199 protein-coding genes and 1 riboswitch (1 of these 200 cut by a window edge) are annotated in these 209,401 nt (G+C 62.9%); of the genes, 120 read left to right on the top strand and 79 right to left on the bottom strand.

Annotated features, from left to right (window positions below):
• The first annotated feature begins 671 nt into the window (after window positions 1–671).
• The 6 genes from ACB031_RS17220 (at window position 672) to ACB031_RS17195 (ending at window position 6,647) form a co-directional block, all read left to right on the top strand.
• The gene (locus ACB031_RS17220; protein ID WP_065018377.1) at window positions 672–1,217 is read left to right on the top strand and encodes a fimbrial protein; all 546 of its coding nucleotides are present in this window, start codon (window positions 672–674) and stop codon (window positions 1,215–1,217) included.
• A gap of 99 nt (window positions 1,218–1,316) precedes the next feature.
• Window positions 1,317–1,706, top strand: a complete 390-nt coding sequence (locus ACB031_RS17215) for a hypothetical protein (RefSeq protein ID WP_010635268.1) — start codon at window positions 1,317–1,319, stop codon at window positions 1,704–1,706.
• Between the two features lie 67 nt (window positions 1,707–1,773).
• Window positions 1,774–4,308 carry a fimbria/pilus outer membrane usher protein gene (locus ACB031_RS17210; RefSeq protein WP_308462864.1) on the top strand — a complete coding sequence of 845 codons (2,535 nt, stop codon included), beginning with the start codon at window positions 1,774–1,776 and terminating at the stop codon, window positions 4,306–4,308.
• 10 nt (window positions 4,309–4,318) lie between these two features.
• Window positions 4,319–5,050 carry a molecular chaperone gene (locus ACB031_RS17205; protein WP_124250131.1) on the top strand — a complete coding sequence of 244 codons (732 nt, stop codon included), beginning with the start codon at window positions 4,319–4,321 and terminating at the stop codon, window positions 5,048–5,050.
• A 5-nt stretch (window positions 5,051–5,055) separates the two neighbouring features.
• Window positions 5,056–6,084 carry a fimbrial protein gene (locus ACB031_RS17200; protein ID WP_005308359.1) on the top strand — a complete coding sequence of 343 codons (1,029 nt, stop codon included), beginning with the start codon at window positions 5,056–5,058 and terminating at the stop codon, window positions 6,082–6,084.
• Between the two features lie 11 nt (window positions 6,085–6,095).
• Complete coding sequence (locus tag ACB031_RS17195) at window positions 6,096–6,647, top strand: fimbrial protein (RefSeq protein ID WP_017785834.1); 552 nt, start codon at window positions 6,096–6,098, stop codon at window positions 6,645–6,647.
• A 2-nt stretch (window positions 6,648–6,649) separates the two neighbouring features.
• Here the strand turns inward: ACB031_RS17195 and ACB031_RS17190 are convergent, their stop codons facing one another.
• The 7 genes from ACB031_RS17190 to ACB031_RS17160 form a co-directional block, all read right to left on the bottom strand.
• Entirely contained in the window at window positions 6,650–7,885 is a 1,236-nt protein-coding gene (locus ACB031_RS17190) for a transcriptional regulator (protein ID WP_371139951.1), read from the bottom strand.
• Between the two features lie 301 nt (window positions 7,886–8,186).
• On the bottom strand, window positions 8,187–9,593 hold the full coding sequence (locus ACB031_RS17185; RefSeq protein WP_371139950.1) for a 2-succinylbenzoate--CoA ligase: 1,407 nt from the start codon (window positions 9,591–9,593) through the stop codon (window positions 8,187–8,189).
• A 10-nt stretch (window positions 9,594–9,603) separates the two neighbouring features.
• On the bottom strand, window positions 9,604–10,533 hold the full coding sequence (gene menC, locus ACB031_RS17180; protein WP_201889508.1) for an o-succinylbenzoate synthase: 930 nt from the start codon (window positions 10,531–10,533) through the stop codon (window positions 9,604–9,606).
• Window positions 10,533–11,393, bottom strand: coding sequence for a 1,4-dihydroxy-2-naphthoyl-CoA synthase (menB, locus tag ACB031_RS17175; RefSeq protein ID WP_005308376.1), 861 nt, complete (start codon window positions 11,391–11,393; stop codon window positions 10,533–10,535). The genes menC and menB overlap by 1 nt, the downstream gene beginning before the upstream one ends.
• Window positions 11,386–12,156 carry a 2-succinyl-6-hydroxy-2,4-cyclohexadiene-1-carboxylate synthase gene (menH, locus tag ACB031_RS17170; RefSeq protein ID WP_371139949.1) on the bottom strand — a complete coding sequence of 257 codons (771 nt, stop codon included), beginning with the start codon at window positions 12,154–12,156 and terminating at the stop codon, window positions 11,386–11,388. The genes menB and menH overlap by 8 nt, the downstream gene beginning before the upstream one ends.
• Window positions 12,146–13,876, bottom strand: a complete 1,731-nt coding sequence (gene menD / locus ACB031_RS17165; RefSeq protein WP_371139948.1) for a 2-succinyl-5-enolpyruvyl-6-hydroxy-3-cyclohexene-1-carboxylic-acid synthase — start codon at window positions 13,874–13,876, stop codon at window positions 12,146–12,148. Before menD ends, menH begins: the two co-directional genes overlap by 11 nt.
• Window positions 13,877–13,909: 33 nt before the next feature.
• The gene (locus ACB031_RS17160) at window positions 13,910–15,256 is read right to left on the bottom strand and encodes an isochorismate synthase MenF (protein ID WP_213344038.1); all 1,347 of its coding nucleotides are present in this window, start codon (window positions 15,254–15,256) and stop codon (window positions 13,910–13,912) included.
• A 207-nt stretch (window positions 15,257–15,463) separates the two neighbouring features.
• Between ACB031_RS17160 and ACB031_RS17155 the strand changes: the two genes are divergently transcribed.
• Together ACB031_RS17155 and ACB031_RS17150 are read left to right on the top strand one after the other, a co-directional pair.
• Window positions 15,464–16,369 carry a 1,4-dihydroxy-2-naphthoate polyprenyltransferase gene (locus tag ACB031_RS17155; RefSeq protein ID WP_005308387.1) on the top strand — a complete coding sequence of 302 codons (906 nt, stop codon included), beginning with the start codon at window positions 15,464–15,466 and terminating at the stop codon, window positions 16,367–16,369.
• A gap of 99 nt (window positions 16,370–16,468) precedes the next feature.
• On the top strand, window positions 16,469–16,684 hold the full coding sequence (locus ACB031_RS17150; protein ID WP_010635255.1) for a DUF6500 family protein: 216 nt from the start codon (window positions 16,469–16,471) through the stop codon (window positions 16,682–16,684).
• 73 nt (window positions 16,685–16,757) lie between these two features.
• On the opposite strand, the gene ACB031_RS17145 is transcribed toward ACB031_RS17150, so the two are convergent.
• Complete coding sequence (locus tag ACB031_RS17145; RefSeq protein WP_054543997.1) at window positions 16,758–18,155, bottom strand: PepSY domain-containing protein; 1,398 nt, start codon at window positions 18,153–18,155, stop codon at window positions 16,758–16,760.
• 273 nt (window positions 18,156–18,428) lie between these two features.
• On the opposite strand from ACB031_RS17145, the gene ACB031_RS17140 reads away from it, so the two are divergent.
• Window positions 18,429–18,824, top strand: a complete 396-nt coding sequence (locus tag ACB031_RS17140; protein WP_017765203.1) for a hypothetical protein — start codon at window positions 18,429–18,431, stop codon at window positions 18,822–18,824.
• Window positions 18,825–18,995: 171 nt separating this feature from the next.
• Here ACB031_RS17140 and ACB031_RS17135 read toward each other — a convergent pair whose 3' ends face one another.
• From ACB031_RS17135 to dbpA, 3 genes are all read right to left on the bottom strand, one after another.
• Window positions 18,996–19,133 carry a hypothetical protein gene (locus tag ACB031_RS17135; protein ID WP_156141315.1) on the bottom strand — a complete coding sequence of 46 codons (138 nt, stop codon included), beginning with the start codon at window positions 19,131–19,133 and terminating at the stop codon, window positions 18,996–18,998.
• Window positions 19,130–19,411 (bottom strand): YkgJ family cysteine cluster protein, encoded by a 282-nt coding sequence (locus ACB031_RS17130; protein WP_042051496.1) that lies wholly within the window; start codon window positions 19,409–19,411, stop codon window positions 19,130–19,132. The genes ACB031_RS17135 and ACB031_RS17130 overlap by 4 nt, the downstream gene beginning before the upstream one ends.
• 72 nt (window positions 19,412–19,483) lie before the next feature.
• Window positions 19,484–20,860: an ATP-dependent RNA helicase DbpA gene (gene dbpA / locus ACB031_RS17125; RefSeq protein ID WP_065018368.1), complete on the bottom strand. Its 1,377-nt coding sequence runs from the start codon at window positions 20,858–20,860 to the stop codon at window positions 19,484–19,486.
• Window positions 20,861–21,425: 565 nt separating this feature from the next.
• Here dbpA and ACB031_RS17120 point away from each other — a divergent pair.
• A complete protein-coding gene (locus ACB031_RS17120) occupies window positions 21,426–22,631 on the top strand; it encodes a NupC/NupG family nucleoside CNT transporter (RefSeq protein WP_005308404.1) in 1,206 nt (401 codons plus the stop codon).
• Between the two features lie 69 nt (window positions 22,632–22,700).
• Here the strand turns inward: ACB031_RS17120 and ACB031_RS17115 are convergent, their stop codons facing one another.
• The 4 genes from ACB031_RS17115 to ACB031_RS17100 all read right to left on the bottom strand — a co-directional run bounded on the left by ACB031_RS17115 (window position 22,701) and on the right by ACB031_RS17100 (window position 24,740).
• Window positions 22,701–23,201, bottom strand: a complete 501-nt coding sequence (locus ACB031_RS17115; RefSeq protein WP_139752167.1) for a metal-dependent hydrolase — start codon at window positions 23,199–23,201, stop codon at window positions 22,701–22,703.
• Between the two features lie 91 nt (window positions 23,202–23,292).
• Window positions 23,293–23,850: a cytochrome b/b6 domain-containing protein gene (locus ACB031_RS17110; protein ID WP_371139947.1), complete on the bottom strand. Its 558-nt coding sequence runs from the start codon at window positions 23,848–23,850 to the stop codon at window positions 23,293–23,295.
• A 48-nt stretch (window positions 23,851–23,898) separates the two neighbouring features.
• Window positions 23,899–24,168, bottom strand: a complete 270-nt coding sequence (locus ACB031_RS17105; RefSeq protein WP_005308413.1) for a PepSY domain-containing protein — start codon at window positions 24,166–24,168, stop codon at window positions 23,899–23,901.
• Between the two features lie 119 nt (window positions 24,169–24,287).
• Window positions 24,288–24,740, bottom strand: a complete 453-nt coding sequence (locus tag ACB031_RS17100) for a YaiI/YqxD family protein (protein ID WP_005308419.1) — start codon at window positions 24,738–24,740, stop codon at window positions 24,288–24,290.
• Window positions 24,741–24,845: 105 nt separating this feature from the next.
• Here ACB031_RS17100 and zntB point away from each other — a divergent pair, with 105 nt between their 5' ends.
• Window positions 24,846–25,838, top strand: a complete 993-nt coding sequence (gene zntB / locus ACB031_RS17095; RefSeq protein WP_017785820.1) for a zinc transporter ZntB — start codon at window positions 24,846–24,848, stop codon at window positions 25,836–25,838.
• Window positions 25,839–25,847: 9 nt separating this feature from the next.
• Entirely contained in the window at window positions 25,848–26,366 is a 519-nt protein-coding gene (locus tag ACB031_RS17090) for a mechanosensitive ion channel domain-containing protein (protein WP_010635249.1), read from the top strand.
• Between the two features lie 42 nt (window positions 26,367–26,408).
• Here the strand turns inward: ACB031_RS17090 and ACB031_RS17085 are convergent, their stop codons facing one another.
• The 11 genes from ACB031_RS17085 to ACB031_RS17035 all read right to left on the bottom strand — a co-directional run bounded on the left by ACB031_RS17085 (window position 26,409) and on the right by ACB031_RS17035 (window position 39,212).
• Window positions 26,409–26,657 carry a hypothetical protein gene (locus ACB031_RS17085; RefSeq protein WP_005308429.1) on the bottom strand — a complete coding sequence of 83 codons (249 nt, stop codon included), beginning with the start codon at window positions 26,655–26,657 and terminating at the stop codon, window positions 26,409–26,411.
• A gap of 63 nt (window positions 26,658–26,720) precedes the next feature.
• Entirely contained in the window at window positions 26,721–27,314 is a 594-nt protein-coding gene (locus ACB031_RS17080) for a DNA-J related domain-containing protein (protein WP_139752165.1), read from the bottom strand.
• On the bottom strand, window positions 27,311–29,098 hold the full coding sequence (locus ACB031_RS17075) for a sodium:proton antiporter (RefSeq protein ID WP_162512986.1): 1,788 nt from the start codon (window positions 29,096–29,098) through the stop codon (window positions 27,311–27,313). The genes ACB031_RS17080 and ACB031_RS17075 overlap by 4 nt, the downstream gene beginning before the upstream one ends.
• 168 nt (window positions 29,099–29,266) lie before the next feature.
• The gene (locus ACB031_RS17070) at window positions 29,267–29,788 is read right to left on the bottom strand and encodes an MltR family transcriptional regulator (RefSeq protein WP_005308438.1); all 522 of its coding nucleotides are present in this window, start codon (window positions 29,786–29,788) and stop codon (window positions 29,267–29,269) included.
• A gap of 113 nt (window positions 29,789–29,901) precedes the next feature.
• Complete coding sequence (locus ACB031_RS17065; RefSeq protein ID WP_371139946.1) at window positions 29,902–31,050, bottom strand: mannitol-1-phosphate 5-dehydrogenase; 1,149 nt, start codon at window positions 31,048–31,050, stop codon at window positions 29,902–29,904.
• A gap of 37 nt (window positions 31,051–31,087) precedes the next feature.
• Complete coding sequence (locus ACB031_RS17060; RefSeq protein WP_371139945.1) at window positions 31,088–33,010, bottom strand: PTS mannitol transporter subunit IICBA; 1,923 nt, start codon at window positions 33,008–33,010, stop codon at window positions 31,088–31,090.
• A gap of 454 nt (window positions 33,011–33,464) precedes the next feature.
• Window positions 33,465–34,511: a DUF418 domain-containing protein gene (locus tag ACB031_RS17055; RefSeq protein ID WP_371139944.1), complete on the bottom strand. Its 1,047-nt coding sequence runs from the start codon at window positions 34,509–34,511 to the stop codon at window positions 33,465–33,467.
• Between the two features lie 21 nt (window positions 34,512–34,532).
• A complete protein-coding gene (locus ACB031_RS17050; protein WP_371139943.1) occupies window positions 34,533–35,126 on the bottom strand; it encodes a TetR/AcrR family transcriptional regulator in 594 nt (197 codons plus the stop codon).
• A 188-nt stretch (window positions 35,127–35,314) separates the two neighbouring features.
• Window positions 35,315–37,336 (bottom strand): exoribonuclease II, encoded by a 2,022-nt coding sequence (locus tag ACB031_RS17045; RefSeq protein ID WP_371139942.1) that lies wholly within the window; start codon window positions 37,334–37,336, stop codon window positions 35,315–35,317.
• Window positions 37,337–37,422: 86 nt separating this feature from the next.
• Window positions 37,423–38,322, bottom strand: a complete 900-nt coding sequence (locus tag ACB031_RS17040; protein WP_371139941.1) for a LysR family transcriptional regulator ArgP — start codon at window positions 38,320–38,322, stop codon at window positions 37,423–37,425.
• Window positions 38,323–38,588: 266 nt separating this feature from the next.
• Complete coding sequence (locus tag ACB031_RS17035; protein WP_017765215.1) at window positions 38,589–39,212, bottom strand: acyl-homoserine-lactone synthase; 624 nt, start codon at window positions 39,210–39,212, stop codon at window positions 38,589–38,591.
• Window positions 39,213–39,274: 62 nt separating this feature from the next.
• Between ACB031_RS17035 and ACB031_RS17030 the strand changes: the two genes are divergently transcribed.
• The 3 genes from ACB031_RS17030 to ACB031_RS17020 all read left to right on the top strand — a co-directional run bounded on the left by ACB031_RS17030 (window position 39,275) and on the right by ACB031_RS17020 (window position 42,997).
• Window positions 39,275–40,057, top strand: coding sequence for a LuxR family transcriptional regulator (locus ACB031_RS17030; RefSeq protein ID WP_005308457.1), 783 nt, complete (start codon window positions 39,275–39,277; stop codon window positions 40,055–40,057).
• A 213-nt stretch (window positions 40,058–40,270) separates the two neighbouring features.
• A complete protein-coding gene (gene lysE / locus ACB031_RS17025; RefSeq protein ID WP_005308459.1) occupies window positions 40,271–40,891 on the top strand; it encodes an L-lysine exporter in 621 nt (206 codons plus the stop codon).
• A gap of 126 nt (window positions 40,892–41,017) precedes the next feature.
• Window positions 41,018–42,997: a bifunctional 2',3'-cyclic-nucleotide 2'-phosphodiesterase/3'-nucleotidase gene (locus tag ACB031_RS17020; RefSeq protein ID WP_371139956.1), complete on the top strand. Its 1,980-nt coding sequence runs from the start codon at window positions 41,018–41,020 to the stop codon at window positions 42,995–42,997.
• Window positions 42,998–43,070: 73 nt separating this feature from the next.
• Here the strand turns inward: ACB031_RS17020 and ACB031_RS17015 are convergent, their stop codons facing one another.
• The 8 genes from ACB031_RS17015 to hslR form a co-directional block, all read right to left on the bottom strand.
• On the bottom strand, window positions 43,071–43,547 hold the full coding sequence (locus ACB031_RS17015) for a glycine zipper 2TM domain-containing protein (protein ID WP_005308463.1): 477 nt from the start codon (window positions 43,545–43,547) through the stop codon (window positions 43,071–43,073).
• Between the two features lie 137 nt (window positions 43,548–43,684).
• Window positions 43,685–44,137, bottom strand: coding sequence for a GNAT family N-acetyltransferase (locus tag ACB031_RS17010; RefSeq protein ID WP_371139940.1), 453 nt, complete (start codon window positions 44,135–44,137; stop codon window positions 43,685–43,687).
• Window positions 44,138–44,249: 112 nt separating this feature from the next.
• A complete protein-coding gene (locus ACB031_RS17005; RefSeq protein WP_268010132.1) occupies window positions 44,250–44,645 on the bottom strand; it encodes a nitrous oxide-stimulated promoter family protein in 396 nt (131 codons plus the stop codon).
• Between the two features lie 112 nt (window positions 44,646–44,757).
• Window positions 44,758–46,560, bottom strand: a complete 1,803-nt coding sequence (locus ACB031_RS17000) for an aminopeptidase P family protein (protein ID WP_139725806.1) — start codon at window positions 46,558–46,560, stop codon at window positions 44,758–44,760.
• A 33-nt stretch (window positions 46,561–46,593) separates the two neighbouring features.
• Entirely contained in the window at window positions 46,594–47,259 is a 666-nt protein-coding gene (locus ACB031_RS16995) for a GntR family transcriptional regulator (RefSeq protein ID WP_010635235.1), read from the bottom strand.
• A 175-nt stretch (window positions 47,260–47,434) separates the two neighbouring features.
• Window positions 47,435–49,060, bottom strand: coding sequence for a phosphoenolpyruvate carboxykinase (ATP) (gene pckA / locus ACB031_RS16990; protein WP_017765220.1), 1,626 nt, complete (start codon window positions 49,058–49,060; stop codon window positions 47,435–47,437).
• Between the two features lie 149 nt (window positions 49,061–49,209).
• On the bottom strand, window positions 49,210–50,094 hold the full coding sequence (hslO, locus tag ACB031_RS16985; RefSeq protein WP_005308471.1) for an Hsp33 family molecular chaperone HslO: 885 nt from the start codon (window positions 50,092–50,094) through the stop codon (window positions 49,210–49,212).
• A 108-nt stretch (window positions 50,095–50,202) separates the two neighbouring features.
• On the bottom strand, window positions 50,203–50,601 hold the full coding sequence (gene hslR, locus ACB031_RS16980) for a ribosome-associated heat shock protein Hsp15 (protein ID WP_371139939.1): 399 nt from the start codon (window positions 50,599–50,601) through the stop codon (window positions 50,203–50,205).
• A 214-nt stretch (window positions 50,602–50,815) separates the two neighbouring features.
• Between hslR and exeC the strand changes: the two genes are divergently transcribed.
• The 12 genes from exeC (at window position 50,816) to exeN (ending at window position 62,415) form a co-directional block, all read left to right on the top strand.
• The gene (gene exeC, locus ACB031_RS16975) at window positions 50,816–51,664 is read left to right on the top strand and encodes a GspC family type II secretion system variant ExeC (protein ID WP_005308474.1); all 849 of its coding nucleotides are present in this window, start codon (window positions 50,816–50,818) and stop codon (window positions 51,662–51,664) included.
• A 21-nt stretch (window positions 51,665–51,685) separates the two neighbouring features.
• Window positions 51,686–53,722, top strand: coding sequence for a GspD family T2SS secretin variant ExeD (gene exeD / locus ACB031_RS16970; protein WP_010635231.1), 2,037 nt, complete (start codon window positions 51,686–51,688; stop codon window positions 53,720–53,722).
• The gene (exeE, locus tag ACB031_RS16965) at window positions 53,722–55,227 is read left to right on the top strand and encodes a GspE family T2SS ATPase variant ExeE (RefSeq protein ID WP_017787449.1); all 1,506 of its coding nucleotides are present in this window, start codon (window positions 53,722–53,724) and stop codon (window positions 55,225–55,227) included. The genes exeD and exeE overlap by 1 nt, the downstream gene beginning before the upstream one ends.
• A gap of 1 nt (window position 55,228) precedes the next feature.
• Complete coding sequence (gene exeF, locus ACB031_RS16960; RefSeq protein ID WP_017765226.1) at window positions 55,229–56,449, top strand: GspF family T2SS innner membrane protein variant ExeF; 1,221 nt, start codon at window positions 55,229–55,231, stop codon at window positions 56,447–56,449.
• Window positions 56,450–56,600: 151 nt separating this feature from the next.
• On the top strand, window positions 56,601–57,032 hold the full coding sequence (gene exeG, locus ACB031_RS16955) for a GspG family T2SS major pseudopilin variant ExeG (RefSeq protein ID WP_005308483.1): 432 nt from the start codon (window positions 56,601–56,603) through the stop codon (window positions 57,030–57,032).
• 47 nt (window positions 57,033–57,079) lie between these two features.
• Complete coding sequence (gene exeH, locus ACB031_RS16950) at window positions 57,080–57,643, top strand: GspH family T2SS minor pseudopilin variant ExeH (RefSeq protein WP_371139938.1); 564 nt, start codon at window positions 57,080–57,082, stop codon at window positions 57,641–57,643.
• Window positions 57,640–57,999, top strand: a complete 360-nt coding sequence (gene exeI / locus ACB031_RS16945) for a GspI family T2SS minor pseudopilin variant ExeI (protein WP_005308487.1) — start codon at window positions 57,640–57,642, stop codon at window positions 57,997–57,999. Before exeH ends, exeI begins: the two co-directional genes overlap by 4 nt.
• A 44-nt stretch (window positions 58,000–58,043) precedes the next feature.
• Entirely contained in the window at window positions 58,044–58,691 is a 648-nt protein-coding gene (gene exeJ, locus ACB031_RS16940; protein WP_017780397.1) for a GspJ family T2SS minor pseudopilin variant ExeJ, read from the top strand.
• Between the two features lie 89 nt (window positions 58,692–58,780).
• A complete protein-coding gene (exeK, locus tag ACB031_RS16935) occupies window positions 58,781–59,806 on the top strand; it encodes a GspK family T2SS minor pseudopilin variant ExeK (RefSeq protein WP_017780398.1) in 1,026 nt (341 codons plus the stop codon).
• Window positions 59,807–59,925: 119 nt separating this feature from the next.
• Window positions 59,926–61,110, top strand: a complete 1,185-nt coding sequence (exeL, locus tag ACB031_RS16930) for a GspL family type II secretion system protein ExeL (protein ID WP_005308494.1) — start codon at window positions 59,926–59,928, stop codon at window positions 61,108–61,110.
• Window positions 61,107–61,598, top strand: coding sequence for a GspM family type II secretion system protein ExeM (gene exeM / locus ACB031_RS16925; protein ID WP_005308496.1), 492 nt, complete (start codon window positions 61,107–61,109; stop codon window positions 61,596–61,598). The genes exeL and exeM overlap by 4 nt, the downstream gene beginning before the upstream one ends.
• Window positions 61,599–61,659: 61 nt before the next feature.
• A complete protein-coding gene (exeN, locus tag ACB031_RS16920) occupies window positions 61,660–62,415 on the top strand; it encodes a GspN family type II secretion system protein ExeN (protein ID WP_005308499.1) in 756 nt (251 codons plus the stop codon).
• A 60-nt stretch (window positions 62,416–62,475) separates the two neighbouring features.
• Here exeN and ACB031_RS16915 read toward each other — a convergent pair whose 3' ends face one another.
• Window positions 62,476–63,291, bottom strand: a complete 816-nt coding sequence (locus tag ACB031_RS16915; protein WP_371139937.1) for a LuxR C-terminal-related transcriptional regulator — start codon at window positions 63,289–63,291, stop codon at window positions 62,476–62,478.
• A gap of 175 nt (window positions 63,292–63,466) precedes the next feature.
• Here ACB031_RS16915 and tyrS point away from each other — a divergent pair, with 175 nt between their 5' ends.
• Window positions 63,467–64,732: a tyrosine--tRNA ligase gene (gene tyrS / locus ACB031_RS16910; protein ID WP_371139936.1), complete on the top strand. Its 1,266-nt coding sequence runs from the start codon at window positions 63,467–63,469 to the stop codon at window positions 64,730–64,732.
• On the opposite strand, the gene ACB031_RS16905 is transcribed toward tyrS, so the two are convergent.
• Window positions 64,727–65,632 carry a LysR family transcriptional regulator gene (locus ACB031_RS16905; protein ID WP_371139935.1) on the bottom strand — a complete coding sequence of 302 codons (906 nt, stop codon included), beginning with the start codon at window positions 65,630–65,632 and terminating at the stop codon, window positions 64,727–64,729. The two genes, tyrS and ACB031_RS16905, sit on opposite strands and share 6 nt — an antisense overlap.
• A gap of 115 nt (window positions 65,633–65,747) precedes the next feature.
• Between ACB031_RS16905 and ACB031_RS16900 the strand changes: the two genes are divergently transcribed.
• Window positions 65,748–66,854 (top strand): NADH:flavin oxidoreductase, encoded by a 1,107-nt coding sequence (locus ACB031_RS16900; RefSeq protein ID WP_371139934.1) that lies wholly within the window; start codon window positions 65,748–65,750, stop codon window positions 66,852–66,854.
• Window positions 66,855–66,923: 69 nt separating this feature from the next.
• Here the strand turns inward: ACB031_RS16900 and yrfG are convergent, their stop codons facing one another.
• Window positions 66,924–67,592 carry a GMP/IMP nucleotidase gene (gene yrfG / locus ACB031_RS16895; protein ID WP_371139933.1) on the bottom strand — a complete coding sequence of 223 codons (669 nt, stop codon included), beginning with the start codon at window positions 67,590–67,592 and terminating at the stop codon, window positions 66,924–66,926.
• A gap of 138 nt (window positions 67,593–67,730) precedes the next feature.
• Here yrfG and nudE point away from each other — a divergent pair, with 138 nt between their 5' ends.
• The 3 genes from nudE (at window position 67,731) to ACB031_RS16880 (ending at window position 70,871) form a co-directional block, all read left to right on the top strand.
• Window positions 67,731–68,339: an ADP compounds hydrolase NudE gene (nudE, locus tag ACB031_RS16890; protein WP_017765235.1), complete on the top strand. Its 609-nt coding sequence runs from the start codon at window positions 67,731–67,733 to the stop codon at window positions 68,337–68,339.
• Window positions 68,340–68,374: 35 nt separating this feature from the next.
• Window positions 68,375–69,187 carry a 3'(2'),5'-bisphosphate nucleotidase CysQ gene (gene cysQ, locus ACB031_RS16885; protein ID WP_005308514.1) on the top strand — a complete coding sequence of 271 codons (813 nt, stop codon included), beginning with the start codon at window positions 68,375–68,377 and terminating at the stop codon, window positions 69,185–69,187.
• A 412-nt stretch (window positions 69,188–69,599) separates the two neighbouring features.
• Window positions 69,600–70,871, top strand: coding sequence for an aromatic amino acid transport family protein (locus ACB031_RS16880; protein WP_010635218.1), 1,272 nt, complete (start codon window positions 69,600–69,602; stop codon window positions 70,869–70,871).
• A 72-nt stretch (window positions 70,872–70,943) separates the two neighbouring features.
• Here the strand turns inward: ACB031_RS16880 and ACB031_RS16875 are convergent, their stop codons facing one another.
• The 3 genes from ACB031_RS16875 to metJ form a co-directional block, all read right to left on the bottom strand.
• Complete coding sequence (locus ACB031_RS16875) at window positions 70,944–71,282, bottom strand: tRNA-binding protein (RefSeq protein ID WP_139725797.1); 339 nt, start codon at window positions 71,280–71,282, stop codon at window positions 70,944–70,946.
• Between the two features lie 84 nt (window positions 71,283–71,366).
• Window positions 71,367–72,119: a helix-turn-helix domain-containing protein gene (locus tag ACB031_RS16870; RefSeq protein WP_371139932.1), complete on the bottom strand. Its 753-nt coding sequence runs from the start codon at window positions 72,117–72,119 to the stop codon at window positions 71,367–71,369.
• Window positions 72,120–72,153: 34 nt separating this feature from the next.
• Window positions 72,154–72,477, bottom strand: a complete 324-nt coding sequence (gene metJ / locus ACB031_RS16865) for a met regulon transcriptional regulator MetJ (RefSeq protein WP_005308521.1) — start codon at window positions 72,475–72,477, stop codon at window positions 72,154–72,156.
• A gap of 208 nt (window positions 72,478–72,685) precedes the next feature.
• Between metJ and metB the strand changes: the two genes are divergently transcribed.
• Window positions 72,686–73,849: a cystathionine gamma-synthase gene (metB, locus tag ACB031_RS16860; RefSeq protein WP_213344020.1), complete on the top strand. Its 1,164-nt coding sequence runs from the start codon at window positions 72,686–72,688 to the stop codon at window positions 73,847–73,849.
• Complete coding sequence (locus ACB031_RS16855; protein ID WP_270829011.1) at window positions 73,849–76,317, top strand: bifunctional aspartate kinase/homoserine dehydrogenase II; 2,469 nt, start codon at window positions 73,849–73,851, stop codon at window positions 76,315–76,317. Before metB ends, ACB031_RS16855 begins: the two co-directional genes overlap by 1 nt.
• A 653-nt stretch (window positions 76,318–76,970) precedes the next feature.
• On the opposite strand, the gene ppc is transcribed toward ACB031_RS16855, so the two are convergent.
• On the bottom strand, window positions 76,971–79,604 hold the full coding sequence (gene ppc / locus ACB031_RS16850) for a phosphoenolpyruvate carboxylase (protein WP_017780408.1): 2,634 nt from the start codon (window positions 79,602–79,604) through the stop codon (window positions 76,971–76,973).
• A 215-nt stretch (window positions 79,605–79,819) separates the two neighbouring features.
• Window positions 79,820–80,965, bottom strand: coding sequence for an acetylornithine deacetylase (argE, locus tag ACB031_RS16845; protein ID WP_126881061.1), 1,146 nt, complete (start codon window positions 80,963–80,965; stop codon window positions 79,820–79,822).
• Between the two features lie 268 nt (window positions 80,966–81,233).
• On the opposite strand from argE, the gene argC reads away from it, so the two are divergent.
• From argC to ACB031_RS16815, 6 genes are all read left to right on the top strand, one after another.
• The gene (gene argC, locus ACB031_RS16840) at window positions 81,234–82,241 is read left to right on the top strand and encodes an N-acetyl-gamma-glutamyl-phosphate reductase (RefSeq protein ID WP_024942337.1); all 1,008 of its coding nucleotides are present in this window, start codon (window positions 81,234–81,236) and stop codon (window positions 82,239–82,241) included.
• 23 nt (window positions 82,242–82,264) lie between these two features.
• Window positions 82,265–83,044: an acetylglutamate kinase gene (gene argB / locus ACB031_RS16835; RefSeq protein ID WP_005308537.1), complete on the top strand. Its 780-nt coding sequence runs from the start codon at window positions 82,265–82,267 to the stop codon at window positions 83,042–83,044.
• 25 nt (window positions 83,045–83,069) lie between these two features.
• The gene (locus tag ACB031_RS16830) at window positions 83,070–83,993 is read left to right on the top strand and encodes an ornithine carbamoyltransferase (protein WP_371139931.1); all 924 of its coding nucleotides are present in this window, start codon (window positions 83,070–83,072) and stop codon (window positions 83,991–83,993) included.
• Between the two features lie 54 nt (window positions 83,994–84,047).
• Window positions 84,048–85,283, top strand: coding sequence for an argininosuccinate synthase (locus tag ACB031_RS16825; protein WP_005308541.1), 1,236 nt, complete (start codon window positions 84,048–84,050; stop codon window positions 85,281–85,283).
• Window positions 85,284–85,491: 208 nt separating this feature from the next.
• Window positions 85,492–86,874 (top strand): argininosuccinate lyase, encoded by a 1,383-nt coding sequence (gene argH / locus ACB031_RS16820; RefSeq protein WP_371139930.1) that lies wholly within the window; start codon window positions 85,492–85,494, stop codon window positions 86,872–86,874.
• A 144-nt stretch (window positions 86,875–87,018) separates the two neighbouring features.
• Complete coding sequence (locus tag ACB031_RS16815) at window positions 87,019–87,654, top strand: FMN-binding negative transcriptional regulator (RefSeq protein WP_042008673.1); 636 nt, start codon at window positions 87,019–87,021, stop codon at window positions 87,652–87,654.
• A gap of 72 nt (window positions 87,655–87,726) precedes the next feature.
• Here the strand turns inward: ACB031_RS16815 and ACB031_RS16810 are convergent, their stop codons facing one another.
• The 5 genes from ACB031_RS16810 to ACB031_RS16790 all read right to left on the bottom strand — a co-directional run bounded on the left by ACB031_RS16810 (window position 87,727) and on the right by ACB031_RS16790 (window position 91,000).
• Window positions 87,727–88,188: a hypothetical protein gene (locus ACB031_RS16810; protein WP_139431210.1), complete on the bottom strand. Its 462-nt coding sequence runs from the start codon at window positions 88,186–88,188 to the stop codon at window positions 87,727–87,729.
• Window positions 88,189–88,387: 199 nt separating this feature from the next.
• Complete coding sequence (locus ACB031_RS16805; RefSeq protein WP_005308557.1) at window positions 88,388–88,600, bottom strand: hypothetical protein; 213 nt, start codon at window positions 88,598–88,600, stop codon at window positions 88,388–88,390.
• Window positions 88,601–88,728: 128 nt separating this feature from the next.
• On the bottom strand, window positions 88,729–89,070 hold the full coding sequence (locus tag ACB031_RS16800) for a DUF1294 domain-containing protein (protein WP_043169348.1): 342 nt from the start codon (window positions 89,068–89,070) through the stop codon (window positions 88,729–88,731).
• Window positions 89,067–89,657, bottom strand: a complete 591-nt coding sequence (locus ACB031_RS16795) for a sugar O-acetyltransferase (protein ID WP_010635198.1) — start codon at window positions 89,655–89,657, stop codon at window positions 89,067–89,069. Before ACB031_RS16795 ends, ACB031_RS16800 begins: the two co-directional genes overlap by 4 nt.
• Before the next feature lie 80 nt (window positions 89,658–89,737).
• Complete coding sequence (locus ACB031_RS16790) at window positions 89,738–91,000, bottom strand: MgtC/SapB family protein (protein ID WP_005308564.1); 1,263 nt, start codon at window positions 90,998–91,000, stop codon at window positions 89,738–89,740.
• Window positions 91,001–91,209: 209 nt separating this feature from the next.
• Here ACB031_RS16790 and ACB031_RS16785 point away from each other — a divergent pair, with 209 nt between their 5' ends.
• The 6 genes from ACB031_RS16785 (at window position 91,210) to cbl (ending at window position 97,070) form a co-directional block, all read left to right on the top strand.
• A complete protein-coding gene (locus ACB031_RS16785) occupies window positions 91,210–92,211 on the top strand; it encodes a sulfate ABC transporter substrate-binding protein (protein ID WP_019840783.1) in 1,002 nt (333 codons plus the stop codon).
• A gap of 56 nt (window positions 92,212–92,267) precedes the next feature.
• Window positions 92,268–92,843, top strand: a complete 576-nt coding sequence (locus tag ACB031_RS16780) for an RBBP9/YdeN family alpha/beta hydrolase (protein WP_371139929.1) — start codon at window positions 92,268–92,270, stop codon at window positions 92,841–92,843.
• 280 nt (window positions 92,844–93,123) lie between these two features.
• Window positions 93,124–93,963 carry a sulfate ABC transporter permease subunit CysT gene (cysT, locus tag ACB031_RS16775; protein WP_193557916.1) on the top strand — a complete coding sequence of 280 codons (840 nt, stop codon included), beginning with the start codon at window positions 93,124–93,126 and terminating at the stop codon, window positions 93,961–93,963.
• Complete coding sequence (gene cysW, locus ACB031_RS16770) at window positions 93,960–94,856, top strand: sulfate ABC transporter permease subunit CysW (protein WP_042051457.1); 897 nt, start codon at window positions 93,960–93,962, stop codon at window positions 94,854–94,856. The genes cysT and cysW overlap by 4 nt, the downstream gene beginning before the upstream one ends.
• 22 nt (window positions 94,857–94,878) lie before the next feature.
• Entirely contained in the window at window positions 94,879–95,946 is a 1,068-nt protein-coding gene (locus ACB031_RS16765; RefSeq protein ID WP_371139928.1) for a sulfate/molybdate ABC transporter ATP-binding protein, read from the top strand.
• A 176-nt stretch (window positions 95,947–96,122) separates the two neighbouring features.
• Complete coding sequence (cbl, locus tag ACB031_RS16760; protein WP_005308577.1) at window positions 96,123–97,070, top strand: HTH-type transcriptional regulator Cbl; 948 nt, start codon at window positions 96,123–96,125, stop codon at window positions 97,068–97,070.
• A gap of 82 nt (window positions 97,071–97,152) precedes the next feature.
• On the opposite strand, the gene gbpA is transcribed toward cbl, so the two are convergent.
• Together gbpA and ACB031_RS16750 are read right to left on the bottom strand one after the other, a co-directional pair.
• On the bottom strand, window positions 97,153–98,577 hold the full coding sequence (gene gbpA, locus ACB031_RS16755) for an N-acetylglucosamine-binding protein GbpA (protein WP_371139927.1): 1,425 nt from the start codon (window positions 98,575–98,577) through the stop codon (window positions 97,153–97,155).
• Between the two features lie 61 nt (window positions 98,578–98,638).
• A riboswitch (cyclic di-GMP riboswitch) is annotated at window positions 98,639–98,724 on the bottom strand.
• A gap of 265 nt (window positions 98,725–98,989) precedes the next feature.
• Window positions 98,990–100,681, bottom strand: a complete 1,692-nt coding sequence (locus ACB031_RS16750; protein ID WP_371139926.1) for a methyl-accepting chemotaxis protein — start codon at window positions 100,679–100,681, stop codon at window positions 98,990–98,992.
• A gap of 292 nt (window positions 100,682–100,973) precedes the next feature.
• Here ACB031_RS16750 and ACB031_RS16745 point away from each other — a divergent pair, with 292 nt between their 5' ends.
• Window positions 100,974–102,821, top strand: coding sequence for a M3 family metallopeptidase (locus ACB031_RS16745; protein ID WP_371139925.1), 1,848 nt, complete (start codon window positions 100,974–100,976; stop codon window positions 102,819–102,821).
• A 77-nt stretch (window positions 102,822–102,898) separates the two neighbouring features.
• The gene (locus ACB031_RS16740; RefSeq protein ID WP_117404913.1) at window positions 102,899–103,690 is read left to right on the top strand and encodes an ABC transporter substrate-binding protein; all 792 of its coding nucleotides are present in this window, start codon (window positions 102,899–102,901) and stop codon (window positions 103,688–103,690) included.
• Window positions 103,691–103,711: 21 nt separating this feature from the next.
• On the opposite strand, the gene ACB031_RS16735 is transcribed toward ACB031_RS16740, so the two are convergent.
• Complete coding sequence (locus tag ACB031_RS16735; RefSeq protein WP_371139924.1) at window positions 103,712–105,907, bottom strand: glycoside hydrolase; 2,196 nt, start codon at window positions 105,905–105,907, stop codon at window positions 103,712–103,714.
• Window positions 105,908–106,239: 332 nt separating this feature from the next.
• On the opposite strand from ACB031_RS16735, the gene ACB031_RS16730 reads away from it, so the two are divergent.
• Together ACB031_RS16730 and ACB031_RS16725 are read left to right on the top strand one after the other, a co-directional pair.
• The gene (locus tag ACB031_RS16730) at window positions 106,240–106,902 is read left to right on the top strand and encodes a hypothetical protein (protein ID WP_054544038.1); all 663 of its coding nucleotides are present in this window, start codon (window positions 106,240–106,242) and stop codon (window positions 106,900–106,902) included.
• Between the two features lie 20 nt (window positions 106,903–106,922).
• A complete protein-coding gene (locus tag ACB031_RS16725; protein WP_017765261.1) occupies window positions 106,923–108,266 on the top strand; it encodes a zinc-dependent metalloprotease in 1,344 nt (447 codons plus the stop codon).
• 105 nt (window positions 108,267–108,371) lie between these two features.
• Here ACB031_RS16725 and ACB031_RS16720 read toward each other — a convergent pair whose 3' ends face one another.
• Window positions 108,372–111,518: a S41 family peptidase gene (locus ACB031_RS16720; protein WP_371139923.1), complete on the bottom strand. Its 3,147-nt coding sequence runs from the start codon at window positions 111,516–111,518 to the stop codon at window positions 108,372–108,374.
• Window positions 111,519–111,778: 260 nt separating this feature from the next.
• Here ACB031_RS16720 and ACB031_RS16715 point away from each other — a divergent pair, with 260 nt between their 5' ends.
• The 6 genes from ACB031_RS16715 to ACB031_RS16690 all read left to right on the top strand — a co-directional run bounded on the left by ACB031_RS16715 (window position 111,779) and on the right by ACB031_RS16690 (window position 116,502).
• On the top strand, window positions 111,779–112,255 hold the full coding sequence (locus ACB031_RS16715; RefSeq protein ID WP_005308598.1) for a murein L,D-transpeptidase family protein: 477 nt from the start codon (window positions 111,779–111,781) through the stop codon (window positions 112,253–112,255).
• Window positions 112,256–112,390: 135 nt separating this feature from the next.
• Window positions 112,391–113,110 (top strand): AzlC family ABC transporter permease, encoded by a 720-nt coding sequence (locus ACB031_RS16710; protein WP_123247134.1) that lies wholly within the window; start codon window positions 112,391–112,393, stop codon window positions 113,108–113,110.
• A 2-nt stretch (window positions 113,111–113,112) separates the two neighbouring features.
• Window positions 113,113–113,454, top strand: a complete 342-nt coding sequence (locus ACB031_RS16705; protein WP_017780431.1) for an AzlD domain-containing protein — start codon at window positions 113,113–113,115, stop codon at window positions 113,452–113,454.
• A 116-nt stretch (window positions 113,455–113,570) separates the two neighbouring features.
• Complete coding sequence (locus ACB031_RS16700) at window positions 113,571–115,097, top strand: YjjI family glycine radical enzyme (protein WP_371139922.1); 1,527 nt, start codon at window positions 113,571–113,573, stop codon at window positions 115,095–115,097.
• Between the two features lie 37 nt (window positions 115,098–115,134).
• Window positions 115,135–115,986, top strand: a complete 852-nt coding sequence (locus ACB031_RS16695) for a YjjW family glycine radical enzyme activase (RefSeq protein WP_252604797.1) — start codon at window positions 115,135–115,137, stop codon at window positions 115,984–115,986.
• 192 nt (window positions 115,987–116,178) lie between these two features.
• Window positions 116,179–116,502 carry a DUF1820 family protein gene (locus ACB031_RS16690; protein ID WP_005308607.1) on the top strand — a complete coding sequence of 108 codons (324 nt, stop codon included), beginning with the start codon at window positions 116,179–116,181 and terminating at the stop codon, window positions 116,500–116,502.
• Window positions 116,503–116,545: 43 nt separating this feature from the next.
• On the opposite strand, the gene ACB031_RS16685 is transcribed toward ACB031_RS16690, so the two are convergent.
• The 3 genes from ACB031_RS16685 to ACB031_RS16675 all read right to left on the bottom strand — a co-directional run bounded on the left by ACB031_RS16685 (window position 116,546) and on the right by ACB031_RS16675 (window position 119,170).
• On the bottom strand, window positions 116,546–117,469 hold the full coding sequence (locus tag ACB031_RS16685) for a LysR family transcriptional regulator (RefSeq protein WP_017780434.1): 924 nt from the start codon (window positions 117,467–117,469) through the stop codon (window positions 116,546–116,548).
• A 60-nt stretch (window positions 117,470–117,529) separates the two neighbouring features.
• Window positions 117,530–118,726, bottom strand: a complete 1,197-nt coding sequence (locus tag ACB031_RS16680) for an aromatic amino acid transaminase (protein WP_371139921.1) — start codon at window positions 118,724–118,726, stop codon at window positions 117,530–117,532.
• Between the two features lie 168 nt (window positions 118,727–118,894).
• Complete coding sequence (locus ACB031_RS16675) at window positions 118,895–119,170, bottom strand: metal/formaldehyde-sensitive transcriptional repressor (protein ID WP_005308614.1); 276 nt, start codon at window positions 119,168–119,170, stop codon at window positions 118,895–118,897.
• Window positions 119,171–119,241: 71 nt separating this feature from the next.
• Between ACB031_RS16675 and dmeF the strand changes: the two genes are divergently transcribed.
• Complete coding sequence (gene dmeF / locus ACB031_RS16670; RefSeq protein WP_371139920.1) at window positions 119,242–120,168, top strand: CDF family Co(II)/Ni(II) efflux transporter DmeF; 927 nt, start codon at window positions 119,242–119,244, stop codon at window positions 120,166–120,168.
• Between the two features lie 59 nt (window positions 120,169–120,227).
• On the opposite strand, the gene ACB031_RS16665 is transcribed toward dmeF, so the two are convergent.
• Entirely contained in the window at window positions 120,228–120,638 is a 411-nt protein-coding gene (locus ACB031_RS16665; RefSeq protein ID WP_371139919.1) for a hypothetical protein, read from the bottom strand.
• A gap of 280 nt (window positions 120,639–120,918) precedes the next feature.
• Between ACB031_RS16665 and pulA the strand changes: the two genes are divergently transcribed.
• Window positions 120,919–124,953 carry a pullulanase-type alpha-1,6-glucosidase gene (gene pulA, locus ACB031_RS16660; protein WP_010635172.1) on the top strand — a complete coding sequence of 1,345 codons (4,035 nt, stop codon included), beginning with the start codon at window positions 120,919–120,921 and terminating at the stop codon, window positions 124,951–124,953.
• A 196-nt stretch (window positions 124,954–125,149) separates the two neighbouring features.
• On the opposite strand, the gene ACB031_RS16655 is transcribed toward pulA, so the two are convergent.
• On the bottom strand, window positions 125,150–127,555 hold the full coding sequence (locus ACB031_RS16655) for a zinc/cadmium/mercury/lead-transporting ATPase (protein WP_371139918.1): 2,406 nt from the start codon (window positions 127,553–127,555) through the stop codon (window positions 125,150–125,152).
• A 217-nt stretch (window positions 127,556–127,772) separates the two neighbouring features.
• Between ACB031_RS16655 and tpx the strand changes: the two genes are divergently transcribed.
• Complete coding sequence (tpx, locus tag ACB031_RS16650; protein ID WP_017765270.1) at window positions 127,773–128,273, top strand: thiol peroxidase; 501 nt, start codon at window positions 127,773–127,775, stop codon at window positions 128,271–128,273.
• Between the two features lie 68 nt (window positions 128,274–128,341).
• Here the strand turns inward: tpx and ACB031_RS16645 are convergent, their stop codons facing one another.
• Entirely contained in the window at window positions 128,342–129,151 is an 810-nt protein-coding gene (locus tag ACB031_RS16645; RefSeq protein ID WP_371139917.1) for an ABC transporter substrate-binding protein, read from the bottom strand.
• 147 nt (window positions 129,152–129,298) lie between these two features.
• Here ACB031_RS16645 and ACB031_RS16640 point away from each other — a divergent pair, with 147 nt between their 5' ends.
• A complete protein-coding gene (locus tag ACB031_RS16640) occupies window positions 129,299–130,519 on the top strand; it encodes a DEAD/DEAH box helicase (protein ID WP_139396742.1) in 1,221 nt (406 codons plus the stop codon).
• A 160-nt stretch (window positions 130,520–130,679) separates the two neighbouring features.
• On the top strand, window positions 130,680–132,161 hold the full coding sequence (locus ACB031_RS16635) for an alkaline phosphatase D family protein (protein WP_201877415.1): 1,482 nt from the start codon (window positions 130,680–130,682) through the stop codon (window positions 132,159–132,161).
• 38 nt (window positions 132,162–132,199) lie between these two features.
• Here ACB031_RS16635 and ACB031_RS16630 read toward each other — a convergent pair whose 3' ends face one another.
• From ACB031_RS16630 to ACB031_RS16610, 5 genes are all read right to left on the bottom strand, one after another.
• Window positions 132,200–132,988 carry a hypothetical protein gene (locus ACB031_RS16630; protein ID WP_371139916.1) on the bottom strand — a complete coding sequence of 263 codons (789 nt, stop codon included), beginning with the start codon at window positions 132,986–132,988 and terminating at the stop codon, window positions 132,200–132,202.
• On the bottom strand, window positions 132,985–134,301 hold the full coding sequence (locus ACB031_RS16625) for a sphingomyelin phosphodiesterase (protein ID WP_139396737.1): 1,317 nt from the start codon (window positions 134,299–134,301) through the stop codon (window positions 132,985–132,987). The genes ACB031_RS16630 and ACB031_RS16625 overlap by 4 nt, the downstream gene beginning before the upstream one ends.
• 173 nt (window positions 134,302–134,474) lie before the next feature.
• Window positions 134,475–135,305: a CPBP family intramembrane glutamic endopeptidase gene (locus ACB031_RS16620; protein WP_139396735.1), complete on the bottom strand. Its 831-nt coding sequence runs from the start codon at window positions 135,303–135,305 to the stop codon at window positions 134,475–134,477.
• A gap of 161 nt (window positions 135,306–135,466) precedes the next feature.
• Window positions 135,467–135,760: a hypothetical protein gene (locus ACB031_RS16615; RefSeq protein WP_005308637.1), complete on the bottom strand. Its 294-nt coding sequence runs from the start codon at window positions 135,758–135,760 to the stop codon at window positions 135,467–135,469.
• A 62-nt stretch (window positions 135,761–135,822) separates the two neighbouring features.
• Complete coding sequence (locus tag ACB031_RS16610; protein ID WP_005308639.1) at window positions 135,823–136,197, bottom strand: YacL family protein; 375 nt, start codon at window positions 136,195–136,197, stop codon at window positions 135,823–135,825.
• A 322-nt stretch (window positions 136,198–136,519) separates the two neighbouring features.
• Here ACB031_RS16610 and ACB031_RS16605 point away from each other — a divergent pair, with 322 nt between their 5' ends.
• From ACB031_RS16605 to ACB031_RS16575, 7 genes are all read left to right on the top strand, one after another.
• On the top strand, window positions 136,520–137,635 hold the full coding sequence (locus ACB031_RS16605) for a sugar diacid recognition domain-containing protein (RefSeq protein ID WP_024942037.1): 1,116 nt from the start codon (window positions 136,520–136,522) through the stop codon (window positions 137,633–137,635).
• A 119-nt stretch (window positions 137,636–137,754) separates the two neighbouring features.
• Window positions 137,755–139,017 carry a GntP family permease gene (locus tag ACB031_RS16600; RefSeq protein ID WP_005308643.1) on the top strand — a complete coding sequence of 421 codons (1,263 nt, stop codon included), beginning with the start codon at window positions 137,755–137,757 and terminating at the stop codon, window positions 139,015–139,017.
• Between the two features lie 9 nt (window positions 139,018–139,026).
• Entirely contained in the window at window positions 139,027–140,160 is a 1,134-nt protein-coding gene (locus ACB031_RS16595) for a glycerate kinase (protein WP_211027997.1), read from the top strand.
• A 210-nt stretch (window positions 140,161–140,370) separates the two neighbouring features.
• Complete coding sequence (locus ACB031_RS16590) at window positions 140,371–140,934, top strand: NnrU family protein (RefSeq protein WP_005308646.1); 564 nt, start codon at window positions 140,371–140,373, stop codon at window positions 140,932–140,934.
• Window positions 140,935–140,996: 62 nt separating this feature from the next.
• Complete coding sequence (locus ACB031_RS16585; protein ID WP_017782231.1) at window positions 140,997–141,533, top strand: glutathione peroxidase; 537 nt, start codon at window positions 140,997–140,999, stop codon at window positions 141,531–141,533.
• An 82-nt stretch (window positions 141,534–141,615) separates the two neighbouring features.
• Window positions 141,616–142,551 carry a LysR family transcriptional regulator gene (locus tag ACB031_RS16580; RefSeq protein WP_026141420.1) on the top strand — a complete coding sequence of 312 codons (936 nt, stop codon included), beginning with the start codon at window positions 141,616–141,618 and terminating at the stop codon, window positions 142,549–142,551.
• Between the two features lie 182 nt (window positions 142,552–142,733).
• Window positions 142,734–143,930 (top strand): NupC/NupG family nucleoside CNT transporter, encoded by a 1,197-nt coding sequence (locus tag ACB031_RS16575; protein ID WP_017787492.1) that lies wholly within the window; start codon window positions 142,734–142,736, stop codon window positions 143,928–143,930.
• A 347-nt stretch (window positions 143,931–144,277) separates the two neighbouring features.
• On the opposite strand, the gene ACB031_RS16570 is transcribed toward ACB031_RS16575, so the two are convergent.
• Together ACB031_RS16570 and arfB are read right to left on the bottom strand one after the other, a co-directional pair.
• Window positions 144,278–144,772, bottom strand: a complete 495-nt coding sequence (locus ACB031_RS16570) for a methylated-DNA--[protein]-cysteine S-methyltransferase (RefSeq protein ID WP_025202238.1) — start codon at window positions 144,770–144,772, stop codon at window positions 144,278–144,280.
• A gap of 23 nt (window positions 144,773–144,795) precedes the next feature.
• Complete coding sequence (arfB, locus tag ACB031_RS16565; RefSeq protein ID WP_005308653.1) at window positions 144,796–145,212, bottom strand: alternative ribosome rescue aminoacyl-tRNA hydrolase ArfB; 417 nt, start codon at window positions 145,210–145,212, stop codon at window positions 144,796–144,798.
• Between the two features lie 201 nt (window positions 145,213–145,413).
• Here arfB and glnK point away from each other — a divergent pair, with 201 nt between their 5' ends.
• The 5 genes from glnK to ACB031_RS16540 all read left to right on the top strand — a co-directional run bounded on the left by glnK (window position 145,414) and on the right by ACB031_RS16540 (window position 150,744).
• Window positions 145,414–145,752: a P-II family nitrogen regulator gene (gene glnK / locus ACB031_RS16560; RefSeq protein ID WP_005308655.1), complete on the top strand. Its 339-nt coding sequence runs from the start codon at window positions 145,414–145,416 to the stop codon at window positions 145,750–145,752.
• 206 nt (window positions 145,753–145,958) lie between these two features.
• Window positions 145,959–146,966 carry a Fe(3+) ABC transporter substrate-binding protein gene (locus ACB031_RS16555; RefSeq protein ID WP_124249378.1) on the top strand — a complete coding sequence of 336 codons (1,008 nt, stop codon included), beginning with the start codon at window positions 145,959–145,961 and terminating at the stop codon, window positions 146,964–146,966.
• 39 nt (window positions 146,967–147,005) lie between these two features.
• A complete protein-coding gene (locus ACB031_RS16550) occupies window positions 147,006–148,631 on the top strand; it encodes an ABC transporter permease (RefSeq protein WP_371139915.1) in 1,626 nt (541 codons plus the stop codon).
• A 69-nt stretch (window positions 148,632–148,700) separates the two neighbouring features.
• Complete coding sequence (locus ACB031_RS16545) at window positions 148,701–149,735, top strand: ABC transporter ATP-binding protein (protein ID WP_099360161.1); 1,035 nt, start codon at window positions 148,701–148,703, stop codon at window positions 149,733–149,735.
• A gap of 103 nt (window positions 149,736–149,838) precedes the next feature.
• The gene (locus ACB031_RS16540; RefSeq protein ID WP_371139914.1) at window positions 149,839–150,744 is read left to right on the top strand and encodes a Dyp-type peroxidase; all 906 of its coding nucleotides are present in this window, start codon (window positions 149,839–149,841) and stop codon (window positions 150,742–150,744) included.
• A gap of 82 nt (window positions 150,745–150,826) precedes the next feature.
• On the opposite strand, the gene argR is transcribed toward ACB031_RS16540, so the two are convergent.
• The gene (gene argR, locus ACB031_RS16535; protein WP_005308670.1) at window positions 150,827–151,297 is read right to left on the bottom strand and encodes a transcriptional regulator ArgR; all 471 of its coding nucleotides are present in this window, start codon (window positions 151,295–151,297) and stop codon (window positions 150,827–150,829) included.
• Window positions 151,298–151,498: 201 nt separating this feature from the next.
• On the opposite strand from argR, the gene ACB031_RS16530 reads away from it, so the two are divergent.
• The 6 genes from ACB031_RS16530 to ACB031_RS16505 all read left to right on the top strand — a co-directional run bounded on the left by ACB031_RS16530 (window position 151,499) and on the right by ACB031_RS16505 (window position 156,530).
• A complete protein-coding gene (locus tag ACB031_RS16530) occupies window positions 151,499–152,239 on the top strand; it encodes an ATP-binding cassette domain-containing protein (RefSeq protein ID WP_005308671.1) in 741 nt (246 codons plus the stop codon).
• Window positions 152,240–152,264: 25 nt separating this feature from the next.
• Window positions 152,265–153,002 carry a transporter substrate-binding domain-containing protein gene (locus tag ACB031_RS16525; protein WP_005308673.1) on the top strand — a complete coding sequence of 246 codons (738 nt, stop codon included), beginning with the start codon at window positions 152,265–152,267 and terminating at the stop codon, window positions 153,000–153,002.
• A 3-nt stretch (window positions 153,003–153,005) separates the two neighbouring features.
• The gene (gene artQ / locus ACB031_RS16520; protein WP_017782223.1) at window positions 153,006–153,656 is read left to right on the top strand and encodes an arginine ABC transporter permease ArtQ; all 651 of its coding nucleotides are present in this window, start codon (window positions 153,006–153,008) and stop codon (window positions 153,654–153,656) included.
• A 2-nt stretch (window positions 153,657–153,658) separates the two neighbouring features.
• Window positions 153,659–154,321 (top strand): arginine ABC transporter permease ArtM, encoded by a 663-nt coding sequence (artM, locus tag ACB031_RS16515; RefSeq protein WP_010635150.1) that lies wholly within the window; start codon window positions 153,659–153,661, stop codon window positions 154,319–154,321.
• Window positions 154,322–154,542: 221 nt separating this feature from the next.
• Window positions 154,543–155,478 carry a malate dehydrogenase gene (mdh, locus tag ACB031_RS16510; protein WP_017780273.1) on the top strand — a complete coding sequence of 312 codons (936 nt, stop codon included), beginning with the start codon at window positions 154,543–154,545 and terminating at the stop codon, window positions 155,476–155,478.
• A 458-nt stretch (window positions 155,479–155,936) separates the two neighbouring features.
• Window positions 155,937–156,530, top strand: coding sequence for a tetratricopeptide repeat protein (locus ACB031_RS16505; RefSeq protein WP_010635149.1), 594 nt, complete (start codon window positions 155,937–155,939; stop codon window positions 156,528–156,530).
• Between the two features lie 102 nt (window positions 156,531–156,632).
• On the opposite strand, the gene hmpA is transcribed toward ACB031_RS16505, so the two are convergent.
• Window positions 156,633–157,826: an NO-inducible flavohemoprotein gene (gene hmpA, locus ACB031_RS16500; protein ID WP_139753285.1), complete on the bottom strand. Its 1,194-nt coding sequence runs from the start codon at window positions 157,824–157,826 to the stop codon at window positions 156,633–156,635.
• A 110-nt stretch (window positions 157,827–157,936) separates the two neighbouring features.
• On the opposite strand from hmpA, the gene ACB031_RS16495 reads away from it, so the two are divergent.
• Window positions 157,937–158,404 (top strand): Rrf2 family transcriptional regulator, encoded by a 468-nt coding sequence (locus ACB031_RS16495; RefSeq protein ID WP_005308686.1) that lies wholly within the window; start codon window positions 157,937–157,939, stop codon window positions 158,402–158,404.
• 54 nt (window positions 158,405–158,458) lie between these two features.
• Here the strand turns inward: ACB031_RS16495 and ACB031_RS16490 are convergent, their stop codons facing one another.
• On the bottom strand, window positions 158,459–159,739 hold the full coding sequence (locus ACB031_RS16490; protein ID WP_005308688.1) for an HlyC/CorC family transporter: 1,281 nt from the start codon (window positions 159,737–159,739) through the stop codon (window positions 158,459–158,461).
• 43 nt (window positions 159,740–159,782) lie between these two features.
• Window positions 159,783–160,574, bottom strand: a complete 792-nt coding sequence (locus ACB031_RS16485) for an inner membrane protein YpjD (protein ID WP_005308690.1) — start codon at window positions 160,572–160,574, stop codon at window positions 159,783–159,785.
• 221 nt (window positions 160,575–160,795) lie between these two features.
• Here ACB031_RS16485 and ffh point away from each other — a divergent pair, with 221 nt between their 5' ends.
• The 5 genes from ffh (at window position 160,796) to rplS (ending at window position 164,313) form a co-directional block, all read left to right on the top strand.
• Window positions 160,796–162,172: a signal recognition particle protein gene (gene ffh / locus ACB031_RS16480; protein WP_005308693.1), complete on the top strand. Its 1,377-nt coding sequence runs from the start codon at window positions 160,796–160,798 to the stop codon at window positions 162,170–162,172.
• Between the two features lie 182 nt (window positions 162,173–162,354).
• Complete coding sequence (rpsP, locus tag ACB031_RS16475) at window positions 162,355–162,603, top strand: 30S ribosomal protein S16 (RefSeq protein ID WP_005308695.1); 249 nt, start codon at window positions 162,355–162,357, stop codon at window positions 162,601–162,603.
• Between the two features lie 24 nt (window positions 162,604–162,627).
• Complete coding sequence (gene rimM / locus ACB031_RS16470; protein ID WP_005308697.1) at window positions 162,628–163,149, top strand: ribosome maturation factor RimM; 522 nt, start codon at window positions 162,628–162,630, stop codon at window positions 163,147–163,149.
• Window positions 163,150–163,183: 34 nt separating this feature from the next.
• Window positions 163,184–163,933: a tRNA (guanosine(37)-N1)-methyltransferase TrmD gene (gene trmD / locus ACB031_RS16465; protein WP_005308699.1), complete on the top strand. Its 750-nt coding sequence runs from the start codon at window positions 163,184–163,186 to the stop codon at window positions 163,931–163,933.
• A 32-nt stretch (window positions 163,934–163,965) separates the two neighbouring features.
• Entirely contained in the window at window positions 163,966–164,313 is a 348-nt protein-coding gene (rplS, locus tag ACB031_RS16460; protein WP_005308701.1) for a 50S ribosomal protein L19, read from the top strand.
• A gap of 103 nt (window positions 164,314–164,416) precedes the next feature.
• Here the strand turns inward: rplS and ACB031_RS16455 are convergent, their stop codons facing one another.
• On the bottom strand, window positions 164,417–164,746 hold the full coding sequence (locus ACB031_RS16455) for an isoamylase early set domain-containing protein (protein WP_005308703.1): 330 nt from the start codon (window positions 164,744–164,746) through the stop codon (window positions 164,417–164,419).
• A gap of 81 nt (window positions 164,747–164,827) precedes the next feature.
• Window positions 164,828–165,502, bottom strand: coding sequence for a DNA mismatch repair endonuclease MutH (gene mutH, locus ACB031_RS16450; protein WP_274439012.1), 675 nt, complete (start codon window positions 165,500–165,502; stop codon window positions 164,828–164,830).
• A gap of 733 nt (window positions 165,503–166,235) precedes the next feature.
• Between mutH and rppH the strand changes: the two genes are divergently transcribed.
• The 8 genes from rppH to ACB031_RS16410 all read left to right on the top strand — a co-directional run bounded on the left by rppH (window position 166,236) and on the right by ACB031_RS16410 (window position 173,835).
• Window positions 166,236–166,763, top strand: coding sequence for an RNA pyrophosphohydrolase (gene rppH / locus ACB031_RS16445; protein WP_005308708.1), 528 nt, complete (start codon window positions 166,236–166,238; stop codon window positions 166,761–166,763).
• Between the two features lie 14 nt (window positions 166,764–166,777).
• Window positions 166,778–169,057 carry a phosphoenolpyruvate--protein phosphotransferase gene (ptsP, locus tag ACB031_RS16440; protein WP_099360166.1) on the top strand — a complete coding sequence of 760 codons (2,280 nt, stop codon included), beginning with the start codon at window positions 166,778–166,780 and terminating at the stop codon, window positions 169,055–169,057.
• Window positions 169,058–169,124: 67 nt separating this feature from the next.
• A complete protein-coding gene (gene lgt, locus ACB031_RS16435) occupies window positions 169,125–169,952 on the top strand; it encodes a prolipoprotein diacylglyceryl transferase (RefSeq protein ID WP_017765294.1) in 828 nt (275 codons plus the stop codon).
• The gene (gene thyA, locus ACB031_RS16430) at window positions 169,949–170,743 is read left to right on the top strand and encodes a thymidylate synthase (RefSeq protein ID WP_010635143.1); all 795 of its coding nucleotides are present in this window, start codon (window positions 169,949–169,951) and stop codon (window positions 170,741–170,743) included. The genes lgt and thyA overlap by 4 nt, the downstream gene beginning before the upstream one ends.
• Before the next feature lie 226 nt (window positions 170,744–170,969).
• Entirely contained in the window at window positions 170,970–172,160 is a 1,191-nt protein-coding gene (gene nhaA, locus ACB031_RS16425) for a Na+/H+ antiporter NhaA (RefSeq protein WP_005308714.1), read from the top strand.
• Window positions 172,161–172,180: 20 nt separating this feature from the next.
• Window positions 172,181–172,564, top strand: a complete 384-nt coding sequence (locus ACB031_RS16420) for a hypothetical protein (RefSeq protein ID WP_005308716.1) — start codon at window positions 172,181–172,183, stop codon at window positions 172,562–172,564.
• Window positions 172,551–173,483: a transcriptional activator NhaR gene (gene nhaR, locus ACB031_RS16415; protein ID WP_005308802.1), complete on the top strand. Its 933-nt coding sequence runs from the start codon at window positions 172,551–172,553 to the stop codon at window positions 173,481–173,483. Before ACB031_RS16420 ends, nhaR begins: the two co-directional genes overlap by 14 nt.
• A 49-nt stretch (window positions 173,484–173,532) precedes the next feature.
• On the top strand, window positions 173,533–173,835 hold the full coding sequence (locus ACB031_RS16410) for a metalloregulator ArsR/SmtB family transcription factor (RefSeq protein ID WP_005308804.1): 303 nt from the start codon (window positions 173,533–173,535) through the stop codon (window positions 173,833–173,835).
• Between the two features lie 48 nt (window positions 173,836–173,883).
• On the opposite strand, the gene rpsT is transcribed toward ACB031_RS16410, so the two are convergent.
• A complete protein-coding gene (gene rpsT / locus ACB031_RS16405) occupies window positions 173,884–174,147 on the bottom strand; it encodes a 30S ribosomal protein S20 (RefSeq protein WP_005308808.1) in 264 nt (87 codons plus the stop codon).
• Between the two features lie 191 nt (window positions 174,148–174,338).
• Between rpsT and murJ the strand changes: the two genes are divergently transcribed.
• The 12 genes from murJ to tppA all read left to right on the top strand — a co-directional run bounded on the left by murJ (window position 174,339) and on the right by tppA (window position 188,292).
• The gene (gene murJ / locus ACB031_RS16400; protein WP_017780266.1) at window positions 174,339–175,904 is read left to right on the top strand and encodes a murein biosynthesis integral membrane protein MurJ; all 1,566 of its coding nucleotides are present in this window, start codon (window positions 174,339–174,341) and stop codon (window positions 175,902–175,904) included.
• 142 nt (window positions 175,905–176,046) lie between these two features.
• A complete protein-coding gene (gene ribF, locus ACB031_RS16395; RefSeq protein WP_371139913.1) occupies window positions 176,047–177,021 on the top strand; it encodes a bifunctional riboflavin kinase/FAD synthetase in 975 nt (324 codons plus the stop codon).
• Complete coding sequence (gene ileS, locus ACB031_RS16390; RefSeq protein ID WP_371139912.1) at window positions 177,021–179,882, top strand: isoleucine--tRNA ligase; 2,862 nt, start codon at window positions 177,021–177,023, stop codon at window positions 179,880–179,882. Before ribF ends, ileS begins: the two co-directional genes overlap by 1 nt.
• Complete coding sequence (gene lspA, locus ACB031_RS16385; protein WP_019838723.1) at window positions 179,882–180,385, top strand: signal peptidase II; 504 nt, start codon at window positions 179,882–179,884, stop codon at window positions 180,383–180,385. The genes ileS and lspA overlap by 1 nt, the downstream gene beginning before the upstream one ends.
• Entirely contained in the window at window positions 180,382–180,834 is a 453-nt protein-coding gene (gene fkpB / locus ACB031_RS16380) for an FKBP-type peptidyl-prolyl cis-trans isomerase (RefSeq protein ID WP_371139911.1), read from the top strand. The genes lspA and fkpB overlap by 4 nt, the downstream gene beginning before the upstream one ends.
• Complete coding sequence (gene ispH / locus ACB031_RS16375; RefSeq protein WP_005308820.1) at window positions 180,834–181,769, top strand: 4-hydroxy-3-methylbut-2-enyl diphosphate reductase; 936 nt, start codon at window positions 180,834–180,836, stop codon at window positions 181,767–181,769. The genes fkpB and ispH overlap by 1 nt, the downstream gene beginning before the upstream one ends.
• Window positions 181,770–182,027: 258 nt before the next feature.
• Window positions 182,028–182,531, top strand: a complete 504-nt coding sequence (gene tppE / locus ACB031_RS16370) for a type IVa pilus pseudopilin TppE (protein WP_005308824.1) — start codon at window positions 182,028–182,030, stop codon at window positions 182,529–182,531.
• The gene (tppB, locus tag ACB031_RS16365; protein ID WP_371139910.1) at window positions 182,528–182,941 is read left to right on the top strand and encodes a type IVa pilus pseudopilin TppB; all 414 of its coding nucleotides are present in this window, start codon (window positions 182,528–182,530) and stop codon (window positions 182,939–182,941) included. Before tppE ends, tppB begins: the two co-directional genes overlap by 4 nt.
• Window positions 182,938–184,032: a PilW family protein gene (locus tag ACB031_RS16360; protein WP_371139909.1), complete on the top strand. Its 1,095-nt coding sequence runs from the start codon at window positions 182,938–182,940 to the stop codon at window positions 184,030–184,032. The genes tppB and ACB031_RS16360 overlap by 4 nt, the downstream gene beginning before the upstream one ends.
• A 10-nt stretch (window positions 184,033–184,042) precedes the next feature.
• Window positions 184,043–184,519 (top strand): PilX N-terminal domain-containing pilus assembly protein, encoded by a 477-nt coding sequence (locus tag ACB031_RS16355; protein WP_005308830.1) that lies wholly within the window; start codon window positions 184,043–184,045, stop codon window positions 184,517–184,519.
• A gap of 9 nt (window positions 184,520–184,528) precedes the next feature.
• Window positions 184,529–187,882, top strand: a complete 3,354-nt coding sequence (locus tag ACB031_RS16350; protein WP_371139908.1) for a pilus assembly protein — start codon at window positions 184,529–184,531, stop codon at window positions 187,880–187,882.
• Between the two features lie 8 nt (window positions 187,883–187,890).
• Window positions 187,891–188,292, top strand: a complete 402-nt coding sequence (tppA, locus tag ACB031_RS16345) for a type IVa pilus pseudopilin TppA (RefSeq protein WP_010635132.1) — start codon at window positions 187,891–187,893, stop codon at window positions 188,290–188,292.
• Window positions 188,293–188,296: 4 nt separating this feature from the next.
• Here tppA and ACB031_RS16340 read toward each other — a convergent pair whose 3' ends face one another.
• Window positions 188,297–188,683, bottom strand: coding sequence for a type IV pilin protein (locus tag ACB031_RS16340; RefSeq protein ID WP_099360172.1), 387 nt, complete (start codon window positions 188,681–188,683; stop codon window positions 188,297–188,299).
• A 93-nt stretch (window positions 188,684–188,776) separates the two neighbouring features.
• Here ACB031_RS16340 and ACB031_RS16335 point away from each other — a divergent pair, with 93 nt between their 5' ends.
• The 8 genes from ACB031_RS16335 (at window position 188,777) to luxS (ending at window position 196,372) form a co-directional block, all read left to right on the top strand.
• Entirely contained in the window at window positions 188,777–189,310 is a 534-nt protein-coding gene (locus ACB031_RS16335; protein WP_005308838.1) for a GspH/FimT family pseudopilin, read from the top strand.
• Between the two features lie 20 nt (window positions 189,311–189,330).
• The gene (locus tag ACB031_RS16330; protein ID WP_017785588.1) at window positions 189,331–189,918 is read left to right on the top strand and encodes a PilW family protein; all 588 of its coding nucleotides are present in this window, start codon (window positions 189,331–189,333) and stop codon (window positions 189,916–189,918) included.
• Window positions 189,919–189,922: 4 nt separating this feature from the next.
• A complete protein-coding gene (locus ACB031_RS16325; RefSeq protein WP_024942013.1) occupies window positions 189,923–191,029 on the top strand; it encodes a hypothetical protein in 1,107 nt (368 codons plus the stop codon).
• An 8-nt stretch (window positions 191,030–191,037) separates the two neighbouring features.
• Window positions 191,038–193,146 carry a prepilin-type N-terminal cleavage/methylation domain-containing protein gene (locus ACB031_RS16320; RefSeq protein ID WP_371139907.1) on the top strand — a complete coding sequence of 703 codons (2,109 nt, stop codon included), beginning with the start codon at window positions 191,038–191,040 and terminating at the stop codon, window positions 193,144–193,146.
• A gap of 73 nt (window positions 193,147–193,219) precedes the next feature.
• Window positions 193,220–194,842 (top strand): NAD+ synthase, encoded by a 1,623-nt coding sequence (locus tag ACB031_RS16315; protein ID WP_017787513.1) that lies wholly within the window; start codon window positions 193,220–193,222, stop codon window positions 194,840–194,842.
• Window positions 194,843–194,851: 9 nt separating this feature from the next.
• The gene (gene glnB / locus ACB031_RS16310; RefSeq protein WP_005308848.1) at window positions 194,852–195,190 is read left to right on the top strand and encodes a nitrogen regulatory protein P-II; all 339 of its coding nucleotides are present in this window, start codon (window positions 194,852–194,854) and stop codon (window positions 195,188–195,190) included.
• Window positions 195,191–195,250: 60 nt separating this feature from the next.
• Window positions 195,251–195,844, top strand: a complete 594-nt coding sequence (locus tag ACB031_RS16305; RefSeq protein ID WP_371139955.1) for a transglycosylase SLT domain-containing protein — start codon at window positions 195,251–195,253, stop codon at window positions 195,842–195,844.
• A gap of 18 nt (window positions 195,845–195,862) precedes the next feature.
• Window positions 195,863–196,372, top strand: coding sequence for an S-ribosylhomocysteine lyase (gene luxS / locus ACB031_RS16300; protein ID WP_005308851.1), 510 nt, complete (start codon window positions 195,863–195,865; stop codon window positions 196,370–196,372).
• Between the two features lie 61 nt (window positions 196,373–196,433).
• Here the strand turns inward: luxS and ACB031_RS16295 are convergent, their stop codons facing one another.
• A complete protein-coding gene (locus tag ACB031_RS16295) occupies window positions 196,434–197,456 on the bottom strand; it encodes a GGDEF domain-containing protein (RefSeq protein WP_024942009.1) in 1,023 nt (340 codons plus the stop codon).
• Between the two features lie 134 nt (window positions 197,457–197,590).
• On the opposite strand from ACB031_RS16295, the gene rnr reads away from it, so the two are divergent.
• A complete protein-coding gene (gene rnr / locus ACB031_RS16290; RefSeq protein WP_005308855.1) occupies window positions 197,591–199,984 on the top strand; it encodes a ribonuclease R in 2,394 nt (797 codons plus the stop codon).
• A gap of 411 nt (window positions 199,985–200,395) precedes the next feature.
• Here the strand turns inward: rnr and ACB031_RS16285 are convergent, their stop codons facing one another.
• The 3 genes from ACB031_RS16285 to ACB031_RS16275 all read right to left on the bottom strand — a co-directional run bounded on the left by ACB031_RS16285 (window position 200,396) and on the right by ACB031_RS16275 (window position 202,416).
• Window positions 200,396–200,701: a hypothetical protein gene (locus ACB031_RS16285; protein ID WP_371139906.1), complete on the bottom strand. Its 306-nt coding sequence runs from the start codon at window positions 200,699–200,701 to the stop codon at window positions 200,396–200,398.
• 11 nt (window positions 200,702–200,712) lie between these two features.
• Complete coding sequence (locus ACB031_RS16280) at window positions 200,713–201,645, bottom strand: hypothetical protein (RefSeq protein ID WP_371139905.1); 933 nt, start codon at window positions 201,643–201,645, stop codon at window positions 200,713–200,715.
• Window positions 201,646–201,804: 159 nt separating this feature from the next.
• The gene (locus tag ACB031_RS16275) at window positions 201,805–202,416 is read right to left on the bottom strand and encodes a helix-turn-helix transcriptional regulator (protein WP_371139904.1); all 612 of its coding nucleotides are present in this window, start codon (window positions 202,414–202,416) and stop codon (window positions 201,805–201,807) included.
• A 303-nt stretch (window positions 202,417–202,719) separates the two neighbouring features.
• Between ACB031_RS16275 and ACB031_RS16270 the strand changes: the two genes are divergently transcribed.
• The 6 genes from ACB031_RS16270 to ACB031_RS16245 all read left to right on the top strand — a co-directional run bounded on the left by ACB031_RS16270 (window position 202,720) and on the right by ACB031_RS16245 (window position 207,321).
• The gene (locus ACB031_RS16270) at window positions 202,720–202,851 is read left to right on the top strand and encodes a phage integrase N-terminal SAM-like domain-containing protein (protein WP_371139903.1); all 132 of its coding nucleotides are present in this window, start codon (window positions 202,720–202,722) and stop codon (window positions 202,849–202,851) included.
• A 605-nt stretch (window positions 202,852–203,456) separates the two neighbouring features.
• Window positions 203,457–204,206: a 23S rRNA (guanosine(2251)-2'-O)-methyltransferase RlmB gene (gene rlmB, locus ACB031_RS16265; protein ID WP_139396701.1), complete on the top strand. Its 750-nt coding sequence runs from the start codon at window positions 203,457–203,459 to the stop codon at window positions 204,204–204,206.
• Between the two features lie 10 nt (window positions 204,207–204,216).
• Entirely contained in the window at window positions 204,217–204,783 is a 567-nt protein-coding gene (locus tag ACB031_RS16260; protein ID WP_211028011.1) for a Crp/Fnr family transcriptional regulator, read from the top strand.
• A gap of 57 nt (window positions 204,784–204,840) precedes the next feature.
• Complete coding sequence (locus ACB031_RS16255) at window positions 204,841–205,290, top strand: GNAT family N-acetyltransferase (protein WP_005308863.1); 450 nt, start codon at window positions 204,841–204,843, stop codon at window positions 205,288–205,290.
• A gap of 218 nt (window positions 205,291–205,508) precedes the next feature.
• Entirely contained in the window at window positions 205,509–206,369 is an 861-nt protein-coding gene (locus tag ACB031_RS16250) for a DMT family transporter (RefSeq protein WP_213344047.1), read from the top strand.
• 115 nt (window positions 206,370–206,484) lie between these two features.
• Window positions 206,485–207,321, top strand: coding sequence for an EamA family transporter (locus tag ACB031_RS16245; RefSeq protein ID WP_371139902.1), 837 nt, complete (start codon window positions 206,485–206,487; stop codon window positions 207,319–207,321).
• Between the two features lie 57 nt (window positions 207,322–207,378).
• On the opposite strand, the gene ACB031_RS16240 is transcribed toward ACB031_RS16245, so the two are convergent.
• The 3 genes in view from ACB031_RS16240 to ACB031_RS16230 are tightly spaced (at most 43 nt apart) and all read right to left on the bottom strand, a layout consistent with a single transcriptional unit that may run on beyond the window.
• Entirely contained in the window at window positions 207,379–208,230 is an 852-nt protein-coding gene (locus ACB031_RS16240) for a glycine betaine ABC transporter substrate-binding protein (RefSeq protein WP_371139954.1), read from the bottom strand.
• A 31-nt stretch (window positions 208,231–208,261) separates the two neighbouring features.
• A complete protein-coding gene (locus ACB031_RS16235; RefSeq protein ID WP_371139901.1) occupies window positions 208,262–208,711 on the bottom strand; it encodes a VOC family protein in 450 nt (149 codons plus the stop codon).
• A 43-nt stretch (window positions 208,712–208,754) separates the two neighbouring features.
• Window positions 208,755–209,401, bottom strand: partial view of an MFS transporter gene (locus ACB031_RS16230; protein ID WP_371139900.1) — the 3' portion only. Its footprint extends 529 nt past the window's final position; 647 of the gene's 1,176 nt are visible here — the last part of the coding sequence; its start codon lies off the right edge, out of view — the gene reads right to left on this strand; its stop codon occupies window positions 208,755–208,757.

Raw genomic sequence — 209,401 nt, 5'->3', positions numbered from 1 at the left:
TACCTGATTACCTGATTACCTGATTACCTGATTACCTGATTACCTGATTACCTGATTACCTGATTACCTGATTACCTGATTACCTGATTACCTGATTACCTGATTACCTGATTACCTGAGCTGTTTTATGTATGAGGTCAAGGGTATTCAAGAAACAAAAAACGTGATCTGGAATTATTTTGTTGTTGTGTTTTTGTTAATTGCTGTTAAGCGGTTGAGGTTGTCTGATTTAAAATAATCCAATCCGTGTTTGCTATATGAACGATATTTATTTTACGGCATTCATAAATGTATTGTCATGGATGTAAGTAATTGTTTTTTATGTGTTTATAAAAGAATTTATAAAAATCAAAATGTATTTGATGTGCATCATATGAGTCGTTAATTTGTTCATCAAGCAAAAGCGGAGCACGGCTTTCTGCACAGACGACAAGGATGTATGTAGTTGTGCAGTTGAGGTGTAGCGGGAACTGCTCCTTATGCGGTGAGCTGCTTTTGCTTATTTAGATAAACCATAAAGGCACAGCAAGTTATTGATGCCGGCTCTCACCGGCTTAATGAGAGAACAGGCACCGGCATGCTGTGCAGTATATCGCGGCATCACTGAAGATCGTGACTCCAGCATGATTGGAGTGATGCAGTACAACACACGTTAATGTAGGTATAAACGAATGAAAGCTAACAAAATTCTGGTTGCTATGGGTGTTGGTTCCATGCTGCTGTGCGGCACCGCTTTTGCTGCTGGCAACACCGGTTCAGGTAAAGTCACCTTCAACGGTGAAATCATCAACGCTCCTTGCTCCGTTGCTCCTGAGTCTGTTGACCAGGTAGTTGAAATGGGTCAGATCAGCACCAAAGAGCTGGTCAACGGTGGCGAGTCCAACTCCAAGCCGTTCAGCATCAAGCTGCTGAACTGTGAAATCTCCGATACTGAAGATGCCGTCAAGGTCACCTTCAGCGGTGCCAAAGACCCGGTAGATTCCAGCCTGCTGGTTATTGGTGGTGGTGACGCCGCTGGTGCCGGTATCAAGATGACCGCCCCTGGCACTGGCGCTGCTATCGTGCTGGGTGAACCGACAGCCGCCTTCGGTCTGGTCAACGGTGACAACGAGCTGCCCTTCAGCGCCGTGCTGAAAGGTTATGCAAGCCAAGACACCTACCCGCTGAAAGCTGGCGCTTTCACCGCAGTGACCAACTTTACTCTCTCCTACGAGTAATCGACTGCCTTAACGTGTGACCAGGGTTGTGGTGGCTGATGCCACCACAACTTCACACCTTCTGTCTCCTCACATCGAACCTTGATCATGAAAACTTCAATGATGGCAGCCATGGTGCTGCAACTGGTGATGATGGCGGGATCAGTCCACGCCAACGAGATTTCGGATGGGCTGGCCGAGTCGGGCTGTACGCTGGACGTGCAGCGCAGTATTCCTTTGCAGGCCAGGCAACCGGGCACGTTGAAAATCAGCGGCTGTCAGGTTGAAGGAGCAGCAGAGGCATCACTGCCTTTTATTTCCATGTCCGTGCGCGGTGCCATGAGCGATGAGCTTGGCATTCTCAACAACGGCCAATATCACAAGGTGTCCGGCGAGAGCTTTATTATTTCGGATATCGTCAACAGTGATCTGGAATTCAATTTGGGTCTGACCAGCAGTCAACTGTTTTTTCCTGACAGTACGACGCTGTTTGAACTCAATTATATGTAAGCAAGCCAATTGCTTAGTGTAGATACCTCATTACGTGAGACCGTTATGCAATTCCTAGAGTAAATATATGAGCGTTTCAACATCAGACTCTGTGAGAAAAAAACATTATTCCAAAATGGCTTTTATGCTGTGCGTGCCCGGCCTGATGGCGGTGGCGAATCATGCATGGGCAGAGACGGAGTTTAATATTGATGCGCTCGATCTGGACGAACGGACCAAGATCGACCTCTCCCAGTTTGCCGACGAAGGCTACATCCTGCCCGGCGACTACTACCTCGAGATCGAGGTCAACAAGAACAAGCTGCCCCTGCAGAAAATCCCCTTCTACGAGACCGACACCGGCAAGGGAAAGGGCGGGGTGGCCTGCCTGCCGCAAGAGGTGATCCCCAAGCTGGCGCTGACCGACGAGGCCATCGCCAAGATCGACAGCTGGCACGACGGTCAGTGTGCCAACCTGCTGGCGCTGGACGGCGTGGTGATCGCCAACGACATCGGCAATGGCCTGCTGCGCATCGCCGTGCCCCAGGCGTGGATGAAGTACAGCGATCCCAACTGGATTCCGCCCGAGCAGTGGGATGAAGGGATCCCGGGGATGATGCTGGACTACAACATCAACGCCCAGATCAACGAGGGCGATGGCTACTCCAACCGCAACATCAGCAGCTACGGCACCCTGGGGTTCAACTACGGTGCCTGGCGCCTGCGCGGTGACTATCAGGCCAATGCCTACTGGGGCGACAACGATCGGACCACTTCCGAGCTGAACCGCATCTATGCCTATCGTCCGCTGCCGAACATGGCCGCCAAGCTGACGGTGGGCGAGCAGCAGCTCAACTCCCAGCTGATCGACGGTTTTCGCTATACCGGCGTCAACCTGGCCAACGACGAGCGCATGCTGCCGCCGAGCCTGCAGGGCTATGCGCCGGAAGTGAGCGGCATCGCCAAGACCAATGCCAAGGTGACCATCTCCCAGTCCGGTCGCATCCTCTATGAGACCAACGTACCGGCCGGTCCGTTTCGCATCCAGGGGCTGGACAGCTCGGTGCGCGGCCGTCTCGATGTGCGGGTGGAAGAGCAGGATGGCAGCGTCAACTCGTTCCAGGTCGACACGGCGACCGTGCCCTATCTGACCCGTCCCGGCTATGTCAGATACAACCTGGCGATCGGCGCTCCTTCCGAACAGACGGACTCGGTGCACGACGTGCACGGCCCTGCCTTCGTCACCGGTGATTTCTCCTGGGGGGTGGCAAACTCCTGGTCGCTCTATGGCGGCAGTCTGGTTGCGGGTGAATACAACTCCATAGGGCTGGGTATCGGTCGCGATCTCTATGCCTTCGGTGCCATTTCCGCCGACCTGACCCAATCCATTTCCAAGCTGCCCGGCCTGTCGACCAAGATTGGCCAGTCGGTGCGGGTGAACTACGCCAAGCAGTTCGATGAATACAACAGCTCGATCACCTTCGCCGGTTATCGCTTCTCCCAGCATGACTTCATGACCATGTCGCAGTTCCTCAATAACAAGGATCGGCTGGAGAAGAAAGAGAATACCTCGAGCGATGACTACAACAACTGGGGTGACAAGGAGCTCTACACCATCACCGCCAACAAGACCTTCTGGGCGGACGATGCGGCCAAGGCGCTGACCGTCTACCTGGACTACACCCACAGAACCTACTGGGAACATGACGCCGAGGATCGCTACGGTCTCACCATCAACAAGAACGTGAACATCGGCAGCTTCAAGGATGTCTCCGTCTATGTGTCGGCCTACAAGACCAAGACCGAGAACTACGAGGATGACAAGAGCGTCATGCTGACCCTGAGCATGCCGATCGGGGACAGAAAGAGCGCGGGATACAGCGTGCAGTCCTCCAACGGCAAGGTGACCCACCTGGCCACCTATCAGGACTACAGCCGGCCGGATGACACCTATCAGCTGGGGGCGGGCGTGCAGAGCAATGGTCACGCCGTGGCGCGGGGTTACTACAACCACAACAGCGACATCGGGGCGGTCAGCCTCAATGCCTACAGCGTGCAGAGCGAGTACACCTCGGTCGGTGCCAGCCTGCGCGGCGGCCTGACGGCGACCGAGCACGGGGCGGCCCTGCATCAGGCGACCCGTCGTGGCGGCACCCGCATGATGGTGGATACCGACAAGACCTCCGGCGTCTCCTTCAACAACGGCCGCGCCGTGACCAACCGCTTTGGCGTCGCGGTGATCAGCGACATGACCGACTATCGCAAGAGCGACACCCGGGTCGACGTGGATCAGCTGAGCGACGACATCGATGCGATGAACGCCATCAAGCAGGGGACCCTGACCGAGGGGGCAATTGGGTATAATGCCTTCGAAATCGCCGAAGGGTTCAAGCTGCTGGCCAACGTCAAGCTGTCCGATGGCTCAGTGCCGCCGTTTGGTGCCACCGTCGTCAGGGATTCCGGCCGTGTGCTCTCGGTGGTGGATGAAGATGGCCTGGTCTATCTGACCGGGGTGAAACCGAATGAAGCGTTTGAACTCTCCTGGGGCGGCGCCCGCCAGTGCAAGATAGTGGCACCGCAACAAGTAACCGATCTGTCGATGAAGACTCTCACTTGCAAGTAATGGGATACCGATGAAAAAGCTGCTCTCTTATACCTGTCTGGCCGTGCTGGGCATGACCTCGCTCAACGTCAGCGCTGCCATCGTGCTGGACCGTACTCGCGCCGTCTATCCGGGTGGTGCCAAGTCCATCAGCCTCAACATCAAGAACGAGAACCAGAAGCTGCCCTATCTGGCGCAGTCCTGGATTGAAGATGCCCAGGGGCAGAAGATCTCTTCTCCCTTCGTGGTGCTGCCGCCGGTACAGCGGGTGGATGCCAACCAGAAGTCCATCGTGCGCATCGCCAGCGTGCCGGCCATCGACAGCCTACCCAAGGATCGCGAGTCGATCTATTACTTCAACCTGCGCGAGATCCCGCCCAAGAGCGAGAAGAGCAACGTGATGCAGATTGCCGTGCAGTCCAAGATCAAGCTGTTCTACCGCCCCGAGGCCATTTTGCCCGAGCGCGGCGCCATCTGGCAGGATCAGGTGCTGATCACCAAGCAGGGCAAGACCCTGCAGGTGAACAACCCCACCCCCTACTACATCACCTACGTAGGTCTCGGCCATCCGCAGGGCAAGGGGAGAACCGCCATCAAGGGCTTCTCCGCCTTTATGGTGGCACCCAAGTCCGAGCAGACGGTCAACATCCCGGAAGCGCTGGGCAATGAATTTGTGATCAGCTACGTCAATGACTACGGCGGATATATGGATATCAAATACCAGTGCGCAGGCAATGCCTGTAAAGCCGTGAAGAGCGAGTAAGGCCTATGCTACGTTCCATCTTCTGTTCAAGCCTTATGCTGTTTGCAGGAACGGCATTGGCAAATGGCTATGTGACGCCCAACCCAACCCATGATTACTATATATCGTTGGATAAGGCTGATATTCAAAACAAACCTGGTTTTACTACCAAGGCGTTTGAGTGGAACTTGGGGGGGCAATATTCGGGTATCGTTACCTGCCCGGATAGAAGCATTCCACAATCTCCAGTGTACTATAAGGCGACCATGACGGATGGCTTGCCTCAAGCCGGTGATGGTTTTGTAAAACTAAATGACTTTCTGGATATGAAGGTCGAAATTTGGATAGCTGGTTGGAAGAAAAAGTTTGTTACGGCCCCATTTCCGAATGAAAGTAATGATTACCCAAATTACTCTTGCACTAAAGGAAAAGAGACAAGAATAAATAATTTCGAAAGTGGTAGCCGTGGGCGAGTGACCTTCCGTGTAAGAAAACAAATAATTAATGGTGTACAAATATCGGATCGTCAAGTTGTAGAGATGTATGGCCGCCTAGGATCTACTACTACAGATTTCAATAATTTGCCAATGTCTCGAATTACGATTACATCTGCAATTTTATATGTGCCGGAAGAATGCGTGATTAACGGTGGGCAGACTATTGAAGTGGAATTTGGTGATTTGCCAGGCTCGGGATTGGATGGGAATAATTTTGAAAAGACGGTCCCTCTGACATTTCAATGTCGCGGTGGTGTTTTCGAAGGGGATGCCTTGAAGATCAATCTTGGTATTTCTGGAAAACCAACCTCTTTCAACCAAGACTATCTGCGGACAACTCGGGATGGCTATCAGGGTGGAAATGTCATTTCCGATTTGGGCATAAAGTTCAAGCAGCTGGATGGTTCTCAGCTGAATTTGAATACATTTTATCCGGTTTCCATGCAAGGAAACATTGGTGACTGGGGCTTTATTGCCGCGCCGATAACACCGGTAGGCGCTGATATTCCTGCGGGTGACTTTTACGCCACCGCCACCATAGTTGCCGAATTTCAGTGAGGAATTGTCATATGTTGCGGACATTGTGGATAGGCCTGGCGCTGTGCCCGCTGTTGGCGGTAACGGCAGCTCCCCGTGCCAGCAATGATCTGGAGTTGCTTGGCAACACGGTCCACCTCCATGGCCGGATCATCGATCAGCCGTGCGAGATTGCTCCCGAATCCATCGAGCAGGAGGTCGAGATGGGGGTGGTCGACGTGAAGGAGCTTTATGCCAATGGGGCCGGGGTCCAGGTGCCTTTCTCCATCCGGCTGACCAACTGCAAGCCGGGGATCTTTCGTATGGCCAAGGTGACCTTTACCGGCTCGCAGGATCCCCAGCTCAGCGGCGGGCTGGCGTTTACCGCCGGGATGGCCAAGGGCGCCGGGATCCGCCTCTATGACGTGACCCAGTCACCGCTGGATCTGGGCACCCCCTCCCGCGGTTATCTGCTGGGCGGTGCGGCAGACAATGAGCTGCAGTTCTTTGCCCGGGTGGAAGCGCATCCGGACGCGCTGGCTGCCAAGACCATCCAGCCCGGGGATTATTCCGCCGTGGCCAACTTTATCGTTGCCTATGAATAAGGTCAGAAGTCATTGCGCTGAATGACCTTTGAATTACCCAGACTGGGCCAATTGATGACGCCGCCCAAATAACTGGAGAGGTAAATGCCCCCCGGCAACTGCACAAACTGTGCTTTCTGTTTAGGGGGGGTCAAGGCGGCCACCAGGGTTGCCACCATGCCGTTATTGGTCAATGCCTTTTGATCGATGTAATTGACGATGGTATTTTTTACCTCTACCGAAATATCGCCATCATCTCGCTCCAGATCCCCGACGGAATCCAGATTGAACAGCGTCTGACCCTGGCTGTCGGTAGCTATAATGGTTGCCACGACTATTTCACGGCTCAGCGTAACAATGAACTTGTTCTTTCTGGTCAGCTCAACCCAGTTGTCCGGCGCCTGGCAATTACTGTGATATCGAACTGTGGTGTCGGTATTGTTGTAATAGTTGTGGGAAACATTCTTTCCCTGCTGGGCCATGGTGGAAATAACGCATTGCACCTCTTCGGCAAGCGGATGACCATTGCGCAATAAAAAGACATTTTCTGACAGCTGGCGACTGTTGTTGTCGATGGAGAAATAGCTGATGGCTTCTTTGCCTACCAGCAGGGATACCTGTTCATCATCCTTGCGCGAAATTTTCTGGACCAACGATGAGAGCGCATCGATCTTTACCTTCAATGCTTGCTCGGTATCACTGGTCATATAAAGAGAAACATGGCCAAGATTGATGGTGCGCAGCGTATTGGCCGTGGCATAGTGATATATGCTGATGACCAGCGCGGTCAGCGATGCCAGCAAGAGCGCAACCAGCAAAATACGCTGCGGGCTGAAATAGCGATCATATTTACGGCGGGTATATTGCCGTCTGACCTGGGGCACATTGGCGGTTGCGACCGTCTGAATTTCTTCATTCGGCACTGCCTCCTCGGTCTCTCCGGCCACTTCAATGGGGGCGCAGAAGATATATCCCACCCGCGGGATAGTATCGATCGCATCCATCAAACCGAATGATTCCAGCTTTCGTCTCAACGAGAGGATCTGCCGGTTCAGGTTGGTGTCGGTATTGTCCTGGTTCGGCCACAAGGCATCCTGCAGCTTGCTTCTGGCAATGACAGTACCTGCCTCATCACACAGCATCTCGAGCAGCTCGGCTTCCTTGTTGCTGAGCTTGATGTCCTTGTCTCCTTTCGAGAGTCGGAATATTGCAGCGGAGAAAAAGATATCCTCTGCAATTTTATAATTTTTGTTACTCATGTGTGACTCGTCTTACTGCCAAGGAGAGCATTTTACCACCATGCAGTCTTTGTTCAAATAATGGGAAATTAGCAATATCTTTAACTATCAACTAGTTACCTTTGCGTTTAAATGCATGGCGGGGAATATGGTACTACAGGCGGCTCGTTCAGTTCAAAAAACACGCAAAAAGAGGGGCGTGTATGTAATCGTTCTCACTTCCCCCTGCCTGTGAGGGGTATTTTGACGCCCCCAGCATTTTCTTTCGAATAAAGTGTGTATTTGGATGGCTCCACCATGTCTGAAATTGTCGCATGGCTGATCACTGTTCCTGCAGCATGCGCTGATATTGCCTGCGCTGCGGCTTGAGTTGCCCCCCGAGATCGGGCCAGGGATGCCACTGATCTGGCACCATGAAGCCGGGCAGGGTCTGCCGGATCCAGGTCGCCAGCTCGGCATAAGGGCGCGGCTCGCCATGCCAGTCGATGAAGGCCGCCGGCCTCTGCCCCCACTCGTCGCTCGGCACCGGCACCACCAGCGCCTGCGCCACGGCAGGGTGATCCACCAGCCGCTGCTCTATGGTCTCGGGCTGGATGTTTTCCCCCCCCGAGATGAAGAGGTTGTCGAGCCGCCCCTCCACCACCAGTTCGCCATCTGCATTGAAATGCCCCTTGTCGCGGGTGTGGAACCAGCCGTCCTCATCGAGCGGCCGCGCCAGCCCCCCTTCCTTGAAATAGCCCGCAAACAGCGTCTCGCCGCGCACGCAGATCTCCCCCTGGCGGATGCAGACCTCCCGCCCCGGCAGCGCCTTGCCCACCACGCCGGCGGCGGCTGGCCTGCCGGTGCAGACCTGGCTGCCCATCTCGGAGAGGCCGTAACTCACCTTGGGCACCAGCCCCATGGCGGTGAGCCTGTGCACCAGCGGTTGGGGGATGGCGGCCCCCCCGAGCAGCAGCTCGCGCAGCCGGGTGCGAGCGGGATCGAAGCCCTGCGCCAGCAGTCGCCAGAGCTGGGTCGGCACCAGGGATAGATGGGTGATGGGTTGCTGCTCGAGCCGCTCCCTGAGCGGGCGGCTGCGATCGTCCAGCACCAGGGCTGCGCCCGCCAGAAAGACCCGAAACAGGATGGCGTAGCCGCCGACATGAAACAGCGGCAGGGAGAGCAGCCAGCCACAATGCTCATCGAGCGGGATCTGGCTGGTGGAGCCTCGCGCCGAGGCCAGGTGGTTGGCCAACCGGTGCACCACGGCCTTGGGGGTGCCGCTGGAACCCGAGGTGAGGATCATGTTGTTGAGCCGGGCCGGCGCCAGCATGCAGTCGCCTTCGTCCGCCGCCAGCTCACGGGTGAAGTCGAGTCTTAGCGGTTGCCAGCTGCCGGCCGGGATCTCGCCCGCCGACCAGCAGGCCCTGACGGCGAGCAGGGTCGCCAGCTCCGTTTGCCGGGTCAGCGGAAAGGCGGGGTTGAGCGGGCAGAAGACGATGGCACTGCGCACGCAGGCCCAGGCCAGCAGCACATCTTCCAGCGCACCGCGTACCATGGCTGCGAGGCGATCTCCCGGTTGCAGGCCGGCCATGGCCAGCTGCTGGCACAGGCTGTTGAGCCTGGCGTCCAGTTGCCGGTAGGTGAGCGGGACAGCGGCGTGAATGGCGATGCGAGCGGGAGCGGATCGCGCCCAGTGACGTACCGGGCAGGGTTCGGGATGGGAGTGATGGTCAGACAAGGGTGGCATGCAGGCCCCTTCAATCGTGGTGAAACAGGGGCTCCAGCAGGCTTGGATCGGGTTTGCCGGCGGCGTCCAGCAGATCGGCGGCCAGCCAGCGCCGGGTATCCAGGCCGGGGGCCTGTTCCGGTGCCCATTCGCCGGCCAGATGGAACAGCTGGTTCAGACCGACGCCGGATTCGAAGCAGGAAGAGACGATGACCTTGAGGCGCAGCTCGTGGGCCCGGGCTACCAGCGCCTCGCAGTGGGCCAGCGAGCCGAGCAGGGTCGGCTTGAGCACCAGGGCGCGCAGCTGGGGAATGGGCTCCCACGGCTTGCCCTGGGCCAGCAACTCGTCGATGGCCACCGGCATGCCGGTGCGATTGGCCACGAAGGCGATGTCGGCAAAGTCGGCACAGGGGTCTTCCAGATATTCGATCCGGTTTGGATCCAGATGGCCGCAGAAGGCCCAGGCCTCCTCGCGGGTCCAGCCCTGGTTGGCGTCCAGCACCAGCTTGAGGGTGGGGATGCGGTCGCACAGCAGGCGGATCAGCGCCAGCTCGTCGCGCATCGGGTAACGGGCCACCTTCAGCTTGGCCTTGTTCGGGGTCTTGTGAAGCCAGTTCTTCCAGTTCTTCAGCAGCTCCTGGGGGGAGCCCTGAATAAGGGGATAGGGTTCGGGCAGCGGGGCTGTCTGGGCAGGCCAGCAGCGGCGGGCGCAGTCCAGCCCGAATTGCACCGAAGGGAGTTGCGGGGCGATATCTTGCCCCGCCGCCAGCCGTTCCAGACAGACGATGGCCTCGGCTTGCGCCTCGGCCAGGTTCTCGCGGGAGAAGCCGGGCAGGGGGGCGATTTCCCCCCAGCCGTCGTCAACGCGGACCAGCAGGCCCTCTCGCGCCACCTCTACCTTGCCGTGAAAGGTCAGGGGCTGGGTAAAAGGCAGTTGGTAGCGATAGAGAGCGAGTGTCATCAGGGATTCCGCTTGTATTTGGAGAAGTCGGGACGGCGTTTCTCGTTGAACGCGTTGCGCCCTTCCTGACCCTCTTCGGTCATGTAGAACAGCATGGTGGCATTCCCCGCCAGCTCCTGCAAGCCGGCCTGGCCGTCGCAGTCGGCGTTGAGGGCGGCCTTCAGGCAGCGCAGCGCCATCGGGCTGTTCTGCAGCATCTCGCGGCACCAGCGCACGGTTTCACGCTCCAGCTCCGCCAGCGGCACGACGGTATTGACCAGCCCCATGTCGAGGGCTTGCTTGGCATCGTACATGCGGCAGAGGAACCAGATCTCGCGGGCCTTCTTCTGGCCGACGATGCGTGCCATGTAGGAGGCACCCCAGCCGCCGTCGAAGGAGCCCACTTTCGGACCGGTCTGGCCAAACTGGGCGTTGTCGGCGGCGATGGTCAGATCGCACATCATGTGCAGCACGTGGCCGCCACCGACCGCATAGCCGGCCACCATGGCAACGACCGGTTTCGGGCAGGTGCGGATGTCGCGCTGGAAGTCGAGCACGTTGAGGTGATGGGTGCCCTCGTCATCGCGGTAACCACCGTAGTCGCCACGGATCTTCTGGTCGCCACCGGCGCAGAAGGCTTTTTCACCGAAGCCGGTCAGGATGATGGTGCCGACCTGATCGTCGTAGCGGGCATCGGCCAGCGCCTGCAGCATCTCTTTGACGGTGCGGGGGCGGAAGGCGTTGCGCACCTGGGGGCGGTTGATGGTGATCTTGGCAATGCCATCGCCGGACTTGTGATAGAGGATGTCCTCGTAACCGGCGGAGCAATCACGCCACTCGACGGGGGCATAGAGTTCCGCTTCAGTCATTGCTTCAATCATGACGCTTCTCTTCTTGTTGTTGGTTGACCCACTCCGCGAGGAGCCGGGCAAAGGCCTCAGGCTGGTGGGCATGCAGGTTGTGGCCCCCATCCAGCTCCAAGTGGTTGATTTTGCTCTGCTGACTCGCCATGAGGCAAGCCAGCTGATGGAATTTGTGATCCCGCTTGCCGCTCACCCAGGTGACCGGCAGCGTGCCTTGCGCCAGCCAGGGGGCCAGGTTCGGCTGCTTGCCAAGGGAGGTGGCGCGCAGCATGGCGGCCACGGCCTTGCCGTCGTTGCCAAGGCGGCGGGCTAACTGGCGGGCGCGGGCAGCGTCGTCCAGATCGGCGAACACCCCCTGCCGATACCAGTCCGCCAGCACGCTCGCCAGGGGCTCCTGCTCGAAGCGCCGGGCCCAGCTTTCGTCGTGGGTCAGGCGCGCAGCGCGCTCTTCGGAGGGCAGGCCGGGGTGGCAGTTTTCCAGCAGCAGGGCCTGCAGCCCCACCGGCGCCTGGCTGGCGTGATAGAGGGCGAGCCGCCCCCCCAGCGAATAGCCCGCCAACTGGTAGTGGTCGATGCCGCGGGTGGCCAGCTCGTCGCAGAGCCAGTGGTGAGCCTGGTCAAAACCGCTCACCCGCACAGCCTGGTTGCTGCCGTGACCCGGCAGATCCAGTGCCAGGCTGGGGAGGTCGGCCAGGGCTGCCTGCACGGGTTGCCAGTCTTGGGCATCGCCGAGCAGACCGTGCAGCAGCACCAGCGTCGGCTGCTCGGCACTAGCTGCCACGGATCGCGCTTCCCAGTGCCTTCAGATCCTCGGCGACTTCGCTGCTGGGGACCTTGATTTCAATCAGCGTTACCCCCTTTTCCAGCGCGGCGGCGTAGTCCCGCTCAAAGTCGGCGAGGGTGGCCGGCGCCCGATAGTGGAGGCCGAACATGGCGGCGGCGTGCTCGAAGTGCAGGCCGTGGGGCAGGCAGTAGTAGGTCTCCAGCAGTGCGTCCTGGGTCGGCACCGGCAGCATGCGAAAGATGCTGCCGCCGTCGTTGTTGAGCAGGATCACCACCAGCGGCCGGCTCGCCTTGCCGAGCAGCGCCAGGCTGTTGAGATCGTGCAGGGCGCTGAGATCCCCGAGCAGCAGGGTGGTGGGCTCGTCGCTGTCCGGCTCGATCGACTGCGCGAAGCCGTAAGCGGTGGCGATGAGGCCGTCGATGCCGGAGGCGCCGCGGTTGGTCATCACCCGGCTGGGGCCCTTGCCCGCCTCGCCGAGCATGTCCATCAGCCGGGCCGGCATGCTGTTGCCAACGAACAGCTGGCCCCTGATCAGCTGGTTCAGGCGATGGCACACCCCGAGCTCGGAGAAGCGCTCGCAGGCGCTGCGCACCTGCTGGCTGACGGACTGCTGGCGCTCCGCCAGCCGGTGCCAGGGCAGGTGCGAATGCGCCACCGGATGGGCGGCGGCAAAGGCGCCGGGTTCGCACAGCAGGCGGCGGCGCAGCCGGTAGTCCGGGTCGAGTCGGGCCGGCTGCGGATCCACCAGCCAGTAATCCTGCCAGGAGTGCTGCTTGATGAACTGACCGAGCCGCTTGGAGATGAGACGGGCGCCAAATTGCAGCAGCACCTCGGCGCGGGCCAGTTCGGCCACGAAGCCGCTGTGCTGCAGGGCGAGATCGGCGTGCACCAGGTTGCGGCCATCGAAGCGCAACTGGCTCTGCAGGTCGGCCAGCAGGGGCCAGCCGAGCCGCTCGGCCAGGGCGGCGACAGCCTTGGCCTGGGCGGGATCCTGAATGCGGCCGGCGACGATGAGGCCGCGCTTGCCCTGCAGCTCGTCCCAGTCGGGTTGACGGGGGCAGGGGGCCTCGGCCTGCTGCCAGGGGCTCCAGGGCTCGGACGAGTGAAGCCAGTCGCCGAGGGGGGCCAGGTAGGCGGAGAAATCCAGGTACTCATCGCCCGGATAGAGGGGTTCGGGGTACATGCAGTTGAAGTGCACCGGCCCCGGCGTGCGCGCCTGCTGGGCCAGCGCCTGATCCACCGAGCTCAGCACGAAGGCGGCCGGGATGGTGGCGGTGGGGGTCGGCAGGTTCTGCTGATAGACGGGGTAGCGGCCGAAGATCCCCTGCTGGTCGATGGCCTGGTTGGCCCCGTTGTCGATGAGCTCGGGCGGCCGGTCGGCCGAGAGGATGATGAGCGGCACGCCGGTGAGCTGGGCCTCGGCCACCGCCGGCCAGAGGTTGGCCACCGCGGTGCCCGAGGTCATGATCACCGCCACCGGGCGGCCACTGCCCTTGGCCAGCCCCAGCGCCATGAAGCCGAGGCCGCGCTCGTCAAAGTGCAGATGGCGGCGAAAGCCGGGGTGCGCGGCGGCAGCCATGGTGAGCGGTGCCGAGCGGGAGCCGGAGGCCAGCGCGATATCGCGCACGCCGAGGCGAAAGAGCTCCTCCAGCAAGAGGGAAGACCAGACGTGATTGAAGGTGGCATGGTGACTGGCGAACGCTTGGCTGGCAGACATGAGGCTCTCGTGGTGAGGAGTCGATGAGAAACGCTATCCCAGCAGGGAGAGCACATTGGCGATCTTGTTGTCGAGTTCGGCCCACTCGGCGGCAGGCTCGGATCCCGCGACGATACCGGCGCCGGCAAACAGGGTAATGGCCTGCGCCGTGATGCGGGCGCTGCGGATGGCGACCGAGAACTCGGAGGTCTCCCGGCTCAGCATGCCGCAGGCGCCGGCATACCAGCCGCGATCATAGGGCTCGCGTTCACGGATGAAGGCCAGCGCCGCCTCGCGCGGAGCGCCGCCCACCGCCGGGGTGGGGTGCAGCGCCTCCAGCAGTTGCCAGTCGCAGACGCCGGGCTTGAGTTCGGCCTCGATGTCGCACTTGAGGTGCTGCAGCAGCCGCAGTTTGAGAATGCGCGGCTCGGTCAGAGTGGCATCCGTGGTGAGCGGCGCCAGCCGGCTGAGGATGTCGGCGTGCACCAGCCGATTTTCCAGCCGGTTCTTGCTGTCGGCCAGCAGCTCGGCGGCCAGTGCAGCGTCGGTCGCCTCGTCGCCGGAGCGGCGGATGGTGCCCGCCAGCGCCTCGGTGAAGAGGTGCTGCTGTTCGCGGCGATAGAGTCGCTCGGGGGAGCAGGCGATGAAGCTCTGCTCGGGGGAAAACTGGAAGCCGAAGTGAAAGCAGTCCTGACCGTGCTGTGCCCAGCGGGCCAGCAGCGACCAGGGGACGACGGCCTGCGGATCGGTGGCATTCGTCGCGCCCTCATGGGTGAGCCGGCTCTGGCGCGACAGCACCACCTTAGGGGTGTGGGCCTGGAAGTCGGGGGCGGTCACCTGCTCGACCAGGGTCTGCCACTGGGGCTGGCTCGGGCAATCTTCCCGCTGCCATGGGTGGCGGGCCAGCGGGGGCAGGGGCGCCTCCGGCTGGAGGGCGTCGAGGGCGGCGGCGGCGGCCTGCAGTTCGGCCTCAAAGGCATCGCCGCCGGTCTGCTCCGGCAGCCAGAGGTTGAGGCAGAGGGTGACGCACTCGCCACGGCGCACCAGCTCGATGCGGGGCAGCACGAAACGACAGGGGCCGAACCCCTGCCAGCCGGGCTGGGTCGGGTCGAATGCCAGTCCGCCATAGTAGCGGGGGCTGTCGTCATGGGGCTGGCTGGTGTGCTCGCAGACCTGGCGGATCGCCCTGGGCTCGGTCAGCTCGCGCAGGCAGCCCAGCGCCACGTATTCGGGTTTGTCCTGTCCTCTGGCATGCCAATAGATGCGGGGATAGAGAGTCTGCGCCGCCAGCCAGCCCAGAAAGGAGCGAACCTCGAGCGCGACGCGCAGTCGCACGAAGCCGCTGGCATTGCCATGACGCAGGGCGTCCAGTTGTTGCTTGATATGGGTCTGAGCCAACATGGATTTCGTCTATGAGCCGATAGTGACGGTCCATCCTGCAGAAGGATGCCGTTGGTTTATGCCAAAGGAGCGATTATTCCTATATATTATCTGCCCATTCGTCCATGTAAATCGCCCGGGGAGCCAACTCCCGAGGGGCCAAGTATACCGAAATCCGGTTCGATAACCCTTAACACGATCAATATCTGATTGTTTGGCCATCACAATATGACAAATACCTTATCTATTTGGTTGCTGGCGGCGCGTTTGCGAACGTTGCCGCTGGCGTGCTCCTCCATTTTGCTGGGATCCGGGCTGGCGGCCAGCCGCGGCGCCTTCGACGGCACCATCATGGCGCTCTCCCTGCTGACCGCCATTCTGCTGCAGATCCTCTCCAATCTGGCCAACGATTATGGGGATGCAGTATCCGGGGCGGACAATGGCGAGCGGATCGGCCCCCAGCGCGCCGTGGTCTCCGGCCTCATCACCCGCAAGCAGATGTGCGTGGCCATGGCGCTGACCGCGCTGGCCGCCGTGGTCAGCGGCCTCGCCCTGCTGGGCTGCGCCTTCGGCGATCAGTGGCTGCAGATCCTCACCTTCGTGTTGCTGGGCGGTGCCGCCATCGTGGCCGCCGTTACCTACACGGTGGGCAAGACCCCCTACGGCTATCGCGGCTTCGGCGACATCTCGGTGTTCCTCTTCTTCGGTCTGCTGGGGGTACTCGGCTCCTACTACCTGTTCACCAAGACCCTGCAGTGGGATCTGCTGCTGCCGGCCACCGCCTGCGGCCTGCTGGCCACCGCGGTGCTCAACATCAACAATGTGCGCGACATCGAGACCGACGCCGCCAGCGGCAAGATCACCCTGGCGGTGCGGCTCGGCCGCAACCGGGCCATCGCCTATCACTGGGTGCTGCTGGGAGCGGCGCTGCTGGCGACCATCGCCTTCATCCTGACCCAGCCTGCCAGCTTCTGGCCCTGGATCTTCCTGCCCGCCATGAAGCCGCTCACCGATGCCGCCAGAACCCTGCGCCAGAGCTTCGATGGCGAGGTGCTGACCGGTTCGCTCAAGAAGACCGCCATCAGCGCCTTCCTCTACAGCCTGCTGCTCTCCATCGGGCTGGCGCTATCCTGACGACCTTGTCTGGCAATGAAGAAAGGCTCCCGCAGGGGAGCCTTTTTGCTGGTTGGGGTATGCTGTCCGGCCATTCACTCATCGGCCAGGAGGGCCGCCATGCGCGACTCGCTCAAGCAGAAAATCATCCAGGTGTGCCAGCAGAAGATTGCCCAGAAGGGGGAGACGGTCGGCGTCTCCTTCTATGCGTTTTTTGCCAACCGCAATGACGACCCCGAGCTGCTGATGGAGGCGGCGACCTGGTGGATCCAGACCCAGCGCCTCGATCACTTCGAGAAGGCGAGGAAGATCCTCCAGCTGGTGGAGCAGGAGTAAAGACGGGTTGAAAACCAGCGGGCTCCCATTCGGGAGCCCGCTGGTTGGTGCATGAGGTAACGCAGGCCTGCAACTAGCTGGCCCGTGCCAGCCTGGGCGCCCGACGGCGGGCGAAGAGCAGGCTGTCCAGCAGCCAGATCACCAGCATGGAGCCGCCCACCAGCGGGAAGCAGATGCCGAGCAGGATCAGCAGGGAAAGGGCACCGCGCATGGGGGGCAGGGTGGCCGGCAGCGGCGGGGCGGCGAGGCGGCCCTGCGGACGACGGCTCCACCAGATCCAGAGCCCGCTCACCGAGCTCAGCAACACAAGCAGGCAGATGAGCAGCATGGCGAGCTGATGCGGCCAGCCGTAGAGTTTGCCCATGTGCAGCATGACGCCGGTTTCCACAGTCTTGGCGACCGGACCGTAGTCCTGCCAGCGCACGTCCGCCAGCACCTTGCCGCTGTATTGATCGATGTGCAGGGTGGCGTCGTTGCGCGGATCATCGGCAGAGATGGCGATGGTGTAGACACCGCTCGCCCCGGCCGGCGGCGTGATGCTGTAGCCCGGCGTGACCCGGCGTGCGGCGGCGATCTCCACCACCTGCTGCAGCGGGATGCGGTGCTCCGCCATCACCATGCCGTCGTGCTCACCACCGTGTCCCATGGCGCTGTGGTCGTGGGCCTTGGGCTCGGTCGAGCTGGGGATGGGGGTGTTCTCCACCGCCCAAGGCACGGTCTGCTGGTGGGCATGGTTGAGGCTGCGGGCCAGGGGTGCCGACTTGGGCACCTCGTTCCACATGGCGGCCGGGAAGCGGTTCCAGACGGCGGCAAACTGATCGCCCCAGAAACCGGTCCAGGTCATGCCGCTCAAGAGCAGCAGCAGCAGGAAACCGGCGCCCCAGAAGCCGACCACGGCGTGCAGGTCGCGCCACCAGAGCCGGCCACACTGGCTCCAGCGCGGCCACAGGATGCCGCCAACCCCTGGTCCCTTGCGTGGCCACCAGAGATAGAGCCCGCTGATGAGCAGCACGATTCCCCAGCCGGCGGCCAGCTCGATCAGCCTATCTCCGGTGGTGCCGAGCAGCAGATCGGCGTGCAGGGCGCGCGCCACCGCCTGCAGATTCCACTTGTTGTCCATGGTGCCGAGCAGGGCGCCGCTGGCGGGATCGAGGAACAGGGTCAGCTCGCTGCCCCCCTGGCGGACGATGAACTGGGCGCTGGCCTCCGGGCCTGTGGGGGGCAGGTATTTGCTCAGGCTGGCGTCCGGCATGGCCGCCATCGCCTTTACCAGCAGCTGGTCGGCGCTGAGCGGTTGGCTGACGGAGGCGACCTTCATCAGCTCGGGATACATGAGGTTGTCGAGCTGGGGCTTGAACAGATAGACGATCCCGGTCAGCGAGAGCAGGATCAGGAAGGGGGCGACGAAGAGACCCGCATAGAAGTGCCAGCGCCAGATGCGCTGATAGTGGTTCGCGTCCCGATTTTTCATCTCTGTTCCTTGCGCCGTGAATTAACGTTTCAGTTGGTGGAATGTTGGTGGCGGCGCGGATGATAACAGCAACGTTTTATTAACTGCAACAGAACATGAGGGCTGGCCGTGGAGGTAGCCGAGTGCACGCAGAACCGGTTTGCCGCCGGTCAGAAGGTGGCGCAAACCCCTCTGGGCGAACCTGTCAAAATGGACTTTTGGCAGAGAGATCATTACCTTGTTGCAACATAAGAGAGTGCTTGCACGGCGAAGAATCCAGGGAAGGAGGCAGACGTGAAGTTGCGACCCCACGGCCATTTCGAGATGCAGCGACAGGGCCAGGTGCTGATCTGCCGGCCGAGCGGCCCCTTCAATCTGGCGGGGGCCATGGCCTATGAGGCGCAGTTCAGCCAGCAGATCGCCAGCCTGAGTGCCGGGCCCTGGGGCATAGTCGAGGTGGCGACCGAATTCGAGGCGGCAGGGCCCGAGGTGCTTGCCCGTTTTCGCCGTCAGTTCGAGTGGTGCGCCAACAACGGCTGCGCCTTTCTGGCGGTGGTGCTGGCGGGCAGTTTCAAGCAGTATCTGGCGGATCAGGTGTTCAGCGGCTTGCCGTTTCAGGGGATCCGTTACTTCGAGCAGACCGACGAGGCGCTGCACTGGCTGGAGCAGCAACTGGCCGGGCTAGTCTGACCGCACATCATCGCGGTGAGTGCGATCGAGGGGCGGCTCAATCTAGCTTGATAAACCACTTGTCCCGCTCGTCGATACAGTCCGGCTCACCCATCTCGAACTCACGACAGATCAGGGGGCGCACCTCATGGATGCGGCACATCATCGCGGTGAGTGCGATCGAGGGGCGGCTCAATCGAGCTTGATAAACCACTTGTCCCGTTCGTCGATACAGTCCGGCTCACCCATCTCGAATTCCCGGCAGATCAGGGGGCGCACCTCATGGATGCGGCACATCATCGCGGTGAGTGCGATCGAGGGGCGGCTCACTCGAGCTTGATAAACCACTTGTCCCGTTCGTCGATACAGTCCGGTTCACCCATCTCGAACTCACGACAGATCAGGGGGCGTACCTCGTAGATGCGGCACATCATGGTGTTGCGATCGAGCGCCGCACACCAGCCATCTTCCAGCCGGTGCATTACCGGCACCTCGCCTTCCCGCTCTTCCACATAGCGATCCGGCACGCCGGTATCGGTAAACAGCATCACCTCGAGGCGGCAGCAGCAGGCCTCGCAGTTCTGGCAGCTCACATCTGGGGTCGTCATGGCACCTGCCTTGTTCTCATGGGCACGGATAAATATGAAACAGGCGCCGCTGGGGCGCCTGTGGTCTGAACCTTAGCCCAGTTTGCGGGCACGGTAGCTGCGCCCCTTGATCTTGCCTTCCTGCAGTCGCTTGAGCGCAGCCTTGGCCACGCCCTGCTTGACCGCCACGTAGGAGTACTGCTCGGCGATCTGGATCTTGCCCACATCGCTGCCGGCAATGCCGCCTTCGCCGGTCAGGGCGCCCAGGATGTCACCGGCGCGCACCTTGCTCTTGCGGCCCGCATCGATGGAGAGGGTCACCATCTGCGGGGCTATGGGTTTGATGGCGCGGCCGATGGCATCGAGATCCCCCAGCGGCAGCGGGGCCTGCTGGTACTCCTCGATGATGTTGACGCGCTGGGCCTCGTTCGGCTGATAGAGGCTCAGGGCCAGGCCCTGCTGGCCGGCGCGGCCGGTACGACCGATGCGGTGCACGTGCACCTCGGGGTCATAGGTGAGCTCGTAGTTGATGACGGCGCCCAGCTCCTTGATATCCAGCCCGCGGGCCGCCACGTCGGTGGCCACCAGTATGGTGGCGCTGCCGTTGGCGAAGCGCACCAGCACCTGATCCCGCTCGCGCTGCTCCAGATCGCCGTTCAGCGCCAACGCCGAAAAGCCCTTGGCGGCCAGATGATCGGCCACGTCGTTGCAGGCGCGCTTGGTGTTGCAGAACACCACGCAGGAGCCCGGCTGATAGTGGCTGAGCAGCCAGCCGAGGGCCTCGAGGCGCTGACCGGCCGGCACTTCATACAGCTTCTGCTCGATGGCGCTCTCCTCGTGCAGGGACTCCACGCTCACCTCCACCGGGTTGCGCTGCACGCCACGGCTCATCTGGGCGATCCCCTCCGGATAGGTGGCGGAGAAGAGCAGGGTCTGGCGGTCGCGCGGGGCGTGGCTGATAACCCGGTTGATGTCTTCGCCAAAGCCCATGTCCAGCATGCGATCCGCTTCGTCCAGCACCAGCGTCTTGAGGCTGTCGAGCGCCAGGGTGCCCTGCTCCAGGTGCTTGAGGATCCGGCCCGGGGTGCCGACGGCGATGTGGGCACCGAAGCTCAGGGTGGCCGATTGCGGTGCGGTCGGGGTGCCGCCGCACAGGGTCACCAGCTTGACGTTGGGCAGGGTGCGGGCGAGACGACGGATCTCGGTGGCAACCTGATCCGCCAGCTCGCGAGTCGGGCAGAGCACCAGCGCCTGTACCTCGAGCCGGTTGACGTCGAGGCGGGAGAGCAGGCCGAGGCCGAAGGCCGCAGTCTTGCCGCTGCCGGTTTTTGCCTTGGCGATCAAGTCTTTGCCGTCGAGTACCAGGGGCAGGCTCTGGGCCTGGATCGGGGTCATCTGCAGATAACCCAGGCTGGCGAGGTTCTCGAGCAGGGCGGGGGAGAGGTTCAGGCTGCTAAATTCGTTGTTCACAAAAGGACTCTATATGGGAGAAAACGGGCTGCGCCGGGCGCAAGGGCGCGCATTGTACCAGAATCCGCCGTTGGATGTGCTGCAAATTTGAGCGGCTGCTTCTGTTCGTGACTGTCAGCCCGGCGGCAAGGGGTCGGCTCACCGACAGCCCCCTGGCAATCCGGAGCAGTAGTTCGCGGTCGCGGAAATATGTATTTGGCTCCGCCTACATTCATCGCAAATAAGATAAACGTTTTTCACCCTGCCTTGATTAAATAAACTTGTCGTAAATTTGTTCTGACCACTTCTGCGTGGCCTTGCGAGTATTAAGTGAATGTAATTAAGCTGTGAAAACAGGAGTATTACAAATACCTGATTTACTTTTAAGTGATTGTTTGTATTGAGTTTTGTTGTTTATTGAACAATGATTGGATGCTCGTATGAGTGTTTAATTAATTTAAAAACGTTTGTATTATCCAACATGCATATTTTTACCGCAGATTGTGATGGCTATCTGAATTTTTAAATATGCAAATGTCTATGATGGCGCCGGTCAAAAATTACAATTCACTCAGGTGCTACAGGTATGGAATACGTTCACTTTGTGCTCGGACTCGTCATGGTCCTCGCTCTGGCGTTGCTGGCAAACCGCCGCAACTGGAAACTGATCAAGCCGCGCTATATCGGCCAACTGCTGGTGGTCGAACTGGCGCTGGCCTGGTTCATGCTGAACTCCGAAGTGGGTCTGGCGGTAGTGGGTGGCTTTGCCGCCGGCTTCACCAAGCTGATGGAGTTTGCCAAGCAGGGGACCGACTTCGTGTTCGGCGGCCTAGTCAATGAAGGGGCCTTCTCCTTCTTCCTGATGGTGCTGATGCCCATCGTCTTCATCTCTGTGCTGATCGGTATCCTGCAGTACATCCGTCTGCTGCCGCTGGTGATCCGCGGCATCGGTACCGTGCTGGCCAAGATCAACGGCATGGGCAAGCTGGAATCCTTCAACGCCATCAGCTCCATGATCGTCGGCCAGTCCGAGAACTTCATCGCGCTCAAGAACATACTGCCGCACCTGAACGAGAAGCAGATGTACACCCTGGCCGCCACCGCCATGTCCACCGTCTCCATGTCCATTGTCGGTGCCTACATGCAGCTGATCGAGCCGCGCTACGTGGTGGCCGCCCTGGTGCTCAACATGTTCAGCACCTTCGTCGTGCTGTCGCTGATCAACCCCTACGAGCCGGACAATACCGTGACCGACGCCAAGGCGCTGTCAGAGGGTGACGAGCACCACACCCCGAAGAAAGAGAACTTCTTCGAGATGCTGGGCGAGTACATCATGGCCGGTTTCACCGTGGCGGTGATCGTGGGTGCCATGCTGGTGGGCTTCATCGCCCTGATCGCCCTCATCAACTACCTGTTCGAGATGGCGTTCGGCGTCAACTTCCAGCACGTCATGGGCTACATCTTCTACCCCATCGCCTGGATCCTGGGCATCCCGGGCAGTGAAGCGCTGCAGGCCGGTTCCATCATGGCGACCAAGCTGGTGACCAACGAGTTCGTGGCCATGATGGATCTGGGCAAGATCGCGGCCCAGCTCTCTCCGCGTACCGTCGGCATCCTCTCCATCTTCATGGTGTCGTTCGCCAACTTCAGCTCCATCGGCATCATCGCCGGTGCGGTGAAGGCGCTGAACGAAGAGAAGGGCAACATGGTCTCCCGCTTCGGTCTGAAGCTGGTGTACGGCTCCACCCTAGTGAGCCTGCTCTCCGCCGTGATCGCCGGTGTGATGCTGTAAGTCATCCACCCGCTCTCACCACTACAAACCCCTGCCTCGGCAGGGGTTTGTTTTTTGGCGGCCGACCACCTAGCCGGGCCAGTGGGCCCAGTAACCGGCGGCCAGCAGGGTGAGGGTGCAAAAGCCGGTCTCGAGGGCGCCGCCACTTCTGAGCGGCCAGCCCGGCAGCCGGTAGCGGCGCTTGCTGGGCCAGAAGAGCGGGATGCCGGCCGGGGTGAGCCAGTCCCCCAGCAGGTGGCTGAGGTAGCCGATGATGAGGGCATCCTTGACCCCGGCCGGCAGAGTATCGGGCGGCAACTGCTGGTTGAGCCCCCAGATGGCGACCGCCACCGCCAGCAGGCTGTGGGTGAAGCCGCGATGACCAAACAGGCGAGAGAGGGGTTTCGAGATCCAGGGCAGCCGCTGCCCCAATACCGACTTGGGGTGGTCGAGGTCGGGCAGCAGGGCGCTGGCCAGGGCGGCGGGTACGGTCTGCCACAGGCTGGCGTCGGCCAGGGCCGGCGTCAGCTGGAGTTTGTGGGCGATCAGGGTGCAGGTAACGGAAAACAGCAGGTGCCCTTGGGCGGTCATGATGGCTACGACATGGGAAAATGGCGGCGCATCTTACCAGTGTCGCGGGCCATTACAGCAAAAAACCGGGGCCCGGCGGGCGACCCGGTCATTAAATGCGCGGATCTTCCACCTTGGTGTCGGCGGGCACCCGTTTTTTACCCAGCACCATGGCGCGCACTAGGTCGCTGCGGGTGAGGCGATCGGTCAGGATCACCACGGCCGCATGGACACCGACGGCGGCCATCAGGGTGTTGGCGAGGATGCCGTGCAGCTCCTCCAGCCAGTCCTCGCCCCAGAAGGCATCCCAGGTGGTGAGCCAGCCGGTGACCACGGTGCCGACCAGCGACAGCAGCAGCAGCCAGATCATCAGGGCGCCGACCGGGTTGTGGCCGAGGTAGTAGGGGTGATGCCCGCTGGCCAGCTGGCGCAGGTAGTAGCGCACCCGGGCCGGGGTCGGCCACCACTGGCCGAAGCGGGCGTAATGAGGGCCGATCAGTCCCCACAGCAGGCGGATGATGAGCAGGATGCCCACCGCGTAGCCGGCGTACTTGTGGAGCTTGCTCCCCTCTTCCAGGATGAAGAAGTTGAGCAGGCAGAGGGTGACGGTAGCCCAGTGAAACACCCGGATGAGGGGATCCCAGACTTTCACTTCAGAGGTAGGGGTCATGGCAAGGCTCCAAGGCTGGGGCCGGCGCATTGCCGGCCCAACGCGGCGTTATTCGTCGATCTCTTCTTTCACTTTCTTCAGATCGGTCGGGTCGAAGTAGATCTCGACCTTGCGCTTCTCCTTGTCCCAACCGTAAATCTCGTAGCAGTTGGTCTCGGTGACCTTGAACTTCTTGATGTCATAGCCCATCGCCTTGATCTGCTGCTGGGCGTCGGCTTCGCTCATCCACTTGCTCTTGTCGGCCTGGGTACATTGGGGATCGGCCAGGGCTGCGCCGCTCAACAGAGGGATCAGTAACAACAGGGGGGTCAGTTTCATTGCTTGCTCCTTGCGGGTGGTTGGGTCAACAGCCACAAGGTTAGTTCAGCTCCCTTAAGAAAGAATTAAGCGCAGAAGGGGATGAACGGGTCTCCCCGACAGGGCGCCGGGGAGCGGGCTCAGCTCAGCTTGCCCCTGACTAGCCACTTGTCCAGCGCGTTGGCGAAGCGCTGCTTGTCGGCCGCGTTGAGGGGGGCCGGGCCACCGGTCTGGACCCCGGCCGAGCGCAGCTCTTCCATGAAGTTGCGCATGCCGAGCCGCGCCTTGATGGTCTCGCGGGTGTAGATCTCGCCGCGGGGATTGAGCGCCTCGCCGCCGGCATCGATCACCAGGGCGGCGAGGGGGATGTCGCCGGTGATCACCAGATCGCCGGGTTTGACCTGCTGGGCGATGACATGATCTGCCACATCGAAGCCCTTCTCCACCTGCTGGGTCTTGATGAAGGGGGAGGGGGGCACCCGCAGCCCCTGATTGGCCACCAGGGTCGTCACCACCTGGGCGCGGTGGGCGGCACGGTAGAGGATCTCCTTGACCGGAATGGGGCAGGCATCGGCATCAACCCAGATGGGCATGGCAGGGCTTCCTGTGTCTGAAAAGAGTGGCGCATCTTAGCACGGCCGGGGGCGGCCGGCTGCCCCGGGGCTGAGTTGGGTCCGGCTTTGGTGTAAGCTGGGCCGATGAACATGAGCGAGAAGGACGAGCAGATGGATCGGGTGCCCAGTGACGTGATTTATGGCCTGACCCTGGATGGCAGGGGGGGCATGCAGCCGCTGGCGGCGGGCAGCGAGATACCGGCAGCGCAGCCGGGCTGGCTGCATCTGGACTATGGCAACCCGGAGGCGGCGCGCTGGCTGTTGCAGACCCCACTGCTGGGTGACGCGGCGCGCGAATCCCTGCTCGGCCAGAGCAATCGCCCCAAGCTGGTGCGGATGGGGGAGACTGTGCTGCTGATCCTGCGCGGCATCAACCACAACAAGGATCACAGGCCCGAAGAGATGGTGGCGCTGCGGATCTTCATCACGCCGGACCTCATCATCAGCAGTCGGCGGCGGCCGCTGTTGTCGGAAAAAGATGTCTTCGAGCAGCTGAAGCTGGGGGGCGGTGCGGACACCCCGGCCGACTGGCTGGTGGAGATCTGCGACGCCCTGACCGATCGGGCCGGAGAGTTCGTCGAGGAGCTGCACGATCAGATCCTGGATCTGGAAGAGCAGGTGCTGATGCGCGACCTGCCCGCCAACGGTAGGCTGGCGCTGATCCGCAAGCAGCTCATCATGATCCGCCGCTACCTCTCGCCGCAGCGGGATCTGGTGGCGCGCCTCGCCAACGAGAAGATCAGCTGGCTGGACGAGGACGACCGGCGGCGCCTGCTCGACATCGCCGATCGGCTGCGGCGCTGGCTCGACGATCTGGATGCCGGGGTGGCGCGCACCGCCGTGCTGGCGGACGAGATCAACAACCTGATGGCGGAGGCGACCAACCGCCGCGCCTACCAGATGTCGGTGATGGCGCTGCTGTTTCTGCCCGCCAGCTTCCTGACCGGCCTGTTCGGCATCAACCTGGGAGGCATCCCCGGAGCCGAGAGCCCGACCGCCTTCTGGATCTTCTGCGGATCCCTGGTGGCGCTGGCCGCCGGGCTGGCGGTCTGGCTCAAACACAGACGCTGGTGGTAAGGAGCCGACATGACCACATGGGAATCTTTTGGCGTGACCCTGCTGCTGTTGCTGGGCCACACCCTTATTCGCGGCCTCATTCACAAGAGCCTGATGGCCCTCGGCCAGAGCCGGCAGGTGAGCGAGAACCGGGTGCTCTACGTGGAGCACGTGTTCCACTTCCTGCTCGGTTGCGCCACCCTGCTGATCCTGGCCGGGGTGTGGGGGCTCGACTTCTCGCGGCTGGTGGTGCTGGCCTCCTCCTTCTTCGCGGTGCTGGGGGTCGCCATGGTGGCGCAGTGGTCGATCCTCTCCAACATCACCGCCAGCATCACCATCTTCTTCGCCTTCCCCTACCGGATTGGCGATCGGATCCGGATCCTCGACAAGGATGATTCCGTCACCGGCGTCATCACCGAGATCGGTCTCTTCTACGTGCGGGTGCGCGATGACAACGGCGATCTGGTCACCTATCCCGCCAACCTGATCCTGCAAAAGCCGGTCAGACGGCTGGAGGGCAAGGGGTCTGACCCCCTGCAACCGGAATGAGAAAAGGCTCCCGTGGGAGCCTTTTTTGCGCCTGCCAGCTTCTCAGCGTTCGAAGAAGCGGTAGAGGTGCTCGATCTGGATCGGGCAGTCCGCCACCAGATGCACATGCTGGCGGGCCTCTTCGACCGAGCCGAAGCTGAGGGGGCAACCCAGGGTGTCGGTCATCTCGTACAGTTTGCCGTCCTGTCCCCTGAACTCCACGATCCAGCCGGGCAGGATGGCATCCTGCAGGATCTCGGCTTCCTTGAAGGCTTGTTGCTGGTAGAGCAGACGAAGTTCATTGACTGTCATGACATCCTCCCGTGACGCTTGATGCCACTTCAAGTCTAGTGGTTGCGGCCGCAATCAGGCGGCTCATTTGGCCGTCTTGAGGTGTTCCCAGGCCCAGCGCAGGCGGATGAAGGTGTCGGCGTCGCCCCCCCGATCCGGATGGTGTTGCAGTGCCAGCTCACGCCAGCGGCGGCGAATGGCGTCAGGCCCCGCCCCGGCCGGCAGGGCGAACAGGGTCAGCGCCTCGGCCCTGTGTTCATCCCGTGCGTAGGCCCGCCAGAAGCTGCCGAGCAGGGCCTCCACCTCCTCCCGGTCGGTCTGCCAGAACACCTGCCAGTCGAGGTAGTAACTGCGCAGCGCCTCGCCCTGGGCGAGGGCGCTTCCCGCGTTGCGAGGGGCGAGCGGTTCGAGCCGGATATCCAGGGTGCTGATCAGCAGCCACCACCCTTCGCCATGGAGCTCGGCCTGCAGCTGATAGAGGGCGTTCATGATGAGAAAATTGAGCCGAAACAGCTGCTGCTGCTCGTCCCCCGGCAGAGGCGGGATGAGCTCCTGGCGGCGCAGCTCGGCCAGCAGCTCGTGCACCTTGTAGCTGCCGCTGGCCTGCCTGAGCAGTGCCAGCAGCGGGGCGAGCAGCGGGTTGGCGGTCGGCTCGGCGGTAGATTCGGCAGAGTTCACTGGCCGGCCCCCTCTTTGGGGGGCTGCAGGGCGATCAGCAGCTCCCCGGCCAGCGGCTCGACGGGGCCGGTGACGATGCGGGTCCGCCCCTTGCCATCCAGCACGAACAGCGGGATGGCGCCCGGGTTGGCCTCCTGATACTGGGCCCAGTCGAACGCCTCGCTCAGGCGGGTCGCCTTGATCTGGCCGCCCCGGCTCAGCAGGCCGCTCAGCCTAGCGTAGTTGATGTCTGGGCCAAACAGGTTCTGACGGGCGCGGAAGGTGGCGCTCTCCCGGTTGGCTTTGCCGTGCTGCTCGCTGGAGCGCAACGAGTAGACCTTCTCCTCGCCGTAGAGGTGGGCGAAGTGCAGCACGCCGAGGGCGTTGTTGTGGCGGTTGGGGGAGAGCGCCAGCACGGTACTGATGCTGGTGAGCGGCAGGTGCAGCTCGGCGTGTTCGGATTGCGGGTTGCCGAAGTAGCAGGGCAGGTTGCTCATCCGCGCCTGTCGGCAGAACTCCCAGGCCGGATCGCAGAGCTGGACCGGTACCCCCTGATCCGCCAGTGCCCGGCCGATGGCCCGCGCCACCGAGTTGGCCCCGATGATGAGCCAGGTGTTGGGGGCGCTCTGGCGCATCTTGAGCAACCCGGCCAGCGGCGCCGAGGTGAGGCTCTGCAGCACCACGGTAGAGATGATCACCGCAAACACCAGCGGCACCAGCTTGTCCGCATCGGCAATGCCGGCCTCATGCAGGCTGATGGCGAAGGAGGCGCTGACCGCCGCCGCCACTATGCCGCGCGGCGCGATCCAGCCGAGCAGGGCGCGGGCCCGCCAGGAGAGATCGGATCCCCAGGTGGAGACCAGGATGCAGAGCGGACGCGCCACGAACTGCACCACGCACAACAACGCCAGCACCATGGGGCCGAGCTGCCAGAGCTGGGCCAGATCGAGGCGGGCCGCCAGCAGGATGAACAGGGAGGAGATGAGGATGACGGCGAGATCCTCTTTGAAGGCCAGCACCTCCTCCAGATCCAGCCCCTCCTGATTGGCGAGCCAGATGCCGAACACGGTGACTGCCAGCAGGCCGGATTCGTGGCTGAGCCAGTTGGAGAGACTGAAGGTGACCAGCACCAGCGCCAGCACGCCGAACTTGTGCAGGCTGACCGGCAGCCAGTCCTTGCGGATCAGCAGGGTGGTGAGCCAGCCGGCACCGACCCCGATGAGCGAGCCTACTCCCACCGTCTTGGCCAGCGCCAGCAGGGTGTGGCCGACCAGATCCCCCTGGCTGCCGAGGCGCACCGCCTCGAACACCAGCACCGCAAACAGGGCGCCGATGGGATCGATGACGATCCCCTCCCAGCGCAGGATGCGGTCCACCTCCTGGGTCGGGCGGATCACGTTGAGCATGGGGGCGACCACGGTGGGGCCGGTCACCACCAGCACGGCGCCGAGTACCATGGCGACCCGCCAGTCCAGCCCCAGCAGGAAGTAACCGGCGCTGCCGATGACGGCGAAGCTCACCAGCATGCCGGTGGAGCAGAGGTTGCGCACCACCTTGCCGATCCCCTTGAGCTCGGCAAGGTGCAGGGTGAGCGCCCCCTCGAACAGGATGATGGCGACCGACAGGGAGACCAGCGGGAACAACAGGTCGCCGAGCAGGGCATCGGGGTCGAGCAGGCCGCCGACCGGTCCCAACAACAGGCCGGTGAGCAGCAGAAACAGGATGGCGGGTACCCGCAGTGACCAGGCGAGCCACTGGGCCAGCACTGAGACCAGGGCGATCCCGGCCAGGGAGAGAGCGATCATGCAGACCTCGGTTGGGGCAATGGACCTGGAGGAAGTGTAGTGGGGAAGATGGTCAGATTGACACCAGCCGGCGGCGGGAGCAAGGGGGGACGCGGGTCGCGCGACAGCGGGCGTCACGGTTGCTGGGAAGGCGAGGCAGGGGGCCGCAGGCTACGGCCACCAGCCGGATTAGATGGGGCTCTCTTTGTGGAGCTCGGTGACGCAGTCGGCCACCGCCAGCACCAGCGCCGAGCGCACCACCTGATCGAGCCGGTTCAGCTGCATCTGGTAGAAGGGCCAGTCCTCCTCGTTGGCGGGGGCCTCCTGCGGCATCATGCCGCCCTGGCTGACGCCGTGCAGACGCGCCAGCAGATCGCGGATCGGCTTGTCGCTGAAGCGGTAATCCTTGGGGTCGCGCACCAGAAAGTCGCGGATCTTCAGGTAAGCCTCGAGATCCTGATAGCGCTCTAGGGAGATGAGGCCGAGGGCGAAGATGAGCTTGAGGCGCACCTCCAGCTGGCCGAGGGGGCCGCTCTGGTTGAGCAGGGGTTCGATGGCGTATTTGACGGCATACTCCTCCTGACGGAACGCGCGTCGCATCAGGGAGTCGACCGCCTCTTCCAGGATGGTCACGACCTCGAGAAAGAAGCCGCGGGGGCCATCCTGCTCGTTCAGTCGTTCCAGTACTTCATCTTCCTGGTGTGTGGTCATAAGTGCATTGGGTCCAGCTGACTGGGAGAGAGTGGGCCTCTCTCCCGGTTTTTATCGTATGAGGCGCTTTGGTGACCGGCCTGCGCGGGCCGGCACGGTGACACCTCATCAGGTCACTTCAAATTGCCATAACGGGTGACGATGGCGCTGACGATGTCGCTGTCGGCGGCCAGGCCGGTGATGCGCGCCAGGGCCTGGGCCGGGCCCAGCTCCGCCAGCAGCTGTTGCAGTTCCACCGCCTGCGGGTCATCGGCATTGCGATAGTGCAGCGCCGCGGCGATCCCCTCCTGCAACTGATCGCTCGGCAGGCCGTACTCCAGGGTGCCCAGCAGCGGCTTTACCAGTCGATCTCCCGCCGCCAGCTTGCGCAGCGGCTGACGACCGACCCGGTCAATCTCGTCCACCAGATAGGGGTTGGCGAAGCGGGCCAGGATCTTCTCGATATAGGCGGCGTGCAGGCGCGGGTCGAAGCCGTAGCGTTTTACCAGTACGGCACCGCTCTCCTCCATGGCGCGGCGCACCTTGCTGCGGATCACCGGATCTTCGATCGCCTCGCGCACTGTGCGGTAGCCCCGCAGTTTGCCGAGGTAGGCGGTGACGATGTGGCCGGTGTTGAGGGTGAACAGCTTGCGCTCGACGAAGGCCATCAGGTTGTCGGTTGGCTCCATGCCCGCCACCTGTGGCAACTCCCCCTTGAACTGGGTCTGATCGACGATCCACTCGCTGAAGCTCTCGACCGTCACTTCCAGCGGGTCATCGTTGGCAGCCGCAGCGGGCGGCACGATGCGATCCACCGCCGAGTCGACGAAGCCGATACAGGATTCGAGCGTGGCATGATACGCGACCGGCAGGTACTTGAGTACCTCGCGCTTGAGGTGGCTGGTGCCGCGCACCATGTTTTCACAGGCGATGACGTTCAGCGGAGTCAGGTTGCCGGCATCGAAGCGGGCTTGCAGCCCCTTGGCCAGGGTACTGGCAATCTTGTCCAGAATGTTGGGGCCCACTGCCGTGGTGACCAGATCGGCGGTGATGATACGGGCGATCACCTCGTGACCGGCGGAGCTCACCGCCGCCACGTTGCGCACCACATCCAGCTTCTGATCCGCACCCACCACGTGGACCTTATACTCCTGGCGGTGGTTGAGCTGATCGATCAGAGTGTCGTTGACGTCGGCGAAGGTGACCTGATGGCTGGCATCCGCCAGCACTTTGCCGATAAAGCCGCGACCGATGTTACCAGCACCAAAATGCAATGTTTTCATGATATTAACCTCTTGAACCAAAGACGATGAAAGATGATTACGCAGCCTGTTCGGCACCCAGCAGATCCAGGAAGGCCTGGGGATCCGTGGTGCTGGCCAGTCGGTCGATGAGACCGGGTTCATCCAGTGCATTGGTCAGGCGGGTTATTACCTGCATGTGTTCGTCGTTGCGGGCGGCGATGCCGATCACCAGCCGCGCTACTTCATCGGCGGCTTCGCCAAAGGCGACCCCGGCCGGGTACTGGCAGATGACGATGCCGGTACGCTTCACAAACTCCTTGGCGGCGATGGTGCCGTGGGGCACGGCGATGGATTCGCCGAGGTAGGTGGAGACCAGCTGTTCGCGCTCCAGCATGGCGTTGACGTAGTCGGGGGCCACGTAGCCGCGCTCCGCCAGCAGTCGGCCTGCGGTCAGGATGGCGGCCTCCTTGCTGTCGGCTTTCAGTCCCAGATGCACGTCATGACGGCTCAGGGTAAAGACTTCGGCCGCTTGCGGCTCGTAGCTGTCATCGTTGGCGGCCACCAGCAGTTGCGGGTTGGCGACATCATCGTTGGCGGCCTGAGTCAGGCTCTGTACCAGCTCCTGATAGAGGCCGTTGTCGAGGAAGTTGGTCAGGGAAATATGGTGAGCGTTCGGCGCATGGCGACGGGCCCGTTCGGTCAAATCCTTGTGGGTAATGACCCAATCCACCTGATCGTCGAGCTGATCGATGGCGCGGTTGGTGACGCTGATATCGAGCCCGGCGGCCTGCACCCGTTTGCGCAGCATGCCTGCGCCCATGGCGCTGGAGCCCATGCCCGCATCGCAGGCGACCACGATATTGCGTACCGCCATCAGTTCGCCGCCCGGCTTCTTGGCCGCTGCGGTTTCGGGTTTGCCGCCCTTCATGGCTTTCATCTTGCGAGTGGCTTCACCGAGGGCATCGGCCTCGTCAGCTTCCGGCTGCTGGGCGCGGACGAACACGGCGGCGACCAGGAAGGAGACCAGAGTCGCGCTGATGATGGAGAGGGCGACCCCGATCAGGGAGGCTTTCGGCGTCATCAACAACACGGCGAAGATGGAGCCCGGTGAGGCGGGTGAGACCAGACCTGCATTGAACAGGGTCAGGGTAAAGACCCCAGTCATGCCACCGGCGATCACCGCCAGAATGAGGCGCGGGTTCATCAGCACGTACGGGAAGTAGATCTCGTGGATGCCGCCGAAGAAGTGAATGATGGAGGCGCCAGCCGCGGACTGCTTGGCGGCACCACGGCCGAACACCATGTAGGCCAGCAGCACACCCATGCCCGGGCCCGGGTTCGCTTCAATCAGGAAGAAGATGGAGCTACCGTGCTCGGTCGCCTGCTGGATCCCCAGCGGCGAGAAGATGCCGTGGTTGATGGCGTTGTTGAGGAACAGGATCTTGGCCGGTTCGACGAAGATGGAGGTGAGCGGCAGCATGTGGTTTTCCACCAAGAAGCCGACGCCACCGGCCAGCAGGCCGGAGAGCACCTTGACGAAGGGGCCAATCACGAAGAAGGCGAGGATCGCCAGCAGCATGCCGATAAGGCCGGCGGAGAAGTTGTTGACCAGCATCTCGAAGCCGCTCTTGACGCGACCGTCCATCGCCTTGTCGAAGCGCTTGATGGCCCAGCCACCGAGCGGGCCGACCATCATGGCGCCCATGAACATGGGAATGTCGGTCCCCACGATGACGCCCATGGTGGTGATGGCACCGACCACGCCGCCGCGCTCACCGCCCATCAGCTTGCCGCCGGTATAGCCAATCAGCAGTGGCAGCAGGTAGGTGATCATGGGGCCGACCAGCTTGGCCAAGGTTTCGCTCGGCAGCCAGCCGGTGGGGATGAAGAGGGCGGTAATGAACCCCCAGGCGATGAAGGCGCCTATGTTGGGCATGACCATATTGGACAGGAAGCGTCCAAAATTCTGTATCTTGACTTTGGTATCCGGTGATAACATGTCGGGACCCCGTTTTAAGCCTGTTTGATTAAAAGTGGTAGTCGGGCTGGCCGGTTTTGCCGAACCGCCATCCCTGTCGTCTAAGCAACTTCAATCTACCAGCTTGTGATCAAATTAGGCTGAAAACGGGGTGTCTTGTGACGCAGCTCTCAAATACCTCGACCTCCCCCCTACCTTCATAGTGATGTTGATCACATTCACTCTCTGTATTTCGGCTACATTTCGATCTTTGCTGCCGCCACTATCGTTTTTGTGTGACGTAAGTCACTTTTTGTTGTTTGCGCAAACCAGGTGTCAATGTGATCCATTTCTCATTTCCATTATTTGTATTCAATTGGAGCAATTCACCCGACCTGAAAACTGAGGGTGTTGACGATGAATTACTTGAATCCACATTCAAATAATCAATGAATCAATTATTTTGTAACCCACTTTCAGTTTTTCATGCTCTCCTTCAGCCGCAGAGCCGACGCATCAGCCACTCCAGCGGGCCTCTTTCGAAGCGCAGACTCCAGAGATTGGCAAACAGCAGCGCCGCCAGGGCGAAGAGGCCGGCGGCCAGCACCACTTCGGGCAGATCCTGCCCCTGCAGCCAGCCGATGGCCTCCAGCATCCCCATGCCGAGCATGATGTGGGCCAGATAGAGGGTCAGGGTCTGCCGGCCGACCGGCAGCCACACTCGCCACCAGCGGGCCTCGGGCAGGGTACGGCTCAGCCAGAGGCAGAGGGCGATCAGGGTGCTGGCCGCGCCCATGCCGAACAGCAGGTAGAGCGGCGCCGGGGGAATGGGCTGAGTTGCCAGCAGCGGCGCCAGCTCTGGGTTCGGCAAGAGGGGCGACAACCAGAGCGACAGCCCCCTGGCCAACACCATGGCGCTCACCCCGCCGGCCAGCAGCCAGCGCTGGGTGAGCGAATTGGCCAGAGACTGGCGGCTCAGCCAGAGGCCGTAGAGCAGAAAGCCCAGCCAGGGCACCACAGGGTGCCAACCGTTGAACAGCAGATTGCGGATGAAGCCGGCCAGGGTCCAGAACTCGGGATAGCTGAAGCTGTGCCACTGCCAGCCCCGATCGTAATCGAGCAGGAACAGCAGGCCGACGAAGCTTGCCGCCAGCAGCGGGATCAGGGCCAGCAGCCAGGGGGAGGGAAGCCGGAGACAGCAGGCCCCCAGCAGAAAGTAGACGGCGTAGTAGTGGATGATGTCGGCCGGAAACACCAGGTAGTTGAGCAGCCCCACGATCAGCAGAAACAGGGCCCGCCTGGCGGTGTGGGTCATGGCCGCCGACCACGCCAGCTTGCGGGTCGACAGCCCCAGCCCGATGCCGGCCAGCACCACGAAGCTGGCGGCGGAGCGCCCCTCCAGTGCATCCAGCAGGGGCTTGAGCCAGTCCGGCCCGCCCGCCAACACCCCCATGGCGATGCGAAAATTCACCAGCACCATGCCGAGCAGGGCCATGGCGCGGGCCAGATCCAGTCCTTCCAGTCGATTGTGCGGGGTCGTCATAGTGGTGACTCCTTGGGGTGATCAGCAGGCCGGGCCCAGCAGTTGTTCCAGTAGGGACGGCAACCTTTGTTCCACCGGTGCCTGCTCTGGATGCAGGGCCAGGGCGTGGCGCAGGGCCTGCCCCTCCAGCGCGTCCAGCAGCAGCTGGGCCGTGAGATCCGGCTGCAGGTGGACGGCCAGCTCTCCCGCCTGCTGGCCACGGCGCACCGTCGCCGCCAGGGCATCGCACAGCTGGCGCTGGTTGCTGGCGAAGGTGGCTGCCATCTCGGGGTGGCGGGCCAGCTCGGCCAGGATCTCGGTGCCGAGCAGCAGGTTCTCCGGGGTCAGCGACCAGGCGAGGTAGCCGGCGGCGAAGCGGGCCAGCGCCGCCTGGGCCGGCCCCTGAACCAGCTCATCCAGCAGGGGTTGCAGCTCGGCCGCCTCCAGCGAGGCGATGTGGGCGATCAGCTCCTCCTTGCGGGCGAAGTGGTTGTAGAGGTTGCCGAGGCTCACCCCGGCGGCGGCGGCGATGTCGCGCATGCCGGTCTGGTGGAAGCCTCGCTCGATAAAGCAGCCGAGCGCCGCCTGGATGATCTGCTCGCGCCGCTGCTCCAGCCGCAGGTTGTTGGTGGTCATGGGGATGCCTCTTGCCTGAAAACTTACCATGAGCGAACGTTCGTTCATTTGTGGGTTCACTCTATGCCCGTAACGAGCCACTGGCAAGCCAGGGGCGTACAAAAAGTGATCTTCTGACCAGGCGGGCGGCATGACCCAATAAAAAAGCCCGCAGGGTGCGGGCTTTTGCAAGGAGGGAAGGCCTTGGCTTATTCGGCCTTGGGGGCCTCGTCGGCAGGCGCGGCATCGGCTTCGCTGGTCGGGGCGACCGGCGCCGGGCCCGGCACCAGCTCCACCGCCGGCTTGGCGATGAGGGAGCGGGTCTCTTCCACCGCTTCGGTCAGCTTGACCTCGATGATCTGGCCGAGCTCGTAGACCACCTCGGTCTTGTCCAGATAGACGCGGCCGTTGTCCCAGTTGCACTCCAGCCGATCCTTGTTGTCGAGGATATGGCGGGCGGGCATGAACACCACGGCACCGTTCTCCTGCAGGCGCAGCTTGAGGCCGGCACGCATCACGTCGATGATCTCGGCGTTGAACACCTTGTCGGTGCCGGCATCGGCCTTGAGGTAGCGGACATAGAGCCAGTCGCCGATGTCGCGCTCCACCATGCGGTGCAGACGGCGGCAGGCGGTCAGGTGTTCGGTGAGCTCCAGGCTCGGGCGCTCACCCGGGGTCTTGCCGGCGATGACGGCCTTGAGCAGGCGATGGTTGACCATGTCGCCGTATTTGCGGATCGGTGAGGTCCAGGTGGCGTAGGCATCCAGCCCCAGGCCGTAGTGGGCACCCGGCTCGGCGGACATCAGCGCATAGCTCTGGAAGCGGCGGATCTTGCCATCCAGCCAGCGGGTGTCCAGGTTGTCGATCCAGCGGCGCAGGGCGCAGAAGCCGGACAGACTGGCGATCTCTTCTTTCTCGAACGGGGCCTCGGCGCTTTTGAGCAGATCGATGGCGCCGTCGAGGGACTCCTCGTCAAAGCCGGTGTGGACGTTGAAGATGCCGTAACCGACGCTCTTGCCCAGCACGCGGCCGGCACAGATGTTGGCGGCGATCATCGACTCTTCCACCATGCGGTTGGCGATGCGGCGTGGCTCGACGTGGATGGCCAGCACAGCGCCGTTTTCGCCCAGCTCGAAGTCGTAGTCGGGGCGGTCCGGGAACACCAGGGCATGTTCGGTGCGCCAGGCAATGCGCGCCTCGGTCATCGCCTTCATCAGCGGCAGCTGGGCCAGCACGCCGGCGTCGATATCCAGCGGCTTGCCGTGTTCGGCCCAGTCGGAGACGTCGTCATAGGTGAGACGGGCGTGGGAGCAGATGCGGGCGGCGAAGAACTCGGTCTCCTCCAGCAGCAGGCCATCCTCGGCGATCAGCAGGCGGGCGCACAGGGTGTTGCGCTCCTCGCCCTCTTTCAGGGAGCAGAGCTCGTCGGAGAGGGTGCGCGGGATCATCGGCACGTTGCGGCCCGGCATGTAGACGGTGAAGGCGCGCTGGGCGGCCTCCTTGTCCAGCTCGCTCCCTTCGGCCACATAGGCGGTCGGGTCGGCAATGGCCACCAGCAGCTCCCAGCCGTTGTCCAGCTTGCGGATGGCCAGGGCATCGTCCATGTCCTTGGTCTTGGCGCCGTCGATGGTAAAGAAGGGGGTCGCGGTCAGATCGGTGCGGGGCAGCTCTTCCTCTTCGATCACCTTCCACTCCGGCAGATCCGCCGGCTCGACCTGGGCCAGGTTGTGGCGCGCCAGCACCACCCACCAGGGCACGTTGTGATCTTCCTGGGCGGCGATCTTCTGGGTGATCTCGGCGGAGAAGTTGCCGTCCACCAGGGCGTGACGCTTGAGGGTGGCGACCACCCAGTCCCCTTCCTTGAACTCTTTCTCGTCCAGACCCTTCTTGACGCGGGCCTTGATGGCATCCTTGATCAGCGGATGATCGGCCACCACGTTGAGGCGGTCGCGGAACATCTTGACCCGGGCCACGAAGCGGGTGACGGACTGCTCCAGCAGCTCATCCGGCTCGGCCACTTCCTTCTCTTTCTCGGTGCGGATCAGGGCGGTCACCCGGTCACCGTGCATCACCTTTTTCATGTAGGGAGGCGGCACGAAATAGCTGGTCTTCTCATCGACCTCCAGGAAGCCGAAGCCCCGATCGGAGGCGCGGATCACACCCTCTTTCTTGGGGATGTTTTCGCGGATTTGTTGCTTGAGCTGGGCCAGCAGCGGATTGTCTTGGAACATAAATGGGGAACCTGAGTGGAGACCTGGTGGTTAATCGCCCAGCACTATACGTTTTTACCCCTCCAAAGCCAAGGTGAATGGCCCTGTCAGGGGCGTTGCAGCGCCTGGCGACCCTGCTCGATCAGGCGCTGGGATATCTGTTTGTGCAGCCCGCGCTCCAGTACCCAGCGGTGCCAGTAGAGTCGCTCTACCAGGTGCTGTTCCGGGTTGAGATCGAGCAATGACCCCTCCGCCAGCTGGCGACGGATCTGCAATTCCGGGATGAGGCAGCAGGCCAGCCCCTGCTCGGCCATGGCGACGAAGGCCTCGGACGAGCGCACCGTGTGGCAGGGGTAGCCGCCGGGCTCCAGCCCGAAGTGGCGGGCCATGTAGCTGACGTGCATGTCGTCGCGCTGATCGAAGGCCACCGCCGGCGCCTTGGCCAGCGCCGCCAGGGTCAGCCCCTGCGGGAAGTGGCGCTCGACGAAGGCGGGGCTGGCGGTGAGCAGGTAACGCATCTCGCCGAGCTCGTCGACGCAGCAGCCCGCCAGTGGCTGGCCGTGCAGGCTGACGGCACCGAACGCCTGCCCCTCGCGCACCCGATCCAGGGTGCGGCTCTCGTCATCCACCAGCAGGTTGAGCTCGATGGGGTGCTGTTCCAGCAGCGGCGCCAGGGCGGGCAGAAACCAGGTGGCCAGGCTGTCGGCATTGACGGCAATGCTGACCCGGATCGGCGCCTGGGGCTCGGCGGGAGAGAGCTCGCCGGCCAGCTCCAGTTCCAGCTGGCGTACCTGGCGGTAGTGGGCCAGCAGCTTCTGCCCGAGCGCGGTGGCCTGCAGCGGCTGGCCGCGAATGATCAGCGGCTCGGCAAACTGCTGCTCCAGCTGCTTGATGCGCTGGGAGATGGCGGACTGGGTGATGTGCAGGCGCTGGGCGGCGCGCTCGAAGTTCTGCTCCTGCATCACCGCATCCAGCGCCAGCAGCAGCTTGTAGTCCAACGCTTTCATCAGCATTCCTTATCAGCAGGGAGATTGAGAAGGGATGCTACTCAAGTGGTGGCGAGAGAACAACCGGAGAGCGCTGAAAATGTCGGCAGCGCAGGCGGGACAAGGGCTGTGGGGTCAAAGCGGGTTTGTCACTGTGAGATGTGACAGTGGTGGTCAAAAGGTATTCAGGAGATACTCTTTTGCGTCCGTTTTTGCATGGGGTGGAAACGGGCCATAGCGAGAACTTTTAATCCCGGGTCTTACCCCGGGATTTTTTTGCGTCACCCTTATTCGGTGACCAGCTCGCGGGCTTCGTCATAGGCACCCTGCAGGGGCTGACCGACGGCACGGGCGAAACGCTCGTCCAGATGGAAGCGGATCCCCACCCCGCGCACGGCGCCCAGATCCACCGCCTGGCGGTGACCGAGCCGCTCGATGGGCAGGCCGAGGCGGCGGAAGATCCGCTCTACCGGCAGACTGACCACGGCAACCAGCTCGCGGATCCCCTTCGCCCTGGCGAAGGCATAGACCTCGCGGAAGATGACGCAGGTCAGCTCGCTGACCCCGTTGCCCAGGCGCGGCGCCCGTTCGGCATCGATGGCGAGGCGGGTCAGTTCCCACACGTCGTTGCTGCGTGGCGGGGCTTCGCCGGCGAGGGCGGTGGGGAAGATGCTGGGCAGCATGTAATCCTGGGCACAACTGAGCAGACGGATGCAGCCGCACAGGCCTTCTTCGTCCTCAATCAGAACCCAGTGGGTGTCCGGAGTATCGAAACTGTCCTGCTCCAGACCACGGTGAGATTCCACATCCCAGCCGAGGCGATCGGAGAAGACGCGATTGCGAAAGCGATAAAGCTCGTTTTCTACCTCCCATCTGGGGTGTTCTTTTAATTTTCCTTTGAAAACAAGCATTCAGATGTCTCCATTTCAGTGTTCGGCGCTATAATCGAGGCCCTGGCCAGGGGGGCTAGCCTATGAAACAAGACCAACTGCTTGAGTACCTCGAACATTTCACTTCGGTAACGGACGGGGATCGTCTGGCCGAGTTGATCGGTCGGTTCACGCTCGGTATGGGTTACGACTACTACCGGTTTGCGCTGATCATTCCCATGTCGATGCAAAGACCCAAGGTGGTGCTGTTCAATCAGTGCCCCGACTCCTGGGTGCAGGCCTATACGGCAAACCATATGCTGGCCTGTGATCCCATCATTCAATTGGCCCGCAAGCAGACCTTGCCCATTTACTGGAACCGGCTGGATGAGCGAGCACGTTTTCTGCAAGAGGGCAGTCTGGACGTGATGGGGTTGGCGGCGGAGTTCGGGCTGCGCAACGGCATCTCGTTTCCGTTGCACGGGGCGGCGGGAGAAAACGGCATACTGTCGTTCATCACCGCCGAGCGGGCATCGAGCGATCTGCTGCTGGAGTCCTCGCCCGTCCTCTCCTGGATGTCCAACTACATCTTCGAGGCGGCGATCCGGATTGTGCGGGTCAGTCTGCGGGACGATGACCCTCAGGAGGCCCTGACTGACCGGGAGACCGAATGCCTGTTCTGGGCCAGTGAAGGGAAAACGTCGAGTGAAATCGCCTGCATCCTGGGGATCACGGAGCGAACCGTGAACTACCACCTCAATCAGGTCACCCGTAAAACGGGGTCGATGAATCGCTACCAGGCCATCGCCAAGGGGGTGAGCAGTGGCATCTTGCTGCCCAATCTCGAGCAGGTCGTGGTCACCAACTTCCCCAAGCTGATGCAATAAAACCCGATGATTCTCGGGGCAGAGTGACTGGCTAACAATTGTCAGATCCTGCAATTGACAGCCATAAGCGGGTCTAGCCCCTTCTACCTCGAAGGGGTTGGGTCGAGCCCTCTTTCATTAGCAAAACAAATTGCTCAGCAGATTAATGAATTTCTCTAAACATCTAGCCGCCCCTTATAGTGCCGTCCAATCACTCTGCTGGACGGTTCATCCATGTTTGCAACTACCCTGCAAGGCTTCACCCTAGGCCTTGCCATGATCATCCCCATCGGTGCCCAGAATGCCTTCGTGCTGAGCCGGGGCATCCACCGCAACCACCATCTGCTGACGGCGACCCTCTGCTGCCTGTGCGATCTCGTGCTGATCGGGATCGGGGTGTTCGGCGGCGCCAACCTGCTGGCGGCCAGCCCGATCGGACTGGCCCTGCTGACCTGGGGCGGCGTGCTGTTCCTCGGCTGGTTCGGTATCCGTTCCTTGCGCAGCGCCTGGCGCGGGCAGGGGGCAGCGCTTGCTGACTCGCCCCAGTTGATGGGGGTCAAGAGCGTACTGGCCATGACCCTCGGGGTGACCCTGCTCAACCCCCACGTCTACCTGGATACCCTGATGCTGCTCGGCTCCTTCGGCAGCCAGTTTGCCGAAGAGTTGCGGCCCGCCTTCGCGGCGGGGGCCATGCTGGCCTCGCTGGTCTGGTTCTACAGCCTGGCGTTCGGGGCGGCCGCCCTCTCGCCCTGGCTCGCGCGCGGCAGGGTACAGCAAGCTATTGATACTATTGTTGGTTTCATCATGCTGGGGTTGGCGTTGCAGCTGGCGAGCGGGGCTTTGCTGGCGTCATAAGGCTATTTTTGTGCCGCACCTCATAAAAATTCACCCCGGCTTCATCCGCTGACATATTCGTCTGTTAAATTCCCGTCGCTGGTAAAGCGACACTCTAATAAAAGGGACAAAACAGTGAATAAATCTATGAAGCTGGGTGCTATTGCAGCCATCGTGCTGTTGTCTGCCTGTAGCAATGAAAACGACAGCAAGGCGCAGCCGGGCGAGGTTGCCCTGCGTCTGATCCAGACCTCCGATATCCACTCCAACGTGCTGGGGTATGACTACTACCAGAACAAGGAGGATCGCAAGTTCGGCCTCTCCCGCACCGCGCTGCTGATCCGCGCGGCCCGCGCCGAAAACCCCAACAACCTGTTGCTCGACAACGGCGACCTGATCCAGGGCACGCCGCTGGCTGACTACATCTTCGAGCAGTCCGGTGCCGGCTACCTCGACAAGCAGGCCCACCCGGTGTTCAAGGCGATGAACGAGCTCGGCTACGACGCCGGCAACCTGGGTAACCACGAATTCAACTACGGTCTGGATTACCTCACCAAGACCCTGCAAGGGGCCAAGTTCCCCTATGTGAACGCCAACGTGTTCGAGGCGAGCGCCTTCAAGCGCGATGCCAAGGGGCAGATTGACTGGAGCGGCAACAAGTTCACCCCCTACCTGCTGCTGGAGCGCAAGGTGAAGGATGACAAGGGTCAGTTGCAGACCGTCAAGGTCGGCATCCTGGGGCTTACCCCGCCGCAGGTGCTGCAGTGGGACAAGCGCCATCTGGAAGGCAAGGTGGTGGTGGCCGACATGGTCGAGACCGCCAACCACTATGTGCCCGAGCTGCGCGCCAAGGGCGCCGACGTGGTTGTCGTGGTTGCCCACACCGGCATCAACGCCAGCAGCTACGAGGCCATGATGGAGAACTCCGCCTGGCACCTGGCCAAGGTGAAGGGGGTGGATGCCCTGATGCTGGGCCACGCCCACAAGAACTTCCCGGGTGACTTCCCGGATCTGCCGGAGGTGGACAACCAGGCCGGTACCCTGAGCGGCATTCCGACCGTGATGCCGGGTTACTGGGGCAACCACCTCGGCATCATCGACCTCAAGCTGGAGCAGGTGGACGGCAAGTGGCAGGTGAAACAGAGCCAGGCCAGCCTGCGCAAGATCGACTCCAGCGAAGGCAGCGCGGTGGATCAACGGGTGGTGGACCTGGTACAGGCCGATCACGACGCCACCAACCAGTGGCTGGACGAGCCGCTCGGCAAGATCACCTCCTCCATCCACAGCTTCTTCGCCCTGGTGCAGGATGATCCCTCGGTACAGCTGGTGAGCGATGCCCAGCGCCGCTACGCCGAACAGCTGCAAAAAGACGGTCTGCTCAAGGAGTCCTACCCCATCCTGTCGGTGGCGGCCCCGTTCCGTGGCGGTCGCAACGGCATCAACGACTTCACCTACGTGGCCCAGGGCGACATCTCCCTGCGCAACGTCTCTGACCTCTACATCTATCCGAACACCCTGCAGGTAGTCGAGGTGAACGGGGCCACCGTCAAGGAGTGGCTGGAGATGAGCGCCGGCCAGTTCAACCAGATCGACACCGGCAAGACCGAGGTGCAGTGGCTGGTGAACGAGAAGTTCCCCACCTACAACTTCGACGTGATCGACGGGGTCAACTACGAGGTGGATATCACCCAGCCGGCCCGTTACAACAAGGAAGGGGCCAAGGTCAGCGACGGCCAGCGCATCAGCAGCCTCACCTTCAACGGCCAGCCCATCGATCCGGCCCAGAAGTTCTACGTGGTGACCAACAACTACCGCGCCAGCGGTGGCGGCCACTTCCCGGGTATCGACGGCAGCAACATCGTCCATGAAGATCCCTTCGAGACGCGCGAGATCATCGCCCAGTACCTGAAGGCCCAGTCTGCCGAGAACCCGGCCGGCTTCAGCCCGGCGGCCAACAACAACTGGCACATGAAGGCCCTGCCGGCCAACGTGGACGTGCGGCTCTACTCCTCGCCCCGCGAGGAGGCCAAACAGCTGGCCGGTGCGGATCTGGAGTACAAGTCCACTCTGCCGATGGATGACGCCCAGCACCCTGGCTACGCCATCTTCCGGCTGGTTCGCCAGTAATTCCCGGCCGACATGGCAATAAAAAAAGCCCTCGCACAGCGAGGGCTTTTTCATGGGCGGAGGCCTAGAGGGCTTAGTTGACCACGGCCACGTTGATGGTGCCGTTGCCCTGGGTCATGCGGACCCGGGCGCCCGGTACGAAGGTGGGGCTGGCCTTTTGCACCACCACGATGGATTCGCCGTTCTCTTTCTTGATCTCGAGCTCGACGCCATCCACCTGGTTGAGCTTGTCACCGGCCGCCTTGCCGGCTGCCGCGCCCGCGATGGCGCCACCGGCCGCGGCGATGTCGCTGCCGCGCCCGCCGCCGATGGTGCTGCCGAGCAGGCCGCCGACCACGGCACCGCCTATGGTGCCGATCAGCGAGTTCTCATCAGCCTGGATCTTGACCGGGCGGGTGGAGAGGATGGTGCCGTAGCTGACGGTCTGCACCTGCTTGGCGCGATCCTTGGTGTAGACGTCGCCGGAGTAGACGTCGCTGTTGGCACAGCCGCTGAGGGTGGTGGCGGTGGTGGTGGCCAACAGGGCGATGAGGGTAATGCGTTTCAACATGATGGGCCTCCTGGGCTGGCATCTAATCTGGTTTGTTCGGTCAGTGATTCAACTCTACGCCAACCGGATTGAGCATGAAACCAGCAAAGTGTAACCAATTATAAGGCCCGGACCCTGCAAACCCCGTCCCCACCGGCTCAGTCGAGCCATTTTTCCAGCAGCAGGCGATCCTCGCCTTGGCCGAAATAGTCGCGCTCCTCGGCCAGTTGCTGATAACCGAGTCGAAAGTAGAGGCGCTGGGCCGGATTGGCCGGATCCACCGTCAGTCTGACCCGCTCGATCCCCAGTTTCAGCAGTGACTGCTCCACCTGCAGCATCATGCGTTCGGCCAGGCCGAAGCCGCGCGCCTCCGGCAGCACCGCCAACGACAGCAGCCAGCCCTGCGACCGATCCTGTCCCAGTCCACCCAGGGCATAGCCCAGCAGCTTGCCGTCCAGCTCGGCTACCAGCAGCAGCTCGGGCCACAGGTCCATGGCCTGGCGGAAGAAGAAGCCGGGATAGACATCCTCCCCGAACACATTGACGTCGATCTGCCAGATGGCGTGCATGTCGGTGTGGCGCGCCACTCTCAAAACGGGGGGCTGGTGCATCCGGGCTCCTGTAGTGTCGTACGTGCTGCCGGGCGGCAGTCAAAAAGGAGCCACAGGGTAGTGGGCCCGTCGGGTTGATGCAAGCGGGTCTGAGCGGCAGGGTGGCCCCGGCTCAGGGCGGCAGAGGGCGGCTGCCCGGCCGTTTGGGGGCCTTGCGACGGCTGTCCAGCAGGTGGCGCAGGGCCAGCCAGGGGTGATGCCACAGCATGCGCGGGCCGCTCCACTTCATCACCAGCTGGATCTGTTTGCGCATGGCCGGGGCATAGCAGTGGATGTGGCAGTTGGCACAGGTGGGCTTGTGGCCGTGACCATAGCGGCAGCGGCGTAGCCGCTGGTGGGCGAACTCCTGCAACTGCTGGCAGTGCCGGCAGGCGGGGTCCTGGTGATGGTGGTCGCAGTAGAGGCGGATCATGGCGCTGACCGTCTGCTGCTCCCGCTTGAGCCTGGGGTGCATGGGCACCTGGTCGGCGCGGGCCGGGCGCGCGGGGTGGGAGTGATGGGTCGTCATGAGGGGCATTGTCCTGACCTGGGGCGGCGGGGCCTTGATACAGGTCAAACCGGCGGGCAAAAAAACAGGGCCCGTGGACCCTGTTTTATCAGACAAGCAGAGTTGTCTGCGCTTAGATGAGGCTGGTTGCCTGCTCCAGCCAGGCGAGATCCTCACCCTCCAGCAGCGGGCTGAGACGGCGGTAGACCTCGACGTGGTACTCGTTGATCCAGCGGAACTCGGCCGGGCTCAGCAGGCTGCGATCGATGAGGCGGGTATCGAACGGTACATAGGTCAGCCGTTCGAAGCCCAGCATCGGCAGCTCGCCGATCTGCTCCTGTTCGGTAACCACCACCAGGTTCTCGCAGCGGATGCCGAAGGCATCTTCCCGGTAGTAGCCAGGTTCGTTGGAGAGCACCATGCCCGGCTGCAGGGCCACCAGGCTGCCCTTGGGGGCGATGCGCTGCGGGCCTTCGTGCACGCTGAGGAAGTGGCCGACGCCGTGGCCGGTGCCGTGGTCGTAGTTGTAACCGGCCTGCCACAGTGGCATGCGGGCCAGCACGTCGAGCTGGATGCCGGCGGTACCGCGCGGGAAGCGGGCCTGATCCAGGGCGATGTGACCCTGCAGTACCCGGGTGAACATCGCCTTGTGCTCGTCGGTCAGCTCACCCACCTTGATGGTGCGGGTGATATCGGTGGTGCCGTCCAGATACTGGGCGCCGGAGTCCACCAGATAGATGCTGTCCTGGCCAAAGGGGCGCGGGGTGCCGTTGGTGTGGCGGTAGTGGCACATGGCGGCGTTGGGGCCGAGCGCCGAGATGGTGTCGAAGCTCGGTTCGACGTAGTGCTCCTGCTCGCGGCGGAAGGCTTCCAGCTGGTCGGCCAGGGTGCCTTCATCCACCCCGTCGAATTCGCCGCTGGCGATCAGTCGATCCAGCCAGGCCAGGAAGCGGGTGACGGCGACGCCGTCGCGCAGATGGGCGGCATGCATGCCGGCCAGCTCCACTTCGTTCTTGCACGCCTTCGGCAGCATGGTCGGATCCTGACCTGCCACCAGGATGGCGCCCGCTTCTTCCATGACCAGCTGGGTCCAGGCGTTGGCGGTGTTGGGATCGGCCAGCACCTTCTGCTGATCTTCGCCGATGCGCTTGAGCACGTCACCCAGCTTGTCGATGGGGTAGACGGAGACATCTTGCCCCACGTGCTGGCTGAAGGCGAAGCAGTCGATCTTGTCGGTATCGACGAAGAAATCCATGGTGGCGTTGGCGTAGAGCACCGCAAAGCCCAGCACCACCGGCAGCCGCTCCACGTCGCGGCCACGCAGGTTGAGCAGCCAGTTGATGGGCTCGGCCTGGGTCAGCAGCACCGCATCCAGCCCGCGCTTGCGCAGATCGCTGGCCAGCAGCTCGCGCTTGGCCTGGCTGGACTGGCCCGCCAGCGCCTCGCTGTAGAGGATGGCCGGATTCTTGGTGGGGGCGGGGCGATCGCTCCAGTGCAGATCGATGGGGTTCTGATCCACACGCACCAGCTCGATGCCGCGCTCGGTCAGGATCTCTTTGGCGTGTCGATACCAGGCCAGGCTGTGCAGGCGGGCATCGAAGCCGACCCGGGAACCGGCAGGCAGCTGCTCGGCCAGCCACTGCACGTGGGGATCTTCGTTCAGGTGGAGAAACTCGAAGAGCTCGGCCGGTGCCTGCATGCGGGCCTGCACCGTGTAACGACCGTCGATGAACAGGGCCGCCCGCTGCGCCAGTATGATGGCGAGGCCGGCGGAGCCGTTGAAACCCGTGATCCAGTCCAGTCGCTCGGCGTAGGCGGGAATGTACTCCCCCAGGTGCTCGTCGTCATGGGGGACGATGAAGGCGTCCAGCTCCATCATGGCCAGTTCGGCCCTGACCTGGGCGACGCGGGTTTCAATAATCTCGAAATGATTCATGTCGTTAATGCCAGATTGTAGTGATGTGAGTGTTCAGTGGTTGTGGCCGCTGTCCAGGATCCGCTTGATTGACTGGCCAGCCGCCTCGATATGTTGCTTGAGCAGCACCACCGCCTCGTGCTTGCGGCGGGCGCGGCACAGCTCCAGCAGCTGAGCGTGCTCCCGCTCCGCCTTGTCGACGCCATCGCTGGCGAACAGCAGCTCGAAGCGCACATAGCGGTCGCAGCTCAGATTGATCTGGGCGATCAGCTCCAGTGCCTGGGGGCGGCCGGCGGCCTGATAGAGGGTGGCGTGAAAACTGTGGTTCAGTTCGGCCCAGCGTTCGATCTGGGTGCCCGACTCGAGGGCCTGGTCGAACTGGGCGAGGATCGCCTGCGCCTTGGCGAAGGTCTCCTCCGTCATCAGGTCGACGGCGTGGAACAGGGTATCGGCTTCCAGCAGGGCTCGCAAATAAAAGAGCTCCTCTATGGCTGCGGCGTCCAGCATGGTGACCACGGCGCCGCGGTGGGCCTCGAACTTCACCAGCCCCTGGGCTTCCAGCTGCATCAGGGCCTCCCGCACCGGAATGCGGCTCACCGCCAGCTCCTTGGCGATGGCGTCCTGGCGCAGGGGGGCGCCGGCGGGAAACTCACCGCGCAGGATCCGGCCACGGAGGTTTTCCATCACCATTTGGGTACGGGTCTTGTAGGGTGGGGTCATGATCGGGTCACAGGGGAATCGTTACAAAATTGTATATTGTATAAAGTTGGGCTGAATCTAACGCGCAAGGGCCCACAAGGCAAGGTTTGGCGGGAGTCAAACGCCGCGCTCTGCTCAAAAAAATACCGGTCAGCTGGGCTGACCGGTATGAGATGGGTTGTGAACGGGGTCGCTGTTACAGCTGCGGACCCGCCGCTACCAGACGCTTGCCTTCGTCGTTGTCGGTGAAGCGCTCGAAGTTCTTGATGAAACGCTGGGCCAGATCCTGCGCCTTGGCATCCCACTCGGCCTTGTTGGCGTAAGTGTCGCGCGGGTCGAGGATCGCCGGGTTCACGTCGTGCAGGGCGGTCGGCACTTCCAGATTGAAGATCGGCAGCACCTTGGTCTCGGCCTTCTCGATGGAGCCATCCAGGATGGCGTCGATGATGGCGCGGGTATCCTTGATGGAGATGCGCTTGCCGGTGCCGTTCCAGCCGGTGTTGACCAGGTAGGCTTCCGCGCCGGCCGCTTCCATCCGCTTCACCAGCTCCTGACCGTACTTGGTCGGGTGCAGGGAGAGGAAGGCCGCGCCGAAGCAGGAGGAGAAGGTCGGGGTCGGCTCTGTGATGCCGCGCTCGGTACCGGCCAGCTTGGCGGTGAAGCCAGACAGGAAGTGGTACTTGGTCTGCTCCTTGGTCAGCTTGGAGACCGGGGGCAGCACACCGAAGGCGTCGGCGGTCAGGAAGATCACCTTGGTGGCGTGACCCGCCTTGGAGACCGGCTTGACGATGTTCTCGATGTGATAGATGGGGTAGGAGACCCGGGTGTTCTCGGTCTTGGAGCCATCGTCGAAGTCGATGGTGCCGTCGGCCGCCACGGTCACGTTCTCCAGCAGCGCATCGCGACGGATGGCGTTGTAGATGTCCGGCTCGGCTTCCTTGGAGAGCTTGATGGTCTTGGCGTAGCAGCCACCTTCGAAGTTGAACACGCCGTCGTCGTCCCAGCCGTGCTCGTCATCGCCGATCAGCTGACGCTTGGGATCGGTGGAGAGGGTGGTCTTGCCGGTGCCGGAGAGGCCGAAGAAGATGGCCACGTCGCCGTCCTGACCCACGTTGGCGGAACAGTGCATGGAGGCGATGCCGCGCAGGGGCAGGAAGTAGTTCATCATGGAGAACATCCCCTTCTTCATCTCGCCACCGTACCAGGTGCCGCCGATGAGCTGGATCTTCTCGGTCAGGTTGAAGGCGACGAAGTTCTCGGAGTTGAGACCCTGCTCCTTCCAGTTCGGGTTGGTGCACTTGGCACCGTTCATCACCACGAAGTCCGGTTTGAAGGTTTTCAGCTCTTCATCGCTCGGGCGAATGAACATGTTTTTCACGAAGTGAGCCTGCCAGGCCACCTCGGTGATGATGCGCACGGCCAGGCGGGTGTCCGGGTTGGCACCGCAGAAGCCGTCCACCACGAACAGGCGCTTGCCGGAGAGCTGCTTGGTCACCAGGGATTTCAGATGTGACCACACTTCCGGGCTGATGGCTTTGTTATCGTTTTTACCCTGGTCAGACCACCACACAGTATTCTGGGTAGTGGCGTCTTTGACGATATATTTATCTTTCGGGGAGCGGCCGGTGAAGATGCCGGTATTGACATTGACGGCCCCCAGTTCGGTCACCACGCCGCGCTCGAACCCTTCCAGGTCGGCACGAGTCTCTTCCGCGAACAGCTGGTCGTAGGAAGGGTTGCGCAGGATTTCAGTGGAGTTCTTGATACCGTACTGGTCCAGTCCTAATTGTTGGGCCAGGGTGGGTTCTGCCACGATTGTCATTGTATTCTCCTGGGTTCAGAGGTTGGTAGGGTTCTATCTGGCGTTCATCCTATCACTTAGGTGGTAGAGTTTAGCGATCGCCATCAAACTTTATAAAATAGGGTATTTTTTTGTTATTTAAGTTAAAGGCGGGTTTTGCCCGCCTTCAATTAGTGTAACTTGTTTGCATCATTACCGGGAGCCCCGCTGAACAGGGTTTCGACATCGATCCCGTCAAATTCGTACTGGGCGCCACAATAATCACAGTGCATGCCGATCTTGCCGAGCTCCTGCACCATCTCCATTACCTCTTCCTTCTCGATCTGCAACAGGGCCCCTTCGCAACGCTCGCGGGAGCAGGTGCAGCGGAATTCGACCGCCTGCGGATCGAACACCCGCACCTTGTCCTGGTGGTAGAGACGGTAGAGGATCTCTTCCGCTTCCAGACCGAACAGCTCTTCATCCTTGATGGTGCTGGTGAGCTGGGTCAGGTGCTCGAAGTCGTCGCCGTGATCCTCGCTCTGGGCGGGCAGCTCCTGCAGCAGGATGCCGGCAGCGCGCGGCGCACCTTCGTGGTAGCCGGTGCGGATCCAGAGCTTGGTCGCCAGCTGTTCGGACTGGGTAAAGTACTGCTCCAGGCAGCCGGCCAGGGTGTCGGCGTCCAGCGCTATGATGCCCTGATAGCGTTCACCCTGCTCCGGGGTGATGGTGATGACCAGCTGGCCTTCCCCGATCAGGCTTTGCAGCTTGCCGTCGCTCGGCAGTTCACCCTCGTAGCGGGCCACGCCGCGCAGCTGCTGGTTGTTGTCGCCGTTGATGACGGCCAGCCGTACCGGGCCGTTGCCCTGCAGCTGTACCGTGATGGAGCCTTCGAACTTGAGGGTGGCGGTCAGCAGGCTGGTGGCGACCAGCAGTTCACCCAGCAGTTTTTGCACCTGTACCGGGTAGTTCTGAGCCTCCACCACGTGGCGGTAGGTGTGGTCCAGCTGGACCAGCTCGCCCCGGACTTCGTACTCTTCGAACAGATAGCGATACAGGAGATCTTGGTTACTCATCATGCATTCCTGGGTTCTTCGGTGGGGTAAATAGATAAAAACATTAATAAACAGGTGGTTAGGAACTTATTCCGCCATCTGTCGTCATAAAAGGGCCATCTTGGCGGGTCAATATTGCTTGACCTTGATCAGCTGGCGCCGCTCCTGCTTGTCGGGGCGACGCTCGGGGCTCGGGGTAAACTGGCTGTTGAAGCGGCGTGCCTCGCTGTTTTCCGCCCGTCGTTTCAGGCTGGCCTCGGTCTCTTCATAGAGCTGCTGGGCCAGCGGGGCGGATTTGCGCTGCTCGCTCACCTCGAGCACCCGCACCTCCCGTTCGTCCTGGCCCTGCCAGAAACGAATGAGGGCGCCGACCTCGACATGCTTGCCCGGCTTGCTGCGCTGGCCGTTGTAGTGCACCTTGCCCCCTTCAGTCTGGTCGCGGGCCAGGCTGCGGGTCTTGTAAAAACGTGCCGCCCACAACCACTTGTCGAGACGGACCTGGGTTGGGATTTCTGCGGGGTTCGGCATGAATCGACTCCGGAATGGCTGAAAGGGGTGCCTGATTATACCAGAGGCAGGCCCCGGGATAGAAACAGGGGGCCCAAGGGTGTGACGGAATGTCAATTTTCGCAGCTTACTCCCATCCGGTCGGTTGTCTCTGGGTCCATTGCCGTACACAATAGCCAACCGATTTGGATGCCAGAAAATATTGATAAACATGACGCTACCGTTCAGGGATGACTTGTTGAGCTCCCTTCTGGCCCGTTGTAAAACCGTGCCACTCTCCCGTTTCAGCCAGCCTCTGTTCTGGCTTCTGCTGCTGTTGCTGGCCCACCAGTGTGCCGGCCTCACCTGGCGTCTGCTGGATCTCGGCAGCCGCCCCGTCAGTCAGCCCTGGCAGCCGTCGGTGGTAGCCAGTCAGGGCCAGGGTTCAAACCGGCTCGATCTGAGCGGCGTCAGCCGGCTGGCGCTGTTCGGCAAGGCCAAGCAGCAGGCCCAGGCGGCCGATGTTGTCGCAGCCGATGCTCCCAAGACCCAGCTCAACGCCCAGCTCAATGGCGTGCTGGCGAGCTCGGATCCCGCCAAGTCCATCGCCATCATCGCCCACAACGGGCTGCAGAACTCCTATGGCATCGGTGACCTCATCGACGGCACCCAGGCCAAGATCCGCCAGGTATTTGCCGACCGTGTCATCATCGAGCGGGATGGGCGCGACGAGACCCTGATGCTGGACGGCGAGGAGTACGGCAAGCCGCTGCCCCAGCAGGGCAAGCAGGACGACAAGCTCTCCTCGGTGCGCAACGAACTGATGGGCAACCCCGGCAAGATCACCGATTACCTCAATATTTCCCCGGTCCGGGTCGATGGTCGCATGGTCGGCTATCGCCTCAATCCGGGTCGCAATCCGGAACTGTTCAATCAACTCGGGCTGGTCGCCAACGACATGGCGGTCAGCATCAACGGGCTGGATCTGCGGGATAACGCTCAGGCCATGCAGGCGATGCAGCAGGTGGCTGGCGCAACGGAAATGACCGTCACCGTCGAGCGGCAAGGACAGCTCTACGACGTTTATGTCGGCTTGTCAGAATAATGAATTGGAGTAGCACCAAGAATGACAAATAAAGGGAAGGGCTGGCGTCTGGCCACCGTGGCCGCGGCGTTGATGATGGCAGGCTCAGCCTGGGCCACCGAATACTCCGCCAGCTTCAAGAATGCCGACATCGAAGAGTTCATCAACACGGTCGGCAAGAACCTGAACAAGACCATCATCATCGAGCCGTCGGTACGGGGCAAGATCAACGTCCGCAGCTATGACCTGCTCAACGAAGACCAGTACTACCAGTTCTTCCTGAGCGTGCTCGACGTCTATGGCTTCGCCGTGGTCCCGATGGACAACGGCGTGCTCAAGGTGGTGCGCTCCAAGGATGCCAAGACCTCCGCCATCCCGGTGGTGGACGAGAGCAACCCCGGCAGCGGTGACGAGATGGTGACCCGGGTCGTGCCGGTGCGCAACGTCTCGGTGCGCGAGCTGGCGCCGCTGCTGCGCCAGCTCAATGACAACGCCGGCGGCGGCAACGTGGTCCATTACGACCCCTCCAACGTGCTGCTGATTACCGGCCGCGCCGCCGTGGTCAACCGGCTGGTGGAAGTAGTGCGCCGGGTCGACAAGGCGGGCGACCAGGAAGTGGACATCGTCAAGCTGAAGTACGCCTCCGCCGGTGAAATGGTGCGGCTGGTGACCAACCTCAACAAGGATGGCAACAACCAGGGGGCCAACACCTCCCTGCTGCTGGCCCCCAAGGTGGTGGCCGACGAGCGCACCAACTCCGTGGTGGTGAGCGGCGAGCCCAAGGCGCGCGCCCGCATCATCCAGATGGTGCACCAGCTCGACCGTGACCTGCAGAGCCAGGGCAACACCCGGGTCTTCTATCTGAAATACGGCAAGGCCAAGGATCTGGTGGAGGTGCTCAAGGGCGTCAGCTCCAGCATCGAGGCCGACAAGAAGGGCGGCGCGGCTACCACCACAGGCGGTGGCGGTGCCAGCATCGGCGGTGGCAAGCTGGCCATCTCCGCCGACGAGACCACCAATGCGCTGGTGATCACCGCCCAGCCGGACGTGATGGCCGAGCTGGAGCAGGTGGTCGCCAAGCTCGACATCCGCCGTGCCCAGGTGCTGGTGGAGGCGATCATCGTCGAGATCGCCGATGGCGACGGCCTCAACCTCGGGGTGCAGTGGGCCAACACCAATGGCGGCGGCACCCAGTTCACCAATACCGGTTTGCCGATAGGTTCGGTGGCCATCGCGGCCAAGGATTACAAGGATAACGGGACCACCACCGGCCTGGCCTCGCTGGCCAAAGAGTTCAACGGTATGGCGGCCGGTTTCTATCACGGCAACTGGGCCGCGCTGGTGACGGCCCTGTCGACCAACTCCAAGAGCGATATTCTCTCCACCCCGAGTATCGTCACCATGGACAACAAGGAAGCCTCCTTCAACGTCGGCCAGGAAGTGCCGGTGCAGAGCGGCTCCCAGAGCTCCACCACCAGCGATCAGGTGTTCAACACCATCGAGCGCAAGACGGTGGGCACTAAGCTGGTGGTGACGCCGCAGATCAACGAGGGGGATTCCGTGCTGCTCAATATCGAGCAGGAGGTCTCCAGCGTAGCGAACAAACCTGCCGAGGGAACGGCAACACTTGGCCCGACCTTCGATACCCGCACCATCAAGAATGCGGTGCTGGTGAAGAGCGGCGAGACAGTAGTGCTGGGCGGCTTGATGGATGAGAAAACCAGCGAAACCGTCTCCAAGGTGCCGCTGCTCGGCGATATCCCGGTGCTGGGCTATCTGTTCCGTTCGACCAATAACAGCACCTCCAAGCGCAACCTGATGGTCTTTATCCGGCCCACCATTTTGCGGGATGCCAACATCTACACAGGTGTTTCCAGCAACAAGTACACCGAGTTCCGCTCCGAGCAGCAGGAGGCGGCGGCGCAGGAGGGCTACCTCACCTCGCCCAAGCGCCAGGTGCTGCCCGAGTACAGCCAGGGTGTGACAACATCGCCCGAGGCACAAAAGCAGATTGAACAGATGAAGCAGCACCAGCAGACGACAATCGACTCGGTGCAGCCATTCGTGGGTAACAAGTAATGGCAGCATACCAGCTGGATGGCGTCGACATGCCGGCAGCCCTACCCGAGCTGCCGTTTGCCTTCGCCCGCAACTTCGGCGTGATCCTGACCGAGCGGCAGGGGGCCCCGGTGCTGCTCTGCCGCCAGGGCGTGACGCCGCAAACCCTACTGGAAGTGCGGCGGGTGGCGGGCTGCGCCTTCACGGTGGAGCAGATGGACGGCGAGGCCTTCGAAGAGCTGCTGATGGCCCACTACCAGCGCGACTCCTCCGAGGCGCGCCAGCTGATGGAGGACCTCGGCAACGAGATGGACTTCTTCGCGCTGGCCGAAGAGTTGCCCCAGAGCGAAGACCTGCTGGACGCCGACGACGATGCCCCCATCATTCGCCTCATCAACGCCATGTTGAGTGAGGCGATAAAAGAAGAGGCGTCCGACATCCACATCGAGACCTTCGAGCGGGCCCTGGTGATCCGGTTTCGCATCGATGGGGTGCTGCGGGAGATCCTGCGCCCCCATCGCAAGCTCGCCTCCCTGCTGGTGTCGCGCATCAAGGTGATGTCGCGCATGGACATCGCCGAGAAGCGGGTGCCGCAGGATGGTCGCATCTCGTTGCGCATCGGCGGCCGGGCGGTGGACGTGCGGGTCTCCACCATGCCGTCCAGCTATGGCGAGCGGGTGGTGTTGCGTCTGCTCGACAAGAACAACGTGCGGCTGGAGCTCAAGCAGCTCGGCATGACGCTGGCCAACCGCAACATCATCAGCGAACTCATTCGCAAGCCTCACGGCATCATTCTGGTGACGGGCCCGACCGGTTCGGGCAAGTCGACCACCCTCTACGCAGCCCTCTCCGAGATCAACTCGCGGGATCGCAACATCCTGACCGTCGAAGACCCCATCGAATATGACCTCGAAGGGGTGGGCCAGACCCAGGTCAACAGCAAGGTGGACATGACCTTCGCCCGCGGCCTGCGCGCCATCCTGCGTCAGGATCCGGACGTGGTGATGGTGGGGGAAATCCGTGACCTAGAGACCGCCCAGATTGCGGTGCAGGCGTCGCTGACCGGTCACCTGGTGATGTCGACCCTGCACACCAACACCGCCATCGGTGCCATCACCCGGATGCGGGACATGGGCATCGAGCCCTTCCTGCTCTCCTCGTCACTGCTGGCGGTACTGGCCCAGCGGCTGGTGCGCACCCTCTGCCCCGATTGCCGCGCCCCGCGCCCCATCACCGAGCAGGAGCGCATTGCCATGGGCATCGAACTGGCGCCTGATCAGCAGGTGTGGCGCCCGGTGGGCTGCGAGCAGTGCAACCACACCGGCTATCGCGGCCGGACCGGCATCCACGAGCTGGTGGTGGTGGACGAGGCGGTACGCGAGGCGATCCACAGCGCCAGCGGCGAGCTGGCCATCGAGCGGTTGATCCGGGGCCATACCCCCAGCATCCGCCGCGACGGCATCGACAAGGTGCTCAAGGGGCAGACCAGCCTCGAAGAGGTGCTGCGCGTGACCCGGGAAGACTGAGATGGCGGCATTTGAATACAAGGCCCTCGATGGCAAGGGTCGCAACAAGAGCGGCGTACTGGAGGGGGATTCCGCCCGTCAGGTACGCCAGCTGTTGCGCGAGCAGGGGCTGACCCCGCTCGAGGTGAACGAGACCACCGAGAAGGCCAAGCGCGAGGCGAACCGCTTCGTGTTGTTCCGCCGTGGTGCCAGCACCGCCGAGCTTGCGATGATCACCCGCCAGCTGGCGACCCTGGTGGGGGCCGGCCTCACCATCGAAGAGGCACTCAAGGCTGTCGCCGAGCAGTGCGAGAAGGCCCACCTGCGCAGCATGGTGGCCACGGTGCGCAGCAAGGTGGTGGAGGGCTATTCGCTGGCCGATTCGCTGGGGGCTTTCCCCCATGTGTTCGATCAGCTGTTCCGCTCCATGGTGGCGGCCGGCGAGAAGTCCGGTCACCTGGAGAAGGTGCTCAACCGCCTCGCCGACTACACAGAGCAGCGTCAGCACATGCGCACCAAGCTGCTGCAGGCGATGATCTACCCCATCGTATTGACCTGCGTCGCCATCGGCGTGATCTCCATCCTGCTCACCGCCGTGGTGCCCAAGGTGGTGGCCCAGTTCGAACACATGGGCCAGCAACTGCCGGCCACCACCCGCTTCCTCATCGGTACCAGCGAGCTGATGCAGCACTACGGCCTCTGGTTCCTGTTGCTGCTGCTGGTGGGCGGCTTTGTCTGGCGCTGGTGGCTGACCGACGACAAGCGTCGTCGTCACTGGCACCAGCTGATCCTGCGTCTGCCGGTGATCGGCCGGGTCAGCCGCGGTCTCAACACTGCCCGTTTCGCCCGCACCTTAAGCATCCTCAACGCCAGCGCCGTGCCGCTGCTGGAGGGGATGAAGATCTCCGGCGAAGTGCTCTCCAACGACTTTGCCCGCATGCGTATCGGTGAGGCCACCGAGCGGGTGCGGGAGGGGACCAGCCTGCGCAAGTCGCTGGATGAAACCAAAATTTTTCCGCCCATGATGCTGCACATGATCGCCTCCGGCGAGCAGAGCGGCGAGCTCGACAACATGCTGGAGCGGGCGGCGGACAACCAGGATCGGGAGTTCGAAACCCAGGTGAACATCGCCCTCGGGGTGTTCGAACCCATGCTGGTGGTCTCCATGGCCGGGGTGGTGCTGTTTATCGTGATGTCGATCCTGCAGCCGATCCTGGAGCTCAACAATATGGTGAATTTGTAAGGTTCGGACGTTCGAATATGCTTCGCTATTCGAACCTACCAGTCCAATCAACTCCGTAGGTTCGATTAGCCGACAGGCGTCATCGAACGATCGTGGTTTAACAGTTAATCGTTGATGGTTCATGCCATCTCATTTCGTGAGGGAGTAAGTCATGCAAAAGCGTCGTCAATCGGGTTTTACCCTGCTGGAAGTGATGGTGGTCATCGTGATCCTGGGGATCCTGGCCAGCCTGGTGGTGCCCAACCTGATGGGCAACAAGGAGAAGGCCGACCAGCAGAAAGCGGTCTCCGACATAGTGGCGCTGGAAAACGCCCTCGACATGTACAAGCTGGACAACAACCGCTACCCGACTACCGAGCAGGGGCTGGACGCGCTGGTCAACAAGCCGACCGCCGCACCTGAGCCGCGCAGCTACCGGGAAGGGGGTTACATCAAGCGCCTGCCGCAGGATCCCTGGGGCAACCCGTACCAGATGCTGAGCCCGGGCCAGTTCGGCAAGATCGACATCTTCTCCATGGGGCTGGATGGCGAAGCCGGTACCGATGACGACATCGGCAACTGGAACCTGAAGGACTTCCAATAAGTGATCCCGCCGCGCCGCGCTCACCGAGTCATCCCGAGGCTGCCTGAATGAAGGCGGCCTCTTCTGCCCGTCGCCAGGCCGGTTTTACCCTGCTGGAAGTGTTGCTGGTGGCCATGTTGATGGGTCTGGTTGCCACTGCCGTCACCCTTAGCATGGGTGGCGCCAGGGGGGATCGGGAGCTCGACAAGCAGGCGCGCCGCTTCATGGCTGTGCTGCAGCAGGCGCAGGAGTACTCGGTGATGGATGGCCGGTTGGTGGGCCTGCGTGTCGAGGACAACGGCTGGCAGTTCATGCAGCGCGCGGCCAAGGATCGCAAGTGGCAGGTGATGAGCGGCGACAAGCTGCTGGATCGGGTCGAGCTGCCCGACAACATGCAGCTGGCCATCGAGCTCGAGGGTTTCAGCTGGCGGACCGACTCCGACGAGAAGTACGAGAAGGGGCGCGACGAGAAGGAGCGCACGCCCCAGGTGTTCATCTTTCCCGGTAGCGAGCTGACCCCCTTCGTGCTGACCCTGACCCAGCAGGACGACGATCAGCGCTATGTGCGCACGGTCAAGGCGGACGAGTTCGGCCGCCTGCGCCTGCTGCAGGACGAGGAGGAAGAGGAATGAACGCCCGCGGCATGACCCTGCTGGAAGTCATGGTGGCGCTGGCGGTGTTCGCCATCGCCGGGTTGGCGGTGATGAAGACTGCCAGCGAGCACCTCTCCGGCCTCAACTATCTGGAACAGAAGACCCTGGCGACCTGGGTGGTGGAGAACCAGCTGGTGCAGCAGAAGCTCGAAGCCAAGTGGCCAGGTGACAGCTGGGTGGAGGGGGACGAGCAGATGGCGGGCCAGACCTGGTACTGGCGCTATCGCGGCGTCGCCACCGCCGACAGCAACTTCAAGGCGCTGGACATGGAAGTGCGTACCGCACCCAAGGCCGACAGCCCGGTGGCCATGATCCGGACTTATATCAGCCGATGAACCTGCATCAAGGTGTCTCCATGATCCGGAGCCGGCATCAGCCGATGAACATTCACCAACGTCTCTCCATTAGCCGGCGTCAGGCGGGGTTTACCCTGCTGGAGATGCTGGTGGCCATCGCTATCTTCGCCGGCCTGAGCCTGGGCGCCTATCAGGTGCTGCAAGGGGTGCTCACCAGCGACGAGGTGGCCAAGCGCAAGGAGGCACGTCTCTCCGAACTGCAGCTGGCCTTCTCCGTGCTGGAGCGGGACGTCACCCAGATGGTGCCACGCAGCGGCCGCATCGACGGCGAGAGCAACAAGGTGCTGCTGGCGGCCTCCCGCTTCGGCCAGCAGAGCGACGACTGGGGCATGGCCTTCATGCGCGGCGGCTGGCTCAACCCGGACGGCATGCTGCCGCGCTCCGGCCTGCAGCGGGTCGGCTGGCGGCTCAAGGATCACAAGCTGGAGCGGCTGAGCTACCTCTACCCGGATCCGGTGATAGGCACCGAGCCGCGCATCCAGCCGATGCTGGAGCGGGTGACGGCGCTGCGACTCTACTTCTACGACAAGGGCAGCTGGAAAGAGGAGTGGACCCAGCGCAACGTGCTGCCCTACGGGTTGGCGGTGGAGCTGGATCTTGAAGACTACGGTACCATTCGCCGCCAGTTCCTGATCGGCGCCGGCGGTCAGAGGGCAGATAATGGTAACTGATCGTCAGTTTCCCCTGTCCGTCATGGAAGATGACGGCACTATTCGACGCCGCCAGTTCCTGATCGGCGCCGGCGGCCAGCGAGCGGACAATGGCAATTAAGCGCGGCCGGGGCCGATCCCGCACCACTCCGGGCCGCCAGGGGGGCATGGCCCTGCTGGTGGTGCTGCTCATCCTGTCGGTGATGGTGATCATCGCCAGCAACATGAGCGGCCGCCTGCAGCTGGAGCTGCGCCGCACCGCCAATCTCACCGCCGGCAAGCAGGCCTGGTGGTATGCCATGTCGGCGGAGGCGCTGGTGAGCAAGGTGCTGGCCCAGGATTTCAAGGATGACCCCAACGTGGTCAGCCTGGGGCAGAACTGGGCGCGCCAGGATGCGGTCTTCCCGGTGGATGACGGCAAGCTCACCGGCCGGGTGCGGGACCTGCAATCCTGCTTCAACCTCAACAGCCTGAGCGTGCCGTTGAAGGACGGGATCAGCGGCGACGATCTGGAGAAGCAGCCCTATCCGGTCAAGGTGTTCAAGGCGCTGCTCAAGCAGCTCGAGGTGGAAGATTACGAGGCGGTGCAGTTGACCGATGCCATCCGCGACTGGACCGACAAGGATACCGTGCTGGTGTCGAGCTACGGCGCCGAGGATGCCTATTACGAAGGGCTTACCCCCCCTTATCTGACCGCCAACCAGTGGATGCTCGGCACCGACGAGCTGCGGGCGGTGCGCGGGGTGAGCGCCAAACTTTATGCCCGGCTGGCGCCCTATGTGTGCGCCCTGCCCAACGACAAGCTGGTGGTGAACGTCAACACCATCCGGCCGGAGCAGTCGGCCCTGCTGGTGGCGCTCTATCTGGACAAGGTGGGGCTGGACGATGCCAAGCGGGTGCTGACCAGCCGCCCCCAGAAGGGGTGGAAGAACAAGAAGGAGATGACGGACCAGATGCCGGTGCAGGTGGGCAACATCCAGGGACTGGATGCGGCGCTGGACGTCAAGAGCAGCTATTTCGAAGCCAGGCTGCTTGCCGAGGTGGGTGACACCCGGGCCAGGCTGGAGAGCGTCTTCGTGCGCGGCAAGGACAACAAGCTGGTGATGCTGCGCCGTCTGAACGGCGGCGCCGAATAACAAGGGAGGCGGGTGACGGTCGTTGGCCGGCCCGCGCCATCCCCCGATTGGACTGCAGCCCATGGCTGCGCGCCCGCCCATCCCGAGGGATGTGAGCGAGCATGGCAGGAGAGACATTAGTGAGCGAGAGTCTGGTCATCCGTCTGGGGACCAATGCGCAGCAGCCGGTCGAGTGGCTGGTGTGGTCGGGCGGGGAGGAGGAGGTGATCGCCTCCGGTACCCTGGCCTCGGCCCATGCCCTTGGCGAGCTGCAGGAGCGGGCCGGTGGCCGCCCGGCGGTGGTGCTGGTGCCCGGCAGCGATCTTATCTTCCGGCGGGTGAGCCTGCCGGGCAAATACAGCCGCCAGAGTGCGGCCGCCTTGCCCTATCTGCTGGAGGAGCAAATCGCCTCCGACGTGGATGAGCTGCACCTGGTGGTGCTGGGTCATCAGGGTCACGAGGTGGACCTGATGGCGGTCGACAAGGAGAAGATGCAGACCTGGCTCGGCTGGCTGGAGCAGGCCGGTCTCAAGAGCCGGCAGCTGCTGCCGGACGTGCTGGCGCTGCCGCAGGCGAGCGAGGGCTGGTCGGCGCTGCAACTGGGCAAGGAGTGGCTGCTGCGCCAGGGGCCCTGTCAGGGCATCGTCGCCGACGAGCCGCTGCTGGCCATGCTGCTGGCGGCGGAGCCGGCGCCGGTGACCATTCACAGCCATACCCCGCCGCCGGCCATTGCGGCGGCCAGCTGGCAGGCGGCCGATCCCGAGCTGCCCATGCTGCTGCTGGCCCGGGGCGCACTCGCCAGTCAGGCCAACCTGCTGCAGGGCCCCTACCGACCGCAGACCGAATACTCCCGCTACTGGCAGCAGTGGCGCAAGGTGGCGGTGGTGGCCGGGGCGCTGCTGGTGGTGGCGTTCGCCCAGCGTGGCGTGCAGCTCTATCAGTTGGCGGAGCAGGACAAGGCGCTCAAGGCGGAGATCCGGCAGGTCTACACCCGGATCTTCCCGGGGGAGAGCCGCATCGTCAACGTGCGCAGCCAGATGACCCAGCACCTCCAGCAGCTGGGGCAGACGCCCCAGGACGGGGTGTTGATGGTGCTGACCGAGCTGGCCCCCACCTTTGCCGAAGTGCCCGGCCTCAAGCCCGAGGTGCTGCGTTTTGACGCGGCTCGCGGCGAGCTCAGGCTGCAGGTGACGGCCCCCGGTTTTGCCGAGATCGAGCGTTTTCGCGAGCTGGCCGGCAAGCGCTTCGAGGTGCAGCAGGGAGAGGTGCGCAGCACCGAAGGCAAGGTCGAAGGGGCACTGGTGCTGAAGGGTAAATCATCATGATGGACAAACTACAAGGCTGGTGGCGGAGCATCAGCGCCCGCGAGCAGCGGCTGGTGGCGGTGGGTGGCAGCGTACTGTTGATCGGCTTCTGCTACTGGGTCATCTGGCAGCCCATCGGCAACCGCATCGACGAGCGCGAGCGGCAGGTATTGAGCCAGCAGCAGACTCTCGCCTGGCTGAAAGAGAAGGGTGAAGAGGTGCTGGCGCTGCAGGGTGGCCAGGGCCGCCAGCTCGATACCAGTGGCACCCTGGAAGGGGTGGTCAACCGCACCGCCTTCAACCAGAAGATCAAGATTGCCCGGCTGCAGCCCCAGGGCCAGGAGCTGCAGGTGTGGATCGACACGGTGGCGTTCGATGATCTGCTGATCTGGCTGGCGACCCTGGCGGATCGCCATGGCGTGCAGGTACAGGTGATCGAGCTGGCCAGCGAGAATCTGGCGCCCGGTCTGGTCAAGGTTCGCCGCTTGCAGCTGAGCCGTCCCCAATGAAACAACGCGTCCCGAGCAGGGCCTCGCGCCTGATCGGGCGTTTGCAGTCGAGTCGTTTTCTATGAAGCAAAGAGTGCTGATTGCCGTGCTGTTTCTGGCGGCCTATCTGGTTTTCCTGCTGGCCAAGCTGCCGGCCTCTCTGGTGGTGCGCTACCTGCCGCTGCCGCCCCTGGTGCAGCTGGAAGGGGTGAGCGGCACCCTCTGGAGCGGCCAGGTTGCCCGCCTGCAATACGCCAGCGAGTCGTTGACCCAGCTGCGCTGGGAGCTCAATGGCTGGTCGCTGCTGCGCTTTGCCCCTGAAGTCTCCCTGCGCTTTGGCGAGCGCAGCGGTCTCAACGGGCAGGGGGTGGTTGGCTGGAGCGGCGCCGCCTTTGGCCGCGACATCACCCTCAACGTGCCGGCCCCCTGGCTGCTGGCGCGGGTGCCGATGCAGCTGCCCGTGCCGGTGACCGTGGCTGGCCAGTTGCAGCTCAAGCTCGATCAGTTTGCCCAGGGCAACCCCTGGTGCGACAACCTCTACGGCAACCTCTACTGGTACGGGGCCGATGCCGATACCCCGGCCGGCAAGCTGGTGCTGGGGGATCCCGAGATCAAGCTGACCTGCATCGACTCCCGGCTGGTAGCCGAGCTCAAGCAGGGCTCGGAGGCGGTACAGGTACAGGGCAAGCTGGAGCTGCAGGCCAATCGCCAGTACCTGTTCCAGGGCACGTTGAAACCCGGGCCCGAACTGCCGGAGCAGATGAAGCAGGGGCTGCCCTTCCTCGGCCAGCCCGATGGGCAGGGGCGTTTCCCGCTGCGCTACCAGGGCCGCATCTGACGGCCTTGCCGTCTGATCTGGCAAGCATCGACACCACCCCGCCTCGGCGGGGTGGTGTCGTTATGGGGAGGTGCCGGCCGGCGCCGTGATGAGGTGATTGAGGAAGAAGCGGAACAGCTCGGCCCGTGAGCGCAGGTGCAGCTTGGCGTAGAGGTGCTTGCGATGATTCTTCACCGTGCCGCTGCCGATGCCAAGCGCTCCGGCAATGGCCTCGGTATCGAGCCCCTGCAACAGCAATCCCGCCACCTGACGCTCGCGGCGGGTGAGGCTTGCGCCCCCCACGCTGGCGATGGCCTGCTCCACCGCCGTCTTGAGGTCGGCGCCACCCGGCAGTGCCGGGCTCTGTGCCAGCAGGGCGGCTCCCTCCCGCCAGTGCTGGCGGCACAGCGAATGCACCAGTGGAAAGAGCGCTTCCAACCGGGCCAGCTCGTCACGGCTGAGGGAGCTGCGCTTGTCGAGGCGGCCCAGAAACAGCATCAGGGTGAGGCCGCCACGCACCGGCAGGATCAGCCCCACCTCCTCCTGCCAGCCGGTGGCCTGATAGAAGTGGTGGCGATACTCGGGGTCGAGCCGCCCGCGCGACACCTGCGCCAGGGTCCAGACCCCGGCCCCCAGCCCCCGTTCCAGCGCCTGCATAAAGGGATCCTGGCTGAAGTGGCGGGTGAGGTAGCGATCGAACAGCAGGGCCCGCTGGTGGTGCAGGTTGTCGTAGAGGTAGACGGGGCGCTGCCCCACCCCGAGCAGCAGGGCGCAGTCGAACGCCACCTGCTGCTGGATAAGGCGCACCAGGGCTGCCGGGAAGCCGCTGCCATGCAGGGCATCGACCACCTCGGTCATGCTGCGGGTCAGGGCTTCTGTGGCGAGTGGCTGGATCATGGGCGCTGGGTCATGGCGATAAGTTCCGGGTGGCGGGCTTCCCGCGATGGTTGTGCGATGGTCACACTATGGCCGGATGCTAGCACGAGAGTGGCAAAACTGTCCCCTGGGGGACATATTCGGCGCGGGCCGGAGCGGCGAGGATGTGGGCTTTTCCCCTGCTGTTGGAGCACCCATGATCAACCCTCACCTGCTCGATGAGCTGACCCGACGCGGCCTGGTGGCCCAGAATTCCGACCCGGTGGCGCTGCGCGATCATCTAGCCAGCCCGCGCACCGTCTACTGCGGGTTCGATCCCACCGCCGGCAGCCTGCATATCGGCCATCTGGTACCGCTGTTGATGCTGCGCCGCTTCCAGCTGGCGGGCCATACCCCGGTAGCGCTGGTGGGCGGTGCCACTGGCCTTATCGGCGATCCCAGCTTCAAGGCAAGCGAGCGCAGCCTCAACAGCGCCGAGACGGTGCAGGGCTGGGTAGCCAGCCTGTCGGCCCAGATAAAAGCGCTGCTGCCGGCCAGCGACGGGCTGGCGGCGCCGCTGCTGGTCAACAACGTCGACTGGATGGGGCAGATGTCGGCCCTCGATTTTCTGCGGGACATCGGCAAGCACTTCTCGGTCAACGCCATGCTGGCCCGCGAGTCGGTGCGCCAGCGCCTCGCCCGACCGGATCAGGGGATCTCGTTTACCGAGTTCTCCTACGCCCTGCTGCAATCCCAGGACTTCGCGGTGCTCAACCAGCGCCTCGGTTGCACCCTGCAGATCGGCGGCAACGACCAGTGGGGCAACATCACCAGCGGCATGGATCTCACCCGCCGGCTCAATCAGGCCCAGGTCTATGGCATGACGTTGCCGCTCATCACCAAGGCGGACGGCACCAAGTTCGGCAAGACCGAGGGGGGCGCAATCTGGCTCGATCCGGCGCTCACCTCGCCCTACGCCTTCTACCAGTTCTGGCTCGGCACCGCGGACGAGGATGTCTACCGCTTCCTGCGCTACTACAGCTTTATGCCGCTGGCCGGGATTGAGGCGCTGGAGGCGGAGGATGCCAAGCGGCAGGGGCGCAAGCTGGCCCAGCAGGTGCTGGCCGACGAGCTGACCGAGCTGGTGCACGGCAAGGGGGCGCTGGCGGCGGCGCGGCGCATCAGCGAGCTCTTGTTCAGCGGCGACGTGGCTCGCCTTGGCGAGAGCGATCTGGCCCAGCTGGCCCAGGATGGCCTGCCGAGCAGCCCCATCGAGGGGGAAACGGATCTGGTGACCCTGTTGGTGCAGTGCGGCCTGGCGAACTCCAGGCGCATCGCTCGCGAGCTGCTGGCGGCGGGGGCGGTCAGCCTCAACGGTGCGATCCGCCAGGATGGGCCAGTGACCGACGGCGACTGGTTGTTCGGCCGCTATCTGCTGCTGCGCCGGGGCAAGAAGCAGTACCACCTGGTGATCCGCTCATGAAGGGGTGAGCGCCTCGATGACGTAGTCGAGGAAGTGGCCGACCAGGGCCGACTCGGCCCGGCGCTGGGTGTAGAGGGCATAGAAGCCGGCCCCCTTGGGACGGTAGTCGGGCAGCACCTCGCGCACCACCCCCTCGGCCAGCTCGGCCGCCACCAGGTAGCGCGGCAAGCGGGCGATCCCCAGCCCCTGGCGCATCGCCTGGTGAATCGCCTTCTTGCTGCTGAAGGCCAGCTCGCCCGCCACTTCCAGCGGGATCTCGCGCCCCTGGGCAAGCAGGGTCCAGCGCTCGTGGTGGCTGTACTCCTGGCAGCGGGTGATGAGGGGGTGCTGCTGCAGATCCTGCGGCTCGCGCAAGGGCGGGTGGTGGTCCAGGTAGTCGGCGCTGGCGCAGAGCACCAGATCGTCCACCGCGATGGGGCGCGCCAGATAGGGCTGGCTGCCAAGCTCGGTGCTGCGAAACGCCACGTGCAGGTTGTCGCGCAGCAGGTCGGCCGGGGTATTGCTGAAGTCGGCGATGATCCGCACCTCGGGGTGGTCGGCGCGAAAGCGCAGCAGCACCGGGGTCAGCACCACCTCGCCCCACAGATCCGGCGCCGTGATGCGCAGCTCCCCGCACAGGGCCGAGCGGCGGCGCTGCAGGCCGTCCAGCAGCTGCTCGTGCAGGGCGATCATCTGGTCAGCCTGGCGGTAGGTGAGCTCCCCCGCGTCGGTCAGCTGCACCCGGCGGGTGGTGCGGCTCAGGAGCGTGTTGCCGAGGCTCTGCTCCAGGTGGCGCAGATCCTTTGAGGCCTTGCTCGGGGTGATGCCGAGCTGGGCCGCCGCCGCGGCGAAGGATCCGCAGCGGACGATGGCGACCAGCAGGCGCATCAGGTAGAGGGTGTCGAGCTTGTGGTGACTCATGTGTGGCGGCCTATTGCGTCCTGGTGGGAATGAATGCCTTGCTTGTGCACCTGATTATATCCTGAATGCCCGGGATTATAGTGGCGACATTCCATTGCGATCCCGGGAGAGGGTGATGAACAAGGCACTTGGCGACAGCTTCCACTTCGAACGGGCCGGATTGCGGCTCAAGAACCGGGCCGTGCTGGCCCCTTTGACCCACAACATGAGCGGCGCCGGCGGCGATCCCGCTCAGGCCGAGCTCGACTGGCTGGCGCGCTGCGCCCGGGGTGGTTTCGGCCTGCTCATCGCCGCCGCTACCCAGGTACAGCCCGGCGGACGCTGCTGGGCGGGGCAGCCGGCCCTGATGACCGACGCCCAGCAGCAGGCCTTCACGGCCCTGGCCGACAGTGCGCGGCAGGCCGGGGCGCTGGCGGTGGTGCAGCTGCATCACGGCGGGATGCGGGCCCTGCCCGAACTGAACGACGGGGCGCCGGTCGGCCCGTGCGCGCTGGCGCCGGGTGGACGCTACCCGCTCGGGGTCAAGGGGCTGAGCGAGGAGGGAATTCTTACGCTGATCGAGGCCTTCATGGGCGCCGCCGAGCGGGCTCATGACGCCGGCCTGCACGGGGTCGAGCTGCACGGGGCCCACAACTTCCTGCTCTGCAACTTCCTCAACCCCCTGCACAACCGGCGTACCGACCGCTGGGGAGGTAGCATCGCCAACCGGGCGCGGATCCTGGTGGAGATAGTGCGCGGCATCCGCGCCCGTCTGCCCCGGGACTTTTTGGTCGGGGTGCGCATCTCCCCCGAAAACTATGCCCATATCCAGGGCATAGAGCTGCCCCATCAGCTGGCGGTGGCGCACCTGCTGGCGGACGAGGGGATCGACTACCTGCACTTCTCCATGGGGGACAGCTTCAAGGCGGTGGCGGGGGATCCCGATGGCGGCGCCCTGCTGGAGGCGGTGCGGGTCGGGTTGGCCGGGCGGGTGCCGCTCATGGTGGCGGGCAAGATCCACGACGCCGCCTCGGCCGAGCTGGCTCTGGCCGGCGGCGCCGACCTGGTAGCGGTGGGCACGGCGGCGATCGGCAATCCGGACTGGATGGAACGGGTGAGCCGCGGCCTGCCCCTGCAGCGCGCCCCCTTCACGGCGGCGCACCTAGCGGAGATCGGATTCACCCCGAGCGCCCTCGACTACCTGGCCGGCATGGGGGTACTGGCCCCGCGCGATGCGGCCTGAGGGCTTTAATCAGCGGACTGGCTGCTGAGCCGATATGACAAGGCCCTCGCGATGAGGGCCTTGAGCGTATCAGGTGCCGAGGGGCAACAGCTCGGCGTAGTCGCGGATCGCCGGGAAGGCGGTGATGCGCTGCTCGGGCTGCCGGCTGTCCGGATTCTGGATGGCGAGCTGGTAGCCGATGCCGTAATCGGCGGCGGCGCGCAGGATCCGCTCGCTGTCATCCACGAACAGGGTGCGGGCCGGGTCGAACGCCAGCCGCTCGGCCAGCGCCTGCCAGCAGCGCTGGCTCTCCTTCGACCAGCCCAGCTCGTGGGTGCTCACCATCAGATCGAGGTGCTCGGCGAGGCCGAGGTGCGCATCCTTGACCGACAGGCTGGCGGGGTGGGCATTGGTGAAGAGCACCAGCTGCTTGCCGGCGGCCTTGAGCGCGGCCAGGAAGGGGATGACGTTGGGGCGCCACTGGATCTTCTCCAGGATCTCCTGCTTGAAGGCGCGGATGTCGAGCCCCAGGGTTTCGCTCCAGTAATCCACGCAGTACCAGTCGAGGGTGCCGCTGACGGCCTGGTAGTGCGCCTCGATCTGCACTCTGGCCTCGGCCAGCGGCAGGCCGAGTCGCTCGGCATAGCGCTCGGGGACCAGCTGCTGCCAGAGGTGGTTGTCAAAATGGAGATCGATCAGGGTGCCATCCATATCGAGCAGGACAGTGTCTATCTGGTGCCAGGGCAGTGGGGTCGGCATGGGGCCTCGGTGGTCGGGTCGAAACGGGCGGGCATTATAACGGATTTTTCCCGCCGCTTTCCCACCCTTGCCCCGTGGTGTTCGAGAGGGGAGTCGTTTACTCTTGAAACACGATTTTTTAACGAGCAGCCAGCCCCGATGAGTGATCACCACCAACGCAAACCCGTCCACCTCAGCGTCGACACCATGGCGCACGACAAGAGCAAGCCGGAGATCCTCAAGGCCGAGATCGTGGCCGAGAGCCGGCTGTTCAAGGTGGAGTCGCTCCACCTCAAGTTTTCCAACGGCGAGGAGCGGGTCTACGAGCGGATGCGCGGTGGTAACCGGGGCGCCGTCATGGTGGTGCCCCTGTTCGATGCCCACACCCTGCTGCTGGTGCGCGAGTACGCGGCGGGTACCCACTCCTACGAGCTGGGCTTTCCCAAGGGACTGATCGACCCGGGTGAAGATGCCTTCGAGGCGGGTAACCGGGAGCTGATGGAGGAGGCGGGCTTCGGGGCCAACAGCCTGACCCTGCTCAAGCAGGTGTCGCTGGCGCCGGGCTACTTCTCCAGCCGGATGGACATCTTGCTGGCGCGGGATCTCTTTCCCGAGCAGCGTGTGGGGGACGAGCCCGAGCCCCTCGAGGTGATCCCCTGGCCGCTGAACCGGATCGACGAATTGCTGGCGCGCCCCGACTTCACCGAGTCGCGCAGCATCAGTGCGCTGCTGTTGGCCCAACGCTGGCTGGCGGAGCAGGCAGAGTAGCCCGCAGGGGCAGTTTGAATACAGAGGATAACAAGATGCAGGAGTTGTTGGCCTGGGTGCCGGGGGTCAAGGAGATCGCGCGCGAAGCGGGCAGGATCCTTCACGAAATCTATCACGGCGGTCAGTTCGAGCGTCAGCTGAAGGAGGATGCGACCCCGGTCACCAGTGCCGATCTTGCTGCCGATGCCTACCTCAAACAGGCGCTGTCGGCGCTCACTCCCCATGTTCCCGTGCTGACCGAAGAGGCGGCCGACATCCCCTTCAGTCAGCGCGCCAACTGGCGTCAGTACTGGCTGGTGGATCCCCTCGACGGCACCGGCGAATTCATCGCCGGCAGCGGTGACTTCGCCACCCTGATCGCCCTGGTACAGGACAATGTGCCGGTACTCGGTGTCATCTATGCCCCCGAGTCGGACGTGCTCTACTGGGCGGTGCGCGGCCATGGCGCCTTCAAGGAGGCGAACGGCGAGGTGCACCCCATCAGCGCCATGCACCACGAACACGATCAGCCCGATTCGCTGGTGGTGGCCATCAGTCGCCGCCAGAAGCTGGAGAACCTGACCCGCCGCCTCAACCCGGCCATCAACTACGAGCTGATCCCGCTCGGCTCCAGCTCCCTCAAGTCCTGTCTGGTGGCGGAAGGGGCGGCCGACTGCTACGTGCGGCTCGGCCCCACCGGCGAGTGGGACACCGCCGCCGCCCAGTGCATCGTCGAGGCGGCCGGTGGCCGTATCCTCAGCCTGGCGCTGCAGCCGCTGCGCTACAACGAGACGGAGTCGCTGGAGAACCCGGACTTCATCGTGATGGGGGATCCGGATCTCGCCTGGGGCAGCATTCTGGCCCATTGAGCGGCTAAACAGGTCATTGTTGACGGCAATCAGGCGGCCCCATGGCCGCCTGATTGCATGGTGTGATCCGCTGGTTTCATCGTGGATGAACAGGAATATCCGCTGGCAAAGCGCGGGAATGACAGTGAATCATCACAAGAGAGGGCGGCGGAATGGCACGATTTTTCATGTAATTCTGCAAACGATCATTTGTCCAAAATAAAAAATTGACCATGAATGAAAATTTGGTTTTAAATTTCGTTAATTTGACTGAATTTAGTTTTACTCATTTATGTGATCCCGATTCCATTCCCAATCTCACTGGCTGAAGCCCGTAATGGTAGTGATATGTTTCAGGGAGGATTTTTGAGAATTAAATCCCGATAAACCACAATGAACTCAGATTAAAACACTGACAAAAAGTGAATTAGTAATGAGTTTATCTGTAGACGTCACAGGGGAGCTGTCCGGTTCCCGCTCCACCACCGTCAGCGCCACCCCCTGGCGCCGCCACGACACCCACTGGGTCATCAGCCTGTTTGGTACCGCCGTCGGTGCCGGCATCCTGTTCCTGCCCATCAACCTGGGTCTGGGCGGGATCTGGCCCCTCATCATAGTCGCCGTGCTGGCCGGCCCCATGACCTTCCTGGCCCACCGCGGGCTGGCGCGCTTCGTGCTTTCCTCTTCGCGCCCCCACGCCGACTTCACCGAGGTGGCCCAGGAGCACTTCGGCAAGATGGCCGGCCGCCTCATCTCGGCGCTCTACTTCCTCTCCATCTTCCCGATCCTGCTCATCTACGGGGTCGGGCTGACCAACACGGTGGAGAGCTTCATGATCAATCAGCTCGGCATGGCGACCCCGAACCGGGTGATGCTCTCCGGCATGCTGGTGTTCGCCATGATCGCCGTGATGCTGGCCGGTGAGAAGGCGATGCTGCGCGCCTTTGCCGTCATGGTCTATCCGCTGGCGGCCATCCTGGCGGCGCTCTCCTGCTACCTCATTCCCCAGTGGCAGTGGCCACAGCTGGGCAGCCTGGAGGGCGGCAGCTTCCTCAACACCGTCTGGCTGGCGCTGCCGGTCACCGTGTTCGCCTTCAGCCACGCCGCCGCCATCTCCGGCTTTGCCAACGTGCAGCGCCGGGAGTACGGCGAGCAGGCGGAAGCCAAGAGCAGTCTGATCCTGCGCAACACCACCGTCATGCTGGTGGGCTTCGTGCTGTTCTTCGTCTTCTCCTGCGTGCTGAGCCTCTCGCCGGCCCAGCTGGCCGAGGCCAAGGCCCAGAACGTCTCGGTACTCTCCTATCTTGCCAACATCACCGACAACCCGGTGATCGTGACCCTGGGGCCGCTCATCGCCTTCATCGCCATCAGCTCCTCCTTCCTCGGCCACTTCCTCGGTGCCCGCGAGAGCCTGAAAAGCCTGATCGCCAAGCCCACCGGCCTGTCGCTGGCCAAGGCGGACAAGCTCGGCATCGCCCTGATGTTCTTCTCCATCTGGGGCGCCGCCATCATCAACCCGGGGATCCTGGGGCTGATGGAGACCCTCTCCGGCCCGGTGATCGCCATGATCCTGTTCATCATGCCGGTGGTGGCCATCTACAAGGTGGAGGCGCTGGCGCGCTTCCGCCAGCGCTGGGCCAACGGCTTCATCCTGCTGACCGGCTCGCTGGCAGTATCGGCGCTGATCTTCAGCCTGCTGAAGTAACGGCGAGCAACCAGCCGCAAAAGAGAGAGGCGACCCCAGGGTCGCCTCTCTTGTATCCGTCCGATTGTGGCCTCAGCCGAGCTTGGCGCCGTTTTGCACCGTCTGCTCGGGGATGGCGATCACCACGGCGCCGTCCGGCCGGTAGAAACCGGTCAGCAGAAACTCCGACTGGATCGGCCCTATCTGCTTGGGGGGAAAGTTCACCACGGCGACGATCTGGCGGCCCACCAGCGTCTGCGGTTGATAGAGGTCGGTGATCTGGGCGCTGCTCTTGCGCACCCCGAGCTCGGGGCCGAAATCCGCCCACACCTTGTAGGCCGGGCGGCGCGCCTCGGGGAAGGGCTCGACCCGCACCAGGGTGCCCACCCTGAGCTCCACCATCTCGAAATCCTGCCAGCTTATGGTCTGCATCTTGGCTCCTCGTTGCCCATACCTTGCATGAGCCTCAGCATGCCTCGAAACCACCTGCGCCGTCTTCGGCAAACAGCCGCCCGGTTACGGCAAGCGGCCGTTTTGTTGGCGCCAGAGGGAAGGGGGCAGCCCGGTTTCGGCCAGGAAGCGCTCGCCGAAGGCCCCCTGATTCTGGTAACCGCAGCGGCTGGCCACGTCGCCGACGGGCAGGGCGGTGTGGGCGAGCAGGGTACGCGCCAGCGCCATGCGCCGCGCCCGGATGTAGTGGGAGACGCTCATCCCCACCTGCTGCTGGAAGGCGTGCTTGAACTGGCTCTGGCCGAGGCAGGCGATGGCGGCCAGCCGCTCGTTGCTGAGGGGCTCGGCGAGATGCGCCTCGATATGGCGCTGCACCTTGCCGATGCGCGGGGCGAGGCGGGCACGGCCGCGCGAGCCTGCCTGCTGCGCCTCTGCCAGCAGACCCAGCCACACCTGCTCCATGCCGGCCACGTGGCGCCCTTCGGCCACCATGCGGTGCAGGAAGGCGAGGTAGTGGCGCTGAGCCTCATCCAGCTCGATGAAGGGGCGCTCGCCCAGCTCGCCGGGCAGCCAGTGACTCTCCTGCACCAGAAACGAGAGCGCCGGATCGGCGGCGTAGTCGTGCCGCTCACCGGGGGCGATGATGCAGGCAAAACCGGGTGCGAGCCGCCGCCCCTGGCCCTGCACCTCGATCTCGATGGGACCGTCGAGGGGGATCACCAGCTGGGCATGGTCGTGGCTGTGGCTGCAGACGTCGCTCTGGTAGCGACGCAGGCTGAAAGGGGCGGATAGCGATGACGCGGCCAGGGGCCGCGTCATCGAAGGGGGTTTGCTGTCCGGCATCTGCTGCAGATTACTCGGCGTCGAAATCTTCGATCTCTTTGCCCAGCGCTTCCATGATGGCACGCGCCTCGGCAGGGACGCTGTCCGGATGATCCTTGCGCAGATCTTCGTCGCAGGGCAGCGGCTGACCGGTGAAGGCGTGCAGGAAGGCTTCGCAGAGCAGCTCGCTGTTGGTCGCATGACGCAGGTTGTTCACCTGACGGCGGGTGCGCTCATCGGTCAACACCTTCAGCACCTTGAGCGGGATCGAGACGGTAATCTTCTTGACCTGTTCGCTCTTCTTGCCGTGCTCCGCGTAGGGGCTGACGTAGTCGCCGTTCCACTCTGTACCCATGATCCACCTGTTCTCGTTTAGCCGTGAGCGCGGATTTTAACCCTTAAGGAAATCAATGGCAATCCAACAGCAAAGCCATTTAGACGTCTAGAAGTGTTGACGGCCTTTTTAAGCTGGCGTAGTGTGGGTCACCATGAGCCTGCAATGGCGGGATGGCGCGTGGCAGAAACAGCATGCCAGCGTGTGAAGAGACATCAAGGAGAGTGACATGACCCACAAGGCCACCCAGGCAGTGCGCACCGGGATTGAGACTGACCAGCAACACGGTGCCGTGGTGCCGCCCATCTACCTCTCCAGCAACTACACCTTTGCCGACTTTGGCGAGCCCCGTCAATACGATTATGCCCGCTCCGGCAACCCGACCCGCACCAATCTGGCGGACGCCCTGGCGGCCCTGGAAGGGGGCGCCGGCGCCGTGGTGACCGGCACCGGCATGGGGGCCGTTCATCTGGTCACCACCGCCCTGCTCAAGGCGGGGGATCTGCTGATCGCCCCCCACGACTGCTACGGCGGCACCTGGCGCCTGTTCGAGTACCTGGCGGCCAAGGGCCACTACCGGGTGCAGTTCGTCGATCAGGGGGATGCGGCGGCACTGGCCGAGGCGCTGGCCCAGCAGCCCGCGCTGGTGTGGGTGGAGACCCCCTCCAACCCGCTGCTGCGGGTGGTGGACATCGCCGCCATCGCCGAGGCGTCCCACGCGGCGGGGGCCAAGGTAGCGGTGGACAACACCTTCCTGTCGCCGCTGCTGCAACAGCCGCTGGCGCTGGGGGCCGACCTGGTGGTGCACTCCACCACCAAGTACATCAACGGCCACTCGGACGTGGTGGGCGGGGTGGCGATCGCCAAGGAACCCGAGCTGGCCGACTCCCTGGTGTGGTGGGCCAACTGTCTGGGGCTCACCTCCGGGGCGTTCGACTCCTACCTTACCCTGCGCGGTCTGCGCACCCTGGCTCCCAGGTTGCGCGCCCATCAGGAGAACACCGACCGCATCCTCGCCTTCCTGCAGCAGCAACCGCTGGTCAAACGCATCTATCACCCCAGCCTGCCGAGCCATCCGGGCCACGATATTGCGCGCCGTCAACAGTCCGGTTTCGGCGCCATGCTAAGTTTTGAGCTCGATTGCAATGAGGCGGGCATTCGCGCCTTCCTGGCGGCCCTCACCCTCTTCTCGGTGGCCGAATCCCTCGGCGGGGTGGAGAGTCTGGTGGCCCATCCGGCCAGCATGACCCACAGGGCCATGACCCCGGCCGCCCAGCAGGCGGCAGGCATCAGCAGCCAGCTGCTGCGCCTGTCGGTCGGTATCGAACACGGTGAGGATCTGGTGGCCGATCTGGCCCAGGCGTTTGCACAAGCACAGCAGGTGGCGAAGTAATGGAACAGCAGCAACAAGGAGAGATCGCGGTGGCAACAGAAGCAGGCTTGAAGCGACGTCACGTCCACAAATTCGGTGGCAGCAGCCTGGCGGATCCGGTCTGTTACCGCCGGGTCGCCAGCATTCTCGAACAACAAGCCGAGCAGCAGGGGGGCGGGCGAGAGCTGGTGGTGGTCTCCGCCGCCGGCAAGACCACCAACCGGCTGATCCAGCTGGTGGAGCTGGCCGAAGCCGGGGATGAAGCGGCCGGCGAGGCCATCTCGGCCCTGCAGGCCTACCAGCAGAGCCTGATCGACGGCCTGCTGGAGGGGGAATTGCACCTCGAGCTGAGCCAGCAGCTGGCCGACGATATGCAGCTCATCGCCAAGACCCTGGAAGGGCAGTTTGACCGCTTCGAGCGCAACGGCCTGCTCGCCTTTGGCGAGGTGTGGTCGGCGCGCCTGCTGGCGGCCCTGCTCACCAGTCGCGGCGACAAGGCCATCTGGCTCGATGCCCGCAGTTTCCTGCGCGCCGAGGATGGCGCCCTGGTCAAGGTGGATACCGCGCTGTCCAGCGAACTGCTCAAGGCGCGACTGGCCGAGCACGCCGGCCGCATCGTGGTGACCGGCTTTATCGCCGCCGACATGGAGGGACGATCCCTGTTGCTCGGTCGCAACGGCTCCGACTACAGCGCCAGCCTGTTGGCCCTGCTGGCGGACGGCGAGTCCACCACCATCTGGAGCGACGTGGCCGGGGTCTACAGCGCCGACCCGCGCCGGGTCAAGGAGGCGCGCCTGCTGGAGCGCCTGAGCCTCGCCGAAGCCAACGAGCTGGCCCGCCTCGGCTCCTCGGTGCTGCATTCGCGCACCCTGCAGCCGGTGGCCGACAGCCGCCAGCGGCTCACTCTGCGCTGCAGCTACAACCCGGACGAGGGCTGCACCCACATCCTGCGCCGGGCGCCGCGCTCCGGCGGCGCCCGCATCGTCTCCTCGGTGGATCAGATCGCCCTCATCGAGCTCAAGGTGCTGCCGCAGACTGATTTTGAGCAGACAGTGGCAACCATCGAGGCTTATCTGGCCCGCCATCGCCTCAACCCGCTCACCCTGCAGCGCCAGCCGGATCGCCGGATCCTGCGCCTCGCCTACACCCTCGAGGTGGCACAGGGGGCGTTCGAGCTGCTGCGCGACTTCCAGCTGCAGGGCAGCTTCACCGCTCTTATCCAGCGCGAAGGCTACAGCCTGGTGGCGCTGGTGGGGGCCGGCGTCACCGACAACGCCGAGCAGTGTCACCGCTTCTACCAGCTGCTGGCGGATCAGCCGCTGGAGTTCGTGCAGGTGGCCAAAGATGGCCTGAGCCTGGTGGCCGTGCTGCGCCAGGTGGTGCTGGAGCCGCTGCTGATCGCCCTGCACAGCGCCCTGTTCAGCCGCCCGAACCGGGTCGGGCTGGTGGTGTTCGGCAAGGGCAACATCGGCGGTCACTGGCTGAACCTCTATGCCCGCGAGAAGGCGCGGCTCGAACATGAACTGAACCTGGCGCTCACTCTCTACGGGGTGTTCAGCTCGGAAGGGGGCCTGCTGGATGAAGAGGGGCTGGATCCGCTCAAGGTGCAGGACAACTTCAATCCCAAGCCGCTGATCTGGCCCGAGCTGCTGGCCCAGCTGGAGCAGCACGGGTTCGACACCCTGATTGCGCTGGACATGACCGCCAGCGAGACGGTGAGCCGCTACTACCCGGACTTTGCCCAGCTCGGCATTCACATCATCGCCGCCAACAAGTTTGCCGGCGCCGCCGACAGCGAGTTCTACCAGCGCATCAAGCAGACCTGCCGCGATCATCAGGTGCAGTGGCGCTACAACGCCACCGTGGGCGCCGGGCTGCCGATCCAGTCCAGCATCCAGATGCTGCGCCAGAGCGGCGACCGCATTCAGGGGGTCTCCGGCATCTTCTCCGGCACCCTCTCCTGGCTGTTCCAGCAGTATGACGGCAGTCGTCCCTTCTCCGAGCTGGTGGACGAGGCGTGGCAACACGGCCTGACCGAGCCGGATCCCCGCGAGGATCTCTCTGGCCAGGATGTGCGCCGCAAGCTGCTTATTCTGGCGCGGGAGGCGGGCTTCGAGCTCGACTCTGCCGACATCGAGCTGGAGAACCTGGTGCCCGTCTCCCTGCGCAAGGTGAGCACGGATCAGTTCATGGACAGGCTGAAAGAGCTGGATGACCCGATCCAGACCGCCTTCGAGGGGGCGCGCCGGGTCGGCAAGGTGCTGCGCTACGTCGCCCGCTTCGAGCACGACGGCAAGGCGCGGGTCGGGCTGGAGGCGCTGGAACCGCACCACCCGTTCGCCAACCTCTTGCCCTGCGACAACGTGTTTGCCATCGAGAGCGACAGCTACCGCACCAACCCGCTGGTCATTCAGGGCCCGGGGGCCGGCCGGGAAGTGACGGCCGCCGCCATCCAGTACGATCTCTGGCAGATCTGTGCCAGCCTGTAACAGCGGACAAGCCGTTCAGTCAAAGAGGCGCCAGTGGCGCCTCTTTTTATTGTTTAGCGGCAGGTTTTTAGGTCTACGGGCTGATTTCCCTATCCCGTAAGCGGCCCGTTTTTGAGCGTCTTCAACAGGTTGTTGGCAGGAGTCAGGTAATAACCGGACTTGCACAGGTAGCATGAACGGGCACTACTCCCGCACAGACTGGCCAAGAACGGGCACGGTATTGGTTCCCCCTCTTATTCGCTGAGGCGAGCCCGCTTGTTCAGGCTGCGAGACAGGATGTCGAGCGAGCAGCGCCGGGCCATGGACGGCCCGTCGGTGCGTGCCGTCGGACAAGCGGGTGAGACGAAGGAACCCGACGTAGTCGGGCGAAGAAGCGGGGGAGAAGACCTTTGGTGACTTTGGGTCTTTCCAAAGTCACTCGCCCCAGCCCGAAGGGCGGGCGAAACCCCTTCAAGACCGGCAGGCTTGCATCCACCATCCTCTAAAGCTGTAAAGTGGGCGATTGCCCCTGATAGCTAATCGACCCTGCGATTCCATGGCAACGCCTAACGACCAAGGATTCTCCGGCAGCATGGCTCCAGCGGGCCCTGTCGATATAACAAAGGGCGCCGAGGCGCCCTTTGTTATTGAGGGGAGCTTGATAGCCCCGACTATCAACCCGTGTTGCGCATACCTGCGGCGATGCCGGCGATGGTGACCATCAGCGCCTGATCCAGCTCGGGATGCAGGGTCTCCGGGTGGTTGCGCGAGCGGCCCAGCAGCTCGACCTGCAGCACGTTGAGCGGGTCTGTGTAGGGGTTGCGCAGCTTGATGGACTCCTTGATCCAGGGCTGGTCGTCGAGCAAGTCGCCCTGCGGGCGCAGCTCCAGCACCACCTGGATGGAGTCGGCAAGCTCCTGACGCAGCTGTTTGCCGAGGCCCCACAGCTCCTTGGGCACCAGCCGGGTGTCGTAGTACTCGGCCAGCCAGACGTCAGCCTTGAGGAACACCATCTCCAGCATCTCGAGGCGGGTGCGGAAGAAGGGCCATTGGCGGCTCATCTCTTCCAGCACGCCCTTCTGGCCGTCGGCGATGGCTTGCTGCAGCCCCTTGTGGGCACCGAGCCAGGCCGGCAGCATCAGCCGGTTCTGGGTCCAGGCGAAGATCCAGGGGATGGCGCGCAGGCTCTCGACCCCACCGTTGGGTTTGCGCTTGGAGGGGCGCGAACCGAGCGGCAGCTTGCCAAGCTCCATCTCGGGGGTGGCGGCGCGGAAGTAGGGCACGAAGTCCGGGTGACCGCGCACGATACTGCGGTAGTGATCGCAGGAGACAGAGGCCAGCTGCTCCATCACGGCGCGCCAGCACTCCTTGGGCTTGGGCGGCGGCAGCAGGTTCCCCTCCAGCACGGCGCTAGTGTAGAGGTTGAGGCTCTGGATGGCCACCTTGGGCAGGCCGAACTTGAAGCGGATCATCTCGCCCTGTTCGGTCACCCGCAGGCCACCGCGCAGGGATCCCGGCGGTTGCGACAGGATCGCCTGATGGGCAGGGGCGCCACCGCGGCCGACGGTACCGCCACGGCCATGGAACAGGGTGAGGCGCAGGTTGTTGGCCTCGGCCAGTGCCACCAGGGATTCCATGGCGGCGTACTGGGCCCAGCCGGCGGCCATCATGCCCGCGTCCTTGGCGGAGTCGGAGTAGCCGATCATCACGTACTGGCGGCCCTGGATGTAGCCGCGATACCAGTCCACCGACAGCAGGCGCTCCATCACGGCGGTGCCCGCCATCAGGTCTTCCTGGGTCTCGAACAGCGGGGCGACCGGCATGCGGAACTTGCAGCCGGCCTCTTTGAGCAACAGCTGCACCGCCAGCACGTCGGACGGTGCGCCAGCCATGGAGATGATGTAGATGCCGAACGCATCGGGATCGTGCTGGGCGATGACCTTGCAGGTATCCAGGGTCTCGCGGGTCTCGTCGCTCGGCGCCCAGTCGGTCGGGATGAGCGGGCGGCGGGAGTTCAGTTCGTTGAGCAGGAAGGCCTGCTTGTCATCCTCGCTCCACTCGGCGTAGTCGCCCATGCCGAGGTAGCGGGTCAGCTCGGAGAAGACCTGGCCGTGGCGCTCGCCATCCTGGCGGATGTCCAGCTTGACCAGATGGATGCCGAAACAGGCCAGCTTGCGCAGCACGTCCAGCAGCATGCCATCGGCGATGTTGCCCATGCCGCAGGCGTGCAGAGAGTGGTAGCAGAGCTCCAGTGGCTCGCGCAGCTGGGCGGTGGTCTTGACCAGATCCCGGCTCTCGCTCGCCTGGCCCTGCACCTTGGCGGTGAGGAACTCCTGGGTCTCGCGCAGCTGTTCGCGCAGCTCGCGGACCAGGGCGCGGTAAGGCTCGGGGTGATCGCCGACCCGCTCGCGCACGGCGTCGGTGCAGTCGGACATGGAGAGCTCGGAGGTGAGCTCCTTGATGTCCTTGTAGAACAGGCTCACCGCCATCCAGCGGCCCAGCTCCAGCACCTCGGCGGTCACCTTGGCGGTGACGAAGGGGTTGCCGTCGCGGTCACCGCCCATCCAGGAGGTGAACTTGACCGGCGCGGCATCCAGCGGCAGCCGCACACCCAGGTGGTGTTGCAGCCGCTCGTCCAGATTGCGCATGAATTCGGGGATGGCCGGCCACAGGCTGTTTTCCACCACGGCGAAGCCCCACTTGGCCTCGTCCACCGGGGTCGGGCGCTGTTCGCGGATCTCGTTGGTGTGCCAGGCCTGGTTGACCAGCTGTTCGATGCGATTGAGGATCTTGTCCCGCTCGCGGGGCAGCAGATCGGAGAGTTCCAGCGCCTCGAGGCAGTCGTTGAGCTGCACGTGCTTGTGGATCAGGGTGCGACGGGTCACCTCGGTGGGGTGGGCGGTCAGCACCAGATCGATGTCCAGCTCGCGCACGGCCTGGATGATGGCCTCCTGCGACAGGTTGGAGGCTTTCAGCTTGTCGAACATCTGCTCCAGCGGATCCGGGGTGCAGACCTGCTCTTCGCAGCGACGGGAGATGGTGTGGAACTGTTCGGCCACGTTGGCCAGGTTGAGGAACTGGCTGAAGGCGCGGGCCACCGGCAGCAGCTCGTCGTCGCTCAGGTTGCGCAGGGTGTCGAGCAGACGTTCCCGGTCCGTCTCATTGCCTTTGCGGGAGGATTTGGCCAGCTGGCGAATGGTTTCGATCTTGTCGAGGAAGGCCTGTCCCTGATGATCCTTGATGGACTTGCCCAGCAGTTGACCCAGCATGCCTACGTTGGCGCGTAGTGCGGCGTACTTTTCGTTCATTCCACATCCTTATCTTGTTGGTGCCTGACACCCATCCGGGGTGCGAGACGACCTCACTTATTGTTGTGCGATTACAACATATGCTCCGTCATCTTAGGGTGACAATCTACCCAGATTGTCTGCGCAAGGTCAAATAACAGGCCGATTCAGAACATGTATTTCCATCACCTGTCCCGAGGTGCGATGTCATGTAACTTACTTACATTCCCGTCAATTTAGAGGCAGAAACGGCGGATCAGGTGCTGCAATACGCTGGTGGTCGGTTTGACGAACGACAGATCGAGATATTCGTCCGGCTGGTGGGCCTGGGCGATGTGGCCGGGCCCCAGCACTATGGTTTCACAACCGAGCTGCTGGATGAAGGGGGCCTCGGTGCAATAGTTCACGGATTCGGCGGCCCGGCCGCTGGCCCGCTCGGCCTCGCGCACCAGCTCGGAGTCATCGGCGCAGGCGTAGGCGGGGATCGGCTCGTGCAGGTGTTGCAGGTGCAGACAGCCGGGCTGGTGAATTTCGATGGGGGAGAGCGCTTCTTTGAGCATGCCCATCAGCTCGTCGGGGCCCACCTGTGGGGTAGGGCGCATGTCGATGTGCAGTTCGCAGCAACCGCAGATGCGGTTCGGGCTGTCGCCCCCCTGGATGTAGCCGAGGTTCAGGGTCGGCTGAGGCACGGCGAATCTGTGGTCGGCGTACTTCTCCTTCAGGCTGTGCTGCAGCTTGAGCACCTGGCCCATGGCCTGGTGCATGATCTCCAGCGCGTTGACGCCGTTGGCGGGATCCGAGCTGTGACCGCTCTTGCCTGTGATGCGGATGGCTTCCGACATGTGGCCCTTGTGGGCCACCACCGGCACCAGCCCGGTTGGCTCGCCGATCACCGCGTAGTCGGGTTTCAGCTCAGCAGCGGCGGCGATGGCGCGGGCCCCAGCCATGGTGGTCTCTTCATCGGCGGTGGCCAGGATGCGCAGCGGCTTGTTGAGGGTCTTGAGGTCGATCTCTTTGAGCGCCTCGACAATAAAGGCGAAGAAGCCCTTCATATCGATGGTACCGAGGCCATAGAGGCGGTTGCCCTCTTCGGTCACCTTGAAGGGATCCTTGCTCCAGCCCCCCTCATCGAACGGCACCGTATCTGTGTGGCCCGCCAGCAGCAGCCCCCCTTCGCCTTGACCTATCGTCGCCACCAGATTGAACTTGCCCGGCAGATCGGGCAGGGCGGTCACCTCGCATTGAAAGCCGAGCTGAGCGAACCAGTCGGCCAGCAGCCGGATCACCGCCTCATTGCTCTGATCCCAGCGGGGATCCGTGCTGCTGATGGACGGAATCGCAATAATATTCTTGTAGAGTGAAAAAAAATCCAGATTGGCCACCTGCTCCTCCTTGCTTCCCCGGAATGTTTCTGTTAGAAAATACAAATGCAAAGTGAGTGCATGAATATTCTGTAAGTTTGCCTGAATACGTGGCTCATCGACAAGGCTTCTAGTTGTAAGGGAAAGTTAATGTTCTGTCACCTGATCTATAACCGACGACACACACCCGCCTGAATTGCCCCTCCGCACTCGTGCATGGGGCATCGAACCCCCTTGTGCACCGCAGCACCATGCTGTGAATCTCGAACTCTGACTTGGAATACTCAACATGCTTAACACCGTTATCGTCGGTGCCAGTGGCTACGCGGGAGCCGAGCTGGCCGCCCTGGTCCAGAACCATCCACAACTCAAGCTGTTCGGCCTCTATGTTTCCGCCGGCAGCCAGGACGCCCACAAGCGTTTCTCTTCTCTGCATCCCCAGTGGGTCGGCGCGCTCGATCAGCCGCTGCTGCCGCTGGACGAAGATGGCATGACCCGGATCCTGACCCAGGCCGACCTGGTGCTGCTGGCCACCGCCCACGAGGTGAGCGCGGAACTTGCGCCCAAGTTCCTGGCCAAGGGGCTGCCGGTGTTCGATCTCTCCGGTGCCTTCCGGGTCAGGGATCAGCAGTTCTACGCCTCCTACTACGGCTTCACCCATGAGAGTGAGCAGTGGCTGGATCAGGCCGCCTACGGCCTGGCCGAGTGGAATGCCGAAGCGGTCAAGGCGGCCCAGCTGATTGCCGTGCCCGGTTGCTACCCGACCGCCTCCCTCTGCGCCCTCAAGCCGCTGCAGCAGGCTGGTCTCATCGCCAAGGGGTGGCAGCCCATCATCAACGCCGTCTCCGGGGTTTCCGGTGCCGGTCGCAAGGCGGCCATCAACACCAGCTTCTGCGAGGTGAGCCTCAACCCCTACGGCACCTTCAATCACCGGCATCAGCCGGAGATCAGCCACCACCTGGGCAAGGAGGTGCTGTTCCAGCCTCACCTTGGCAACTATGTGCGCGGCATCCTGGCCACCATCTATGTGCAGTTGGCGGACGGCGTGACACCGACCCAGGTGGATCAGGCCTACCTCAAGGCCTACGAGGGCAAGCCGCTGGTGCGTCTGACCGGCCAAATGCCCTCCATTCGTGGCGTCGCGGGCACCCCTTACTGCGACCTCGCCTGGCAACAGCAGGGCAACATGCTGGTGGTGGTATCCGCCATCGACAACCTGCTCAAGGGCGCCGCCTCCCAGGCCATGCAGTGCATAAATATCAAATTCGGATTTGAACCGGCCACCGGCCTGATTTAAGGACTCAAGGAAGGATCGCAACGATGAACAAGCAGACTCTGGTAATCAAGCTGGGCGGCGCACTGATCGAGAACGACGAGGCGCTGACCGCCCTGTTCGCCACCCTCAAAAGCTTTCTGGACGAGCAGCACAGACCCCTGGTGCTGGTGCACGGCGGTGGCTGCCTGGTGGATGACCTGCTCAAGGGGCTGGGTCTCACCTCCACCAAGAAGAACGGCCTGCGGGTGACCCCGTTCGAGCAGATCCCCTTCATTGCCGGCGCGCTAGCCGGTACCGCCAACAAGCAGATGATGGCCAAGGCCATCGCCACCGGCATCCCGGCGGTGGGGCTCTGTCTGGCGGACGGCGGTCTGTGCCAGGTGACCCAGCTCGACCCGGCACTCGGCGCGGTCGGTGACTGCCAACCGGGCAACCCGGCACTGGTGGCGGGGATCCTCGCTCAGGGCTTCCTGCCGGTGGTGAGCTCCATCGGCATCACCGCCGATGGCCAGCTGATGAACGTCAACGCGGATCAGGCGGCCACCGCCATTGCCGAGGCGCTCGGCGCCGATCTGGTGATGCTCTCCGACGTGAGCGGCATCCTGGATGGCAAGGGCAAGCTGGTGCCCCAGCTCGACAAAGTGACCGCGCTGGATCTGATGGAGAAGGGGGTGATCAGCGACGGCATGGCGGTCAAGGTGAAAGCCGCCCTGCATGCCGCCGAGACCCTGGGCAAACCGGTCTGTGTCGCCAGCTGGCGCTACCCGGATCAGCTGCTCAAGCTGCTGGCTGGCGGTGCCGTCGGCACCCAGGTCTCTCTCTGATCTCTACCGGAACAAGGAACATCCGATGCAACATCTTCTGAAAGACAGCGACTTGAGCAAGGCCCAGATCGAGGCGCTGATCGCGCTAGGCAAATCGGTCAAGGCCGATCCGAAAAAGTACGGCCAGGCACTGGCGGGCAAGAGCGTGGTGACCCTGTTCGAGAAACCCTCCCTGCGCACCCGGGTCACCTTCGACATCGGCATCGCCCGGCTCGGCGGCCACAGCGTCTATCTGGATCAGCAGAACGGCGCGCTCGGCAAGCGCGAATCGGTGAAGGATTTCGCCGCCAACCTGTCGCGCTGGTGTGACGCCATCGTCGCCCGGGTGTTCGATCACCAGACTCTGGTCGAGCTGGCGGAGCACGGCACTGTGCCGGTGGTGAACAGCCTGTGCAACCTCTACCACCCCTGCCAGGGGCTGGCGGACTTCATGACCATCAGCGAGCACTACGGCGATCTGTCCAAGGTGAAGCTGGCCTATCTCGGCGATGGCAACAACGTCAGCCACTCATTGCTGCTGCTGGGGGCGACTCTGGGCACCGACGTGACCCTGGTCTGCCCGAAAGGCCACGGCCCGGATACCCAGATCTTCCTGCAGGCCCAGGCGCTGGCGGCCCAGTCGGGGGCGACCATCCACATCAGCGACGACGTGGCGGCCATCGAAGGGTTTGACGTGGCCTACACGGATACCTGGGTCTCCATGGGTGACAACACGCCAATGGAGCAGGTAAAAGATATCTTTATGCCTTATCAGATCAACCAGGCCCTGCTCGACCGCACCGGCATCCAGCACGTGCTGCACTGCCAGCCGGCGCACCGGGAGCTGGAGATCACCTCTCAGGTCATGGACGGGCCTGGCTCCCTCATCATGGACGAGGCTGAAAACCGGATGCATATCCAGAACGCCGTACTGCTGACCTTGCTTGGACATGGTCAGGGGCACAAATAACGGCAACCGACCCCAAATCACACCCTTTTATCGAATCATCATGGAGAGAAGTAAATGAGCGGAATCAACAAGATCGTACTGGCTTACTCGGGCGGACTGGATACCTCGGCCATCATTCCCTGGCTGAAGGAAAACTATGATGCGGAGATCATCGCCTTCGTCGCCGACGTCGGTCAGGAGCGTGACGATCTGGAAGGGATCGAGCAAAAAGCCATCGCCTCCGGCGCCACCAAGTGCATCGTCAAGGATCTGCGGGAAGAGTTCGTCAAAGAGTACGTCTACCCGACCCTGAAGACCGGCGCCGTCTATGAGGGCACCTACCTGCTGGGTACCTCCATGGCCCGTCCGGTGATCGCCAAGGCGATGGTCGAGGCCGCACTGGCGGAAGGGGCCGACGCCATCTCCCACGGTTGTACCGGCAAGGGCAACGATCAGGTGCGTTTCGAAGGTGCGGTGGCCGCTCTGGCACCCCAGCTGAAAGTGATCGCCCCCTGGCGTCTGTGGGACATGCGCTCCCGGGAAGATCTGCTGGCCTACCTGGAAGCCCGTCAGATCCCCTGCAAGGCGACCCTGAAGAAGATCTACAGCCGCGACGCCAACGCCTGGCACATCTCCACCGAGGGTGGCGAGCTGGAGAGCACCTGGAACGAGCCGTCCGAAGCGGTGTGGCAGTGGACCGTTTCCGCCGAACAGGCACCGGATCAGCCGGAGTACGTCAAGCTGACCGTGGCCCAGGGTGAAGTGGTGGCCGTTGATGACCAGCCGCTCAGCCCGCACCAGATCCTGACCACCTTGAACGAGCGTGCTGGCAAGCACGGCGTGGGCCGCATCGACATCACCGAAAACCGGATGGTGGGCATGAAGTCCCGCGGCTGCTACGAGACCCCGGGCGGTACCGTGATGGTCGCCGCACTGCGCGCGGTAGAAGAGCTGGTCTTGGATCGCCCGACCCGCGCCTGGCGGGAGAAGCTGGGGGCCGAGTTCTCCCACCTGGTCTATGACGGTCGCTGGTTCACCCCGCTGTGCAAGGCCATTGTCGCCTCTGCCAACGCCATCGCCGAAGATCTCGACGGTGAAGTGGTGCTGAAGATGTACAAGGGTCAGGTCACCGCGGTACAGAAGAAGTCGCCGAACAGCCTCTACTCCGAAGACTTCGCCACCTTCGGCGCCGACGAAGTGTACGACCAGAGCCATGCCGAAGGCTTTATCCGTCTCTACACCCTGGCGAGCCGGATCCGCGCCATGAAAGAGCAGCATCAGGCCATCGGTGGCGATCACACCCACGGCTAAGCAAGCGCGATAACCCGTTGATTCCGTTGAGGGGGCATTGCCCCCTCTTCTATAGGCCGAGGGCATGGCCCCTGAGCCATCATCGGCGGTGTGACAAGAGCGGCAGCGCCCCGGCCGCTTCTGTGAGATAACAGGCTCGCAGAAAAACAGGGCACGATTTCAAGCTCGGTGGCCAGGGGCCGCCGACAACGCATTCAAGGAGAGCAGTATGGCACTTTGGGGTGGACGCTTCAGTCAGGGAGCCGATAGCCGGTTCAAGCAGTTCAACGATTCGCTGCGGTTCGATTACCGGCTGGCGGAGCAGGATATTCAGGGCTCCATGGCCTGGGCCAAAGCGCTGGTGAAGGTGGGCGTGTTGACCGAGGGTGAACAGGGCAAGCTGCAGCAGGCGATGGAAGTGCTGCTCGCCTCTGTGCAGCAGGATCCCCAGCAGATCCTGAGTTCGGATGCCGAAGACATCCACTCCTGGGTCGAGAGCCAGCTTATCGCCGCCGTCGGCGATCTTGGCAAGAAGCTGCACACCGGCCGCTCGCGCAATGATCAGGTCGCCACCGACCTCAAACTCTGGTGCAAGGCGCAGGGTGAGCTGCTGCTCGGCTCCATCACCGCCCTGCAACAGGGGCTGGTGGCCTCTGCTCGCGAAAATCAGGCCGCCGTGCTGCCGGGCTACACCCACCTGCAGCGGGCCCAGCCGGTCACCTACGCCCACTGGGCGCTGGCCTATGTGGAGATGCTGGAGCGGGATTACTCTCGGCTGCTGGATGCCCTCAAACGCCTCGACACCAGCCCGCTCGGCTGCGGCGCCTTGGCGGGCACCGCCTACGCCATCGACCGTGAAGCGCTGGCGCTCGACATGGGCTTTGCCGGTGCCACCCGCAACAGCCTGGATTCGGTCTCCGATCGGGATCACGTGGTGGAGCTGATGCACGTGGCGTCGCTGTCCATGACCCACCTGTCGCGCTTTGCCGAAGATCTCATCTTCTACAACACCGGCGAGGCTGGGTTTGTGGAGCTCTCCGATGCGGTCACTTCAGGCTCGTCGCTGATGCCACAGAAGAAGAACCCGGATGCGCTGGAGCTTATTCGTGGCAAAACCGGCCGGGTAGTCGGCGCCCAGCTGGGCATGCTGATGAGCCTCAAGGCGCTGCCGCTGGCCTACAACAAGGACATGCAGGAGGACAAAGAGGGGCTGTTCGATGCCCTCGACACCTGGCACGACTGCCTCGACATGGCGGCGCTGGTGCTGATCGATCTGAAGGTCAATGGCGAGCGCACCAAGGCGGCGGCCCAGGGCGGCTATGCCAATGCTACCGAGCTGGCAGACTATCTGGTGGCCAAGGGGATCCCGTTCCGCGAGGCGCACCATATCGTCGGCGAGACCGTGGTTTACGCGATCCAGATGAAGAAGCCGCTGGAAGAGCTTTCCCTCCCCGAGTTCCAGCGCTTCAGTCCCGTGGTGGGGGAAGATGTTTACCCGAACCTGGAGCTGGAGGCGACCTTGGCCAAGCGGGTTGCCAAGGGAGGCGTAGCCCGCGAGCAGATTGAATCGGCCCTCACCACCGCCGAACAGTGGCTGGCCAAACGTGCCTAAGTGCACAGGAACATCAAGAGAGGGCGTCAGCCCTCTTTTTTATGTCGGCTTATCAGCCTGTTTCGCTTGCCCCGAGGGCGGCAAAGCGGGCATAAATCCCTGACCAGGCTGAATGGAACTCAGCGCCAACCAGAAGGAACCTGCATGTACTTGCCACCCCATTTTGCCGTCACCGACTCCGAGACTCTGCACCAGCTGATCCGAGCATATCCGCTGGGGGCTCTGATCACCCATGGTGAAGGGGGGCTGGATGCCAACCACCTACCGTTCGAGCTGGATGCTGGAGAGGGGGATCATGGCGTCCTGCGTGCCCATGTGGCCCGCAACAATCCGCTCTGGCAGGAAGTGAAAGACGGCGACGAGGTGCTGGTGATCTTCAAGGCTGCAGATGGCTACATCTCTCCCAGCTGGTATCCGGGCAAGCAGGAGCATCACAAGCTGGTGCCGACCTGGAACTACAGCGTGGTGCATGCTCACGGTCGCATCCAGATCCGCGACGATGCCCGCTTCGTGCGCCGTCTGCTGGCTAATCTGACCCGCACCCATGAAGCCGCAGAGCCAACCCCCTGGAAGATGGCTGATGCGCCGCGAGACTATCTCGAGGCCATGGTGCAGGCGGTCATCGGCATCGAAATAGAGATAACCGGGCTGGTCGGCAAGTTCAAGCTGGGTCAGAACAAGGAGGCGGCGGATCGCCTGGGCGCGGCCAATGCCCTGCAGGATCGCGGGCAGAGTGCGCTGGCAGAGGCGATGCTGACTCCACCTTCCTCACTACCCTAGCGTGGCATCATGGGATCCGGCCCGGCAAAAACGGCAACCAGGAGGTTGCCGTTTTTTATTGCTCACCGCCGTTCACGCACTGGCATTGAGCAGCTTGCCGACGCCCTCCCCCTTGCCATTGGGCAGGGTCTGCTTGAAGGCGAAGAGCAGTTGATCGAGGCTGAGGTCGCTGTTGCCAAGGGAGCCCTTGAGGGTGTCGAGCTCGCCCTGCAGGGCGTCGAGACGGGTGCTCTGGGTGCCGTTTGCCAGCTGGGTGCGGGCGGCGTCGATGGCCTGGGGCAGCGACTGGCCCGAGTACTCTTGGCCCAGGGTCTGCATCAGCGCCCCCATGAAGTGGTTGATGGCGGGGCGGTTCTGCTCGCTGTTGGCATCCTTGACGCCGAGGCGCTGGAACAGGCTCTGCACCGTGGGGGCGAGCCGCTCTTCCTGCACGGGGGGCTCGGTCTGGGCCGGTGGCGTGCTGTCCCCAAGCAGCTTGCTGCCGAGCTTGAGGGCGAGGGAGGCGAGGGGAAGCAGGGTGCCGATGGCGATCATGATGTCACTCTCCGTACTACTGATGTCATGACGGAGCAGGGAACGGGCCAATTTGGCGAAAATTTAGTCTTAGAGTGGCAGGGGACTGATCCTGCGGTGAATTTAGTTTTGGCCAGGCAGAGGGCGGGCGAGTGCGAGAGAGGGCGGCGGCAAACCCTTGCAGCCCGGGGGCTGGCGGTTTGCCGCCCGGCTTGCCGGATCAGAGCTCCTTGAACGGGCGGCGCTTCTCCTCCTCGATGACGATGGCTTCCAGATTGGCGATGCGCTCCTGCAGCTCGTTGATGAGCATGTCCTGCTTGCCGAGACGATCGGTGATGCGGGCATCCCCCAACTGGTAGCGGGCCCGCTTGCTGAGAAAGCCGAACAGAGCGCTGATGAAGACGATCAGCACGATACCGGTCCACATGGTCATGAATGACTCCTTGCCGATGAATAAACGAGAAAACAGCCTTGTTGCCATCTGTTGTCTCATACCCGATTGCCGGCTGCAATGGCCGGCAAGGGGGTGGACGGGAATGTCGAGGGGCTGTTTTGCCCGCGTCAGACCGTCTGCCAGAGCGGACGGCCGAGCCAGAGCCCCCACAGGGTCAGGTGCAGCAGCACGATGAACCAGAATACCCTGCGATAACTCCCCTTCTGGGTCTTGTGGCGCAGCCAGTGGCGGGCCAGCAGGGCGCCGGGCCAGCCGCCGAACAGCTCGAGCAGATGGAGCCGGGACTCGGGGATGCGCCAGCCGCCGCGCACCGCCTGGCGCTTGTCGTGGGCGTAGGCCAGCATCGTCAGCAGACTCATGGCGGTGATGATGGCCAGCGGCCACCAGTTGGCGTCGGCCAGGCCGAGCCAGGCCGTCCACAGCAGGGGGAGCAGGGCGAGCCAGATCACAGGGCCAGCTCCCAGCCGCGGGGGGCGTCCGGGCTCAGGCTGCGGATCACGCGCGCCGGGTTGCCCACCGCCACCGAGTCGGCCGGAATGTCGCGGGTGACCACGGCGCCGGCCCCTATGATGGATCGCGGCCCTATGGTGACGCCGGGGCAGATGATGGCGCCACCGCCAATCCAGCAGTCATCGCCGATCCGCACCGGCTTGTTGTAGGCGGTCCAGTTGCGTCGCTCCAGATAGTCCATGGTGTGGGTGGCGGTGTAGATCTGCACGTTGGGGGCCAGCAGCACATGGCTGCCGATGTGCACCTCGCCCACGTCGAGAATGGTGATGTTGAAGTTGAAGAAGGTCTTCTCGCCGATGTGGATGTTGCGGCCGAATTCGCAGGTGAAGGGAGTGCTGATCCAGCAGGAGTCGGGGCAGTGACCGAACAGCTCACCGCACAGGCGCTGGCGCAGGGCTTGGTCACCGGCCGGGGAGGCGTTGAGTTGTGCCAGCAGCGCCTGACCGCGGATCCGGTCGTTCGCTATCTCCTCGCTCTGGCTGTCCAGGGCGCCGCCCGCCAGAACCTTGTCCCAATCGCTTGCCATGCTACCGCTCCTCTCATGTGCCAAGAGGAGCCAGTATACGCGAGCACTTTGGCGGCGTCAGGCTGTCACTTGCTGCAACCTCAGGCGCCCGGCCAGATCAGCGGCAGGATCAGCAGGGCCGATACGAAGTAGGGCAGCAGCACCCGCAGCCCCAGCCGGCGGCCGCCGATCCCCAGGGCCAGCAGCCCCTTCACCAGCGAGTTGACCAGCCCGGCCAACAGGATGCCGCGGGCCGCCACCTCCAGCGCCAGCTCCTTGTGGGAGAGCTGGGAGAGCGACAAGGTGATGGCGTCCACGTCGGTGATGCCGGAGACCAGCGACAGCAGATAGACCCCGGAGTTGCCCACCTTGTTCTGCAACAGGGTGGCCATGAAGCCGATCAGCGCCAGCAGCAGGCCGAATTTGATGGCGGTGGCCAGATCGAGCGGGTTGCTGGTCTGGGGTTGCACCGGGCCGTCGGTCAGCTCCTCGCGTTGGCGCCAGAACCAGAAGGCGAAGCCGTAGACGGTGGCCGCCAGCAACAGCAGGGGCGCCGCCAGGCGCATCGCCAGCTCGTTGTGGATGAGCAGCACCAGCACCAGCAGTCGCAGCCACATGGTGGCCCCCGCCAGCAGGATGCCGGTGGCCAGCAGCCGCTCCAGCCCCCCCTGCTCCTTGTTGAGACGGGCAAACTGCAGGGTGAGGGCGGTGGAGGAGGCGAGCCCGGCCAGCATGCTGGTGAGCACCAGCCCGGCGCGGGTGCCGAGCAGGCGTACCGCGAAGTGACCGCAAAACGAGATGCCGGCGATCACCACCACCATCAGCCAGATCTTGAAGGGGTTGAAGGCATCGAGCGGGCCCATCTCCTCATTGGGCAGCACTGGCAGCAGCACCAGGGAGATGAGCAAAAAGCGCAGGGTGGCGTGAAATTCGGTCTCGCTCAGAAACAGCATCCCCTGCTGGATCTTGCCCTTGAGCCCCATCAGCAGCGCCGCCAGCACGGCGCAGGCCACCGCCTCGCTCGGGCTCAGCAGCACCGACATCAGCCCCAGCAGATAGGTGAGCAGCATGGCCACCGAGCTGGTGAGGCCGAACTCCCCCTGCCAGCGCTGGGCCAGCCAGACCGAGAGGCCGCAGCCAATCACCACCGCCAGCAGGCCGAGCAGCGGCAGCCAGGGGCCCAGGGTGGGCAGCAGCAGGGCGCAGACCCCGCCGAGCAGTCCGATGAGGCCGTAGGTCCGCATCCCGGCGATGCGTTGGTTGTCCCCCAGCTGGCGCACCTGCCAGCCCCGCTCCAGCCCTATGATGAGGCCGATGGCCAGCGACACCAGGGCACCATTGACGGGTTCTGCGTTGATCCACATAACGACTTCCTGTTCGTCATCAGCCTGCCTTGTTTCCATGATGGCACAGCCGGCACCGGGCCAGCGCGGCCTGGCTCACAGAGTGCGCGAATGGCGCCCGCGGTCTCCTGATATGAGCAAATGAGATAAGCAAAGCGTTATTTCTTGGTTCTCGGCATAACAAGCCCGCGGCATGCTGCATTCAACCCAACGAGATATGGAGTATCCCCATGAAACTGCGAACGACAGCCCTGACCCTACTCTCCCTGCTGGCCCTCGGTCAGGCCAATGCCGCCGAGATCCGTTTGCTCAACGTCTCCTACGATCCGACCCGCGAACTGTTCCAGGAGTACAACGGCGCCTTCGCCAGGGAGTGGAAGGCGAAGACCGGCGACGATGTTGTGGTCAGCCAGTCCCATGGCGGCTCTGGTAAGCAGGCGCGCGCCGTGGTGGACGGGCTGGAGGCGGACGTGGTGTCGCTGGCGCTGGCCTATGACGTCAATGCCGTGGCCAGACAGGGGCTGATTGGCGCCGACTGGCAGAGCCGGCTGGCCAACAATGCGGCGCCCTACACCTCCACCATCGTCTTCCTGGTACGCAAGGACAATCCCAAGCAGATCAAGGACTGGGATGATCTGGTACGCAAGGACGTGGCCATCGTCACCCCCAACCCCAAGACTTCCGGCGGGGCGCGCTGGAACTACCTGGCTGCCTGGGGCTACGCCCTGAAGAAGAGCGGCAGCGAGGAGGGAGCCAGGCAGTTCGTCGGCGATCTCTACAAGAACGTGAAGGTGCTGGACTCCGGCGCCCGTGGCGCCACCACCAGCTTCATCGAGCGCGGCCTCGGCGATGTGCTGCTGGCCTGGGAGAACGAAGCCCTGCTGGTGCTGGGTCAGCCCGGCAATCGCGACAAGTTCGAGTTGGTGGTGCCGTCGGTCTCCATCCTGGCCGAGCCGCCGGTGGCGGTGGTGGACAAGGTGGCCAGGAAGCACGGCACCGAGGCGGTGGCCAAGGCTTACCTCGACTACCTCTATTCCGACGAGGGGCAGCGCATCGTCGCCAAATATCACTATCGTCCCAGCAACCCGGCGATCCTGAAGGAGACCGCAGCCCAGTTCCCGCAGCTGACCCTGTTCACCGTCAAGGATCTGGAAGGGGACTGGGACAAGGCGCAGAAAAAGCACTTCGCCCAGGGCGCCCTGTTTGACCAGATCTACCAGCCGGGCCGCTGAGCGGCCGGCCATCGTCAACTGAACTGGCCCCTGTGCCAGCTGATAGGAGCACCAAGATGAACAAGATCCTCCTGGTTCCCGGTCTGCACAACAGCGGGCCGGATCACTGGCAGAGCCGCTGGCACCAACAATTCCCCCACTGGCAGCGGATGGTGGGGCTGCCGTGGGATCGGCCCGACCTCACGGTCTGGAGCGCCAAGCTGGCGAGCAAGCTCAAAAGCCGGCTCGGGCGGGCTCACCTGGTGGCCCACTCCTTCGGCGCGCTGGCAGCCATCACGGCGGCGCGCCGGCAGCCCGACAAGGTGGCCTCGCTGTTTATCGTGGCGCCGGCGGATCCGGCCCGCTTCGGCTTGCCAGACGAGCTGCTGGCAGGATCGCTCAAGGTGTCGGCCCAGCTGGTGGCCAGCCGCAACGATCCCTGGATGAGCTTCGAGCGGGCCGAATACTGGAGCCGGCAGTGGCAGGTGCCGCTGTTTGATGCCGGCGAGGTGGGCCACCTCAATGCCCAGTCCGGCCACGGCGACTGGCACCAGGGGCTCAACCTGCTCGGCACCCTCTATCGGCGGGCCGAGATGGTGGTGGCGCCGACGCCGGCGGTGTGGGAGCGGCGGGCGGCCTTGAGTTTTCGCTAAGCGGCGAGCGTTGATCACAGAGGTTTGGAACAGAGAAGGAGGGCAGGCAGCCGATACCACGACAGTCTGATTTGGATAGCTTGGTACATTGCACGACGCTCCATTTTTAGGTCTTTTATTTATATAAAAGACCTTTTTTTTCATTTTATGGCTCTAAAAGCCTTGTATGTCGTTGTTAGATAAAAAAGTGCTTAGCAAAGGCGTTATTGGTGTTTGTTGCCCCTGACCGGAGTGCGCAGAATCGCTGTATCTAATGTTTTTCATAACAAACGGATGCGTTATGCGATTTGGTTCTTACTCCGTGCTGCCGGGCTTCGGCCCGACCCTCGGCTTCAGCCTGCTCTATCTGGGCGTGCTGGTGCTGCTGCCGCTCTCGGCGCTGGTGCTGTTCGCGGTGAACAATCTGACCCTGGCCGAGTTCTGGCAGGTGATAGGTTCGCCGCGGGTGCTCGCCTCCTTTCGTCTGAGCTTCGGGGCCGCCCTGGTGGCGGCGCTGCTCAACGCCCTGTTCGGCCTGATCCTGGCCTGGGTGCTGGTGCGTTATACCTTCCCCGGCCGCCGACTGGTGGATGCCCTGATCGATCTGCCGTTCGCCATGCCTACCGCCGTCTCCGGCATCGCCCTGTGCGCCATCTTTGCCCCTAACGGCTGGATCGGGCAGTGGGTCGCCCCGTTTGGCATCGAGCTCGCCTACAACCCCATCGGCGTGGTGATTGCGCTCACCTTCATCGGGCTGCCCTTCGTGGTGCGCACCCTGCAGCCGGTGCTGCAGGAAGCCGAGACCGAGCAGGAGGAGGCTGCCGCCAGCCTGGGCGCCGATCGCTGGCAGACCTTCATCCGGGTGCTGTGGCCGACCCTGGTGCCTGCTCTGTTGACCGGCTTTGCCCTGGCCTTTGCGCGGGCGGTGGGGGAGTACGGCTCCGTCATCTTCATCGCCGGCAACCTGCCGATGGTGTCGGAGATCGCGCCGCTGATGATCATGAGCCACCTGGAGGAGTACGACTACGCCGGCGCTTCTGCCATTGCCGTGGTCATGCTGCTGATCTCTTTCATTTTGTTACTGCTTATCAACAAGTTGCAGGCCTGGAGCTGGGCCCGTATCGGAGGGAGCCGGATATGAACGCATCCAACGCAAGCCTGGCGCTGGCAACGGGTGAGGTGGCGCCGACCCCCTCGGTGCGCCAGCCCCCCGTCATCCGCGAGCCGGTCTGGGTCAAGTGGTTGCTGATCACGGTCGGCCTCGGCTGGTTTGCCGCCCTGCTGCTGCTGCCGCTGGCCACCGTCTTTATCCAGGCCTTGTCCCCCGGATTGAGCTTCTTCTGGCACGCCATCAGCGAGCCGGACGCCCTCAGTGCCCTCGGCCTCACCGCCCTGGTGACCCTCTGCTCGGTACCCCTCAACCTGCTGTTCGGGGTCGCCGCGGCCTGGGCCATCGCCCGCTTCCGCTTCCCGGGCCGGCAACTGCTCATCACCCTCATCGATCTGCCGTTCTCCGTGTCGCCGGTGATCGCGGGGCTGATGTTCGTGCTGATGTTCGGCAGCCGCGGCTGGTTTGGCGAATGGCTGAGCGAGCACGACATCAAGGTGATCTTCGCCACCCCCGGCATCATCCTGGCCACCACCTTCATCACTGTGCCCTTCGTGGTGCGCGAGCTGCTGCCCCAGATGGAGGCGCGCGGCCCGGAAGAGGAGGAGGCCGCCATCATGCTGGGGGCGAGCGGCCTGCAGATGTTCTGGCGGGTCACCCTGCCCGGCATCCGCTGGAGCCTGATGTACGGCCTGCTGCTCTGTACCGCCCGGGCGGTGGGGGAGTTTGGCGCCGTGTCGGTGGTCTCCGGCCACATTCGCGGCCAGACCAACACCCTGCCGCTGCACATCGAGATCCTCTACAACGAGTACCAGACCGGCGCCGCCTTCGCGGTGGCCAGCCTGTTGGCCCTGTTCGGGATCTTCACCCTGCTGGGGGAAACCCTGCTGGCCCGGCTGCGTGCCCAGCCCGTTCACTCTCACTGATCACCGAATTCAAGAGGCTGCCATGAGCATTCAGGTACAAGGACTCAACAAGCATTTCAACCAGTACGCGGCGCTGGCCGACATCAACCTCGACTTTCACGACGGTGAGCTGGTGGCGTTGCTCGGCCCCTCCGGCTGCGGCAAGACCACGTTGCTGCGGATCATCGCCGGGCTGGAGCAGGCCGATAGCGGCCACGTCATCATCCGCGGCGAGGATGCCTCGGATCTGCACGTGCGCGAGCGCAACGTCGGTTTCGTGTTCCAGCACTACGCCCTGTTTCGTCACATGACGGTGTTCGAGAACGTGGCGTTTGGCCTTAGGGTCAAGCCGCGCAGCGAGCGACCGGCCGAGGTGGCGATCCGCGCCCGGGTCAAGGAGCTGCTGGTTCTGGTGCAGCTCAGCCACGTGGCCGCGCGCTACCCGACCCAGCTCTCCGGCGGTCAGCGCCAGCGGGTCGCCCTGGCCCGCGCGCTGGCGGTGCAGCCCAAGGTGCTGCTGCTGGACGAGCCCTTCGGCGCCCTCGACGCCCAGGTGCGCAAGGAGCTGCGCCGCTGGCTGCGCGAGCTGCACGACGAGCTGCACGTCACCAGCCTGTTCGTCACCCACGATCAGGAGGAGGCGCTGGAGGTGGCGGACCGGGTGGTGCTGATGAATGCCGGCAAGGTCGAGCAGATCGGCACCCCCGCCGAGGTCTACGACCAGCCCGCCAGCTCCTTCGTGCACAGCTTCCTCGGCAGCGTGAACCTGTTTCGCGGGCGGGTGGCCGGGCAGGGGCTCGGCATCGGCGAGCAGCTGCTGGGCGGGCCCATCAGCTCCCAGCTGGCGGAGGGCAGCGCGGCCGTCGCCTATGTGCGTCCCCACGAGCTGGAGATAGTGCCGGCGGATGCGCCGGGCGGCATCAGCGCCACCATCACCAGATTGCTGCCCATGGGGCCGCGCATCCGGGTGGAACTGCGTGGCAATGGGGATACAAACGGTGCACACTTCGAGGCCGAGCTGAGCAAGGAGGCGGCCCGCGCCTTCAGCCCGGGCCAGGGGGTGCGGCTGGTGGCCAGACAGGCCCAGCTCTACCCGGATTACCAGATTTAAGTGGCAGGCCCCTGGCGGGCCGCGCAGGCAAGCAGCGTGACCAGGGCGGAGTCTGCCCGCCTGGGATGCAACAGGGTCAGTATGGCGGCCAGAGTTCAGGCTCGGGCAGCCAGACAAGATAACAACAAGGCGGCGGGGAGGGCCCCGACCGGCCGGTCAGCGCAGGAGGCGATGACGTGAATTTTCAGCAGTTGCGAATCATTCGGGAGGCGGCACGGCGGGATTACAACCTGACCGAGGTGGCCAATGCCCTGTTTACCTCCCAGTCCGGGGTCAGCCGCCATATCCGCGAGCTGGAAGAGGAGCTGGGGATCGAGTTGTTCATCCGCTACGGCAAGCGGCTGCTCGGCATGACAGAGCCGGGCAAGGAGCTGCTGGTGATCGCCGAGCGCATCCTCGGGGATGCCGAGAACATCCGCAAGCTGGCCAGCACCTTTGCCAACCGCGACTCGGGCCGGCTGCTGGTGGCGACCACCCACACCCAGGCCCGCTACGCCCTGCCGCGGGTGGTGAAGGCGTTTCGCGAGCAGTTCCCGCTGGTGCAGCTGGAGCTGCGCCAGGGCGGTCCGGAGGAGATAGTGCGGCTGGTGCAGACCGGCGAGGTGGACATCGGCATCAGCAGCGAGCAGCTCGACAAGAGCGAAGGGGTGGTGGCGTTTCCCTACTACCGCTGGCACCACAACATAGTGGTGCCGGAGCAGCATCCGCTCAGTGCCGAGCAGGAGCTGACCCTGGCGGCGCTGGCCCAGTGGCCCATCATCACCTATCAGGCCGGGCTGACCGGGCGGGCGCGGGTGGACGAGGCGTTTGCCGAGGCCGGCATAGCCCCGCAGATCCTGCTGACCGCGCAGGACTCCGACGTCATCAAGACCTATGTCGAGCTGGAGATGGGGGTGGGCATACTGGCGGACATGGCGTTCGACACCCAGCGCGACAAGGGACTGGTGCAGCTGGACGGCAGCCGGTTGTTTGCGCCCCACACCGCCTGGATCGGTCTCAAGCAGGGGCAGTTCCAGCACAACTTCGCCTGGCAGTTCATCCAGCTCTGCAACCCTGAGCTGGCGCTGGCGGACATTCAGGCCCGCGCCATGGGCGGCGAGCCGGCCATCGACTTCCAGATCTGAGCGGTCACACCAGAGAACACCAGAGAAAACGGGGAGCCAGTGGCTCCCCGTTTTGTTGATGGCGTCATGCTGTGCCTGCGGATCAGTTCACCAGGATCCAGGCATCCTGCCAATTGCTACCGACCCCGGGCTCATACTGGGTGGCGCTGGCCGACCACTGGCTGCACCAGCCGCGATAGGGGAAGGGCTTGCACTGGTAGATCTTGCCGTTCTTGGGCTGCAGCACCCTGGTGCCGTCGGTGTAGGACTTGAGCCCGTCCGGGAAGGTGAACTGGTAGTCACCGCCGGCGGCCGGATCCTTGAGCATCAGGTCCAGGGTCTGCTGCACCGCCTCGCCACCGGCCTTGGGTTTGCCCTCGATCACCAGCTGGTGGTGACCGGCGCTGAGCCCGGTGAGCGGCATGGTGAAGCTGTGGCTGCTGTCCTTGATGTCGGCGCTGGTCTGTCCCTTGGCGGCCCCACCGTGATCATACAGGGTGTTGGTGACGGTCAGATCGCCCTCGGCAGCCACGGTAAAGTTGAGGGTCAGCTTGCCCTCGTCGAGCAGGTAGTCGCTCTCCAGGCCGCTCACGCTGACGCCGTTGCTCACCGGCGGCTGCTGTTGCTCAAGCTGGATCTCGACCCGCTCCAGCGCGCTGCCGGCCTTGAAGTAGACCGGGTTCTGGCCGTAGACGGGGTTGAACTGGCCTTCACCGCTCTGTTGGCCGGCGCGGATCTGGCTCTGCTCTGCATTGATCTTGCTCGCCAGGGCGTGGGTCCAGTTGTTCTTCTGGCCCTGCTCCGGGCTGGCGATGGTCAGCTCGGTCTGCAGATCGGGGCGTACGCCGTTGGCATCGAACACCAGGGTTCTGGCCTTGTCGCCGACCGCCAGCTCGGTGGAGGGGTAGATGGTGCCGCCCTGGCTCCATTCCAGCGGTGGCTGGGTGCCGCCCTTGAAGTTGGCATCGATCACGTTATAGAAGCTGTTGCTGGTGTCCCCCACTTCCCACACCCCCAGGATCACCTGATAGCCGGTGCGCTCGGGCAGGTTGCACTGGTGGGTGACCTGCTTGGGCGGCTGGGTCATGTTGCCGTCCACCACGCAGAAGGGGGTGAGCTCGAAGGCGGCGCGAGTCAGCGGCTGGTTCGGGTTCCAGTCCTGCTTGGTGAGGTAGTAGCGCCAGTTGCGGGTGACGTGGTTGGCGGTGAAGGTCCAGCTGATGGCGAAGGGGCCGGCCTGTACCTCGCGGCGGGTCCAGCGGTCGCTGGTCTGGGCGTTCAGCTCGCCCCAGCTGGCGCTGCCGGCCGAGGCGATCTGGCCGTCGGCAGGGCCACCATTCGGGAAGCCGGAGGGGCCTTCCACGCTCTGGGGTTCCCATTGCACCGCGCCACACTGGCTGTTGCCGCCGGTCTTGCACAGGTAGTTGCGCGACTCCGGCTGGCTGATGTAGCCGTGGGCGAGCACGCTGCCACTGACCAGCAGGGCCAGGGTTGCAGCGACGTGATTGAGTTGGATTTTTGCTGCCATACATTCCTCTGTTCGACAGATGTGGGCAGTCAAGTTGGCAGGGGCGTTCCCCGAAACACTGTGTGGCAACCCCGCTATCCTGGACGACATGTCTTTAGACCGGAGGCTTTGCGTCCTGGCCTTTCAACCAGTTTGCCAAATGACTACATAAAGGGTCATGGTGTCGCGATTGGCGACAACTCATCATGACTATTTTTGATTAAATAATTAAGTGTAAATCTTTACAGCTTGACCTCATCGGAGTAGAGCAAACACTTAACTTTCTGTTTTTAAATGGCTATTAACTCGGCGCCACGGCATCAAGTTCGTCGAACAGGTCGACAAGATGCAAATATTTGGCATTTTTTTGCAATGAAAAACGCCCCCGCCAGCCGATCTGGCGGGGGCGTGCGCTGCGACAAGCCAGGACGGATCAGTGGCGGATGCGCGGACGATCCTCCTGCCGCGGCGGTTGCGGCATCCGCGGCTGGGTTGCCGGCTGGTGGCTGGCCGAGCCCAGTTTGAACAGGGCCAGCCGCTCGTCCAGGCTGCGGGAGAGGCCGGCCAGCAGCTCGCTCTCCTGAGCCAGCTGGGAGGCGGACTGGGACATCTCCAGCGCCGAGTCGTTGATGCCGCTGACGTTGCGGTTCATGTCCTCCGCCACCATGCTCTGCTGCTCCGCCGCGGTGGCGATCTGGGTCGCCATGTCGCTGACGTGCTGGATGTGGTTGACGATGAGGGAGAGATCCTGGCCCGCCTTCTCCGACTGGCCGACGCTGCTCTCCGCCAACTTGCGGCTGGCGTCCATGGCGTCGGCCGCACTCACCGCCCGCTGCTGCAGCTGGGCTATGGTGCTCTGGATCTCCTCGGTGGACTGGCGGGTGCGGCTCGCCAGCTGGCGAACCTCGTCGGCCACCACGGCAAAGCCGCGGCCCTGCTCGCCGGCGCGGGCCGCCTCGATGGCGGCGTTGAGGGCCAACAGGTTGGTCTGCTCCGAGATGGCGCTGATGACCGCCGTCACCTCGCTTATCTGCATCACCCCCTCCTTGAGCTGGTTGACCTGCAAGGTGGCCTGCTCCACCTCGCTGGCCAGCGCCTGGATGCCGTGCACGCTGGCGTGCACGTCCCGGTTGCCGAGGCCGGCCTCGCTGGTGGCGTCCTGGGTGTCGCGGGCGGTGTTCTCGGCGTGGCCGGCCACGTCAGCGATGGTGGCGCTCATCTCGTTCATGGCGGTGGCGAGCTGGGCCAGCTGATCCCGCTGGCTGTTGACCGCCTGGTTGGTCTGTTCGGCGGAGGCGGCGATGCGCAGGGCGGCATCCGCCACGTTGCTGGCCCCCTGGCTTGCCTCCAGCAGGGCGTGCCGGATGGCGCTGAGCCCCTGGTTGGTGCAGCTGGCGACGGCCCCCAGCTCATCCTTGCCGTGCACCGGGATGCTCACCACCAGATCGCCGGCGGCCACCTGCTGCATGGCCCGGTTGATCTCGGCCAGCGGGTTGACGATGGAGCGGCTGATGGCAAAGCCCAGCAGCCCCATCAGCAGGGTCACCAGCAGGGTGGCGCCCCCCATCAGCTGATACTGGGACCAGATGGTGGCCTGGATATCCTGCAGCAGCACGCCGGAACCGAGGATCCAGCCCCAGGGCTGATAGCCGGCCACCAGCGACAGTTTCTGGGCCGATTCGCCGGAGGGGGAGACCCACTGGTACTCCAGCCGACCCTGCTGACCCCCTCTGCCGAGATCCACCATCCGCTGCCAGTGCGCGCCGGCGATGGCGGATCCGCTCTCGCCCATCTGCTGGCCGACCAGCTCGGGTCGGACGGGGTGCACCAGCATCCGGCGGTTCTCGTCCAGCACGAACAGGTAGTTGTCACCGTCAAAGCGCATGCTGTTGAGCATGGCCCTGGCCTCGGCCTGCGCCTGCGGGGCGGGCAGGGTGGCGGCCAGCGCCTGGATCCGGCTCATGGCCAGATCCAGCACGGCCTGCAGCCTGGCTTCCCGTTCACTCATCAGATTGCGCTGCAGGGCACTGGCGGAGATGAGCAGCAGTGCGATGAAGCCGACCAGCGCCAGTGAGAGCAACAGCATCAATTTGCGGCTCACGGCAATATCACCGAGCTTGAACATAGTCTCTTCCTTAACTTTCCCATGCGGGTCTGGTGGTGACCAGTCTGTCGGCTGGCCCTGATTATTTTTCATTTAACATTTAATTAACTTTCAAAGGCTTGGCGCGACAGCACGCCAATTGAGAAGTTTGACACCAGTATAGCCAGCAGACAGAAACCCTCGCTTTTGGTAGCGTGTTCGCGCGCATCCCGGCGCACAATTTGCCGGATTATTTGCAGAAAATGTGAATGAGTCGGCATTTCACCAATAAAGGAGTGGGCACCCCGTGCTGCCCCATAACAAGAGGGAATTTATGAGTTCCATTGCCAGGAATTATCTCAACCAGCTCAACGCCGACTACCTGCAGGTGCACAGGCGCAAGGAGGATCTGTTCTGGTCCACCTACATGGGCACCAGCGACGATCAGGCCGGTTTCACCGCCGCCGAGCAGGCCTACAAGGCGTTCTGCGCCGACCCGGCGCGCCTGCCGGTGCTGCGGGAGATGCATGCCATGGCCGAGGAGACCGAGCTCAAGCGCGGTCTGGCAGGCTGGATCGCCTTCTTCGAATGCAACGTCATCGAGGCGCCGGCCGCCGCCGCCCTGATGGACGAGCTGGTGGCCGCCGAGGCGGCGCTGTTCGCCCGCCGTCGGGAGCTGAAGCTGACCTTGCTGGACGAGCAGGGCCGCGAGGTGGCAGGCAGTCTGCCCGCCGCCAGCACGGCACTGGCTGCCAGTAGCAACGAGGCGGTGCGCCAGAGCGCGCTCGCCATGTTCCACACCCTGGAGAACTGGGTGGTCGACAACGGCTATCTGGCCATAGTCGCGCTGCGCAACCGCTTCGCCCGGGCCATGGGTTATCGCGACTACTTCGACTACAAGGTGCACAAGAACGAGCAGATGAGCCCGGCGCAGCTGTTCGCCATCCTCGACGACTTCATCGCCGGCACCGAGCAGCGGCTGCATCAGAGCCTGGCCGAGCTGAAGGCGGCCAAGGGGGAGGCGGCTCTGCTGCCCCACAACCTGCGCTACAGCGTGAGCGGCGACGTGACCCGCCAGCTCGACCCCTACGTACCCTTCTCCCGCGCCTTGCAGGATTGGGTCGAGAGCTTCCGCCGGCTCGGCATCCAGTACCGCGGCGCCAGCCTCACTCTGGATCTGCTGACCCGGGAGGGGAAATACGAGAACGGCTTCTGCCACGGCCCGGTGCCGAGCTTCTGGCAGGAGGGGGAGTGGGTGCCGGCAGTGGTCAACTTCACCAGCCTGGCCGACCCGGCCCAGGTGGGCAGCGGCTGGAGCGGGCTCAACACCCTGTTCCACGAGGGGGGCCATGCGGCGCACTTTGCCAACGTCACCGGCAACGCCCCCTGCTTCTCCCAGGAGTTCCCGCCCACCTCCATGGCCTATGCCGAGACCCAGTCCATGTTCTGTGACAGCCTGCTGGATGACGCGGACTGGCTCAAGCGCTACGCCAGAAATGCGGCGGGGGAGCCGATCCCGGATGCGCTGATCAAGGCGATGATCGAGGCGCGCCAGCCGTTTCGTGCCTTCAACGAGCGCCAGATCGCGCTGGTGGCTTACTTCGAGCGGGATCTCTACGCCATGGACGAGGCCGAACGCACCCCGGCTGCCGTGCTGGCGCTGGCCCGCCGCTGGGAGCGCCAGATCCTGGGGGTGGAGAGCCCGCGTCCGCTGCTGGCCATCCCGCACCTGCTCAACCAGGAGTCGGCCTGTGCCTACCACGGCTACCTGCTGGCGCTGATGGCGGTGGAGCAGACCCGCGCCTATTTCCTGAAGCGCGACGGCTACCTCACCGACAACCCGCGTATCGGGCCGGATCTGGCCGCCCACTACTGGGGGCCGGGCAACGGCATGACCCATGACGAGACCCTGCGCAGCCTGACCGGCAAGGGCTTCAGCGCCGGCCCGCTGGCCGCGGTGTGCAACCAGAGCGTGGCCGAGGCGTGGCAACAGGCCGAGGCTTGCATGGCGACGGCCCGTCAGCGTCCGCCGGCCGGCGAGGGGGCACCGCTCGATGCCCGCATTCGGGTAGTTCACGGCGACCAGCTTATCGCCGACAATAGCGACTCAGAGGAAGCCATGTTGGCTGGCTTCGAACGCTGGATCCGCCACCACTACCAGGAGGCGGCCACCAGTCACTGAGGCGCAAGCCGGTGAACATGCGTTATGTCAGACCCCTGCCACGGCAGGGGTCTGTTTTTCATGGGAAGGAGTCGAGGGTGGGAACAAGAGCGCGGTGGAGGTGGCTGCTGGCCACGCTGCTGCTGACGGGGTCGCTGGCGCAGCCGGCCCGGGCACTGCAGGCGCTGACCGAGCAGATGCCCCCTTACAACTACCAGCTGGCCGGCCAGCCGGTGAGCGGTTTCTCGGTGGATCTGCTGCAGGCCCTGCTGGCGCGCAGCGGCCTGGCGCTGCGCGGTGACATCCAGCTGCTGCCCTGGGCGCGGGCCTATCAGAATGCCCGCTATCGGGCGGGCAGCATCCTCTTCTCGGTGGCGCGCACCCCGGAGCGGGAGCACCAGTTCCAGTGGGTGGGGCCGGTCGGGCCGCGCACCATCAGGGTGTGGCGGCTGAGCTCGCGCACCGATATCCAGCCCCGCAGCCTGCAGGAGGCGAGCGACTACCGGATCGCCGTGGTACGCAACTCGGCTTCAGCCCAGCAGCTGATCCGCCAGGGGCTGGCGCCGGTCAGCGTCAACAGCGAGGAGGACAAGTTTCGCATGCTGCTGCGCGGCCGGGTGGAGCTGGTGACGGCGCTGGATCTGGGGGCGGCCTTCCACATGCACCAGCTGGGGCACGGCTTCGAGGCGCTCACCCCGCTGTTTGTCTATGACGACAGCGAGCAGTATTACTTTGCCCTCAACCTGGCGACGGAGCCGGCCAAGGTGCAGGCCCTGCAGCAGGCCCTCGACCAGATGCGCCAGGATGGCTCGCTGGAGACCCTGCGCCGGCGCTGGCTCAACCTCCATGCGCAGCCCACCGTCTCGCTCGGCGGGGCTGCCCCCTTCTGATCCCCCGTCACCCCGCCGGGCCTAGCCCTGGATCTTCAGCACGCTGACCGGTTTGCCCTTGAGCGCCACCAGCAGCTGCCGGCCCGCCAGCTTGTGGCCGTCGATCATGATGGAGTTGTGGCTGAAGTTGGCCACCAGCCGGCTGCCGTCGGAGAAGCGGGTCTCCTGCACCCGGCCCACCCCGTCACGCCAGCGAAAGCCCACCAGCGCCTTGTCCCACAGCACTTCATGCAGCGGGGCGAACTGCTCGCTCAGCCGGGTCAGCTCCGGCAGGCGACTGGCCAGCGTGCTGCGGCTCAGGTTGACCAGCGGCGGGGTGTTGTAGAGCAGGCCGAGCAGGGCGCGCTCCTCTTTGATGCCCGGGAATTTCAGGTTGTCCAGCAGCCAGTGGTGGCTGTTGAGCACGGAGTCGTGGAACACCGCCTGATAGAGGGGCAGCCGATCCGCCGGATTGAACACCGTCTTCAGGTAGCGCGGCTTGAGCCGGGCGGGCTGGAAGAAGACTTGCGGCGCTTCGTCCGGCCACCACTTGCCGAGGTAGTAGGGGGACTTGGCCTGTTTGCGCATGGCGGCATCCTCCCAGCCAAAGCCCCAGCTCTGGATACCGTGGGCAAACAACAGCGGCTTGCTGGTGAGGGCGTTGCCATCCTCCGAGCCCAGCACCAGGCCGAGGTGCTCCCCCACCCAGCTCATGCGGGCGTTGCGGTCGGCGACCATGGCCTGACTGCCCTGCTGGTGGGCCGGGTTGTAGTCGTTGGAGGCCATGGCGGTGCCATCCACGTCGAGGAACAGGCTGTTGATGCCGCTGGCCTTGGCCAGCTCGCTCATGCGGCTCTTGGCAAAGGGCAGGGTGCAGCCGGGGTTGAGATAGACCCCCTCGCCGCCAAAGCCCGGCTTGGGCTTGCCGTTGGCCTCGACGATGGCGCAGCGCTTGCCGATCTCCGGCGGCAGCTGGGCGGTGAGCCAGCTGTCGTTGGTGCCGGGCGCGATGGCGGTGTCGTAGGAGTCATAGCTGCCCACCAGATAGCCCTGGCGCAGGGCGGCGGTGAGGGCATAGCCCTGCTGCAGGGCCGCCGTCCACTGCGGGGTGCCGAGCCACAGCTTGCGTAGTCCCGCCTGCTGCAGCGCCTCGATCACCGGCAGTGACAGCCCCTGGCCCCAGCGCTCCTGGGGCACCAGCAGATCCCCCAGCTGACCCTTGACCCACTGCTGGCGCAGGGCCAGCACCTTGCTCTGGGCCTGCGGGCCCTGCTGGGCAGGCAGCGGCAGCTGGCTGGCAATCAGCCGGTTGAGGCCGGCCATGATCAGGCTCTGCTGCCAGATCTCGGGATGGGCGGCGGCCAGCGCCTCCCGCTCCTCGGCATTGAAGGTCTGCAGCCACTCCGGCTTTTGCTGCAATCTGGCCTGCAGAGCGGGCCACGCTTTCACGTCCTGCCGATCGAGCAGGGCATCCCCCCACAGGTAGACATGGCTGGCGCCGATCAGTCGCCGGCCGGCCGGGACGCGGGCAATCTTGTCGGCCAGGGATTGCCAGGCCCCCTCGCTCTGCAACCACGCCCGGTAGCGGCGGGCGCCGGCCAGCCAGTCATCCCCCACGCTCAGCCGCACCACCATGGGCGCCTGAGCGTTGAAGCTGCTGAACTCGTGGCTGGCGCTCAGCTGCAGCCGGCCCCCCTGGCGGCTGAACTTGAGCCGGTTGTCGTAGGGGCTCTGCAGGATCCAGCTGTAGGTCTGCTTGCCTGCATCCTGGCTCCAGAGCGGCAGCTTGAGGTCGTAGTGGGTGTTGAGCTCGGCCAGCTCGTCGCCGACATAGCCGAGCCAGTCGCTGTCGCGCACCGAGAAGCGGCTGCCCTCGCCGATGGCGAGGGAGAGGTGGGTCTGGTTTCTCGGCAGGCTGTACCAGGTCAGCTGACGGGGACTGTCGCTGGCAAGCGTCAGCAGCAGGTCGTCGCCATCCAGCCTGACCTCCACCCTGGCCTCCTGGGCGGGCCAGCGCCAGCTGGCCTGCTGGTCATCCTGCTGCAGCTGATCGACCTGGCGGGCGGGCTGGCCCGCGCTGACCGGGATCCGGTTCACCGCAATGGCCAGGGTATCGGGATCGATGCTGTAACTTTGAGTCCCGCCTTGCAGGGTCAGAGGGGCGGCGGCGAGCGGCGCCGCCAGCCATGAAATTGCCAGCCAGCCCAGTGCTGGCGCCGTTATTCGCAAACCGTTCATGCAACATCCTTGACCTGATCAATGCCATCAGGGTACGCCGCAGCCCGCCTCCCGGTACAGCCAAATTTGCTTAACCCATATGGGGTGAAGGGAGTCATGCCGGTCGCTTTCACGGACGTTTTGCTGCAGCAAAAAAGCATCATTCGAACCCTTCCTCAGCCCCCGCCAGCGCTGGCTTTGTCGACTCAAATGGATGTGTGCAAACACCAGCGTCGATTTTTCAGACGCCCCATATAGGGGGGTGCCAGCCTTGTCGCCAGTTTCTAGCATGCCCCCTCACTTTGAATGCAATTCATTGTTTTATAAGGATTGTTTTTGACTGGAGTATCAGTATGAAGAGAGCGAAATGGGGGCTTGGGCTGGCATTGTGCGCCCTCTTGGCCGGGGTGATCGGCTGGTGGCTGTGGCCGCAGCCGGTGGCGCCCGGAGCAATGACGACAGGGGATGAGGCGCGTGCGGCAGAGTCGGCCCCGCTGGTGGAGCTGACGCCACTCGCCGCCATGCCGGTACCCGCGCTCAAACCGGCGCCGGTCACGCCCCCCGCCAAGCCGGATCGGCTGCGGGAAGATGGCAGCCAGCAGCTGGAGACCCCCTGGCAGGCGGCCGAGGTGGATGCGGACTTTCCGCTGGCGGAGCCCGGCGATGCGGTCGAGCAACCCCAGCCGATCGCCCTGCAGGGCAGCGATCTGGAGCGGGCTCAGGTGGGTGACAGCGTGGCGTTGCCGCTGCCGGATGGCAGCACCCTGCAGGCCAGGGTGACCAAGGTCGAGCTGCAGCGGGGCGGGGAGCGCAACTGGCAAGGGGAGATTCGGGTCGAGGGTGACAGCTATCCGGTCAATTTCACCGTCGGCAAGCAAGCGACTTTCGGGTTCATCGGCACGCCGCAAGGCAGTTACTCCGTCGAGACCCTGGGAGGCAAGGGCTGGGTTTACAAGAACCCGCCGCTGGATCTGGGTCATGGCGGCGATGACGCCCTGATCCCGACTCACCAATAACAACAGAAAAGGAAGATCACATGCAGAAAACTACCTTGGGGATCATGATTGCGGGATTGCTCGGGGCGACCCCCGTGCTGGCGGAAACCATCGACCTGATGGTGCTGCACAGCCCGGGGCTGGCGGCCCGCTATCAGGGGGATGCGCAGACCCGGATCCAGCACATGATCAACGTCACCAACCAGATCTATGCCGCCAGCGGCCTGGATCTGACGGTGCGGAGCGTGCACGACCAGCAGGTCAATTACCCGGATGGCGGCACCGACGAATCCGCGCTCAACGCGGTGACCTACCAGCAGGATCCGGCTTTCAAGCAGGTACCGACCCTGCGCACCCGTTATGGCGCCGACATGGTGGTGCTGATGCGCCCCCAGACCGGTGACCACGGCAGCTGCGGGCTGGCCTGGGTTGGTGGTTCCGCGACCTATAGCGATGGCCGCAAGGCGTATGCCGACGGGGATGTCTCCCAGGATGCCGGCAGCATGTTCAGCCATGTCACGGCCACCGGCTGTGGCGACGTGGTGCTGGCACACGAGCTGGGTCACAACATGGGGCTCAACCACTCCCGCCTGCAAGATGGCACGGGGGGCACTTACCACTATGCGCTGGGACACGGGGTGCGGGGTTCCTTCGCCACCGTGATGGCCTATCCCTCCAGCTTCGGGGTCTACAGCCACGAGTACAAGTTCTCCAGCCCGGACCTGGTCTGCAAGGGGCAGCCGTGCGGCGTGGATTACCGGGATCAGGCCAACGGGGCCGATGCGGTGCGGGCGCTGAAGGTGACCACGCCGCAGATCGCCGCCTTCTACCCCACCATGGTGACGGAAGCGCTGCCGGATCTGGGCGAGCTGGAACGCTCCCTCGAAACCCGGCGCCAGGACCTGGCGGCGGCCCAGGAGCACTACAGCCAGCAGGTGGCGGCCAGAACCGCCCTGCAGGATCGCCAGCAGACGCTCAAGGGCAACTTTGATCGCTACCAGCGCGAGCTGAACCAGCTGAACCAGCGCAACCGCCAGACGGTGCAGGAGATCAACCGGCTGGTGCGCGAGTACAACAGCTACAGCGGCAGCTACGGCCCGGAAGAGTATCGACGGATCCGCGCCATCCAGGCGGGCCTGAGCACCCGCATCGATCAGCTGCACGATGAGAACAACGCCATCATTCGCCAGTCCAACGAGATCAGCCAGCGTTACCAGGCCGAGGTGAAGGAGTACAACGGCAGCTGGGATCGCTACAACCAGCTGGTGGCAGCGGTGAAGAGTGCCGACGGCAAGGTGGACGAGGCGCGCCGTGAGCTGGAGCTGGCCGAGCACAGGTATCAGCTGGCGCTGGCCCGCCAGCCGGCCGAGACGCAGCCGGCCTGATGCAACAAGGGCGCCCCGCAACAGGCGGGGCGCCCTTGATGTCTGTCATAGGAGCCGACGGAGCCGACCGGGCAAGCCCGGCCGGCTCCTCTTTTTATGGCGGACTTATCTGGCCGCCGGCAGCTGGGCGAGGGCGGCCTTCACTGCGGCTTCCAGCTGGGGATCGCGCCCTGCCACCATGTCGGCCGGGGTCAGTGCCACCTGCACGTCCGGGATCAGCTCCTGGTTCTCGTACAGGGTGCCGTCGGGGTTGCGCAGCCCCAGGGTCGGGATGCCGTAGGCGAGGCCCGGGATCAGCCTGGAGGTGTGGCCGTACACCATGGTGCCGGTGCCCGGCACCGGTTCGCCGACGATGGGGCCCACCTTGAGGGTGCGGTAGTACTGGGGAAAGGCCGAGCCTTCCGAGTAGCTGCCCGCATTGACCAGCACCACCGAGGGCTTGGTCCACTGGCGGGTGGCGGCGTCCGTCTCACCCTTGCCAAGGCGCGGCCAGCTGCTGGCCATGCCCTGGGCGCTGCCGCTGCCGGTCAGGAACTCCACCAGGGTGTTGGCCAGATAACCCCCCTTGTTGAAGCGCACGTCGACGATCAGCGCCTCGCGGTTGCGCTGGCGGCCGAGGGCGTCGGCCACCACCTCCTCATAGACGGCGCTGCTCATCTCCGGCAGATAGACATAGCCGACCCGCCCCTGACTCAACTGTTCCACCTGGCTGCGGCGCTTGGCGATCCAGCCGTCGAGCTGCAACTGATACTCCTGCTGCTGGTTGATGGCGGTGACCTCCAGCTGGTGCGGCTCCTTGGCCCCCTTGGGCAGCAGGGTGAGGGCCAGCCGCTGGCCGGCCTGATGGTTGAGCAGGGCATCCAGCTCGTTGAGGCTGTGCAGTTCGGTGCCGTTGATGGCCAGCAGGCGGGCGCCCGGCGCCAGATCCGTCTCCTGCTCCAGCGGGCCGCCGGCCAGCAGGGCGGCCAGCTCGACCGCTCCCTGCCGCTCGCGCCAGTAGCCGCCGAGGCTGGCGGTGTCGTCCGGCATGCGCAGGGAGGAGTCGGGGACGCTGCCCCAGGTGTGAGAAACATTGAGCTCGCCGGCCAGCTCCGCCAGCAGGTTGCCGAAGTCACGCTCGTTGCTGATGCCGGGCAGCAGGCGGCGATAGGCGGCCACGTAGCCATCCCAGTCCACCCCGTTCATGTCGGCCCGGTAGAATTCGTCCCGGGTGAGGCGGGTGATCTGGTCGAAGGCGGCGCTCATCCGATCCTGCCAGCTGGCGGTGATCAGCAGATTGAAGGGGTGACTGCTGGCCTCGCCGGAGCGGGTATCGATGAGGGCGATCTCCCCCTCCCGCACCAGGGTGGCGAGGCTGGCATCCTGGTTGAGGCTGGCCAGTGCCGGCCCCGGCTGCTCGGCAAACAGCAGCTTGGTCTCGCCCTTGCGCAGATCCCGGGCGTAGCCCTTGATCTCGCTCTCGCCGTTGGCCCCGCTGGTCTCCACCAGATAGACCAGGTGATCGTCGACGATGCGGCTGGCGAGGACGGTGCCTTCTGGCTGCAACTGCAGCGCCTCGCGGTGTGCCAGCCGGTCGGTTTCGAAGCCGTAGCCAGCCTTGGGCGGTGCCTGTTCAGCAAGGAAATCGCTTCTGGCGGCGCGGCTGCTGTAGAGGCCGAGCAGGCTGCCGCCGAGGGGCTCGCCATCGGCCCCCAGCACGCCGTACTTGGTGGATTGCCAATAGAGAATACCGCCATCCTGGCTCCAGGCCGGCTCACCATCCCGATAGCCGTTGAGGCTGACGTTGACCGGCTTGGCCTTGGCATCCCGGGTGTCGATGACGGCGATCTCCTGTTGGCTGGAGTCGGGCTGGATGGTCAGCGCCAGGTGGCGCGAATCGGGGGCAAAGGCCAGCTCCACCGCATGGCGGGAGGGGTTGAACTCGGCGGCGACCAGCTGGCGCTGCTTGCCGCTGGCCAGATCCAGCAGATGGACGGCCTGGCCATCCACCACGAAGGCGAGCTGCTTGCCGTCGGGGGAGAGGGTCGGCACGCTGATGGCGGCGCCCGGGATGGCCAGCAGCTTCTCCTCGATCAGGGTGCCGGGGGCACTGAACAGGGTGTCCGGCTGCTCCTTCTTGAGGCGATACAACGCCGCCGGCCCCTCCTGTTCGGAGAGGTAGATGAGCTCTTGCTCTTTATCCAGATAGCGCGGCGCCGACTGTTCGCTGGGGTGGCGGGTGAGCTGGCGTACCCGCTCGCGCCGGGTGTCGACCGCGTAGAGATCCCCCTGGCTGACCAGGATCACCTCTTCTCCGTCCTGGCGGGCGATGGCCTCGTCGATGGGGCCGGGCTGCCAGCTCTGTTCGGCCGGCACCTTGGCGAACAGCGGCTGGATGGCGAGCTTGTGCGGGGTGTCGCTGCCTGCATCGAGGCGGTAGAGCTCCCCCTGCCAGGACCAGACCAGATCCCCCTGGCGGGAGGCACTGAGGCCGCGCACCGGGTGACCCTTGAAGTGGGTGAGCTGGCGATCCTGGCCGCTGGCCAGATCCCGTTGCCAGACGTTGAAGTCGCCGCTGCGCTCGCTCAGGTAGTAGAGCTGCTTGCCCTGCTCATCCCAGACCGGATCGCTGGCGGCTACCCTGTCTTCGGTCAGCTGGCGATGCTGCTTGCCGTCAAACAGCCAGAGGCGGGAGACGGCGAACGAATGCTGATGCTTGCGAAACGGCTGATCCATGCCCGGCATCTGGTAGGCCAGCTGGTTGCCGTGGGGGCGGGCCAGGGTGGCCGGCAGGGGCTGGGCCGGGGTCAGCGGGCCGCCGGTAACCGGCGTCCAGTAGAGGTTGCTGGCCCGATACCCCTCCGCCACGAAGTGATCGGCGTCGGGGTTGGTCAGGCGCTGGCTGCTCAGCAGCAGCTGCTTGCCATCGGCGCTGAAGGCCTGGGGCAGATCGGGGCGCGAGTCGCGGGTCAGCCGCACCATCTCGCCGCCGCGACTCGGCACCACGAACACGTCCTCGTTGCCGTAGAGGTTGGCGGCAAAGGCTATGAGCTTGCCATCCGGCGACCAGAGCGGGCGCTGGCTCAGATAGCTGCCGTCGGTGAGGGGCACGGCGCTGCCACCATCCCCCGCACTCAGGTAGACGCGGCCCTGCCAGGTGAAGGCAAGCTGCTTGCCGTCGGGGGAGAGGGCGGGCTCGCGCAGCCAGAGCGGCTCGGCCGCCTGCAGGGGGGAGCAGAGCAGCAGGAGCAGCAGTGAGAGTCGGTATCGCATCGTGAGGTTCCTGAGAGGTGAAAAGCGCCTTATCTTCCCCCAATGTCCCACCCGGGACTATCCCGAGATAGGGGGGTTATCCCGTTGTTTTGGCAGTTAATTGTAACAATCTATAAAAGATGGCGCGGGATATGTTTCTCTGGATATATTGAGTATTGATGGCGATCCAATATGATGGCGCTCGCCCGCCACACCAGGCGGTGCAGTTCAGATGATTTGGTAACAGAAAAGCCCTTACCAGAGGCTTGCCGAGGGATGGAATGAGAGCCGTATTACTGTGTTTGCTGGGGCTGTGGCCCGCATTGAGTTTTGCCACCCTGTCCGCCGATATGGTGGTGGTGAAGAAATCGAGTTATAGCCTGACCCTGATGAAGGATGGCAAGGAGGTCAAACGCTACTGGATCGCTCTGGGTCCGGCTCCCAAGGGGCACAAGCAGCGGGAAGGGGATCAGCGCACGCCGGAAGGCCGTTACATCCTCGACTACAAGAAGACCAACTCCAACTATTACAAGGCCATCCACATCAACTACCCGAATCTGGACGACATCAAGGCGGCCAACGAGATGGGTGTGCGACCGGGCGGCATGATCATGATCCACGGTCAGCGCAACAGCATAGGCAACACCCGTTTGCAGCCGTCCAACTGGACCAATGGCTGCATCGCCATGCTCAACAAGGATCTGGACGAAGTGTGGAACGCCATCGAACCCGGCACTCCCATCATCATTCAGCCCTGACTCTCTGCAGCGCGCCACCTTCGGGTGGCGTTCTGTTTTTTGGCTCCCTCCTTTCTTTACCCGCAGCCTCTTGGTATCCGTCCCCGTGCTGTGCTAGTTTTTCCGGCTCGCCGTGGCCGCAACAAGGATGATCCCATGCCGTCAGCAACCCTCTCTCCGTCCGTCGGTGCCGAGAGTACCCGTGCGCTCTGGTGGCGCGCCTCCATCGATATTCTGCCGCTCTCCATCTCGGTGATCCCCTGGGGGATCCTGTGCGGCGCCCTGGCGCTGCAGGTGGGACTGAGCCCGCTGCAGGCCCAGCTGATGTCGCTGCTGGTCTATGCCGGCGCCGCCCAGCTGTCGGCCACCACCCTGTTCGGGGCAGGCACGCCGCTGCTGCCCATCATGGGCTCCACCTTCGTCATCACCTCTCAGCACCTGCTCTACGGCTTCACTTTTCGCCGCGACGTGCTGCCGCTCTCCCTGCGCTGGCGCGCCAGTCTCGCCTTCTTCCTGACCGACGAGATGTTCGCGGTGGCGCTCAAAGACAGGGAGCGCAGCGGCCGCTTCGATCCGGCCTACGCGCTCATCGCCGGCTTCGTCTTCTATCTGTTCTGGAATGTGGCGACCCTGCTCGGCATCGCCGCCGGCCAGTACATCGACGGGCTGGATCAGATGGGGCTGGACTTCGCCATCGCCGCCACCTTCATCGCCATGACCATTCCCGCCATGAAGAACCTGCCCATGGTGGCGGCCACCCTGGTGAGCGGGGCCATGGCGCTGCTCACCAAGCCGCTGCTGGCGGAGGTCTACATCATCATCTCGGCGCTCTCCGGCATGCTGGTGGGTTATGTGCTGCACCGGATGAGGAGGTAATCATGAGCTGGCTGATGATAGGCCTGCTGGCCCTGATCACCTTCTTCAACCGCTTCGCCTTCTTCTCGCGGCTGACCCGCTATCAGCCGGGCGCCGAGATGGGGGCCTTCCTCAGCTTCTCGGCCCAGTCGGTGCTGACCGCCATCTGGCTGCCCATAGTCTTCAGCTACCAGCCGGGCGCTGGGCTGAGCTGGGATCCGGACTACCTGGTCGCCACCCTGCTGGTGACGGCGCTGACCCTGCTGCGGCTGCCGACCCTGCTGGTGGTGGTGGTCGGCATGGGGGGCTTCTTCCTGCTGCGCTGGCAGGGGGGCGTGGCCCAGCTGCTGCCCTGGCTGGGCTAGGCCCGTGATCCTGCATGGCGGATGTCTTCATTGGATATCCGCCATGTTGTGAATGTCACTTCAAAAAACACCTCCCAAGTGTGAGGATTTAGCTCCCATCCGTCGAGGAGCGAGCCATGTCCTTCACCGAAACCTGCCAGCGCATCGTGCGCGATCCCCTGTTGTCACCGGCCCAGAAGAGCCATGCCCTGGCGCTGGCCGCCGAGAATGCGCTGCCCTATCCCGAGCTGCCCGCCGAGGTGAGCGAGGCGATGGCCAAGGGCTTTGTCTGCGACATGTTCGAGGGGCACGCTCCCTACAAGCCGCGCTATGTGCTGCCGGATTACGAGAAGTTTCTGCGCCAGGGCTCCGCCTGGCTGGAGCTGGCACCGCCGCAGGATTTTGACGAGGCGCTCGATGCCCTGCGCATCCTCTACCACCACGTGCCCTCCGTCACCGGCATGCCGGTCTGGCTGGGCCGGCTCGACCACCTGCTGCTGCCCTTCGTCGGTGAGCTGGATGACGAGACCCTCTATCGCAAGCTGAAGGGGTTCTGGATCTACCTGGACCGGGTACTGCCGGATGCCTTCATGCACGTCAACATAGGCCCGGATGACAACCGGCTCTGCCGCCTGATCCTGCGCATCGACGGTGAACTCAAGCAGGTGGCCCCCAACCTCACTCTGTTCCACGATCCGGCGCAGACCCCGGACAGCCTGCTGCTGCAGGGGGTGAAGAACATCGCGGCCTGCAGCAAGCCCCACATCGCCAACTACCCACTGCATCGCAACACCTTCGATGAGCGCGGCTTCGGCATCGTCAGCTGCTACAACGCCCTGCCCCAGGCGGGCGGCGCCAACACCCTGGTGCGGGTCTCCCTCAAGCGGGTGGCCGAGCAGGCCCACGGCATCGACGACTTCCTGGGCTGCCTGCTGCCCCACTACTGCCGCCTCGCCTCCCGCCTGATCGAGGCGCGTGCCGCCTTCCTGCACCAGGAGTCCGGCTTCTTCGACAGTTTCCTGGTGCAGGAGGGGCTGCTGGAAGAGGATCGCTTCGTGCCCATGTTCGGCATCTACGGCATGGCCGAGGCGGTCAACCTTCTGATGGACAAGGAGAATCTGCCGGAGCGCTACGGCCGTGACGAAGAGGCGAACCAGCTGGGCTATCGCATCTCGGCCCAGCTCGCCCGCCACGTGAGCGAAACGCCGCAGCGTCACGCCTGGGGCGGCCGCGCCCTGCTCCACTCCCAGGGCGGGCTCAGCGTGGATCGCGGGGTGACCCCCGGGGTGCGCATCCCCTATGGCGAGGAGCCGGATCCCGCCAGCCACGTGCTGGCGCTGGCACCCCACCACGGCTTCTATCACTCCGGGATCAGCGAGATCCTCACCCTGGATCCCACCATCCGCCAGAACCCGCAGGCGTTGCTGCAGCTCTGCAAGGGGGCGCTCGCCATCGGCATGCGCGAGTTCACCGCCAACGTGGCGGACAGCGACCTGGTGCGGGTGACCGGCTACATGATCCGCAAGAGCGACGTGGCCCGCTTCGCGACCGAGGGCTCGCGGCTGCAGACCACCTGCCTCGGCGCCGAGGCGAGCGAGCTGACCGGGATCCGCCAGCGGGCGCCGCGGGTGGTGGGACGCGAGGCGACCCTGTGTGACTACTGAGTGCGACAGGCGGGCAGGGGCGGCGCGCAGCGCAACGGTGAGCCGCTGGCTGCCCTTCTCCTGCGTGGACGGCCCCGGCAACCGGCTGGTGCTGTTTCTGCAGGGCTGCAACTTCGCCTGCCCCGGCTGCCACAATCCGCACACCATAGGGTTGTGTGATCACTGCGGTGACTGCGTGCCCGGCTGTCCGAGCGGGGCGCTGACCCTGCACGAGGGACGGGTGAGCTGGCAGGCGGCGCGCTGCACCGATTGCGATGCCTGTCTCGATGTCTGCCCCCGCAGTGCCAGCCCCAAGACCGCCGCCATGACGGTGGCCGAGGTGCTGGCCCTGCTGCGCCGCTACGGCCCGCTGCTGACCGGCATTACCGTCTCCGGCGGTGAGGCCACCACCCAGCTGCCGTTTGTGATCGCGCTGTTCACGGCCATCAAGGGGGCGCCGGATCTGGCCCGTCTCGACTGCCTGCTCGACAGCAACGGTTCGCTCGCCGAGGCTGGCTGGCAGCGGCTGCTGCCGGTGCTGGACGGCGCCATGATCGACCTCAAGGGGTGGCACGACTCTGTGCATCACACGCTGACCGGCTATGGCCGCGAGCGGGTGCTGGCCTCGCTGCAACTGCTGGCGCAGGCGGGCAAGCTGGTGGAGGTGCGCCTGCTGCAGGTGCCGGGGCAGAGCGACTATCTTGCCGCCGACGGCACGCTGGATGGCGGGCTCGCCGCCTTCTTGCACTCTCTCGGGCCCGTGCCCATCCGCCTCAACGGCTTTCGCCATCACGGCGTGCGCGGGGCGGCGCAGGACTGGCCACAGGCGACGCGAGAGGAGCTGGAGCAACTGGCTGCTGCGCTGGCGGCGGCAGGGCTTGGCCCCGTCACTCTGCCGCCGCTGCTCTGAGTAGATTGATGCTAATCAACTGATCGCAAAGGGATTTAATACTACAAGGCAAGATTGGGCGGCGAACCGAGCGGTTCGGCGTGGCTTTTTTGCTGCCTGAGTCTTGAGATGACGTAACTGTGATTGCTGTCTATTTGAGCTGTGCGAGGGGGCGGCTAGAATGGGTCAATCGCCCACCATCAACAGACGAACATGAGTGAATCCAACGCCTTATATCGAGTGCAGTTCATTTGTCACAACGAGCGTTACGAAGTCTATGTCAGGGAAGTGAGCCAGGGTCAGCTGTTCGGCTTTATCGAGATCGCCAACTTCGTGTGGGACAACCACACGGCGCTTATCGTCGACCCCAGCCACGAGAAGTTGAAGAGTGAGTTTGCCGACGTCAATCGCACCATGATCCCCATGCACCACGTGCTGCGGGTCGATCAGGTGCGCAAGCAGGGGGCTGCCCGCATCACCGAGCTGGGCAACAACGTCTCTCCTTTCCCCGGCCCCATCTACACCAAGAAACCCTGAGCACGGTCGTACCCGGCACAGGTTGTGCCGGGTACGACCCTCATCATGCCAACTCGCGGGCCAGCTGCAGGATCCGCTGGCGAAACCAGCGTCGCGCCGGCTCCTCTCCGGCCGGGCCGTACCATACCAGGCTGTGGGTGACGGCGCCGTAATCAAACGGTACTGGCCGGCTCACCAGATCGTGCGGGGCCGCCTGCTCGGCCCAGCCGTTGACGGCGGTGAGGATCAGATCGCTCTGGCGCAGCAGGGTCGCCGCACTGCCAAAATCGGGCAGGATGGCGGCGATCTGCCGGCGCACCTGCAACTGGGCCAGGCTCTGCTCGAAGAAGGGGTTGGCCAGCTCCTGATCACGAATGGCGATATGGCGCCAGCTCAGGTAGGCATCGAGATCCCAGGGCCGCGCCAGCGCCGGGTGATCCGCACGCAGCAGGCAGACCAGCTTGTCTTCTCGCAATGTCTCCCACACCAGCCCTTGCTGGCGGGGCAGGGGCTGGCTCTGATCGTGGGGCAGGATCACGAAGTCCAGCTTGCCCGCCGCCAGGGCCGCCAGCCCCTGCTCATCCTTGTTGCGGATGTCGGGCACCAGGCCCGGCACCTCGCGCATCAGCTGCGCCAGGATGGGCCCCATGGGCCAGACCATGCCGCTCTCGCGCAGGGCAAATTTCAGCTGCCCCTGCCAGCTGACAGGATCGAAGCCGCCCTGGCCGGTGAGGCCGTTGAGCTCGCTCAGCAGCCGGTGCAGGGTGGGGCCGAGCCGCTCGGCGAACGGGGTCAGCAACAGCTGGTTGCCCTGGCGGTAGAGCAGCTGATCGCCGAGCAGATCCCGCAACTGGTTGAGGGTCTTGCTGACGGTGGAGGGGGTGGTGCAGAGCCGCTCGGCGGTGCGGGTGACGCTCTGGCTGTCAAGCAGCAGGTGCAGGGTAACCAGGTGGCGGCCGCCGAGGCGGGAGAGGGCAATGAGATCCATAACGGTTCCACGAGCAAACGGGACAAACAAAAAGCCCCGCCTGAGCGGGGCTTGCGGGGATCAGCCCTTGAGCACGGCGGCCATGGCGTCGGCCACGTAGTCGACGTTGCGGCTGTTGAGGCCCGCCACGCACATGCGGCCGGAGCGCACCAGGTAGACGGCGAACTCCTCGCGCAGGCGGTCCACCTGCTCCGGGGTGAAGCCGGTGTAGCTGAACATGCCGCGCTGGTTGATGAAGTAGCTGAAGTCGCGGCCCGGCACCTTGGCGCTCAGCACCTCGAACAGCTTCTGGCGCATCCCCTTGATGCGGGTGCGCATCTCGGTCACTTCACCGACCCACATGGCGTGCAGTTCGGGCTGGCTCATCACGGCCGCGGTGATCTGGCCGCCGTGGGTGGGGGGGCTGGAGTAGTTGCGGCGCACGGTGGCCTTCATCTGGCCCAGTACCCGACCCGCCTCTTCGGCATCCTGGCAGATGACCGACAGGCCGCCACAGCGCTCGCCGTAGAAGGAGAGGTTCTTGGAGAAGGAGTTGCTGACGAAGAAGCTGACGCCTGCGGCCACCATGGCGCGAATGGCGTAGGCATCCTCTTCCAGCCCGTCGCCAAAGCCCTGGTAGGCAATATCCATAAAGGGGATCAGGTTCTTCTCGACCACCAGCGTGATCACCTGGTCCCACTGGGCACGGGAGAGATCCACCCCGGTCGGGTTGTGGCAGCAGGGGTGCAGCAGCACGATGCTTTTCGCCGGCAGGGCGCTCAGGCAGTCGATCATGGCGTCAAACTGCACGCCGCCGGTGGCCGCATCGTAGTAGGGGTAGTCGTGCACCTTGATGCCGGCGCCCTCGAACATCGCCTTGTGGTTGTCCCAGGTGGGATTGCTGACCCACACCTCGGAGGCCGGGAAGTAGCGCTTGAGCAGATCGGCGCCGATCTTCAGCGCGCCTGAGCCGCCGATGGTCTGGATGGTGGCGATGCGACCCGCCTTGACCGCTTCGTGGTCGGCACCGAACAGCAGGTGCTGCACCGCGGTGCGGTAGTTGGCGGCGCCTTCCATCGGCTGGTAGGGGCGCGGGGCCGGGGCGGCGGCGCGCTGGGCTTCGGCCTGCTGTACCGAGGCCAGCAGCGGAATGCGGCCCTGCTCGTCGTAATAGAGGCCGATCCCCAGGTTCACCTTCTGCTCGCGGGTGTCTTTGTGGAAGGTCTCGACCAGGGTCAGGATGGGGTCGCCAGCATAGGCATCGACGTGTTCAAACATGGGGGGTCCTTGCGAAATGGAATCCAGGGTATGGCGATCAATGATCGGCGGTCATCATGGCGTAAAGCCGGCGAGGGCTCAAGTCTGAAAGGGGCGCGGGCTGGCGGAGCGATGCCGCCCAGCCGTAAACGGGATGATGCGGGCCGCTCGCGGCCCCCTCCACCGGCTCTACTTCAGATAGGATCGCAACACCCGTACCACCTGATCCAGATCCTCCAGCCGCTCGGCCGGGGTCGCCTCTTCGGCGCCGAGATGCTCGCGCATGTGGCCCTCCAGCACCTCCAGCATCAGGCCGTTGACGGCGCCGCGAATGGCGGCGATCTGCTGCAAGATGGCGGCGCAGTCACTCTCCTGCTCCAGCGCGCTCTCCAGTGCCCCTGCCTGCCCCTTGATGCGGCGCACCCGCGCCAGCAGCTTCTTCTTGCCGTGAATGGTGTGTGACATGCAGGATCCTCTCGATCAATAAAACTATACTGGGGTATAGTATATTGCATCTTCGTCCTCAGGAGAAATCCATGTCATCCCTCGCCTCATCCCACTGCCACCAACCCGTCGTCCACGAAGGGAATCCGCTGGCGGAACAGAAGACCCGCTGGGCCGTGCTGCTGACCGTCGTCATGATGGTGGCGGAGATCGGTGGCGGCTGGTTCTACAACTCCATGGCACTGCTGGCCGACGGCTGGCACATGAGCTCCCATGCGCTGGCGCTCGGCCTGTCGGTACTGGCCTACCGCGCCGCCCGCCACTTCGCCCGCGACCACAGATTCAGCTTCGGTACTTGGAAGATCGAAGTGCTGGGGGGTTTCACCAGCGCCCTCTTGCTGGTGGGGGTGGCCGGCATGATGCTGTTCGAGTCGGTGTTCCGGCTGCTGGATCCCAGCCCGATCCACTACCAGCAGGCCATCGCCATCGCCATCGTCGGCCTGCTGGTGAACCTGGCCTGTGCCTGGCTGCTCAAGGATGATCACGGTCATCACCACCATCATCACGACCACGATCACTCACACGATCATCACGGCCATCAGGATCTCAATCTGCGAGCCGCCTACATTCACGTGCTGGCGGATGCGGCCACCTCGGTGCTGGCGATTCTGGCGCTGGTGGGGGGCATGCTGTGGGGGGCCGACTGGCTCGATCCTCTGATGGGCATAGTGGGCGCCGTGCTGGTGGCGGTGTGGGCCTGGGGGCTGCTGCGCGACTCCGGCCGGGTGCTGCTGGATGCCGAGATGGATGCGCCGCTGGTGGCAGAGATCCGCGAGGTGATAGCCGAGCTGCCACAGACCGAGATCCGCGATCTGCACGTCTGGCGGGTGGGGCAGCAGCAGTATGCCTGCGTGCTCTCCCTGCTGATGGCGGCGCCGCTCTCCGCCAGCGAGATCCGCGCACGGCTCGCCATTCACGAGGAGCTGGTGCACGTCACCATAGAGGTGGGCACCCCCTGATCCTGGCCGGTTGGCCGCAACAGCAGGAAGGGGCCAAGGCCCCTTCCTGTTTTTCTGGCTCAGTGTGGCGGGCCCTGCACATCGTCCGGTTTGTGCTGCCAGATGGCGCCGAGCAGCAGCTTGAGCAGCAGCCCGGGTGGATTGTCCAGCAGCCGGCCCGACTCCAGCTGCAGCTGGCCGTCGGGATGAAAGCCGAGGCTGGCGTGGACGGTGCCATCCTCGCCGCACACCTGGATGAGACCGCTCAAACTGCCGCGCTCCCCCGGCTGGCAGCGCAGCCGCAGCTCCCGTGGCTCCCCCAGCAGGGTGAAGGCGCGGGCAAGGGGCGGGGTATCTTCATAATCCGGCCAGTTGAAGAAGCGGTACTGCTCGGCCAGGGTGCCCGCCTGCTGGCAGAACTGGTCGAACAGCTGGGCAATCCCCTGATACTCCTGATCCAGCCGCCTGGCCTGCTCTTCAATCCGTTTCATCTCCGGTTGCTCCTTTGCTCGCTCTTGTTCACTTATCCATTTGATCGGAAATCTTTTTTTCCGAAATTGGACGCGCCTTCCGCTGGTATGGGCCGAAACGGACGACGGGTCTGTGAGCCCGATCCGATTTTCGTTATGAAAACGTTATCTTGTTGAAAGAGGTTAACTTTTTTGCCTTCCTGCTCACATTTGAAACGATTTCAGCTGATTAATATGGCCCCGCTCGGCAATGACCGGGTACTCGAATATCGAGACTAACTACAGCGGGAATTATAAAAAAATGGATATGAAAAAGACCAAGGTGGCGCTGGTAACAGCCTCACTGCTCGCGCTTTTGTCCGGCTGCAATGACAACAGCACTTCCCCCACCCCGGAACCCTCGGACGGCCCAGTCGCCCGTCTGCCCAATGTACAACCCCCGGCCGAACAGCTGGTGGCCGGGCCCGATCAGGCGGTGATCGCCCTGGTGGATACCCAGACCAGCGCCGCCCGCGGGGTCACTGGCCCCTTCGCCAACTACAGCCTGCACCTGTGGAACAACGACGCCTGCAACGCCACCGCCGAGAGCGGCCTCAACGCGGGCTGGGACGACAAGGCCAACACCCCGGCCGCGGTCGACGGCTTCGGCCCGAGCTGGGTGGTGCCCCTCAGCAAGGTGGAAGGGTGCATCAACTTTATCGCCCGTAACGGTGATCTGGCCAACCTGACCGGCAGCGACATGAAGGTGGTCTTCAGCGATCATCCGGACCGCACCGTGGCCATCGTCGCCGGCAAGAACGAGATCTTCGGCAGCCGCGCCGAGGCCTTCACCGCCGCCTTCGGCGTGGCGGGCGCCAGTGCCCACCTGATCGACGGCAACACCCTGATCTGGCAAGGGGGCAAGGACAAGCCCCATGTCCGCCTCTATTACACCGAGTCCGGCACCATCAAGGCCAATGCCGAAGGGGTGTTCGACTTCCCCTACATCACCCTTACCCCGACCAGCCTGACCGCCGAGCAGCAGGCCAAGTATCCGCATCTGAAAGATGCTGCCGCCTTCGCCCTGCCGGCCGGGAAAGATCTCAAGCCGCTGCTCAAGGGTGAGCTGGTGGCCATCGGTACCGACGCCGACGGTATTCTGCAGGGGGCGACCCTGGTGCAGAGCGCCGGCGCCCTCGATGCCCTCTACAGCGAGGCGGCCACCAAGCTGACCTATGGCGCCGTGGTGGAGGGGGGCAATGTCACCTTCCGGCTGTGGGCGCCGACCGCAAGATCGGTCAAGCTGGCGCTGTTCGACGAGCAGCACAAGTCGCTCGGCGAGCGCACCATGACCCTGGACGAGGCCAGCGGCAGCTGGAGCGTGCAGGGGGGCAGCGAGCTGGTGGGCAAGTTCTACCGCTACGACATCCAGGTCTATCACCCGGTCAGCCGCAAGCTGGAATCCTATCAGGTGACCGACCCCTACTCCCTGAGCCTGGCGATGAACTCCGAGTTCAGCCAGGTGGTGGATCTCAACGATCCGGCCCTCAAGCCGGAAGGGTGGGACAGCCTGAAGGCGCCCCACAGCCAGCAGAACCCGGCCGACATCACCATCTATGAGGCCCATGTCCGCGATCTGACCGGCAACGACGACTCCACCCCGGCCGAGCACCGCGGCAAGTTCCTCGGCCTGACCGATACCGACACGGCGCCGGTCAAGCACCTGCAGGCGCTGGCCAAGAGCGGCGTCAGCCACCTGCACCTGCTGCCGGTGTTCGACATCGCCACCGTCAACGAGGATCCGGCCAAGGTCGCCAACATCGGCGATGACTTCGGCAAGCTGTGCCAGGTCAACCCCGAGGTGCAGAACTCCAAGTTCGCCGGCTACTGCAGCAGCGGCCAGACCATCGCAGCCGTGCTCGGCGATCTGCAAGGGGGCGACAGCAAGGAGAACCCGCAGGTGCAGGAGCTCTACGGCTACCTGCGCGGCGTCGACTCCTTCAACTGGGGTTATGACCCCTACCACTACACCACCCCGGAAGGCTCCTACGCCACCAACGCCGAGGGCAGCCAGCGCATCCTGGAGTTTCGCGAAATGGTCAAGGCCATCAAGCAGAACATCGGCATGAACGTGGTGATGGACGTGGTCTACAACCACACCAACGAGGCGGGCCTCGGGCCCAAGTCGGTGCTCGACAAGATAGTGCCCTGGTACTATCAGCGCCTCAATCCGGAGACCGGCTCGGTGGAGAACTCCACCTGCTGCTCCAACACGGCGCCGGAACACGCCATGTTCGCCAAGCTGATGGATGACTCCCTGGTCACCTGGGCCCGCGACTACAAGATCGACGCCTTCCGCTTCGACCTGATGGGCCACCACCCGAAAGATCAGATGGTGCAGGCGCTGGCTGCGGTGAAGAAGGTCAACCCGGAGATGTACTTCTACGGCGAGGGCTGGAACTTCGGCGAGGTGCAGGATGACAAGCGCTTCGTGCAGGCGACCCAGAAACACCTGGCCGGCACCGGCATCGGCTCCTTCTCCGACCGGCTGCGGGATGCGGTGCGCGGTGGCAGTCCGTTCGACGGCGGCGACACCATTCGCAAGACCCAGGGCTTTGGCAACGGCGCCCTGGTGGATGCCAACGAGATGGACGGCGTCGATCGCGCCACCGCCCTGCATCAGAGCGACCTGGTGCGCCTCGGCATGGCCGGCAACCTGAAGGAGTTCATTCTGACCGACAAGGACGGGATGCCGAAGAAGGGGGCCGACATCGACTACAACGGTCAGCCGGCGGGCTATGCCCAGGATCCGACCGAAATCCAGAACTACGTCGACAAGCACGACAACCAGACCCTGTTCGACAACCTGATCTACAAGGCGCCGCAAGGGGCCGATCTGGTGCGGATGCAGGGGGTATCGCTCGCCACCGCCATGCTGGGGCAGGGTATTCCCTTCACCCACGCCGGTGTCGAGCTGCTGCGCTCCAAGTCCATGGAGCGGGACAGCTACGACTCGGGTGACTGGTACAACCGGGTCGACTACACCCTGGCCGACAACAACTTCAACAAGGGGTTGCCGCGCAAGGACAAGGATGGCGACAACTATTCGCTGATCGAGCAGGTGCTCGGCAAGCACGTCAAGCCGAGCGGTGCCGACATGGCGACCATGGTGGGCTTCTATCAGGAGCTGGCCGAGCTGCGTCAATCTTCCCGTCTGCTGCGTCTGGGCAGTGGCGCCGAGGTGATCAAGCGGGTCGATTTTCGCAATACCGGCCCGGATCAGGTGCCCGGCCTCATCGTGATGACGGTGGATGACGGCGTCAATGCGGGTGCGGATCTGGATCCGGCCATCGACGGTCTGGTGGTGATGATCAACGCCACCAATGCTCCCCAGAGCGTCAGCGACTTCCGTGACGGCAACGATCAGCCCATCGACCTGGCCAGCCTGCAGCTGAGCCCGGCCCACCACGGCGGCGAGAGCATCGCCCGCGATGCCGCCGTCAATGGCGGTACCCTGACCCTGGGGGCCTGGTCGGCGGCGGTGTTCGTCAAGCCGCAGAGCGGTGCCCAGGGCAGCGGCCTGCCGGTCGGCAAGAAGACTGATCTGAGCACGGTACCGCCGTTTGGTGACACCGCCGTCTATCTGAAGGGGTTTCTCGATGAGTGGGGCAACACCAACCAGATGACCTTCACCAGCAACTTCATGTACGAGTTCACCACCGAGGTGAGCAGCGACAAGCTGGGCACCACCAACGTCAAGATCGCGGATGCCAGCTGGGGTCCCCTCAACTACGGCAGCTGCAACGCCGGTGACAAGCTGGTGGTCGGCACCCCGCTGACCCTCTGCAAGGGTGGCGATACCGGCAACATCGGGCTCGATCTGGCCAAGGCGGGCAGCTACAAGTTCGTCTTTACTGCCATGAACAAGGACAAGCCCACCCTGAGCGTCAGCTTTACCGAGCCGGTGCAGAGCTGCAAGGTGCTGGACACGGTGGCGGGCAATCCGCTCGGCTACAACCTGTTCGTCAAGGGCGAGCTCTCCGGCTGGAATGCTCAGCCCCAGTACCAGTTGAGCTACAAGGGAATGGATGGCGATCTCGCCATCTATCAGGCGGCCTTCAACTACACCGGCAGCACCGAGTTCAAGGTGGCCAACGAGGACTGGAGCAAGGAGTACCTGCTCAACGGTGGCGGTGCGCTGAAGGCGGAGACCGGTTACCCCTTCGCCTTCTCCCAGGCGGGCAGCGCCAACAACAGCATCACCTTGCCGCAAGGGCTGTGGAGCGTGCTGGTGAAAGTTGACCCGGCCGGTGCCAAGGCCGGTACCGCGGTGATCCAGGAGTGCAGCGCCAAGTAGTCATTCCCATCGAGCCCGGGGCTGGCTCGGCAGCCCAGGGTTGAATTCCACCTTGCCAAGGGTGGGATAACACCGAGAGAGTAAGCAAAGCGCGACTGCCGACCGGCAGCCGCGCTTTTTCTTTGCCGTCGAAGGCTGTGCAATAAAAAAGCCGTCCCGAGGGGGACGGCTGTTGGTTGTGCCGTTAACGGCCGGCTTAGCGCTTGCGCAGCAGGCGCAGGGCGTTGGCGGTGACCAGGGCGGTGGCGCCGGTATCGGCCAGCACCGCAATCCACAGGCCGGTGATGCCAAGCAGGCTGGTGACCAGGAAGATGGCCTTGAGCCCCAGCGCCAGCGCTATGTTCTGGTGGATGTTGGCCAGTGCCGCGCGGGAGAGTCGGATCATGGCGGCAACCCCGCCGAGCTGGTTGTGGGTCAGCGCCGCATCGGCGGTCTCCAGCGCCACGTCGGTGCCGCCCCCCATGGCGATGCCGATGCTGGCCCGCTTCATGGCCGGCGCGTCGTTGATGCCGTCGCCGATCATCGCAACCTTTTGCGTGAGGCCGAGCTTGGCGATCTCATCGACCTTGCCCTCCGGCAGCAGGCCGGCGCGCCAGCCCATGCCGAGCTCGCCGGCGATGGCCTCGGCGGCGCGGGGGTTGTCACCGGTCAGCATGATGCTCTGCAGGCCAAGCTCGCTCAGCTCGCGCAGGGCCGGGGCCGCCTCGGGGCGGATCTGGTCGCGCAGAGCCAGCAGGGCCGCCGGGGCGGCGTCAGGCTGACCGAGCACCACCACCGTCTTGCCTTGCTGCTCCAGGGTGGCAACCCGGGCCTGCATCGCCGCATCCAGGGTGGCGACCCGGCTCGGTGCCAACAGCTGCCAGAGGGTACCGTCGATGCGACCCTCCACCCCCATGCCGGGCAGGGCGCGCAACTCCTGGGCCGCAGCGGGGCTGAGGCCCCGTTCGCCGGCCGCCGTCACCACGGCGCGGGCCAGCGGGTGGTGGGAGCCCTGCTCGATGGCCGCTGCCAGTGCCAGCAGCTCGGCCTCAGGCTGGCCATTGAGGCTCACCAGTTCGGTCAGCTGCGGCTTGCCCAGAGTCAGGGTGCCGGTCTTGTCAAAGGCCAGGGTATCGATGTGGGCGAGGCGCTCCAGCGCGGCGCCCCCCTTGATGAGGGCCCCCTGCCGGGTGGCTGCCGCCAGCGCCGAGGTGACCGCCGCCGGGGTGGAGATGACCAGGGCGCAGGGGCAGCCGATCAGCAGCAGCGCCAGCCCGCGATAGACCCACTCGTCCCAGCTCTGGCCGAAGGCGAGTGGCGGTACCAGCACCAACAGCAGGGCGACCAGCATCATGGTCGGGGTATACCAGCGGCTGAAGCGGTCGATGAAGCGCTCGATGGGGGCGCGCTGGGTCTCGGCCTCTTCGATGAGATGCAGGATGCGGTCGATGGCGTTGTTGCCGGGCTCGGACACCACTTCGAGACGCAGCACCCGATCCGCCGCCAGGCTGCCGGCGGGCACCTTGTCACCCTGACGGCGCTCCACCGGGATGGATTCGCCGGTCAGGGCGCTCTCGTCAAAGGCGCCGAGGGCGTCGAGCAGGCGGGCATCGGCCGGCAGACGGGCGCCCGGAGCGATTTCGATGATGTCGCCTGGACGCAGTTCATCGGCGGCCACCTCTTCCCGCACCTCGCCCTCGGCAGTGGTGCGGATGCGCAGCGCCTTGTCGGGCACCAGCGCCATCAGGGCGGTGACCCCGGCGCGGGCGCGGCCGGCGGCGTAGGCCTCCAGATGTTCCCCCAGCATGAACAGCAGCAGCACCATGGCCGCTTCGGCGGTTTCGCCGAGGAACAGGGCCCCCACGGCGGCGACCGTCATCAGGGTTTCGATGGCGAAGGGGGAGCCGCTCTTGGTCAGCGCCCACGCCTTGCGAGAGATGGGCCACAGCCCCCAGAGGGTGGCCAGGGTAAACAGCGGCTGACCGATCTGGCTCGGCAGCAGGGCCGCTACCAGCATCAGGCCGGCCAGCGACAGCGGTTGCCAATATTTGCCGAGCAGGGTCTGCAGCGGGCCGCGTTCGCGGCCGGACTCCTGCTTGCCGCTGCGCTCGCCCTTGAGCTGGAAGCCGGCGGCCAGCACGGCGGCGGTGACGGGATCGGGGGAGAGGCCGGGGGCCAGATCCACCACCAGCTTCTCGGTGGCAAACAGCACGCGGGCCTGCTGCACGCCGCTCACCCGGCTGACGGCCGTCTCTATCTTGCGGGCACAGCTGGGGCAGTCCATCCCCAGCACCTGCCAGCTGTGGCGGCGGCTGTTCTGCTCGGGGGCGTCCAGCGGCGGCTCGTCCGCGGCGGAGGCGTGATCGTGCGCATGACCCTGCTCATGGTGATGGTCGTGTTTGGTGTCGGTGCAGCAGCCCCCTCTGGGGGGCTCTTCGTCACCGGGGACGTCGGAGACCCCGCGCGCCTGATGATCGTGGGGAGCCGGGGTGGCCGCGCAACTGGCCGTTGCCGTGTTGTCACAGCAGTGGCTGGTGTGGCTGTGCTCGGCCTGGGAGGCGGCCGCCTTGCTGACGGCCTTGATGGGGGCGGCGTGCTGATGGCTGCAGCAGGATTTGCTCATGGTGCGTTCCTCTTGAGGGACCCCGCCCCTGCGGGATCCTGGATGACTGAGCCGAGTGTAAACCTTGGTGTTAAGTCCAAGGTCAACCCCCTTTCTTTCTGCTCCTCCAGACGAGTGCTTTGGCGATCCTATATCCCTGTGATTGGCGGGTGTTTGTCCCCGCCCGGCGGGCCTATACTGGAGGCCCTGATCCTCCCTCGATAATCAAGGACATAACATGAGCAATACCGTTACTCTGCAAGGCAACCCGGTTTCCGTCGCCGGTCACTTCCCGGTTGCCGGCGAACAGGCCAAGCCCTTCTCCCTGGTGGCCAAGGATCTTTCCGACGTGACCCTGGCGAACTTCGCCGGTCAGCGCAAAATCCTGAACATCTTTCCGAGCGTCGATACCCCGACCTGCGCCACCTCAGTGCGCAAGTTCAACGAGCAGGCAAGCAGCCTGAACAACGCCGTGGTGCTGTGCATCTCCGCCGACCTGCCGTTCGCCCAGGCCCGCTTCTGCGGCGCCGAGGGTCTGGACAAGGTGGTGAACCTGTCCACCCTGCGTGGCGTCTCCTTCCTGCAGGACTACGGCGTGGCCTTCTCCTCCGGCCCGCTGGTGGGTCTGGCTGCCCGCGCCATCGTGGTGCTGGATGAGCACGACAAGGTGCTGCACAGCGAGCTGGTGGCCGAAGTGGCCGACGAGCCGAACTACGCCGCCGCCCTGGCCGTGCTGTAATCGCGTCGGGTCGACAAAAATCCCGCCGGGGCCATGCCCCGGCGGGATTTTTTTATGGGCGGCTGACGTCAGGGGGACGTGGCGACCGGCTGTGATGAGGGCTTGGGTTGCCACTCCACATAGGGGCGGTGCAACCTGGCGTAGATCTCGGCCAGCTTGCCGGAGGCGGCGAGCCGGTCAATCGCCTCGCCGAGGAAGCGATCCATCTCGTCGCCGGCGGGCCCCTTGGCGATGATGAAGACATCCTCGAAATCCCCCAGATGTTCCCGATGGATGCTGGTGAGCTTGAGCCGGCGCAACATCAGGTCGGCCTCCTCCTGGGCCCAGATGAAGGCATCGATGCGACCGCGGGAGAGCTTGCGCAGAGACTGCTCTATGCTCATCGACCGCTGCAGCGGAATGGGCAGAAAGCCGGGAGTCGCCTCGATCAGCAGATCCCGCTTGGTGGGCACTATGCCGTAGGCCATGTCGGGGGTGATGATGTGGTCGGTATTGCTGTAGAGCACGTGGGTCACCTTGCCGAAACTGCGGGTGCTGAAGCGATAGGGCAGCAGGTCGGCATCCTGCAGGTTGCGGATGGCGGGCAGGCTGAAGTCGGCGGTGCCGGCGATCACCCCGGCCATGGCCCGGGCGAGGGGATAGATGGTGATCCGGATGCTGATATCCGGATAGAGATCGTCGATGGCGCGCACCAGATCCACGAAAGGACCCGTCTTGTCGGCATTGATCAGCCCAGGCAGCTCGCCGAGGTGGGCGTTGATGATGCGCACCGGCTTGGCGGCGGGGGGGGCCTGGGGATCGGCGCGGGAGAGCCCCAGGCTGGTCAGCCCCAGCAGGGCGAGCAGCAGCAAGAGGGGCAGGGTGGGGGATCGGGTCATGGTCGGGTAGCTCCGCCTTGAGAGGTTTTCTGAAGTGTAGCCAGCGGCACCCTGGCGCGGCGGCCCGGCACCTGAGCGGATTGGGTTTTACTTATGGGCCCCCGCTCACTAGACTTCGCCCTCCCACTTGCTTATCCGTACCGTGCCATGACCTTTGACCAACTCGCCCTTGCCCCCGCCCTGCTGGCGGCCCTGCCAACCAATCTTCAGCACCCGACCCGGGTACAACAACTGGCCATCCCGGCCGCGCTGGCGGGACGGGATCTGCTGGCGCTGGCCCGCACCGGCAGCGGCAAGACCCTGGCGTTCGGCCTGCCGCTGCTGCAGCGGCTGGATCCCGCCCTGGCAGAGGTGCAGGGGCTGGTGCTGGTACCGACCCGAGAGCTGGCGGTGCAGGTGAGCGAGGCGTTGCAGGGGCCGGCCGCCGGGCTGGGTCTGCGGCTGGTGACCCTGTGCGGCGGGGTGGAACAGGCGCAGCAACAGGCCGAGCTGGCGCTGGGGCCGCAGCTGCTGGTGGCGACCCCGGGGCGGCTGCGGGATCTGCTGGGCCAGCAGTTGCTGACCCTGGCCGGCCTGCGCACTCTGGTGCTGGACGAGGCGGACCGCCTGCTGGAGATGGGGTTCTGGCCCGATATCCAGTGGCTGATGAAGGCGATGCCGGACGCGCGGCAGCAGATGCTCTTCTCCGCCACCCTGCCCGCCGAGCTGGAGGCGCTGGCAACCGGTCTGCTGAAAGAGCCCGCGCGGGTGGAGGCGGATCCCCGCAACAGCGTGGCCGACGACATCGAGGAGCGGCTCTATCTGGTCAACAAGAGCAGCAAGGTGCCGGCGCTCATCAGCCTGCTCAAGGCCCACGAGTGGCCGCAGGTGCTGGTCTTCATCAGTGCTCGCGACGACGCCGACGGGGTGGCCCGCAAGCTGGCCAAGGCGGGCATCGCGGTGGCGGCCCTGCACGGTGAGAAGGAGCAGGCGGTGCGCGAACAGGCGCTTGGCGACTTCAAGGCGGGCAAGGTGCGGGTGCTGGTGGCCACCGATCTGATGGCGCGCGGCATTCACGTGGAGGCGCTGCCGCTGGTGATCAACCTGGACTTGCCCGCCAGCGCCCCCGTCTACGTGCATCGCATCGGCCGCACCGCCCGGGCCGGGCGCAGCGGGCTCGCCATCTCCCTCACCTGCCATGGCGAGGCCGACACCCTGGCGGCGATCCGCTCCCTCACCGGGCGCGAGCTGCCGCTGGCCGAGCTCACCGGCTTCCCGGTGACCGACAAGCCAGCCAGCGGGGAGGGCAAGCGCGCCCCCCGCGACAAACAGGCCAACCGTCGCACCCAGGCCAAGCGCAGCGTCAAGCAGTTCAAGGGCAAGGCGTAGCGCCTCCCGTCATGACCGGTGTGACAGGCCGGTTCATCGCAGCACCAAACAGTGAAAGGGTCGGGGCCAAACCCTGACCCTTTCTGTTTGCCCACCTGGTCACTATCAAATAGCGGTCGCTTCGCTATGCTCCATGGGTTTCACCATGGAGGGATGACGAATGACCAGTCTGGTAATGGGCCCCCTGCTGGGCCTCGAGTCAGAGACCGAGTACAGCATCTGTTTTATGGCGCAGGCCAGCTGCAAGAGTGCGGCCGTGCGGATCAACGGCGAGCTGCTGGCCGCCAGCAAGCAGGCGGATACCCCGAGAGGCGGCTTCTGGCGGTTGGTCTGGCAGGCCAGTCCCAAGAGCAAGGCCGGCACCCCCGTCGACTACGAGATCCTGCTGGACAACAAGCCGGCGCAGGATCTGGCGGGATACGACAAGTGGCAGTTCCATCTGCCGGGCAAGAAGGAGCCGGTGCGGATAGGCTACGCCTCCTGCAACGGCTTCTCCGACTTCAAGCTGCTCACCTCCACCCCGGCCCCCTACGTCATGTGGGACAAGCTGGCCGCGGAGCACAAGGCCCATCCCTTCTCCCTGTTGCTGATGGGAGGAGATCAGGTTTATGCGGACTCCCTCTGGACGAGCGTGCCGACCCTCAAGGCCTGGAACGAGCTGGACCGGGCGGAGAAGGTCAAGCGCAAGGCGACCCGGGCCATGGTGGAGCAGCTCGACCGTTTCTATTGCGACCTCTATTGCAAACAGTGGGGCCGCCTCGAGGTTGCCTTCATGCTGGCCAGGGTGCCGAGCGCCATGATGTGGGACGACCACGACATCTTCGATGGCTGGGGCAGCTACCCCGAGGATCTGCAGCGCTGCGAGGTCTATCAGGCCATCTATGCCGCCGCCACCAAGTACTTCCGGCTGTTCCAGCTGCGCACCGGTGCCAACGGGGCGCTGCTGGACAAGGGGCTGAATCACCACTCCTGGCGGCTCGGTTTCAGGGGCTACCAGATCCTGGCGCTGGACAACCGGGCCAACCGCACCCGCGACCAGGTGATGAGCCCGTCCCAGTGGGATCAGGTCAACGCCGCGCTGGCGGCCTGCGACACGGGCCACCTGCTGGTACTGGCGGGGGTGCCCGTGGTCTATCGCGACTTCTCCTTCACCGAGGCGGCGTTCGATGCCACCCCCTGGGAGGAGGAGCTGACCGACGATCTCAAGGATCACTGGCGGGCCAAGGCCCATCAGGGGGAGCGGGCCCGCCTCATCATGCGGTTGCTGGACAACGCCAGGCAGCGGCGCCAGAAGGAGCCTGGCTGCAAGACCCTGATCCTCTCAGGCGACGTGCACGTGGGGTGCCTCGGGGTCATTCAGGACAAGCGGGAGGGGCTCAACGTACATCAGCTGGTCTCCTCCGGCATCGTCCACCCCTGTCCCACCCAGTTTCAGTGGATGGGGATCCTGGCCATGACCAACGACGATCCCGAATACCTCGACGAGAGCCGGCTGATCCGCGCCGAGCTTATCAAGCCGTTCGGCGCCCCCGTCTACCTGCGTACCCGCAACTTCGCCACCCTGCTGATGGGCAGCGACGACAAGCTGTGGGCGAACTGGCATTGCGAGAACGGCGTGGCGGCCAGCTACCCGCTGGCCTGATGGCCAGAAAATGCGAAGGGCCCGTCAGGGCCCTTTTTTCATTGCGTTGGTGTGGCTGTGTCACGGGCGAAGAAGTCGCGCCTGAACTGGCCGAGCACCGCCTCCCTGTGCTGCTGCCAGCTCGCCTCGTCCATGTTGCCCCGGCTGGCTGCCAGCTGCTGCTCGAGCTCGGTCAACTGCTGCTGGTAGCGGCTGCGCTGATCCAGCTGCTGCTGGCGGCTGGCGGCAAACTGCAGGGTCGCCTCGGCCTGTGCAGCCGGCAGGAAGTGGTGGGCCAGGGTGGCGAGCTCCTCGTCTCCCCACAGCTGGCGTGCCTGCTGCAGCCGGGCCGCCGGGTTGAACAGTTCAGTCGCCAGATCCGGGTGCTCCGCCACCCACTCATCCTGCAAGCGGCTGAGGGCATCCAGCCGCTCGGCCAGCGGCAACTGCTCGTTCTCCTGCGCCAGCTGCTCGAGCGCCAGGGCGTAGCGCCCCTGCAGCCGAAACAGACTCTCCCCCTCGCCAAGCCAGCTGGCCTCTGCACCTTCCAGATTGGCCAGCCGCTCGGCCAGCGGCAGATCGCTGTCGCTTACCTCGCTGGCGAGCTGCTGGCTCAGCGCCTCCGGCATGGCTCGCCAGCTGGCGGGAGGTGGCTCGGAGCCGGTCTGTGTGGCGGCAACCGGCGAGGCGAGCGCCGGGGAGCCTGGCTGCTGTGCCGGCACGGGCGCAGCTGCGTCCGATGGGGCCAGGCTGGAGGGGGCCGGGCGCGCCGGCTCCTCCTGTGCGCCCAGGTTGAGCAGCAACAAGGCCAGCAGCGCCAGCGCCAGCAAGCCGTAACGGCGCTTCATCGGCTGATCTCTCCCTTGACCGGGAAGTGATCGGAGAGGTTGCTGGCGGGCCAGAGGCTGCCGTCGCTGCTGCGCGGGATCCAGACGCTGTTGAGGTTGTGGCTTGCGGCGCCGTACTCCCGGCTCACCACCAGATAGTCGAGGTACTCCACGTTGGCGCCGCCGGAGAGCGGACCGCCGGCATAGGGGTTGATCCTGGGATCGAAGGTAGCCTCGGTGTAGCCGCCGTAGGCCGGCTCGTCGGCGTCGAGATTGGCCAGCATGCCGGCGTAGTCATCGGCAAACTTGCGCTTGTTGACGTTGAAGTCGCCGCCATAGATGACGGTGTCGCTGGCGGAAATATTGAGGCTGGCGGCCAGGGTGCGCATCTGGCCGAACTGGATCTGGCGCAGGCGGCGCGCCTCGTCGGTGTCAAAGCTGGCGGTGTGGGTGGCGAACAGGTGCCAGGCCTTGCCCCCCTTGATCACCTCCGCATACATCACCCCCTTGTCGGCGAAGCAGTCGGTGCCGGTGCACTGGGGATAGACCAGCTGGGCCTCGCGCACTATGGGGTAGCGGCTGACGATCACCACGCCGCCGTCGTGGATGTTGACCCCCGGCTTGTCTAGCACCTTGGTCTGGTAGGGGTACTCTTTGGCCAGCGCCTGCAGGAAGCCCTCGCGGCGGCCGTCGAACACCTCCTGCAGCAGCAGGGCGTCATAGCCCTTGAGGTGTTCGGGCAGCAGCGCCAGCCGCTCGCCGATGCTGGAGGCGATCACCGGCAGCGCCCAGACGTTGTAGCTGGCCACCTTGAGCTTGCTCTCCGCCGGTTCCGGTTGCTCCCGCTTCTGTGGCGGAGTGAGCATATAGTGCAGATCGTCGTAGCGGCCGGTGAACTTGGCGGCGAAGGCCAGCTCCTGCGGCCCGTTCAGGCGGTGGATGGCGCGATCGCTCTGCCAGCCTGAGTTGTCTGCCGGCGTCTCGCCGCCGTGTTGCAGGGTGCTGTTCCACCAGGTGCCCTCCATCCGTTGATTGAGGCGATAGGTGTCGCCGCCGGGGGTGGTGACCCGGGTTTCGAACAGATAGCTCTTGCCCGCCTTCACCCCCTCGTAGCGGTTGAAGCTGAGCACCATGGCGCTCTCCCAGGGGCCCAGCTCAGTCCTGTGCTGGATCCACTGGCTGCCGGCCTGCAGCTCGCCGGAGCCGCTCTGGCGGATCTCCAGCTGGACCGGATCCGGGCTGTTGTTGGTGAGGTAGACATCGGTATCGGCCAGCGCCTGCAGCGGAAACTGGCTGGCCAGCAGCAGGGCGGCATAACTGACGGGCTTGTGCATCATGAAGTCCTTTTGGTTGAGACACGCAGGAAAGTGACTGTTATGGCGGGCACAGAGGTCATTTCATTTACATTTTTGTTACAAATAAATGAAAGGCCCCATATGGGGAGGCAGGGCGAGCGGACAGGTTGGCGAAGAGGCGGGGCGTGCCGGTTGGCACGCCCCCGAGGGGATCAGCGGCTGGCCAGCGGGTAGGTGAAGAGGGCCAGGTGGGCGAAGTTGAACAGGAAGTGGATCGCGATGGCGACGCTGAGGCGCCCGCTCAGCAGGAAGGCCAGACCATAACAGGCCCCCGCCAGCGCGGCGAACAGCACCAGCAGCGGGCCGCCGGCCAGGTGGGCGGCGCCGAACAGCAGGCTGGCTACCAGCACCCCAAGCCAGCGCCGGCTGCGTGCGGCTATCCCCTGCTGCAGGAAGCCGCGAAACAGCGCCTCTTCCGCCACGCAGGTGAACAGCAGGTTGTTGATGGCAAACAGCCACCACCAGCCGGGCAGTCCTACCTCGGGCTTGAGGGCTCCCAGCTGCCAGGCGGCGATCAGCAGGGCCGCCAGCGGCACCAGCAGCAGCGCCAGCCTGCGCCACTGAATGGCGCCGCCCGGGCCCAGCAAGGCGGGCCAGGCCAGCAGCAGGCCGAAGAAGACCAGCGGCTTGTCGAGGTTGAGGTACATGTTGAAGGGCACGCTGGCGGGGCCGGCCTGCACCTGATCCAGCACCTTCAGGTTGGTGAAGCCGGGGATGAGGTGCAGCATCAGCGCCACCGCCCACAGCAGTACGGCGCCCAGGGCGACGGCGCGCCAGGGCTGGGGCAGGGAGGGGGTACGCCAGGCCAGCAACAGACCCGCCGCGCTGGCCAGCAGGGCGACAGGGCTCAGGTGGCCGAGGCCGAGAGCCGCCAGCAGGGCGACCGCCAGCATGATGAAGCCGGGCAGACGCTGCCGGGCCAGACAGAGCAAGACGGCCAGCGCCAGTGCTCCCCAGATGAGTGAATCAGGTAGAGGTAACATTGAGTCTCCAGGGCCGATGAAAGTGCCGCACCTTAACAATGGGACATCCCATGAGACAAGGCTCAATAAGCTGGTCGGATCCCCGCGCGGCAGGAGAGAGCAGGCGAGCGGCCATAAAAAAACCGGAGCTGGGCTCCGGTTTTGGCAAGGATGCGACGCTATCAGCGGCCGGATTCGGCGATCACCCGGGCGATGATGTCGGCCCGCAGGTTGGCGTCCAGCTCGCCCAGGGCGATCAGGCCGGCCTTGAAGATCACGTTCTTCGGCAGGCTGACGTCGTCCAGGGTGGTGATGGCCTCTACGTGCAGGCCGTTCAGGCGGCTGGCATCGCGCGGGCTCAGGTTGACCTGGGTGTTCAGCACCTGCTTGCCCTTCTTCTTGGGCTGGGCGGGTTTCTTCGGCTGCTCTTCCAGCTCGTCTTCCGGCAGTTCGTCATCAAAATCGTAAATAGACATAGTCAATCCTGTTGGTTGGGCGAGGGGCCGTGAGCCCGACGTGGTTGTTCCGATGGGGTCAATCAGCCCATATCCTCGTTACGGATAAAGGCGCGCCAGGAGACGAGCACCTGGGCAAAATCTTCCAGCCCGCACATGGCCAGCTGTTCATCATCGTAGTAGGCGAGATCATCGAGATCCTCATCCTGCTCAATATTGAGGACGTTGGCCTTCACCTCGGCCTCCTCGTGGGTCAGCAGCAGGGAGTAGTCGCCGCCAAGCAGCCGGTATTCGGTGCGGGCCCGGCTGGAGAGCTGATCGATGATGGCGAACAGCTCGTCGAGTTTCTCCTCGTCCTTGCCCACTTCGTCGATCAGCCACTGACCGATGGCCTCGTGGCCCATGGAGAACCGGGCGCGATAACCGCCAAACGGATCGCGGCGAAATTCATAATCCATAGTTCAGTCCATAGCGGAAGGGTGAGTCGTCATGGGCAGGGGAAAATCCTGCTCCATGGCGGGGCGCATATAGCGTAAAGTGGCCTATTCTAGCGAGCCCCCCCTCGCTTGTCTTGAAGATGTGGCATCTTTGCCCCGGTGCAGGCGCTTTGTGGCCGGTCCGGCCCCCGCTTTGGAGATGTGATGCAGCTAAACGATACCCTCGCACGCCAGATAGTCAGTCGGGCGATACAGATCCTCTCTTCTTCGCTCAACGTGATGGATGAACGACTGAGGCCCGTCGTAGCTCCTCGTGCTCTTGTCTCGGTAACTGGTGGCGCATATGCAGCTCAATGACACCCTCGCACGGCAGATTGTCAGCCGGGCCATGAAGATCCTCTCTTTCTCGGTCAACGTGATGGACGAGCACGGCCTTATCATCGCGTCCGGCAACCCGGAGCGGCTCCATCAGCGTCATGAGGGGGCCGTGCTGGCGCTGACCGAGAACCGGGTGGTGGAGATCAGCGACGCCACCGCCCGCGAGCTCAAGGGGGTGCGCCCCGGCATCAACCTGCCCATCGCCTATCAGGGGGAGCTGCTCGGGGTCATCGGCATCTCGGGCGATCCGGACGAAGTTCGCGCTTACGCCGAGCTGGTGCGGATGACTGCCGAGCTGATCCTGGAGCAGGCGGCGCTCACCGAACAACTGCAGTGGGACAAGCGCCACAAGGAGGAGCTGGTGCTGCAGCTCATCCGTGGTGAAGGGCGCGAAGATCAGCTGCAGCAGGCGGCCCGCTTCCTCGGGCTGGATCTGGCCCAGCCGCGGGTGGTGGCAGTGCTGGCGCTGGAGGAGGCCGACCCGGCCCGGCTGCGGGAGCTGGTACACCTGCTGGAAAACCCGGAGCGGGACAATCTGGTGGCCATCAACGGCCTGGACGAGATAGTGGTGCTCAAGCCCGCCCAGCTCAGTGACGGCATCTGGCAGTCAGAGCAGGAGCGCAGTCGCATCAAGCAGTTGCTGGCCCGCATCCCCCACTTTCGGGTGCGCATCGGGGTGGGTGATTACTTCGCCGGCACCGACGGGCTGGCGCGATCCTACCAGACGGCGCGGGACACCTTGCGCCGCGGTATGCGGCAGGCGCCGCGCAAGCAGGTCTATTTCTTCGAGGATTACCGGCTGCCGGTGCTGCTCGGCAGTCTGGCGGACTCCTGGCAGGCGGATCAGCTGCGGGCCCCGCTGCACAAGCTGGCGCAGGAGGATACAAAGGGAACACTGCAGAAGACGCTGCGCCAATATTTCTTGCAGGATTGTGATCTGCATCCCTGTGCCGAAGCCCTGTTCATCCACCCCAATACCCTGCGTTATCGGCTGACCCGGATCGAGCAGATAACCGGGTTGAATTTCAACAAGTTAGATGACAAGTTCCTGCTCTATCTCGGGCTCAATCTCGACAGCTGATTTGTTCATATATACAGAAAGTTGCGTTTTTAAAAGCTGATATTTGGTTTTTTGACCAAAGCATTCCGATCCCGGATCACCATAATGGCCACCATTCACTCACTAGAAAGGTGCCCGTCATGACCCCGGTTACAGCCCTTGGCGCCCTCGCGGCGCTCTCCATCGCCATCTTCCTGATCCTGAAGAAGGTGCCACCCGCTTACGGCATGATCGTCGGCGCCCTGGCCGGCGGCCTGATCGGCGGTGCCGATCTGACCCAGACCGTCGCCCTGATGATCGGCGGTGCCCAGGGGATCACCACGGCGGTGATGCGGATCCTGGCGGCGGGCGTACTGGCCGGCGTGCTGATCGAATCGGGCGCCGCCACCACCATCGCCGAGACCATCGTCAAGAAGCTGGGCGAGACACGCGCCCTGCTGGCGCTGGCGCTGGCCACCCTGATCCTGACCGCGGTCGGCGTGTTCGTGGACGTGGCCGTCATCACGGTCGCCCCCATTGCGCTGGCCATCGCCCGCCGTGCCGATCTCTCCAAGGCGGCCATCCTGCTGGCGATGATCGGCGGCGGCAAGGCGGGCAACGTCATGTCGCCCAACCCCAACGCCATCGCGGCGGCGGACGCCTTCCATCTGCCCCTCACCTCGGTGATGGCGGCCGGCATCATCCCGGGCCTGTTCGGGCTGGTGATGGCCTACTGGCTCGCCAAGCGCCTCAACAACAAGGGCAGCAAAGTCGCCGCCGACGAGGTGGTGAGCTTCGATGGCAGCAAGCTGCCGGGCTTTGCCGCCGCCATCAGTGCGCCGCTGGTGGCCATCCTGCTGCTGGCCCTGCGTCCCATCGCCGGCATAGTGGTGGATCCGCTCATCGCACTGCCTCTCGGTGGCCTGGTCGGTGCCCTGATGATGGGCAAGTTCGGCAAGGTGAACCAGTTTGCCGTCTCGGGTCTGGCCCGCATGGCGCCGGTGGCCATCATGCTGCTGGGTACCGGTACTCTGGCGGGCATCATCGCCAACTCCGGTCTCAAGGATGTGCTGATCAGCGGCCTGACCGCCTCCGGCCTGCCCTCCTACCTGCTGGCCCCCATCTCGGGTGCTTTGATGTCGCTGGCGACCGCCTCGACCACCGCCGGTACAGTGGTAGCTTCCAATGTGTTCAGCTCTACCCTGCTCGAGCTTGGCATCAGCAGCCTGGCGGGGGCCGCCATGATCCACGCCGGTGCCACCGTATTCGACCACATGCCCCATGGCTCCTTCTTCCATGCCACCGGCGGCAGCGTCCACATGGGCGTGGGTGAGCGGCTCAAGCTCATCCCCTACGAAACCGCGGTCGGTCTGACCATCGCCGTTGTCTCCACCCTGATGTTTGGCGTGTTTGGCCTCGCCTAAGGAATTGATATGAAAATTGTTATCGCCCCCGATTCATTCAAGGAGAGCCTCAGTGCCATGGCGGTGGCCGATGCCATCGAGGCCGGTTTCAAGCAGGTGTTGCCGGATGCCACCTACGTCAAATTGCCGATGGCAGATGGCGGCGAGGGGACTGTGCAGTCCCTGGTGGATGCCACCGGGGGCCGCATTCTGCCCTTCCATGTGACCGCTCCCCTTGGCAACAAGGTAGAGGGCTTCGTCGGTCTGCTGGGGGATGGCGAGCGCGCCGTCATCGAGATGGCGGCGGCCTCCGGCCTGCATCTGGTGGCGCCTGAGCTGCGCAATCCGCTGCACACCTCGAGCAGTGGCACCGGCGAGCTGATCCTGGCTGCTCTCGACATGGGAGTGAAGCACCTGATCCTCGGCATCGGCGGCAGCGCCACCAATGACGGCGGTGCCGGCATGATCCAGGCGCTTGGCGGCAAGCTGCTCAAACGCGACGGCAGCCCCATCGCGCCGGGCGGCGCCGGTCTGGCCGAGCTGGCCACCATCGATCTGAGCGGGCTGGACTCGCGCCTCGCCAAGATCACCATCGAAGTGGCCTGCGATGTGGACAACCCGCTGTGCGGGCCGAAAGGGGCCTCCGCCGTGTTCGGTCCGCAGAAGGGGGCGACCCCCGCGATGGTGGCGCAGTTGGATGCCAACCTGGCCCACTATGCCGACTGCATCGAGCAGGCCCTCGGCAAGCAGGTGAAGGAGATCCCGGGGGCGGGTGCCGCCGGTGGCATGGGGGCGGCCCTGGTGGGCCTGCTCGGCGCCGAGCTCAAACCCGGCATCCAGATCGTCATCGAGGCGTTGAAACTGGCCGAGGCGGTGGCCGACGCGGATCTGGTCATCACCGGCGAGGGGCGCATCGACAGCCAGACCATTCACGGCAAGACGCCAATCGGTGTCGCACGCTGTGCCAAGCGGTTCGGCAAGCCGGTGATCGGTATCGCGGGTTGTCTGACCGACGACTGCGGCGTGGTGCACGAGCACGGGCTGGATGCGGTGTTTGCCGTGGTCAACCGCGCCATGTCCCTGCCGGAGGCGCTGGCCACCGCCACCACCAACCTGCAGCTCACGGCCCGCAACGTGGCAGCGCTCTACCTGCTGCGGCCCTGACCCTCTTCTGGCCGGTGCCTGGCGCCGGCCAACCCCGCCCCGTGTCGCGGTGACGACCCGCTCAACTGCGGGTCAGCCCGAAACACCTTGCCGATCAGATGATCGGCTTTTTTCATTATCCTGCTGTATCCCCAGTGCTTTTCTGCGGTTTCTGTATTCTGGCCGCCGACTTTGCGGCATAGTGATCCCCCATAGTACAAGGAGCGACCCATGATCTTGCTGACCCTGGGGGTACTGCTGTTTACCCTGACTCACCTCTACCCCTGCTTCGCGCCCGACCACAGGATCCGGCTGCGCGAGCGGTTGGGGGAGCATCGCTACAAGGGACTCTTCTCGCTGGTGCTGTTTATCGGCATCGCCTGCATCATTGCCGGCTGGCGCACCTCCAGCCCCTTGCCGCTCTATTTTCTGCCCGCCTGGGGACCGACTCTGATGATGGCGGTGATGCCCATCGCCCTGATCCTGTTCTGCTCCGGTCAGGGCCCCAACCACCTGCGGCGCTGGCTGGTGCATCCCCAACTGCTCGGCACCCTGCTCTGGGCCGGTGCCCATCTGGCGGTCAACAGCGAGGCCCGCTCCCTGGTGCTGTTTGGCGGCATCGGCCTGTGGGCACTGGTGAGCATCGTCTGGATTTCGGTGCGGGACTGGCAGCGCTATCCCCGTCCGGTGGCCAACTGGTACGGCACCGGGCTCAGCGTGGGGGCTGGGCTGGCGCTCACCGCCCTGCTGATCTTCTGGGGGCACGGCATGCTCACCGGCATCCCCCTCTATTGAGCCGGTGAACCGGCCGGCGTGTTCGCGCGTATGTCACTCATCTGCCTGACAGGAGTCACTCGATGAAAAGGATTGTCTTGTTGCTGACGCTGGCATCCGGTATGGCCGGCGCCGCCTGCCCCGACTACTTCAACGTGGAGATGCGGGAGCTCAATAGCACCCAGCGCCACAACCTCTGCCAGCTGACCGAGGGCAAGGTGGTGCTGGTGGTCAACACCGCCTCTTATTGTGGCTACAGCGGCCAGTTCCGGGATCTGGAGCGGCTCTATCAGGGCTACAAGGAGCAGGGGCTGGTGGTGCTGGGCTTCCCCTCCAACGACTTCAGACAGGAGGCGGGCAACGAGAACAAGACCGCCGAGGTGTGCCGGCGCGACTACGGGGTCACCTTCCCCATGTTTAACCGGGTGGCGGTGCGGGGTTCGGATGCGGTACCCCTGTTCAAGGGGCTGGCGGCGGCAGCCGATGGCGATGCCCCCAACTGGAACTTCCACAAATACCTGGTGGGGCGCGACGGCAAGCTCATCGGCAGCTACGGTGCCAACCAGAATCCGGCGGACGATCCCCTGCAACAAGAGGTCAAACGGGCGCTCGGCCTTTAGCGCTACCCCGCGGCGGGCCGCTCTGGAATAATGGGGGCCCGCTCTCCAGTCTGGTAATCCCGTGCTGCAACGTCTGCCCCAAATGGTGATCTTCGATGCCCTGGTCCGTGAACAGGGGATCTCTGCCGCCGCCCGGCGGCTCGGCGTCTCCAAATCCCACATCAGCAAGCAACTGGCCCAGCTCGAGGCAGAACTCGGTGCCCAACTGGTGCAGCGCACCACCCGCCGCTTCTCCCTCACCGAACTCGGCCAGGAGTATGCCCGCCACTGCCGTGCCCTGGTGGCGGTGGCGCTGGAGGCGGACTCCATGGTGGCGGAGCGGCGCGGCAAGGTGAGCGGCGTGCTCCATCTGGGGGTCGGTCAATCCTTCGGCCGGCTGCACGTGATCCCGCGGCTCAAGGCGTTTCAGGATCGCTACCCCGAGCTGGAGCTGGAAGTCTCATTGTTCGATCACCGCACCAATCTGGTGGATGAGGGGCTGGATCTCTGGATCACCACCTACGAGGACAAACCCGAGGCCCTGGTGGGGCAGCGGCTGGCGGACATCGGCTTCGTGCTGGTGGCCTCGCCGGACTATCTCTTGAGCCACGGCACCCCGCTCCATCCCAAGGATCTGGCCCAGCACAACTGCATCACCTACCAGAGCCGGGAGCGGCGCTACCACGAGTGGTCGTTTCGCCAGGGCAAGGAGCGCCAGACGGTGCAGGTGGCCGGCAACTACCGGGTGGATCTGGCGGAGGCGGTGCGCGACGCCGCCTTGGCCGGGCTCGGCATCGCCTACGTAGCCAACTACCTGCTGGACAAGGAGCTGCAGTCCGGCCAGCTGATCCCGCTGTTGCCTCAGTGGCGACCAAACCAGAAGATGGCGGTACACGCCGTCTATGCCAGGCGCGAGCACCTGGATCCCAAGATCCGGCTGTTCATCGATTTCCTCAAGGAGGGTTTCGGCCCCCATCCCTACTGGGAACAGCGGCTGGCCCCCTGGCTCGGCGGCAAATTGTCCGGTACAGAGGAATAATCGTTTCCATATAAGAACACTGGCTTTCGCTTGATACCAAAATCGAGCCAAATCAGCCAGTTGCCGCAACCGGTATCGTGAAAACGTTTTTGCTAACAGGGCTGTAACCAACTGGACTTGCAGTGGCGAGGCTGGGAGAGCAGAATCCGCGCCCATCTTTCGCCCCACCTGATGGAGTCCCTATGATTGCCCTGCTCGGCATCCTGAGCATCCTGGCCCTGGCCACGCTCTGCTCTGATAATCGTCGTCGTATCCCGTTGCGAACAGTGGGCCTGGCCCTCTGCCTGCAGATCCTCTTCGCCGGCCTGGTGCTCTGGCTGCCCGCCGGTCAGCACGTGCTGAACGGGGTGAGCGAGAGCGTGAGCAGCGTGATCGGTTACGGTCAGGAGGGGATCGCCTTCCTGTTCGGCGATCTGGCCAAGTTCAAGCTGGGCTTCATCTTTGCCTTTAACGTGCTGCCGGTCATCATCTTCTTCTCCGCGGTGATCGCCATCCTCTACCACATCGGCCTGATGCCGAAAGTGATCGCCCTGCTTGGCGGCGGCCTGCAGAAGCTGCTGGGCACCGGTCGCGCCGAAAGCCTCTCCGCCACCGCCAACATCTTCGTCGGCATGGTGGAGGCGCCGCTGGTGGTCAAACCCTATCTCTCCAAGATGTCCGATTCCCAGTTCTTCGCGGTGATGAGCTGCGGCCTCGCCTCCGTGGCTGGCGGTACCCTGGTGGGTTACGCCAGCATCGGGGTCGAGCTGAAATACCTGATCGCGGCGGCCTTCATGTCGGCGCCGGCCGGTCTGGCCATGGCCAAGATCCTGGTGCCGCCTGCCGCCGAAGAAGAGGACCATCATCAGGACGTGGTGATCCCGCGTGCCACCAACGTGATTGAAGCGGCCGCCGATGGTGCCATGTCCGGTCTCAACATCGCGGTCGCCGTGGGGGCCACCCTGCTGGCCTTCGTCGGCGTGATCGCCATGCTCAACGGCCTGCTGGGCTGGGCCGGCGACCTGGTGGGGTTGGATCTGAGCTTCCAGATCATCCTGGGCTGGCTGTTCGCTCCCGTCTCCTGGCTGATCGGCATTCCCTGGGAGCAGGCTCAGGCCGCCGGCGCCCTGATCGGCACCAAGATAGTGGTGAACGAGTTCGTTGCCTTCATCGCCCTGGTGCAGGACCAGACCCTGAGCGAATCGAGCAAGGCCATCGTCACCTTCGCCCTGTGCGGTTTCGCCAACATCTCCTCCATGGCGATCCTGATCGGTGGCCTGGGTGCCATGGTGCCCGAGCGCAAATCCTTCATCGCCCGCTACGGCATGCGCGCCATCCTGGCGGGGGTGCTGGCGAACCTGATGAGCGCCTCGCTGGCCGGCCTGTTCCTCGCCCTCTGATTGACCCCAGAAGTTAGCACCTTCCGGTCAGAGCCCGCTTCGGCGGGCTTTTTTGCGCCCGTCTGCCGGCAAAAAAAAGCGCCTCAGGGAGGCGCGGGGGAAAAAGACAGATTGGAAGCGTCACATGGGTGCCACTTGAATGAGGGATGAGCCATGCCATCCAAGTGTGAAGGCATGATGCCTGAGGCTGTCTGAAGCCCTTCTGAGGCGATTCTTCATACTATGTTCATTTTGCTAAACGCAATGCGGGCTGGCTGGTCAGTGGCTCAGGAAGGCAGCGCGACGCCGTCTGAGGTTTGCTGTTCCAGCGCCGGCAACCAGGTTGCTAACGGGATGCCAGCCGCGGCTCAGGGGGTCAGCACAAAATGATCGGCACTCTGCTGCTCCAGTGCCAGCAGCCAGCGTTTGATGGGGATGCCGCCGGCATAACCGGTCAGCTCGCCGCTGCGGCCGATCACCCGGTGGCAGGGCACTATGATGCTGAGCGGGTTGCGGCCGTTGGCGGCCCCCACCGCGCGAACCGCCTTGGGATTGCCGATGGCCTGGGCTATCTCGAGGTAGCTGACGGTCTCACCGTAGGGAATGTCGCCCAGGGCGCGCCATACCGATTGCTGAAAAGGTGTGCCCCGGGCGGCGAGCGGCAGATCGAAGCGGCGCAGGCGACCGGCGAAGTAGGCAGCGAACTGCTCGACGAAAGGGGCGAGCGCCAGGTCGTCCCGCTGCCACTGGTCGGTCGGCGTCACCGGTTGTTCGCCTCGCACGAACTCCACGTAGCGCAGCCCGTCCCGATCGATGGCGATGAGCAGGGGGCCGTGGGCGCTGTCGCAAAAACTGTATTGCATGTTGTCATCCTCGGGTGTCGGGCCTAGTCCACGACCGGCTTGCCGCGGGTCGATTTGATCTCCCCCTTGCGCTTCTTGGCATCGACCCGCTTGCGCTGGGAGCTGCGGGTCGGCTTGGTGGCATGGCGGGCCTTGGGACGCCAGGCTGCTTTTTTCAGCAGCTCCACCAGGCGGTTCATCGCCTCCTTGCGGTTCATGTCCTGACTGCGATGGGTCTCGACCCGGATCAGGATGAAGCCGTCGTGAACCCGGCTGTCGCTCAGCTTGTCGAGCCCCTCCTTGTAGAGCGGGGTGAGGCTGGGGGAGCTGCGGTAATCGAAGCGCAACCAGACGGCGGAGTCGGTCTTGTTGACGTGCTGGCCGCCGTTGCCCTGTGCCCGCATGGTCTGGAATTGCAGTTCATGCCAGGGCAGGGTGACGCTGTTGGAGATGACTAACATACTGCTGTGCTCTTGTTTGGTGCAGCGGCGCTGGCTGGTTCAGCTTGGTGCCTCATAATGGGGCGAGCTGCGCTCCCTTGGTGATGTCGGGAGAGTCCTGCTCCAGACGCAAATGCTATCTTTTTGAAATTAAACAATAAAAAGACTTGGCACAAGAATTGATTCCCCATTCATGACATACCATGGATTGGGAGCAACCAGATGAAGCTGATTACTGCGATTATCAAACCCTTCAAGTTGGATGACGTGCGCGAGGCCGTCGCCATCTTGGGGGTCGAGGGTCTGACCGTGTCCGAGGTCAAAGGGTTTGGCCGCCAGAAGGGGCACACCGAATTATACCGGGGAGCCGAGTATCAGGTCGACTTCCTGCCCAAGGTCAAGCTGGAGATCGCCACCGCCGATGACAACGTCGAAGGGGTGATCGAGGCGATCTGCAAGGCCGCCTACACCGGCAAGATAGGTGACGGCAAGATCTTCGTCTATGACCTGCTGCAGGCCGTGCGCATTCGGACCGGCGAGAACGACGACGAGGCGCTCTGACGGCCCTGACGGGGCTGGTGGTCGATGGGGTGTCGCTGATTGACTCCATGGTGGGGCTGGATAGGATTCTATCCGGCCCCTTTGTTTGAACGGCGTTTAAATATGTGATCCCGCAACGTCAGGATTTCTTGATCCCGCTGTCGAGCTCAATGCAAAATGCAAACAGCAATGGTTCTCACTCGATATAGCAACTCAAGGAATGGATGATGAAAATGAAGATGTTGGCACTGGCTTTCTCTGCGTTGGCGGCTCAGTCGGCGTTTGCAGCAGGGGAAGTGAATGTCTACTCCAACCGCCAGGATGAGCTGATCAAGCCCATCATCCAGCAGTTCGAGAAAGAGTCTGGCATCAAGGTCAACGTGGTGTTCGCCAAAGAGGGTCTGAACGAGCGTCTGGAGCGGGAAGGCAAGCTCTCCCCGGCGGATCTGATGCTGACCGTCGACATCAGCCGGTTGACCGATCTGGTGGACAAGGGGCTGGTGCAGCCGGTGGACAGCAAGATCCTGCAGGAGAACATCCCCGCCATCTATCGCGATCCGGACAACCGCTGGTTCGCCCTGACCACCCGCGTGCGCGCCATCTATTCCAGCAAGGAGCGCCTCGGCAAGCTGGACACTATCAGCTACGAAGATCTGGCCAAGCCTGAATTCAAAGGAAAAATCTGCACCCGTAGCGGCAAGCATGAGTACAATGTAGCGCTGGTCTCCTCCATGATCGCTCATCACGGCATGGCGGATGCAAAAACCTGGCTGGAAGGGGTCAAGGCCAACCTGGCGCGCAAGCCGCAGGGCAACGACCGGGATCAGGTCAAAGCGATCAAGGATGGTATCTGTGACCTGTCGCTCGGCAACAGCTACTACCTGGGCGCCATGCTGAAGGATCCGGCGCAGAAGTCCTGGGCCGATGCCGTCTATATCAACTTCCCGAACCAGGGGGATCGCGGTGCCCACGTCAACGTGAGCGGCGTGGCCATGACCAAATATGCCAAGAACAAGGCCGAGGCCCAGAAGCTGATGGAGTTTCTGGCCGGCGACACCGCCCAGCACATGTATGCGGACGTGAATGCCGAGTATCCGGTCAAGGCCGGGGTCGAGCCTTCCGCCATGGTCAAGTCCTGGGGCAGTTTCAAGTCTGACCCCATGCCGGTCAGCGATTACGCCAAGCACCGCAAGGACGCCTTGCAGCTGCTGGATGAAGTGAAATTCGACTTGTAATCAGATGGGGCCAACGGCCCCATCAACCTCTGTGGTCTCATGAAAAATTTTGGATGGATTACCGGCAGCTGGGCCAGCGCCCTGCTGCTGGCCTTGCCGGTGCTTGCCCTGGTCTTCTCCGCCTTCTCGGCCGACGGAGATCTGTTTAGCCACCTCGCCGATACCGTACTGTTCGACTATCTGACCAATACCCTGGGGCTGGTGGTTGGCGTCGTGCTGCTCAGCCTGCTGTTCGGCGTGCCGACCGCCTGGCTGGTGGCCATGTGTCAGGTGCCGGGTCGCCGTGCCCTGCAGTGGGCGCTGATGCTGCCCATGGCCATGCCCTCCTACATAGTGGCTTACGTCTACACGGATCTGCTCGACTACTCGGGCCCGCTGCAGGCGGGGCTGCGGCAGCTGTTTGGCTGGAGCAGTCCGGCCGATTACTGGTTTCCGGCCATCCGCTCCCTTGGCGGTGCCTCCTGGGTGCTGGCGCTGGTACTGTTTCCCTACGTCTATCTGCTGACCCGCGCCTCCTTTCTGGAGCAGTCGGTCAGCCTCATTCACTCCAGCCGCCTGCTGGGTTGCAGTCCCTGGCAGAGCTTTCGCCGCCTCAGCCTGCCGCTGGCACGTCCCGCCATCATGGTGGCGGTATCCCTGGTGGCGATGGAGACGTTGGCGGACTTTGCCACCGTCCACTTCTTTGCCATCAACACCCTGACCACGGCGGTCTACGATACCTGGCTCGGCTACGGCAGTCTGGCCACCGCCGCCAAGCTCTCCTGTCTGATGCTGCTGGCGGTGGTGTTGCTGATCGCGCTGGAGCGCCGCTCCCGCAGTCGGCAGCAGGTGTTCCAGAAGTCCATGGGCCACGAACAGCCGCTGCGCTACCCGCTCAAGGGGGCGCGGCGCTGGCTGGCCGGTCTCTGGTGCTGGGGACTGGTGCTGGCCGGCTTCGGTCTGCCGTTCGTCATCCTGCTGGATTACGGCGTGCGCTACTTCGAATTGTCGTGGACGCCGGAGTTTGTCCGCTTCGCCGGCAACAGTCTGGTCATCTCGGCGCTGACCGCTCTGCTGGCCATGGGCATCGCCCTGTTGCTCGGCTTCTGCCGTCGCCTCGATGGCGGGCCCAAGAGCCTGTTGCCGCTGCGCATCGCTGCCATGGGTTACGCCATGCCGGGTACCGTGCTCGCCATCGGGGTGCTGGTGCCGCTCACCGCCCTCGACTTTGCCATCAACGATCTGGCCGAGTGGCTGGGGCGCCAGGGGCCTGGGTTGCTGCTGACCGGCACCCTCACCGCCATCGTGTTCGGCTATCTGGTGCGCTTCGTGGCCATCGCCATCGGCTCGGTGGAGAGCAGCATGGGCAAGATCTCCCCCAGCCTCGACATGGCGGCCCGCTCCCTGGGGCAGGGGGATGGCGCCATGCTGCGGCGGGTGCACCTGCCGCTGGTGCGGCGCGGCCTGTTTGCCGGTGCCATGCTGGTGTTCATCGAATCCATGAAGGAGCTGCCCGCCGCCCTGCTGCTGCGGCCGTTCAACTTCGATACCCTGGCGACCCACGTCTACCAGTTCGTGTCGGACGAGATGCTGGAGCGCGGCGCGCTTGGCGCCATCGTCATTGTGCTGGTGGGGTTGTTGCCGCTCATCTGGGTCAACCGCAACCTGGATGGGGCGGGGCACTGAGTTCGCCCACCCTGGAGTGGTGTCTGGCCGCCGGTCGGTCTGGTTCAAAAGAATATGAGGAAGTCAGCCTTGTCCTGTTTGCAGGTTGAAAATGTCAGTTGCCGTTACAACGGCCGCAATGTGCTGGAACAGCTCTCCCTGACGGTGGCAGACAACGAGATTGTCTGTCTGCTGGGAGCGAGCGGCTGTGGCAAGACCACGTTGCTCAAGGCCATCGCCGGCCTGCTGCCGCTGGCGGAGGGCACGATTCGCCTCGGCGATACCCTGCTCGACGGGCCGGGGGCCAGCGTGCCGCCCGAGGCGCGCAACATCGGCATGATCTTTCAGGATTACGCCCTCTTCCCCCACCTGACGGTGGCGGACAACGTCGGTTTCGGTCTGACCCGGCTCGATCGCCGTGCCCGCCAGCAGCAGGTGGATGAGGCGCTGGCGCTGGTCAATCTGCAGGGGCTGGGGGATCGCTATCCGCACCAGCTCTCCGGCGGCCAGCAGCAGCGGGTGGCCATCGCCCGCGCCTTGGTGTGCAAGCCGCGGCTGATGCTGCTGGACGAGCCCTTCTCCAATATCGACACCCAGGTGCGGATGAAGCTGATCCTCGAGATCCGCGCCCTGCTCAAGCAGCAGGGGATCGGCGCCATCTTCGTCAGCCACAGCAAGGAGGAGGCCTTTGCTTTTGCCGATCGGCTGGCGCTGTTTCGCGCGGGTCACATCGAGCAGGTGGGCCAGCCTGAGCAGCTCTATCGTCGCCCCCAGAATCGCTTCGTGGCGGAGTTTCTCGGCGGGGTCAACTACCTGGCGGCCGAGGTGGTGGACAGTCACTGCGTGCGTACGGCGCTCGGGGTCATCTGCGGTAGCGAACCTCACGGCCGGGCAGTGGGTGAGCTGCTGCAACTGATGCTCAGGCCCCAGCAGCTGCTGCTGGAGAGCGCCGCGGATGGCGAGCTCAAGGTGGTGGAGCAGCAGTTCTTAGGCCACCACTGCCGGGTGCTGTTCGAGAGTGGCGAGCTGCGGCTGGAGGCGAGCATCGGCGAGCCGCTGGAGGGCGCGCGGGCGCGGGTCAGGGTGACCCCTCACGCCCTGGTGTTGTTTGACCCTTTACCCTGAACGCGTGATATCGTTGTGAAATCAATGAACTGGAACCGCGCTGGTTTATAATCGCGCAACGCTAATCGCCCATATCGCCAATGTCTGTTCAGGGGAGAGATATATGAAAGCCCAAGCCGGGATCTGTGCCGAGCCCAATCTGCACGCCCTCTATCTGATGTTCAACCGCACCGGTGACGCCGCCGAGCTGGTGGCCCGTCTGGCCAGGTTGCCGGCCCTGTGGGAGGCGGTCGCCGCCGATTTCCCCGCTGCCGGCTTCAGCGGTCTGGTGGCCGTCGGTGCCGATGCCTGGGATGGCCTCTATCCCGCCGCCCGTCCACCCCAGTTCCGCAGCTTCATGGCGCAATCCGCCAACGGTCAGGAGGCCCCCAACACCCCGTTCGATCTGTTCGTGCAGTTGCGCGCCGATCGGGTGGATGTGCTGCACCACGCCGGTCAGCGCGTGATGGCCCTGCTGGCCGGGTTGGTGGAACTGGCGGAAGAGGTGCGTGGTTTTCGCAACCTCGACTGCCGCGATCTGACCGGTTTTGTCGACGGCACCGAAAACCCGCAGGATGAGCACCGCGCCGAAGTGGCGCTGCTGGACGGCGGCGAGTTTGCCGGCGGCTCCTACATCCACGTGCAGCGCTGGGTTCACGCCATGAGCGACTGGGAGAAGCTGGCGCAAAAAGAGCAGGAAGACATCATAGGTCGCACCAAGGTCGACAACATCGAGTACGAGTCGGCCGACAAGCCGCTGACCGCCCACATCAAGCGGGTCAACCTCAAGACGCCGAAGGGGGAGTCCATGGAGATCCTGCGCCAGAGCATGCCCTGGGGCTCCATGACCGAGCAGGGGCTCTACTTCATCTCCTGCTGTCGTACCCCGCTGCACTTCAACGCCATGTTGGCCAGCATGTACAAGGGGGAGGGCAGTCACTTCGATCACCTGCTGCGCTTCACCAGGGCGGTGACCGGCGCGGCCTTCTTCGCCCCCTCAGAAGATTTTCTGCTGGGGCAGGGCAAATAAGCCCGACCCGCAGATAACAAAAATCCCGGCCTTGGCCGGGATTTTGCGTTCTGGTGCAACCGCCACGGGGCGGTTGCCGCCCTTACGGCGTCTGTTCGAACAGCTCGAGGGCGGAGAGATAGAGCTCCTCGATGTCGGTGTCGCTGGTCGGGGTGATGAAGATGGTGTCGTCACCGGCGATGGTGCCGAGGATCCCTTCAGCCTTGCCGAGGGAGTCGAGCAGGCGGGCGATCAGCTGGGCCGCACCCGGGCTGGTATGGATCACCACCAAGGCACCGTTGTGGTCGACATCCAGCACCAGATTCTTGAGCGGGCTGGAGGTGGTGGGCACGCCCAGTTCCACCGGCAGGCAGTAGACCATCTCCATCTTGGCATTGCGGGTGCGAACGGCGCCGAAGCGGCTCAGCATGCGCGATACCTTGGACTGGTTGATGTTTTCGAAGCCCATCTCTTGCAGGGCAGTCACTATCTCTGCCTGGGAGCCAAATCGTTCTTCTTTCAGCAAGGCTTTAAAGGCCTTGGCCAGTTTTTCTTGCTTGTCGTTATGCTTCATCTTGGACTCACGAATGAGGAGGTTTGGCTGCCTGTCACGCTCAGGCGGCAGATATGAACAGCGTGCCCATTTTGCATTCATATGCCTATTTTTGCAAGGAAGCGGCGCTTGTTCTGCATATTGATTCAAATATAGCTTGCATCCACCCATGCCAGCGTTAGAATCAGGACGAAATTTTGAAAACTTATTCAATTGGGCTGTATGGGTATTGAATTAATCGGTATCGAAAAATCCTGGCACAAGGTGCCGGTACTGCAACAGGTCAGCTTTCGGACCGCGCCCGGTGAAACCCTGGTGCTGCTGGGTCCGAGCGGTGCCGGCAAGAGTTCTCTGCTGCGCATGATGAACCTGCTGGACACCCCGGATGCCGGTGTCCTGCGCATCGGTGAAAGTGAATTTTCTTTCCCCTCCAGCCTCTCCACCGCCGAGTTCAACCGCCAGACCCAGGCGCTGCGGCGCAAGGTGGGCATGGTGTTCCAGCAGTACAATCTGTGGCCCCATCTCACCGTGATGGAGAACCTCATCGAGGCGCCGGTCAAGCTGCTCGGCATGAGCAAGGCGGCGGCCATGGAGAAGGGGGGCTATCTGCTGGCCCAACTGCAACTGGCCGACAAGCGCGACGCTTGGCCGGCGCGCCTCTCCGGCGGTCAGCAGCAGCGGGTGGCCATCGCCCGCACCCTGATGATGGATCCCCAGGTGCTGCTGTTTGACGAGCCGACCGCGGCCCTCGACCCCGAGATCACCAAGGAAGTGGCGGAGATCATCCGCAACCTTGGCCAGACCGGTATCACCCAGGTGGTGGTGACCCACGAGGTGGAGTTCGCCCGCAAGGTGGCCAGCCAGGTGATCTATCTGGAGAAGGGGCGGATCATCGAAGCGGGCTCCGCCGCCATTTTCCAAGCCCCGCAAACCAGCCGGTTTGCCGAATTCTTGATGCATTGATATTCAAATCGATAAGGAAGCTGTCATGAAAAAGAGTCTGTTGCTGATCGCGGCCATGGGCCTGCTGAGCACCCAGGTGCTGGCGAAAGAGATCAAGTTCGCCACCGAGGCCACCTACGCACCGTTCGAATACCTGGACGACAAGAACGAGTTCCAGGGGTTTGACATCGATCTGGCCCGCGCCATCTGTGAACAGGCCAAGCTGGAGTGCAGCTTCCACAACCAGGCTTTTGACAGCCTGATCCCCAGCCTGAAATTCCGTCGCTACGACGCCGCCATCGCCGCCATGGACGTGACCCCGGAGCGGGCCGCCCAGGTCGATTTCTCTGACATCTATTACCAGAACTCCGCCGTGTTCGTGACCAAGAAGGACGCCTTCAAGGGGCCGGAAGATCTGGTGGACAAGACTGTCGGCGTGCAAAACGGCAGCTCCCACCAGTCCTATCTGGTGGACAACTGGGTGAGCAAGGGGCTGCTGACCGTGCCCTACGCCAGCTACCAGAGTGCCTTCCTCGACATGATGAACGGCCGTACCGACGGCGTGTTTGCCGATACCGCGGTCGCCGCCGACTGGCTCAAGCAGCACAAGGAGTATGCCGTGATCGGCACGCCGGTGACTGACGCCAAGTACTTCGGTACCGGTTTTGGCATCGCGGTGGCCAAGGGCAATCAGGAACTGCTGACCCAGCTGAACAAGGGGCTGGCCGACATCAAGGCCAACGGCACCTATCAGAAGATCTACGACAAATATTTCGCGCACTAAGCCATGTTGAGCCTGTTGTTGGATGCAGCCTGGATGACCCTCGGGCTGGCCCTGGCCTCCCTGGTAGGGGGCATGGTGCTGGCGCTGGCGTTCAGCGCCGCCGAGCTGAGCAAGCAGCGCGCTCTGGTGTGGCCGGTGGCCACCCTCACCACGCTTATTCGCGGGTTGCCCGAGTTGCTGGTGGTGCTGTTCATCTACTTCGGCTCTACCCAGGTGCTGTTCCTCATCACCGGCGAGTACGTAGAGTTCAGCCCGTTCGCCTGCGGCGTGCTGGCGCTCTCCCTGCTGTTCGCCAGCTACGCCACCCAGACCCTGCGGGCCGCCCTCAATGCGGTGCCTGCCGGGCAGCGGCTGGCGGCGCTGGCGCTCGGCCTTGGCAAGCGTCACATCTTCTTTCGCATCGTGCTGCCCCAGGCCTGGCGTCACGCCCTGCCAGGGCTCGGCAACCAGTGGTTGGTGCTGCTCAAAGACACCGCACTGGTTTCCCTCATTGGGGTGAACGAGATGATGCGCCAGGCCCAGATGGCCTCGGCCAGTACCTATCAACCCTTTACCTGGTATGCCGCGGCGGCTCTCATCTACCTGGCCATCAGCCTGGTGAGTGAGTTCGGCTTGAAGCAGGCTGCCCGTTATACCCGCCGTTACGGAGGCTGATCATGCAGGATTACCTGATGACCCTGCTGGGTGGCCTGGCGATTACCCTGCAACTGACCGCCGGCAGTCTGCTGCTGGGTGTGCTGATGGCGGCGGCCATGACCTGGGTGCTGGAGCGCCGCATTCCGGTGGCGACCCAGCTGGTGCAGCTGTGGGTGCTGATCTTTACCGGCACGCCGCTGCTGATCCAGATCTTCCTCATCTACTACGGGCCGGGTCAGTTTGCCTGGCTCAAAGAGGGGCCGCTCTGGCCGCTGCTCAAGCAGCCCTGGTTCTGCGCCGTGCTGGCGCTCGGCTTCAATACCGCCGCCTACTCCACCCGGCTGTTCAAGGGGGCGCTCGATGCCATCCCGGCCGGTGAGGTAGAGGCCTGCCGCGCGCTCGGCTTCTCCGCCAGCCAGACCCTGTGGATGAAGGTGCGTCACGCCGCCCGGCGACTGGTACCCGCCTACTCCAACGAGGTGATCCTGGTGCTCAAGGGGAGTTCGCTCGCCAGTACCATCACCATCATGGATGTGATGGGGCTGGCTCAACGCCTCAATGCCCAGACCTATGACACCCTGGCGGTGTTCACCGTGGCCGGTGCCCTCTACCTGACCATGAACGGATTGTTAACAATTGGTTTTCGTTGGTGTGAACGCAGGGCGCTGGCCTTCCAGGGCTGAAGTCGGCAGATCTACCTATTAATGGTGAGGGGAAGTGCAGGAAATCTGTGCTTCCCCTCCAATTTTTTGCATTTCCCCCCATTTTTATTCGCCGCCTGTTTATTGGCTCACAGAACCTGTGATTACAACTGTTATCAGATTGTTTTTTAGGGGGGGATCCTTTAAGGTTGGGCGCACAACAAGAAACAACCTTAAACCTACGCTTAAACATGGAGTTGATCATGAAAGTTGCCGTTCTGGGTGCCGCCGGTGGCATCGGCCAAGCCCTCGCTCTGCTGTTGAAAAACCGTCTGCCTGCTGGTTCCGAATTGAGCCTGTATGACATCGCTCCGGTGACCCCGGGCGTGGCGGTCGATCTGAGCCATATCCCGACTGACGTGAAAGTAAAAGGTTTCTGCGGTGAAGATCCGAGCCCGGCTCTGGTCGGCGCCGATGTCGTACTGATCTCCGCCGGCGTGGCGCGCAAGCCCGGCATGGATCGTTCCGACCTGTTCAACATCAACGCCGGCATCGTCAAGAATCTGGTGGAAAAGTGCGCCGCCTCCTGCCCGAAAGCGCTGATCGGCATCATCACCAACCCGGTCAACACCACGGTCGCCATCGCTGCCGAAGTGCTGAAGAAGGCCGGTGTCTATGACAAGCGTCGCCTGTTCGGCGTCACCACTCTGGACGTGATCCGTGCCGAGACCTTCGTGGCCGACGCCAAGGGTCTGAACGTCGACAAGGTGCGCGTCAACGTGATCGGTGGCCATAGTGGTGTGACCATTCTGCCGCTGCTCTCCCAGATTGAAGGGGCTTCCTTCACCGCTGACGAAGTGGCCGCCATGACCAAGCGTATCCAGAACGCCGGTACCGAAGTGGTGGAAGCCAAGGCCGGTGGCGGTTCCGCCACTCTCTCCATGGGCCAGGCTGCCTGCCGTTTCGGTCTGTCGCTCATCAAGGGTCTGCAGGGTGAAGCCAACGTCATCGAGTGCGCTTACGTGGAAGGCGACGGCAAGCACGCCACTTTCTTCGCGCAGCCCATCCTGCTTGGCAAGAACGGCGTCGAAACCGTGCTGGACTACGGCAAGCTGAGCGCCTTCGAACAAGAGGCGATGGATGGCATGCTGGCCACCCTGAAAGCCGATATCCAGCTGGGTGTCGACTTCGTCAAGTAAGGCGTCCGGATGGACAGCAAGGGGAGCTTCGGCTCCCCTTTGTCGTTATGGGCAGGTGGTGCCGGACTAAGGGGATGCCGCCGGCTGCCGATAACAGGGTGCTGCAGGAGATCCTTATGATGAAACCCATTACCCTTGTCGGCCTGTTCTGTTTGCTGACGCCCCCATTGCTGACGGGCCAGGCGCAGGGGGCCGAGCCTTCCACCTCTGCCGCCGCCGCGACGAGCGGGGCCACGCCGGCGGCCAGTGCGCAGCCGGAGGTTGCCGCTCAGCCCTCTGCGGCTGCCCCGTCCTCTGCTGCGGCTCCCGCACCGGCTGCCGTGCAAACCACGGTAACGCCAGCCGCCCCTGCTGCACCGGTAGCGGCAGCGAATGCAACACCCGCCGCTGCGCCAGCGGCAGCCCCCATTCCCGCGCCTGTCGCTGCAGAGGGCGACCGTTCGCCGAGCAATCGTCCCATGACCAGCACCCCGGCCAGCGGCCTGACCGTGGACAGCGGCGCGCTGCAGGCGGTGCCGCTCTATCGTCAGGACGAACTGCTCAACTGGATTGAACAGGGCCGTCACCTGCAGCAGGTCAAGCAGGACAGGTGTCAGCTCACCCAGGATATCGAGGTGCGGGCCGAGGTGATGAAGATCCCCTCCTATCAGTTTCTGTGGGGGGACATGCTGGCCTGGGGGGTCTGCATCAAGCCCAATGCGGAGCTGGGGGTGAAATTCATGTGGGATGCGGCCAACCAGGGGCTAGCGCCGGCGCTGGAGCAGCTGGGTCGCTACTACTGGAAGGGCACCCTGGTACAAAAGGACCTGCTCAAGGCCGAGACCCTGATGCGGGAGGCCGCCAGCCTGGGCTTCCAGCGGGCGCAGATCGAGTGGGTGGAGATGCTGTTGCAGGGCATGGGAAGCCCGCTCGACTATGAAGAGGCGTATCACTGGCTGCACGGCGCCGTCATCGGTGATAAGGCCACCCACCAGAAGGCGGCGAGCCTGCTCAGCCGGCTCGGCAATCGCATGCCCGCCAATGCCATCGCCCGTGCCAAGGCGATGCACTGATCCCAAAAAATGACCCACGGATCTGCATCCGTGGGTCGGGAGGGGCCAGCCGCCGTGCCGTGACAGGCTGGACCCTCATAAGGTTATAGTGATCCGCCCGCCTTACAGATCTTGGTGGGGACCAAAAACTTCGTAGTGCAGCTGGCCGGCCGGAATACCCGCCGCGATCAGCTGCTGCTTGACCGCCTGCATGAAGCCAAGAGGGCCACAGAAGTAGTAGTGGGCCTGCGGCGTGATGCGCTCCTGTACGGCACTCAGATCCATGGTGCCGGCATGATGGTACTCTTCGCCCTGCACGTCACTGGCCTGTGGCTTCCGATACCAGACCCGGCTCAGCAGGTTGCTATGCTGGCGGGATTTTTGCTGAATATCCTCCCTGAAGGCATGCACGGCGCCCTGTTCGCAGGCGTGCAGCCAGGTGATGTCGGCCTGATGGCTGTTCGCCAGCAACTGGTTGAGCATACTCATCATCGGCGTGACACCCACACCGGCCGAGAGCAGTACCACCGGGGTATGGCCATCGGCTTTCAGGTAGAAATCGCCGGTGGGCGGCATCAGCTCCACTTGATCGCCCGCCTGCAGATGATCGTGCAGCAGGTTGGAAACCTGGCCCTGCGGCTCGCGTTTTACGCTGATGCGGTAGTGCTGGCCGTTGGGGGCATCTGAGAGGGAGTATTGGCGGATCTCCTGATACTCGAGCTCGGGATGGACCAGCTTGATGCTGAGATACTGACCCGGCTTGAAGTCCAGCACCGGCTTGCCATCCACCGGCACCAGCAGGAAGGAGGTGATGAGCTCGCTCTCGACCCGCTTTTCCTTGATCAGGAAGGGGCGGGGGCCTTGCCAGCCACCGATCTCGTTCGCCTTCTCCTGATAAATCTCGCTCTCGCGGCCGATGAAGATGCTGGCGAGCACGCCGTAAGCCTTGCCCCAGGCATCCAGCACCTCGTCGGTGACCGCACTTCCGCCCAATTCTTTGAGCGTGGCCAAGAGATGACTACCTACAATGTGATATTGTTCTGGCTGGATCAGGAAACCTGTGTGCTTGTGGGCGATGCGTTCCACGGCACCGGCCAGTGCCCCCAGGTTGTCGATGTTCTTGGCGTAGGCCGCCACCGCATTGAACAGCGCCAACGGCTGACCACCGCTGCGCTGGTGCGCCAGGTTGAAAATGTCCTTCAGCTCCGGGTTATGGCTGAACATGCGCTGGTAGAAATGCTGGGTGAGCGCGGGGCCCGCCGATTCGAGCAAAGGGATGGTGCTTTTGATGACGGCGATGGTGGCTTGGTCTAACATAGGGGTTCCTTGCTAATTGAACATCTAGAATGTCACTTAATAAGCTGCATCCTAGATGTTTATTTGATCTGAATCAATAATCAATTTCCGCGTGATGCGACACAGGCACTATGAGACTAACTAGCTATACCGATTTTGGATTGAGAGCCCTGCTCTATCTGGCGACCCTGCCGGAGGGTGAATTGTCTAGCGTGGCCAAGGTCTCCGCCTTGTATGACGTCTCCCGCAACCACATGGTGAAGGTGGTGAACCAGCTGGTGAAACTGGGTTACCTGCAGTCCCAGCGCGGCAAGAATGGCGGCATTCGCATGGCCTGCGCGCCGGAGAGCATCAACATCGGCCAGGTGATCCGGGCGCTGGAAGGGAACCTGGACGGCATCGACTGCAACTCGCCGGCCTGCCACATCGTCTCTGTCTGTTTGCTGAAGAGTGCCCTGAAAGAGGCGATGAATGCGTTTCTGGCGGTGATGGACAGCTACACGCTGCAGGATCTGCTGGCCAATCGCGACGAGCTGCAGCAGGTATTCGGCGAGTTGATCCCGACCCTGGTGCTGGAGCCTGGCGACGAAGATGAGTGAGCCGATCGCCGGCCAATGACGCAATAGAAAAAGGCTGCCATCGGCAGCCTTTTTTCAATCCTCCAGTCCCGACTCGTTTCGGTACAACGCCGGCATGATCCGCGCCATCTTCACCATGTTGTTCTCCACTTCCAGGATCTCGATGGGGTAGCCGGCCAGCCGCAGGCTGATGTTGGGCTGGGGGATCTCCTCCAGATATTCGAGGATGACACCGTTGAGGGTACGGGGCCCGTCGATGGGCAGTTGCCAGTTCATCTCCTTGTTGAGCTCGCGGATGCTGGCCGAGCCCTCCACCAGGAAGGAGCCATCCGGCTGGGGATGGATCTCGTCGCTGGGCGCCGGGGTCATGGATGTGGTGAAGTCGCCCACTATCTCTTCCAGGATGTCGTCCAGGGTGATCAGCCCCTGAATGTCGCCATACTCGTCGACGATGAGGCCGATCCGCTCCTTGTTGCGCTGGAACTTGGCCAGTTGCACGTTGAGGGGCGTCCCTTCCGGAATGAAGTAAATTTCGTCCACTTCCCGCAGCAGGCTCGACTTGTTGAACTGATCCTTGGCCATCAGCCGCAGCGCGTCGCGGGCGTGCAGAAAACCCACCACGTCGTCGATGTTGTCGCGATAGAGCAGGATCTTGGTGTGGGCGCAGTGGGCCAGCTGACGCAGTATGGTCTTCCAGTCATCGTTGATGTCGATGGCGTAGATCTCGCTGCGCGGCACCATGATGTGCTCAACCGTCATCTTGTCCAGATCCAGGATGCTGAGCAGCATCTCCTGATGGCGCTGGGGGATCAGACTGCCCGCCTCGTTGACGATGGTGCGCAGCTCCTCGGTATTGAGGGAGTCATCCTTGTTCGGATTGATCTTCAGCAGCTTGAGCAGGCCGCTGGTGATGCCATTGATCATCCAGACGAAGGGGGCAAGCGGCACCATCAATCCCTTGAGCACCCAAGAGGCGGGATAGGCGACTTTCTCCGGAAACATGGCCGCCAGGGTCTTGGGAGTCACTTCACCAAACACCAGCACGATCAGGGTCAGGCCGAAGGTGGCGATGGCCACACCCAGATCCCCGAACAGACGAATACAGACGATGGTGGCGATGGCTGACGCCAGGATGTTGACCAGGTTGTTGCCGATCAGGATCAGCCCCAGCAGGCGGTCGGGCCGGGAGAGCAGTTTCTCCACCCGACGGGCAGCCTTGTGCTTGGTCTGGGCCAGATGCCGCAGCTTGTAACGGTTGAGCGACATCATGCCGGTTTCAGAACTTGAGAAGAAGGCAGACATGAGGATCAAGATAACGAGAACAATCAGCAATGTACTCGTTGAGATACTGTCCAAGAAGGGCTCCTGTGGGACTGGGTGATGAAGAAGTAGTGGGCGATCAGCTCAGCAGCACTTCTTTGACGAAGCGACTGCCGAAGTAGGCCAGGGTCAGAATGAAGCTGCCGATCAGGCTCAGGGTGATCACCTTGCGACCGCGCCAGCCACGGGTATGGTGGCCCCACAGCAGCAGCACGTAGACACACCAGGCCAGGATCGAGAGGATGGCCTTGTGGGATTTGCCCTGGGCGAACATGTCTTCGAGGAAGAAGAGGCCGGAGGCAATGGAGAGGGTCAGCAACAGGACGCCGGCCGAGATGAGCTGAAACAGCCGCTTCTCGACCGTCATCAGGGGCGGCATGGCCGGCAGCTGGCTGATCTTGCGCGTCTTCAGTTGCCGGTCCAGACAGGCAAGTTGCAGCGCAAACAGGCAGGCGATCATCAATACCGAGTAGGCCATCAGCGCGAGGCCGATATGCAGCAGCAGCTGGGGATGGGCCTCCAGGTGGGTGATGTAGCGACCGGGAATGAGGGCGCTGGCGGCCAGCAACAGGGCCGAGAAGCTGTAGACCACCGGCAGCAGGATCCAGCCGTTGAAGCGGCGGGTGACGCAGGTCATGAAGCAGCTGATGATGAGGCTGACCAGCGAAGCCACGTTGAGCATGCTCAGATTCTGCCCGGAGTGGGTAACCAGCACCTCGCCGGAGAGGGCGGCGCCATGGGCGATCAGGGCCAGTCCGATGCAGGCAAACAGGGGGGCTTGTCCCACTGGTTTGGCACTGAGCAGCAGGTGCAGAGAGGCGATGATGGCCAGCAGATAGAACGCCAGGGCCAGAACAGAGATCACGATCATAACCGGGTCGTTGTCGAGCAAGCGATTGGGAATAGGAAGGGCAGTATACCTTGCACAAGATGTGCTCGCCAGTTGTGCTGCCGCCGATCTGCCCATATATAGGCAGCATGTTGAGCCAGCCGCACAGGGCTGACCGCAGCCGAGTGCGGCGAATAATCGTCCTCATCGTGCGAGTGAGGTATAATGCCTCCCATTTGTTACGCCAAGAACCGGAATGCGTCATGTTTGAGAATTTGACTGAACGACTCTCGCGCACCCTGCGCAACGTCAGCGGCCGTGGCCGCCTGACCGAAGAGAACATCAAGGATACCTTGCGCGAAGTTCGCATGGCGCTGCTCGAGGCGGACGTCGCCCTGCCGGTGGTGCGTGACTTCGTCGCGCGCGTCAAGGAGCGGGCGGTGGGCCAGGAAGTGGCCAAGTCCCTGAGCCCGGGCCAGGCCTTCATCAAGATTGTGCACGGCGAACTGGTCTCCGTGATGGGGGAGGCCAACGAGCAGCTCAATCTGGCGGCCCAGCCGCCAGCCATCATCCTGATGGCGGGTCTGCAGGGTGCCGGTAAGACCACCACGGTCGGCAAGCTGGCCAAGCTGCTCAAGGAGCGCAACAAGAAGAAGGTGCTGGTGGTCAGTGCGGACGTCTACCGCCCGGCGGCCATCAAGCAGCTGGAGACCCTGGCCGGCGACATCGGCGTCGACTTCTTCCCGAGCGATGCCAGCCAGAAGCCGGTGGACATCGCCAATGCGGCCATCGATCAGGCGCGCAAGAAGTTCTATGACGTGGTGATCGTCGATACCGCCGGTCGTCTGCACGTCGATGGCGAGATGATGGAGGAGATCAAACACCTTCACGCCACCATCAAGCCGGTGGAGACCCTGTTCGTGGTGGATGCCATGACCGGTCAGGATGCCGCCAATACGGCCAAGGCGTTCAACGAGGCGCTGCCGCTCACCGGCGTGATCCTCACCAAGGCGGACGGCGATGCCCGCGGCGGTGCCGCGCTGTCGGTGCGCCATATCACCGGCAAGCCGGTCAAGTTCATCGGTATGGGCGAGAAGACTGACGCGCTTGAGCCTTTCCACCCGGATCGTCTCGCCTCTCGCATCCTCGGCATGGGCGACGTGCTCTCCCTCATCGAGGAGGTGGAGCGCACCGTCGATAAAGAGAAGGCTGCCAAGCTGGCCAGCAAGGTCAAGAGTGGCAAGGGCTTCGATCTGGAAGACTTCCGCGAGCAATTGGCCCAGATGCGCAACATGGGCGGCATGATGGGGATGCTCGACAAGCTGCCCGGCATGTCCGGCCTGCCGGACAACGTCAAGGATCAGATGGATGACAAGCTCACCGTGCGGATGGAGGCCATCATCAGCTCCATGACTCCCAAGGAGCGTGCCCATCCCGATCTTATCAAGGGCTCTCGCAAGCGCCGTATCGCCGCGGGTTCCGGCATGCAGGTGCAGGACGTCAACAAGCTGCTCAAACAGTTCACCGAGATGCAGCGCATGATGAAGAAGATGTCCGGCAAGGGTGGCATGCGCAAGATGATGAGCCAGATGAAGAACATGCTGCCTCCCGGCTTCGGTGGCGGCCGCGGTCCGTTCTGATTATTCGGGCTGACGTAGCGAGTGAGGGTCTGCCAGCGGCAGGCCCTTTTCATTGCGGCTCTGCGCAAAAAATGGCTGGCTTGGTTGCAATTATTACGAATCCAAGTAGAATTATGCGGCTTATTTTAAGCTAGGGTCCGCGTGTTTGCGGGCCTTGTTCATTAGATGTTAATGAGGACGATATGGTAACCATTCGTTTACAACGTGGTGGCGCGAAAAAGCGTCCGTTCTACCAGGTAGTAGTTGCTGACAGCCGTAACGCCCGCGACGGTCGTTTCATCGAGCGCGTTGGTTTCTTCAACCCGGTTGCTTCTGGTAACGCTGAAAAGCTGAACCTGGACCTGGCTCGTATCGAGCATTGGGTTGCTACTGGTGCCGCTGTTTCTGACCGCGTTGCCAAGCTGATCAAAGACGCTGCCAAAGCTGCTTAATCAGCCAAACGGTAAGGAGTTAAGGTGGAAAAACCTGTAGTTCTGGGCACCCTGGGTACCGTTTACGGCATCAAGGGCTGGCTTAAAGTGAACTCCTTCACCGATGTTGCCGAAGCGATTTTCGATTACAACCCCTGGCTGATCAATCAGAACGGGGTGTGGCGTGAAATTCAGGTTTCATCCTGGAAGCGTCACAACAAGGGTCTGATCTGCAAACTCGATGGTATCGACGTGCGCGAGGATGCCCTGGCATTGACCAATGTCGAGATTGGCGTAGCCGCCGATCTGTTGCCTGCGTTGCCTGAGGGCGAGTTCTACTGGCGTGACCTGATTGGTTGCTCGGTAGTGACCACCAAGGGATACGACATGGGCAAGGTGACCGAATTGATGGAAACCGGCTCCAACGATGTGTTGGTGGTTGAGGCCAATGTAAAAGATGCCTTTGGTGCGAAGGAGCGGTTGATTCCGTTCCTGGAAGAGCAGGTGATCAAGAATATTGATCTGACTGCTCGAACAATCGAAGTTGATTGGGATCCTGGTTTCTAGTTTCCCGCGCTAACACGGGTGCCGGAGGTTTCTTATGTGGATTGGGGTGATTAGCCTCTTCCCTGAAATGTTCCGAGCCATTACCGAGCACGGGGTAACGGGTCGGGCCGTCAAGAGTGGCCTGCTGCAGATTGAGTGCTGGAACCCCCGGGACTTTACCCACGACAAACACCGTACGGTCGATGATCGTCCTTATGGTGGTGGGCCCGGCATGCTAATGATGGTTCAGCCGCTGCGTGACGCGATTCATGCAGCCAAGCAAGCGGCGGGAGACGGGGCGAAAGTCATCTATCTCTCTCCTCAGGGACGCAAGCTGACTCAAGCGGGCGTGACCGAGTTGGCGACGAATCAGAAACTGATTCTGGTAGCCGGTCGATACGAAGGTATCGATGAACGCGTGATACAAACCGAAGTCGACGAAGAGTGGTCTATCGGGGATTACGTGTTAAGTGGTGGCGAGTTGCCTGCCATGACCCTGATCGATGCGGTTTCGCGTCTGGTCCCAGGGGTTTTGGGTGATCAGGCCAGTGCCGAGCAGGACTCCTTCACGGACGGTCTGCTGGATCATCCCCACTATACTCGGCCGGAGGTGTTGGATGGGTTGGCGGTGCCCGAGGCGCTGACAAGCGGCAATCACGAAGTGATTCGGCGCTGGCGTCTCAAGCAGTCGCTCGGACGAACCTGGCAGAGAAGGCCGGAACTTATTAACAACCTAGCTCTGACTGACGAGCAAGAATCACTTCTTGCCGAGTATGTCCGCGAAGTGCGTGACAGCGTTAAGTAGAGTTTTCAGTTTATCCTAGGTAAGGAAAGACAATGAGCAAGATTATTCAGCAGCTTGAACAAGAGCAAATGCGTACCGACATCCCGGCTTTTGCCCAGGGCGACACCGTACGTGTTCAAGTTCGTGTTAAAGAAGGTGGTAAAGAGCGTCTGCAGGCTTTCGAAGGCATCGTGATTGCCAAGCGTAACCGCGGTCTGCACTCTGCTTTCACCGTTCGCAAGATCTCCAACGGCGAAGGTGTTGAGCGTGTATTCCAGACTCACTCTCCGCTGATCCACAGTGTAGAACTGAAGCGTCGTGGTGATGTTCGCCGCGCCAAACTGTACTACCTGCGCAACCTGTCCGGTAAAGCTGCTCGTATCAAAGAGAAGCTCAACTAATTCGATTCGAATTGGTGTCGATATGTCGGCGAAATGCTCGACAGGTAGTGAAAAGGCTCGCCAATGGCGAGCCTTTTTTGTATCCACTTTCGGGTGTGCCGGCTCAACCTGGCTGGCTGACCCGCACCACAGAGTTGTCTCGCCCGAAGGGGCCGGGTACGTAGTCATCCGCCGCCCAGTCGTTGTCGTAGCGGGTCTCCCCGTTCGGCTGAACCAGCTGATAGCAGTATTCGAAATGGCTGGGGCCATCGGTCGGCAGGTTGAGGGTGGTCTTGAACTCACCGCTCTTCATCCGCTTGAGCTCGATGGGTTGCCACTGGCTGAACTCTCCCAGCAACAACACCTGCTCGGCTTCCCCCGCGGCCTCTCTTTCCACGGCAAAGGTCACCTTGACCTCGGGGCGAGACTTGAGAAATTGCTTGTTGATCGGCATGACGCCTCCTTGTCCTGATTGCGAAAAATAGCGACTGTCTATTTTTATATCACTTTATGACAAGGATGTTGATAACAGAGATCAAGCGGGCAGGGCAAAGTGGCGCTGCAGCAGGCCGTGGGTGAAACCTATCTTGAGGTAAAAACCGCGGGGCAGGGTCAGGATCGGCTGACCGTTGCGACCGATGGCCCGGGTCAGCGCCTTGTTGTTGGCCGCCTTAGGACGCAGTTGCAGCACCTGGCCGTGGCGGGCGCTGATCTGCTCCACCTCTCCCAGCACTATCATGTCCATCAGCTCTTCCCAGTCCTGGCGCAGCAGCATCTCCTCCTCTTCATTCGGACTCCACAGCAGCGGCATGCCGATCCGGCGCTCGCCGATGGGGATCTCTCGGCTGCCTTCCACCGGGATCCAGAGCACGCGGGAGAGCTTGTTGCGCACGTTGGACTCCTCCCAGCGCTGGCCGCTGACACCGATCAGCGGTGCCACGCAGACGAAGGTGGTTTCCAGCGGCTTGCCCTGAGGATCGATGGGGATCGTCTTGAGCTCGATGCCGAGATCCGGGAAGTCCTGCTCCGGCTTGCTGCCGGCGCTCGCTCCCAGCTGCCACTCTATCAGCTGACCGACCCAGCCCTTGTCCCGACGCAGATCCGCCGGCACGGCGATGTTGGCGTCGGCGGCCAGCTGGGCCAGGGTGAAGCCGGCCATGGCGTAGGCGCGGGCCACCAGTTCCTGTTCGGAGCGGGGATTGACGGGCATGAGTGACTCCTGCAAAGAGGGATTATTCTAGCAACTCTGATCCTCCCTGAGGATCGCTGTTTTTATAACCGATCCTGGCAGGGGTATGCACAGGGGGGGCTGTTTTGTGTGTAAGTGTTTATCGTAGTGATTTAAAAGGAATTTGTCTCCAATTTATCGATGGGCGTTGCGCTGGATCCTGCCTTGAAATAGTTGTCCAAGGGTTTGCTCGCTCTGTTTCACACAGTTATCCACAGAAATCTTGGATAACTGCTTAAAAGTAGGAATAGTCACCCTGTTGTTACAAAAAAATGTGAAACGGCACCGATTTTTGCGGCGATATCGGGGCAGATAGTGTGCCACTCCTGTGGATAAAATAGCCGTGGTGGATCTTTGAACAGTCGAACTTGTTCACAATCCGGATCCCGGATCGCCGGCGGTAAAAGACATGGATCTTGATCCAGCATTCTTTGTTTAACACCATGTATTTAAATACATATTTTGTTTTATATTGCATCCTGTATGCTGTGGGGCAGTTTGGAGCAGATAAATGAAACTACTGTATATACCCGCTTGCTCACAGGCTTATGCACAGTCTGGGTGGGCAACTTGCAGGATCTGCTCCTTTAATTTGTTTATAAGTTTGCTTGAAATCGAAAGTTATTCATGAATGGGGGATTGCAGTCCTTGTTTGCTGCCACGAGGTGAATGTGGAACAATCCCCTTATAGATTCAGCCTTTATAAGGTGATCACGTGATAGATGGCGACGGGTTTCGTCCCAATGTCGGAATCGTGATCTGTAACCGTGACGGACAAGTATTGTGGGCCAAGCGTTATGGGCAGCACTCCTGGCAGTTTCCGCAGGGAGGAGTTGATGACGGTGAGACGCCAGAGCAGGCCATGTATCGTGAGCTGTATGAGGAGATAGGCCTCAAGCCCGAGGATGTGACCATCATGGCGACCAGTCGCAACTGGTTGAAGTATCGCTTGCCAAAACGCCTCGTTCGTTGGGACAGTTCACCGGTCTGTATTGGCCAAAAACAAAAATGGTTTCTGCTGCAGCTGGATCCGGGCAGGGAGTCCAGGATCCAGTTCGGTTGTCATGGTCATCCGGAGTTTGATGACTGGCGTTGGGTCAGCTTCTGGTACCCGGTGCGTCAGGTGGTTTCCTTCAAGCGGGAAGTCTATCGCCGGGTGATGAAGGAGTTTGCCCCGCTGGCGATGCCGGTGCCGGCAGTGCAGGTCAACAAGAAGGATGGGCGGCGTAATCGCGCCCGCTAAGGAGCACAGATTAGTTGTTAACGGAACTCAGACGCATCGTCGAAAGCATGGCCGAAGCCAATACCCTCGAGCTGGCCTTGCAGGCATTGGTCAGCCAGACCCGGCTGGCCATGTCGGTGGACTGCTGTTCCGTTTACGTCTCCGAACCTGAAATGCGCCGCTACCGGCTGGCTGCGACCGACGGTCTGGCCGAGTCGGCGGTGGGCAAGGCCACCCTGCCGTTCGAGCAGGGTATCGTCGGCCTGGTGGGTCAACGTGAAGAGCTGATCAACCTGGCCGATGCCCCCTCCCATCCCAGTTTCAAATTCCTGCCCGATGTGGCCGAAGAGGCGTTTCGCTCCTTCCTCGGCGCCCCCATCATGCATCAGCGCCAGGTGGTGGGTATTCTGGTGGTGCAGCAGAAGGAGAGCCGTCTCTTCGATGAGGGGGAGGAGTCCTTCATGGTCACCCTGGCGGCCCAGCTGGCGGCGCGCATCGCCCAGGCTCAGGCCAAGGGGTGGCTGCAGAAGACCGACTGGAGCAAGCCGCTGCGCGGCATTGCCGGGGCCAGCGGCATCGCCATGGCCAAGGCCTGGGTGTGGCGGCCACGCAAGGAGCTGCGCTCCATCACTCCGCGCAAGGATGAGGATCACGCCAGCCAGCTGGCGCGGCTGAACGTGGCGGTGGAAGAGGTGCGTCACGATCTGGAGAGCCTGGCCCTGCGTTTTCGCGAGAGCTACAGCCAGGACTCGGTGGCCATCTTCGACATCTATCTGCATCTGCTGGACGATCCCGGCTACATCAAGCCGATCCGCAACAAGGTGAGCAAGGAGCACTGGACGGCGGTCTCGGCGGTCAAGCTCATCAGCGATCGTCTCATCGAGCAGTTCAAGGGGATGAAGGATCCCTATCTGCAGGAGCGCTCCACCGATGTGAAGGACATCGCTCAGCGGCTCATCAGCCGGCTGGTGCAAAACGAGCCCGAGCACATCGCCATCGGCGAGCCTGTGGTGCTGGTCGCCGACGAGGTGACGGCCACCATCCTCGCCGAGGTGCCCCGCGAGTTCCTGACCGGGGTGGTGTCCCTCAAGGGGGGCACCAACTCCCACGCCGCCATCCTGGCCCGCGCCATGGGGGTGGCGGCCATCATGGGGGTGGATCTGCCGCTCGGCGACATCGGTGGTCGCATGTTGGTGGTCGATGGCTACAGCGGCGATCTTTTCATCGAGCCCAACCAGGTGATCCTGACCGAGTACCGTCAGCTGCTGAGCGAAGAGCGGGCCCTCGATACTCTGGTGCGCAGCGTCGACAACCAGCCGTCAGAAACCGCCGATGGCACCCCCGTTTCCCTGTTGCTCAACGCCGGCCTCAGCGCCGATACCGAGATAGCCCTCAATCATCTGGCGGACGGGGTCGGTCTCTATCGCACCGAGATCCCCTTCATGTTGCAGGACAGCTTCCCCTCCGAGTGGGAGCAGACTGCCCGCTATCGCGGCATTCTGGAGACCTATCGCAACCGGCCGGTCTGCATGCGGACCCTGGACGTGGGGGGGGACAAGCAGTTGCCCTATTTCCCCATCGTCGAGGAAAATCCCTTCCTTGGCTGGCGGGGGATCCGGCTCACCCTGGATCACCCCGAACTGTTCCTGGTGCAGCTCAAGGCAATGCTGCGGGCCAGCGAAGGGCTGGACAATCTGGCCATCATGCTGCCGATGATCAGCAGCGTCAGCGAAATCAAGGCCTCCCGCCGCCTGCTGGATCAGGCGTGGCGCGAGGTGTCGGAAGAGGCGGCCAGCCGCAGTGCGGTGATCCGCTACCCGAGCCTCGGGGTGATGATCGAGGTGCCTTCCGCCCTCTACATCCTGCCCGAAATGGCCCCGCTCATCGACTTCTGGTCGGTGGGCAGCAACGACCTGACCCAGTACCTGCTGGCGGTGGATCGCAACAACGCCCGGGTCGCCAACATCTACGACGCCTTCCATCCGGCGGTGATCCGCGCCCTGCAGCTGCTGGTCGATGCCTCCCATCGCTACCACAAACCGGTCTCGGTCTGTGGCGAGCTGGCCGGTGATCCGGTCGGGGTGTTGCTGCTGCTGGCCATGGGCTATCGTCGCTTCAGCATGAACACCCACAACATCGCTCGCATCAAGTACGTATTGCGCCAGGCCAACCTGAGCGAGCTAACTGTGCTGCTGACCGACGGCCTCAAACACGACAATCCCCATGTGCTGCGTGGCCTGTTTGCCCGCTATCTGGAAGAGCACGGTCTGGGCGGTTTGCTGCGCGCCGGTCACAAAGCGAAACAGATTGATTGATAATCATGCCTTGTCCCTGCTGACGAATGATCGGAAAATGCGGCTTTTCTTATGACTGGGGCCGCTTATGCAGCACGATGGATATTGGGTTTTCTCGCAGATTGATCCCGTAGCATTCAGTTTGGGACCACTATCGGTACGCTGGTATGGTCTCATGTACCTGTTTGGTTTCGCCTTTGCCATGTGGCTGGCGGGGCGCCGCGCCGATGCGCCGAACAGCGGCTGGACCCGCAACGAGGTGTCCGACCTGCTGTTTTACGGCTTCCTCGGGGTGATCCTGGGTGGTCGGGTCGGTTACGTGCTGTTCTACAACTTCGACATGTTCCTGGCCGATCCCCTCTACTTGTTCAAGATCTGGACCGGTGGCATGTCGTTCCACGGCGGCCTGATCGGGGTCATCACCGCCATGGTCTGGTTTGCCCACAAGACCAAGCGCCACTTCTTTACCGTGGCCGATTTCGTGGCACCGCTCATTCCGTTTGGCCTCGGCGTCGGCCGCATCGGCAACTTCCTCAACGGCGAGCTATGGGGTCGGGTCACCGATGTGCCCTGGGCCATCATCTTCCCGGAGGCGGGCCCCGAGCCGCGCCATCCCTCCCAGCTCTACCAGTTCGCACTGGAAGGGGTGGTACTGTTCATCATCCTCAACCTGTTCTGGCGCAAGAACCCGCCGCGCGGCGCCATCTCCGGCATGTTCCTGCTGTTCTACGGCCTGTTCCGCTTCCTGGTGGAATTCGTACGCCAGCCTGACAGCCAGCTGGGGCTCTACTTCAACGAGATCAGCATGGGGCAGATCCTCTCTACTCCGATGATCCTCATCGGTGCCCTGATGATCTGGGCCGCTTACAAGCGCCCGCAGCTGTTCGGCAACGCCGTGAAGGAGGCAAAACAATGAGAGCCTATCTCGACCTGATGCAGAAGATCCTGGATGAGGGGACCGTCAAGTCCGACCGTACCGGCACCGGTACCGTCTCCCTGTTCGGCCATCAGATGCGCTTCAACCTGGCCGAAGGCTTCCCGCTGGTGACCACCAAGAAGTGCCACCTGCGCTCCATCATTCACGAGCTGCTCTGGTTCCTCAACGGCGACACCAATACCGCCTATCTGAAAGAAAATGGTGTCAGTATCTGGGACGAGTGGGCCGACGAGAACGGCGATCTTGGCCCGGTCTACGGTGCCCAATGGCGCTCCTGGCCAGCGGCTGACGGGTCTGTCATCGACCAGATCCAGAAGGCGGTGGACGACATCAAGCACAACCCGGATTCCCGTCGCATCATCGTCTCTGCCTGGAATGTGGGCGAGCTGGACAAGATGGCGCTGGCCCCCTGCCACGCCTTTTTCCAGTTCTACGTGGCGGACGGCAAACTATCCTGCCAGCTCTATCAGCGCAGCTGTGACGTCTTCCTCGGCCTGCCGTTCAACATCGCCAGCTATGCTTTGCTGACCCACATGATGGCCCAGCAGTGTGACCTGGAGGTGGGGGACTTCGTCTGGACCGGTGGTGACGTGCACCTCTACTCCAACCACATGGAGCAGACCGCGCTGCAGCTCTCCCGCGAGCCGCGCCCGCTGCCGACCCTGGTGATCAAACGCAAGCCGGACTCCATCTTCGACTACCAGTTCGAGGATTTCGAGATCGAGGGTTACGACCCCCATCCCGGCATCAAGGCGCCCGTCGCCATCTGATGTGAAAGGCGCCCATGAGGCGCCTTTTTTATGCATAAAAACCACAGAATATTCATTCTTATGGGGGAGTTTCGAGTGATATCTGCCCGAGAAAAAACCTGCTTATAGCAGGCATGTTTGATTTTGCCTTCGGTTTTTTCGTTGTATTTCGCAGTAAGAAACGATTTTTCAAGGATTGTTATCGGATATAGACTCAAATCAAAGTAAGACTGTGGATATTTTAACCATGAGCGACGTAATCAAGAAGTTCCTCAAACTGGAGGCCGCCTCCGGAATAATTCTGATCATGGCAGCCATGCTGGCCATGATCCTGGCCAACAGCGGCCTGGCCGGCAGCTATCAGGCTTTCCTCGATACCCAGGTGCAGGTGCGCATTGCCGCCCTCGACATCAACAAGCCGCTGCTGCTCTGGATCAACGACGGCTTCATGGCTGTCTTCTTCCTGCTGGTCGGCCTCGAGGTGAAGCGCGAGATGCTGGAGGGGGCCCTCTCTTCCCGGGTGCAGGCCACCTTCCCGGCCATCGCGGCGGTGGGCGGCATGCTGGCGCCGGCCCTGATCTATGCCTTCTTCAACTACTCGGACGAAGTGGCACGTGCCGGCTGGGCCATTCCCGCCGCCACCGACATCGCCTTTGCCCTCGGGGTGATGGCGCTGCTGGGCAAGCGGGTGCCGGTGAGTCTCAAGGTGTTTCTGCTGGCGCTGGCCATCATGGATGACCTGGGGGTCATCATCATCATCGCGCTGTTCTACACCCAGCAGTTGTCGCTAACGGCGCTGGCGATCGGCATCCTGGCGACACTGACCCTGCTGTGGATGAATCGCCGCGGCGAGGATCGGATCAGCCTCTACATGCTGGTCGGGCTGGTGCTCTGGGTGGCGGTGCTGAAGTCGGGCGTCCATGCGACCCTGGCCGGCGTGGTGGTGGGCTTCATGATCCCGCTCAACGGCAAGCGTTATGAGTCGCCACTCAAGCATCTGGAGCATGCCCTGCACCCCTGGAGTGCCTACCTGATCCTGCCGCTGTTCGCCTTTGCCAACGCCGGGGTGTCGCTGGAGGGGATAGGTCTCTCCTCCCTGCTGAGCCCGGTGCCCATGGGCATCATGCTGGGGCTGTTCATCGGCAAGCCGCTCGGGGTGTTCACCATCAGCTGGCTGTCGGTCAAGCTGGGCATTGCCCAACTGCCACCTGGGGTCAACTTCAGACAGATCTTTGCGGTCAGCATTCTGTGCGGCATCGGCTTTACCATGTCGATGTTCATCGCCTCGCTGGCCTTCGAGCACGGCGGATTGGATTACGGCAGCTACTCTCGCCTCGGGATCCTGGTGGGATCCACCCTGGCGGCGATCGTCGGTTATCTCGCCCTGCGCATGGCGCTCCCGAACCGGGAGGCCGATCAAAGCACGGAGGGGTTATGAAAAGAGCAGGATGGTTGGCCATGCTGGCGCTGAGCCAGGCGGCCTGGGCCGGCAGTCTGCAGGATTGCCAGCAGGATGCAGCCTCGGCCAGCTGCTCGGCCTACCTCAGCGGCGTGGTCGACAGCGCCCTGCTGCTGGGGGACAAGCAGGCCAAGGCGCAGTTTGGCGAGACCTTCGCCGAGCGGGCACTGAGCAGCCGGGCCGGCGAGCGGGTCAAGCAGTCCAACAAGCGCTACTGCGGGGAACGGATGCCGGATCCGGTCAGCCTCAAGGCCCACCTGCAGGAGCAGTTCGGCGCGAACAAGGTTGACTCGATCAGCGACATGTATGACATTCTGGCGGCTGAACTCAGTTGCTACCGGAGCCCGCGCCAGGCGGGAACCCCATCGGATGTCACACCTTAACTACAACCATCTCTATTATTTTTGGATGACCCAGAAGAAGGGCTCCGTCACGCAAGCGGCGGAAGCCCTCTTTTTGACCCCGCAGACCGTCACCGGCCAGATCAAGCTGCTGGAGCAGCGCCTCGGTGGCAAATTGCTGATAAGAAAGGGACGCTCCCTGGAGGCGACCGAGCTGGGCCAGCTGGTGTTTCGCTATGCCGACAAGATGTTCAGCCTCTCCTACGAGATGCTGGATATCGTCAACTACCGCAAGGAGAGCCAGATCCTGTTCGACGTCGGCATCGCCGACGCTCTCTCCAAACGCCTCGCCAGCCGGGTGCTGCTCTCCGTCATCCCCAATGATGGCTCCATCCACCTCCGCTGTTTCGAATCGACCCACGAGTTGTTGCTGGAGCAGCTGAGTGAGCACAAGCTCGACATGATCCTCTCCGACTGCCCGGTGGACTCCAGCCAGCACGCCGGCCTGCTCTCCAAGCGACTCGGTGGTTGCGGGGTCAGCTTCTTCTGCAAGGCGCCGCTGCCGTCGCTGCCGTTTCCCGCCTGTCTGGAGGAGCGCAAGCTGCTGATCCCCGGCCGGCGCACCGCCATGGGTCGCCAGCTGACCCAGTGGTTCGAGCAGCAGGGGGTCTCCCCCAGCATTCTCGGCGAGTTTGACGATGCGGCCCTGATGAAGGCGTTCGGCTTCTTCAACCAGGGCATCTTCATGGCACCCACCATCTACCGGGAGGAGATCCTGGAAGGGGAGGGGGTGATGCTGCTGGGCGAGACCCAGGATCTGATGGAGGAGTACTACGTCATCTTCGCCGAGCGGATGATCCAGCACCCGGCGGTAAAACGGGTATGCGAGAGTGATTTCTCCTTCCTGTTTGCCGGCCAGGAGGACTTTGCCATGATTCAACCGGCAACCCTGTCATTTTAAATTGACGGGCCACAGAGTATGATTCTTGCCTCGAACGAGAGGGAATGAGATGCAACTGGAAGAGATGGAGGCCAATGCGAGCCGGGCGGTGGCACTGCTCAAGGCGCTGGCCAATGAACGGCGGTTGTTTATCCTGTGTCAGCTGCTGGAGCGGGAGCTGTCGGTGGGGGAGCTCAACGAGCGGCTTGGTCTGAGTCAGTCGGCGTTGTCACAACACCTGGCCGTGCTGCGGCGGGATGAACTGGTGGAGACGCGCAAGGAGGCCCAGACGGTCTACTATTCGCTGCGCAGCTACGAGGTGCGCGAGATGATAGGGTTGCTGCACAAGTTGTACTGCAGCGAACAGAAATAAAAAACCGGCACAAAGGCCGGTTTTTTCAGCTTTATCAGCAGAAGCTGATTAAGCCATAGCTTTGATCTGGGCAGACAGGCGGCTCTTGTGACGAGCAGCTTTGTTCTTGTGGATCAGGCCTTTGGTCGCCATACGATCCATGATCGGCTGAGCAACAGCGAAAGCGGCAGTCGCAGCAGCCTTGTCGCCGGAGGCGATGGCAGCGATGACTTTCTTCAGGTAGGTACGGGTCATGGAACGACGGCTGGCGTTGTGCTGACGACGTTTCTCTGACTGAAGAGCGCGCTTCTTAGCAGATTTGATGTTAGCCAAGGTAAAACTCCTAAAACTGTCTTAGCGAGTGTATTGAAAAGGCCCGGAAATATGCCTTCTCAACCACATATTGTCAAATGATTTGTGCAAATAAACACCGCCCCCCGGTGGTGTGTCAGGTGGGAGACGGTTAAACTGTCGGCCGATTCTATCAGCATTCTTTTCATTCCGACAGTTCCAGAGGCCTCGTCTTGAGTAAGAAATTGATCAAATCCGGCATGATAGTGTCCGGAATGACGTTGGCGTCCCGCGTTATGGGCTTGGTTCGCGATGTGGTCATCGCCAATCTGCTTGGCGCCGGGGTGGCCGCAGACGTCTTCTTCTTTGCCAACCGCATTCCCAACTTTCTGCGCCGCCTGTTCGCCGAAGGTGCCTTCAACCAGGCCTTTGTTCCCGTGATGACGGAGTACAAGAAAAAGGGTGACGAGAGCGAAGTGCGCGAGTTGCTGGCTGCGGTGGCGGGCACCCTGGGGGGGATCGTTACTGTGGTCACCCTGCTCGGGGTGCTGGGGTCAGGCGTGCTGACGGCCCTGTTTGGCTGGGGCTGGTTCTGGGACTGGCTGCACGGCGGGCCGGCGGCCGAGAAGTTCGAGATGGCAAGCCTGATGCTCAAGATCACCTTCCCCTACCTCTGGTTCATCACCTTCACCGCCATGGCGGGGGCCATTCTCAACACCTTCGGCCGCTTCGGGGTCTCCTCCTTTACCCCCATCTTCCTCAACATCACCATGATTGCCGCCGCCTGGTGGATTTCACCCTGGCTCGACAACCCCGAGCTGGCACTGGCCATCGGTGTCTTCCTCGGCGGTCTGGTGCAGTTCCTGTTCCAGTTCCCGTTCCTGCGCCAGCTCAACATGCTGGTGTGGCCCAAGTGGGGTTGGCACCACCCGGGGGTGGTGAAGATCCGCACCCTGATGATCCCGGCCCTGTTCGGGGTCTCGGTCAGCCAGATCAACCTGCTGGTCAACACCATGCTCGCCTCCTTCCTGGCGACCGGTGCCATCAGCTATCTCTATTACTCGGACCGGCTGCTGGAGTTCCCGCTCGGCATGTTCGGCGTCGCCATCAGCACCGTCATTCTGCCGGCGCTGGCCAAGAAGCACGTGGATGCCGACCCGGCCGACTTCTCCCGTACCATGGACTGGGGGGTGCGGATGGTGATGCTGCTCGGCCTGCCGGCCATGGTGGGCATCGCCGTGCTGCGCGAGCCCATCCTGCGGGTGCTGTTCATGCGCGGCGAGTTCGGCCTGCACGAGGTGAGCATGTCGAGCGCCAGTTTGCTGGCATCGACCACGGGCTTGCTGTCGCTGATGCTGATCAAGGTGCTGGCACCGGGCTACTACGCCCGCCAGGATACCCGCACGCCGGTGCGGATCGGGATGATCTCGATGGCGGCCAACATGGTCTGCAACCTGCTCTTCATCTATCCGCTTGGCTACGTGGGGCTGGCCCTCTCGACCGCCTGCTCGGGCACACTGAACGCGGCTTTGCTGTTCAGGGGGCTTCATCAGCAGAGCGTCTACCGCCCGTCCCGTCACACCGGGATGTTCTGTCTCAAGCTGCTGACCGCCAGCCTGCTGATGGGGGGCGTGCTCTTGTACCTCTCTCCGGATCTGGCCCAGTGGGGCGCCTGGCACATGAGCAAGGCGACCATGCAGCTGGCCATGCTGCTGGTCGTGGGGGGCGCCATCTATGCCGGTGTCCTGCTGGCGCTTGGGATCCGGCCAAGAGATCTGAGAGCGGGGCGGGACGACTGAGTCAGCCCCTGCGGCGAGATAGCCCCACCTGAACCTGTTGTCGGGGCGGAGCGGCTGAAATCGGGTCAGCAACAGGGCTGACCCGGCGTGCCGCCTGATATATAATCCGGCGATTTTCATAGCAGCAAAGCACAAGGCACTGATGGAGCTTATCCGCGGTATTCACAATATCAAGCCCCGTCACCGGGGGTGTGTATTGACCATTGGCAACTTTGATGGGGTCCATCAGGGTCATCATGCCGTGCTGGCTCGCTTGCAGGAAAAGGCCGCCCAGCTCGGCCTGCCGGCCTGCGTCATGCTGTTCGAACCCCAGCCGCTGGAGCTGTTTGCCGGGGCCGCGGCGCCGGCCCGCCTCAGCCGCCTGCGGGAGAAGTACGAGGCGCTCAAGGGGATGCAGATCGATCGCATGCTCTGCGTGCGCTTCAACCACCGCTTTGCCGAGCAGTCCGCCACCACCTTCATCGAGCAACTGCTGGTGGAGAAACTCGGCGTGCACTATCTGGTGGTCGGCGACGATTTTCGCTTCGGCAAGGGGCGGGAAGGGGACTTCCACCTGCTGGAGGAGGCCGGCCGGCGCTTCGGCTTCGAGGTGATCAGCACCCAGAGTTTCCAGCTTTCCCGCCAGCGGGTCAGCAGCACGCTAGTGCGCGAGGCCCTCGCGGCCGGCCGGATGGCGGAGGTGGAGCTGATGCTCGGCCGTCCCTACACCATCAGCGGTCGGGTGGCCCACGGTGAAAAGCTGGGCCGCACCATAGGTTTTCCCACCGCCAATCTGGCCCTCAAGCGTCAGGTGATCCCGGTCGGTGGCGTGTTCGCGGTGGAAGTGATATGTTCCGGCAAGACCTTCCCCGGTGTCGCCAATGTGGGTGTACGGCCGACCTTGAGCGGTACACAAGCCAGATTGGAAGTACATCTATTTGATTTTTCTGGCGACCTTTATGGTCAACAGGTCAAGGTGCTGCTTCGCCACAAGCTGCGCGAAGAGCAGAAATTTGACTCTTTCACCGCCTTGAAAGAGCAGATCGAACGAGATGCCCTGGCGGCCCGAGCCTGGTTCGGGCTGCCACAATTTCATTTACCCAGCACTCTTTTAGAAAAGAAGGGAACCCAGGACTGATGAGCGACTATAAACACACCCTGAATCTTCCGGAAACCGAGTTTCCGATGCGTGGCGATCTGGCCAAGCGCGAACCCAACATGCTGAAACGTTGGTACGATCAGGATCTTTACGGCGCCATTCGCCGCGCCAAAGCGGGCAAGCCTTCTTTCATTCTGCACGATGGCCCCCCCTATGCGAACGGCAGCATTCACATCGGTCACTCGGTCAACAAGATCCTCAAAGACATCATCATCAAGTCCAAGGGCCTCTCCGGCTTCGACTCTCCCTATGTGCCGGGCTGGGACTGCCACGGTCTGCCCATCGAGCTGAAAGTGGAGGGCATGGTCGGCAAGCCGGGTGAGAAGGTTTCCGCCGCCGAATTCCGCGCCGAGTGCCGCAAATACGCCAAGACCCAGATCGAAGCGCAGAAGACCGACTTCATCCGTCTGGGCGTGCTGGGTGACTGGGAACACCCCTACCTGACCATGGATTTTGGCACCGAAGCCAACATCATCCGCTCCATGGCCAAGATCGTTGAAAACGGCCACCTGCACAAAGGCTCCAAGCCGGTGCACTGGTGTACCGATTGCGGCTCCGCGCTGGCTGAAGCGGAAGTGGAGTACTACGACAAGAACTCCCCCTCCATCGACGTGCGCTTCAAGGCCGTCGACGAGGCTGCCGTTGCAGCCAAGTTTGACTGCGCCGAAGGCCACACCGGCAAGGGCCCCCTCGCTGCCGTGATCTGGACCACCACCCCGTGGACCCTGCCGGCCAACCGCGCCATCGCCATGCACGCCGATCTCGACTATGCGCTGGTGCAGGTGGAAGGGGATAACCCCGAGCGTCTGATCCTGGCCGCCGAGCTGGTGAAGGACGTGATGGACCGCGCCGGCATCGAGCACTTCCACAACCTGGGCTACGCCAAGGGCGCGGCGCTCGAGCTGCTGCGCTTCAACCACCCCTTCTACAGCTTCGACGTGCCTGTGGTGCTGGGTGATCATGTGACCCTGGACGCCGGTACCGGCGCGGTGCACACCGCCCCTGGCCACGGTCAGGAAGACTTCGTGGTCGGTCAGAAGTACGGTCTGGAAGTGGCCAACCCGGTTGGCAGCAACGGCGTCTACCTGCCGGATACCGAACTGTTTGCCGGCCAGCACGTGTTCAAGGCCAATGCGGCCGTGGTCGAGGTATTGACAGAGCGCGGCGCCCTGCTGCACCACAAGGTGTTCAACCACTCCTACCCGCACTGCTGGCGTCACAAGACCCCGATCATCTTCCGTGCCACCCCCCAGTGGTTCATCAGCATGGAGCAGAAGGGTCTTCGGCAGCGCGCCCTGGAAGAGATCGAGCGTATCGAGAAAGAGGGCATTGCCCAGCACGGCCAGAGCGGCTGGGTGCCGGCCTGGGGCAAGAACCGCATCCAGGCAATGGTCGAGAACCGTCCTGACTGGTGTATCTCCCGTCAGCGTACCTGGGGCGTGCCCATCTCCCTGTTCGTCCACAAGGATACCCAGGCGCTGCACCCGGATTCCGTGCGTCTGATGGAAGAGGTGGCCAAGCGGGTCGAGCAGTCCGGTATCCAGGCCTGGTGGGATCTGGACAAGGCCGAGCTGCTGGGCGCGGACGCCGACAACTACGAGAAGGTGCCCGATACCCTGGACGTCTGGTTTGACTCCGGCTCTACCCACGCCTCCGTGGTCGATGCCCGTCCCGAGTTCAACGGCAAGCCGGCCGACATGTATCTGGAAGGCTCTGACCAGCACCGTGGCTGGTTCATGTCCTCCCTGATGATCGGCGTGGCGATGAAGGACAAGGCACCCTACAACCAGGTGCTGACTCACGGCTTCACCGTGGACGGTCAGGGCCGCAAGATGTCCAAGTCCATCGGCAACGTGGTGAGCCCGCAGGACGTGATGAACAAGCTGGGTGCCGACATCCTGCGTCTGTGGGTCGCCAGCACCGACTACACCGGCGAGATGACCGTCTCCGACGAGATCCTCAAGCGCTCCGCCGACGCCTATCGCCGTATCCGCAACACCGCCCGCTTCCTGCTGGCCAACCTGAACGGCTTCAATCCGGCGACCGACATGGTGGCACCGGCCGACATGGTGGTGGTGGATCGCTGGGCCGTGGGCCGTGCCAAAGCGGTACAGGCCGAGATCGTGGCGGCGTTCGACGAGTACAACTTCCACGGTGTGACCCAGAAGCTGATGCAGTTCTGCTCCATCGAGATGGGTTCCTTCTATCTGGACGTCATCAAGGATCGTCAGTACACCGCCAAGGCTGACAGCCTGGCCCGTCGCTCCTGCCAGACCGCTCTCTATCACATCGCCGAGGCCATGGTGCGCTGGATGGCGCCCATCATGAGCTTCACTGCCGACGAGATCTGGGCCCTGCTGCCGGGCGAGCGCGGCGAGTTCGTGTTCACCGAGGAGTGGTACGACGGCCTGTTCGGGCTGGAAGCGGGCGAAGTGCTGAACGACGAGTTCTGGGCCGAGATCCTCACCGTGCGCGGTGAAGTTAACAAGGCGCTGGAAGTGGCCCGTGGCGAGAAGCGCATCGGCGGTTCTCTGCAGGCCGAGCTGACTCTGTTCGCCAAGCCTGAGCTGGCTGCGCGTCTGAACGCCCTGGCCGATGAGCTGCGCTTCGTGCTGCTCACCTCCAAGGCCAAGGTGGTCAGCGTCGATACCGCACCGGCAGAGGCCGTGGCGACCGAGCGCGATGACCTGTGGCTGAGCGTGGCCCAGTCTGCCGCCGCCAAGTGCGACCGCTGCTGGCACCATGTGGAAGATGTGGGCACCATCGCGGGCCACGAAGAGATCTGTGGCCGCTGCGTCACCAACGTCGAGGGTGACGGCGAAACTCGTCAATTTGCCTGATGAACATGACTCAACATAAAAGCGGCCTGCGTTGGCTGTGGCTGGCTGTGCTGGCCTTCGTACTGGACCAGGCGAGCAAGCTCGCCGTGGTCAAGCTGCTGCCGTTTGGCTACCCGGGGGTGGAGATCACCCCCTTCTTCAACCTGGTCCACGTCTACAACAAGGGAGCGGCTTTCAGCTTCCTGGCCGATCAAGGCGGCTGGCAGCGCTGGTTCTTCGCCGTGCTGGCGTTCGCCATCTGCGGCCTGCTGATCCACTGGCTGCGCAAGCAGTCGGTCACCCAGCGCTGGAGCGGCATCGCCTACAGTCTGATCATCGGCGGGGCACTCGGCAACGTGTTTGACCGGCTGGTGCTGGGCCATGTGGTCGACTTCCTCGACTTCTACTGGCAGCGTGCCCACTGGCCGGCGTTCAACCTGGCCGACAGCTTCATCTTCATCGGTGCCGCCATGATCGTGCTGGACGGCTTGCGTGGCGAGAAAAAACAGGACGCGACCTCATGAGCCAGCTGATTGCTGCGGACAGCAGTGTACTGTTCCATTTTGCCATCAAGCTGGAAGACGGCTCGGTGGCCGACAGCACGGCGCTGCACGGCAAGCCGGCCCGTCTGCGGATGGGAGACGGCAGCCTGACGCCAAGCTTCGAGCAGTGCCTGCTGGGACTGCGCGAAGGGGAGAGCAAGAGCTTCACGCTAGCGCCGGAAGAGGCGTTCGGCCTCTCCAACCCCGACAACATTTACCATCTGGACCGCTCCAAGTTCGGTGCCGATGTAGAGCCCAAGGTCGGCACCATCATACTGTTCGACCAGCCCAACGGCAGCGAGCTGCCGGGTATCGTCCGGGCGGTGGCAGGGATGTCGGTGACGGTCGATTTCAACCACCCCCTGGCCGGTCACACCGTCACCTTCGAGGTGGAGATCCTGGGGGTTGATGACGAGGAGAAGGTGCACTGATGGATATCCTGCTCGCAAATCCCCGCGGCTTCTGTGCCGGTGTCGACCGTGCCATCAGTATCGTCGAGAGCGCGCTGGAGAAGTTTGGTGCTCCCATCTATGTCCGTCATGAAGTGGTGCACAACCGCTACGTGGTGAACAAGCTCAAGGAGGCGGGTGCCGTCTTCGTCGAGGAGCTGGATGAGGTGCCGGACGACAGCATCGTCATCTTCTCCGCGCACGGAGTCTCCAAGGCGGTGCGCGAGATGGCCAAGTCCCGCGCCCTCAAGGTGTTCGATGCCACCTGTCCGCTGGTGACCAAGGTGCACATGGAGGTCCATCGCGCCAGTCGCAAGGGCTCCGAAGCCGTGCTCATCGGTCATGCCGGCCACCCCGAGGTGATCGGTACCATGGGGCAGTACGAGAATCGCGAGGGCGGCATGTATCTGGTGGAGACGCCGGCGGACGTGGCCAGGCTCAAGGTGAAGAATCCGGACGATCTCTGCTTCGTGACCCAGACCACCCTCAGCGTGGATGAGACCTCGGACGTGATCGATGCATTGCGGGCTCACTTCCCCAAGATCCAGGGGCCGCGCAAGGATGACATCTGCTACGCCACCCAGAACCGCCAGGATGCGGTGCGGGAGATGGCCGGGCTGGTGGACGCCATGCTGGTGGTGGGATCGCGCAACTCTTCCAACTCCAACCGCCTGCGGGAGCTGGCCGAGAAGGTGGGCGCCAAGGCCTACCTCATCGACGACGCCTCCATGATCGAGGCCGGTTGGCTGGCGGGAGTCAAGGCGATCGGTGTCACCGCCGGTGCCTCCGCCCCCGAGGTGCTGGTGCAGTCCGTCATCACCCGTCTGCGCGAGCTGGGTGGCAAGGTGGTGGCCGAACACCCCGGTCGTGAAGAGAACGTGGTGTTTGAAGTGCCGCCGGAACTGCGCATCCTGTGAGCGATGCGTCCCCTGCGGGACTACACCGTCTCTGATTGAGCCACCTCCAGCGAGGTGGCTTTTTCATGGGTGATTCTTATGGCTCTTGTTGGCCGCTTTGCCGTGAGATCGCAGCGAAATTTGATGATGTATGTCCAAGATTTGAGTAGATTGAATTGCAAGCGAAGGTTCGCGGCCTAGACTGCTGATGAACTTATCACCGGCTTGATGGCAGATGGATGTGCAGCCGGCCCCCCGACAAAATCAGAGCGAAACAGGATGTTTTTGCGTTCAGGTTTTAGCCTCATCGAGCTGATGGTCACCATTGCGCTCGTCTCTATCCTGCTGACGCTGGGAGTCCCCTCCTTCAGCGCGATAATGCGCAACATGACGTTGACCAGCCAGGCCAACAACTTCGTGGCCGCCATCAACCTTGCCCGCTCCGAAGCCATTCGCCGCAATACGGCGGTCACTCTCTCCGCCTCCACCAGCAATCTGACCCAGAACCACTGGGAATCTGGCTGGCAGATCTGGGTCGACAGCAACGGCAACGGCACCCTGGACAACGGCGAGTTGCTGCGACTCTTTCCCGACATGGGGGCCGGCACCCTGGTCAGCAATACGTCGCTGGTACGTTTCAGTGGCAATGGCTTTCTCGATGGTCGCGCCCAGGCGGCGCTGGTATTTTCCCTGCAGCCGCCTGACTGCGCGCAGGAAGCATCGCGCGACATCACGATCACCCCGGCCGGCCGCCCTTCAATCACGGAGACCAGCTGCATATGAAGCACCAGCAAGGCGTCTCGCTGCTTGAAATCATGATCGCCGTGCTGGTGCTGTCGATCGGCATCCTCGGCATGGCAACCCTGCAGTTGCAGGCACTCAAGAGCAACCAGTCGGCCCTGACCCGGACCGAGGCGACCCAGTTTGCCTACATGATCACCGACATGATGCGGGCCAACCGCAGCGCGGCTCTGCTCGGCCAGTACAACGTCGGCCTGGGGGAGACGGTCTCCGGCAGCTCGATGGCGATACAGGATGTGCAGTACTGGAAACAGGCGCTCGGCGGCCTGCCCGGCGGTGATGGGGCTATTGCTGTGAGTGCCGGACAGGCGACCATCACCATCCAGTGGGATGCCAGCCGGCTGGCCACCGAGCCTGCGCTGCGCAGCATGACCCTGAGGACGGATCTGTGAACGGGCGGCGCACCTTGCTGCGCCAGGCCGGTGTCGGTCTGGTGGAGGTGATGATCGCCCTGCTGCTGTCGCTGCTGACGGTCGGGGTCATCATCCAGGTGCTGCTTGGCAACCACAAAACCTACCTGACCGGTGAGGCCATCGCCCGGGTGCAGGAGGACAGCCGGTTTGCCGTCAACCTGCTGCAACAAGAGCTGCGGATGGTGGGCTACCAGGGCTGCCTCAGCAAGCAGGGGGTCAACATCACCAATACCCTCAACGGTGCGACGGCGTTGCCCTACAACTTCACCGTCTATCTGCGCGGCTATGACAATGTCACGGCGACGCTGCCTGCGCCGTTGTCGGCCCTGTTTACCGCGGCCGAGCCCAAACCCAAGCCGGGAACCGACGTGCTGCTGGTGCAGGGGCCTACCGGCAGCGGTGTGCCGGTGACCCGCAACAACAGTGCGGCCCAGCTGTTCGTGCAGCAACTCTCCAGCAAGGCCAACTACTGCGGCACCGGCAAGCAGGGCTACAGCGACCTGTGCGAGGGGGACATCGTCATGGTCTCCGACTGCCAGAAGGCGCGGATCTTCCAGATCACCCAGACCCAGGTGGTGGGAGGGGGCAGCGAGGTCAACATCGGCCACTCCAACGACAACAAATACACCCCGGGCAATACCGTCAGCTCCTGGGGTGGGGCCAGCAGCCCGGTCGAGGAGCGCTTCGGCGCCGGTTCGGTATTGAGCCGGATGGAAACCCGGGTCTATTACATCGCCCGTCCCTCGGCCAGCGCCCCCTATGCCCTCTATCGCAAGAGCGGGCTGGGGGCGGGCATGCCGCTGGTGGACGGGGTCACCGACATCCAGCTGACCTTCGGTGAGGATCAGAACCGGGATCGGGCGGCGGATCGTTACGTGAGTGCCGCCAGCAACCCGAACTGGGACAACGTGCTGGGGATCGGCGTTCAGCTGTTGATGCGCAGCAACCAGGGCAATGTGGTGTCGGATCCGCAGGCCATCAGCTTCGCCGGGGCTACCTTCCAGGCAACCGACAGCCACTGGTACTGGGTGGCCGAAACCACGGTCGCCTTGCGCAACCGGCTGCCATGAGGAGGGAGGCATGATGGGGCGACAAGGGGGAATGGCACTGGTGATCAGCCTGATTTTTCTCGCGGTAGTGAGCCTGCTGGCGATGGCCAGCATGCAGAGCGCCCTGCTGCAGGAGAAGATGGCGGGCAACCAGAAGGAGTCGCAACAGGCGCTGCAGGCGGCGGAGGCGGCACTGCGCGCTGCCGAGCGCTATCTGGAGGCGGGCAACTCAGGCCCCTACGACAACAGCGCCGGTCTCTATGAGTTCGTCAGCGTGGCGGTGGATCCCGCTTCTCCCTCCACGGCCTGGCGGACCTATGCCAATAGCGGTCTGGCGGGACGGGCCCCAGAGTACTTCATCGAGCGGCTGCCCTACACCCAGAGCAGCAACGAGAGTCTGGCGGTGGACGAGCCCATCAGCGAGCGCCGTCTTTATCGCATCACGGCTCGGGGATTCGGCCTCTCGGACGAGAGCCGGGTGCTGTTGCAATCGACCTACAGCCGCTAGGAGGGAACCATGCGTGCATCTGGCTACGGATTTTGTGCCCTGTTGCTCTGCACCCAGGTGCAGGCGGCGCTCGACATCGCCCAGGTTCCCCTCTATCTCGGCACCCGGGCCGAACCCAACATCATGTTCAGTCTGGATGACTCCGGCTCGATGCACTTCGAGCTGATGCCGGAGGATTTGATCGAAAACAGCGCTCGCTACGTCTATCCCCGTGCCGACAACGTCTATGGCAACGAGGACTATGACAACCGGACCGTGACCTTCACCAGCAACAACGATCGCAACGCCTACACCCGCTCGAGCAACAACAACAAGCTCTACTACAACCCCTTGCTGAGCTACCGCCCCTGGGCCAAGGCGGACGGTACCCTGATGGCGAATGCCAGCATCAGCTGCGCGCCGCACAACCCCTTCAACACCGCCGCCGGCTGCCGTGATCTGACCAAAAACAACCGCTCGAAGTCGTTGCGCTACTACACCGGGTTCTCCTCCAGCGACTACAACGATGACGAGACCTTCTGGCCCGCCGTCTATTTCGCCTACAAGGGCAGCGGTGACGTGACGCGGGCGAGCAGCTATACCCGGGTCGAGATAAAGTCCGGCAGCACCTATGGCGGGCGTCCTAATCGCAGCGACTGCAAGAGCGCACCGGTATGTACCTATGAGGAGGAGATTCAGAACTTCGCCAACTGGTACACCTACTATCGCTCCCGGATCCTGGCGGCCCGGGCCGGGGTCGGTCGTGCCTTCGCCAGCCAGGGACAGGCCCTGCGGGTGGGGTTTGCCACCATCAATGCCAGCGGCAGCGTGATCCGCGGGGTGGCGCCCTTCTCCGGCACCGATCGCAACGCCTTTTTCAGCGACCTCTACAGCCGTGACATTCCGGCCGCCGGTACGCCGCTGCGCACCAGCCTGAAGGATGTGGGGGAGTACTTCTCCCGCACCGACAACAATGGCCCCTGGGCGGCCAGCGCCGGCAGCACCTTGCCCCACCTAACTTGCCGGCAGAGCTACAACATCCTGATGACCGATGGCTACTGGAACGGGGATACCCCCTCAGTGGGGGATCTGGACAAGGATGGCTACAGCAATACCCTGGCCGACGTGGCCTACAAGTACTGGAAAACAGACCTGCGTGCCGATCTGGCCGACAAGGTGCCGACCAGCACGGCAGATCCCGCCAACTGGCAGCATCTGGTCAACTTTACCGTGGGGCTCGGGGTCAACGGGTCGCTCAATCCGGCCAACGGCATCCCGAACAGCTGGCCCAATCCCCATGATCCGGATGACAAGGAGTACAAGAACGCGACCTATATTCCGGAGTACAAGATCGATGACCTGTGGCATGCGGCGCTCAACAGCAGGGGCAGCTTCTTCAGCGCGGGTGACCCCGACGTCTTTGCCGCGGCCCTGAGCAGCACTCTGGCCCAGATCGCGGCACGCAACAGCTCTGCCAGTTCGGTGACCGCCAACGCCACCCGGCTGGACAGCAATACCCACATCTATCAGGCCCGCTACAACAGTGGCGACTGGTCCGGGCAGCTCATCTCCATTCCGCTCAACAGCGACGGCTCGCTGGGCAACATGGCCTGGGATGCCGCAACCCAGATCCCTGCCCATACCGCTCGCAGCCTCTTCACTCGCCAGAACGGGGTCGGCATTCCCTTCACCTGGGCCGATCTCAACGCCACCAATCGCGCCCTGTTCAACCTCGCCGGTGACAACCAGGGGGAAAACCGGGTCGCCTACTTGCGCGGTGATCGCAGCCGTGAGCAGAGCAATGGCGGCCTGTTCCGCAGTCGCAGCGACCTGCTGGGGGACATCATCAACTCGGATCCCGTCTATGTCGGCAACCGGGACTACGGCTATGGCAGCGCCACCGGCCTGACCCAGGCCGAGCGGGAGGGCTACCAGAGTTTCCTTGGCTCGACGGCCATCAGTCGCCGTACTCCCATGCTCTACGTGGGGGCCAACGACGGCATGCTGCACGGTTTTCGGGTCGCCAACGGGGTGGAGACGCTGGGCTACATCCCGGCCAGCCTGCTGGGGGATCTGAGCCTGCTGACCAAGCCGGATTACAGCCACCGCTACTATGTGGACGGTACGCCCAAGGTGGGGGATGCCTATCTTGGCAGCAGCTGGAAAACCGTGCTGCTGGGGTCGACCGGCGCCGGTGGCAAGGCGGTCTTTGCCATCGACGTGACGGCCCCCGACAACTTCACTGCCGACAAGATGTTGTGGGAGTTTACCAACGCCGAGATGGGGGTAGCGCTGGCTGCGCCGACCCTGGTCCGGGTGAAGTCCGGCAACAAATGGGTGGCGCTGGTGGCCAACGGCTACAACAGTACCAGCCAGACCGCCCGGCTGTTTGTGCTGGATCTGGCGACCGGCGCCGTGATCAAGGAGATAGATACCCAGGCGGGCTCGGCCAGCGAACCCAATGGCCTCTCATCCCCCCTGCCGGTAGACGAGGACGGCGATCGGGTGGCGGACTATGTCTATGCCGGCGATCTGCAGGGCAATCTGTGGAAATTCGACCTGACCGACAACAACAGCGCCCAGTGGGGGAGCGCCTTCAAGACCGGCAACAAGCCAAAACCGCTGTTTCAGGCGTGCAACGGGACCTGCTCTGCCAGCACGCGCCAACCCATCACCATGCGTCCGTTGGCCATTCGCCATCCCAAGGGGGGCATCATGGTGCTGATGGGAACCGGCAGCTATTTCACCAATGACGACAAGCTGTTGCCGGCAACCCCCAGGCTGGAGGCCGTCTACGGCATCTGGGATGCGGGGGCGACCGTGCTCGCCAGCCAGTTGCAGCAGCAGAGCATCACTCACGAATACTCCGCCAATGGCACCACCATCAAGTTCAATGTGAGGGTGGTCTCCAACACGGCGGTCAACTACACCAGCCAGAAAGGGTGGTATCTGGTGCTCAAATCCCCTGCGTTGAGCAAGGGGGTAGGGGAGCGAGCCGTTTCGGAGATGCTCTACCGCAACAAACGGCTGATCTTCAATACCCTGATCCCCTCGGCGGATGCCTGTGACTTTGGTGGACGTTCCTGGCTGATGGAGCTGGATCCTGTCTCGGGGGCGCGTCTGAGCTACTCGGTGTTCGACGTCAATGGCGATGGGGCCGTCAATGATGACGACTATGTGGGGATCAAGGGCGGCAGCGGCAACGACATCAAGGTGCCGGTCAGTGGCAAGCAGTTTGACGAGCTCACCACGACGCCGAGCGTGGTGGAGGATGCCGACATGGAGCGCAAGTACATCAGCGGTTCCAGCGGCAATATCTCGGTCACCCTGGAAGAGGGGGCGGGTGACCTGGGTGGTCGCCAGTCCTGGTTGCAACTGGAGTAGAGGTGGAGATGGCGCGTGGATTTTCCCTGCTGGAGCTGATGATTGCGGTAGCCGTGATGGCGATTCTGACCCTGATTGCCTACCCCAGCTACAACAGCTACATGGCGTCGGCCAAGCGGGCCGAGGCCAAGGCGGCGCTGCTCGAGGCGGCGCAATACATGGAGCGGCAGTTTACTGCCGATGGCAACTATGATGGCGGCAATCTAGCCTCAGCCGGACTGGCCACCTTGCCCAGGGATGGCGGGGCTGCCTATTACAATCTGGCGCTCAATGCCAGCGGCGCCCGCTATACCCTGACGGCGATCCCGACCGGAGTGATGAACGGCGATCCCTGCGGCTTGCTGACTCTGGATCAGGGGGGACAGCAGGGGGTGTCGATGGCCAGCATGACGGCCGCCGAGTGCTGGTAATGCGTTACCAGCAGGCGGCTGGGGTCTTGATGTCAGCCTTGTTGAGGGTGAGGGTATCGCAGGCGGTGCTGCCGTTCTTGTCACCCACCTGCGCTCCCTTGCTGGTGGCGATCAGGGTGTAGGTGGTTGCGGTAGCCCCGGAGATGGTGAAGTCGTAGTAGCTGCTGGTGGGGTTGCCCACCTGGGACGGGGTCGTGCCGTAGCTGGTGTTGGAGACTCGGAACTCTTCCTGTTTCAGCTGCATGCTGAGCAAGCCCTTGAACGCCTCGGCTCGACGGGATTTGCGCAAACCGTCGCTGAAACTGGGGTAGGCGATGGATGCAATGATGGCGACGATGGCGACTGCAACGAGCAGTTCCAGCAGCGTGATTCCGGACTGTTTGGCTTTCATGGGGCGGCATGCTTCGTGAAACAGGTTGATACTATAGGATAGTACTGACGGTGTGCTCTACTGGCATGTGCAAAAAGAAAGGAGTCTTGAACGATGGAAGGCAGAAAGGGCAGATCCGCCGGTTTTACCCTGATAGAGCTGATGGTCGCCCTGTCTCTGGTCGCTCTGCTGCTGACCGTTGCGATTCCCAGTTATCAATCCCTGCGCCAGGAGCAAATGGTCAAGGCCGCCACCCAGGCGGTGTATACGGATGTGATGTTGCTGAAGTCCGAGGCCATCAAGCGTAACCGCACCCTGCAATTCATCATCTTCAACAGCGGCACCAGCAATTGGTGTTACCGCATTTTTATCGATGGCAGCTGCAACAGTTGCAGCGATCACTGTTCCAGCATTGAGGGGCGCAAGGGGGGCGATGCCAGTGAATATCCCGGTATCAGCCTGGTTGCCAGCTACAGTGAATCGTCGAGCAACATCAGGCCCCTGAGTATCTCTCCCAGAAGGTCTTCCTTGACGGCGGGGAATATTGCCATCTCATCCGGTACCTATTCCATGCAGGTCAAGACCAACAATGTCGGGCGTGTGCGTACCTGTGGTGTCAGCAATGTCAGTGGGGTGCCTGCATGTTGAGAGCGCCAAGGGGATTCAACGTGGTGGAGCTGATGGTTGCCATGGTCGCAGGCCTGCTGCTGGTCGCCGCGGTGACATCCTTGTTCGCCACCATCCTGAGGGTCAATCAGACCTCCATGCAGGTGAGCCGCCTCAATCAGGAGCTGCAGAGCGTCACCGACATGATCGCCCGTGACGTGCAGCGCACCGGTTATGATCAGGGGGCGACAGCCTTTCTCGGCGCGGCATCGGGAGCCAGATCTCCTTTCTATTTCGATACCAGCAGCGATCTGCTGAATGAGACGGTCACTGGCTCCAAGATTTATCGCTGCATCCGGCTGAAATACGATGATGATAACAACGGCGTGCTTGGGGCTGATGAAACCTATATCTACAGCTACGACAGTGCCGACAAAGGGGTACAGCTTGGCACCACTTGCAGCACCGGCAGCCTGCTGAGTACCGACAATACCATCGAAATTACGGATCTCACCTTCTCGCTGTTGAGTGGCAGCGTCTCGTCAGGTGCACGGACGGTGCGGCTGAACATATCGGGCCAGTTCAAGGCCAACACCGCACTCAAACTCACTCTGCAGCGTGATATCAAGCTGCGCAACGACGGGTATTGATGTCATGCAACGTCATCTTGGTTTTACCACCTTCACCGTTACCTTGCTGCTTACTGTGATGTTGCTGAGTATCTCGCTGCTGGTGGGCAAGCTGATGGTGTCTGACCGCCGTGTCAGCCTCAACGAAGTGCAGTATCGACAGGCGCTGGCCCTAGCCGAACTGGGTTTGTCCGACGGGGTCGGCCGCTTGGCACAGGACGCAAGTTGGCGTAGCGCCAGCAGTGGCGTGTCGGTCACTGTGTCGGCCGGTACCTATACCCTGTTTGCGCTGGACGACACAGCCGTGACCGTGGGCGGGGCGAGCGTGACGCCGGTCAGGGTGCGAGCCCAGGCTACCCTGGTTGACAGTACTGCCAATGCCGATGTGGAGATAAAGACCATCAAGGTCAGCGTATTGGCGGGCACCCCGGCTGCCCCCCTGACGGTTGCTGGCGGTATGGCCGTTTCCGGCAACTTTACCGTGGTGGCCAATCCCAACGGGGGCGGGCCTGGCGTGCCGCTCTCCATCTGGACCAACGGTAATGTGGACCTGACCAATGGCTCCGGTCAGACCTGCCATCAGGGGGATTACAGCGGGGGGTGCAGTGCCTACATCAGCCAGAAGGGGGACAAACAGTCGGACATCAAGGACAACGATTCCGCCTTCCCAAGCGATCTGGTCTGGTATCTGTTCAACGAGAATGACGATGCAACAGGATGGGCCAATCTGGAGTCGCGGGCGGTGCAGATGCTGACCAATTGCGATTCGTTGTCGACCGCCTCCCGTGGACTCATCATCGTCGATGGGGACTGCAAGCCGGGCGGCTCGATCGGTTCGGTTGCCGCACCTGTGGTGCTTATCGTGCGCAACGGGGATCTGATGGTCAACGGCAACGCCACCCTCTATGGGCTGGTGTTCGCCTACTCCTCCACTCCCGCCACGGCTACCAACGATATCAGCCTGAAGGGGGGCGCCATCGTCAATGGCGCTGTGGTTGCCAACTACCAACTAGGCAAGACCGCCAACGGGACCTTCGACGCCAAGTACGACCAGGCGGTGCTGAGCAATATCGAGAATGGAGCCGCATTTCAGATCATTAACCTAGTGCCCGGTAGCTGGCGGGACTGGTAGGAGCGAACATGAAACCGCACAAGGGATTCGGGCTGTTGGAGATCTTGATCACCCTGGTTCTGCTCGGGGTGGGGGTGGCCGGGTTGGTGGCCATGTCGCGCGGGATCCTCGGGGCTTCCCAGGACGGGCGGCGCTATGAGGTGGCGATGCGGCTGGCCGAGTCGAAACTCGATGACTTTCGTACCTTCAACGGCGTGGTGAGTGCCGTCTCTCCACTCACGGCCTATAACAGCATTGCGGCGGGCACCAGTACGGTCACCCCCGCCGATGGCGGCGGGACCTATACCCTGAGCTGGACCGTCAACAACCAGTACTGGAATGGTACGACCTGGCAGACGACGGTCCCTGCGGGATACCTGCAGTCCTACCCAGGCCGCAAGGTCGTCAACGTGACCGTCAGCTGGAGCGATAATGACGGGAATCCAGTCTCGTTGTTATTGGCCGGCGCAGTGTCGCCGGCAGAGTCACTGGCCCAGAACCAGTTGAATGGCGGGCTCGATACCAGTCGCGAACCTCCCCAGGTGGTCTATACCCCGGGGGTGGCGCCGGACGTCATCTCCATCCAGATCGATCAGGAAGGGCGCAAGCAGGAGACCAGCAAACCGCTGCCGACGGTGACCTCCAAGGATGGCACCGTCGGCAAGCTGGTGCAGTTCGAGACGGTCACCTACAAGCCCGACAACGGTGGCAACACCCAGCAGGTGCTGCAGGATCTGGCCTCGGTCTCCTGCTCTTGCAGTTACGGCTCGAGCGTCAATGCCTACCTGCCGGGCCAGGCGATCCTGACCGACAGCAATCTGCTCTACTGGAGCGTGGGCTCCCAGGTCACCAAGCAGACCGGCATCCTCAACAGCAGCGTCAAGGATCAACCCACCCTCTGCACCAGTTGCTGCAAGAACCACTTCGATGGCAGTGGCAGCAGCTTTGATCAGTTCTACTCCCCGCTGCACACCAACAGGCAGCGCTATAACAGCTCGCTCACCTCGGTAAACAGTGGCAACTATGTGGATGCCTGCCGCTTCGTCCGGCTCGATGGCTATTATCGCCCTCTGCCAGAGTGGAACCTGATCAAAGTCATAGTGACCAGCGCCGACTTCCTCGCCAAGACGGCCAATCAGACCAGCTACCAGAATTACATCAAGTACGTGGTCACCACCTACATCACCTGGCAGAAGAACACCCTCAACTGGACAGCGAACCCCACCGCCACGCCACCGACCATCACCGAGTTTGCCGACTGGTTGCCTGCCAACGCGGCGGCGGGGGGAGACACCACGACCAAGGTCACCATGAGCACGGGCACGGCCCAGCTGATCGCGCGCGGCATTTATGTGGATGTGCTCTCGCCCACCTATCTGGCCGCACTCGACCTGACCTCGCAGGATCTGCTGGCCAGAGTGCCATTCCAGGATATCAACCTGACCATGCTGGCCGAGTGGAGTCTGGTGCCCTTGAGTGGCCAGCTGACCGGCAGTGTCTCCGACTATGTAGGGGTGACCAACGAGACGGTCAAGACGGTGGTCGATCTCAACAACTACTACTTCGGCAGCTACAGTCGCGGCTACCTGTCGGCCAAGAAGAGCACCAAGGATGCCTCCAACGTGTTGCAGAGCGCGTCGATCAAGGTGACCGCCTATCAAGGCAACTCGGGGATCACCGCCTCGCTCATCTCGCCAGTGGATCAGAGTGAAGCCAAGAGCGCCAGCATGCCGGTGGCGATCGATACCAGTTCCCAGACGGTGCCGACCATCACTGTATCGGGACGGATCGAATGTCTGGAAAAAGGTAACGGTAACAATACGGATCCTGTTTCATGCAACAAGAACACCTTCAACGGGTTGAGCGTGACCACCACCACCACGGGGGCCACATGCCGCATCGACAAGCCCCAGGCCAACAACCAGCCGGCCACCTATGTCTGCACGGCGGCGCAAAACAGCAGCCTGGTGGTGAGTTTCTCCTACAGTGCCCAGGGCAACACCACCTATCTGCTGAAGCCGGCGTCGTTGAGCATCGCCATGACACCGCCCGCCAGCGGTCAGGTGATCACCGGGCCCTGTGGCCTGCTGGTGGACAACGGCGTGACCAACGCGAGCAGCCTGACTTGTACCCCCTGAGTCTTGGGCGCTGGCACAGCCAGCGCCTTTTCTTTATCATTCCCCATCATTTTCGAATTCAAGATGCATCGCCATGGCAAAAGCCCTCTCTCTGATGCTTGCCCAGTTGAATCTGACGGTAGGCGCCATCGAAGATAACTGTGACAAGGTGCTGGCGGCAGCCGCCGAAGCCGATCGGCAAGGCGCCGATCTGCTGGTCTGCTCCGAACTGGCCCTGACCGGCTACCCGCCGGAAGATCTGCTGCTGCGCGCCGATCTGATGATCCGGGTGGAGGCCGCGCTGACCCGCATCGCGGCATGGCAGGGGGCTTGCGCCATTCTGGTGGGTCACCCCTGGCGTGAAGGGGAGGCGCTCTACAACGCCGCCTCCCTCTATGAGCAGGGGCAGCTGGTCGCACGCTACTTCAAGCAGGATCTGCCCAACTACGGGGTCTTCGACGAGAAGCGCTACTTCACCGCGGCAACCGAGACCTGCGTGGTCCCCTTCCGTGGTCATCAGCTGGGCTTGCTCATCTGCGAAGATCTCTGGCAGCCGGGGCCGGCGCTGGCCGCCAAGGCCGCCGGAGCCGAGCTGCTGCTCACCATCAATGCCTCGCCCTACGATCAGGAAAAACCCTGGATCCGCCGTGAGCTGATGGCCGAGCGCTGCGATCAGACCGGTCTGCCGCTGGTCTACCTCAACCAGGTATGCGGTCAGGACGAGCTGATCTTCGACGGCTGCTCCAAGGTGTTCAACAGCCAGGGCGAGCTGACCCACAAGCTGGCCCCCTTTGCCGAAGAGCTGGCGCTGGTGCACTTTGCCGATGGTCAGCCGGTGAAGGAGCGGGAACCCGCCGCACCACTGGAACCCTTGGCCGAGACCTATCAGGCACTGGTACTGGCGGTGCGCGACTACGTCACCAAGAACGGCTTCCACGGCGCCGTGCTGGGCCTCTCCGGCGGCATCGACTCGGCGCTGACCTTGGCCATCGCGGCCGATGCCATCGGCGCCGACAAGGTGCAGGCGGTGATGATGCCATTCCGCTACACCGCCCAGATGAGCGTGGAAGATGCCAAGGAGCAGGCCGAACGGATGGGGGTGGAGTTCAACATCATTTCCATCGAGCCAATGTTCGAAGGCTTTATGGCCCAGCTGGCGCCGCTGTTTGAAGGGACCGCCCGCGACACCACCGAAGAGAACCTGCAGGCTCGCTGCCGTGGTGTGTTGTTGATGGCGCTCTCCAACAAGCGTCGTCGCATCGTGCTGACCACCGGCAACAAGAGCGAGATGGCGGTGGGCTATGCCACCCTGTACGGCGACATGGCCGGCGGTTTCGACGTGCTCAAGGACGTTCCCAAGACGCTGGTCTTCAAGCTGTGCGAATACCGCAATTCCGTCGATTATGTGATCCCGCAGCGGGTCATCGACCGTCCTCCTTCGGCAGAATTGGCACCGGACCAGGTGGATCAGGACAGCCTGCCCCCCTATGACATCCTGGATGCCATCCTCAAGCGCTATGTGGAAGAAGATGCCTCCGTGGCTGACATGGTGGCGGAAGGCTTCGAGGAGGCGGTGGTGCGCAAGGTGATCCGCCTCGTGGATCTCAACGAATACAAGCGCCGTCAGGCTGCGGTCGGGCCCCGCATCACGGCCCGCAACTTTGGTAAGGATCGCCGTTACCCCATCACGTCCGGGTTTGGCAAACAAAACTGGTAAGGAGTCACCATGAAGAAGATTGAAGCCATCATCAAACCGTTCAAGCTGGACGATGTGCGCGAGGCCCTGGCCGAGATCGGCATCAACGGCATGACGGTATCCGAGGTCAAGGGCTTCGGCCGCCAGAAGGGCCACACCGAGCTATATCGCGGCGCCGAGTACATGGTCGACTTCCTGCCCAAGGTGAAGGTGGAGCTGGTGGTGCAGGACGAGGATCTCGATGCCTGCCTGGAAGCGATCCAGAACACCGCCCGCACCGGCAAGATTGGTGACGGCAAGATCTTCGTCTGCGAGGTGGAGCGGGTCATCCGCATCCGTACCGGCGAAGAGAACGAAGACGCCATCTGACGGATGGCTGAGCCTTGTGATGAGCCAACGAATGGAGACTCGAGCCCGCTGATGTCCTGGATGCGCCTCGTTGCGATGGCCGGCCTGCTGGCCGGTCTGACCGCCTGCAGTACCCGGCCGCCGGCCCAGCCGGAAAACCTGTGCCAGATCTTTCGTGAGAAGCCGGACTGGCACAAGGCGGCGCTCAAGATGAACGAGAAGTGGGGAACGCCTGTGCAGGTGGTGATGGCCATGATGTATCAGGAGTCCTCCTTCGTGCACGATGCCCAGCCGCCGATGCAGTATTTCCTCTTCATCCCGACCGGGCGGGCCAGCTCCGCCTACGGCTATGCCCAGGTCAAAGATGAAACCTGGGCCGACTATCAGCGGGAGACCGGCAACAGCTGGAGCGATCGCGATGACTTTGCCGACGCCATCGACTTCATGGGCTGGTACACTCACAAGGCCCAGCGGCTGAACGGCACCTCCAAGTGGGATGCGTATGGCCAGTATCTCAACTATCACGAAGGGTGGGGTGGCTATCGGCGTGGCAGCTACCGCAGCAAGGGATGGCTGATGAAGACATCCCGCAAGGTGGAGGCTCGCGCCCAGCGCTACGGCGCCCAGTATCGACAATGCAAGGATCAGCTCTCCAGCGGGGGCTGGTTCTGGTAACCAAATCAGGAGTCAGAAATGCCGTTATTGGACAGTTTTACCGTTGACCACACTCGCATGGCCGCGCCGGCGGTACGTGTGGCCAAGACCATGCAGACCCCGAACAAGGACACCATTACCGTGTTCGATCTGCGTTTCTGTGTGCCGAACCAGGAGATCCTCTCCGAGCGTGGCATCCACACCCTCGAGCACCTGTTTGCCGGCTTTATGCGTGACCATCTCAATGGGGATGGGGTTGAGATCATCGACATCTCTCCCATGGGCTGCCGCACCGGCTTCTACATGAGCCTGATCGGTGCGCCGGACGAAGCCCGGGTTGGCGCTGCCTGGCAGGCCGCCATGAGCGACGTGCTGACCGTGCAGGAGCAGGGCAAGATCCCCGAGCTGAACGAATACCAGTGCGGTACCTACAGCATGCACTCGCTGGAAGAGGCCCATGCCATCGCCCGCCACGTGCTGGAGCGCGGCATCGGCGTCAACCGCAATGACGAACTGGCCCTGCCGGAAGAGAAGCTGAAAAGCCTCTGATCCCGGGATGGCAAACATGAAAAAGGCCGGTCAATGACCGGCCTTTTTGCGTTTGGCGAGTTCAGGATGGCAGCGGCATCACCCGGTTGCGGCCCAGCTCCTTGGCCTTGTAGAGCAGCTTGTCGGTGCGCTCGACCAGGCTGTCGCCCGTCTCCTGACCATTGTATTCGCCCACCCCGAACGAGGCGGTGATGTGGTCGATGCGCCGGCCCGACTTGCGATCCAGGATCGACATCTTCTCGATGGCCCGGCGCAGGCTCTCCGCCATCTGGCGGCTCAGCGCCAGGTTGCGCATGGGAAGCAGCAGGGCAAACTCTTCGCCGCCGAGGCGGTAGGCGGTGACGCCCTCCTTGCAGGTCTCCCGCAGTCGCTTGCTGAAGGCGCGCAGCACCTGATCTCCCAGCAGGTGGCCATATTCGTCGTTGAAACTCTTGAAGCGGTCGATATCGGCGAGGATCAGCGAGAAGGGCTGCTTGCTGCGCAGCAGGCTGTCTATCTCCAGATCGAAGGCGCGCCGGTTGAGCAGGCTGGTGAGGGCATCCTCGTTGGCCAGCTTGCGGGTCTCGTTGAGCGCCTCGCGCAGCTCCTTGATCTCCTTCTCGGCGCTGCTGAGCTGGTTGCGAAAGTGCATGGTCGACATGCGCACGTCCCGCGATTCGCGCACCAGATCCCGCAGGATCCCCATGGTGTCCTCCAGGCTCAGCCCCTCGTCATCGATGAGGCTCAGCCGGTCGAAACTCTTGTCGAGCATCTCCTGAAACATGCCGGTATCCGAGATGGCATCCTGCATGGTGTGGCCGAGCTCGTTGGCCATGGCGGCCAGGTTGAGCTTCATCGCCTCCATCTGCTGCTCATCCTGGGCGGCGAGGTGCTGGTGATAGAGACGTTCGCAGGTGGTCAGCGAGCAGGTGCCTTGCAGCTTGATGGCCTGATCGATGGCCTGATTGAGCTCGGGCATGCTGGCCGCCACATAGTTATACCAAAGGGTGTAATTATCCGGCGTGGTGGGGATTTGATACTTGATCATCAGGGGAACCGCCTGCTTGAGATAGGCGGCGGATTGGGCGAACGAATCCTTGCTCATGAGTTCCATGTCTCATCATGACTGCAAACTGTGCATAGTATGACAGAGAGATTGGCCAAAAGGCAGTCGATGGATGCCATTCGCCCCCCCCTCCGATATAATGTCGCCGTTACCACCTACCCTAAGGCCTGCTTATGTCTCAAAAAGATCCTTTCCTCGAACGCGAGGCCGAAAAATACGAGAATCCGATCGCCAGTCGCGAGCTGATCCTCGACCTCATCAAGGGCCATGAAAAGCCCATGTCCCGTGAAGAGTTGGCCAAGGTCCTCAAGCTGACCGAAGAAGAGCCGCTGGAAGCCTTGCGTCGTCGTCTGCGCGCCATGGAGCGCGACGGTCAACTGGTCTTCACCCGCAACCAGTGTTACGCCCTGCCGGATCGCCTGAATCTGGTCAAAGGCTATGTGCTCGGCCACAAGGATGGCTTCGGTTTCCTGCGTCCCGAGGGTGGTGGCCCGGATCTGTTCCTGAACAACCGCGAGATGCAGCGCCTGATGCACGGCGACTACGCCCTGGTGCAGCCCACCGAGATCGACCGCAAGGGTCGCCAGGAGGCGCGTCTGGTGCGTTTGCTCAAGGCCCGCGAGGCGGACATCGTCGGTCGCTATTTCGTCGAGAACGGCGTCGGTTTCGTGGTACCCGACGACAGCCGTATCGGCCAGGATATCATCATCCCGGAAGGGGAGAACAAGGGGGCTCGCCAGAGCCAGGTGGTGGTCGTGCGCATCAACCAGCGCGCCACCGCCCGCTTCAATGCGGTCGGCACCGTGCTGGAAGTGCTGGGTGAGAACATGGCACCCGGCATGGAGATCGAGATTGCCCTGCGTACCCACGGCATCCCGCACACCTGGCCCGAGGAGGTGACCAAAGAGGTTGCTGGTCTCGGCGAACAGGTGCCGGAGAAGGCCAAAGAGGGTCGCATCGACCTGCGTGCCCTGCCGCTGGTCACCATCGACGGGGAAGATGCCCGCGACTTCGATGACGCCGTCTTCTGTGAAGCCAAGCGCGGTGGCGGCTGGCGCCTGTGGGTCGCCATTGCCGACGTCTCAGCCTATGTGAAGCCGGGCACCGCCCTCGACACCGAGGCCTACCAGCGCGGCAACTCCGTCTACTTCCCCGAATTCGTGGTGCCCATGCTGCCGGAGGTGCTCTCCAACGGCCTCTGCTCACTCAACCCACAGGTTGACCGACTCTGCATGGTGTGCGAGATGACCATCTCCGCCGCCGGCCGCATGTCCGGCTACAAGTTCTACGAAGCGGTGATGAACTCCCACGCCCGCATGACCTACACCAAGGTGGCGGCGATCCTGGATGGCGATCCCAAGCTGCGTCAGCAGTACGAGCCGCTGGTGGGTCACATCGAAGAGCTCAACAACCTCTACAAGGCGCTCAAGCATGCCCGCCATCAGCGCGGTGCGGTGGAGTTCGAGAGCGAAGAGACCCGCTTCATCTTCAACGCCCAGCGCAAGATCGACCGCATCGTGCCGCTGGTACGCAACGACGCCCACAAGATCATCGAAGAGTGCATGATCCAGGCGAACGTGGCTGCCGCCCGCTACATCGAGAAGAACGAGGCCGCCGCCCTGTTCCGGGTGCACGACCGCCCGGGCGAAGAGCGCCTCACCGGCTTCCGTGACTTCCTGGCCGAGCTGGGCCTGGAGCTCAAGGGCGGTCTCGAGCCCGAGCCGAAAGACTTTGCCGACCTGGCCGCCAAGTTTGAAGGGCGCCCGGATGCAGAGCTGCTCTCCACCATGCTGCTGCGCTCCATGCGTCAGGCCATCTATCAGGCCGACAACATCGGCCACTTCGGTCTGGCGCTGAAGTCTTATGCGCACTTCACCTCGCCGATCCGCCGCTATCCCGACCTCATCCTGCACCGGGCGATCAAGTATCAGACCGCCAAGGAGCAGCAGGGCAACCTGCGCCACAAGTGGACGCCGAGCGGTGGCTACCACTACCAGCTGGAAGAAGTGGATCCGATGGGCGAGCACTGCTCCATGACCGAGCGCCGTGCCGATGACGCCACCCGCGACGTGGCCGACTGGCTCAAGTGCGAGTACATGCTGGATCACGTGGGTGACGAGTTCGACGGTGTCATCGCCAGCGTCACCGGCTTTGGCTTCTTCGTGCGTCTGGCCGAGATCCACATCGACGGTCTGGTGCACGTCAGCACCCTCACCAACGACTACTACCAGTTCGACCCGTTGCACCAGCAGCTGATCGGCGAGAACTTCCGCCGCCGCTACCGTCTGGGTGACAAGGTGCGGGTCAAGGTGATGGGCGTGAACCTGGACGATCGCAAGATCGACTTCGTGATGGTGGAAGAGCCCCTCAAGATCACCGGCAAGAACGCCAAGCAGGCGGTGCGCAAGATGGCCGAGATCAAGAAGGAGAAGGCCAAGAGCGCCGAGCGCCACGACAAACGCAAAGAGAAAGAGGGCAAGGACCACGGTAAATCAGCCAAGGGCGGCCGTGCCAAACCCAGCAACAGACGACCGAGCAAAAAAGCGCGCGACAAGGCCAAGGGGTAAACCCTCGGCCCATGCTTGGAGCCGGCGACCCGGGCTGAGGTCGTAAGGGGCTGATGGCCCCGGGTTATCTTCGCCAGCGCCCGGGTTATCATTGCAAAAGCCTGAGAGTCTTGAGATGAAAAAAATCCGAACCCTATTAACGGGGTTCGGATTTTTTATGGTCAGCGAAAAGGGGAGGGGCTTAGATTCTGGGCGGGGCTCAGCCAAGCTCTGTACCTATGGCTAGCAGCACACTCCTTGCGCGATAGCCACGCTATTGGCCGCTACGAGGCGCGTGGAAAGGTGGGTGTCCCATGATATTTCCCAATTAAATCCTCCTGATTTATAAAAAACCTAACGTTTAAGGTGAGGGGCGCGGAGCCACGCTTTTGGGCGGAGCGTCCCTCTCGACCGCAATGTTAGCTATTCAGGTCATAAAGCAAAAGCAAGTGCAGCTAACACAGCTTTGAATGCGCTAGCTGCTTTATCAATTGCTTGAGCTGTTTTTGCAAGATCGTTGATTGCATTCTGTGCAGCCTGCTTCGCTTTGTCTAATGCATCTTTGGCTTCTTTGTATTTCACCACCTGCTCCTCCCATTCTTTTCCTTGAGCCTGATGGAGTGCATCAAACATATCTTGCAGTCTATTGCTTAAGTCTGCGCTTGGATTTTTTTCCTTTAATTTCTTCAGTTCAGTTATGTTTTCTGCAATTTCCGAGGATAAAGATTTCGTAGCCATGCTTTTAGCTCCTATTTGCCAGTCAGTACGTTAATGTGGGTTTGCAGTTCTTCTACCTGCTTAGCGAAAGCCTTAATGTCATCAGTAGTGTAGCTGTCATCTTCGATAACCTTCAAAAGCTGGTAGTTCGCCTTAGATAATTTCGATATCAAGCCGTTACCCTGGCCAGATAATGTACTGATTTCAGCTTTTGCTTGCTGCGCAAGAATATAGGAATTGTATGCAAACTCCCTTTCTTGATATGAGTGGTTTTTCTCCTTGAGAACATCGCTTGAAAGTTCACTCACCGCATCCGCACTAGTGCAATAAATGTCTATAACTCCCGTTTTACTTACTACCGTCTTTCGCTTTGACTCTTCAATGCATAACGAATCCTCTACCAAGGTCAGATCATTTCTCAATAATTCCGCAAGATTTCCGATATCTTTATAGTAAGCCTCAATAATTGGCTTTATGTGTTTTTTCTTTTCGTTCTCTACAAACCATGTGCTAGCGATACCTATCACGCCTAAAACTGCGCTCTTCTTGCCATCATCAATTTTGTATGCTGCATCTTGAGTTTGTTTTGCAGCCTCAAACTGCGTCATAAAGTTAGTTGCTGCTTTGGAGATTGCATCGCCTTGGTCATTTGTTGCCAGCTTATTAAGAATGTCTCCATAAGATTGGAGTGCCTTAAGTGTGGCTATTTGAGTAGCTATGCCAGATTCGCTTAATCCACCATCTAGATCGAATGTTTTAGGCGGTGCCTCGTTTCGCATTATCAACCTTCTTCTTTCCAACTCTATAACTTTGTCTCTCGTAGTCTTGAATTGATCTTGTGTTGTCTTTGCCACAGACTCAGTTGCAGTTGCAAATTGCGCCACTTGCTGTTTTTGAATTTGCGTCAAACCACATCCTGATAGCAGTAACGCCATAATCAGGGGGTATACACTTTTTTGAAGCATTTTCTCTCTCCTATAAATCAGCGACAATAAAATTGTAGTGTTTGTGTGTACAGCTAATGCCCACAACAGGGGCCAAACGTAGTGGAGCCAATTTGCGGTAAAGTGAGAAAAGCGAACCGCAAATTGGCGGAGCGTAGTTTAGTCCCTTGCTTGTGATTGTTAGCCCTGTTTTGTAAGGTCTAGTTTAATTATTTTTGGGTTGTCTTCGCGCATCAAGAAGACATTGGCTACTGGCCACTTATCTCCTTTGACACCGGGATACTCTTCATTGGTGCGCAACCCAAAAAAACAAAATCCATTTGCTTCCAATTCTTTGATCATGTTCGTCAAGTGAAATGTAGCCTTGACTTTATCACCAGCCTCTAAATCTGACCAAATGTCTCCCCAGTCCTGAACGGACTGAGCGGCCCAAGCGAGTAATTCAGCCTCTTCTTCAGTTTTTGGATCATCATGGTTGAACCTATATGCATAGGCTCCACCAATGATCTCCGATAGCTTTGTTCCATTATCAATACGAAAATAGAAGCTTTCAGAATCCTGATCTGAAAAGGCCGAACTCTCTTCGTTAAAATCAAGGTCGTTGGCCTTAATTTCAAATGTTGATGCGATAGCCTTTTTTGACTCTAAGGATGCATTCCCATCCTTTTCTATCCGTTGCACCGTTCTCAAGCTCAGGCTTGCCGCCGTTGCCAACTCATCCTGTGACCAGGACTTCTCGGCTCTTAGTTTCTTTATCAGTTCGACGTTAATTTTCATATTCATATCAATCATTTCCTTCTCAGTTATCTGGTAACTGTATTGTCAGGGATGATTGCCTATTCCAGTTACGTCATCTTTACGACATTAATACGACAGAACTACGACAAGGGGCTAACAGTGATTAGATAGAAGGCGGCACTAATCCGATAGCAGAGCCTTCCATATAACTCCGATCTGCCCTGATTTTTGTCATGAAAAAAATCAAATTAAATAAAAACATTACCAATCTACCTCTGATACTTGAATGTATTCGCTTGACCTCCTCTTTTTACTCTATCATTACCACTGTATAAAAAAACAGTTAAGGAGCCAACGATGGAGAGCACCACCAAACCCCGCCTGCGTGAACAGGTCAGGACAGCGATGCGTTTGCATCACTACAGCATCCGTACTGAAAAGTCCTACTGGTACTGGATCCGCAATTTCATACGTTTTAATCAACTGTAAAATTGGGACAGTCACCGTTTTGCTTCACTCGCTTATCCATTCCATCAGGCAAGGCTACCGCCCCTGAGTGTCAGCCCCCAGTCTGCTGCTTTTTACCGGCGATGTTGCACTGGCTTGGCTCATGGGTGACTCCGACGAGGCTGTTGCTAAACGAGTATATTAGCGTGCGATGCAGGAGAGGATCGCGGGAGGTGGTGGTTTTTTGAGCAAGCTCAATAAATTAATCATCTTGAGCCGTGTTGCAGTTGAACATCCACAACGAAAGGGATGATCTCCAAGGGCTGAAATTGGGACAGCTACCGTTTTGAGCGCCGCGTAGCGAGCCCACTTAGTCACTGCCGGGCGGGGTATTGTCCCCCCTGCAATCAGCCGAGAGTAGGGTCAGGTGTGCCATTAAGGATGATGGCGCAGCCGGATCAAGAGGCCTGTCATAGTTTCGGAGCTTGGCCGAGCAGCTCCCTCCTCCCTAGATACCGGTCTCTCTGGTATGATGCGCCATCATTTAGCGACCGGTGACGACGCCAGCATCATGGTGGTCAGGCTGCCGGTAGGGCCATTTTTCTTTGGGGCGCACTGGGTGTGACCCGACACCACGGATCTTGAACATGAGCAGTGAACTGATTTACGGCATCCACGCCGTGGCCGCCCTTCTTGAGCGCGAGCCGGAGCGTTTCATCGAAGTGTGGGCCCTCAAGGGCCGCGACGATGAGCGGCTGCAGCCCCTGCTGGCGGAGCTGGATGCGCTTGGCCTCAAGGTGCAGAGCGTGAACCGCAAGACGCTCGACGACAAGGCGGAGGGCAACAATCACCAGGGCATCATGGCCCGGCTGAAGGAGGCGCCCAAGCTGGCCGAGCACGATCTGGCCAGCCTGCTGGACAAGCTGGCCGAGCAAGAAACCGCCCCCTTCCTGCTGGTGCTGGACGGGGTGACCGATCCGCACAACCTGGGTGCCTGCCTGCGCAGCGCCGATGCGGCCGGGGTGCATGCGGTGATCGTGCCGCGCGACAAGGCCACCGGGCTGACCCCTATCGTGCGCAAGGTCGCCTGTGGCGCCGCCGAAGTGGTGCCGCTTATTCAGGTCACCAACCTGGCTCGCAGCCTGCGCGAGCTGCAGGAGCGTGGCGTCTGGCTGGTCGGCACCGCCGGTGAGGCGGATCACGACCTCTATCAGGCCAAGCTGACCGGCCCCATGGCGCTGGTGATGGGGGCCGAAGGCAAGGGCATGCGTCGCCTCACCCGCGAGCACTGCGACGAGCTGGTGAGCATCCCGATGGCGGGGGCGGTATCCAGCCTCAACGTCTCGGTGGCGACCGGCGTCTGCCTGTTTGAAGCCGTGCGCCAGCGTCGTGCCTGAGGCGAGCTGAATGGACAGACCCCCGTTTTGCCGGGATAGGGTCACGGATGAGCAGGAGGCCACGCGCCTCCTCTCTTTTGCCCGGCCGCTGACCCTGAGCCCCCGTGCCTGCCTCTGGCATGCCGGCGATCGACCCGATCTGCTGGTGATGGTGGAGCAGGGGCTGCTGCGGGCCAAGGTGGTGCTGGCAGATGGCCGCGAGTACATCAAGGAGTTCTACTGGGAGGGGGACGAGTTTCTCGACTTCCACCACCTGCTCAGTGGCGAGCCGGCCCGCTACAGCGTAGAGGCGCTGGAGCCCTGTCGGCTCTTGCTGTTCAATCTGGCCGATCTGCGCACGCTTTCCTGCTGGCCCGCCTGGTATCAGCATCTGCTGGCGGTGCAGCTGCGCATCAAGGAGGAGAAGGAGCTGCTGCTGCTGACCGAGAGCCCGCAGGCCCGCTATCAGCACTTTCTGCGCAGTTTTCCCGCGCTGGAGGCCAGGGTGCCCGATCACCAGATCGCCGCCTATCTCGGCATCACCCCCATCAGCCTGAGCCGCATTCGCAAACGGCTGAAGGATCTTAACAAAGGTTAATGCCGGCCCGCGTGCGGCTGGCTATGCTGCCCTTCTCATCATGAGCAAGGAATCCCCATGAACTGGTCTCTCAAATCTTTCGAACAACTCGACGTCAACGAACTCTATGAACTGCTCACCCTGAGATCCCGGGTCTTCGTGGTGGAGCAGACCTGCGTCTTTCTCGATCTGGACGGTGTCGACAAGCGCCCCGACGTACTGCATCTGCTCGGCTGGCAGGATGGGGCACTGGTGGCCTATGCCAGGCTGATGGCGCCCGGTGTGGCCAAGAGTGAGCAGGTGGTGATCGGCCGGGTGGTGACCGCCCCCGAGGCGAGAGGCGATGGCCTGGGCCACCGTCTGATGCAGCAGGCGCTGCAGGAGTGTGCCCGGCTGTGGCCCGGGGTCAGCATCTATCTGGGGGCTCAGGCGCACCTGCAGGGCTTCTACGGCCGTCACGGCTTCACCGCCGTGGGTGAACCCTATCTGGAAGATGACATTCCCCACATCGGCATGAGCTCCTCTTAATGCCTTTTAGGCATAACAATGAAATTATTATGTCTTGAGGTAGTAAAGAAAACGGGTGCCTGGCGCCATGTTAGTGGGTACCCTCTGAGTGATTAATCGGCAACAGTTGATGGATAGGTTTTAAAAATGGTCTTTTACCCCATTAATACAGAACAAGATTCAGCGATTGAGCCGTTGAGCCATTTTATTTGCGTTCGTCACACGAGCGGTTGTCGCTGATGGAGTTGTTGCGCAAGCGGTTCGCACTGGACCTGCAAACCTTCGCCATCATCACCCTGGTGCTGGGCAATCTGGCCCAGGCCTTCTCCGACGTGCTGGTCAAGCTGATCGGCCCCGGCTTCAGCCCCTTCCAATACATGTTCCTGCGCCAGCTGCTGACCCTGCTGGTGCTGCTGCCCTTCATGCTGCGGGTGCCGCGCCCGGCCTGGGGGCTGGGTGCCTGGAAGTGGCACCTGCTGCGCGGCCACCTCTGCCTGCTCGGCGGCGGTGGCATGATGCTGGCTCTGACCCAGCTGCCGCTGGCCACGGCCAACGCCATCTTCTATGTCTCCCCGCTGCTGACGTTGCCACTGGCAGCCTGGCTGCTCAAGGAGAAGATCCACCCCAGAGTCTGGCTGCTGAGCGGCATGGGGCTGCTCGGGGTTGTGTTCGTGCTGCGGCCGGGGGATTTCCATCTGGCCGGGCTGGGCGCCCTGGTGACCGCTTTCACCCTGGCGCTGTTCAACATCACGGGACGCAAGTTGCCGGCAGGGATCTCGGTGGTGGCGACCCTGTTCTGGGCCAACCTGCTGGCCATGCCGCTGACAGCGGGTCTGGCGGTGGGTCAGTGGCAGCCGGTGGACTGGCGGCTGCTGGTGCTGATCGGCGGCAGCGGCGTCATGCAACTGCTCTATCACGCCAGCTGCTTCTATTCCTATCGCCAGGTGGAGGCCAACCGCATCGCGGCGACCGAGTACTCGGGCCTGATGTTCGTGGTGCTGCTGGGGGTCTGGCTGTTTGGCGAGATCCCGGCGTGGAACCTCTGGGTCGGGGTGAGCTTCATCCTGCTGGCCATTCACTGGCAGCGCCGGTTGCGCTGAGGCCAGGCCGGCAGCAGGCTGCCGGATGAAAAAACAGGCATCTTATGAGGCCGCTCTCTGTCATGGTCGGGCAAACCGGGTATGCTGGGCGGCCTGTTGCTATCGGAACCCTGTCGTGACCCCAACCATCTTTGCCGCCATCCTGCTGGCAGCCCTGCTGCACGCGCTCTGGAATGCGCTGGCCAAGCGCCAGGCCGAGGGGCGGGTCAGCGTCCTGCTGGTCTCCCTCTGCTCCGGTCTGTTTGCTGCCCCCTTTCTCCCCTTGGTGGGCTGGCCGGTGGCGGCCGAATATCCCTGGCTGGCACTCTCCATCCTGCTGCACTGCGGCTACTGCCTGTTTCTCGGTCGGGCCTACCGGCTGGGTGAGTTCGGCCAGATCTACCCGCTGGCCCGGGGCAGTGCCCCGCTGGTGGCCCTGCTGTTCGGTGCCCTGCTGCTGGGGGAAGTGCCGGGGATGGTGGCAGTGACGGGAGCCGTGGTGCTGGTGAGCGGTGTGCTGCTGATAGCGTGGCGCGGCGGCCTGCGGCTGGCACCGGCCGCGCTGCAGGCGGTGCTTGTCACGGCGCTCTTTACCGCCTCCTATACCCTGTCCGATGGGGCAGGGGCCCGCTCGGCCGGCGAGCCGGTGCGTTACACCCTCTGGCTGTTCACCCTCACCGCGCCGATGATGCCGCTGCTGATGCGCTGGCAGAGCCGCACCGCCTGGCGCGAGCTGGGGCCTGCGGCGTGGCGCAGCGGCGCCATCGGTGGCGCCCTGTCGCTGTTGGCCTACGGTATCGTCATCTGGGCCATGACCAAGGCACCCATCGGCCTGGTGGCGGCCCTGCGTGAGAGCAGCGTGTTGTTTGCGGTGCTGCTCTCCTGGGGCTGGCTGGGGGAGACGCTGGGGCGGGTCAGGCTGCTGGCCGCCCTGATTATCCTGGGCGGGATCCTGCTGATCCGCCTCGGCTAGAGGCGTGCCCCTCGGTGCTGACGGCCGCCCCCGACCTGGATGCCGGCGGCGGCGACATCAGGCTGGTTGCTGCAAGGCGGCAATGGCTTCCCGGGCGACCCGGTCGAGGGGCTCGCCGAGCCGGCTGACCCGATAGTCGAGGCGCTCTATCAGCTCGTTGCCAAAGCGCAGCTTGTCCAGCGCTGTGAGGGTGGCGCCGTCCAGTTTGTCCAGGCGATCCTCCCGTATCAGCAGCACGGCCCTGTCGACCCCGCCCAGCAGCCCTCCGGGTTCTTTCAACTCACGGATGGGATGGATGGTGTGCAGGAACTGGGGGCGCCACAGGGGCACTATGGCCCAGCGTTGCTCGGCCACGGCTTGCTCAAAGGCGACCAGACACTGCTCCTGTGTCCCGTTCAGGAAGCGGTAACCCGCCTGCTCGAGCCCGTACACCTTCATGATCTCCCGCGAGAAGCGGCTGATGCCAGCCCCCGGCCCGATCCCCTGGAGCTGCGGGGTCATGCGCCGTCTCACCTCGGGGCGCAGCAGGTCGGCGACCTCGGCCACCTGATCGACGGGAACATACTCAGGGACGCCCCACAGGGCATAGGGCTGGTAGTGCAGCCCCAGCTCACGCACGGCCACCCGCTTCTCGATCTCGGCTTTGTAGATGCCGTGGCTGGCAGGCAGCCAGGCGGAGGCCAGCAGATCGATCTCGCCGCTGGCGAGCCGTTCAAAATTGGCTTCATGGGGGGCGTGGCTGCGGGTGACCCGGTAGCCCCGCTGCTCCAGAACGGCAGTCACCAGGGCCCCGGCCATGCGGTGGAATGAGAGATCCGTGATGCCGAGCCTGAGCTGGGGGCCAGCGCCCTGCTCTGAGGGGGAGCGGGGGCTTGCCAAGGCCCGCCCCGCCACTGCCAGGGTGCCCATGGCAATCGCGCTTTTGATGAAATGTCGTCTGTTACTCATCCCTATCTCCCCCGGTCGGCGGGTTGTCGTGCTGGTCGATGTTCGTCTGGGTGAAGAGCAACTCGACCGGCACCCCGTTGTTATCCCTCAGAAAGAGCTGCAGCTCGTTGCGCTCCGGGATGATCCGGCTGACGAAGGGCACCTCCAGCCGCAGCAGGCGAGCCTGCGTCTCTACAGGATCCGAGGCACTCAGCGAGATGTGATCGATGCAGCCGCTGCCTTGCTCCGTCTCCCGTCTCCCCAGATAGTCGGTCAGTCCCTCGCCCTGGGTGTTGGCAACGATGTGCAGCAGGGGGCGCCCTCCTGCGTAGAGCCAGCAACCCGGAAAAGGAAAGGGGGGCCGCCCCCCTTCCTGCAGGCCGATGGCATCGCGATAAAACGCTATGGTCTGCTCCAGCTGATCCGTGCGAAGCGTGACGTGGTCGATGGCATGTATGGTCATATGGCCTCCTGTCGGCTCGGAATGCGGGTGAAGGGGTCGTCGCCTAGCAGGCCAGGGCCCTTGGCCGCCCTCTTCGCTCCTGGGTCAGGATGAACAGCAGCCCCAGGGCCGGTACCAGCGCCGCGAAGAAGGGGAGGGCCGCCGGTCCCAGCTGACTGTCGACGACGGCGCCACCGATCACTCCGCCCAAGGCGTTGGCGATGTTGAATGCCGAGATGTTGGCGGTGGCCGCCAGCTCCGGGGCCTGCCGGCCATATTTCATCACCCGCATCTGCATGGCGGGCAGATTGGCGAAGGTGGCCACACCAAACAGGAAGGTGGCGATCAGGAAAGGCCATGTGTAGTGCTCCAGCACGCCGACCAGCAGCAGGGCCAGAATGGTCAGCAGTGGCCACACCAGCAGGGAGCGCCGCAGATTGCGGTCGGCGCTGTGCCCGCCGATGTTGTTGCCCAGCACCAGGCCCAGCCCGACGACCACCAGCACGCCTGTGATGGCGGAACGTTCGAAGCCCGCCACCTCTTCTGCCAGCGGCGCTATGTAGCCATAGAGGGTCATGAAGCCGGCCCAGCCCAGTACGGTAAAGAGCAGGCTGGCCAGCAGGTTCCAACTGCGGAAGGCGGCAAGCTGCTGGCTGATGGAGGTGGCGCTCTCCCTGGGTTGGCGCTCGATGACGAGGGCGATGGCCAGCA

This window comes from Aeromonas sp. S8(2024) (assembly GCF_041403085.1).
Taxonomy (GTDB): domain Bacteria; phylum Pseudomonadota; class Gammaproteobacteria; order Enterobacterales; family Aeromonadaceae; genus Aeromonas; species Aeromonas dhakensis.
This window is presented reverse-complemented; position numbering and strand designations above follow the sequence as displayed.

Excerpts from the sequence above, each read along its gene's own strand:
- rlmB (WP_139396701.1), top strand. The coding sequence starts at position 203,457 with ATGAGCAGTGAACTGATTTACGGCATCCACGCCGTGGCCGCCCTTCTT.
- nhaR (WP_005308802.1), top strand. The coding sequence starts at position 172,551 with ATGTCACACCTTAACTACAACCATCTCTATTATTTTTGGATGACCCAG.
- ACB031_RS17210 (WP_308462864.1), top strand. The coding sequence starts at position 1,774 with ATGAGCGTTTCAACATCAGACTCTGTGAGAAAAAAACATTATTCCAAA.
- ACB031_RS17065 (WP_371139946.1), bottom strand. The coding sequence starts at position 31,050 with ATGAAAACATTGCATTTTGGTGCTGGTAACATCGGTCGCGGCTTTATC.
- ACB031_RS16280 (WP_371139905.1), bottom strand. The coding sequence starts at position 201,645 with ATGCTTCAAAAAAGTGTATACCCCCTGATTATGGCGTTACTGCTATCA.
- ACB031_RS17190 (WP_371139951.1), bottom strand. The coding sequence starts at position 7,885 with ATGAGTAACAAAAATTATAAAATTGCAGAGGATATCTTTTTCTCCGCT.
- ACB031_RS16665 (WP_371139919.1), bottom strand. The coding sequence starts at position 120,638 with ATGAAACGGATTGAAGAGCAGGCCAGGCGGCTGGATCAGGAGTATCAG.
- ACB031_RS17145 (WP_054543997.1), bottom strand. The coding sequence starts at position 18,155 with ATGAAAAATCGGGACGCGAACCACTATCAGCGCATCTGGCGCTGGCAC.
- tpx (WP_017765270.1), top strand. The coding sequence starts at position 127,773 with ATGAGCAATACCGTTACTCTGCAAGGCAACCCGGTTTCCGTCGCCGGT.
- ACB031_RS16710 (WP_123247134.1), top strand. The coding sequence starts at position 112,391 with ATGCCGTCAGCAACCCTCTCTCCGTCCGTCGGTGCCGAGAGTACCCGT.
- ACB031_RS16255 (WP_005308863.1), top strand. The coding sequence starts at position 204,841 with ATGAACTGGTCTCTCAAATCTTTCGAACAACTCGACGTCAACGAACTC.
- ACB031_RS16340 (WP_099360172.1), bottom strand. The coding sequence starts at position 188,683 with ATGAAAGCCAAACAGTCCGGAATCACGCTGCTGGAACTGCTCGTTGCA.
- ACB031_RS16275 (WP_371139904.1), bottom strand. The coding sequence starts at position 202,416 with ATGATTGATATGAATATGAAAATTAACGTCGAACTGATAAAGAAACTA.
- glnK (WP_005308655.1), top strand. The coding sequence starts at position 145,414 with ATGAAGCTGATTACTGCGATTATCAAACCCTTCAAGTTGGATGACGTG.
- ACB031_RS16555 (WP_124249378.1), top strand. The coding sequence starts at position 145,959 with ATGAAAATGAAGATGTTGGCACTGGCTTTCTCTGCGTTGGCGGCTCAG.
- exeE (WP_017787449.1), top strand. The coding sequence starts at position 53,722 with ATGGCAGCATACCAGCTGGATGGCGTCGACATGCCGGCAGCCCTACCC.
- ACB031_RS17030 (WP_005308457.1), top strand. The coding sequence starts at position 39,275 with ATGAAACAAGACCAACTGCTTGAGTACCTCGAACATTTCACTTCGGTA.
- ACB031_RS16240 (WP_371139954.1), bottom strand. The coding sequence starts at position 208,230 with ATGGGCACCCTGGCAGTGGCGGGGCGGGCCTTGGCAAGCCCCCGCTCC.
- tppA (WP_010635132.1), top strand. The coding sequence starts at position 187,891 with ATGGCGCGTGGATTTTCCCTGCTGGAGCTGATGATTGCGGTAGCCGTG.
- ACB031_RS16420 (WP_005308716.1), top strand. The coding sequence starts at position 172,181 with ATGCTGGCGCTGAGCCAGGCGGCCTGGGCCGGCAGTCTGCAGGATTGC.
- ACB031_RS17010 (WP_371139940.1), bottom strand. The coding sequence starts at position 44,137 with ATGCACCAGCCCCCCGTTTTGAGAGTGGCGCGCCACACCGACATGCAC.
- ACB031_RS17160 (WP_213344038.1), bottom strand. The coding sequence starts at position 15,256 with ATGTTGGCTCAGACCCATATCAAGCAACAACTGGACGCCCTGCGTCAT.
- ACB031_RS16905 (WP_371139935.1), bottom strand. The coding sequence starts at position 65,632 with ATGAGTCACCACAAGCTCGACACCCTCTACCTGATGCGCCTGCTGGTC.
- ACB031_RS17060 (WP_371139945.1), bottom strand. The coding sequence starts at position 33,010 with ATGTTATCACCGGATACCAAAGTCAAGATACAGAATTTTGGACGCTTC.
- ACB031_RS17075 (WP_162512986.1), bottom strand. The coding sequence starts at position 29,098 with ATGATCGCTCTCTCCCTGGCCGGGATCGCCCTGGTCTCAGTGCTGGCC.
- ACB031_RS16250 (WP_213344047.1), top strand. The coding sequence starts at position 205,509 with ATGGAGTTGTTGCGCAAGCGGTTCGCACTGGACCTGCAAACCTTCGCC.
- exeN (WP_005308499.1), top strand. The coding sequence starts at position 61,660 with ATGAAGCAAAGAGTGCTGATTGCCGTGCTGTTTCTGGCGGCCTATCTG.
- argB (WP_005308537.1), top strand. The coding sequence starts at position 82,265 with ATGAACAAGCAGACTCTGGTAATCAAGCTGGGCGGCGCACTGATCGAG.
- ACB031_RS16750 (WP_371139926.1), bottom strand. The coding sequence starts at position 100,681 with ATGTTCAAGCTCGGTGATATTGCCGTGAGCCGCAAATTGATGCTGTTG.
- ACB031_RS16645 (WP_371139917.1), bottom strand. The coding sequence starts at position 129,151 with ATGACCCGATCCCCCACCCTGCCCCTCTTGCTGCTGCTCGCCCTGCTG.
- tyrS (WP_371139936.1), top strand. The coding sequence starts at position 63,467 with ATGATCAACCCTCACCTGCTCGATGAGCTGACCCGACGCGGCCTGGTG.
- ACB031_RS16580 (WP_026141420.1), top strand. The coding sequence starts at position 141,616 with ATGGTGATCTTCGATGCCCTGGTCCGTGAACAGGGGATCTCTGCCGCC.
- ffh (WP_005308693.1), top strand. The coding sequence starts at position 160,796 with ATGTTTGAGAATTTGACTGAACGACTCTCGCGCACCCTGCGCAACGTC.
- hslO (WP_005308471.1), bottom strand. The coding sequence starts at position 50,094 with ATGAGTAACCAAGATCTCCTGTATCGCTATCTGTTCGAAGAGTACGAA.
- artM (WP_010635150.1), top strand. The coding sequence starts at position 153,659 with ATGCAGGATTACCTGATGACCCTGCTGGGTGGCCTGGCGATTACCCTG.
- ACB031_RS17015 (WP_005308463.1), bottom strand. The coding sequence starts at position 43,547 with ATGTTGAAACGCATTACCCTCATCGCCCTGTTGGCCACCACCACCGCC.
- ACB031_RS16410 (WP_005308804.1), top strand. The coding sequence starts at position 173,533 with ATGCAACTGGAAGAGATGGAGGCCAATGCGAGCCGGGCGGTGGCACTG.
- ACB031_RS16540 (WP_371139914.1), top strand. The coding sequence starts at position 149,839 with ATGAAAGCCCAAGCCGGGATCTGTGCCGAGCCCAATCTGCACGCCCTC.
- ACB031_RS16505 (WP_010635149.1), top strand. The coding sequence starts at position 155,937 with ATGACCAGCACCCCGGCCAGCGGCCTGACCGTGGACAGCGGCGCGCTG.
- ACB031_RS17070 (WP_005308438.1), bottom strand. The coding sequence starts at position 29,788 with ATGACCACACACCAGGAAGATGAAGTACTGGAACGACTGAACGAGCAG.
- ACB031_RS17050 (WP_371139943.1), bottom strand. The coding sequence starts at position 35,126 with ATGACCACCAACAACCTGCGGCTGGAGCAGCGGCGCGAGCAGATCATC.
- ACB031_RS16635 (WP_201877415.1), top strand. The coding sequence starts at position 130,680 with ATGACCAGTCTGGTAATGGGCCCCCTGCTGGGCCTCGAGTCAGAGACC.
- menC (WP_201889508.1), bottom strand. The coding sequence starts at position 10,533 with ATGACACTCGCTCTCTATCGCTACCAACTGCCTTTTACCCAGCCCCTG.
- nhaA (WP_005308714.1), top strand. The coding sequence starts at position 170,970 with ATGAGCGACGTAATCAAGAAGTTCCTCAAACTGGAGGCCGCCTCCGGA.
- rpsP (WP_005308695.1), top strand. The coding sequence starts at position 162,355 with ATGGTAACCATTCGTTTACAACGTGGTGGCGCGAAAAAGCGTCCGTTC.
- exeK (WP_017780398.1), top strand. The coding sequence starts at position 58,781 with ATGGCAATTAAGCGCGGCCGGGGCCGATCCCGCACCACTCCGGGCCGC.
- luxS (WP_005308851.1), top strand. The coding sequence starts at position 195,863 with ATGCCGTTATTGGACAGTTTTACCGTTGACCACACTCGCATGGCCGCG.
- ACB031_RS17005 (WP_268010132.1), bottom strand. The coding sequence starts at position 44,645 with ATGACGACCCATCACTCCCACCCCGCGCGCCCGGCCCGCGCCGACCAG.
- ACB031_RS16570 (WP_025202238.1), bottom strand. The coding sequence starts at position 144,772 with ATGCAATACAGTTTTTGCGACAGCGCCCACGGCCCCCTGCTCATCGCC.
- lysE (WP_005308459.1), top strand. The coding sequence starts at position 40,271 with ATGTTTGCAACTACCCTGCAAGGCTTCACCCTAGGCCTTGCCATGATC.
- exeJ (WP_017780397.1), top strand. The coding sequence starts at position 58,044 with ATGAACATTCACCAACGTCTCTCCATTAGCCGGCGTCAGGCGGGGTTT.
- ACB031_RS16715 (WP_005308598.1), top strand. The coding sequence starts at position 111,779 with ATGAGAGCCGTATTACTGTGTTTGCTGGGGCTGTGGCCCGCATTGAGT.
- menD (WP_371139948.1), bottom strand. The coding sequence starts at position 13,876 with ATGTCTGCCAGCCAAGCGTTCGCCAGTCACCATGCCACCTTCAATCAC.
- lspA (WP_019838723.1), top strand. The coding sequence starts at position 179,882 with ATGAACATGACTCAACATAAAAGCGGCCTGCGTTGGCTGTGGCTGGCT.
- ACB031_RS17000 (WP_139725806.1), bottom strand. The coding sequence starts at position 46,560 with ATGAATCATTTCGAGATTATTGAAACCCGCGTCGCCCAGGTCAGGGCC.
- ACB031_RS16525 (WP_005308673.1), top strand. The coding sequence starts at position 152,265 with ATGAAAAAGAGTCTGTTGCTGATCGCGGCCATGGGCCTGCTGAGCACC.
- ACB031_RS16785 (WP_019840783.1), top strand. The coding sequence starts at position 91,210 with ATGAAACTGCGAACGACAGCCCTGACCCTACTCTCCCTGCTGGCCCTC.
- ACB031_RS16575 (WP_017787492.1), top strand. The coding sequence starts at position 142,734 with ATGATTGCCCTGCTCGGCATCCTGAGCATCCTGGCCCTGGCCACGCTC.
- ACB031_RS16485 (WP_005308690.1), bottom strand. The coding sequence starts at position 160,574 with ATGATCGTGATCTCTGTTCTGGCCCTGGCGTTCTATCTGCTGGCCATC.
- fkpB (WP_371139911.1), top strand. The coding sequence starts at position 180,382 with ATGAGCCAGCTGATTGCTGCGGACAGCAGTGTACTGTTCCATTTTGCC.
- ACB031_RS16605 (WP_024942037.1), top strand. The coding sequence starts at position 136,520 with ATGCAGCTCAATGACACCCTCGCACGGCAGATTGTCAGCCGGGCCATG.
- ACB031_RS16315 (WP_017787513.1), top strand. The coding sequence starts at position 193,220 with ATGGCAAAAGCCCTCTCTCTGATGCTTGCCCAGTTGAATCTGACGGTA.
- arfB (WP_005308653.1), bottom strand. The coding sequence starts at position 145,212 with ATGTTAGTCATCTCCAACAGCGTCACCCTGCCCTGGCATGAACTGCAA.
- exeD (WP_010635231.1), top strand. The coding sequence starts at position 51,686 with ATGACAAATAAAGGGAAGGGCTGGCGTCTGGCCACCGTGGCCGCGGCG.
- ACB031_RS16260 (WP_211028011.1), top strand. The coding sequence starts at position 204,217 with ATGGACAGACCCCCGTTTTGCCGGGATAGGGTCACGGATGAGCAGGAG.
- ACB031_RS16825 (WP_005308541.1), top strand. The coding sequence starts at position 84,048 with ATGAGCGGAATCAACAAGATCGTACTGGCTTACTCGGGCGGACTGGAT.
- ACB031_RS16320 (WP_371139907.1), top strand. The coding sequence starts at position 191,038 with ATGAAACCGCACAAGGGATTCGGGCTGTTGGAGATCTTGATCACCCTG.
- ACB031_RS16335 (WP_005308838.1), top strand. The coding sequence starts at position 188,777 with ATGGAAGGCAGAAAGGGCAGATCCGCCGGTTTTACCCTGATAGAGCTG.
- cysW (WP_042051457.1), top strand. The coding sequence starts at position 93,960 with ATGAACGCATCCAACGCAAGCCTGGCGCTGGCAACGGGTGAGGTGGCG.
- ACB031_RS17055 (WP_371139944.1), bottom strand. The coding sequence starts at position 34,511 with ATGACGACCCCGCACAATCGACTGGAAGGACTGGATCTGGCCCGCGCC.
- cysQ (WP_005308514.1), top strand. The coding sequence starts at position 68,375 with ATGCAGGAGTTGTTGGCCTGGGTGCCGGGGGTCAAGGAGATCGCGCGC.
- ACB031_RS16285 (WP_371139906.1), bottom strand. The coding sequence starts at position 200,701 with ATGGCTACGAAATCTTTATCCTCGGAAATTGCAGAAAACATAACTGAA.
- ACB031_RS16780 (WP_371139929.1), top strand. The coding sequence starts at position 92,268 with ATGAACAAGATCCTCCTGGTTCCCGGTCTGCACAACAGCGGGCCGGAT.
- ACB031_RS16625 (WP_139396737.1), bottom strand. The coding sequence starts at position 134,301 with ATGCACAAGCCCGTCAGTTATGCCGCCCTGCTGCTGGCCAGCCAGTTT.
- ACB031_RS16855 (WP_270829011.1), top strand. The coding sequence starts at position 73,849 with ATGGAACAGCAGCAACAAGGAGAGATCGCGGTGGCAACAGAAGCAGGC.
- ACB031_RS17195 (WP_017785834.1), top strand. The coding sequence starts at position 6,096 with ATGTTGCGGACATTGTGGATAGGCCTGGCGCTGTGCCCGCTGTTGGCG.
- ACB031_RS16720 (WP_371139923.1), bottom strand. The coding sequence starts at position 111,518 with ATGCGATACCGACTCTCACTGCTGCTCCTGCTGCTCTGCTCCCCCCTG.
- ACB031_RS16235 (WP_371139901.1), bottom strand. The coding sequence starts at position 208,711 with ATGACCATACATGCCATCGACCACGTCACGCTTCGCACGGATCAGCTG.
- ACB031_RS17185 (WP_371139950.1), bottom strand. The coding sequence starts at position 9,593 with ATGCCACCCTTGTCTGACCATCACTCCCATCCCGAACCCTGCCCGGTA.
- hmpA (WP_139753285.1), bottom strand. The coding sequence starts at position 157,826 with ATGTTAGACCAAGCCACCATCGCCGTCATCAAAAGCACCATCCCTTTG.
- ACB031_RS16325 (WP_024942013.1), top strand. The coding sequence starts at position 189,923 with ATGCAACGTCATCTTGGTTTTACCACCTTCACCGTTACCTTGCTGCTT.
- ACB031_RS17100 (WP_005308419.1), bottom strand. The coding sequence starts at position 24,740 with ATGCCCATCTGGGTTGATGCCGATGCCTGCCCCATTCCGGTCAAGGAG.
- ACB031_RS16700 (WP_371139922.1), top strand. The coding sequence starts at position 113,571 with ATGTCCTTCACCGAAACCTGCCAGCGCATCGTGCGCGATCCCCTGTTG.
- ACB031_RS16690 (WP_005308607.1), top strand. The coding sequence starts at position 116,179 with ATGAGTGAATCCAACGCCTTATATCGAGTGCAGTTCATTTGTCACAAC.
- ACB031_RS16765 (WP_371139928.1), top strand. The coding sequence starts at position 94,879 with ATGAGCATTCAGGTACAAGGACTCAACAAGCATTTCAACCAGTACGCG.
- dmeF (WP_371139920.1), top strand. The coding sequence starts at position 119,242 with ATGTCATCCCTCGCCTCATCCCACTGCCACCAACCCGTCGTCCACGAA.
- exeF (WP_017765226.1), top strand. The coding sequence starts at position 55,229 with ATGGCGGCATTTGAATACAAGGCCCTCGATGGCAAGGGTCGCAACAAG.
- ACB031_RS16615 (WP_005308637.1), bottom strand. The coding sequence starts at position 135,760 with ATGTCTATTTACGATTTTGATGACGAACTGCCGGAAGACGAGCTGGAA.
- ACB031_RS16705 (WP_017780431.1), top strand. The coding sequence starts at position 113,113 with ATGAGCTGGCTGATGATAGGCCTGCTGGCCCTGATCACCTTCTTCAAC.
- ACB031_RS16795 (WP_010635198.1), bottom strand. The coding sequence starts at position 89,657 with ATGGCAAGCGATTGGGACAAGGTTCTGGCGGGCGGCGCCCTGGACAGC.
- ribF (WP_371139913.1), top strand. The coding sequence starts at position 176,047 with ATGGAGCTTATCCGCGGTATTCACAATATCAAGCCCCGTCACCGGGGG.
- ACB031_RS17040 (WP_371139941.1), bottom strand. The coding sequence starts at position 38,322 with ATGAAAGCGTTGGACTACAAGCTGCTGCTGGCGCTGGATGCGGTGATG.
- ACB031_RS16830 (WP_371139931.1), top strand. The coding sequence starts at position 83,070 with ATGCAACATCTTCTGAAAGACAGCGACTTGAGCAAGGCCCAGATCGAG.
- mutH (WP_274439012.1), bottom strand. The coding sequence starts at position 165,502 with ATGCCCGTCAATCCCCGCTCCGAACAGGAACTGGTGGCCCGCGCCTAC.
- hslR (WP_371139939.1), bottom strand. The coding sequence starts at position 50,601 with ATGCCGAACCCCGCAGAAATCCCAACCCAGGTCCGTCTCGACAAGTGG.
- ACB031_RS17150 (WP_010635255.1), top strand. The coding sequence starts at position 16,469 with ATGCGCGACTCGCTCAAGCAGAAAATCATCCAGGTGTGCCAGCAGAAG.
- cysT (WP_193557916.1), top strand. The coding sequence starts at position 93,124 with ATGCGATTTGGTTCTTACTCCGTGCTGCCGGGCTTCGGCCCGACCCTC.
- exeH (WP_371139938.1), top strand. The coding sequence starts at position 57,080 with ATGAAGGCGGCCTCTTCTGCCCGTCGCCAGGCCGGTTTTACCCTGCTG.
- argR (WP_005308670.1), bottom strand. The coding sequence starts at position 151,297 with ATGAAGCATAACGACAAGCAAGAAAAACTGGCCAAGGCCTTTAAAGCC.
- ACB031_RS17020 (WP_371139956.1), top strand. The coding sequence starts at position 41,018 with ATGAAGCTGGGTGCTATTGCAGCCATCGTGCTGTTGTCTGCCTGTAGC.
- trmD (WP_005308699.1), top strand. The coding sequence starts at position 163,184 with ATGTGGATTGGGGTGATTAGCCTCTTCCCTGAAATGTTCCGAGCCATT.
- tppE (WP_005308824.1), top strand. The coding sequence starts at position 182,028 with ATGTTTTTGCGTTCAGGTTTTAGCCTCATCGAGCTGATGGTCACCATT.
- ACB031_RS17105 (WP_005308413.1), bottom strand. The coding sequence starts at position 24,168 with ATGAAACTGACCCCCCTGTTGTTACTGATCCCTCTGTTGAGCGGCGCA.
- ACB031_RS17045 (WP_371139942.1), bottom strand. The coding sequence starts at position 37,336 with ATGTTCCAAGACAATCCGCTGCTGGCCCAGCTCAAGCAACAAATCCGC.
- artQ (WP_017782223.1), top strand. The coding sequence starts at position 153,006 with ATGTTGAGCCTGTTGTTGGATGCAGCCTGGATGACCCTCGGGCTGGCC.
- ACB031_RS17215 (WP_010635268.1), top strand. The coding sequence starts at position 1,317 with ATGATGGCAGCCATGGTGCTGCAACTGGTGATGATGGCGGGATCAGTC.
- ACB031_RS17035 (WP_017765215.1), bottom strand. The coding sequence starts at position 39,212 with ATGCTTGTTTTCAAAGGAAAATTAAAAGAACACCCCAGATGGGAGGTA.
- metJ (WP_005308521.1), bottom strand. The coding sequence starts at position 72,477 with ATGGGTACAGAGTGGAACGGCGACTACGTCAGCCCCTACGCGGAGCAC.
- ispH (WP_005308820.1), top strand. The coding sequence starts at position 180,834 with ATGGATATCCTGCTCGCAAATCCCCGCGGCTTCTGTGCCGGTGTCGAC.
- ACB031_RS16270 (WP_371139903.1), top strand. The coding sequence starts at position 202,720 with ATGGAGAGCACCACCAAACCCCGCCTGCGTGAACAGGTCAGGACAGCG.
- argH (WP_371139930.1), top strand. The coding sequence starts at position 85,492 with ATGGCACTTTGGGGTGGACGCTTCAGTCAGGGAGCCGATAGCCGGTTC.
- rplS (WP_005308701.1), top strand. The coding sequence starts at position 163,966 with ATGAGCAAGATTATTCAGCAGCTTGAACAAGAGCAAATGCGTACCGAC.
- ACB031_RS16915 (WP_371139937.1), bottom strand. The coding sequence starts at position 63,291 with ATGATCCAGCCACTCGCCACAGAAGCCCTGACCCGCAGCATGACCGAG.
- ACB031_RS16595 (WP_211027997.1), top strand. The coding sequence starts at position 139,027 with ATGAAAATTGTTATCGCCCCCGATTCATTCAAGGAGAGCCTCAGTGCC.
- ACB031_RS16680 (WP_371139921.1), bottom strand. The coding sequence starts at position 118,726 with ATGTTTGAACACGTCGATGCCTATGCTGGCGACCCCATCCTGACCCTG.
- pulA (WP_010635172.1), top strand. The coding sequence starts at position 120,919 with ATGGATATGAAAAAGACCAAGGTGGCGCTGGTAACAGCCTCACTGCTC.
- ACB031_RS16810 (WP_139431210.1), bottom strand. The coding sequence starts at position 88,188 with ATGATCGCCATCGGCACCCTGCTTCCCCTCGCCTCCCTCGCCCTCAAG.
- ACB031_RS16590 (WP_005308646.1), top strand. The coding sequence starts at position 140,371 with ATGATCTTGCTGACCCTGGGGGTACTGCTGTTTACCCTGACTCACCTC.
- ACB031_RS17200 (WP_005308359.1), top strand. The coding sequence starts at position 5,056 with ATGCTACGTTCCATCTTCTGTTCAAGCCTTATGCTGTTTGCAGGAACG.
- ACB031_RS17130 (WP_042051496.1), bottom strand. The coding sequence starts at position 19,411 with ATGACGACCCCAGATGTGAGCTGCCAGAACTGCGAGGCCTGCTGCTGC.
- exeI (WP_005308487.1), top strand. The coding sequence starts at position 57,640 with ATGAACGCCCGCGGCATGACCCTGCTGGAAGTCATGGTGGCGCTGGCG.
- gbpA (WP_371139927.1), bottom strand. The coding sequence starts at position 98,577 with ATGGCAGCAAAAATCCAACTCAATCACGTCGCTGCAACCCTGGCCCTG.
- lgt (WP_017765294.1), top strand. The coding sequence starts at position 169,125 with ATGCAGCACGATGGATATTGGGTTTTCTCGCAGATTGATCCCGTAGCA.
- ACB031_RS16355 (WP_005308830.1), top strand. The coding sequence starts at position 184,043 with ATGATGGGGCGACAAGGGGGAATGGCACTGGTGATCAGCCTGATTTTT.
- ACB031_RS17090 (WP_010635249.1), top strand. The coding sequence starts at position 25,848 with ATGACCACATGGGAATCTTTTGGCGTGACCCTGCTGCTGTTGCTGGGC.
- ACB031_RS17155 (WP_005308387.1), top strand. The coding sequence starts at position 15,464 with ATGACAAATACCTTATCTATTTGGTTGCTGGCGGCGCGTTTGCGAACG.
- nudE (WP_017765235.1), top strand. The coding sequence starts at position 67,731 with ATGAGTGATCACCACCAACGCAAACCCGTCCACCTCAGCGTCGACACC.
- ACB031_RS16295 (WP_024942009.1), bottom strand. The coding sequence starts at position 197,456 with ATGAGCAAGGATTCGTTCGCCCAATCCGCCGCCTATCTCAAGCAGGCG.
- ACB031_RS16630 (WP_371139916.1), bottom strand. The coding sequence starts at position 132,988 with ATGAAGCGCCGTTACGGCTTGCTGGCGCTGGCGCTGCTGGCCTTGTTG.
- ACB031_RS16350 (WP_371139908.1), top strand. The coding sequence starts at position 184,529 with ATGCGTGCATCTGGCTACGGATTTTGTGCCCTGTTGCTCTGCACCCAG.
- ACB031_RS16620 (WP_139396735.1), bottom strand. The coding sequence starts at position 135,305 with ATGTTACCTCTACCTGATTCACTCATCTGGGGAGCACTGGCGCTGGCC.
- ACB031_RS16685 (WP_017780434.1), bottom strand. The coding sequence starts at position 117,469 with ATGGATCTCATTGCCCTCTCCCGCCTCGGCGGCCGCCACCTGGTTACC.
- ppc (WP_017780408.1), bottom strand. The coding sequence starts at position 79,604 with ATGAACGAAAAGTACGCCGCACTACGCGCCAACGTAGGCATGCTGGGT.
- ACB031_RS16805 (WP_005308557.1), bottom strand. The coding sequence starts at position 88,600 with ATGACCATGTGGACCGGTATCGTGCTGATCGTCTTCATCAGCGCTCTG.
- ACB031_RS17120 (WP_005308404.1), top strand. The coding sequence starts at position 21,426 with ATGGAATACGTTCACTTTGTGCTCGGACTCGTCATGGTCCTCGCTCTG.
- ACB031_RS16745 (WP_371139925.1), top strand. The coding sequence starts at position 100,974 with ATGAGTTCCATTGCCAGGAATTATCTCAACCAGCTCAACGCCGACTAC.
- thyA (WP_010635143.1), top strand. The coding sequence starts at position 169,949 with ATGAGAGCCTATCTCGACCTGATGCAGAAGATCCTGGATGAGGGGACC.
- ACB031_RS17220 (WP_065018377.1), top strand. The coding sequence starts at position 672 with ATGAAAGCTAACAAAATTCTGGTTGCTATGGGTGTTGGTTCCATGCTG.
- ACB031_RS16995 (WP_010635235.1), bottom strand. The coding sequence starts at position 47,259 with ATGACCCCACCCTACAAGACCCGTACCCAAATGGTGATGGAAAACCTC.
- ACB031_RS16455 (WP_005308703.1), bottom strand. The coding sequence starts at position 164,746 with ATGCCGATCAACAAGCAATTTCTCAAGTCTCGCCCCGAGGTCAAGGTG.
- metB (WP_213344020.1), top strand. The coding sequence starts at position 72,686 with ATGACCCACAAGGCCACCCAGGCAGTGCGCACCGGGATTGAGACTGAC.
- ACB031_RS16815 (WP_042008673.1), top strand. The coding sequence starts at position 87,019 with ATGTACTTGCCACCCCATTTTGCCGTCACCGACTCCGAGACTCTGCAC.
- ACB031_RS16585 (WP_017782231.1), top strand. The coding sequence starts at position 140,997 with ATGAAAAGGATTGTCTTGTTGCTGACGCTGGCATCCGGTATGGCCGGC.
- ACB031_RS16530 (WP_005308671.1), top strand. The coding sequence starts at position 151,499 with ATGGGTATTGAATTAATCGGTATCGAAAAATCCTGGCACAAGGTGCCG.
- ACB031_RS16495 (WP_005308686.1), top strand. The coding sequence starts at position 157,937 with ATGAGACTAACTAGCTATACCGATTTTGGATTGAGAGCCCTGCTCTAT.
- ACB031_RS16790 (WP_005308564.1), bottom strand. The coding sequence starts at position 91,000 with ATGTGGATCAACGCAGAACCCGTCAATGGTGCCCTGGTGTCGCTGGCC.
- menB (WP_005308376.1), bottom strand. The coding sequence starts at position 11,393 with ATGATTGAAGCAATGACTGAAGCGGAACTCTATGCCCCCGTCGAGTGG.
- ACB031_RS16735 (WP_371139924.1), bottom strand. The coding sequence starts at position 105,907 with ATGAACGGTTTGCGAATAACGGCGCCAGCACTGGGCTGGCTGGCAATT.
- ACB031_RS16305 (WP_371139955.1), top strand. The coding sequence starts at position 195,251 with ATGCGCCTCGTTGCGATGGCCGGCCTGCTGGCCGGTCTGACCGCCTGC.
- pckA (WP_017765220.1), bottom strand. The coding sequence starts at position 49,060 with ATGACAATCGTGGCAGAACCCACCCTGGCCCAACAATTAGGACTGGAC.
- ACB031_RS16730 (WP_054544038.1), top strand. The coding sequence starts at position 106,240 with ATGAAGAGAGCGAAATGGGGGCTTGGGCTGGCATTGTGCGCCCTCTTG.
- rnr (WP_005308855.1), top strand. The coding sequence starts at position 197,591 with ATGTCTCAAAAAGATCCTTTCCTCGAACGCGAGGCCGAAAAATACGAG.
- argC (WP_024942337.1), top strand. The coding sequence starts at position 81,234 with ATGCTTAACACCGTTATCGTCGGTGCCAGTGGCTACGCGGGAGCCGAG.
- ACB031_RS16875 (WP_139725797.1), bottom strand. The coding sequence starts at position 71,282 with ATGCAGACCATAAGCTGGCAGGATTTCGAGATGGTGGAGCTCAGGGTG.
- mdh (WP_017780273.1), top strand. The coding sequence starts at position 154,543 with ATGAAAGTTGCCGTTCTGGGTGCCGCCGGTGGCATCGGCCAAGCCCTC.
- yrfG (WP_371139933.1), bottom strand. The coding sequence starts at position 67,592 with ATGCCGACCCCACTGCCCTGGCACCAGATAGACACTGTCCTGCTCGAT.
- ACB031_RS17085 (WP_005308429.1), bottom strand. The coding sequence starts at position 26,657 with ATGACAGTCAATGAACTTCGTCTGCTCTACCAGCAACAAGCCTTCAAG.
- ACB031_RS16725 (WP_017765261.1), top strand. The coding sequence starts at position 106,923 with ATGCAGAAAACTACCTTGGGGATCATGATTGCGGGATTGCTCGGGGCG.
- ACB031_RS17110 (WP_371139947.1), bottom strand. The coding sequence starts at position 23,850 with ATGACCCCTACCTCTGAAGTGAAAGTCTGGGATCCCCTCATCCGGGTG.
- ACB031_RS16640 (WP_139396742.1), top strand. The coding sequence starts at position 129,299 with ATGACCTTTGACCAACTCGCCCTTGCCCCCGCCCTGCTGGCGGCCCTG.
- glnB (WP_005308848.1), top strand. The coding sequence starts at position 194,852 with ATGAAGAAGATTGAAGCCATCATCAAACCGTTCAAGCTGGACGATGTG.
- exeM (WP_005308496.1), top strand. The coding sequence starts at position 61,107 with ATGATGGACAAACTACAAGGCTGGTGGCGGAGCATCAGCGCCCGCGAG.
- ACB031_RS16610 (WP_005308639.1), bottom strand. The coding sequence starts at position 136,197 with ATGGATTATGAATTTCGCCGCGATCCGTTTGGCGGTTATCGCGCCCGG.
- ACB031_RS16550 (WP_371139915.1), top strand. The coding sequence starts at position 147,006 with ATGAAAAATTTTGGATGGATTACCGGCAGCTGGGCCAGCGCCCTGCTG.
- ACB031_RS16870 (WP_371139932.1), bottom strand. The coding sequence starts at position 72,119 with ATGACGCGGCCCCTGGCCGCGTCATCGCTATCCGCCCCTTTCAGCCTG.
- ACB031_RS17205 (WP_124250131.1), top strand. The coding sequence starts at position 4,319 with ATGAAAAAGCTGCTCTCTTATACCTGTCTGGCCGTGCTGGGCATGACC.
- ACB031_RS16675 (WP_005308614.1), bottom strand. The coding sequence starts at position 119,170 with ATGTCACACACCATTCACGGCAAGAAGAAGCTGCTGGCGCGGGTGCGC.
- ACB031_RS16880 (WP_010635218.1), top strand. The coding sequence starts at position 69,600 with ATGAGTTTATCTGTAGACGTCACAGGGGAGCTGTCCGGTTCCCGCTCC.
- ACB031_RS17115 (WP_139752167.1), bottom strand. The coding sequence starts at position 23,201 with ATGACCGCCCAAGGGCACCTGCTGTTTTCCGTTACCTGCACCCTGATC.
- exeG (WP_005308483.1), top strand. The coding sequence starts at position 56,601 with ATGCAAAAGCGTCGTCAATCGGGTTTTACCCTGCTGGAAGTGATGGTG.
- ileS (WP_371139912.1), top strand. The coding sequence starts at position 177,021 with ATGAGCGACTATAAACACACCCTGAATCTTCCGGAAACCGAGTTTCCG.
- ACB031_RS16600 (WP_005308643.1), top strand. The coding sequence starts at position 137,755 with ATGACCCCGGTTACAGCCCTTGGCGCCCTCGCGGCGCTCTCCATCGCC.
- ACB031_RS16900 (WP_371139934.1), top strand. The coding sequence starts at position 65,748 with ATGAACAAGGCACTTGGCGACAGCTTCCACTTCGAACGGGCCGGATTG.
- ACB031_RS16655 (WP_371139918.1), bottom strand. The coding sequence starts at position 127,555 with ATGAGCAAATCCTGCTGCAGCCATCAGCACGCCGCCCCCATCAAGGCC.
- zntB (WP_017785820.1), top strand. The coding sequence starts at position 24,846 with ATGAACATGAGCGAGAAGGACGAGCAGATGGATCGGGTGCCCAGTGAC.
- tppB (WP_371139910.1), top strand. The coding sequence starts at position 182,528 with ATGAAGCACCAGCAAGGCGTCTCGCTGCTTGAAATCATGATCGCCGTG.